Raw genomic sequence first — 175,115 nt, forward strand, 5'->3', positions numbered from 1 at the left:
GACGCTCACCTCAACTGCGATACTGCCCCGGCGTCGCCGCAACCAGCCGCTTGAAGGTCCGCTGCAAATGCGCCTGGTCGGCGAAACCCGCATCGAGCGCGACGTCGGCGATCAGACGACCTCGTCTGAGCTGCGCGCGGCTGTACTGAATGCGCCGATTGATCAGATACGCGTGCGGCGTCATGCCGTAGCGCTGCTTGAACGCGCGGATCAGATGCGATGAGGAAAGATCCGCCGCCTTGCAGACGTCCGCGAGCTTCAGTGGACGAGTGCAGTTTTCGGCGATGAATTCAGCGGCACGCGTCAGTTGGCGGCTGGCGTCGTGATCCGGCAAGGGTGCCGGATTGAGGCTCTGCTGTACTTCAGAAAAGAACGTGACCGCAGCGCTTTCCTTGCGCATGGAATCGGCATTGCCGTCGACGAGAATCGCGTACAAACGGTTCAACCCGTCAAACAAAGCTGGCGCCGCCGACATCGTTTGCGAGAAAGCGCGGAACGCGTGGTTGTCGCTGAAACCCAAGTCGTGTTGCAGACCAGTTAGCCACGCAACATCGACATGCAGCATCCGATACGACCAGCGTTCTTCGGCAACCGGATTACATGCATGTACGTCGTCCGGGTTCATCAAGACGACGGCGCCGGCCCCAACCCACTCGCTCGCGCTGCGGTTCACGTACACGCTGCGCCCACCGGTCACGGCGCCGATCGAAAACGTTTCGTGCGAGTGTTTGGCGTAGCAAAGCTCGCGGCCATCTTCGATCGAGCGGGCTTCGAGAAACGGCAACGCCTCGTCGCGCCAGAACTGAGGCTGCGCGCCGCTTCGCGCGAAAACCGCTTGCTGCTTTGCATCACTCATTGCGCGTCTCCCGATTATTCACGTGACCCTGACCTCGGCCGCTGCGCCGCATGCATTGACTAGCCACTGCCGCAGCCTTGTCACGAGAGAATAGCCGGGAATCTCCTTCGTCGCCTGCCGAAAAGAACGGCTGCGGATATCCGGCGAGTTCGGCGAGACGCGCGACGTAATGGGGCGTGGTTCCGTGAACCACGCCCCTTTGCATCACTTCGGCGTCACATCAATACTCCCCAGATACTTCGCCGCCAGCGTCTTCACCGTGCCGTCGGCCTGCACCTTCGCGATCGCCGCGTTCAGCTGATCGCGCAGCGCGGTGTCGCCTTTGCGAATGCCATACGCGATGCCGCTGCCGAGAATCCTGTCGTCACGCACCGGCTGGCCGACAAACGCGAAGTCCTTGCCGTTAGGCTGCGACAGAAAACCCGCCTGCCCCGCCGGCGCCAGAACGAGCGTCGCATCGAGACGGCCCGCGACGAGATCCGTATAGACCTGGTTCTGGTCCTGATACGGCACAACAGAGACGCCCGCTGCTTCCCAATGCGCCTTTGCGAAGGTTTCCTGAATCGACGCCTGCAACACGCCGACACGCTTGCCCTTCAACGCTTCAGGCGTCGGCAGCAGCCCGCTGTCGCGCTTCGCGATCAGTTGCGTCGGCACGCGATACACGACGGTGGTGAAATCGATCGCCTGACGGCGCTGCTCGGTCGCGTTCATCGCCGAATTGATGGCGTCGAACTTGCGGCCCTGCAACGCGGGAATCAAACCGTCGAACGACGTTTCGACCCATTTGCATGTCATATGCGCAGCGGCGCAGACGGCCTTGCCGACATCGATGTCGAGGCCTTGCAGCTCACCGTTCGGCCCTTTCGATTCGAACGGCGGATACTGCGCTTCGAGTCCGAAACGCAGCGTCGACGTATCGGCAGCGACGGCGACCGACGACGACGCCACCGAGGCAAATGCGCAAGCCAGCGCGAGTAGAGGTTTGAGCAACTTCATAGCAGGTCCCTTTCCCTTCGATTGTGTTGTGGCGCGAGCATGCATCGCGCTACTACGCCAAAGCGCGACGATCATACTGCGGCCAATAAAGCCGCTGGCTCGTGCCGCGTTCATCAGATTGCGCACAAACGCCGCGCGCCTTCGATCAGCGTCGCGTCGTCCTTCGAGAAGCTCAGGCGGATCAAACCCGAATCCGTGCCGTCGGTATAAAACGCCGACAACGGAATCGTCGCGACACGCGCGTCGCGAATCAGGCGCAGCACGAAGTCGCTGTCGCTTTCAGCGGAAAAGCCGCGAAAACGCGCGAGCATGAAGAAGCTGCCCTCACTCGGCAGCAACTCGAAGCGCGACTCGCGCAGCGCATGCGCCAGCAGATCGCGCTTCTTCTGATAGAACGCGGACAGGCCGAGGTAGCTCTCGCGATTGGCCAAAGCGTCGACGAACGCGTATTGCATCGGCGTATCGGCGGAAAACACCATGAATTGATGGACCTTGCGGATCTCGTCCATCAGCGCGGCGGGCGCGAGGCAATAGCCGACACGCCAACCGGTCACGTGATACGACTTGCCGAACGACGACACGATCACGCTGCGTTCCGCGAGTTCGGCGTCGCAAGCCATGCTTTGATGTCTGGCGCCGTCGAACACCACATGTTCGTAGACTTCGTCGGCGAGAATCACGATATCGGTGTTGCGCGTGATGGCCTTCAGCCGGGCGACGTCGGCCTCGCTGAATACGGTCGCGGTCGGATTGTGCGGCGTGTTGATGATGATCATGCGCGTCTTCGGCGTGATCGCGGCGGCGACCTCGTCCCAGTCCACGCGGAAATCGTCGAGCGACAGCTTGATCGCGATCGGCCTGGCGCCTTGCAGGCGCACGATCGGTCCGTAGCTGTCGAACGAGGGCTCGAAGTAGATCACTTCGTCGCCGGGATGCACCAGCGCGCTGATCGTCGAGTACAGGCCTTCGCTGGCGCTGGCGATCACGGTCACTTCGCTGGCCGGGTCGTAACGCCCGCCATATAACGTCTCGACCTTGTCGGCGAGCGCTTCGCGCAGCGCGCCGATGCCGGCCATCGGGGCATACTGGTTATGGCCGGCGCGCATCGCTTGCGCGACACCGTCGACCAGCTTCGCATCCGGCGCAAAATTCGGCGCGCCTTGCGACAGGTTCAATGCTTCGTATTGCGCGGCCAATTGACCGATCACGGTAAAAATCGTCGTGCCTACATCAGGCAGTTTCGAGCGGGCTTGCAAGGCGCTCTGCATAAGGCGTTCTCCCTTTCTCCATCCGGCAGCGAATTGGCGGACGGCCAGCTGCGCGGCGGTCCCATCCGGTTCGATGATTAGGCACCAGCCAAAGAACCGTCACAATCGAAACTTTGTCATGCGCGGCATGCGTTTACGTCATGACTGCCGCAATGCCGCGCCGGAGCGGGTGAAGCCAATGAAATCGGGACTTTGAGGGAAGAAATGAGGCCGCGGGAAGAATACGGAAAACGGCAGAGGTATGACGTAATGTGATGAACCCGAACGGCTGCGACCGGGTGAGCGCAGCCGTTCCAGGCGGATTTACTCGTCCATCATGCGGACTTTGACCTTCTTGCCCTTCACCTTGCCGGCGCTGAGCTTGCGCACCGCGTCGCGCGCGATGCTGCGCTCCACCGCCACATAGGTCGACATTTCCGTCACGTTGATCTTGCCGATCTGCGAACCGGCGAAACCCGCTTCGCCGGTCAGCGCGCCGAGCACGTCGCCGGGACGGATCTTCTCCTTGCGGCCGCCGAGAATCTGCAGCGTTTCCATCGGCGGCAGCAGCGGCTCGTTGCTGGCGGGTTTCAGATCCGCAAGCTTGTGCCACTCGACGTCGCGCTTTTGCGCCTGTTCGAGACTGCCCACGCGGCCCATCTCGTTCATGCTCGCGAGGCTCAGCGCCCAGCCTTCCTGATCGGCCCGGCCCGTGCGGCCGATGCGGTGCACGTGCACTTCCGGGTCCGGCGTCACGTCGACGTTGATCACCGCTTCGAGTTGCGCGATGTCCAGGCCGCGCGCGGCGACGTCGGTGGCGACCAGCACCGAGCAGCTACGGTTCGCGAACTGGATCAGCACCTGATCGCGTTCACGCTGATCGAGTTCGCCATGCAGCGCCAGCGCATGAAAACCTTGCGCGCGCAGCACATCGAGCAGATCGCGGCACTGCTGCTTGGTATTGCAAAACGCCAGCGTGCTTACCGGGCGATAGTGATTCAGCAACATACCGACCGCATGCAGACGCTCATCCTCGGTCACTTCATAGAAGCGCTGACGGATCTTGGTGTTGTCGTGCCGCTCGGCGAGCTTCACTTCCTTCGGATTACGCAGGAATTGCTGGCTGAGTTTGACGATGCCTTCGGGGTACGTCGCGGAGAACAGCAGCGTTTGCCGTTCTTTCGGACACTGCTTCACGACTGTGGCGATATCGTCGAAGAAACCCATGTCGAGCATGCGGTCGGCTTCGTCGAGCACCAGCGTGTTCAGCGCCTGCAACGGCAGGCTGCCGCGCTCGAGGTGATCCATGATCCGGCCCGGCGTGCCGACTACGATGTGCGCACCGTGCTCGAGGCTGGCCGTCTGCGGACGCATCGGCGTGCCGCCGCACAGCGTGAGCACTTTGATGTTTTCTTCGGCGCGCGCGAGGCGGCGGATTTCCTGCGTGACCTGGTCGGCGAGTTCGCGTGTAGGGCACAGCACCATCGCCTGCACGGCGAAGTTGCGTGTGTCGAGGCGCGCGAGCAGCGCCAGCGAAAACGCCGCGGTCTTGCCGCTGCCGGTTTTCGCCTGGGCAATCAGATCGTGGCCGGCCAGCGCGATCGGCAAACCGGCGGCCTGGATCGGCGTCATCTCGACGTAGCCGAGCTGCGTCAGATTGGCGAGCGTCGCGGGCGGCAAGGGCAGCTCGCTGAACGGCGCGCCGGCGGTGGTGGGACTGTTCATATCGATAATGGCTCGCTGTCGGCTAAGGGCTGAAGGTCAGGGTCTAAACGGCCATGGGGCCAGGAGAAGGACGACCTTCGATCTGCTCGTAAAGCACCGAACCGTCGTCCCCGTCGAAGCGCTCGACATAATTGCGCGCGCCGCACATCGGACAACGGAACAGGAGCCCCTGCCCCTCGTTCTTGATGACGACGTCCGACTGCTCCCACTGCGCGCCGCAGGACTGGTTTCTACAGGTAAACACGATGATTCTCCAACTGGATTCGATGGTTTGTTGGCTGGGCCGTACGAGCGGCCCAGCCGTGAATTGCGGTCACTAATGCGGTCACTGCGGTGCTCACTACGGTGGTCACTGCAGCGGTCAATGATGCCATCACAACTGCGGTGGCTAAGGACGAAGCGCTTTAACCCAGATGCGTATGCCTGGCACGCGCCGCGCTCACGTCCATATCGGTGAGGCCCTGAACGATGCCGCAGTCTTCGACCGCCTGTTCGCCGGGGCATTGCTCGCGCAGTGTGGCCAGTTGCACTTTCAGTTGCTTCAGTTCGTCGATGCGCGTGTCGACATGCGCGATGTGCTCGTCGATCAATGCATCGATGGCGCCGCAGCCGTCCCCCGGGGCGTCGGTCAGACGCAGTAACGCACGGATTTCGTCGTGGGTCATGTCGAGCGCACGGCAATTGCGGATGAAACGCAGCCGTTCGACGTGCTTCGCCGTATAGCTGCGGTAATTCGCCTCGGTGCGCTCCGCTTCGGGCAACAGGCCCTCTTTCTCGTAGAAACGGATCGTTTCGGTCGTGCAATGGGCGATTTTCGCCAGTTCGCCGATTTTCATGGCGCCTCCGGATTGCGGCCTTGACCTTGTAGTGGCTTCAAGGTGTTTACTAGACCACAAATCGAACCAGGAAGCCACCATGCCACACGCCAGCCATGCCGAAGCCGAACGCCACGAACACGGCGAAGCCTGTGCCCACGGACATAAAGCGCATGCTCATGAGCACGATCACGGGCACAGCCATGGCGAAACCTGTGATCACGGCCGCGAAACGCACGTTCAGGAGCATGGACACGCGCATAGCCACGCCGACGCCGCCTGTTGCGGGGGCGGGGGCGCGTTGCCATTACCGGGCGGGCTCCCACGAGCCGAAAGCATCGGCAGCGATGTACGCACCGCCATCCGCATCATGCAGATGGACTGTCCGACAGAAGAAGCGCTGATCCGCACCAGGTTCAGCCGCATGCCGGCCGTGCGCAGCATGGATTTCAACCTGATGCAACGGGTGCTGACGGTCGTGCACGCGCCCAATGCGCTCGGCACCATCCTCGCCGCGCTGCGCTCGCTCGATTTCACACCTGAACTCGCCGACGCCAGGCCAAACGCAGATTCAAACGCAAACCCGGCGTCCGCGGTCGCGCCTCACACGCCGTCCAGGCCGTGGTGGCCGCTGGCGCTGGCAGGCCTCGCCGCCGTGGGCTCGGAGGCCGCCGGCTGGCTCGGCGCGCCCGTCTGGCTGGCTGCGGGTCTGGCGATCCTCGCCGTCGCCTCCTGCGGCCTGACCACGTACAGGAAGGGCTGGCTCGCGATCCGCAACGGCAACCTCAACATCAACGCGCTGATGAGCATTGCGGTGACCGGCGCGCTGATCCTGCGCCAGTGGCCGGAAGCCGCGATGGTGATGGTCCTCTTCACGATCGCCGAATTGATCGAGGCGAAATCGCTCGACCGCGCCCGCAACGCGATCAAGGGCCTGATGCAGTTGACGCCCGAACAGGCGAGCGTGCAGCAGGCCGACGGCAGCTGGCGTTCGCTGGGGCTCAAGGCGATCGCGCTCGGCGCCGTGGTTCGCGTGAAGCCGGGTGAACGCGTCGCGCTCGACGGCGAAATCGTCGCGGGCCGTTCGAGCGTGAATCAGGCGCCGATCACCGGCGAAAGTTTGCCCGTCGACAAAACCATTGGCGACGCAGTGTTCGCCGGCACGATCAACCAGGCCGGTTCGTTCGACTATCGCGTGACGGCGGCGGCCAGCAACACGACGCTCGCGCGCATCATTCACGCGGTCGAAGAAGCGCAAGGCGCCAAAGCGCCGACGCAACGTTTCGTCGACCAGTTCGCGCGCGTCTATACGCCGATCGTGTTCGCGGCCGCGCTTGCGGTCGCGGTGCTGCCGCCGCTGCTGCTCGGCGGCCTGTGGCAGGCGTGGATCTATAAAGCGCTGGTGATGCTGGTGATCGCCTGCCCGTGCGCGCTGGTGATCTCGACGCCGGTGACGATCGTCAGCGGCCTCGCCGCAGCGGCACGTCACGGCATTTTGATCAAAGGCGGCGCCTACCTCGAACAGGGCCGCAAGCTGAGCTGGCTCGCGCTCGACAAAACCGGCACGATCACGCACGGCAAACCGGTGCAAACGGAGTTCGAAGCGCTGGCCGGTGTCGATGCCGCCGGTTGCCGGTCGCTCGCGGCGAGTCTCGCGAGCCGCTCGGATCATCCGGTGTCGATGGCGATCGCGGCAGCGGCCAAAGCCGAAGGCGTCAGGAGCGCGACGGTCGATGCGTTCGAAGCGCTGACGGGACGTGGCGTGCGCGGCGATATCGACGGTTTGCCGTATTGGCTCGGCAATCATCGGCTGGTCGAAGAACTCGGCCGCTGTTCAGCGCCGCTCGAAGCGCGCCTCGATACGCTCGAACGGCAAGGCAAAACGGTCGTGATGCTGGTGGATGCCGAACGTGTGCTGGCGCTCTTCGCCGTCGCCGATACGGTGAAGGACACGAGCCGCGCCGCCGTCGCCGATTTACATCGCCTCGGCGTACGAACCGCGATGCTCTCCGGCGACAACCCGCACACGGCGGAGGCGATCGCGCAGCAGGTCGGCATCGACGAAGCACGCGGCGATCAGTTGCCGGCAGACAAGCAGAACGCGGTGGCGAGCTGGTCGAAGGACGGCGCTGTGGTCGGGATGGTCGGCGACGGCATCAACGACGCGCCGGCGCTCGCACGCGCGGATATCGGCTTCGCGATGGGCGCAATGGGCACCGACACCGCGATCGAAACCGCCGACGTCGCGCTGATGGACGACGACCTGCGCAAGATTCCGCTGTTCGTACGGCTCTCGAAGGCGACGCGTGCCGTGCTGGTTCAGAACATTACCTTGGCGCTGGGCATCAAGGCCGTTTTCCTCGTGCTGACGGTCATGGGCCTGGGCACGATGTGGATGGCGGTGTTCGCCGATGTGGGCGCGAGTTTGCTGGTGGTGGCGAACGGGTTGCGGCTGTTGCGCAAGTGAGCGCGCTTTCACGCGGCGTCGACTGGTGCAAAAAAAGGGCGGACCAAAGGCCGCCCTTTTTTCAGCGCATCGCGTTCAGAGGATCAGAACGCGGCGGTATCCGCGCCATATGCCTTGTCGTACGGCCCCGCCGGCAAGCCCGTGCCGAGCACGCCCACCGCCCGGAAATTCGCCTGACGTGCGAGCGGAATATAGTCCGGCTTCGCTTTCTCGATCGCCGCCGCGACCGCCGCCGAAATCAACACGCCGAGCACGCCGCCGCTTGTATTCACCTGCGGCGAATAATTCAGCACTTCATGGTTCTTCCACAGCTCTTCGCCGGTCGTGCCGCTCTTCAGCGAATAGTCGAGTTCGACGGTCGTGGTGGTTTTCAGCACGACATATTTCGACTCCCAATGCTTGATCCGGATGTACATAATCGCATCGGCACCGAACATCTTGCCGAGCGCGGCCGGATCGCTCGAGTGAACCATGTTCGCGTCGGACAGGCCGTCGTCGGCCATAACCTTCTTGGTCAGATTGACCGGAAACACGTAGTAACCGCGTTCAGCGATCGGCCGCGAGATGGTCGACAGGAAGAAGTCCGGTGCGCCGACGTCGACACTCTCGTTGACCACCGGCACCACCAGGATCGAATGCGGCGCCTGAGCTCGAAACGCGGTGTAGTCGGCGTGTTTCTGCGCGGTTTTGACCGGCGCGCAAGCCGCCAGCGCGGCCACGGCCGCAGCGGCAAACGCCGCACGAAGTATGGATCGAATGGACATCATGGCTTTTTGGTCGGGTTAGTGGACGCGAGGCGAATCATGTTCGTCATCAACACCGACGACTCTGGCCACGTAGCCTTCTCTTTCTCGAAGTATTGGGTCGCATTAGCGTTGTCGCCGGCTTCGAAAAGCAGCTCACCGTACTCGGCGTACATGCCCGGCGGCACCTTCTTGTTCGCCGATTCCGACGCCTGAATCGCGGCCAGCAGCTTCGCCGCGAACGCGTGGCTGTCGGCCGGCGACTGGTAGTAGCTGTACATCGCCGACTCGTAATCGCCCCAGTTGTACTTCGCGACCGGCTGTTGCACGCAGCCGCTGGTCAATGCAACCAACGCCACCCATGCGACGGCGCAGCCGCCCTTTATACCGACTCTCATCATGGTTGTCTTTCCCCGTTCACACCATTTGCTACGTCGATCTTGATCGTCTCTCCCGAGGCCGCGAAGACCTTCTTGCTGAGCACGATCCCTTCATTGCGCTTCACTTCGATCGTGTGCGCGCCTTCTTCGACCGTCAGCACGCGCCGCACGCCGTCATACAGCGACGCCTGGCCGATCACAGCGCCGTCGAGTACGAGCATCGCATCGGCGGGTGCGCCAATCAGCGCGAGCGTCGGCCGCGTGCCGCCGGTTTCCACTTTCGATGCCGGCATTGCGCAGCCGCTCAGCAGCAGCGCGGCGATCGCGCACGACATCCCCAGCGCGCCGAAACGGCGCTTCATTTGGCTTGTGAGCATGCGTTACTCCGCGACGTAGTAGGTGGCCGCGCTCTTTGCGGCAAGCGTGCCGCTCGTGACCTGCGCGACCGACCCTTCATTGGTTTCGTTGTCGCCGAACGAGCTGACCACGCGCAAGGTCGCGACCGGCGTGGCCGGCAATGCGATCTGGAAGCCGGTCTGGCCGCTTTGCACCGATTCACCCGGCTTGTACACGCGCAGCGTTGCGCCGGGCTGAATGCCCTGCCGAGGTCCACCGGTGATGAACACCGTGCTGCCGTCCACTTTCAAAATATCGGTGCGCCATTGACGCTCGTTGAGTTTGGTCATCATCGCGCCGATCACGTCGGAGATCGCGGCGGAGATGGCCTTGTCGTTCAGCGTGCCGTCGTAGTCGGCGCGGCTGCCGAAGCCGGCGATCTCACCCGACTCGGTGCTCGCTTCGCCGCTGCCCTGCGCGGAGAAGAACACGTAGCCGGTCTTCACGTCGACGAGACGCAGTTCGACTTTCGCGTGCGCCGTCTGCACTTTCGTCGAGCTGAGGAAACCCGACTTGCCGGTCGTGCCGCGGCCGAATTCCGTCACCGAGCCGAGGATCAGCGTGTCGACGCCGACCATCTTGCCGTCCTTGTTCAGCCCCTGCTCCGCGGCGATCTTGCTCAGGTCCGGACGCTCGAACACCATGAACTGCTTCGATTCGACCAGACGCGCGGCGAGGATATCGCTGGCCTGCTTGCCAAGCGGATCGAGACTTGCATCGGTGACGAAGGTACGGCCATAGCGCGTCTCGTTCGAGAAGCGGCCAATCGCGATCTTGCGTTTGAAGGCCTTCACCGCCGGCGCGGCTTGCGCCTGTTGCGCAGCGGCCTGCTGGACACGCGGTTGCGGCGCTTCAACCTTGGCCGGTTGATCGGAAACCGTCGCGCAACCGGTCATCGCCATGACGAGCGTCAAGGCGCTTAAGGTACGATTCTTCATTTTCCCCGATTTGCATTGTTATGTTGGCCCCGGCGGACTTCGATATACGCGGCGTTTGATTGCCGCCATCGAGTCTGCTCGTCTTTATGCGTGGCGGATTAATCGAATCCCGTCAAAAGACGAATTGTCCTTTTCGATCAAAGACTTTTTCGTTTTTTTATGTGATTCGAAAACCGCTCGATATCGCTTCGCACACCGTTAATATCGGCACGCAAATCCGAATCTTTAGGCTTTGCTAATCGAACGTCCAGAAACCCCATGCTTGATAGACGAACAGTGGATAAGCAAAAATGGGCTTCGATGTGCACTGATTGCATCAATTTGAAAAGCACGTGACGCGTACCGCCTGTTACGGCACTTCGCAGCAACGCTGCCGTCACACGCGAATGCGCTTATGCACTAGTGAGCGAACGAACAGCTGTCGGTTTGGGTGCGGCCATTGATCGCCGCCTTCAACGTATCCGAAGGCCGCATTCCGAACAGCTTCCGATAATCAGTGGCGAACTGGCTCAGATGCCAGAAGCCCCACGCCGCGGCCACATCCTGCACCGAACGCGACTCGCGCCACGCGCTGCATAAATCACGGCGCGCGCCGTTTAGCCGGATCGTGCGCAGATAGGCGGCGGGCGCCATGCCGAGCACGTCCTGAAAGCAATACTGCAAAGTGCGTCGGCTCACATGCAGCCGTTCGCACAACTCCGGCACATTGACCGCGCGATCGCGATTGGCCAGCACATATTCACGCGCCTCCGACACGATCGACTGACGCCGCGGACGCGCAGGCATCGCAACCTGCTCCGAGCCCGGCAACGCGCCCACGTCGAACAGCGACGCCAGCACGGACGCCTGCAAATTGTTGCGCGCGAACGAAGACAGCGGCGCGGCGCTCGCCGCGCCGTCGTCGAGAAGCTGGCGCAGCGAAGCGCACAGCCGCTCCTTCCTCGCCATGCCGATCGGCACGACTTCCGTATTCGGCAAATGGTCCGCCAAGCCGACGCGCTCCACTTCGGCCGCGTATCGGCGCAGCACTTCGCCCTTCACCACCACACCGAAAATCTCGTAACCCGCCGAGGTCAGCAGTTCGAACTCGATCCCGCCCGGACGAAATGCGAGCGCGTCGCCCGCGATCACCTGCGCGTCGATCCGCCCGGAGCCTTCCGGGCACGTGGGAATGCCAAACCAGTAGGCGTCTTTCTGCACTTCGCAGGTTTGCCGCAACGTGTGACTGGTCGTTTCGACGAACACCTGCATGTGATCGAGACGCAACTCCGTCAACCCGCCCACAAAGCGGCCCGCGGTCAACTGGTCGTAGGTCTGGCTCCAGCCGTGGAGGTTGCGCGCCTGTTCGTCGGCATCGTGGGCGACGCAAGTCTGCACGCAAATGCTCGGCTGCGGCGCTGGGGGCCGGTCAGTGAAGCTGTCGCTTTGGCGTTCAATCGTCATACCGGATCTATGAGAACTGAATATCGAAGGCAAAAAGAAGGCAATTCCCATGCCGAACGCATTCGCAGCATGCGGCATCGACAAGTGCCAACGCCCTGTTCAATTGATGAACAACGCTTTTCACATTGATCAGAAACGGGACAGAAGCGGGACGTTCATCCTTGGCAGATTGAACAGCGCATCGTGCGACGCGTCGCGACAGTGCCTGTTGCACGTGCGGGACTCACCAGCGCGGTGCATTGGCACACTTCTGGCTCTAGTCTCTCGCGGCCAAGCGAAATATCGCGCCGAATACAGCCCATTCAACATGTGAGGAGCACACAGATGAATCACGCAGAGATGCAATTTCTGACCACCGAATTCCCGTATAAAAAGCAGTATGCGAATTTTATCGGCGGTGAATGGGTCAAGCCTGTCGGAGGCGAGTACTTCGACAATATATCGCCGATCACCGGCGAGCCGTTCACGTCGATCCCACGCTCACGCGAGGCCGATATCGAACTCGCGCTCGACGCTGCCCATCGCGCGAAAGCTGCGTGGGGCAAGACTTCGACCACCGATCGCGCCAACATCCTGAACCGCATCGCCGATCGGATGGAAGCGAATCTGCAACGTCTCGCCGTCGCTGAAACGATCGACAACGGCAAGCCGCTGCGCGAAACCATGGCCGCCGACATTCCGCTTGCGATCGACCACTTCCGCTATTTCGCCGGCGCCGTGCGCGCTCAGGAAGGCTCCATCTCCGAGATCGACGACGACACCGTCGCCTATCACTTTCACGAACCGCTCGGCGTGGTCGGCCAGATCATTCCGTGGAATTTCCCGATCCTGATGGCGGTGTGGAAGGTAGCGCCGGCGCTGGCTGCGGGAAACTGCATCGTGCTCAAGCCGGCCGAGCAAACGCCCGCGTCGATTCTCATACTGGTCGAACTGATCCAGGACCTGCTGCCGCCGGGCGTGCTGAATGTGGTGAACGGTTTCGGCCTCGAAGCGGGCAAGCCGCTCGCATCGAGCAAACGCATCGCGAAGATCGCCTTCACCGGCGAGACCACCACGGGCCGCCTGATCATGCAGTACGCGAGCCAGAACATCATTCCGGTAACGCTCGAACTCGGCGGCAAGAGCCCGAACATTTTCTTCGCCGACGTGATCGATCACGACGATGGTTACTTCGACAAGGCGCTCGAAGGCTTCGCGATGTTCGCGCTGAATCAGGGGGAAGTGTGTACATGCCCGTCGCGCGTACTGGTCGATGAAAAGATTTACGACCGCTTCATGGAACGCGCGTTGAAGCGCGTCGCCGCGATCACGCAGGGTCATCCGCTCGATACGAAAACGATGATCGGCGCGCAGGCTTCGCAGGAACAGCTCGAAAAAATCCTCTCGTATGTCGATCTCGGCAAGCAGGAAGGCGCCGAATGCCTGATCGGCGGCGAACGCAACACGCTGGGCGGCGAGCTGAGCAAGGGCTACTACGTGAAGCCGACCGTGTTCCGCGGCCATAACAAGATGCGCATCTTCCAGGAAGAGATCTTCGGGCCGGTGGTGTCGGTGACCACGTTCAAAACCGAAGAAGAAGCGCTGGAGATCGCCAACGATACGCTCTACGGTCTCGGCGCCGGCGTGTGGACGCGCGACGGCACGCGTGCCTATCGCCTCGGCCGGCAGATCCAGGCGGGCCGCGTGTGGACCAACTGCTATCACGCGTATCCGGCGCATGCGGCGTTCGGCGGCTACAAGCAATCCGGCATTGGTCGCGAGAATCACAAGATGATGCTCGATCACTATCAGCAGACCAAGAACCTGCTCGTCAGCTATAGCGAGAAGCCGCTCGGCTTTTTCTAAGCGTAACGATCCTGTTCGAGCGGGCCGCATTGCGCGGCTCGCTCTTTTTTCAGCGAGGGAATGTGATGGCTGATGAAAAGGAAGTCGCACGCGTGATCGCAACGCCTGCCGCGGCGGCGTTGATCGACGCGCTGCGTGCCGAGCATGGCGCAGTGATTTTTCACCAATCCGGCGGATGCTGCGACGGCAGCGCGCCGATGATGTTTCCGCAAGCCGAGTTCATGGTCGGCTCATCCGACGTGAAGCTCGGGACAATCGCCGGCGTGCCGTTCTACATGAGCGAATCGCAGTTCGAGTATTGGCAGCACACGCAACTGATCATCGACGTCGTGCCGGGCAACGGCGGCATGTTTTCTCTCGAAAGACCCAGCGGATTGCGATTCCTGACGCGCTCGCGACTCTTTGAGGACGACGAGAACGCGTGGCTGGAAACGCATCCGGTCGAACGGGCGGATGCGTGAGTTTCTATGACGCGTCCGAACTCGAATCGTCACCGACTGCGGGTGCCGAGGGCGTGTGCGCCAGCGCCGCGTCGCTATCGTCTTTCAGACCGACGCCGGTAAGTCCCAATCTCCTTGCATGCGTCAGCAGGTAGTGCAATTTGTGCGCGGCTAACGCGTAGTTCAGACCTTCAGGCCGCACGTTCGAAATGCAGTTGCGCTGCGCGTCGCTACAGCCTACTTTCGGCGCGTACGTCAGATAGATGCCGAGGCTATCGGGCGAACTCAAACCGGGCCGCTCGCCGATCAGCATCACCACCAGCTTCGCGCCCAACAACTCGCCGATTTCGTCGCCTAGCGCGACGCGCGCCTGCCGCGCGACCACCACCGGGCCGATCTTCCAATCCGTGAGTTTCGGACAGACGGCTTGCAGCAAAGGAATCGATTGCTTTGAAGCAGCGAACGCCGACAGGCCATCGCCGATCACGAACACCACATCGGGTGATTCGGCCGGAACCTGAGCGAGCGCTGCGCGGCTCTCTTCCGACAAACGCCTGCCGAGATCGGGACGCCGCAAGTAATGCTCGCGATCCGGCGCCGCGCTATGCACGTCGAGCGTGCGGAATTTCTGCGCCCGCAACTGTTCGTGCAGCACGTCGGTATCGAGCGGATGATGCACTGCGTCGCGCGCCTGGGCATGCGACAGGTTGAACGCCAGCAACGGTGCGGTCGGCAAGCTGTTACCCGCGCGTCCCAACGCGATGCGCGCATTGGTGAACTGACGCAGCGCATTCCATGGGTTCTTTTCGAGGAAGTCGCTCATGCGATGCCCATCCAGTCGCGCGCGCCTTCCAGCAGCGGTTGTTGGGTCGATGCGCTGAGCAGTGCGCCGCGCGCGTCGGCGATCTGCATCGACTCGAGCCACTCTTCGAATTCAGGTGCGCGGCGCAGGCCGAGCACTTCGCGCACATACAGCGCGTCGTGAAATGAGGTGCTTTGATAGTTGAGCATCACGTCGTCCGCACCCGGAATGCCCATGATGAAGTTGATGCCCGCCACGCCCAGCAGCGTGAGCAGGTTGTCCATATCGTCCTGATCCGCTTCGGCGTGATTCGTGTAGCAGATATCGCAACCCATCGGCACGCCGAGCAGCTTGCCGCAGAAGTGGTCTTCGAGACCCGCGCGGGTGATCTGCTTGCCGTCGTACAGATACTCGGGTCCGATGAAGCCGACCACCGTGTTGACCAGAAACGGATTGAACTTGCGGGCGACCGCATAGGCGCGCACTTCGCACGTCTGTTGATCGACGCCGTGATGGGCATCGGCCGACAGCGCGCTGCCCTGGCCGGTTTCGAAATACATCAGGTTATTGCCGACCGTGCCGCGTTTGAGCGACAAGCCCGCTTCATACGCTTCCTGCAACAGCGCGAGCGAAATGCCGAAACCCGCGTTCGCTTTCTCCGTGCCGGCAATCGACTGAAACACCAGATCGACCGGCGCGCCTTTTTCGATCGCGGCGATCGTGTTGGTGACGTGAGTCAGCACGCACGATTGCGTCGGCACCTGATAGCGCTGGCGGAAGTCGTCGATCATCACGAGCAGTGTGGTGATCGCGGCGAGATTGTCGCTGGCGGGGTTGATGCCGATCATGGCGTCACCGCAGCCGTACATCAGGCCGTCGAGCATCGAAGCGGCGATCCCTTTGACGTCGTCGGTCGGATGATTGGGTTGCAGGCGCACCGACATGTGACCCGGCAAGCCAACCGTGTTGCGAAAGCGCGTGATCACCGGGCGCTTGCGCGCCGCCGCGATCAGGTCCTGATTGCGCATCAGCTTCGACACAGCCGCGACCATCTCCGGCGTGAGGCCCGCGCTGATACGCGTGAGCGCGCCGGCGTCGGTCGTGCTGCTGAGCAGCCAGTTGCGGAAATCGCCCACGGTCAGATGCGCGATCTCGGCGAACGCTTGCGGCGAGTGATCGTCGATCACGAGGCGCGTGACCTCGTCGCTTTCGTACGGGATCAGCGCTTCGTTGAGAAACGTGCGCAGCGGCACTTGCGCGAGCGCCATCTTGGCCGCGACGCGCTCCTCTTCGCTGGCCGCCGCGACGCCCGCCAACTGGTCGCCCGAACGCTGCGGACTGGCCTTCGCCAGCAGCGTTTTCAGGTCGGCGAAACGATAGGTGCGGCTGCCGATTGTCTCGGTGTAGCTCATCTTTACGACTCCATCGCCGCTGCTTACGCAGCGGCTCGATCCGTCACTCTTCGAGCAAAGCGTCCGCCAGCGCCGTTTCGCGTTGATGGCGCGTCAGCAGGAAGTAGACGTAGCCAAGCGCGAGGAAAATCGCGAACACAATGGCCACCAGGAAATTGAAGTAGACCATCGTCGCCAGACAAATCACCGCGGCCACCAGCGCGAACGCCGGAAAGAACGGAAACAGCGGCGCGCGGAACGGACGCTCCATGTTCGGGTCCGAGCGGCGCAGCTTGAACAGCGCCAACATGCTGATGATATACATCACGATAGCGCCAAATACGGACATCGTCACGATGTTCGCCGTCAGCGTCTGGCCGCCGAACTGGATCAGCTCGTCGCTGTAAATCGCGGCGATGCCGACCACGCCGCCCGCGAGAATCGCGCGATGCGGCGTCTTGAAGCGCGGATGCACCTTCGCGAGCCACTCCGGCAGGAAACCCGCGCGAGCCAGCGCGAAAATTTGCCGCGAGTAGCCGAGGATGATGCCGTGAAACGACGCGACGAGCCCGAACAAGCCGAGCCACACCAGCATGTGCATCCAGCCGCTATGTTCGCCGACGATGAATTTCATCGCTTGCGGCAGCGGGTCGTTGATGTTCGACAGCTTGGTCCAGTCGCCCGCCGCGCCGGCAAATACCATCACGCCGATAGCGAGCACCACCAGCGTCAGAATGCCGGTCACGTAGGCGATCGGAATCGAGCGCTTCGGGTTCTTCGCTTCCTCGGCCGCCATCGCGACGCCTTCAATCGCGAGAAAGAACCAGATCGCAAACGGAATCGCCGCGAACATACCGTGGAACGAACCCATTCTGAAGGTATCCGCGCCCGACCAGCCGCCCTTCGTGAAGTTGACCCACTGGAAACCCGGTGAGACGACGCCCATAAACACCAGCAGTTCGAAGATCGCGAGCAACGTCACGCATAACTCGAAGGCCGCGGCGATCTGCACGCCGACAATATTGAGCGCCATGAACACAAGGTACGCGCCCATTGCCGCGTGCTTCGGCTCGAGGCTGGGAAACTGCACGTGCAGATACGCGCCGATCGCGAGTGCAATCGCGGGCGGCGCAAATACGAATTCGACCAGCGTTGCCGCGCCCGCCAGATAACCGCCGGTCGGACCGAACGCGTGGCGCGCATAGGCGAACGGGCCGCCCGCATGCGGAATCGACGTGGTGAGTTCGGTGAAACTGAAGATGAAGGTGGTGTACATCGCCGCGATAAAAACCGCGGTGATGACGAAGCCGAGCGTGCCGGCGCTCGCCCAGCCGTAACTCCAGCCGAAGTACTCGCCCGAAATGACGAGACCGACCGCGATTCCCCACAGTTGCCACGTGCCGAGCGTCTGTTTCAACTCGTGATGCGTGACCTTACCGACGTGTTGGTTCCTGGATTCTGATTTCATCGGGCGCTCCCTGATGTTGCCGCTTGCTTGATGCCGCAAGGTTTTGCGGTGCATGGGCGGACAGGCTTCAGCCGATGGTAGTGAGCCATAAATCGAGGTGTTATCGAAATTCGGCAATTTTCAGACCACAGGTGTGTCAGCGGGCGCTTAAATGCATCGACCCGCAGTACGCGAAATCCGCAGGATTTGGTAAATGGGGACGTGGTACTTTTGTCCGCATCCGTTTAGCAAACTTCCTTTGACCAGTTCATGAACGAATCAGGCAAGGCATTCGACACGCTGTTCGGTTGGCTAGCGAAACACAATCTGCTGGGGGCGCAGATGCGAATGATCGGGATCTACTACGACGATCCAGGTGTGGTGGCGGAAAGCGATTTGCGTTCGAAGGCCGGCGTGCTGTTGCCGCATCCGGTTCAGGCTTCGGTGACGGTCAGTCCGCCGGTTTCCGTGGCGCATGTGAAAGGCGGTCAATATGCGGTGCTGCGGCACAAAGGGCCGTATAGCGATATGCGTGCGGCGTATGAGTGGCGGTATGGAACGTGGCTGGTGCAGTCGGGACGTGAAGCTGCGGATGCGCCGATGTTCGAGGAATATCTGAATAGCCCGAAGGAGACAGCGCCTGCGGATCGCCTGCGGATCTGTTGACGGAGATTTGTTTGCCGTTGGTTTGATGCTTTGCCCGCACTGCTTGCCTTGTGCTCGCTTGTGCAGCGTGGTTTCCGGATGCCTCTCTGGCTTTTATAGTCTTTGTATACGTATACGTAGTAATAGTTAACAAGCAGCGCGCCTGGCTGTGGATAACTTGAATCTTCGTTTACGGATCAAAGGTCTGCGGAATCGATAACCCTGCGGAGCATGAGCGGACAGGAGCACGGAGCCAGGGAAAACTTTTGTTCGGCGTTGCGAAGCCGCGCTTTTATCAAAGTTTCGCCCACAGTGTGTCAGGTGGCTTTTACAAAAGTTGTCCAGAGGGGGCTGTGGATAAGTGGGGTTGCTTATGTCGCGCTCAATCCGCTAACTCGTACGACGTGCTGCGGCCCCCTGCTGCTGATTTTTTCAACACCCCTAATGCGAGGAGTTCGCTGATGTCACGCAATGCGGTATACGTTCCGGGCACTACGGGGCTACCCCGTGGATCAGAATGACCTCCGCAGTTCGTCGCATGAGCGCCACTTGCGCGTTGCGCAACGCGGCTCACGCAGCACAAGACGCGTTGACTGGCCGCCCCGCCCCTCTCTTTGCTCTATGCCGTTATCTTCTCTGCAATTTGTCACCTACGCGATCGCCAATGCCATGTTGGCCGGGCCGCCCGAGGCCGCTGCGATGGCCGAGCGGATGACGCTTGTGTTGGGTGAACGCGCGGATTGGATGAATGAATTGGCGCTCAGGGTTGCGAAGCGATTCGGCGCGCGGTGGGATAGCGTCGACAGTAAAGAATTGTCGAAGGTCGTTGCCGAGACCGCGGGTTTTGTCTCGGCTTGGAGGAGTGAGAGCCGGCCGAGGGTTGTTCGTGTGTTGGCTCGCCCTCCTTTTCAGCGGCCGCCTCCGCCTTGGTTGCATGACGTGGCGCTACCGCAGTTGCCGACGCTCGGCGATCTGGCCTCGTGGCTGGAAATCGAGCCGGACGAACTGGACTGGTTTGCTGATCGCTGGCGCGTGCCTGCGCAGAGTGCGGCGACACCGCTTCATCACTATTCGTACAAGGCGATCGAAAAACGCGACGGTCGGTGTCGGATTATTGAAGTGCCCAAATCGCGCTTGCGAGCTTTGCAGAGGAAAGTGCTTCATGGCTTACTCGATCGAGTTCCTGCCCATGATGCGGTGCATGGTTTTCGACGTGGGCGGAATACGGTTACGTTCGCGGCGCCACATGCGGGTAGAGCGGTTGTGATTCGCTTCGATCTGACGGATTTCTTTGCGTCTGTGCATGCGGGGCGCGTTTACTCCGTGATACGTGCTTTTGGTTATCCGTTGGACGTTGTGCGGGTTCTGACTGCACTGTGTACCAATCGCGTGCCGAGTGGTCGCTTGCTCGCGCTGGATGTGCGGGACAGGATCGATTGGCAGGAACGCCAGCGATATCGGAACCGGCATTTGCCGCAGGGGGCGCCGACTTCGCCGGCGTTGGCGAATTTGTGTGCTTTTCGGCTGGACCTGAGGCTTGCCGGACTCGCGCGTTCCCTCGGTGCGACTTATACGCGGTATGCCGATGACCTGGCTTTTTCGGGTGGTGAGGACCTCGCACGGGTCGCTGAACGGCTGTCGATTCGCGTGGCGGCGATTGCGATTGAGGAAGGGTTTTCGGTCAATTTACGGAAGACGCGGGTGATGCGACGGGGTGCGAGGCAACATCTGGCCGGCGTGGTGGTGAATAGCTATCCGAATCTCGCTCGGCCGCTGTTCGATGCGTTGAAAGCCGTGCTCACTAATTGCGTGAGACACGGGCCGGCTTCGCAAAATCGTGCCGGCCACCCCAACTTTCAGGCGCACCTGGCGGGCCGCGTCGCGCAGGCGGTGATGCTGAATGCGACGCGGGGCGCGAAGCTGAAGGGAATCTTTGAGCAGATCGAGTGGGACGAAGTTTAAGCGCAGCGTTTCACGCTTCAACGCCACGAACCCTAGCCGCTAGCCGAGCCCCACGAGCCCTCGTCGACCAACGACGTCGACTATCATCGAAGTTTCGGACACAGCGGTCGCTTCAGCTTTTCCAACGCCTGCCCCATGAACTTCGACTATTCCACGCTGGACCTGTTGCGCCAGAACCATCCCGCATGGCGCCTGCTACGCTCGGATCACGCACCGCTCGTCTCGAGCTTCCTGCAGCGAACTTTCACGGCGCCCAACGTGCGCGTCATCGCGCAAGCGGATCTGGCCGAAGCCCTCGAAGACGAACTGTTTGCATTGCGCGAACAGCTCGGTCCTTCCGCCTTTCCCAAAGCGGCTTTGGACTATCTGAACGACTGGGCGGCTAACGATAAAGGCTGGCTGCGCAAGTTCTATGGCCCGGACTCGGATGAACCGCATTTCGATCTGACGCCCGCTACAGAGAAGGCCATCGCATGGCTTGGCACATTGACTGAACGCAGTTTCGTCGGCACGGAATCGCGCCTGCTCACGCTGTTCGAATTGCTCAAGCAAATGAGCGAAGGCAGCGAGCGGGACCCCGAGGCGCGCCTTGCCGAACTTCATAAGCGCCGTGCGGAGATCGACGCGGAGATCGCGCGTGCGGAGGCCGGCGACATTTCTATCATGGACGACACCGCGCTGAAAGACCGCTTCCAACAATTCACCGCCATTGCGCGTGAACTACTGACCGACTTCCGCGAGGTGGAGCACAATTTCCGCGGCCTCGACCGTCGAGTGCGCGAACGCATTGCGCTATGGGACGGTGCAAAGGGCGAACTGCTGGAAGAAATCATGGGCGAACGCGATACGATCGCCGACTCGGATCAGGGCCGCAGCTTCCGCGCGTTCTGGGACTTTCTGATGTCGAGTCGTCGTCAGGAAGAACTGACCGCCTTGCTCGACCGCGTGCTCGTCCTTCCGCCTGTGGCCGAACTCAAGCCCGATGCGCGCACCCGGCGAGTCCACTATGACTGGCTCGAAGCCGGCGAGCACACGCAGCGGACGGTCGCCTTTTTGTCGCAGCAGCTGCGGCGCTTTCTCGACGACCAGGCGTGGCTCGAGAACCGCCGGATCATGGACATCTTGCGCGGTGTCGAGGCTAAAGCGCTGGCATTGCGGGACACGCCGCCGTCCGGTGAAATAATGACGATCGCCGATACGGCCTCCGACATCGAATTGCCGATGGAGCGCCCCCTCTATTCACCTGCGCTGAAACCGCGCATCGCGTCGATTTCGATCGAGGCGGGCGACGCCGACATCGATGCGGCGGCGTTGTATGCACAAGTCGTCGTCGACAAAGCCAGACTGACCTGGCACATCCGTCATGTCCTGCAGGATCGCTCACAAGTGACGCTGCGCGAACTGTGCGAGATGCAGCCGCTGCAGCAGGGTTTGGCCGAACTGGTCGCCTACCTGCAACTTGCCGGCGACACCTTCAGCAGCATGGTGGACGAACAGTCGAGTGAGACGATCATGTGGCGCAACGTGAAAGAAGGCGGCGAACACCAGACCCGGCAGGCGAGCCTGCCGCGCGTCATTTTCGTGAGATGAACATGCTGGAACCCGAACAAGACGCCACGGCGTCGATGCACGATCTGTCGAGCCTTCTGATTCCCTTGCTCAAAGGGGTCATTTACCGGGACGCGGATACAGCACTGTGGAGCGCGTTGCTCGACCTGCAAGCCCGCGTCCGCGACTACGTCACGGTCCTGAACCTCGAGTTGGTACTCGACGAAGCCGAAGGTTACGCGTTTCTGCGCTCACGCCCCGAGAACGGCGACGATTCTCCCGCTCTGCCGAGGCTCGTGGCAAGACGCCCGCTATCGTTTCCCGTGAGCCTGTTGCTGGCGTTGCTGCGCAAGAAGCTCACCGAGTCCGATGCCAGCGGCGGTGAGACACGCCTCATTCTCGTGCGGGAGCAGATCGTCGACATGGTCCGGGTGTTCCTGCCCACCGGCAGCAACGAGGCCAAGCTGACCGATCAGATCGATACCCACATCAACAAGATCATCGAACTCGGCTTTTTGCGCAAACTCAAGCCGGTCGCCGGCAAGCGCGACGGGCAAGCTGCCGCGTTCGAAGTGCAGCGCATCCTCAAAGCGTTTGTCGATGCACAGTGGCTGGCCGATTTCGATGCACGGCTCGCTGGTTATCAGGCGCAACTCGGGGCAGCAGCAGGGAGCGCCGATGACTGACATGCAACTGCCCGAACTCGATTTTGTCGCCGACGATGCCCTGTCCGGTTTTCGCCTGCATCAGCTGGAAGTCTTCAATTGGGGGACATTCGACGGCAGGGTGTGGACACTGAAACCCGACGGCAAGAATGCGCTGCTGACAGGCGATATCGGCTCCGGAAAGTCGACACTCGTCGATGCCGTGACGACGCTGCTGGTGCCCGCGCATCGCATTGCGTACAACAAGGCAGCGGGTGCCGACAGCAAGGAACGCACACTGCGCTCGTACGTGCTTGGCCATTACAAATCGGAACGCAATGAGTCCAGCGGGACAGCCAAACCCGTGGCGCTGCGAGATCACAGCAGCTATTCGGTGATTCTCGGCCGCTTCCACAATGCCGGCTACGACCAGACCATTACCTTGGCGCAGGTGTTCTGGATGAAGGATCCGCACGGGCAGCCCGGGAGGCTGTTTGTCGGCGCGGAACGGGCGTTGTCGATTGCCGCCGACTTCGCCGGGTTTGGCCCCGACATCGCCGGCCTGCGCAAGAAGCTGCGCGCGGCCGGTGCGGAGGTGTTCGACAGTTTCCCGCCCTACGGTGCGTGGTTCCGGCGCCGCTTCGGCATCGAGAATGATCAGGCGCTGGAGTTGTTTCATCAAACGGTGTCGATGAAGTCAGTGGGCAATCTGACGGATTTTGTCCGCAGCCACATGCTCGAACCGTTCGATGTTGCGCCACGTATGACCGCGCTGATCGGCCACTTCGACGACCTGAACCGCGCGCATGAGGCAGTGTTAAAGGCCAAGCGGCAGATGGAGCGGCTCAATCCGCTCGTCGACGATTGCGAGCGGCACGCGCTGCTCGTGTCGCAAGTCGACGATCTGCGTGCCTGTCGGGAAGCGCTCCGCTCCTATGCCGCCGATCTCAAACTCGGTTTGCTCGACAAACGCATTGAGAATCTCGCCGCGGAATGGGAGCGACAGGACGCTCATGTGAAGCGGCTCGACGCGACACGCTCCGCTCAACGAATCCAGGAGAGCGAACTGCGGCGCCATATTGCCGACAACGGAGGCGATCGGCTGGAGCGGCTCGAAGCCGAGATTCGATCGAAGGATCAGGAGTGCGCGGGACGTAAGCAAAAGGCACAGCGCTACGATGAGTTCGCGCAGATTATCGGCGAGCCGCTTGCACAAGACGAACTCGGCTTTCTCGCGCTCCGGCGGCGCCTACCGGAACTCATCGAAAGCGCGCGATCGGACGATGACCGCCTGCAGAACGACCTGACCGAACACGGCGTCAGTTTCCGCACGGGCAAACAGGAGCATGACGCGCTGCTGGCCGAGATCGGCAGCCTGAAGAGCCGGCGCAGCAATATCCCCGCGGAACAGATCGCCATGCGTGCGGCGTTATGCGACGCACTTGCGCTGCCCGAAGCCGATCTATGCTTTGCCGGCGAACTGCTACAAGTCCGCGAGGACGAACGCGATTGGGAGGGCGCCGCCGAGCGTCTGTTGCGCAATTTTGGCCTGTCCCTGCTGGTCTCTGACGAGCACTACGCCGCCGTCACCGAATGGGTCGATAGAACCCATCTGAAGGGGCGGCTGGTCTATTTTCGAATCCGGCAATCTGCGCGACGCGAACGCGCCGAATTGCACCGTGACTCGCTGGCACGAAAGATTTCCGTCAAACCCGACTCGCCGTTTTACGACTGGCTCGAGTACGAAGTGGCGCAGCGCTTCAATGTGGTGTGCTGCGACACGCAGGAACAATTCCGCCGCGAGACGCGCGCCATTACACGGGCCGGTCAGATCAAGGCGCCGGGCGAGCGGCACGAAAAGGACGATCGGCACAGACTGGACGACCGCCGGCGTTACGTATTGGGTTGGACCAACACCGCAAAAATCCAGGCGCTTGAAGCGCAATCCGCTCAGTTGGCCGCGCAACTGCGAGATCTCGGCGCGCAGATCGGCAGGATTCAGGATCAGCAGAGCGCCTTGAAGTCGCGCCTGAACGCATTGTCGTTGCTCTCTGAACATGGAGACTATCGCGAGCTCGACTGGGGCACGCTCGCGACGGAAGTCGCCGGGTTGCGCGACGAGAAAGCACGTTTGGAATCCGCATCCAACCTGTTGCAGCAGCTGACGGAACGTCTGAATCAGGTCACCGCCGCGCTTGCCGATGTCGAGGTGCAACTCGATGGACATAAAGCGGAACGCACACGTACTGAAGAGCGACAGCGCATCGCTGACGATCTGCACGCGCAAACCCGGACGATTCTGGATGATCAGGCTTACGCCGGTCATGTCGCTTACTTCGCCCGGCTCGCGGAGTTGTGGCCCGAGGTGCTGGGTAAGCACCAGTTGACCGTCGAGTCTTGCGACAATCGCGAGAGCGATATGCGCAAGTGGTTGCAAGACAATATCGATGCCGAAGAAAAAAAGGTCTCACGCCAGCGCGACAAGATCATCGAGACCATGCGAGCCTACTGCGTGGCGTTCCCGCTGGAAACGCAAGAAGTGGATGTCGCGATCGAGGCGGCGGCAGAATATCGCACCATGCTCGACACGTTGAAAGCCGACGATTTGCCTCGTTTCGAGGCTCGCTTCAAAGACCTGCTCAACGAAAATACCATCCGCGAGGTAGCCAACTTCCAGTCGCAGTTGGCTCGCGAGCGCGAGACGATCCGCGAGCGGATCGAGCTGATCAATGAGTCGCTGACGCAGATCGACTACAACGCCGGGCGCTACATCGTTCTCGAAGCGCAGTTGAGCCAGGATGCGGAGATCCGCGACTTTCAGAGCGACCTGCGGTCGTGTACCGAAGGCACGCTCACTGGCTCGGAAGACGTGCAGTATTCCGAGGCCAAGTTTCTCCAGGTCAAGCAGATCATCGAGCGCTTTCGCGGCCGTGAAGGATTGGCTGAGCAGGATCGCCGCTGGTCTGCCAAGGTCACCGACGTGCGCAACTGGTTTGGGTTCGCGGCCAGTGAACGTTGGCGTGAAGACGGCAGTGAGCACGAGCACTATTCCGACTCGGGCGGCAAATCGGGCGGGCAGAAAGAGAAGCTCGCCTATACGATTCTGGCGGCCAGCCTCGCGTATCAATTCGGTCTTGAATGGGGGGCGGTGCGTTCGCGCTCGTTCCGCTTTGTGGTGATCGACGAAGCCTTCGGACGCGGTTCGGATGAGTCCGCGCAATACGGTTTGCGGCTGTTCGCGCAGTTGAACCTGCAATTGCTGATCGTCACCCCGTTGCAGAAGATTTATATCATTGAGCCGTTTGTTTCCAGCGTCGGTTTTGTCGATAACAAGGAAGGACGGGAGTCGCGGCTGCGTAATCTGTCGATTGAAGCGTACCGCGAGGAAAAAGCCAGGAGCGAAACGTGAGTTGGACCACACCGGCCGATCTGCGCGCACAGGTGAACAGGCTTTGGGAACGTGGCGAACTGCTTGCCAACGTGGCAGTGGATGCGCCTTCATTCCCGAAGCGTCTCGTCCTTAAAGGCCCTACATCTACCGAGATCGCTGAGCGCTTCGAAGATATCCGTCAGTGGAGTAGTGCGCTCAGAGCCATGCCGCATTGCCGCCTGCAGATGCGTGAGTTTCGACATCGCGTGTTTGGCGCGAATGCCTTGCCGAATGAGGCGTGGATCGACTCTTTCGAGGACGCGGTTGCGCTGATCGGAAAGCAGCGCGACGCGGCGCGGTTTAGATCGCTGTTGAACATCACGCGCGTGCGCGAGCCGCGCCTCGTTCCGTGGCTTGCCAAACGGCCGTTGCGGGCGCTTGAACTCGGTGAGGTGTGGGAGCGTTTGCTGGACGTGTGTGTTTGGCTCGAGCAGCATCCGCGCCCTGGTGTGTATCTGCGGCAGATCGATATCGTAGACGTGCACACCAAATTTATCGAAGGCCATCGCAGTGTGCTTGCCGAGTTGCTGGACTACGTTCTGCCCATTGAAGCAGTCGACGCGACGCGCTCCGGACTCAGCCAGTTTTCACTACGCTATGGATTTCGCGACAAGCCGCTGCGTATCCGCTTTCGCATGCTGGATGCGAAGAAGGCGCTCTTTCAGCCCGCCACGACCGAGCAGGATGTCACGCTGGACGCCGCCAGTTTTGCGCAACTCGATCCTGGGGTTAGCCGCATTTTCATCACAGAGAACGAGATCAATTTTCTGGCCTTTCCGCCTGTTGACGACAGTATGGCTGTCTTCGGCGCCGGCTATGGTTTTGACATGCTGACGGATGCCACGTGGTTGTCGAATCGTCGGGTGCTCTACTGGGGCGATATCGACACACATGGATTTGCGATCCTCGATCAGTTGCGCGGCCTGTTCGGCCATGTCGAGTCGTTTTTAATGGACCGCGAAACGCTGCTGACTTTCGCGTCACAATGGGATTGGGAAGAGAAGCAGATAACGCGTGATTTGCCGCGGCTTAGTCGGGATGAACAGGCGCTATACGATGACTTGCGTGATAACCGGTTGCGCAAGAATCTGAGGTTGGAGCAGGAGAAGATTGGGTTTGGGTGGGTGGAGGGGGGGCTTGAGAAATTGCAGCGGGAGAGATGAGCCGCGTATCGCTTCACGTCAATTGTTGCTTACGCCGTTCGCGGTTAAGGACTTTATCGATGCAATGGATAAGATAAGCTTTGATGAAAACAACTGAACCGCAACTGTCGACCATCCTGTTACGTGGAACCATCTCTAACTTTGAGCGTTCGCGGCGCAGCCATCAAACCCCGCATCGTAATCTATCTGCCCGGCCGGCAAACTCACTGAAGATTGAATTAACAGTATTTACCGATATGCGGGGCGCATATATGGATTTAGGAAATAAATGCCACTTTGCAATTGCTGATATTCGAAAGCTGGCGGATTCATCTGAAGTTTTGTATTATCGCGCGACAACGCGGGGGCGCGTATTGGATAAAAAGAGGCGGTATGGCAGCGCAGGACTATATCAGCACAATCACAGGCGGTCTGTCGCAAAGTGATCGCCTGTTAAAACTGGATACAACGCTCGGGGCGAACACGCTGGTACCACAGTTTGTGGTGGGCCGCTCGCGCATCGGCCGGCACTTCGAGTTCACGATCGACGTAGTGTCCACCTCAGGCAGCATCGAGCTCAAGAAGCTTATCGCGCAGCCCGTAACGCTGTGGATCCAGCAAGCTGACAAATCGTATCTGCCGCATAACGGCTACGTGCATACGGCGCGCCGGCTCGGTTCGAACAGCGGGCTGACGAGTTACCAGCTCGGCTTCGCGTCGTGGATGCACTTCCTGAAATTTCGCCGTGACCAACGCATCTGGCAGGATAAAAGCGTCGACGATATCGTGACGGATGTATTCAATACGCATCCGCAGGCCCAAGGGTTATTCCAGTTTGCGCTCTCGAAGCCGCTACCGTTGCGTTCGTACTGCCGGCAGGACGAGGATGACTGGAACTTCGTGCACCGGTTGCTGGAGTCCGAAGGGCTATACGGGTTCTGGCAGCAGGCGCAGGACGGCAAATCCCATACGCTGGTGATCACCGACCGGCTGCAGACGTTCGATGCGCTGTCGCCGGAGACTGTGACGTTCTACCGGGCGGGCACGCGCAGCGAGACGGATGCGCTCACGCAATGGTCAGGCACGCGCACGCTGCAAAGCGCGATGCTCACGACCTGCACGTTTGACTACAAAAACCCGTCGACCCAGTTCAACCCGAAAGGCACGAGCGTGCCGACGATGCCGAATCAGGGCGCGTTGCCGGATCAGACCGAGGTGTACGAGTACACCGGGGCGTACACCTATCCAAAGCAAGATCGGGGCAACCAGTTGTCCGGGATCCGGATGGAGGAATGGGAGTCGCGTGCCAAACGCTTTCACGGTGTGGGCGGCGTGCGGAGCATCGACGCCGGGCGGCGCTTTGTCTTGAGCGGCCATCCGGACCACGATCTGGATCAGGCGAACCAGAAGGAGTTCGCGGTGATCGAGACGGCGTGGGTGATCGCGAACAACCTGCCGGTGAGTGATCAGGGAGCAGCGTTCCCGCATAGCCTGCAGCGCGCGCTAGAGGAAGTGCGTCTGAGCCACGGCAGTAACGCGTTCAAGGTGTCGCACACGGATGGCTCCGAGGGTTTCTATCTGACGGAAATAGAGGCACAGCGCACGAGTGTGCCGTATCGCAGTCCGTTCGAGCACAAAAAGCCGCAGACGCATCTGGAGTCGGCGATCGTGGTAGGTCCGCAGGGCGAAGAGGCATACACGGACGATCTGAACCGGGTCAAGGTGCAGTTCATCTGGGATCGTCTGAACGGCGGAGATGAGCGGGCGTCATGCTGGGTGCGGGTCGCGCAGTCGGATGCTGGCGACGGGTATGGCGGGGTCCACATGCCGCGGGTGGGAGAAGAGGTGCTGATCGATCACGTCAGTGGCGATTGCGACCGGCCCGTGGTGATCTCTCGCATGTATAACGGCGCGACGAAACCGCAGTGGCATTCGAACGGACTGTTGTCGGGTTATAGGTCTAAAGAGTATGGCGGTAACGGCTTCAATCAACTGGTGTTGGACGACGCGACGGGCCAAAACCGCGTCCACCTGTACTCGAGTAGCTACAACTCGCACCTGCACTTGGGCTATCTGATCCAGCATTCGGACAACGCGCGTGGCGGGTTTCTCGGCAGCGGTTTCGACCTGAAATCCGATGCTTACGGTGCGATTCGGGCGGGACAAGGTTTGTATGTTTCGACGCATCCTACGTCGGCGGGACAACCCTTGAGTTCTCAGCCGGCAAGCGAGCAGTTGATCAATGCGGAAAGCGTCATCGAAGCGGTTTCCGAGGCGAGTGTCGCAGGTCAGGCCGAAAGCATGCGGACGGGCCAGGAAGCCCTGAAAAAGTTTACCGACGCAACACAGCGGAGCGTGACTGGACGCGATTCGACGGGGGGGCGAACTGCAGGCGGCGGTACGGGTAGCGCCAACGGATTTTCGACACCCATCATGCTGATGGCGAGTCCGTCGGGCATCGCACTATCGACTCCGCAGTCGACTCACATAGGCGCGGACCAGCACATCAATGTCATCAGCGGGCAGGACACCTATCTTGCTACCGGGAAATCGCTCGTAATGAGCGTCGTGGAAAAGATCAGTCTGTTCGTTCAAAAGGCTGGAATCAAGATGTTCGCGTCGAGCGGCAAGGTAGACATCCAGGCACAGAACGACGAAATGTCTCTGAGCGCGCTTAAGAATCTGACGATACGCAGTACCGACGCCCAACTGGCGTTGTCGGCGGCCCAAGATGTCAAGCTGAATAGTGTCGAAAGTCAAATTACGATCGCAGCGAAACAGGGCATCACCCTGACGAGCGGCGGTGCTTACGTGAAGATTGCCAACGGCAATATCGAACTGGGTTGCCCAGGCAGCATTATGCTCAAGTCCGGAAATTTCCATTGGGAAGGACCCGCGCAGCTATCAGATTCGGAGAACCTTTGGCCAGGCCAGATTCCCGCTAACTACAGCACGAAAGTCTTTCTGGACAAGCAACTCCAGGAGCGAATGGGTACAACGGGCGCCATTCCTTATCAGTTTGTCAGCGACAGCGGTGCGGTAGTCGCAAAGGGGACAATTGATGAATTAGGCGCAACGCAACGGGTCTACCACACCAATACCGAAGCCCTAAGTGTGCTGCTCGGAGAAAAAGGTGACTGGCTCATGACCGAGCACAATGACGACGACTGCGGTTGCGGGATCGATCATACGGCCCAAGCATCTCCAGATTTTGTTCAACTTGTGAATCAGCAACCCCATGGCACCGACGACACGGGAGCGAACGAGGACGGACAGCCGCTTCAATCGTCGATCAACACGAATTCGTCACCGCTTCCCAATGGGGAAACGAGCGAATTCCAACGCTCGCTGATTGAACATCTCGTGTTCAATGACCCGGCAATCAAACAGGCCATTTTGGATGGCGAGGACTAACGCATGAAGATCGTCGCACTCTTGTGTTTGGCGCTCTGTATTTCTGGAGCCTATGGCGCAGACACCAAACCCATCCCTGCGAATGCGGAATTGAAATTGACGGACGGTGCGAATGATGTAGCGCTGACTGGGATGACCGTAAAAGTTATCAAAGGCTACGTCGGCACGCTGACGGCTCACAGCTATGACACATTCACCAGCTACGTCCTCCCGGAAAAATCCGGCGGCGCCTGGTTACAGATACCGGTCGATCAACCTGACGGCAGCATTTCCGAATTCAGAACGGTGGAGTCCGCGGACTCAACCGTGCAGGCCGTTGCCATGTATCGCGCGGCAGGCGCACTCTACGCTGTTGTGGCGACCAAAAATGGCAGTAGCGCGCCCGATCTGTATTTAAAGCCTGCACCGATTATCTTCAAGGTTTATCGGTTCAACGGCAGCCTCGATGTGGCTCGATTCAAGCTGCAGCAGACCTCGACCAGCAAGGCGCCCTACATGGATGCAGGCGATGCGCTGGCTAAAGAATTCTTCTCGAAGTAGAGGCTACACATGTTCGTCAGAGCAACCTACGATCGCGAAAAAAGAACCGTTCACTACTTCGATGAAGATGGCAATGAAACGCTCTACATAGGCGGTTCATTTGCGTGGCGCACCAGTAATCCCGGGAACCTGACCAAGCCGCGTGCCTACGTCATGAAGTCGGCTATTGGCTACGCTCAACGCACGAGCAATGCAAAATCGTTGTTCATCATTTTCCCCGACCGCGCGGCGGGTCAGGAGGCACACCAGAGGCTGCTTAAAGACGTCTACGGCGACAGCACCATCCGCGGCATGATCACCATCTATGCACCGCCATCCGAGAACGATACCGAAGGGTATATTAGCTTGGTGACAAAGAAGGCCGGTGTTTCGTCCACTGATGTCGTCGGTTCTTTACCCGACGACAAGTTCAAAGCGGTGGCGGCGGCGATGGAGCAAAAGGAGGGCTGGGTTCCGGGGGTGATCAAGCCTCTGGGCAAACCCGTCCAGGTTCAGATGCTCGACAAGCTGAACCAGCCTTTCGCGGGACAGGCCATGCAGATCAAAGGCGCGAACGCCAGTTTTGATGCCAAAACCAATGACAACGGCGAGCTCCCCTGGATCTATAACGGCCTGCTCGGGCAGGATGTCAATATTGTCTACAAACGCGAGCAGGACGACCATGAGAACGTAGGGAAGATTTCCACGTCATCGGCGTCCAACGCCTTTACATTCAACGCCCCGTATCATCTGATCCCCACGCGTCCTCGGCTGCATGCAAAAGATGAATCCGCGCGCCCACGCATCCACATTGTCCAGCCTGGCGAAACACTGTCGTCGATCGCGACGAAGTACGGGACGACCGTTGATGCGATGGTCGGCGCAAATGGAATGAAGGATGTGAATCACATTTACGCGCACCAGCATCTCAAGGTTCCCTCGGGCGATGCTCAATCTCAGCCGGCCGATCAACCAAACGCACAGGGCACTAGCGCCAAACCACAGACGACGGTCGCGGCTGGCAAATCCACTACTGGCTCCGCCACGCACGATAGCGGCACGGCGGTGAAGAGCGCCGCGGCAGATAAGCCGCCCGCGGCAACGTCGCAGGTGGCGGCGGCCAGCACCGACGCCGTGGCGAGTAGTGGATCGAGTGCGACTGCACATCCGCCAGCCAGTGGAGCGCCTGCGGGTTCGGCCGCCACCGGCGCTGCCGCTCCCGCGGGCGTTGTACATCAGCACGCTCCAAACGGCCATCCCCAGACCGTGGTCAGCTCCCCCACGCTTGAGCCTAGTGGCGTTGCGTGGTGCAGCAGGTTTCCGGGAAGCGCATCGCTCAGTTCGCTGAACGACTCTTTCAAGGCCAAGGCAACCGCGTTTATCGGCGCAATGCGCGACGCAAACATCTCTGTGAGGGTCAATGCCGCGCTTCGACCCATCCAGCGCTCATACCTGATGTTCCATGCCTTTGAAATTGCTAAAGGGCGCGAGAGCCCGGACCGGGTGCCGCCCTATTCGGGTGTTAACATAGATTGGGTGCACCGCAAGGCCGACGGCAGTATGGATTTGGACGCGTCGGTTAAGGCCGCAAAGGAGATGTGCCGAGGCTATGGCATCAATGTCAATTCGGCGATGCAAGCCGTCGGGAGGCCTGGGCGGTCTCGCCATAATTACGGCGCGGCAGTCGACATGAATATCACCGGGTACGTGGGCAAGCGAGTCAAGGATGCGACAGGCCATGACGTCGAGCTTAGGTCATTCGCTGACCTGAAGCACGTTGGCGATGGTTATGGGGTGACCTATTATCCTCACGAAAATATGCATTGGTCTGACACGGGTCATTAATCGAGGAAAATTATGAGAAGGATCGCAGTATCGGTTTTTGTCGCTTTGTTCTGCAATTTTGCGAATGCCCAACAAACCCCGATTGTTGGCGTGTGGGAGCAGCTTCCCGTCACCGATGCTCATGGCGGACCCAATGCGGCGCGCCACAATATTGTTTTTGTCGATCGAAAAGTTGCTGATGACACGGTGTTCAGCGGACTGGTGGATGCCGGCACAAAGAACGGCGTTCTTTGTTGCGTGAAAGTCGGCAAGAACTCGTCCATCACGCTGGCGGAGTTGCTGAAAAAATATCAATGGGATAACGACATCGCAGATCACCTCAAGAAGATCACCGGCTGGAAATATATCTACGAAGCGAGCCTCGTTGATCAGTCCGCGCAGAATCCGAGGATGCGCAAGTTGGTAAAAGACTTAAGCATGCCCCCTGCTCTGTCGCCGTATTCCGCTGCTATCGTTTCGGGAAAAATCGCCAGCGAAGAAGTCGATAAGAAATTTGCCACTAGTGATGGAGCGATCTCCTTTTACACTCAATCGTTGCAGAACAAGAACGTCATTCAGTATAAATTTTCTGTCGATGGCCAGCCGGTGAAACTGACGGAAGAGATGTTTCCCGATTGATTGATGAAGCTGATTTGGCACGCGAAGATGGTATTCGATGACGTCGGGTGCCAACTCAATTGACGGGGGGATTATGACGGGAGTAATACGGGTTGGTGACCGTACCAGTTCGAATGGCGAAGTACTGGGTGGTTCGGCGAGCTGTTTCTTTATGGGGAAGGCCGTCGCAAGGATCGGGGATCCTGTGTCGTGTCCCAGGCACGGGGACAATCATATTGCCCGTGCTACGTCGCAAGCCCGCGATAAAGGCTTAGAGGTGGCGCAACACGGTGATGCATGCGAGTGTGGTTGCACGCTCATTTCGTCTCTGCCCACGGGTGGTCTTAGATAGTGCATATCGCCCCATAGTCACCTGACCGGTCGACAGCGACCGGTCCGACTGCCCCGCGCGCGCATCGGTGACGATCGCGCAGATCGGGTGCAATGTATCCGTCAGCGCATCCCGTCTTGAACGCACGCAAGCCCGGTGCGAAGGTGTAGCCATCGTAGCAACGGAGCAAGGCGATGGACGACGCAACGGGAGAGACGGCTGTACCGACGGGCGCCCGACGCCCTCGGCAAGGCGAGGCATTCTGGCGCGAGATGGTCGTGGCATGGACCGCAAGCGGACTCGGCGCGCGACGTTTCTGTCGTGAGCGGGGGCTGGCCGTCAGTACCTTCGGCCTGTGGCGCAAGAAGCTCTCGGGCGAGGCACGGGCGGAGGCGCGTCCGCTCGAACTCACGCCAGACGCGGCATTTATCGTTTCCCATCCGGACACCACACGAGCCATTCAGGCGCCGCCATCGACGGTTGACGCTCCGTCGTCTTCACGTGATCGGGTGACGTTGTCACTCTCCGGTGTTCGCATCGAGCTGACCGGCGCTCATGCCGAGCGCATCGTGCGTTTCGTGCTCGGACAGCTTGGAGGTGCACGGTGCTGATCGCAGCCGATGTCCGTGCGTATATCTGCCGTGAGCCGGTCGACATGCGCAAATCGATTGATGGGCTGTCATATCTGGTCGAACCGCTGCTTGCCCAGAACCCTGTCTCGGGCAATCTGTTCGTGTTCGTCGGCCGGGATCGCTCGAAAGTCAAATGTCTATACTGGGATCGCAGTGATCTTTTGATTCAACGCGCGATGTCGTGATAGTGCTTTATCAACAGCGATTTTGGCCTGGATGACAACTAGACAAACGGCAAGCAGGTGTCCGATTTCTTTCGCACCGTCGAATATGGTTTAGCCCCATTGGTTCAGGGCGTAATTTACCACGGAACAGGTCACGAGGAATGTGACCTGCGCTCCACGGTGTATAGAATTTTTAGGTTGCTACATCACAAACAGACGGAGTCCTCAAACATCAATATTCCCCGCCCTAAGCGCATTCGACTCAATAAACGCCCGCCGCGGCTCCACATCATCCCCCATGAGCGTCGTGAAGATGCCGTCGGCCGCAATAGCATCCTCAATCTGCACGCGAAGAAGACGACGCACGGTCGGATCCATCGTAGTCTCCCAAAGCTGCCCAGGGTTCATCTCACCGAGACCTTTATACCGCTGCTTGGAAATATTCCGTTCAGCATCAGCCAGCAGCCACTTCATAGCGCTCTTGAAGTCGGTAACCGCCATACTCCGCTCACCACGCTTGATCACCGCACCCGTACCAATCAACCCCTTAAACGTATTAGCGGTATTGATCAGCTGTTGGTAATCAGCGGTCAGCTGAAAATCCTGATCCAGCACGGAGATCTTTTGATTACCATGATGCGTCCGAGCGACGCGCAGCGAGCGCAACTCCCGCACCGGGTCATACATCGTCGTGACCTTAACCTCAGGCTTCAACGCATCATCCCGCAACTTAGCCTCAAGCGCCTTAGCCGAACCCTCAGCCGCTTCCTCACTAGACAGGTCAATCCCAACCCCATCCATCACAGCCTCAAGCGCCCCAGCGTCATACAACCGGCTCAGACGGTTAACCACAGCTTGAGCAAGCAAATAAGCCCGAGCCAACTCACCCAACGCATCCCCAGTAATCGGCGTAGCGTTTTCAGAAGCCAAAAGCTCCGACCCCTGCAACGCCAGCTTCAGGATGTGAGCATTAACCTCAGCCTCATCCTTCAAATACCGCTCATCCTTACCCGCCTTGATCTTGAACAGCGGCGGCTGCGCAATATAGATATACCCACGCTCGATCATGTCCGGCATCTGCCGATAGAAGAACGTCAGCAGCAGCGTCCGGATGTGAGCGCCGTCCACATCAGCATCGGTCATGATGATGATGCGGTGATAACGCAGCTTATCCAGGTTGTAATCTTCCTTGCCGATCCCGCAACCGAGAGCAGTAATCAAAGTCACAATCTGCTCCGAAGAAAGCAGCTTGTCATAGCGCGCCTTCTCCACATTGAGCACCTTGCCGCGCAGCGGCAAAATCGCCTGAAACTTCCGGTCACGCCCCTGCTTTGCCGAGCCGCCTGCCGAGTCGCCCTCGACGATATAAATCTCCGACTTCGCCGGGTCCTTCTCCTGACAATCCGCCAGCTTCCCAGGCAAACCGACGCCATCCAGAACGCCCTTGCGCCGCGTCATTTCACGCGCCTTCCGAGCCGCATCCCGAGCCCGCGCAGCATCAACAATCTTGCCGCAAATGATCTTCGCGTCGTTCGGCGTTTCCAGCAGGAATTCTTCGAGCGCCTTCGCGACCACATCCTCCACCGGCGCGCGCACTTCCGACGACACCAGCTTGTCCTTGGTCTGCGCGCTGAACTTCGGCTCCGGCACCTTCACCGACAGCACGCACGAGAGCCCTTCGCGCATGTCATCGCCGGACGTCTCGACCTTCGCTTTCTTCGCGACTTCGTGATCGTTGATGTACTTGTTCAACACGCGCGTCATCGCCGCCCGCAACCCGGTCAGGTGCGTGCCGCCGTCGCGCTGCGGAATGTTGTTCGTGAAGCACAGCACGTTTTCGTTGTAGCTGTCGTTCCACTGCATCGCCACTTCCACGCCCACGCCGTCCTTCTCGCCGCTGATGTGGAAAATGTTCGGGTGCAGCACGCTCTTGTTCTTGTTGATGTACTCAACAAAACCCTTCACGCCGCCCACAAACGCGAAATCTTCTTCCTTGCCGCTGCGTTGGTCGGTCAGGCGAATCCGCACGCCGTTATTCAGGAACGACAGTTCGCGAATCCGCTTGGCCAGAATGTCGTAATGATATTCGACATTGCCGAAGATCGTGTCGTCAGCCAGGAAGTGCACTTCGGTGCCGCGGTTCTCGGTGTCGCCGATCACCTGAATCGGCGACACGGCCACGCCGTCGATCTCTTCGATCACGCGGTTCTGGGGCACGCCACGGTGAAACTCCATGAAGTGCTTCTTGCCGTCGCGGCGCACCGTGAGCCGCAGCCACGCGGAGAGCGCGTTCACGCACGACACGCCCACGCCGTGCAGGCCGCCGGACACCTTGTAGCTGTTCTGGTCGAACTTGCCGCCGGCGTGCAGCTCGGTCATCACGATTTCAGCGGCGCTGCGCTTCGGATCGTGCTTGTCGTCCATCTTGAGACCGGTCGGCACACCGCGGCCATTGTCGGTGATGGAAATCGAGTTGTCCGCGTGGATGATCACCTGGATATCGTTGCAGTGCCCGGCCAACGCTTCGTCGATCGAGTTGTCCAGCACTTCGAATACGAGGTGATGCAGACCGGTGCCGTCCGATGTATCCCCGATGTACATCCCGGGACGCTTGCGCACCGCCTCCAGACCTTCGAGGATCTGAATCGACGAGGCGCCGTAGCTGTTATCGGGTTGCGAATTGTTCAGTTCAGTCATGGATTTTTTCCGGTTCTGCGTTACTGCAAGGTTGCTGCTCGGGACTTTTCAAAACACCATAAAAACGCCAAAGGGGCGCTGCGCCCCTTGGTGTGTTCTTGGTTTTTGGACGCGTTAGATGCGCATCGGCATCACGACGTATTTGAATTCGTCGTTCTCGGGAATCGTGATCAACGCGCTGGAGCTGGCGTCGCCCAGGCTCACTTGCAACATGTCGACCTTCAGGTTCGCGAGCACGTCGAGCAGATACGTGACGTTGAACCCGATATCGACGCTGTCGCCGTCGTATGCGATTTCCAGTTCTTCCTGCGCCTCTTCCTGATCGGCGTTGGTCGACATGATCTTCAACTGGCCCGGCTCGATGATGCAGCGCACGCCCTTGAATTTGTCCGAGGTCAGAATTGCGGCGCGTTGCAGCGAACGCTGCAGTTCTTCACGGCCGATCACGAACTGATTCTTGTGCGACTTCGGAATCACGCGCTGGAAGTCGGGGAATTTGCCTTCCACCAGCTTCGACACCAGTTCCACCTGGCCGAAAGTGAACTTCACCTGCGTGGGCGCGATGTCGATCTTCAGCGTGTCGTCGATGTCTTCCAGCAGGCGCTGCAGTTCCAGAATCGTCTTGCGCGGAATGATCACTTCCTGGCGCGCGAACGAGCCTTCGATCTTCATCGACGAGAACGCCAGACGGTGGCCGTCGGTCGCGACCGCCATCAGCTGGTCGCCGTCCACCACCAGCAGCATGCCGTTCAGGTAGTAGCGGATGTCTTGCTGGGCCATCGAGAAATGGACCATGCCGAGCAGCTGGCGGAACGTCTTTTGGGGAACCACCAGGTTCGCGCCGTAGTCTTTAGCCTGAGCGACGGTCGGGAACTCGTCGGCCGCCAGGGTTTGCAGCGCAAAGCGGCTCTTGCCGGATTGCACGGTCAAACGCTTGTCGTTCAGCGTGAGCGTGACCTGCCCGTCGGGCATGGCGCGCAGAATGTCGAGGAGCTTTCTTGCTGCCACGGTGGTGGCGACCGAATCGCCGCCCACGCCGAAATCCGCGCGCGTGGTGATCTGCAACTCGAGGTCGGTCGACAGGAACGACACGTCCGGGCCGTTCTTGGTAATCAGCAAATTGGCGAGGATCGGCAACGTATGGCGGCGTTCGACGATGCCGCTCACGGTTTGCAGCGGCCTGAGGAGGTTATCGCGTTCGGTCTTGACCAGTTGCATAGAGTTCCTTCGTTGATATGACGGCCTGCGCGCCTTGCCAGGCAGCTTTCCAGCACGCAAGCCGTGGCTCCCCGCCGGCGCCACGCAGCGCCTGTCACGGCGTGAAATCCGCCCGCGGCCGCCGGGCGGTTAAACCTGTATTGTGCCTGAAAACGGAACCGCCTCACTAAAATGGGGGCGAGTTTGGAAATAAACAGGTCGATTTTTCCGTCCGGGCCGCTTAGCCCTTCAGGGTCTGCTCCAGCACGTGCAGTTCGTGGTTCAGTTGCGCGTCCTTGCTGCGCTCGTCGGCAATCTTGCGCACCGCGTGCAGCACCGTGGTGTGATCGCGCCCACCGAACAATTCGCCGATTTCGGGCAAACTTTTCTGCGTCAGTTCCTTCGCCAGATACATCGCGATCTGCCGCGGCCGCGCGATGTTCGCCGGACGCTTCTTCGAATACATGTCGGCCACTTTGATGCTGTAGAAGTCGGCCACCGTCTTCTGGATGTTTTCCACGGAAATCTGCCGGTTTTGCACCGTCAGCAGGTCTTTCAGCGCTTCTTTCGTCAGTTCGATGGTGATTTCGCGGCCGTGGAACTTCGAGTACGCGAGAATCTTGCGCAGCGCGCCTTCGAGCTCACGCACGTTCGAGCGCAAATGTTTCGCGACGAAGAACGCGACGTCTTCGTTCAGGCTCACGAACTCCGATTGCGCCTTGCGCATCAGAATCGCGACGCGCATTTCCAGTTCGGGCGGCTCGATCGCCACCGTCAGGCCGGAGTCGAAGCGCGAGATCAGGCGGTCGTCGATGCCCGAAATTTCCTTCGGGTACGTGTCACTGGTGATGATCACCTGCGCCTTGTTCGCGACCAGCGCCTCGAACGCATAGAAGAATTCTTCCTGCGTGCGCGACTTGCCTGAGAAAAATTGAATATCGTCGATCAGCAGCAGGTCGAGCGAGTGGTAGTAGCGCTTGAAGTCGTCGAACGCCTTGCGCTGGTACGCCTTCACCACGTCGGACACATATTGTTCCGCGTGGATGTAGCGAATCCGCGCGCCGGCCTTGTCCATCAGGAGCTGGTTGCCGATCGCGTGGATCAGGTGGGTCTTGCCGAGACCCACGCCGCCGTACAGGAACAGCGGGTTGTACGAGATGCCCGGATTGTCCGCGACCTGGATCGCCGCGGCGCGCGCCAGCTGGTTGGCCTTACCGGTCACGAAATTGTCGAAGGTGAGCACAGGGTTCAGCTTCGAACGCTCGTACATCGAGTCGTTTTCGCCGCTGTTGGCGCTCACGCTCTGGCCCGGACGCCACGTGCGGCGGGCGGCAGCGGCTTCGTTGGCGTCGAGGCTCGGTAGGTCGAGGTCGGCGGAATCTTCGGCTGCAGCCGCCGATGCGCGGGCGTTCGCATTCTGCTGCGCAGCCGCGTTGACGCCGCCGGCGCGAGCGGCCTGCGCCGCTTGCACGGCGCCCACCGCTGCGTCCACCGCGGCAACGGCCATGTTGCCGCCCATCGGCGCGGACAAAACCGGACGCCCCGGCGCCGCTGCCGCCGGGGCGCGCATGCCTGCTTTGGGGTCCAACACGAATTGCACGTCGACCGGTGCGTGCCAGAAATCGCGGGCCATATCCGCGATGCGGCCGGAGAACTGGCTCTTGACCCAGTCGAGCTTGAAGCGGTTCGGCGCAGCGATGCTGAGCGTGTTCGCAGCGGCGTCGAAGGCGACCGGGGCCAACGGTTTGATCCACGTCACGTACTGCTGGGGCGTAAGCTCACGCTCCAGCAATGCGGAACAGTGTTGCCAGAAATCGTTCATCGAGTTGCTGTCGTTATGGTGTGCACGGCGGTTCGCCGCTGCCACTGTCGCGCGCACGCAACAAGGCCCTGAGCAGCCAGGCGTAACGGCTCCAGGCGCTTGTTCCACAAGGGTTTGCGGGGCAAGCGAGCCGGAGCGGCGTGCAGGATTCTTGGAAAGTAAGGCGAGATTCTAACGCCAAATCGGACCCGAAAGGGAGTTATCCACAGGGACTGATCACTTGACAAAGCGCGCCGGGCCCGCGGCCGAACCAGGCTAAACTATTGACGCCCAACAGAAAACCGGTTTAAATAGCGGGTTCCGCGAAAACCAATTCAGTGAACCTCCGGCCATTGCGCTTTCAGCGATGATCGCGCGGTTATTTTTCGATCAAGTGAGAGCAACATGAAACGTACTTACCAACCTTCAGTTACCCGTCGCAAGCGCACCCACGGCTTCCGCGTTCGCATGAAGACCGCAGGTGGCCGCAAGGTCATCAACGCACGTCGCGCGAAGGGCCGCAAGCGCCTCGCCATCTAAGGCAGGCGAGCGGATTGCGCGCTGTGACCGAAGCCCGCGGTGAAGCGGGAACGGCTGGGGCGCAGCAGCAGGGCTCGGTTCCGTTGCGAGCGCAAGCCGACTTCCCCAAAGCCGCGAGGCTGCTAAAAACGGATGAATTTTCATCCGTTTTTCGTTTGCGACCGTGGCGCCGCACCGCGCACTTCGTGGTGTACGGCCGGCCCACCGGCAAAGACGCTCGCCTGGGTCTCGTGATCGGCAAGAAGTATGCGCCGCGCGCGGCCACGCGTAATCTGGTACGTCGAATCGCACGTGAAGCCTTCCGGCTGCGGCGCGCCGAATTCGGCGGTTGGGATGTGCTGCTGCGTTTGCACACGCGCTTCGACAAGAAGGCTTTGCCGAGCGCCTCGTCGCCGCCGTTGAAGGCGCTGTGCCGCAGTGAAATCGAGGCGCTGCTCGACAAGGCAGCGCGCGAAATTGTCCGTCGCGAGGCGCCGCCCGCGGAAGCGCCCAAGACGGAATGACGCTCAAGTGACCGCCCATACCGCAGCGTTGGCAGCGCTGCTGCGCGGGCGTCGCCCGGTACTCCACGTTGCGCGGCGCTGTCAGGCCGCACCAGCCATGCAAACGGTACTCATCGCTTTACTGCGTTTCTACAAGATTGCCGTGAGCCCCATGCTCGGCAACCGGTGCCGTTTTTACCCTTCCTGCTCTGATTACGCGCGCGAAGCAATCCAGTATCATGGCGCCGCGCGCGGGACTTATCTCGCCGCCAGGCGTATTTGCCGCTGCCACCCGTTTTCCGCGGGCGGCATCGATCTCGTCCCGCCTCCCACTTCTGAAAAGCGCTGACGCGCCGTTCCATCGACACTGAGACAACGCATGGATATCAAACGCACCGTCCTATGGGTCATCTTCTTCATGTCAGCGGTCATGCTGTTCGACAACTGGCAACGCGACCACGGACGCCCGTCGATGTTCTTCCCGAGCGCCACGCCGACCAAGGCCGTCGGTAGCGCCGAACCGGGAACCACGACGCCGGGAACCCAGCCCGCCGATCTGCCGGCCACCAATGCAGCAGCGCCGGGCAACGCGCCGGCGGCAACGCAGTCGCAACTGATCAAGTTCAGCACCGACGTCTATAACGGCGAGATCGACACCCGCGGCGGCACGCTGTCGAAGCTGTCGCTCGTCAAGCAAGGCGACGGCAAGCAGTCGGAGCTGGTGATCACGCTGTTCGACCGCACCGCGAACCACACGTATCTGGCGCGCACGGGTCTGCTCGGCGGCGACTTCCCGAACCATAACGACGTCTACACGCCGGTGCCGAACCAGCCGCACGAACTGACGGGCGACGCCAAGTCGTTCCAGATCAGCTTCGAGTCGCCGGTCAAGGGTGGCGTGAAGGTCATCAAGACCTACACGTTCACGCGCGGCAGCTACGTGATCGGCGTCGATACGAAGATCGAGAACGTCGGCACGGCGCCGGTGAGCCCGTCGGTCTATATGGAACTGGTGCGCGACAGCCAGCCGGTGGAAACGCCGCGCTTCTCGCACACGTTCATCGGACCGGCTGTCTACACCGATCAGCATCACTTCCAGAAGATCGACTTCAGCGACATCGACAAGAACAAGGCAACCTACGCGAACACGGCCGACAACGGCTGGATCGCGATGGTGCAGCATTACTTCGCGTCGGCGTGGGTTCCGCAGCAGGGCGCGAAGCGCGATATTTACGTCGAGAAGATCGATCCGGCGCTGTATCGCGTCGGTGTGAAGCAGCCGGTGGCGACGATCGCCCCGGGCCAGTCGGTCGACGTCGCGGCACGCCTGTTCGCCGGTCCTGAAGAAGAGCGCATGCTGGAAGGCGTCGCACCGGGCCTCGAACTCGTGAAGGACTACGGCTATGTGACGATCATCGCGAAGCCGCTCTTCTGGCTGCTCGAGAAGATCCACAGCTATGTCGGCAACTGGGGCTGGGCGATCGTGCTGCTCACGCTGTTGATCAAGGCGGTGTTCTTCCCGCTGTCGGCGGCGAGCTACAAGTCGATGGCGCGCATGAAGGCGATCACGCCGCGCATGCAGGCGCTGCGCGAACGCTTCAAGGGCGATCCGCAGAAAATGAACGCCGCGCTGATGGAGCTGTACAAGACCGAAAAGGTCAATCCGTTCGGCGGCTGTCTGCCGGTCGTGATCCAGATTCCGGTGTTCATCTCGCTGTACTGGGTGCTGCTGTCGTCGGTGGAAATGCGCGGCGCGCCGTGGATTCTGTGGATTCACGATCTGTCGCAACAGGATCCGTTCTTCATCCTGCCGGTGCTGATGGCCGTCTCGATGTTCCTGCAGACCAAGCTGAACCCGACGCCGCCGGACCCGGTTCAAGCCAAGATGATGATGTTCATGCCGATCGCGTTCTCGGTCATGTTCTTCTTCTTCCCGGCGGGTCTCGTGCTGTACTACGTCGTGAACAACGTGCTGTCGATCGCCCAGCAGTACTACATCACGCGGATGATGGGCCAGTCGAAGACGAAAGCGGCCTGACGATGTCAGTGGCGGGCGGCAGTAGCGCCCGCCGGTTGTCGGAAACTGAAGAAGCCAGCTGAAAAGCCAGCCGCAAAAAAGCCGCCCGGTTCGCGCCGGGCGGTTTTTTATTGGGCTTCAGGGTTCGCCGTCTATTTGATCGTCAGCACCGCCATACAATTCGGTGATCATTTCTTCGACCAGATTTCGCTGACGCGGCGGCAATCCCGCGAGCCTCGAAGCAAGCTCAATCATTTCAGGCGACAGCGGATATTTCTCGCCGCGCGCGAGCGGTTTGACCTTGCCCACAGGCGGTGGCCCGTAATGCAGCCAATGGACATCCTTTTGCAACCAGGTGGCCAAAACCTGCAACTTATCGGGCTTCGGAATCGTCGACCCTGCGAGCCATTTGTGGGCGGTTTGCGGCGAGACAGCGGGGCCGCTGCTATAGAGCAGATTGAATTTCCTGGCTAAATCTGTCCCACCCTTAATATCTTTAGGGAGTGAGTCTTTCAGCCGTTTGGCGAAAGCTACTTTTTCTTTGGAGGTCGGCATGGCCCGATTGTGCAATTCAGCGCATAATCAGTGGACAACCGTTCACGCTATACTTTAGCGTAAATAGGCTATTTTTAGCCTGAAATGGCCATCAAATAACGCTTTTCGCGATTTCGTCGAATATCGCTTTTTCCTTCTGCAGCATGGACTTCAGAGGTTTATGCGCGTCAAGGAGTCGCCAGCGCGTCTTAATCCATCTTAGCTTATTTGAGATAAATCCTTATTTGTCTGATGAGCTGCGCAGAGCCTTAGGAGTCCCTTGCCCTTGAAGGTGCGCGCGCGAGTGCCCGCGTTACAATGCCCGGCGCCCACTGGCGGGCGTTTCAATCTCTTCTGATAGCTTCCTTCCCATGCTCACCACCGATTCCGATCCGATTGTCGCCATTGCCACCGCGCCCGGCCGAGGAGGTATCGGAGTCGTTCGGATTTCGTTTGGCCGCGCAGCCGAAACGGCGGCCCAGCCGCTGATGCAAGCGCTCACCGGCCAGACGCTCGCACCGCGCCACGCCAGCTACGTGCCGTTCCTCGATGACAGCGGCAACGCGCTCGATCGCGGCATCGCGCTGTACTTTCCCGCGCCGCACTCCTACACCGGGGAGCATGTGCTCGAACTGCAAGGTCACGGCGGCCCGGTCGTGCTGCAACTGGTCTTGCAGCGTTGCATCGACGCCGGCCGCGCGTTCGGTCTGCGTCTGGCCGAGCCGGGCGAGTTCACGCGCCGCGCGTTTCTCAACGACAAGCTGGATCTGGCGCAGGCCGAAGCCGTTGCCGATCTGATCGAGGCCAGCACCGAGGCCGCCGCGCGCTCGGCGGGGCGTTCGCTCGACGGCGCGTTTTCGCGCGACATTCACGCGTTGGTCGAAGAGGTGATCACGCTGCGGATGCTGGTCGAAGCGACGCTCGACTTCCCGGAAGAAGAAATCGACTTCCTCGAAGCCGCGGATGCCCGCGGCAAGCTCGCGCGGATTCGCGAGCGGCTCGCGCACGTGCTGAGCGAAGCGCGGCAAGGGGCATTGCTGCGTGAGGGCTTGTCGGTGGTGCTCGCGGGGCAGCCGAATGTCGGCAAGTCGTCGCTGCTGAACGCGCTGGCCGGCGCGGAACTGGCCATCGTCACGCCGATCGCCGGCACGACACGCGACAAGGTCGCGCAGACCATCCAGATCGAAGGCATTCCGCTGCACGTGATCGACACCGCCGGCCTGCGCGATACCGAGGACGAAGTGGAGAAGATCGGCATCGCACGCACGTGGAGCGAGATCGAACGCGCGGACGTGGTGCTGCATCTGCTCGACGCAAGAACCGGCATGACCGCCGAAGACGAGACGATCGCCGGCCGCTTTCCGGGCGGCGTGCCGGTGGTGCGGGTGCTGAACAAAACCGATCTGACTGATTTGGCGCCGGAGGTGAAATCGCTCAGCACGGCGGCAGACGTCGATCTGAGCGAGGTGCGGCTGTCGGCGAAACAAGGCGACGGCGTCACGCTGCTGCGCCAGGAACTCTTGCGGATCGCCGGCTGGCAAGCCGGCGCGGAGAGCGTGTATCTCGCGCGCGAGCGGCATCTGATCGCGCTGCGCGAGGCAGAGGAGCATCTGGCGACGGCCGCCGCACACGCCGATCAGAACTCGCAGGCGCTGGATCTCTTCGCTGAAGAGCTGCGTCTCGCACAGGACCAGTTGAACTCGATCACCGGTGAATTCAGTTCGGACGACTTGCTCGGCGTGATTTTCAGCAGGTTCTGTATCGGCAAGTAGAGAGTTTCCGAATTTTGCAGGGACAAACCCGATAGGACTGGCATATAAGCCACATCACGCACTACTTCCGAAAACGTTCGACCGAGCTTCGTTGACCAAAAACAGCCCAAATCTTTGGTACACAGCGGGTACACGGTTTAGAATCGCGTCTGTCCGTGAGTCAACGATTCGAGAATGCCAAAACTAGCCGCGCCCCTAACCGAAACTCAGATACGTGCGCTAGAACCGCGCGCGACCCGATATTCAGTAGCCGACGGCAACGGCCTGGTCATCGAAGTCATGACGACCGGCACAAAAGTCTGGCGTTTCCGTTATTCGCTCAACGGCAAGCGGCAGCCGCTCGTCACGATCGGCGACTACAGAATGATCTCGCTGCGGGTCGCCCGCGCGAAGGCGCAAAAGTACGCCGAAATGGTCGCAAGCGGCGTCTCGCCGGTGGCCACGGCGCGCAGAGACCGTGGCGCGGAAAGCAAGGCGGACGTTCTGCGAGAGGGCGCGGAGCTCTATCTCGCGACGGAGATGGCCGGCAAGTCGGAAGAATATCAACGCACCACGCGGCGGGCACTGGAAAAGGACGTGTTGCCCTCGATTGGCGGCAAGCCGATAAAAGCCGTGACTGCCGACGACATCCTCGCGATATGCGACACGATCAAAAGCCGTGGCTCCCCAAAAATGGCGCTGCATACGCGCAATGTGGTGAAGCGGCTCTATGAGTATCTGATCGCCCGCCAACTCGCGACGACAAACCCCGCGCAGGTCATTGCGGCTCGCTCCATAGCTACATCGGACAGCCGCACCCGCGTCCTCTCCCCAGACGAAATCGGCACGATGCTCCGTTCGATTTACGCATCGAGTATCCGGAGACCGCTGAAGCTAGCCTTGCATCTTCTGGTGCTGACGATGGTTCGAAAGTCCGAACTCGTCGAGTCGACGTGGTCCGAATTCGACCTGGACACAGCGCTCTGGACGATTCCGGCCGCGCGAATGAAGAAAGACCGGGGCCACGACGTGTATCTCCCGCACCAGGCGGTTGCGATGCTTCGGGAGTTGCGCGGCGGCACGGCTAGTCGAAATTTCGTATTCCCGACAGTCAGGGGCGACAACCGGCCCATCGCGAAGAGCACCCTCAATCAAGCCGTCAAGGCACTCGGACTCGACGTGGAACATTTCGTTTTGCATGACTTTCGGCGCACCGCGTCGACACATTTGCGCGAGTTGGGACAGCCATCAGGCGCGATCGAAAAGACCTTGGCGCATACGATCAAGGACACCGCAAGCGTCAATGGCGTGGAAGATGCCGCCGAGCGGCGCGGGATCTTGCAGCTCTGGGCAGACTTCGTCGATACCCAGATCCAGGGCGGCCGAAATGTAGGGACAGGCCCGTTCTGATGGCATCCGACAGATAGGGCGTTGCCCACCTTACCGAAGACAGTTCCCATTCGATGGTTGGTACACAGCGGCATAAAAACCATATGCAAGGTGTTGTAGAAAAAAGAAAATTTATCTCCCCACTAGGTTCCTATCGCGTCGGTAACAACGCGTTCACGCTCTCATCACTTTCAACGCACAGCGCCCTTTTCTCTCGCCATTCATCGCCTAAACTGAAGCATGCGCGCAACCCGATACGGAGGCTCCCATGTCTGAATCGTTGATGGCTTATTTGCTGGGACCCCTGGTGATGCTGATGGTCGGCGTTGCGATCTGGGCTGCGTCGCACTATAGCCACAAGACAAGGCCGGAACGCCTGGAGCGCTGGCTCGATACGCACTATGCGGAATGGTTGCATCACAAACACTGAGCACCGCACGAAATAAAAAGGCCGTCGCATGCCGCGACGGCCTTTTTGTGTAGCGCGCGATTATCATCGCCGGCTCGCCCCACCTATCCGCCTGTTTACCACCCCGGCGGAGGCTCCTGCGGATAACCATAGTACTGTCCGGGCGGCGGCGCACCGCACGCGACGTACGCACGCTGGTACTGGTCATAGCAGTATCCCGGCGGCGGCCCCGCATAGACAGGAGCCGGTTGATACACCGGTTGCGCGTAGACAGGCTGCTGGTAAGCCACCACCGGCGCCGGATTCAAAGCGGACGTCACCACAGCGCCGAGCAATGCACCGCCGATCAGCGCGCCGACCACATCGCCGCCATTGCCATGAGCCGACGCTTGTCCGGTCACACTCAGACTTCCGACCATCAACAACGCCACTGCAATCTTTTTCATGTCTGACTCCCCGCCGTTTAGGCATGAAACAGATTGTGTATGGCGCGCGCGGAAATAGATGCTGCAAGTGGTAACGGGGAATTACCGGTGTAACGCTGAAACCGCTCTTCAAAGCCGTTGCTGTCGCCTTTGCAAGACCATCGCAACCCACCTCCATTCCCCCGATCAATGTAGAATTCGCCGCATAAGCCGTCAGGAAAATCTGACGAATGCAAAGCTTTCCGATCCTCCAATTCACCTGACAAATCAGCTTCGACAGGCGCAGCGTCGACAAGCGGGCGGGCGCCGAGACCAAGCCAAGAAAGTAAGGGGCGTGCGCGTGAAACAGTGGACCATCCGGCAACGGATTCTGTGCAGCTTCGGCATCGTGCTGATCGTGATGCTGGCCATGGCAATCGTCACCTTCGAACAGCTCGGCGGCATCGACCGCGACGCGAAGAGTCAGCAGCAGGATTCCATGCCGGGCCTCTACTACGCGACCGCGATGCGCACAGCGTGGCTCGAGAACTACACGGTCACCCAGCGCCTCATCTACCTGGACGAGGACGCCGAGTCCGTCAAGCGCGACACCGCGCGTCTGACCGAAACCCAGCAGACGCTTCAAAAGCTCCTCAACGACTACAGCACCACTGTCTTCCGCCAGACCGACCGCGACCTCTTCAACGATTTCCGGCAGCAGCACACGCAGTTCCTGTCCATCCAGACCACACTGGTGAATGCGCTGGCGGGTTCGAAAGAGAACGCCAGGCGCATCTTCAACACGCAACTCACGCCGATCTGGGAGAGCGGCCGGGTGGCAGTGCTCAAGATCGTTGACGACAACAAGAGCGTCGCCGACCAATCCGCCGAGAGCATCCGCAACTCGGTCGAGACCACCCGCATCGTGCTGCTCGTGATGCTGCTGGTCGCCGCGGCCGTTGCCGCGCTGGCAGGCCTCTGGCTGCTGCGCGCGGTCACCACGCCGATGGCCAAGGTGCTGCAAGTCGTCGACATCATGCGCACCGGCGATCTCACGCAACGTCTGCAACTGAACCGCGCCGACGAAATCGGCGCGCTCGAAGCCGGCTTCAACCGGATGACCGACGAACTGACCGCTCTCGTCGGCCAGGCGCAGAAGTCGGCGGTGCAGGTCACCACGTCGGTCACGGAAATCGCCGCGACGGCCCGCGAGCAGCAAGCCACGGCGAACGAAACCGCGGCGACCACCACCGAGATCGGCGCGACCTCCCGAGAAATCTTCGCGACCTCGCGCGATCTGCTGCGCACGATGAACGAAGTCTCCGAAGTCGCCGGCCAGTCGGCGGCGCTCGCGGGCACCGGTCACGCCGGTCTCACGCGCATGGAGGAAACCATGCGCCTCGTGATGGAGGCGGCCGGTTCGGTCAACGCGAAGCTTGCGATCCTCAACGAGAAGGCCAGCAACATCAACCAGGTCGTCGCCACCATCACCAAGGTTGCGGACCAGACCAACCTGCTGTCGCTGAATGCGGCGATCGAAGCGGAAAAAGCCGGCGAATATGGCCGCGGCTTCGCGGTCGTGGCGACGGAAATCCGCCGTCTCGCCGATCAGACAGCGGTGGCGACCTACGATATCGAACAGATGGTCAAGGAGATCCAGTCGGCGGTGGCCGCGGGTGTGATGGGCATGGACAAGTTCTCCGAGGAAGTGCGGCGCGGCATGCTCGACGTGCAGAGCGTCGGCGGCCATCTCACGGAGATCATCCAGCAGGTGCAGGCGCTCGCGCCGCGCTTCTCGATGGTCAACGAAGGCATGCAGACGCAAGCCACCGGCGCCGAGCAGATCACCCAGGCGCTGACGCAGCTGTCGGAAGCCGCGCAGCAAACGGCCGAGTCGTTGCGCCAGTCGACCCAGGCCATCGACGACCTGACACACGTCGCAAATAGCCTGCGCACCGGCGTGTCGCGCTTCAAGGTGCAAGCCTGACGCGCCACAGCGGGCTCATTGACACGAACGCCCGCACTCACACTCACGCACGCGCCGATGCTCTTCATCCTCTTCACGCTCGATAGCGAACGCTATGTGATCGACGCGACGCAGGTGGAGCGCCTGATGCCGCTCGCACCGCAGCCGCCGAAGGCGATCCCCGGCGCGCCGCCGTGGGTCGCGGGCGTGCTCGAGCACGAAGGCGCGCCGCTGCCGGTGATCGACTTGCCGGCGCTCGCGCTCGGCCGCCCCGCCGCCCAGCTGATGTCCACCCGCGTCGTGCTGGTGCGCTATCCGCACGCGGGCACGGTGCGCCTGCTCGCGCTGCTGCTCGAAGGCGCGACGCGCACCATCCGTCTCGATGCCGAGGCGTTCCACGACGCCGGCATCGACATGCCGCACGCGCGCTATCTCGGCCCCGTGGCGAGCGAAGCAGGCACGCTGGTGCAATGGATTCGCGTCGAGCATCTGCTGCCCGACGACGTCAAAGCGCTGCTGTTTCCGGAGGCGCACGCATGAACGCGCACCACGACAACGCGCCGCTTTATCGGCGCTTCGCCGATCTGCTGCATCGAACCATCGGGCTCGACGCGGCCTCGGTCGGCCACAGCGCGATCGAGCGCGCGGTCGATCTGCGCGCCGCCGCCTGGTGCGCGGACGGCCACGCCGACGCCACGCTCGCCAACTACTGGGAAGCGGCGCAGGCATCACCCGCGATGGTGCAGGCGCTGATCGAAACGGTCATCGTGCCGGAGACCTGGTTCTACCGCGACGCGGACGCGTTCAAGGCGCTTGCGCGACTCGCGCATGAACGCCTGTATCAGCGCGGCACGGGGATGCCGCTGCGCATCCTGAGCCTGCCGTGCTCGACCGGCGAAGAGCCGTACACGATCGCGATGACCCTGCTCGACGCCGGTATCGACGGCGCGCACCTGCGCATCGACGCGATGGATATCAGCGAACGCTCGCTCGCCGTCGCGCAGCGCGCCGTGTACGGGCGCAACTCGTTTCGCGGCAACGCATTCCCGTTTCGCGACGCCCACTTCGCGCGCACCGAGGACGGCTGGCAGCTCGCACCGCGCATCGTCGAAGCTGTGCGTTTTTCGCGTGCGAATCTGATGCAACTCGACGTATCGGCGCTCGGCGTCTACGACTTCGTGTTCTGCCGCAACTTGCTGATTTACTTCGACCGCGAGGCGCAGCAAACAGCGCTGCAAGCGCTCAACGGCGTGCTCGCCGAAAACGGCACGCTATTCGTCGGGCCGTCCGAAACCGGCCTGCTGATGCGCTACGGCATGCAGTCCGCGAAGATTCCGCTGGCGTTCGCCTTCCATCGCGCTACGCCCGCTGAAGCGCAGCGCGGCGCCTGGCACACCGCGCCGCTCGCCACCGCCGCGGCTCTCGCGATGACGCATTCGCCCGTGCCCGTTCCCGCGCTGGCGCCAGTGCAGGTGTTTTCGGCGCAGCCTTTCGCATGGCCTGATCCGGTTGCACGCGCGCCGTTCAACGGCGTCGCGCAGCAAACGCCCAAGCCGCCCAAGCCGCGAAAGGTCAGTTCGCCGCCCCTCGATCTCACGCCGCCGCAAACCACATCGCCCGCCAATGCCGCACGCGACACGTTGCAGGCCGCGCACGCGCTGGCCGATGCCGGCCGCCTCACCGAAGCCGCCCATGCGATCACCGTCTACCTGGAACAGCATGCGCCGCACGCCGACGCGTTCTATCTGCTCGGCGTCCTCGCCGACGCCAACGGCGATGCGAACCAGGCGCGCGGCCACTATCGCAAGGCGCTGTACCTCGATCCGCAGCATGCGGAAGCCTTGGCGCATCTGGCGACGCTGCTCGAACTCGAAGGCGACCGCGCCGGCGCGCGTCTGCTGATGCAACGTGCGTCGCGTGCACAAGGAGCGCAACGTGGCTGACGATCTCGCGGTGCCGTTCGACGATTGCTGGAATCGCATCGGGGTGCGCGGCGATTCGTCGTGCGAGCGTCTTGTCGAATACGTGCGTTGCCTGAATTGCCCGGTGTTCGAAACCGCGGCGGCCAGGTTGCTGGAGCGCCCCATTCCGCTCGTGGATCTCGCGCGGCTTGACGTCGGCGCGCTCACTCGACAAATCACGCAGCAAACCGCGCAAGGCGCGACCGAAAGTTTCCTGATCTTTCGCATCGGCGACGAATGGCTCGCGCTGCCCACGCCGATCTTCAAGCGCATCGTGCAGACGCGGCCGATTCATACGCTGCCGCACCGGCAGCATCGCGCGGTGCTGGGCGTCGTGAACGTGCAGGGCGATCTACTGGTGTGCCTGTCGCTCGCGCGTCTGCTCGGTTTCGAGCCGGACACCGCCGCGCGCGACCAAAAGGCGCGACCCGAAGCGCGTCAAGATCTGCCGCGCCTGCTGGTGGTCTCGCGCGCCGAAGAGCACGCGGTGTATCCCGTCGATCAGGTCGACGGCGTGCACCGGATCGCACTCTCCACATTCTGCCCGCCGCCCGCCACGCTGTCGCACGCCGCCGCCGCGCATACGCGCGCGGTCGCGCCGTGGCGCGGCATGACGGTCGGCCTGCTCGACGCCGACGCGCTGTTCGACACCTTGAACCGGAGTCTCGGATGACGGACGACCCACGGCGCCCGTCGCTGATCGATCTGTTCCGCGAAGAAGCGCGGACCCAGGCGCGCGTGCTCAACGACGGCCTGCTCGCGCTCGAGCGCGCACCGCGCGACGCCGCGGCGCTGGAGGCCTGCATGCGCGCCGCCCATTCGCTGAAGGGTGCGGCGCGCATCGTCGGGGTGCAGGTCGGCGTCGAACTCGCGCACGCAATGGAGGACTGCTTCGTCGCCGCCCAGGAAGGGCGTGCCCTGCTCGACGCCGCGTGGATCGATGAACTGCTGCGCGGCGTCGATCTGGTCGCGCGCATCGGCAACGATGAAGACGAATCGGCGCGCGACGGGGTCAGCGCGTGCGTGGCGTCGTTGCAGGCGCGCATGGCGGGTACCGTGCCGCATGGGGTGGCGGCAGGGGCAGCGACGCGGCGCGAGGTTCCGCCGCCGGCCGTCTCACTGCTTCTGGAAACACCCGAACCGCCAGCCGCATCCGTCGCCGATGACATCGCGATCAACCTGCTCGCCGACGCCCTGCGCGCCGAAGCGCCACCCGCTGAAGTCACGCCGGCCACCACGCTCGCCTCGGCCGACGGCGCCGGCCCGGTGAACGAACCCGGCCGCATGCTGCGCGTGCGCGCCGACAACCTCGACCGCCTGCTGTCCCTGTCCGGCGAATCGCTGGTCGAATCGCGCTGGCTCAAACCGTTCGCGCAATCGATGCTGCGCGTCAAACGTGTCCAACGCGACAGCAACCGCGCGCTGGATCAGCTGCACGAAACACTCGCCGACCTGCAACTCGATCCGCGCGCGCACGCCGCGCTCGAAGAACTGCGCCGCCTGACGGCGGAGTCGCAGCATCTGCTCGCCGAACGTCTCGCCGATCTGGAGAGCTTTGACCGCCGCTCGACGCATCTGTCGCAACAGCTTTACGACGCCGCCTTGCAATGCCGGATGCGGCCCTTCGGCGACGGCACCGGCGGTCTTGCGCGCATGGTGCGCGACGTCGCGCGTTCGCTCGGCAAGAAGGTGCGCTTGCAACTGGTCGGCGAATCGACCCAGGTGGACCGCGACATCCTCGATCTGCTCGAAGCGCCGCTCGGCCACATGCTGCGCAACGCGATCGACCACGGCATCGAAGCGCCCGCCGTGCGCGTCGCGCGCGGCAAGCCGGAGGAAGGCACGCTCACGCTCGACGCGCGCCACACCGCGGGCACGCTGCTCATCACCGTTTCCGACGACGGCGCCGGCGTCGATCTCGACGCGTTGCGCGCATCGATCATCCGCAAGAAGCTGGCGAGCGCGGAAACGGCCGCGCGTCTGTCGGACGCCGAGTTGCTCGACTTCCTCCTGCTGCCGGGCTTCTCGTTGCGCGACCAGGTCACCGACGTGTCGGGCCGCGGCGTCGGTCTGGACGCGGTGCACGACGTCGTCAAGCGCGTGCGCGGCGCGGTGCGCATCACGCACGAGCCCGGCCTCGGCACGCGCGTGCAATTGCAATTGCCGCTCACGCTCTCGGTGATTCGCAGCCTGCTGGTCGAAGTCGCGGGCGAGCCGTACGCGGTGCCGCTCGCGCACGTGAACCGCACGCTGCACGTGAGCCGCGCGGAGATCGAATTGCTCGAGGGCCATCAGCACATCGCCTTCGACGGCCGCCGCATCGGCGTCGTCACCGCGCATCAGATCCTCGACACCACGCTGCCCGCCAACGAAACCGACACCGTCAGCGTGATCGTAATCGGCGACGGCGCGCAGACTTACGGCGTGGTGGTCGACCGTTTTCTCGGCGAACGGATGCTGGTCGTGCAACCGCTCGACGCGCGCCTCGGCAAGATCAGGAACATCACCGCCGGCGCGTTGATGGAAAACGGCGATCCAGTTCTGATCGCCGATGTCGACGACTGGCTGCGCTCGGTTGAAAAACTCGTCGCCGGCGGCGATCTGCAACACGCGCAGCACGGCGCGGCGCACACCGCGCAGCGCGTCACGCGGCGCGTGCTGGTGGTCGACGATTCGCTCACCGTGCGCGAGCTGGAACGCAAGTTGCTGGCCACGCGCGGCTACGACGTGACGATCGCCGTCGACGGCGTGGACGGCTGGAATGCGGTGCGCAGCGAACGCTTCGACCTCGTCATTACCGACATCGACATGCCGCGGATGGACGGCATCGAACTCGTCACGCTCATCAAGCGTGATCCGCAACTGCAGGCGCTGCCGGTGATGATCGTCTCGTACAAGGATCGTGAAGAGGACCGCCGCGCCGGTCTGAACGCCGGCGCGGATTACTATCTGGCGAAAGGCAGTTTTCATGACGAAGCACTGCTCGACGCAGTGCGTGATTTGATTGGCGAGGCCTACGGGTAAAAAGGGATGAAGATCGGAATCGTCAATGACTTGCCGCTTGCCGTCGAGGCCCTGCGCCGCGCGCTCGCGGTGCGCCACGACTACGAAGTGTCGTGGGTCGCGCAGGACGGCCAGCAGGCGGTCGACTTCTGCGCCGCGCAGCGGCCCGACATCGTGCTGATGGACCTCGTGATGCCGAACGTGGACGGCATCGAGGCCACGCGCCGCATCATGGCGCGCTCGCCGTGCGCGATCCTGATCGTGACCGTCGACGTGGGCGCGAACGCGTGGCGCGTCTACGAAGCAATGGGCGCGGGCGCGCTCGACGCGGTCGATACGCCGTCGCTGAGCGGACCGGACGCGAACAAGAGCATCGCGATGCTGATCGCGAAGATCGACAGCATCGCCGCATTGGTCACGGAGCGCATCGCGCCAGGCGCAGCGGCTGCATCAGGGCCTAAGAACGGGACGAATCGCGACACGCCGCTGGTCGCGATCGGTGCGTCGGCCGGCGGGCCGGCCGCACTGGCCACGTTGCTTGCCGGTTTGCCGAAGGATTTCGCCGCGGCCACCGTGATCGTGCAGCACGTCGACGCGGCGTTTGCCGCCGGCATGGCTGACTGGCTGAACCAGCAGTCGGCGTTGCCGGTGCGCATCGCCCGCGAAGGCGACCGGCCGCAAGCGGGCGTCGTGCTGCTCGCCGCCACCGACGATCATCTGCACCTGAAACTGCCCAATGTGCTCGGCTATACGCATGTGCCGGAAGAGACCCCTTATCGGCCTTCCGTCGACGTGTTCTTTCATAGCGTGGTGACGCGCTGGCCGGCGCGGGCCATCGGTCTGCTGCTGACCGGCATGGGCCGCGACGGCGCAATCGGGCTCAAGGCCATGCGCACCAAGGGCTATCACACGATCGCCCAGGACGAGGCGACCAGCGCCGTCTACGGCATGCCGAAGGCGGCTGCGGCGCTCGACGCGGCCGTCGCGATCCTGCCCTTGCCACGTATTGCCTCGGCGCTGGCCGCCGCGGTCGCCGCGCAATAGCTGCGTTCACCCTATGCCGAGCGCCGCTTCGATTGACTGACACATTCATCTGGTGACCATCATGGACACTCGCAAACCGCATCAGGACGCCACCGCGCCAGGCCTCGCAGAAGACGACGCGAACGCGCAGGCGCACTCGGTGGACGCGCCGAACCGCGCAGTCGACGACGCGTTGGCCCGCATCCTGGCCTATCCGCCTGCGGCCGAGTGCCCGATCATGGTGCTGCTGGTCGACGACCAGGCGATCATCGCCGAGGCGATCCGTCAGGCGCTGGCCGGTGAAGAGAGCGTCGATTTCCACTACTGCGCGGCACCCGAAGAGGCCGTGCAGTGTGCCGAGGAAACCCGCGCGACGGTGATCCTGCAGGATCTCGTCATGCCCGGTACCGACGGCCTCACGCTCGTGCGGCAATACCGGCAGAATCCGCCGACGCGCGACATTCCGATCATCGTGTTGTCGACCAAGGAAGAGCCGCTCGTGAAAAGCGCGGCGTTCGCGGCCGGCGCCAACGACTATCTGGTGAAGCTGCCGGACCGCATCGAGTTGATCGCGCGGATTCGCTATCACTCGCGCTCGTATCTGAACCTCTTGCAACGCGACGAGGCGTATAAGGCGCTGCGCCAGTCGCAACAGCAGTTGCTCGCGACCAATCTGGAATTGCAGCGGCTCACGCATTCGGACGGCTTGACGGGCCTGTCGAACCGCCGTTACCTCGATCAGTATCTGGCCGCCGAATGGCGTCGCGGCACACGCGATCAGGCCGGCCTCGGCTTTCTGATGATCGACGTGGATAACTTCAAGGCGTACAACGACACCTACGGGCACGTCGCCGGCGACGAAGTCCTCAAGCAGGTCGCGCACACGGTCGAGTCCTGTCTCGGACGCTCGTCGGATCTCGCGGCGCGATTCGGCGGCGAGGAGTTTGCGGTCGTGGTGCCGGGCACGTCGTTGGGTGGCTTGCGTTTGCTGGCCGAAAAGATCCGCCTCGCGATCGAGGGGCTGCAGATCCCGCATGCAGGCTCGGCGAGCGGCGTCGTGACGATCAGCATCGGCGCGGCGTTGATCCTGCCGTCCGCGTCCGAACCCGTGACGACGCTGATCGAAGCCGCCGACGTCGGGCTGTATCGCGCCAAGCGGGACGGGAAGAATCAGGTGGCGGTGAGCGATTGATTCGCTGAACACCAAGGTCAAGCGCCACTGGATAGCCACGCGCCCGGACATCTTGCCGGGCGCGTTTTCATTTGCCGCGGGGTTGCGTCAGCATTGCCATGAAGCTGCGCCTGCGGGAGCGTCGCCGCGATACTTCCGGCGCGCCTCGGCGAGCGCGCCGGCTTCGAGCGCGCCTTCGTCCACCAGTGCTTTCAACGCCGCGATCACGATCGCCGTGCGGTCCACTTCGAAGAACTCGCGCAATGCCTGGCGCGTGTCGCTGCGGCCGAAGCCGTCAGTGCCGAGCGTCACGTAGCGGCGCGGTATATAGGCGCGGATCAGTTCGGGCACCGCGCGGACATAGTCGGTTGCGGCGATTATCGGACCTTGGGACGCTCCGAGTGCTTTCGTCACATACGGCGCCTCCGTCGTCTCGCCGTGACGCGCGAGGCGCTCAGACTCCATACCGTCGCGCTGCAACTCGGTGAAGCTGGTGACGCTCCACACCGCGGCTTCGATCTGCCAGTCGTCCTTCAGCGCCCGTTGTGCGGCGATGACTTCGCCGAGGATCGCGCCCGCGCCCAGCAACTGGACCTGCGCCGCTTGCACCGCTTGTGTTTGCGTCTGCACCTGAGTACCCAGCGAATAGATCCCCTTCAGGATGCCCTCGCGCAGCGCCTGCGGATCGCCACCAGGCACCGAAGGTTGCGCGTAGTTCTCGTTCATCACCGTCACGTAATAGAACACGTCGCGCTGCTGTTCGACCATCTCGCGCATGCCCTCGTCGACGATCGCCGCGACTTCATACGCGAACGCAGGATCGTAGGCGCGGCAGTTCGGAATCGTCGATGCCGCCAGATGGCTCGTGCCGTCCTGATGCTGCAAACCCTCGCCGCCGAGCGTCGTTTTGCCCGAGGTCGCGCCGATCAGGAAACCGCGTGCGCGCTGATCCGCCGCGGCCCAGATCAGGTCGCCGATGCGCTGGAAGCCGAACATCGAGTAGTAGATGTAGAACGGCAGCATCGGCAGGTCGTGCACGCTGTACGACGTGGCCACCGCAATCCACGACGACACCGCGCCTGCTTCGGAAATTCCCTCTTCGAGAATCTGCCCTTTGGTGTCTTCACGGTAATAGAGCATCGAGCCGAGGTCCTCCGGCTCGTACAGCTGCCCGAGCGGCGAATAGATGCCGACCTGACGGAACATGTTCGCCATGCCGAAGGTACGCGCCTCATCGGCGACGATCGGCACCACGCGCGGCCCCACTTCGTTGTCCTTGAGCAGCGCGGTCAGCATGCGCACGAGCGCCATCGTCGTGGACATCTCGCGGCCGTTCGAGTCCAGCGCGAATTGTCCCCAGGAGGACATCGGCGGGACGATCAGCCCCTTCGATGCAACTCTCCGCCTTCTGGGCAGATAGCCTCCCAAGGCAGCCCGGCGAGCATGCAGGTATTGCATCTCTGGGCTGTCGTCCGCTGGCTTGTAAAACTTCACCTGTTCGACGTCCTCATCCGTGAGCGGCAGGCGGAAGCGGTCGCGAAACGCCTTGAGGTCGTCGAAGCCGAGTTTCTTTTGCTGGTGCGTGATCATGCGGCCCTGGCCTGCCGCGCCCATGCCGAAGCCCTTCATCGTCTTCGCGAGGATCACCGTCGGCTGGCCGCGATGCGCCAGCGCCTTCGCATACGCCGCGTGCAGCTTGCGCACGTCGTGACCGCCACGGCGCAAGCGGTCGATGTCGTCGTCGCTCAACTGCGCGGCGAGCGCCGCGAGCTCCGGATTCTGGCCGAAGAAGCGTTCGCGGTTGTACGCGCCGTCGTTCGCCGAAAAGGTCTGGAACTGCCCGTCGACGGTGTGCGCGAACGCGCGCAGCAACGCGCCGGTGCGGTCGCGTGAAAACAGCGGGTCCCAGTCCGAGCCCCAGATCACCTTGATCACATTCCAGCCGGCGCCGATGAAATGCGCCTCGAGTTCGTCGATGATGCGGCCGTTGCTGCGCACCGGGCCATCCAGGCGCTGCAAGTTGCAGTTGATCACGAACACGAGGTTATCGAGCCCCTCGCGGGCGGCCAGCGACAGCGCGCCGGTCGACTCCGGCTCGTCCATTTCGCCGTCGCCGAAGAAGCCCCACACCTTGCGGCCGTCCGTTTGCGCAAGGCTGCGGTTGGCGAGGTAGCGCATGAAGCGCGCCTGGTAAATCGCGTTGATCGGGCCAATGCCCATCGAGCCGGTCGGGAACTGCCAGAAGTCCGGCATCAGCCACGGATGCGGATACGAGCACAGCCCCGGTCCGGCAATCTCGCGACGATAGTGTTGCAGGTGCTGCTCGCTCAAAAAGCCTTCGAGATAGGCCCGCGCGTACACGCCCGGCGACGAATGCGGCTGAAAGTACACGAGGTCGCCTGTGCCCTCCTCTCCGCCCGGCGCCGCGGCCCGGAAAAAATGGTTGAAACCGACCTCGAACAGATCCGCCGCCGACGCATAGCTCGCGATATGCCCGCCGAGTTCGCCATACGCCTGATTCGCGCGCACCACCATCGCCAGTGCATTCCAGCGCAGCGCGGCGGCGAGACGCTCTTCGAGTTCGAGATTGCCCGGATAACGCGGTTGCTGCCCGAACGGGATCGTGTTCTGGTACGGCGTGACGTTGATCCGCGCCGATTCCACGCCCAGCGACAGCGCATGCTCCGCGAGCTTGTCGAACAGAAACTGCGCGCGCTCGCGGCCCACGTGCGCGACTACCGCGTCCAGCGCCTCCAGCCATTCGGCGGTTTCCTGCGGATCGGCGTCCTCACGCTCCACGCGCTCCCCACCCTGAACATTCAGAGACCGCAACTGCTCGCTACCGCTGGACAAATCCGTCATGGCGCCACTCCCGCATGGAGGCATTCGGTTCGAAATCGAGTGAAATAATGGTACCCATCCATGCGCAAAATGAGCGTCTCAATTGCTTGTGATCCCGCGCTGAGATAGGCTACTTATTCCGAATTTCGCGTCTCTCACGGAATATTTCATCTATGACCACCACGCCACCCAGACGGCTCAAAAGCTTGGGCTGTTCAAGCAGCAGGTCACACTGCTGAATCCGGAGCCGCTTGGGCTGCGCATCAACGTGTTCATTCAGGTGAGTCTGGAAAAGCAGGTGGAAGACGCGCTGCAGCGTTTCGAGCAGGCGATTTCGGAGCGCCCCGAGGTGATGGAGTGCTATCTGATGACGGGCGACGCCGACTATCTGCTGCGCGTCGTCATGCCGGATATGCAGACGCTGGAGCGCTTCATCGTCGATCATCTGACGAAGATTCCTGGCATCTCGAACATCCGCTCCAGCTTTGCCTTGAAACAGGTGCGCTATAAAACGGCGCTGCCGCTGCCGTCGTCGGGACTGACGCTGGTCGATCCCGACGACGTCGCGACCGACTGGCGTTAAGCCGCTGAGGCACCGCGTGTGTAGCGCGCGGCCGGCCAGCCGCCGCAGGCGATCAAACGCGCGGCGCGTGCGCTGTAACAGATCTGGTGGACAATATCGGCGACGGCGGCACAACGCCGATTTGAACCGGTAACCAGCGAGGACGCGTGATGAAGACCTACGACGACAGCAATCCCTTCGCAAGGATTCTGCGTGGCGAACTACCCTGCATCAAGGTCGCGGAAACCGACGCGGCGCTCGCCTTCATGGACCTGATGCCGCAAGCCGACGGTCACGTGCTGGTCGTGCCGAAGGAAGCGGCGGTGGAAATTTTCGAGTTGTCGGATGCGTCGGTGGTCGCTTGCATGCGGATGTCGCAGAAACTGGCAATCGCGCTACGCAAGGCCTTGCGCCCGGACGGCATGTTCATCGGACAGTTCAACGGCAGCGCCGCGGGACAAACCGTGCCGCACGTGCACTTTCATGTGATTCCGCGCTGGGAGGGACAGCCGCTGCGCATGCACGCGCGCGACGTCGCCGACGCCGCCACGCTCGAAGCGCTTGCCAGGCGCATTCGCGAGCATTGGCGCGCGGATTGAGCGACGGCTCAAGGACGATGCCGCGTGCGGCGCAACGGATGCCGCCAGTCGATACGGCGAGGCCGTAAATGCGTTGGCCGCAACTCCTGCTGATGTCGATGCTCTTGCCACAATTCGTCAGAGAAAAGGAACGCGACAATCACGAGCGGCACAACCAGAAATGCGCCCAGAATCAGTTGCTCGATCACGGTAGCCTCCTGACCGCAAAAGCATGATTTCATTGTAGAGCAGCATGCGTGCCCACACCGTGCCGCACCGCTCATAAATTTGCGGTAACCCGCCTGCGACAATGCGACGCCCTGCTCTTGCCGAATCCGCGCGCCGTCTCGCGCTTTGCAAAAAACGCGCAGCGCCGCCTGCGCGCGTTGCAAGAACTCCCTGCGCTGCGCTCGGACTAACAGAAACGCGTGCCTCCAGGCCGCCTGTTCAAAGCAAATATTCTCAAGGGGAATCCAATGACTATCGAACGCAGCAGCGAACTCACGTTACGCCCGCTCGAGCGAGCCGATCTGCGTTTTGTCCACGAAGTGAACAACAACGCGAAAATCATGCGTTACTGGTTCGAGGAGCCGTACGAAACGTTCTCCGAGCTGACCCAACTGTACGACCAGCACGTGCACGATCAACGCGAACGGCGCTTCGTCGCGATCGACAACGCCGGCGAAACCATCGGCGTCGTGGAGCTGATCGAACTGGACTACATCCACCGGCGCGGCGAGTTCCAGATCATCATCGCACCGCATGCGCAGGGCCGCGGTTATGCGACCCTCGCCACGCGGCTCGCGATCGACTATGCGTTTTCAGTGCTGAATCTGCGCAAGATCTATCTGATCGTCGACAAGTCGAATACGGCCGCCATTCACGTTTACGAGAAGTGCGGTTTCAAGCACGAGGCCGAGCTGATCGAAGAGTTTTTCGGCAATGGCCGTTATCACAACGCCTTGCGCATGTGCATGTTTCAGTCCGAGTTCTTCGAGACCAATCAACGCGGCGATTGACCCGCTGCTTCGCAAGGGCGCGCGCCGGCGCGCCGGCCGATAGAGCTGGCACCGTTTATCTTCTGCACATACACCGTTATTTCGCGATTTTCCTTTAGTCGGTCGAATGACTTTGTGTGCAATGCACCAATCGCACTTCCTGATTGTATTAAGTCGCTTAATTGTCGCTGCGTGTTTACGCGAATACGAACCGTAAAGCTTTACCGGTTAAAGCGGCGCGCCCCGCCCGTCTTTTAGTTATCCGTTTCAATCCTGCGTATTCAAGCCTTCGCCCGACGGCTAACGGGCTGCGGCAGCAGGTGCGACAATTCGCCGCTGTTGCGACCGCACACAAGATGTGCTTGTCGTTCGCTCGTGTTCTCCTAAAGTGCGAGATGCGGGTTCGACGTTAAAGTTAAATACATAGCTAACCTGAGTAATCAACCCGCACCGGAGGAAATATGAAATTACGAATCGCCCTTCTTTTCGCCATTGCGGGTTTGGCTGCCGCATCCGTTCAAGCGCAAGACGTTGTCGTCAAGCCGCAGCAAACCATCCAGTTCAAGGCCAATGCGTATGGCTGTCTGTCGAAGGATAAACTCGACGCCGCCGATCAGCATGCGCAAGCCGGTGAACAGCAAAAGATGCAGGAATTCTTCTCCGGATACCAGTGCATTTCAACGCCGGAAAATTCGAGTTTCCGCGTGGTGCGCGTAGTCGGCCATGACGTCGAATTCGTGAATTCCGCTAATAGCGATACGCAAGGCCTCTGGGCTAACGACCGGTTCATCAAGCAATAAGCTTACGCACTCCGGTGAAACGCCGGACCCAGTGTATGCTGGAAAATCCTCTGACTGTAAAAGCCGGAGGTGGTGAATCTGTGAGTTAAAAAAACGGCTGGGTAAATCGCCCGGCCGTTTTTATTTGCGGCTCTAATTTGCGGCTCGATCCAGATTGCCCGGATTGCTGAAGCGAATTAAAAAAACCGATGCGGATTTTCGGTCCGCATCGGCAGCACGCCTTCTCGCAAAGCGCAGGAACAACACAAACGTCGATCAATGTGAATCGCGCGGCACCGGCGCACCACTCGATCCCACCAGGAAGTCGAGATCCGCGCCTTGATCCGCTTGCAGCACGTGCTCGACGTAGAGCTTGTAGTAGCCGCGCGTGGGCGCTTCCGGCGCCTGCCACGCGGCGCGCCGGCGCGCCAGTTCGGCTTCCGGGACATCCAGATGCAGGCGGCGCGCTTCGACATCGAGCTCGATCATGTCGCCGGTCTGCACGAACGCGAGCGGCCCGCCTGCCGCCGCTTCCGGCGACACGTGCAGCACCACCGCGCCGTATGCCGTGCCGCTCATGCGCCCGTCGGAAATGCGCACCATGTCCGTGATGCCTTTTTGCAGCACCTTCTTCGGCAGCGGCATATTGCCGACTTCCGCAAAACCCGGATAGCCCTTTGGCCCCGCGCCCTTGAGCACCATGATGCAGTGCTCGTCGATCTCGAGCGCTTCGTCGTCGATCTTCGCGTGCAATTCCTCGATGTTCTCGAACACCACCGCGCGTCCGCGATGCTTAAGCAGATGCTGGGTGGCCGCCGACGGTTTGATCACCGCGCCGTTCGGCGCGAGGTTGCCCCTCAGCACTGCAATGCCCGCCTTCGGCTTGAATGGCTCGGCGAACGTCGTGATGACCTTCTCGTCGTGGTTCGGTGCGTTGCGCACGTTGTCCCAGATCGTCTTGCCGTTGACGGTCAGCGCCTCGCGATGCAGCAGCCCTTGCTCGCCGAGTTGCTTGAGCACCGCGGGCAAACCGCCCGCGTAGTAAAAGTCCTCCATCAGGTACTCGCCCGACGGTTGCAGATTGACCAGACACGGCACGTTCGATCCCAACTCCCAATCTTCCAGCGCAAGCTCGACGCCAATGCGCTTCGCCAATGCGATCAGATGCACGACCGCGTTGGTCGAGCCGCCGATCGCCGCGTTCGTTCGGATCGCGTTTTCGAACGCCTGGCGCGTGAGGATCTTGTCCATCGTCAGATCTTCGCGAACCATCTCGACGATGCGCCGGCCCGCGAGATGCGCGAGCACTTGCCGGCGTGCGTCGACTGCGGGGATCGCCGCGTTGTGCGGCAAACCCATGCCGAGCGATTCGACCATCGAGGCCATCGTCGACGCCGTGCCCATGGTCATGCAGTGGCCGCGCGAGCGGTTCATGCATGACTCGGCTTCGGTGAATTCCTCCTGCGTCATCGAACCGGCGCGCACTTCCTCCGACATTTGCCAGACGCCCGTGCCCGAGCCGATATGTTTGCCGCGGAACCGGCCGTTGAGCATCGGCCCGCCCGACACCGCGAGCGACGGCAAATTGCACGACGCCGCGCCCATCAGCAGTGCCGGCGTGGTCTTGTCGCAGCCCACCAGCAGAATCACGCCGTCCATCGGGTTGCCGCGAATCGACTCCTCGACGTCCATCGAAGCGAGGTTGCGAAACAGCATCGCGGTAGGCCGCAAATTGGTTTCGCCGAGCGACATCACCGGAAACTCCAGCGGCAAACCGCCGGCTTCGTGCACGCCTTTTTTTACGTACTCGGCGAGTTCGCGAAAGTGCGCGTTGCAAGGCGTTAGTTCGGACCACGTATTACAGATGCCGATCACCGGACGTCCGTCGAATTCGTCGTGCGGAATGCCCTGGTTTTTCATCCACGAGCGATGCAGAAAGCCGTCGCGGTCCTTGAGGCCGAACCACGCCTGGCTGCGCAGCGGCTTTTTAGTCTGGTTCGAATCAGCCATGAAATCTCCTGTTGGCAAGCATGTAGAGGGGGGCGCCTAGCCCGGGGCGCGCGTCAGTGCACGCGCTTGCTGCGGCGGAACTGATCGAACAGCACCGCGAGCAGCAGAATCCCGCCGCGAATCAGGTATTGATAGAAGGTCGGCACGTTCAGCAGGCTCATGGCGTCCTGCACGGAGCCCATGATCAGTACGCCGACCAGCACACCGGAAATCGTCGCGACACCGCCCGTCAGCGAGACGCCGCCGAGCACGCACGCGGAAATCACGCCGAGTTCAAGCCCGACGGAAGTCTTCGGGTCGCCCAGACTCATGCGCGACGCAAGCATCACGCCGGCGAAGCCCGTGACGAGCCCTTGCAATACGAACACGGTGATCTTGATGCGCGTGACCGGCAGGCCCGCGAGCAGCGCCGCCTCGCTATTGCCGCCGACGGCGAGCACGTTCTTGCCGAACACGGTCTTCTTCAGCAGAAAACCGAACAGCACGAAGCCGACGATGTTGCTCCAGATCGGATACGAAATGCCGAGGAACGAGCCGCCGCCGAGGTCGAAGAAACGCTCTTCGGAAATCATCACCGCGTCGCCGTTCGACGTGATGAACGCGAGCCCGCGCACGACTTCCATCATCGCGAGCGTGACGATCAGCGAGTTGATCCTGTAGCGCGCGACCAGCACGCCGTTCACGAGTCCGACCGCACCGCCTGCCAGCACGCCGGCTGCCACGCCGAGCAGCACGCTATGCGTCGCGGTGATCAGGGTGGATGCGACCACGCCCGCAAACGCGACGATCGACGCGACCGACAGATCCACTTCGCCCAACGCGAGCACGAACATCATCGTCACGGAGATCGAACCGATCAGCGTGACGGACAGCAGCAGGCCCTGGATATTTCGCGAGCTCAGGAAATCGGGTACGGCGAATGACAAGACCGCGAACAGGATGATGAACACCATCACGATGCCGGACTTGTTGATCAGATCCCATGTACGCGCCGCGCGTGCGCTCAGGCCCGCATGAGCGACGGCTGGAGTAGAGGAGTCGGTGGAGGGTGTGTGCATGATGTCTATTCCGTTTTCAATGGCGCGGTGTCTCTGTGTATCCCGGTGCCCGCATCAACGCGGCAGCGCGAGCTTGATCAATGCGTCGGGCGTGGCCTGCGCCTTCGGCAGATCGCCGACAATGCGGCCTTCCTTCATCACGATCACGCGATCCGCTACGCCGATCACTTCAGCCAGATCGCTCGACACGACGATCACCGTGCGGCCCGCTTCGGCAAGTCCATACAGCAGGCCGTAAATCTCGCTGCGCGCGCCGACGTCGATGCCGCGCGTGGGTTCGTCCATCAGGAACACGTCGATGTCCTCGGCGAGCCAGCGCGACAGAATCACCTTCTGCTGATTGCCGCCGGAGAGCGTGCCGATCGGCGTCTCGCCGTTGCGCGTCTTGATCGCGAGCTTGGCGATGAACTCCTTCGCGGTCTGCGCTTCCTTGCGGCCGTTGAGCACGTTGAAGCGGCTGAAGTGGCGGCGGCAACTGATGTTGAGGTTGTCCGAAACGGAGGCGATCGACACGATGCCTTCCTGCTTGCGGTCCTCAGGACATAACGCGACGCCCGCGCGCACCGCGTCGCGCGGTGTGGTGAAGCGCATGCGCTTGCCTTTGAGCGTGATCTCGCCGGCGGTCGGTTTCACAGCGCCGTAGATCAGCTTCATCAACTCCGAACGGCCCGCGCCGACCAGTCCGAAGAAGCCGAGGATTTCACCTTTACGCGCCGCAAACGAAGCCGGTTCGCGCAGGCCGCGCCCCATCACGCCTTTGACGTCGAGTTGCACGTCACCGATATCGCGCGAGCGGTAGCCGTACACGTCGGCGATCGAGCGGCCCACCATGCAGCTGATCAATCGGTCGCGATCGAGTCCGGCACCCGCGTCGAACGTATCGATGCGGCGGCCGTCGCGAAACACCGTCACGCGGTCGCACAGTTCGTAGACTTCATCCATCCGATGCGTCACGTAGATGATCGCGCGGCCCTCGGCCTTCAGCGCGCGAATGATCCGGAACAACTGCGCGGTCTCACGCGACGACAACGAGCTGGTCGGTTCGTCGAACGCAATCACGCGTGCGTCGCGCATCAGCGCCTTGCCGATTTCGATCATCTGCCGCTGACCGATCGACAGATTTTTCACCTGCTGCGCCGGATCGATTTTTTCACCGAGCCGCTCCAGTTCGCGCACTGCGCGAGCAATCAGCGCCTTCTCGTCCAGCACGCCGAAACGATTGGGCAGGGCGCCGAGCATCAGGTTTTCCGCGACCGTCAGCTCCGGCACCAGATGCAGTTCCTGATAGATGATCGCGACGCCCGCCGCGATGGCCGCTTTGGTGGTGATGAACTGCTGCTCGACGCCATCGAGCGACAACGTACCCGCCGCCGGCTGGTTCACGCCGGAGAGCACCTTGAGCAGCGTCGATTTGCCGGCGCCGTTTTCGCCCATCAAGCCGTGCACTTCGCCGCGGCGCACTTCGAGCGATACCTGGTCGAGCGCGAGTACGCCGGGAAAGCGCACGGTGATGCCGTCGAGCCGCAGGTACGGATCGGCGGACGCAGAAGCGAACGCGGGCGAGGGCGCTTGCGCGGAAAGCGCCGCTTCGTCAGTGTGGGAAACCGTCATCGAAAGCCTCTAGCTGGTGGACAAGCCGTGCGGGCCGATCTCGCGTGAGCGCGCTTCGGCCCGCAACGTGCGGACGCGAAGCCCGCTTAAATCCCGAGCTCTTTACGCACGTCCTGCCAGTTGCCGCGCACCATCAGCTTGCCGGTGGTCTGCGTATCGGCCGGCGGCTGCTTGCCGCCCTTGATCCACTCGACGAGGTTCTCCGTGCTCTCCTTGCCGTGCATCGTCGAGCTCACGGCGATCGTGCCGTAGAAGCCCGTCGGTTCCTTCTTCTGGAACTCGGCGAACGCTTCGCCCGCGCCGTTGATGCCGACGCCGATCACGTCCGCTGCCGGAATGTGCAGTTGCTCGGTCGCGCGCACGCCGCCCAGCACGCTCTCCTCGTTGAGCGCGAAGATCACCCACTTCTTGATGTTCGGGTGCTGCGCGAGCACCGGCGACGACGCGTTGAAACCGCCTTCGTCATCGGTGGTCTTTTGCGGCGCGTCGAAGATGTTTTCCTTCTTGAAGCCGCCGGCGAGCAGCGTTTGCGTCGCGCCGTCGGTGCGCAATTTCGCGGTCGGCAGTTCGTAGTTCGTGATGCGCAGCGCGCCGACTTCTTCCGGTTTCCAGCCGCGACGCTTCATTTCATCGGAAATCGCCGTGCCGACCTGGTTGCCGATCTTGAACGCGGACATGCCGAGATGCGGCACGTTGGGCAGCGGCTTGCCAGTCGAGTCGACCAGTTGATCGTCGACGGTGACGAACTTCATGTTGTAGCGCTTCGCGCGCGCCTGAATCGCCGGTCCGAGGCGCACGTCCGGCGCGCAGATCACGAAGCCTTTGGCGCCTTGCGCGCCGAGGTTGTCGATGGCAGCCAGCACTTTTTCGCCGTCCGGCGTGCCGATGTTGACCACCGAGAAGCCATCCTGCTGGCCGAGCGCGGTGGCGGCCTTCTGTTCGTTGATGAACCACGCCTGTTCCGGCATCTTCACGAGAAAGCCGACTTTGAGCGGCTGATCCGCGTGCGCGGAAAGTTGCGCGGCAAAGGGCGCGGCGAGGGCGGCGGCGGCCATCGCGGATAGCGTCAAACGGCGAAGCTTGCTGGTCATGTCTGTCTCCTGACGTTGAAAAGCTGCATTGATTTCGTTTAGTTGCAGCGGGGCGATGCACGGCCGGCGTCAGCCGGAACGTGGATAGGCGAGTGGATGCGCGGATGCCATGGCGATCAGTCCGCGACGTAGGCCGTTTTCACGGACGTCCAGAATGCGGTGTCGGCGGCGCCGTAGGCCGACGCTTTACGGCCGCCGGCGGGCGCGTGATGTTCGACGGCGGTGGTCGCTAGGTTGATCGTCACGAGGCCGCTTTGCACGTGACGCCGGAAATGCCGCGCACGGGCGAGCGAGCGCGTGCAGATGCCGGCGCATAGACCGTAGGCGGTGTCGTTCGCGAGATGCAGCGCGTGGTCGTAATCGTCGGCGCGCAGCACGACGGCCAGCGGTCCGAAAATCTCTTCACGCGCGATACGGTGTTCGGGTTCGCCGATGAATAGCGCCGGCTCGAAAAAGTAGCCGCGCGTCGCGCGTTCCAGTCGCCGGCCGCCATGCAGCAATTGCGCGCCTTCCTGTTGACCGATACGCACGTAGTCGAGATTGCGCTCCAGCTGCGCGGCGTTCGCGATCGGGCCGATATCCGTGCCGTGTTTCAACGCATGATCGACAGTGAGTCTGGCGAGCTTGGACTGCAACGCATCGACAAACGGCTCGAACACCGCGCGTTCGACAATCAGGCGCGACGCCGCAGTGCTGCGTTGACCGCTCGAGCCATATGCGCCGCTCAAGGCCGCCTCGACGGCGCCGTCGAGATCGGCATCGGCCAGCACCACGAACGGATTCTTGCCGCCCATTTCCAGCTGCACGCGCGCCTGCCGCGCGGCCGCGGCTTGCAGAACCCGCGTGCCGGTTTCCGCCGAACCGGTGAAGCTGATTGCCGCCACCAGCGGATGCGCCGCGATCCGCGCGCCGACCTGGCGGCCGCTGCCCATGACGAGATTGAAGACGCCCGCAGGCATGCCGACGCGGCTCACGATCGTCGTCAGCGCCGCCGCGCAAGCCGGCGCCGATTCGGCCGGCTTGAAGACGACACAATTGCCGTGGGCGAGGGCGGCGCCGAGCTTCGCCGCGGCGATCGCGAGCGGCGCGCTCCACGGCGCGATGATGCCGACCACGCCGAGCGGCTCACGCGTCACGTCGATCTCGACGCCGGCGCGCGCCGAAGCCGCCGGCTCGGCGGACGCGCGTACTGCCTCGGCAGCGAAAAACTTGAAGATCTGGCCGGCGCGCGTCGCTTCGGCCAAGGCTTCGGGCAAGGTCTTGCCGACTTCGCGCGCCAGCAGCCGGCCCAGCTCGTCGCGGCGCGCCAGCATCTCGCTGCCGATCGCGTCGAGCGCATCCGCGCGGCGCTGCGCCGAACCCAGCGACCATTCGCGGAACGCCGCGCTCGCCGCTTCGATCGCGGTATCGGTCTGCCGCGCATCGGCGCGCACATAATCGCCGACCGGTTCGTCGAGGTCCGATGGATTGAGCGACACGCCAGTGGTCGCACCCGTCTCCCAACCGCCGTTGATGTAATGGCGGAACGGACTTGCAACGAGGGGGACGAGCGGATCGCGATTCATCGAAATCGAAGGGTAGACGCCACGTGAGGAAGCTCGGAAAGTCCACGAATGGTATGAGCCGCCCCAATAACTTTCCAATCCCTTTTTGGGCTCTCGCGATATCAATTCCGGTATGGCATGATGAAGCCTTCGCCCCAGCAGACGGCCTTGAGCCGCTTTATGGAGACAGGCCATGACCCGCAGCTACTCGAACTGGTTCGTGCGCGCGCGGCTGAAGACGCGACAGTTGCTGTTACTCGCGGCGATGGAAGAGGAGGGCAACGTCCGGCGCGCCGCCGACGTGCTCGGCATGACGCAACCCGCCGCCTCGCGTCTTCTGAAAGAGCTGGAAGACGTGCTGGAGGTGAGTCTGTTCGACCGCACGCCACATGGCATGCACGCCACGCTGTACGGCGAAGTGATGATCCGCCACGCGCGCATGGTGCTGTCGAACCTGAGCCACGCGCACGACGAAATCTCGGCTCTGCGCGCCGGTCTGGCAGGCCAGGTGCGCATCGGCGTGATCGCCGCCGCCGCCGCGACGATGGTGCCACGCGCGATCGCCAGCGTGAAGGAACGCTATCCGCAATTGCAGATCTGGGCGGAAGTGGAAACCTCCGACGTGATGCTGCCGAGAATCGCAGAAGGCGAACTGGACATCATGGTCGGCCGCGTGTTGGAACGGCAGAACCAGTTCAAAACCGAAGTTCGCTATGAACCGCTCGCCGACGAACCGCTGTGCGTGGTCGCGCGTCCCGGTCATCCTCTCGAAAATGAAACAGGTTTGACACTGCGGGGAATCGTCAACGCGAGTTGGGTTTTGCATCCGCCGGGCAGCGTTTTGCGCCATCGCTTCGATCTGATGTTTTCGCAAATCGGGCTGAATCCGCCGCAAAACGTGGTCAATACCAACAATTTTCTGGCGATTTCGAGCCTGCTGCTGCAAAGCGACATGCTCGCGGTTTTACCCGACGAAGTGGCGCGTCAATACCAACAGTATGGTGTTCTGAAGCGGGTGCCGATCGATTTACCGTGCAGGATGGATACATTCGGTATCATCACGCGCCAGTCGCACCTGCTTTCGCCGGCGGCCTCCGTTGTGCTCGAAGCCTTGCGGGAAGCCGCTGTCGAGGTCTACGGCGCCCCCTTCGAGCCGGCAGTGGCGCGATAAATGCTTCTCCTGCTGCAGAAAGCAGCCGGTCGCGCCGTCTAACTGACGGCATTCAGACAGCGCACCGCGGCCCCTGGGCCGCACGTTTTGCTGCGATCCGAACCGCAGCGGAACGCCGGCCTTCGGCACGGGAGGGGCAAGCGATGTACAAACAACACGGTAAACGGCAACGAGCCGTCGACGATTCTTTTTCTGTTCGCTCCGGTGGAGCGAACACCTGGTATAGCAACGGCATGGCTCTCAAATCGACGATTTACAAGGCGGAACTCCAGATCGCCGACATGGACCGACACTATTACGCCGACCATTCGCTGACGATCGCCCGCCATCCCTCGGAAACCGACGAGCGGATGATGGTGCGCGTCGCCGCGTTCGCGCTGTTCGCCCAGGAACGGCTCGAATTCTGCAAAGGCTTGTCGGATGTCGACGAACCAGACCTGTGGCAGAAGGATCTGACCGGCGCGATCGAAACCTGGATCGAAGTCGGCCAGCCGGACGAACGGCGCATCGCCAAGGCGAGCGGCCGCGCGAACGAAGTGATCGTCATCGCTTACGGCGGCCGCGCCTCGGGCATCTGGTGGCTAGGCGTGAAGAACAAGGTCGAGCGGATGCGCAATGTGACGGTATGGACGCTCGACGAAGACGTCGCCGCCGCACTCGGCTCGCTCGCCGAACGCACGATGCGTCTGCAATGCACCGTGCAGGACGGCGAAGCGTGGCTCGGCAGCGCCGAGGCGGACGCGGTGCCGATCAAGTGGACGGTGTTGAAGGCGCCGGCTGACGCCTGATCGCATTGCGTGGGTACAGCTTGCGCGCCTGCGTCTACGTTGTTTTCCGCTGCCCGGCCCGCAACAGCGGCGGGCGTAACTACAGGGCGTAACTACAGCGACGTCATACGCGCCGCTTCCGGCGGCCCTTTCAGCTCGACCATATTGCCCTCCGGATCGAACAGATACAGCGACGGCCCGAAGCCGTCCGCGCCATAGCGCAGCGCCGTTTCGCCAAGCCGCGCGCCATGTTCGCTCAGATGCGCCTTGAGCGCGTCGGCATCGAACGGTTCGATCCGCAAACACACGTGATCCATGTTGCGTCCCGCGCCGGGCGTGCCGTTTTCGGCGTGGTCGAGCTTTGCGCCGACCTGCAGCAGGTCGATCAACGAGCGCCCGGCTCGCAACTGCGTCAAGCCCAGATCGCGCTGCTCCTTCTCTACGCTGCAACCGAGCACGTCGCAATAGAAACGCGACATCTGCGTGACGTCCGCCGCTCGAATAACGATGTGATCGATCTCGCGAATGTGGATTTTCATGTCGAACGCCCCTTGGATGGTTCGCTGAACGGATGAGTAACCAGTGTAGGAGGAAAGGGTGGCGCCGTGATGGCAGCATGCAATCCGTCATCGATCACCCGCAAAGGGGCGGATCAGGAAACGACAGATGAAAGGTACGGACGAAAAAAAGCCCGCTCTATTTGGAGCGGGCTGAATCCATATCAGGAGGAGACATGGAGGAGACAAGTACTAATATACACATGGGGTTGGTGCGACGCAATAACTTTTTAAGGGAAAACCCGATATCGTGCCAAATTGTCGCACTTTGTGGCGAAACGACCGCTTGGCGCGGCTTCCAGCCTACGAGGAAGCGCAATGACAGAGCAAGAACCGGAGCGTAGTGTGTCGGCATGCGGCTTACATTGGTGAGCATCGACACTGCCTTTCCGGAAGCATCATGAACCGCACCGACCACACCGCTGTCCCCCAGTGGACCTCCGACCCCGACCGCTGGGACGCCGTCACCCGCCGCGACCCGCAGGCCGACGGCGCGTTCTTCTACGGCGTCAAAACCACCGGCGTGTTCTGCCGTCCGTCGTGCGCCTCGCGTCAGCCGCGCCGTGAAAACGTCGATTTCTTCGCCGACGCGGACGCCGCGCGCGCCGCGGGCTATCGCGAATGCAAGCGCTGCCAGCCCGGCGGCCTGCCGCGCGAGCTCGAGATCGTCAATCGCGCCTGTGCCGCGCTCGACGCCGATCCGCAACAGCGCCTTACGCTCGCGCAGTTGAGCGACGCCGTGCACGTCAGCCCGTTTCACTTGCAACGCCTCTTCAAACGCGTGGTGGGCGTCTCGCCGCGTCAGTATCAGGCCGCAAAGCGCGGCGCCGCCTTGCGCGACGCGCTCCAGAGCGGCTCGGACGTCACCCGCGCCACGCTCGACGCCGGCTTCGGTTCGCCGTCGCGAATGTACGACAGCGCATCGGCCGAATTGGGCATGGCGCCGTCGGCGTTTCGCCGCAAGGGCGCCGGCTTGATCGTGCGCTACGCCAGCGCGCCGACTTCGCTCGGCTTCGTGCTGGTGGCCGCCACCGACAAGGGCATCTGCAAGATCGGTTTCGGCGACGACGCCGCGGCGCTCGCCGACGAACTGCACAGCGAGTTTGCCAATGCCGAACTGGTCGAGGATCCGGCGCGGCTTGCTCCGTTCATCACGCAAGTGGACGCCTACTTGCACGGCACGCGCGAGCGCTTCGATCTGCCGCTCGATATCGCCGCAACCGCCTTCCGGCAACGCGTGTGGGACGCGCTGCGGCGCATTCCGTATGGCGAGACGCGCAGCTATTCGGAAATCGCCGAAGCCGTCGGTTCCCCCCGCGCCGTGCGCGCGGTGGCGAGCGCGTGCGCGACGAATCCGGTCGCGCTGGCGATTCCTTGCCATCGTGTGGTGCAGAAGAGCGGGGCGCTGGCGGGTTATCGCTGGGGACTGCCGCGCAAGGCTGCGCTGCTCGACAACGAAGCACAACACGCCCACGACGCGCACGACGATCACGATGCCGCCGGCAGGAAACGCAAGACCGACGCCATTGCCGACGCTACCACCAACCTGGACCATGCCGCGTGAGCACGCTTGACGACGTCGCAACACTCGAACTGCCGTTCAAACCTCCCTTCGACTGGCCGCGGCTGCTGCGCTTTTTCGGCGGACGCGCGACGCCGGGCGTCGAAGCGGTCGAAGACGGTGCCTATCGCCGCGCCATCGATTGGGCCGGCGACAGCGGCACCCTGACGGTGCGTCTGCATCCGCGCAAGCGCTGCATCGTCGCGAGCATCGAGGGTTCCGCGAGCCGTCACGCGGACGCGCTCGCCGCGCCGATCGCGAAGATGTTCGATCTGCACGCCGATCCGAAAAAGATCGGCGCGGAACTCGCCGCCGACCCGTGGCTCGCGCCTTTGATCGAATCGGTGCCGGGCCTGCGCGTGCCGGGTGCGTGGTCGGGCTTCGAACTGGTGGTGCGCGCGATCGTCGGCCAGCAGGTCAGCGTGAAGGCCGCGACCACCATCATCGGGCGGCTGGTGCAGCGCGCCGGCGAACGCATCGACGGGCATCCGCACGAGAACACCGCGTGGCGCTTTCCGACGCCCGCCGCGTTGGCGGCGGTGGATCTGGAAAAGATCGGCATGCCGGGGAAACGCGTAGCCGCGTTGCAGGGCTTCGCGCACGCGGTCGCTTCGGGCGACGTGCCGCTCGACAGCAGCGTGGCCGACGCCACCAGCCTGCGCGCCGCGTTGCTCGCACTGCCTGGCATCGGCCCCTGGACGGTCGAGTACGTCGCGATGCGCGCATGGCGCGACGCCGACGCGTGGCCCGCCTGGGACCTCGTGCTGATGCAGGCGATCTGCGCGCGCGATCCGTCGCTCGTGCGGCCCACCCAGCAGCGTGCCCGCACCGACACGTGGCGGCCGTGGCGCGCGTATGCGGCGATGCATCTATGGAACGAGGTGGCGGACCGGGCCGGCGCCGCGCGCGGCGGCTAACACGCGGCTAACCCGGTATCGGCCGTGCAAGCCCCGCCCGCCGGGGCGGGTCGGGGAGAACCGCGGATCGCGCGCCAGACGCGTGAAAGGTAGAGTGAGCGGGTCGCCGCCAGGCTGATTCGGCCGGAAAACAGACGGGCTCGAGTGCCGCGAAGCGGCCTCAAGCAGCCGCCGTGGCGAGATGTTAAAGTGCCCGCTACCTGAAAATTCCGCCGAACGTTGTCAACCGCCAGCGCTGCATCGAATGCAGACACGCGGCACATGGCGGCCGACAACGCCCGACTTGCATCAATGCCAAACAACACACCTTCCCGCACGACCGACGCGTTCTTGCACCGCCTGTCCGTGCTGAGCTCCGGCCCCCAGCGCGACGCGCTGATCCGCGGCCTGCGCGGCATCGAAAGGGAAAGCCTGCGCGTGATGCACGACGGCCAGCTCGCACTGACCCCGCATCCGCGCGCACTCGGTTCGGCGCTCACGCACCCATCGCTCACTACCGACTATTCCGAGGCGCTACTCGAACTGATTACGCCGGCGGAGCACGACGCCGCCATCACGCTCGAGAAACTCGACACGTTGCATCGTTTCGTCTATGCCGAACTCGGCGACGAAATTCTGTGGAACAACTCGATGCCGGGCCTGTTGCCCGAAAAGGACGAGGACATTCCGATCGCGCAATACGGCATTTCGAATATCGGCAAGCTGAAGTACGTGTACCGCGTCGGCCTCGCGCTCCGTTACGGCCGCACGATGCAGTGCATTGCGGGCATCCACTACAACTATTCGCTGAACGAAGAAGTATGGCGGCTGTTGCATGCCGACCAGCAATCCACGGCCAGCGCCGTCGATTTCCAGTCCGAACGTTATCTCGCGCTGATCCGCAATTTCCGCCGCACCAACTGGCTGCTGATGTATCTGTTCGGCGCGTCGCCGGCGCTGGATCGCCGCTTCCTGCGCGGCCGGAAACACACGCTCGAGACGTTCGACGCCGATACGCTGTACCGCCCGTACGCAACCAGCTTGCGCATGAGCGATCTCGGTTATTCGAACACCACCGCGCAAGCCGCGCTGCATGCGGACTACGACACGCTGCCGGGCTATCTCGACGCCCTCGCGAAGGCCGTGAGCCAGCCGTATCCCGCGTATGAGGCGATCGGCACGCAGCGCGACGGCGAGTGGGTACAGATCAACACGAATGTGTTGCAGATCGAAAACGAGTTCTACTCGACGATCCGGCCCAAGCGCGTCACCTATCCCGGCGAGCGTCCGCTGCATGCGCTGGCCGCGCGTGGCGTGCAATACGTCGAAGTGCGCTGCATGGATATCGACCCGTTCGAGCCGATCGGTATTTCGCTGGAAACCGCGCGGTTTCTCGATGCCTACCTGCTGGTCTGCGCCCTCGACGAGAGCGCGCTGTTGCCGCCCGACGCCTACGCCGAAGCGAATCAGAACTTCGGCCGCGTGACGATGGAAGGGCGCAAGCCGGGGCTCGAACTGACGCGCAACGGCCAAACGGTTGCGATGACGGATTGGGCGGACGAACTGCTCGTCAAGATCGACGCGGCCGCAGCGACGCTCGATGCCTTGCAGGGCGGCGACGCGCACGCGCGCGCCGTGGCGGTTCAACGCGCGAGGCTGGCGGACCCGTCGCTGACGCCGTCGGCGCGCGTGCTGCAAACCATGCGCGACAAGCAGCAGAGCTTCCTGGCATTCGGCCTCGAACAAAGCGAGGCGCACGCCGCGCATTTTCGCGCGCGTGCGCTGAATGCCGCGCAAATGAAGGAGTTTGCCGAACTCGCCGCGCAGTCGCTGGCGGAGCAGACCAAACTCGAACAGCAGGAAGTGGGTTCATTCGACGCATTCGTCGCGGCTTATCGGGCGTATACGTTGAACCGGTTTAGCGTCTGAACGGCGAGTAGCCGGCTTAATTCGGCAAAAATTCCGCACGTGCTGACGATTCGCCGGCGCGGGTGAAACACGGTGCCGGCGTTGCGGTCCAACCTGCATGGCGTGCTTCAGAGGGGAGGAATCACCGTGATGAAAAAAGGTCTGTTGGCCGTGTTGTGCGTAGTGGCGGCGGGGTGCTCGACACAGGGGCAGGTCGATCCGGACGTCATGCAGATCGCGACGGCGCCGCTGACGTGTTCGAGCAAAGCCGAGTGCGACGCATGGTGGCAACGCGCGCAGACGTGGGTGACGACCCATTCGAAATACAAGGTCGAAGCCGCGACGGACACGTTGATCCAGACCGCCGGCCCAGACGGCGGCAAGCGGGCGTTGGCGTACCAGATTACGCGTGCCCCGAATCCTGACGGCACATCGACGATTGGCTTTGCGGCGCATTGCGACAGCTCGCTCGGCTGCACGCCGAACCCGTGGGTGGCAGGCGCCGCCTTCAAGCAGTATGTACGAGGCATTGCAACCGGCGCGCCGCCGAGCGGCGCGAAACCATCGCAACCCACCTCATCGGCGATGCACCCGGATACGTTACAGGGACAATCGATCCCGGGAACGAATGGCGAATCGATAACGCAGTGAAACGGGAAGGCAACGCCGTGGGCAAAAAAGCATCAATGCCCCATCGAAGGCCCAACCCCCTTGCGCGGTTTAGTAATCCAAACCAGCGCCGCCAGCACAACAAACGCCGCACAGGAAATCCGGAAGAAATCATTCGTGGCCATCATATAAGCCTGAGCCGTGACGATCTGATTCAACTGTGCGGTGATCCCGTCGCCGGAGAGCCCGAGACCAGCCAGCGCATTCGTATAAGAATTGGTATTGGCCGCATAGACATTCACCGAATCGGTCAACCTCGCATGATGGTAAATCGTGTCGTTCTCCCAGTACGTGGTGCTGATAGCCGTCCCAATCGCCCCCGACAAAGTCCGAAAGAAGTTAGATAGACCAGAGGCACTGGCGAGCCGCTCATCCGATACGCTGGACAGCGTAATAGTGGTCATCGGCACAAAGAAACAGGCGACCCCAATGCCTTGCACCAGCCGCGGCCAGATCACATGATTGAACGGCACGTCGAGCGTAAAAGTCGAATTCCAGAACGACACAAGAGCAAACACGATAAACGCAAAACTCGCCACGATCCGCAGATTGAGCCGATGCATATTTCGCCCGATCAAGGGCGACAGGAACAGTGCGAGCAAGCCGACCGGCGCGGTTGCAAGTCCGGCAAGCCCGGCGGTATAGCCCATCACCGTCTGCAGCCAGAGCGGGAAAATCACCACCGACCCAAAGAACGCCATAAAGCCGAACGAGATAATCAACACGCCGAGCGCGAAGTTGCGATCCTTGAAGAGCGAGAGATCGACGACAGGCTCTTTCTCGGTCATCTCCCACACCAGCATGAACGCGATCGACACCACCGCGATAATCGCCAGCACAACGATGAACGTGGAGTTGAACCAGTCGCGATCCTTACCCAGGTCGAGCATCATCTGCAGGCACGACACGCCGATCACGAGTAACGAGAGGCCGACTGCATCGATGCGCTGTTTGGTGATTTTCGTCTCGCGGCCGCGCAGCAGCAGGAACGCGCACACCGCCGAGAACACCCCGATCGGCACGTTGATGTAGAAGATCCACGGCCACGTGTAGTTGTCGGTGATATAGCCGCCCATCACGGGCCCGAAGATCGGCGCGCAGATCACGGTCATGGCCCAGAGACCCAGTGCGAGCCCGCGCTTTTCCGGCGGATAGGAGCGCATCAGAATCGTCTGCGAGAGCGGGACCATCGGCCCGGAGACGAGCCCTTGCACGAGCCGGAACGCGATCAGCGACTCGAAGTTGTGCGCGAAGCCGCACAGCGCCGACGCGATCGTGAAGAGCAGCACCGACAAGGTAAAGAGCCGCACTTCGCCGACCCGCCGTGCGAGCCAGCCGGTCAGCGGCACCGCGATCGCCGAGGCCACCGAATACGACGAGATGACCCAGGTGCCCTGGCTGGTCGCCACGCCGAGGCTGCCGGAAATGGTCGGCACGGCGACGTTCGCAATCGATGTATCGAGCACTTCCATGAAAGTGCCGAGCGCAAGACCGACCGTAAGCAAAGCCAGCGCGCCGCCTTTGAGCGGAGCGGGCTCGGCGGCGGGTAGGGCAGCGGCGGGAGCCGTGGCAGCCATGTGTTTCTCCTCAGCCTGGAAAGCTTGTCGCGGCAGCTTTATCGCGCATGCCGAATGGTGCGCTTACATGCCGGATCACCCTCTGCCCAGACAGATATTTGCAAATGATGGCGCCTTCAAAAGCGCCGACTGGTTACTGCCCGCCGTGTTCCGGCGGCGTCGCTTCAGGTGATTCCTCGGCTGATTCTTCCGACGATTCTGACGAAGGTCCGAGCCCGCACGCAGCACTCGCGCCCCCGCCGATGCCGTTGGCGATGAAACGGCCCAGCAGGTCGAGCAACGCGGCATGGTCCGCCGCGGAAAACCCGCGCAACTGCTCGTTCAACACCGCCGCGCCCAACCCAGGCAATTGACGCGCGGCTTCGTGGCCTTGCGGCGTCAACTCCAGCTTGACCATCCTGCGATCGGCGTCGCTACGCGTACGGACCACAAAGCCTTTCTTTTCAAGGCGATCCAGCAGCCGGGTCATCGATCCGCTGTCATATGACATGACCCGCGACAACTCGAACGGCGTGTTCGCGCGCCGCGCCGAGAGCAGCAGGATCACACCGATCTGCTGGGCAGTCAGCCCCAGCGGTTTGACCGCGCGATCCATCCGCTCGACGAGCACGTTTCGCGCTTTCGTCAGGTAATAGCCGAGACTCGATTCGAGGTGAATCTCATCCGCGTTGTAGGGACCATCGGTCATCGTGTATCCAAGGGCATCGGCAAGCAGAACGGATTTTAGCTGCCTAAGCAGACAAGTCAAATTTGATTTTGTGCCGAGCGAAAGGCGGAAAAACAACACCGCCGTTTGTTGCGAGGCAAAGTATCTTGAAATTTAATTGCATAGTCAATATTATTATAGGCAACGAGTTACGCGCGATCCGCGCCACCCGAGACCATGTTCTGACCGATTGTCTGCACGCTGCGTGTGTGGTGTGCAAAAAGGATTCCCCGATGCCGTACCTGAAAAACACCCTTGGCGGCTTGAGCCGCTCCTTGACCGATTCCGCGCTGAACAGCTTTCAAGGCCCGCATCGCTGGTGGAAACTGGCGCTGTTTGCCGCGTTGTTTGTGCTTCCCGGCGGGTCGGTGGGGATGATGGTGTTTGCCTGGGTTGGGCATCGGCGGGGGCAGAAGGTAGCGTCTTCCATGACTGCGCCAGTGGAGTTGGCAGGTTCCGCCGTGGCGGCGGAGAAGGTCGCTGGGGCGGTGAGTTCAGTTGGCACCTGCCGGACACGCGGCGATGCGCCGTGTCGCGCGGCTGCCGGCAAGCAGGCTCGGCAAGCGAGCACCGATTCGCGCGGTTGATCTCTGCTCGGTTGATCTCTGCTCGGTTGATCTCTGCTCGGTTAATTTCTGCGCAGTTAATTTCTGTTTTCTGGCGTGGAGTTACCGCCCAAGCAAAGAACCCGTAACACCACGTAACCATCCCGACACCCTAAGTAACACACCACCCACCTCCCGGGCATTACCCTTTCAGTTTCCCGCGCCCAAGCGGGCCCATACGCTAACATTCCAGCAGAGCCATGATCTCGTCCAGCTGGCAGTGCCGCCAATGGCCGCACCGTGGCGTCCAGAAGGAATCCTTTGAACATGCAGTTTGATCAAAACGCGCGCGCGCGGACCATTGCGCCTCGTGCCCTGACCCTCGCGGTGGCAGCGGCGCTCGCCACCGTACTGGCCGGCTGCGCGGTCGGCCCCGACTATCAGCGGCCGGCTGCGCAGATTCCCGCCTCGTACAAGGAAGCCGCGCCCGGCTGGAAAGTCGCTCAACCGGCCGATCAACAAGACCGCGGCGACTGGTGGACCCTCTACGAAGACCCGCAACTCAACGCGCTCGAAGACAAGCTGAACGCATCGAACCAGACCATCGCCCAGTTCGCCGCTGCCTACCGGCAAGCGCGTGCGCTGGTCGGCGAGGCGCGGGCGGCATATTTCCCGACCGTGGGCGCATCCGCGGGCGCGACACGTTCCGGCAATGGCTCGTCGTCCACCAGCTCGAGCAGCTCCCGCGTCAGCAACAGCTTCAACGTCCAGCTCGACGCAAGCTGGGAGCCGGATCTGTGGGGCTCGGTGAGCCGCGCGGTCAACGCCCAGAAAGCCGGTCAGCAGAGCGCCGCCGCCGATCTCGCGAACGCCCGGCTATCCGCTCAGGCCACGCTCGCGCAGACCTACTTCTCACTGCGCTCGCTCGATGCCACCCAAAAACTCCTCGACGAAACCGTCGCGGCCTATCAGCGCTCGCTGCAACTCACGAAAAACCAGTACGCGGCAGGCGTGGCCGCGCGCTCGGACGTGATTCAGGCGCAAACACAGCTGCAATCGGCACAAGCTGCCGCAATCGACAACGGCGTCCAGCGCGCCCAGGACGAACACGCCATTGCCGTGCTGGTCGGCGAACCGGCCTCGACCTTCTCGATTCCGCCGATGCCGCTCACCGCCACGCCGCCCAATGTTCCCGCGCAAATGCCGTCGGCGCTGCTCGAGCGGCGCCCGGATATCGCATCGGCTGAGCGCAAGGCGGCAGCGGCGAACGAACAGATCGGCGTCGCGATTGCCGCGTTCTTCCCGACGCTGACGCTGTCGGCCACGGGCGGCTTCCAAAGCTCGGTGTTCTCGCAATTGCTGACGGCGCCGTCGCGGTTCTGGACGCTCGGCCCGCAACTCGCCGCAACGATCTTCGACGCCGGCTTGCGCCAGGCAAAGACCGAAGCCGCGCGCGCCACCTACGATCAGGACGTCGCGAGTTATCGTCAATCGGTGCTGGCCGCATTCCAGGATGTCGAGGACAACCTGGCCTCGCAGCGCATCCTCGCACAGGAAATCGTCGTGCAGCAGCAAGCGGTGGAGTCGGCCCGCCAGGCGCTGGCCATCGTCACGAACGAGTACAAGGCGGGCACGGTCGGCTACCTCAGCGTGCTGACCGCGCAGACCACTGCCTTCACGACCGAGCAAAAGCTGCAAAGCATCGCCGGGCAGCGGATGGTGTCGTCGGTCGGTTTGGTGAAGGCGCTGGGCGGCGGCTGGGATGTCTCGCAGATGAATCGCGAAACCGGCGGCGTCGCGGCACCCGCGCCGCTGCCCGCGTCGTCAGCCACGCCAGTGGCGCAAAGCGGGACCACCGCGCCGCAACAAGCGCCGAGCAACTAGGCCCGCTCTTCACGCCTGCAACGGCGCAAGCGCACGCTTCAGTGCGCGAACGTCAACGTGACCGTACCCGGCCCGCTCGGCCGCCCCAGCAGATTCAGCAGTCCCGCGAGGTTGTCGCGCGCTTCCGGCACGGCGCTGGCCGTGCCGCGGAACGACGTCGAGACGGCCGACACGGTGCCGTTGCCGGTCAGCATCAGCGGGCCCTTGAGCGTTGTCAGATCGATCGTGGACGACACGCCTTGCGCCTGGAACAGCAGCCGATACGACCCGAGCGGCTTGACCAGCGACACGCGCGAGCTGACGTCGTTCAGCGTCACCGTCAGCTGGCCGAACGCTTCCTTGTTGAAGCTGCGCCAGTCCGACCATGACAGCCGCACGTCGCCTTGCAGATCGAGCGTATTGAACGGTGCGCCCAAGCCGGTCAGCAGCGAAGCCGGCACGCCGATCGTGCCTTGCGTGACGGTCGCGCTACGCGGGCTGGCGTCGACGGTGATCGGATCGGGCATCGCATCGCTTTGCCGCATGGTCATGCGCACGCGGCCGGTGAAGAGCGGCCAGAACGCCGTGCGCCATTCGATCCGTCCGGGCAGCAGCGTCGCCGCGCTCAGGTCGGAACCGGCGGCGAGCATCAGCGTCGCCGAGCCGTGCCACAGCGAGCCGGCCGGATCGACAAGATTGACATGACCGCGGGTCTGTTTGGCGAATTGCGGGGTGATCCAGGCGGCCGGCAGCAACGCGACCATAACAGCGGCGCTCGACAGTACGGCGACCACCAGCCAGGGTAGCGCGACGCGCAGGCGCCCCATCCGGAAGGTCATGCGAGATCCTGTGACTGCGCGGTCATTTGACGGTCGACGGCTGCAACGACGCCGTCAGATCCACCTGGCCGTCCTCCTTGAGCGCAGTCACATGCGCCTCCGCGACCTGCACCTTGAACTGCTTGCGCACATCGTCGACCCAGCTCGTCCACGCCGGAAACGACGCGTTTTTCATCTGGATCTGCACCGCGTTGCCGATCACCTGGACCTGGGTCGCGGCAAGGCCATGATCGCTGAGCGATGCGCTCAGCGCGTCCTTCAGCGCACCGCCGGTCGGCGCGACGCCTTGAGCCGCCGCGGACAGTTGCCGCGCTTCGTTCGCCTGCGCGGTCATCTGCGCCAACTGGCGCTGCAGTGTGGGCAGCGATTCGCGCAGATGCGCACGGCCGTCCTGCGCCGGCGCCCACAGCACCGACCACGCAATCACCACGCCCAACGCCGCGCTGCCCCACGTCAGCAGCATTTTTTCGCGCTCGGTGCGCTGCTCCCAGAATCCAGCCCACGATTGGGCGAGTTCAGCTTTCATTGTCCGTTCCTGATGGTCCACTTGCCGGTATTGCTGTCGATCGCGCCGTTCAGGCCGTTGCGCGCAAGGCGTTTCGCGAAATCGGGATCGACCTTGATCTCAGGCTTGAAGGCGACATCGAGCCGCCGGTCGTGATAATCGAGCGCGGCGATGCCGTTGACCGGCACGGCTCCCAACGACCGCGCGAGACGATCCGCCAGCGACAGGAAATCGTCCGGCGACAGCTCGCCTGCCGCCACGCGCAGCTGCTGCAGCTGGCGCGACATCTGATCGGGTGCATCGAGCACGACGGTCGTTTTCGGGAAGGCGTTGAGCAGCAGTTCGGTCATCTGCGTGTTGATCGCGTCGCGCTGACGCGCAAGCATCAGCCACTGCACGTTCGCACCGACGATCGCGACCACGAGCGCGCCGACCGCCAGCAGCACCGGCAGGCGCAGACGCCGCAGCGTCGCGCGATCGAGGCGCCACGGCTGCGAAGCGAATTCGAACTGGCAGAGGTCGAAACGGCAATCCAGCGCACGCCGCGCGAGTTGCTCGAACGGCAGCGGACTTGCCCCGTGCACATGGGCCGCAAGTCTCGCGGGGCCGGTTTCGGCGAGACTCGGCTCATTGCCGGACACCTCGGTCAGCATGTACAGCGTGACCGGGGCAGCGCCCGCCAGCGCGGCGAGGGTCGCGTTCACCGCGGTGGCCGGCACCGCCAGCCCTTCGCCCTGCACGCCACGCGCGATCGCCAGTTCGACGCGCGGTGCGCCGGTTTCGAACGCACCTTCGAGCAGCAGCGCCGGCGCGGTCTGAACCACGGCGCCCAGTACGGCCGCCACCATCGGCACCGCCGGCGCGACGCCGGGCGCGGGCGCAGCTGCGGCGCCAGGCGCCGCTGTCGCCACGCGGGCCGGGCCCGCCGATACCGGCTCGCCTGCGTTGACCATTTCGGCGACTTCAACGGGCGTATCGAGCGCGACCGCTTGCGGCAGGCAGCGGGTCACCGGCACGGCGCGCAAGCTGCGGTGTCCGGCGGCGGCGAAGCCTTCGCAGATGAAGCGGAACCAGCCGCGGTCGACGATCGCGAGCAATTGCCGGCCGCCCGCGAGCGGTTGCGGATCGACGGCGATGTGACAGGTTTGCGGATCCTGGATCAGTTGATCCTCGACGACGTTCGGCAGCGCCTGACGCAACCGTGGTCCGCGCAGCGGCGGCAGCTTGGCGGGCATCATCAGCAGGTCGCGCGCGGCGACCATCAGCACCGTCGACGAAGCGCGCGGCAGCAGCGCGAGCGCCGAGCGGCCTGCGCGTTGGGTGCGGCCCGACTTGTCGAGCAGCAGGAACGGCAGCTCCGGCAGTTGCCATTCCTGCGATGGCACCGCCGGGTCACGCGGCGGCAGTAGGACGATCAGCGTGCTCAAAGGCCACTCTCTCTGGGAAAAGCGTTACTCATAGTTGGTCTTGTACCCGCACGATACGCGTAGTGTGAGTCAATGCGTCGCGATAGACGAGGGTCGTGCGGTCCACTTGCGCACGTTCGTGCTGCACGCGGCCGTGGATCAGAAAGTAGTTCGTGTTGACGTCGAGTTCGCTCGTATCGATCGACACCGACTGCACGCCGGCGCCGCGCAACGCGAGCTGCACATCGGCGACGTTATGGAAAAACACCGTTTGCCGCCGCGCGACGAAGGCCTGCGCGCTCGACAGGTTCATGCCGGGCACGACCGCCGCGATGACTTCGGCTGAGGCCGTATTCATGTTGACCGCCGACGCCGTCGGCAGCACGGTGACGAACGGACGCAAGCGCGCGACCATCTCCAGCGTGTAGCCGGGAATGTCGAGCAGCGAATCGACGCTGGTCATTTGCAGCGGCGCGAGCGCTGCGTTCTCGTTGCTGTCTTCGAGACCGGGGTTGTCGGTGTAATTGCCGCCGCCGGTCGCACCGCCCTGGATGGGCGGGGTCGCCGACGTGCCGGTGAGGGACGTGACGGTTTGAAAACGTGTCGCCGATTGAGCGAGGCTCGCGCGCATCTGGACGGCGGTGCTTTTCGCCAGTTGGCTATTCACACCGAGGGAGACGAGCAGACGCTGGTAGGCGCCAATCTGTTCCATGTTCAGTTGCAATACGCCTGGGGCCGGGCTTGCTACCAGATTGCGGAGGTTGAATTTCGCCTGGGCGTCTTCGATTGAACCTGACAGGTAGGTTGCCGCGCCTTGCTCGGCTCTGACTTCGCCGATCTGGCCGAGGAAATCCGACAGCCGTGTTTTGGCGATGGGGACGCCCCATAGGCCACCTAAGTAGGTGATTCCTGCAGAGGTGTCGCCTTCCGAACGAAGGATCAGGCGCGTCCAGTCCAGCGCGCCTCTTGCCACCCATTGGGCTTGCGACAGGAGGCGCTGGTTTTCTATCCTTCGGATCTGGACTTGCTGGCGCCAGAGCATGCCGGAGACCAATATCGCCGATAGCGCGACAACTAGCAGCGCGCTGATGATTGCTGCGCCCTGCTGTTTTGCCCGCGGCGCAGGCAAAGACGCAGGCAAAGACAACAGCGAGGAAGAAGCAGACCGTCGCGGAGACAACAAAGAGAACTTCATATCATTCTCCGACGAGAAAAACCCGCGTAACCGGCCGCGCCAACGACGTAGCCCCAATGCCAACTTCGAGCCCAGTCACGGACCGCGGCAACGGCGCATTGCCGAGCTGCGGCACTTTCAGATTATTGTCGTTCTCCGTAATAGCGGCCTGCACATCCTTCATCTGCATGGTCCAGCCGACCTTCGGCACATAAACGCGAGTAGAAATGGTCCCCACGCCACCCATCAAAGGCACCGCGGTCCAACCGTCGCCTTCGCCACCTCGCAGCGCCCGCCGCAATTCGCCGACATTGCCCAACGGCGGCGACGCATACCGAATCACGCGTCCCTCGGAAACCCGGTACCGCACCACCTGCAAACGCGGCGCAGCCTCCGGCACCACCATCTGCCGCACGATCTGCAGCACGCTGCCGTCAATCGAAACGGCCGCCTGCCCAGACTCGTCATCCGAAGCGGCCTGGCGCGCATCGATCCGCATCTGGTCGAACAGCTGCGCAAAGACGCGCTCGTCTTCCATTGCACTCGTAACGGTCTGCCGACCGCGGATGATCTGATCGAGCCCGCGCCATGACAACACCGCGATCACCGCCATGATCGCAATCGCGACCAGCAGCTCGATCAGCGTAAAACCGCCCGCGACCGGCCGGCGGCGACGCTCAGAGCGAACGGTTGTTTTCATTCGCGACCACCGTGACCATCTGAGCGAGATTGCCGGAACCCCCAGGCATCGTCACCATCACCTCCACTCGACGAAACACCGGATTCGGCGTCGCCGTCACATGCTCCGTACAGGTCAACTGCAAGTTGCCCTGCGAACAGTCAAAGCTGGTTTCGCCGACGTTCGGCCAGCCATGCGTGAGACGCAATTGCGCAAGCGTGTTGTCCGCGCTCCAACCAGCCAGCAGGCGCCGATGCAGATCGGCTTCGCCGCTCGCCAGACTGCCCACCGCGCGCAGCGATGCGGCCAACGCCACCGCGATGATCGTCAGCGCTACCAGCACTTCGATCATCGTAAAACCGCGCTGCCGTGCGCGACGGCCCAAGCTCCTGCAACGACGCATCTCAGTGCACCTCATAGCGGCCATTGCCGGTGCCGACGATCGTCGCGCGCCCCGCCGCCGAAAACAGCGTGATCTGCACCGGCACGTCGATCGCCTCGGTGCCGAACACGACACGGCTCGGCTGTGCGTCCGAGCCGGGATAGTTGATCATCACGCCGGTCACGCCACCTTCCCACCGGCGTGGGCCGAGCAGATCGTCATGCAGCGGACGCCAGCCGTCTTCGGTACGCAGGTCGAAACGGAAACCGCCTTCGAGCGGCTGCCACGCAATCGGCCGCGCGCGCACCTGGGCTTCGTCGCCGGCCGATTCGAACAGCAGCGCGAGACGCTGCGCTTCTTCGTTCAGATCGGTGCGCGGATTGCGCGTCATCGTCAGCGCCGTCAACGACACCAGCAAGCCCGCGATCACCAGCACCACCATCATTTCCAGCAGCGTGAAGCCCGCTGCACGCTTCGATCCGCATCCACGCGCGCCGAGCACGCGCGCACCGGCGCACGCCGCGTGCGGCATCGGCGCCGTACACGGTGTGTCCACACGGGACTTGCAAGCGGACATACGCATAGTGCCGGCCACGAACGATCAAAAACGATGAGTCGATAAAGTGCGCGGTGGATCGCTTGGGAGCAGGGCGATCCGGCGCGCCTGAAAAATCAGCGAACTACTGCCACGAGCCTATGTCGGCGTCATTGCCTTCGCCGCCTGCCTTGCCGTCGGCGCCGTAGCTGAACACGTCGATTTCGCCGTGCACGCCCGGATTCAGATACTGATAGCCATTGCCCCAAGGATCGTTCGGCAGACGCTCGAGATAGCCGCCGTCCTTCCAGTTGTTCGGCACCGGGTCCGTGCCCGGTTTTTCGATCAGCGCGCGCAGGCCCTGCTCCTGGGTCGGATAACGGCCGTTGTCGAGACGGTAGAGTTTCAATGCCTGCATCATCGTGCCGATGTCCTGCTTGGCCGCTACGCGCCGTGCTTCATCGGGACGGCTCATGATCTTCGGTACGATCAACGCGGCCAGAATGCCGAGAATCGCGATCACGACCATGATTTCGATCAGCGTAAAACCGCGTTGAAGGCGGCTGCGCGAACCCGCGAATTCCATACGGCGAGTGGTCGACAGTTGCATAGCTTGCTACCTCTTTTCAGGTGAAATTTTCGATCGGGCGGGATTCGCGCATTGGCAGGCGCACTCGCAATCAGCGTGCCATTGAACACGCCCGGCCGGTCATTTTAATGTCATGCAGTTGAAGGGCTTCAACCCAACGCAATTTTCACAATAGTCCGTACAATGATGCGCATGAACGCCATCCAAATTCGCCTTCTTTCGCTCGCGCTGTTCGCCGTGTTCTGCGCGACGCTCACCTACTGGGTCATCACGCTGTCCACGATGTCGGGCGCTCCGTTGCCCGCCGCCGCAGCGCATGCCCCGATCTCAACCGAACAGGCGGCTACGCTGTTCGGCGGTCAGCTCACGCGCAACGCCAACCAGGACGTGCATCTGTTCGGCATCCTCGCTTTACATGAGGGCTCCGCGGCGATCGTCAGCGTCGGCGGCGAGCCGCCGCATGCAGTGTCGCTCGGCAGCGCGCTCATGCAAGGCGCCAAACTCTCCGAGGTTCGCGCCCGCTCGATCATCATCGATCGCAATGGCGCGCATTCCGAAGTGTTCCTCCCGGCCAATGCGGCAGGTCCTACGATCTACGTGCGCTAAACCAGCCTGCTCCGATCGGGCAGATTGCGCCGCGGGCAATAATCCGCGGCAACCCGCAATAACCTGCGGCAACCCGCGGCAACCTCGCAATCAGCAAACCTCACTGCTTCACTGCACCAGGTTGTTCAACTCGATGATCGGCAGCATCACCGCCAGCACGATCACCAGCACCACGCCCCCCATCGCCAGAATCAGCAACGGCTCGAGCAGGCTCGTCAGGAACATCGTGCGGCGCTCCAGTTCGCGTGCTTCGCCGTCGGCCGCGCGGTCGAGCATCGTCGTCACGTCGCCGGTCGCTTCGCCCGAACGGATCAGGTGAACCAGCACCGGCGGAAACGTCTTCGTATTGCCGAGCGCGCGCGACAAGGACGTGCCTTCACGCACGCGCACGATCGCGTCGTCGATGTTCGCGCGCATCGCGTTGTTGCTGAGCGTTTCGGCCGCGGCCTGCAGCGCGCGCAGAATCGGCACGCCAGCGGCGGTCAGAATGCCTAGCGTGCTGGCAAAACGCACTGTGTTGTAGCCGCGCACGAGCTTGCCGAGCAGCGGTGCGGTCAGCAGCCAGCGGTCGAATGCGAGGCGCGGGCCGGGTTGCTTCAATATCGAGCGCACCAGATACGCCAGCCCGGCGACGCCGATCAGCACCGCCCACCACCAGTGCCGCACGAAACCGGACAGCGCCATCATCATGATGGTGAGGAAGGGTAGTTGCTGTTTGGTGCTGGCGAACACGTTCACCACTTGCGGCACCACATAGCTCAACAGAAACGTGACGATGCCGAAGGCGATGATCGTGACGATGGTCGGATACGTGAACGCGAGCACGATCTTCTGCTTCAGCGCGTTGCGCTGCTCGATGTAGTCGGCCAGACGCGACAGCACGAGACCGAGCTTGCCGGTGTGTTCGCCGGCGGCCACCAGCGCGCGATAGATTTCGGGGAAGTCCCGCGGATGCTGCGTCAACGCATTCGCGAGCGAATGGCCGCCGAGCACTTCGGCGCGAATCGACGCCATCAGTTCGCGGATGTAGTCGCGCTCCGATTGCTCGGTCAGCACCGCGAGCGCTTCGTCGAGCGGCAGGCCGGCGATCAGCAGGCTCGCCAGCTGGCGCGTCAGGATCGCCTGCTCGCGCTGCGACAGGCGCCGCCCCAGCGACAAACGCTGACTGCGCTCGCCTCGCGTGCGCGTCGCGGCCGGTTCGACCACTAGCGGCGTCAGGCCTTGCGAACGCAGATTGGTCCGCGCGCCGCGCGCGCTGTCCGCGTCGAGCACGCCTTTTTGCGCTTTGCCCGCCGCGTCGATCGCTTCGAAACGAAATGCCGGCATGCGCTTATGCTCCGCCCGTCACGCGAATCACTTCTTCCAGCGACGTCAGTCCGGACGCGAGCCAGCGGTCCGCATCCTCGCGCAGCGTGCGCATGCCTTGCGCGCGGCCGACTGCGAGAATCTCCGCGTCGGCGGCGTTGCGGTGAACCAGCGTGCGGATTTCGTCGTCGATCAGCAGCAGTTCGTACACGCCGCGCCGGCCCGCATATCCCGACTGCCCGCACTTGTCGCAGCCCACCGGATGCCAGTGCACGCGGCCGTCTTCCTCGACGCGCTCTTCGCGGCACACCGGGCACAGCCGCCGCACCAGCCGCTGCGCCAGCACGCCGAGCAGCGACGACGCCAGCAGATACGGCTCGACGCCCATGTCGGTCAGACGCGTCACGGCGGAGGCGGCATCGTTCGTGTGCAGCGTCGCCAGCACAAGGTGACCCGTCAGCGACGCCTGCACCGCGATCTGCGCGGTTTCCAGATCGCGGATTTCGCCGATCATGATGACGTCCGGGTCCTGCCGCAGGATCGAGCGCAGCGCCCGCGCGAAGGTCATGCCGATCCGCTCGTTGACCTGCGTCTGGCCGATGCCCGACAGGTCATATTCGATCGGATCTTCGACCGTCATGATGTTGGTCGTCGCGGTCTCGAGCCGCGACATCGACGCGTACAGCGTGGTCGTCTTGCCCGAGCCGGTCGGGCCGGTCACCAGCACAATGCCGTGCGGCCTGCCGATCAGCTTGTCGAATTTGACGAGCGTGTCGGACGCCATGCCGAGCGCTTCGAGATTCAGGCGCGACGCATCCTTTTCCAAGAGACGCAGCACCGCGCGTTCGCCGTGACCGGTGGGCAGCGTCGACACGCGCACGTCGACCGGACGGCCGCCGACGCGCAGTGTGATGCGGCCGTCCTGCGGCAAACGCTTCTCGGCAATGTCGAGCTGCGCCATGATCTTGATCCGCGAGATCAGCGCGCCGTGCAGTGCTTTCTTCGGCCGCACCACATCGCGCAGCGTGCCGTCGACCCGGAAACGCACCACCGATGACGTCTCGAACGGTTCGATATGAATGTCCGATGCCTGTTCGCGTGCGGCCTGTGTGAGCAGCGCGTTGATCATGCGGATGATCGGCGCGTCGTCTTCCGATTCGAGCAGATCCTCGACCTCGGGAATGTCCTGCATCAGACGCGACAGATCGACTTCGCCTTCCACTTCGCCGACCACCTGCGCGGCGCTGCCGTCCTGGCGCGCATAGGCCTGGTTGATCGCCTGCGCGAGTTCGTCGGCGGGCAGACGCACGACCGACAGCGCGCCGAAATTGCGCGCGACTTCGGCGAGCGCCGCGTCGCTGGTGCGTTCGCTGATCCAGACTTCGAGACTGTCTGCATGCTGATGCGCGACCAGAATCTGGCCGCTGCGGGCAAAGCCGTACGGCACGAGTCGTGCGGCGACGGCCGACGGCGCGATGCGCTCGGCATGCTCCGCCACGACCGCGGGCGGAATCGCCGCCGCATGGGTCGACGCACCGGCTCGCGCCGCTGCTGACGACGCAGAAGCTGACGGCGGCGTGGACGGCGTGCTCACGGCTGCACTCCGGGCGACGCGGTGGAAGGCGCGGCGGGCACAGGGTTGGCCTGGACAGCACCACTCGTCGCCGGTGCGGGAGCGCTAGCCGGAGGCGGCGGCGCCATCTGCTGGCGTCGCATCTGGTCAAGATTAAACAGGTTCATGGCGGCCGAGCCGCCCTCGGCCGGGCCGATCGGCTTGGGCGGCATCACCGGATCGTCCTTGTCCTTTATCAGGTTGTTGTCCGACCTGTACGCGCCCTGCACGCCCTGGATGTAGTCGTAGCGGTTCGACGTCACGGCCTGAGCGGTATCGCGATCGTTGATGATCACGGGGCGCAGGAACACCATCAGGTTGGTCTTCTGGCGGGTCTTCTGTTCCGAGCGGAACAACTGGCCAAGCCACGGGATATCGCCCAGCAGCGGCACCTTGCTGTTGCTGACCTGGTAGTTGTCCTGCATCAGGCCGCCCAGCACGATGATCTCGCCGTTATCGGCGAGCACCGTCGACTGGATCGAACGCTTGGTGAACTCCGGGCCGGCCGGGTTGGTCGCGACGTTGGTCGTGCCGTTCACGATCGCCGAGTCTTCCGTGTAGAGCTGCAGCTTGAGAATCCCGCCATCGGTGATCTGCGGCTTGATGTGGAGCGTCAGACCGACGTCGACGCGGTCGAACGTATTGAACGCGTTGCCCGTGGTGCCGCTCGTGAGGTTCGAATACGAACCCGTCTGGATCGGCACGTTCGTGCCGACGACGATCTTGGCTTCCTCGTTGTCGAGCGTGATGAGGTTAGGCGTCGACAGCACGTTCGCGTCGGCGGTCTGCGACAGCGCCTGCAGCAGCGCGCCGAGTCCCCGCACCCCGAAAATGTTGTGCACCCACCCGACGTTGAGCCCCTGCTGGAGATTCTGGGTTGCGAGCGCCCCCGCGAGACCGCCGGTGGTCGCGGTCGCCGCGGCCGCCGTCAGATTGACGATGCTGTTGCCGGAGCCGGTCGCCAGGTTGGTGCCGGCAAGGACCGAACCGTTCGCGACCTGCCACTGAATGCCGAGATTGGCATTCGTGTTCGAGTTCAGCTCGACGATCAGCGCCTCGATATAGACCTGTGCGCGCCGCGCGTCGAGCTGGTCGATCACCGCCCGCAGGTTGCGGTACACCGGGTCCGACGCCGTGATGATCAGCGAGTTGGTGGCAGAGTCCGCCTGGATCATGCCGCCCGGCTGATTGTCCTCGCTCTTTTCCTTGTCGCCGCCGAGCAGGCCGCCAGAACTGGAACCGCCGCTCGAGCCGTATGCTCCTCCCGCACCGCCGCCCATCGGCGACGCCATCGAGCTGCTTCCGAGTCCGCCGGACGGCAGCGGGGGCGTACCCGCTGTACCCGTCGAACTGCTGCCAAACGAGCCGCCGCCGCTCTGGTTGGACGAAGTCGCTTCGTTCGAGCCGGTCGACGAGCCGGTCTCGCCGCCTTTGCCGAGCATCCCGCGCAAGGTCTTCGCGAGCTTCGTCGCGTCCGCGTTGCGCAACGCCACGACGTGCATGTTGCCGGGCTGTCCGGTCGGTCCGTCAAGCTGTTTCGCGAGAGACTTCGCCGCGTTCAGCCGCCCGGCGTTCGACGCACGCAGCAGCAGCGAGTTGGTGCGGGGGTCGGCCGTGACCGATACCTTCAGCGTTGTGTCGGTGCTGCCGATCGTGCCCGGATCGAGCATCTTCGTGAGCTGCTGCGCGGCGTCGAGCGCGTTCGCGTTTTTCAGCGGCACGACCTGGACCTGCTGGCCCGCCGCCGTATCCACGCCCGCGATGATCTGCGCGATACGCCGCACGTTGTCAGCATAATCGGTCACGACAATCGTGTTGTTGGCGGGATAAGCCGCCACGGTATTGTTCGGCGAGATCAGCGGACGCAAAACGGGCAGCAGATTATTGGCCGACTCGTTCCTCAGCTGGAACACCTGCGTGACCACCTGGTCGCCGCGCGCAACCGGCGCGTTGCCGACATAGGTCGGCACGCCTTGCAGCTTGGCGTCGGCTTCAGGCACGACTTTCAGCACGCCGTGGTCCTGTACCAGCGCGAAACCCTGCATCCGCAGAGCAGACTGCAGGGTCTTCAGCGCCTGGTCTTCAGGCACCGCATTTTCGGACACGAGATTCAACTGACCTTTCACGCGCGGGTCGACGATGATCGTTTTGCCGGTTGCCGCGCCGATCGCCTTGGCCACCTGATCGATGTCGGCGTTCACGAAATTGAGTGTCACCTGTGCCTGTGCTGTCTGCGCGGTGATCAATCCAGCCACCAGCAGCGCCGTTGCGACGCGACGCAAAGCCATACGATTTCTTCTCATGGAATGTGGTATCGATGCCGACAGCCTGAGCCGCCGGCGGTCACGCAATGCGGACATATGAGCAAGCCGCAGCCCCTTCGGTCTGCCGGCGGGCTTCACGGGCAATCGCCGCCCTGGATGCCGGCCACCCAATGTCCGAAAAAAATGAACAGTAACAGTTTTTCATGTCGAATTTGTCACAAAACAAACAGCCCCGTACGATTACTCAAAGGAGCTTCCCGGACCGTCAAGTATTTGAAAGCTTTCGCGCTTCCGTACGCGGTGCCGCATAGTGCCGCGTTTTTGGCTGGATTATGTCGGTTAGCCAACTTGACGCTCGATTGCCTGCCGGTATGATACGAGCCGTTGGGGGTGCTGGTCGTAGCTAGACTACGCGGGTTTTCCCCCATGCCCGGCTCACGCCCGGCCAAGGCGGCTCTCCGGCCTTGAGCGACTGAAGTTTGGCCGATTGATTACCTTACCAAACCTTACTCTTGCAATTTGTTGAGTCATCTTGACCGATGAAGCAAACCCTCGTCACCGTCGCCGCAGGACTTGCCGTGCTGATCGCAGCAGGGTCCGCGCGCGCCGACTGCTTTGACGCGGCAGCGGGGTATCAGAAGGTCAACCCGTTGATTCTGCGGGCGATTGCGTGGCAGGAGTCGCACAACCGGCCGGACGCGCAGCATAAGAACGCAAACGGCTCGACCGATTATGGGGTCATGCAGATCAATTCGATCCATCTGCCCACGCTCGCACAATACGGCATCTCGCAAGGCACGCTGATGGAGCCTTGCAAGAACGTCTATATCGCCGCATGGCATCTGCGCCGCCAGATGAACAAGTACGGCAATACGTGGCAAGCAGTCGGAGCCTACCACTCCGAAACACCGGCGCTGCGCGATAAATACGCTCAGGAGATCGCCGCGATCCTGCGCAAGTGGCATCTGATGCCGACGGCTGCTGCGCGCTGACCGGCAGTTGCGCGGGCAAGCACGGCGTTCCTGCCTTTCCTGTTCACGCGTGCGCCCGAGCTTGCGCAAGTCGCCACTCGGAGCCCGTCACGCGGCCACTGTCCGTTTGATGCACAATGCGGCTTCGTGTTGCCGTCGGTGCATGGCCATCAGTCTGGTCATGGTGTCATCAGACCCCGCGCCCGGCACGCCTTCCAATCCTCTTGCATTTCCGTACTGCGATGAACCAGCCGCTATTGCCCGTCACCGTGCTCTCCGGTTTTCTGGGCGCCGGCAAGACCACGCTCCTGAACCACATCCTCGCGAATCGGGCCGGTTTGCGCGTGGCCGTGATCGTCAACGATCTGGCCGCCGTCAATATCGATGCAACCCTCGTGCGCGATGCCGCCGCGCTCTCACACGTCGAAGAGCAGCTCGTCGAACTGTCGAACGGCTGCATCTGTTGCACGCTGCGCGACGACTTGCTGGTCGAGGTCAAGCGCCTTGCCGGCGAAAAGCGCTTCGACGCGATTCTGATCGAATCGACCGGCGTGGCGGAACCGATGCCAATCGCCGAAACTTTTACCTTCGTCGACGCTGACGGCGTGTCGCTGTCCGACGTCGCCCGGCTCGACACGATGGTGACGGTGGTCGATGCGTTCAATTTCCTGCGCGACTACGGTTCGGCCGATGCGCTTGCCGAGCGCGGCATCGCCGCGACTGAAGCAGACGATCGTACACTGGTCGAATTGCTGATCGAGCAGATCGAATTCTGTGACGTGCTGGTGGTGAACAAAGCCGATCTGGTCAGCGCCGACGACCTCACGCGTTTGCAACGCATCCTCGCGCGCATCAATCCGCGCGCCACGCAGGTGGTGAGCCGCTTCGGTGAGGTGCCGCTCGCCGAGGTGCTGAACACCGGCCGCTTCGACTTCGACGAAGCGTCGAGCGCGCCGGGCTGGCTGGCGTCACTGAATCACGATCGTGAGCACGGCCACGCACATCACGGCGAAGCCGACGAATTCGGCATCGGCGACTTCATTTACCGGGCGCGGCGGCCGTTTCATCCGGAACGCCTGTGGGCGCTGCTGCATCAGGAGTGGCAGGGCGTGTTGCGCAGCAAAGGCTTTTTCTGGCTCGCGACGCGTAACGACATCGCCGGTTCGCTGTCGCAGGCGGGCGGCGCTTGCCGGCATGGTCCGGCGGGAATGTGGTGGGCCGCTCAGGATCGCTGCGAATGGCCGGACGGCGACGATGAGCTGGCAGCCGAAATTGCCGGCGACTGGTACGGCGATCCGGACGATATGAGCATCGGCGACCGGCGCCAGGAACTGGTGTTGATCGGGATCAGCATCGACCCGGCCGTCTGGCAAGCGAAGTTCGATGCGTGCCTGCTGACCGACGCGGAATATGCAGCGGGGCCGCAAGCGTGGCAACAGTTCGCCGACCCGTTCCCGGCCTGGGACTTCGACGAAGACGATCACGACCATGGCGACCACGACCATGACCACGACGGTCATGGTCACGGCGAAATCCTGCATCGCCACGACTGAGCCGGTTTTCCCGACCAGAATGTTTAGCCGCGGCACCCGTCGCCGCTAAACCGAAAACAAATCGCAGACGAAAAAAAACCCGCCGTGGGCGGGTGTCAACTGCCAGGCAGTAATCTGCTTAGCGCTTGTTGACTGCGTCCTTGAACGCTTTGCCAGCCGTGAACTTGACGGTCTTGGCGGCCGGGATCTTGATAGTTTCGCCGGTCTTGGGATTGCGACCCGTACGTGCTGCGCGCTTGCCCGAACCGAAGCTGCCGAAGCCGATCAACTGTACCGCGTCACCCTTCGACACAGACTTCTTGATCACTTCAAGCAACGTGTCCAGCGTCTCACCGGTTTGAGCCTTGCTGGCGCCCGTCTGACCTGCGACGGCGTCGATCAGTTCCTGTTTGTTCATTAAGGTTCCTTTCTGAGTTTAGGTTGACACGAACAGCGCGAACGCGCCGATTATACGTGCGCGGGCCGCGCCGTCGAGCAGCTGCGGCTCCGGATCCCCTCCGGACATAGCGCCGGACGGATGACTGTCTGGCGGCCGTGCCGCCGCTCCCTTCGCGGCGCTTGCTATGATAGCGCAGCGCAAACCCAATCAGGACAAGGGTTTCGAAGATTTAACGGTTGCGGGGCCGATACAGCAGGGAAATCGCTGTTTTTGCTGTTCGCGGGCTCGAACCGAGGGCTGAAACCCAGTATGGACGGGGCTTGGCGTTGGTTTTTGCCAACGTTCGGCGCTTCTTTTTCGCCGCTCGGCGACCTGCGCGCCCTGGCGATAATGCATGACCTGCTCTTTCGAGCGTCTTTTTCCGCCGCGCATGACCGATCCGCTGATCCCCGCCACCCTCGCGTTTCGCGACAACGGCACACCTTTTTCCCCGCTTTACGACGACATCTATCACAGCGCCGTCGGTGGGCTCGAACAGTCCCAATACGTTTTCCTGCGCGGCAACGCGCTGCCGGACCGGTGGCAGGGACGCCGCATTTTCACGGTGCTCGAAACCGGCTTCGGCATGGGCATCAACTTCCTGACGACGTGGGCCGCCTGGCGCGCCGATCCGGCACGTTGCGAGCGGCTGCACTTCGTCTCGACCGAGAAACACCCGTTCACGCCTGCCGACTTGCGCAGCGTGTACGCGAAAACGATTTCCGATCCGTCGATTGCCGCGCTCGCACTCAAGCTGACCGGCGCGTGGCCGATGCTCGTGCCCGGCACCCATCGGCTCGAATTCGAAGAAGGCCGGGTCACGCTGACGCTGGTGTTCGGCGACGCCACGGAGAGCTTGCCGACCTTGAGGCTACGCGCCGATGCGTTCTACCTCGACGGCTTCGCGCCGGCCAGGAACCCGGAATTGTGGACGCCGGCGATCTTCAAGGCGCTCGCGCGTCTGGCGGGCGAGGGCGCGACGTTCTCCACTTACAGCAGCGCCGGCGACATCAAGCGCGCCCTGACGCAATGCGGCTTCGAATATCGGAAGGTGGAAGGCTTCGGCTGGAAACGGGCGATGCTGGTCGGTCACTTCGCGCCGCGCTGGCGCGTGCGCCGTTATGAGCCGCCGGCGCCGCTCGCGGTCGACGAGCGGCATGCCATCGTGATCGGCACCGGGCTCGCCGGCTGCGCGGTGATCGAGCGTCTGGCCGCGCGCGGCTGGCGCATCACATCGCTGGAGCGGCATGCATCGGTGGCGCAAGACGCGTCGGGCAATCCCGCCGGCGTATTCCATCCGATGATCTCGCGCGACGACAGCGTCGCCTCGCGCATCACGCGCGCGGGTTTTCTCTACGCGCTCGGACGCTGGGCCGCGCTCGAACGGCTGGGTCATAAGCCTTTGCGCGGTAGTGCGGGCCTGTTGCAGATCGCCGCGAACGACGAGGAAACACGTTTGATGACCGAAGCGCTCGCGGCATTCGGCTATCCATCCGAATATGTGACACCGGTGTCGCAAACCGAAGTGCAGCGCCTCGCCGGCATGCCGCTCGCGCACAACGGCTGGCTCTTTCCGCACGGCGGCTGGATCGACCCGGCGTCGCTGTGCGCCGCGCAGTGCGCAGCGGCGGGTGCGCAACTCGAACGGCGCTTTGGCGTGGACGTCGCGCGAATCGAGCGAGCGGAAAATCAATGGACCGTATTCGATGCCGCAGGACATGCGGTCGCTCGCGCGCCGGTGGTGATCGTCGCAAGCGCGCACGGCGCCGCGCGCATCGCCGGTTTGCAGCACGCGCCGACTCGCAGCATTCGCGGCCAGCTAACCTTGCTGCCGCGAGGCAGCGTGCCGCCGCTGCGGATGCCGGTGATCGGCGAAGGCTACGCAGTCCCGCTCTCTGACGGGCTCACGCTGACCGGCGCCACCTACGACCTCGACGATCCCGACACCTCGCTGCGCGCCGACGGTCATCTGGAAAACCTGGAGCGCGTCGCGCAGATGCTGCCGGTCTTCAGCGGCATGGTGGATCCGGCACGGGCGGCTTCGCTGGCCGGACGCGTCGCGTTTCGCTGCGTCACGAGCGACCGGCTGCCGATGATCGGCAACTTCGCCGACGAAGCCGCGGCGACACGCGATGCCCAGCGTCTACGTGGCGCATGGCCGCTCGACCTGCCGCGTACCGATGGCTTGTACGGCGCGTTCGCTTACGGTTCGCGCGGCCTGGTGTGGGCGGCGCTCGGCGCGGAGCTGATCGCCTCGCAGATTGAAGGTGAACCGTGGCCGCTCGAGCGCGATCTGGCCGAAGACATCGATCCGGCGCGCTTCCTGTTGCGCGCATTACGGCAAGGCGCCCTGGGTTAACGGTCTGGGTTAATGGTATTAACCGCAGGTACTAACGGTATGCAGGCACGTGCGGTAGGCGGGAAAAGTTATCCACCGGAACATGTGGATAACTGCTCGGTTTACCTGCGCAACTCGTGTGGAACCGTTGTGGACGTAAACGGGGTAACTTTGCCGCCGTCAAAAATCCAAAAAAGTTACCCCGGTATACCGGCAGCTGCCGCACACACTGTGCATCCGGTTATGCCGCTGGCAAGCTGATGATTCGTTTCGGTAAACCAAGGTTATCCACAGAAACCGAGTCAGCTTGTTAACTGTTACTACGTATACATACGACAAACCAGTAAACAAGAAAGGCCGTCGCCAGATCGGCGGGCATCGTCTTCGCAGGACCCAAAAAATCGGTGCTAAAAACGTCTGCGCCGTTGCCGTGAAAAGCACGTCGGTCTTATTCAACCTGTACCCTGTGGCGGCCCAATTCATCCGTTAAACGGTCGCTTTTTCCACCCAGCGCGAAGATGGCGTACGTTTTTACCGTTTTGCCGGCATGTTCGTGTGTTTTCGGTCGAGGCTGAAAAAGCTGTGGCACAATCGCCGTTCTTCCCGCGTCGTGCCTCGCCTCAAAACGGTACACGCACCTAACGGAACGGTGCCGGTCAATCAGAATCTGATTCAGAGTCGACGGCGTTCTTTTCACCGTGCCGGGCCGCTTGCTACGGCCGCACCCCAGCATGCGCCGCGCTTCCTGCGGCTGCGGCGCATTCAGATCATCCGATCGTTAGAAACGCGCAACGCTGGTCACGCGAAGCGATCGCGACAGTGAGCGGCTCATGCGCTCACCCGCTCGCCGGTGTTTGCGCCGGTTCGTATCGCCGGCCGTTGCAGCTAAGGAGAACCCACCACGATGAAGTCGGCGTTTTCGTTTTTTCCAGCCTGGCCACTCACGCCCGACGCCATTTTTTGGGCTGGCCTTGCTTTGCTCGCCGCGGGTCTATGCGGTGAACTCTGCTATCGGGCATGGCGTCTGCCGCGTATTTCCGGCTATGCGGTCATCGGTCTCGTGGCCGGTGCAGCCGGTTTCGGCGTGATCGACACGGATTCCGCCAGCGAGGCACGGCCGCTTCTCGATGTCGCGCTCGGGCTGTTGCTGTTCGAACTAGGGAGCCGGCTCGATCTGCGCTGGATTCGCCGCAATCCCTGGCTGATCCTGTCGAGCATCGCCGAAGCCACGCTCACCTTCGCGCTCGTCCTGCCGGTTTTGCTGTTCCTGAACGTGCCGCTGATGGTGGCGACGGTACTCGCCGCAATCGCAATGGCGACTTCTCCCGCGATGGTGATCCAGCTCAAAACCGAACTGCGCGCCGAAGGTCAGGTCACCCAACGTTTGCTGACCTTGACCGCGCTGAACAGCATGTATGCGGTGGTGATCGAAAAACTCGTGTCGAGCTGGTTGCATCAGGAGGTTTACGGCAACGTATTCGCCACCATTCTGCAGCCGTTGTATCTGCTGATCGGCTCGCTCGTGCTGGCCTATCTGCTCGCGCGCACCTGCACCTTTTTTTATCGCCGCCTGAACATGCAGGACGAGCATTCGTTCGTCGCGCTAATCGGCCTCGTACTGCTGGCGATCGCGATTGCCCATCTGTTCAAGCTGTCGACCATTCTTGCGCTGCTGGCCGCCGGCATCATCGTGAAGAATCTTGAAGCGCGTCCGCAGTTGTGGCCGCAACACTTCGGCACGGCCGGCTGGCTGTTGACGGTGATTCTGTTCGTGCTGACACTGACTTCGTTCGAATGGAAAGATATCGCGCTCGGCGGCGTCGCGGCTCTGGGTCTGATTGTTGCGCGGCTAGTCGCCAAACTGGTGGGCGTATTGGCATTCGCCAAACCGAGCGGCTTGAACTGGAAGCAGGGGATGGCGCTCGGATTGTCGCTGTCGCCGATGTCGGCGCTTGCCTATCTGCTCGTCGACGATACCTATAACCTCTATCCGAACTTCGATCCGCAATTACGGGCTATCGTGATGTGTTCGATTTTCGTGCTGCAGATTCTCGGGCCGTGGCTCGTGTATCGCAGCCTCGCGCTGGTGGCCGAACGGCGCGAAGAGTAAGCCGGCGCCGCGCTTCTGGACGCCCGCATTTTGAACACCGTAATACGCTTTATCCAAACTCATTCGATTCAAAACGGCCGGGTATCTGACACACGCCCGGCCGACCAGACTCAGGGGACGCCATGTCACTCGAACCCTTCATCGATTCGAAACCGTTCACTTTCGGTGTCGAACTCGAGATGCAGATCGTCAATACGCACGACTATGATCTGACCAAAGCCGGCTCGGATCTGCTGCGTCTCATCAAGGACGAAAAAATCCCCGGCAACATCACGCCGGAAATCACCGAAAGCATGATCGAGCTGTCGACCGGTATCTGCACGACGCATGAACAGGCCGTCGCCGATTTGCGCAAGATTCGCGACACCCTGGTCTCCGCGGCCGATCATCTGAACGTCGGCTTGTGCGGCGGCGGCACGCACGCGTTCCAGCAGTGGAGCGAACGGCAGATCGTCGATACGCCGCGTTTTCAGTACCTGTCCGAGTTGTACGGCTACCTTGCCAAACAGTTCACGGTGTTCGGCCAGCACGTGCACATCGGCTGCCCGGATCCAAATAGCGCGCTGTACCTGTTGCATTCGATGTCGCGCTTCATTCCGCACTTCATCGCGTTGTCCGCTTCATCGCCGTTCGTGCAAGGCGTCGATACCGGTTTTCATTCGGCACGCCTGAATTCGGTGTTCGCGTTTCCGCTGTCGGGCCGCGCACCGTTCGTGCTGACGTGGGACAGCTTCGAGGAATATTTCTCGAAGATGGTCCAGACGGGCGTGGTCAACAGCATGAAAGATTTTTACTGGGACATCCGGCCGAAGCCGGGTTTCGGCACGATCGAAGTGCGCGTGATGGATACGCCGTTGTCGGTGGATCGCGCCGCGGCGATCGCCTGCTACATCCAGACGCTCGCACGGCATCTGCTGCTCGACAAACCGCTGACGCCGAAGGAAGACGATTACCTCGTCTACACGTTCAACCGTTTCGAAGCGTGCCGCTTCGGTCTGGCCGGCACCTGCATCAATCCGCAAACGGGCGAACGCAAAACGATTTCCGAGGACATCCTCGAAACACTCGACCTGATCGCGCCGCATGCCGAGGCATTGGGCTCAGGTAACGCCCTCGCCGAGATCGGCGCAATCGCGCGCGGCCAGGTCAACGACGCGACATGGTTGCGCGGCGTTTTCGAACAGGAAAAATCGTTGCACGAGGCCGTGCGGCAACAGTGTTTGCAGTGGCGGGCCTAGCCGGAAGCCGCACTGCGTACGTTAAAACGTAAGGAAGACCCGCCTCGAGCGGGTTTTTTTGAAAATTTTATTTTCCAGCTCGGGGAGCCTTAGGTTTTTCCAAAGTTTACGTATACAAACGTAGTAGTAGTTAACAAGCATTGCATTGGCCTGTGGACAACTGAATAATTCCCTGCAAAGTCAAAGCACTGCGTAAACCATAACCGGTCTGATCAGACGTGCATCGGCGCCGGTAAGCGAGGACAACTTCGGCAGGGGCAGGTGAGGCGAGGGGGCTTATCAAGAATCGGCACACATGCAGTCCCCGGCGTTTTCCCATGGTTATCCACAGCTTGTGTTGGATAACTTAGCTGTACGATTCGCCGCTCTCGCATAGAATGTCGTTTTCGCCGCTTTGGCTTGCAAGGCGGTAATTTTTTGAGATAGTAGATTCCGTCTCGTCTGCAGTTGGGCGAGGCTACCCCACACAGGCTACGGGTGAGCTCGGCAGGCAATCTGCCGGCATCGCACGCATGCTGTAAATAAACCAATTGAAGATTATGAGCGAAGGCGTATACGGAGAACAGGCAACCGGGCGAGTGACCCACAGCCTATTGCGACTGAGCACGGCGATGCGAAGCCAGGCTTGGGAATGGGCGGAAGGCGCGGGTCTCACGCCGACTCAGGGCGAAATCCTGGTCTTGTTGATGCAGCGCAAGGGTCCGATGCGTCTCGGCGAAATCGCCCGTGAAACGGCCCTGACCGCCGCGACCACCAGCGATGCAGTGAGCACGCTGGAAACCAAGGGCCTGGTTGAAAAGCGCCGCGCTCTCGACGACGGCCGCGCCCTTGCGGTCCGTCTGACGGCGCGTGGCCGCACGGCCGCCAAGCGGGCCGCGCAATGGCCGGACTTCCTGGCCAAGGCAGTCGGCACGCTGCGCGACGAAGAGCAGGCGTTGTTCTATCGCACGCTGCTCAAGACCGTCCACCAGCTGGAAGCGCAAGGCAACATTCCGCCGCACCGCATGTGCCTGAGCTGCACGCACTTCGAGCCCAGCAAGAATCCGAAGAAGACGCCGCATTACTGCGCGCTGCTCGATCTGAACATGGCGGATACGGATCTGCGTCTCGATTGCTCGGTGCACGAAACCGCCGACGTCGCCACCCAGAAGAAGACCTGGAAGATCTTCGCCCAGTAAGGCGGCTTCTTCCGGCACAATCCGCTACACTGCGAAACCGTGCTCCGGCGGGAGGCATCTGCCGCCCGCCGGAGCGGTTCGCGCCGCGCGGCGGCAAGTCTTTGGTCAACCTGAAGGTGACAGGCTGATGAATCGCGAAGTTCTGGCCATTCGCCACGTGCACTTCGAGGATCTGGGCAGTCTTGAGCGGGTGCTCGGCGAGCGTGGCCGCCCGGTGCGTTATCTCGATGTCGGCTTTGCCCGTATCGAGGCGCCGAATCCGGTTGCGGCTTCGTTGATGGTGGTGCTGGGCGGCCCGATCAGCGCAACGGACGACGCGCTTTACCCGACGCTCGTGCCGCTCCTGTCGATGATCGAAAAGCGCATTGCCGCCGGTTTGCCGACGCTGGGCATCTGCCTCGGCGCTCAATTGATCGCGCGTGCGCTCGGTGCGCGCGTGTATCCCTCGGGCCATACTGAACTCGGCTGGACTCCGCTCACGCTCACCGATGCCGGCCGTGCTTCGCCGCTGCGTCATCTGGACGGCGCGCACACCTCCATGCTGCATTGGCACGGCGATACTTTCGATCTGCCCGAACACGCCACGCGTCTCGCGTCGACGCCCGCCTGCGAAAATCAGGCGTTCGCCTGGGGCGATCATGTGCTGGGCCTGCAATGTCATCCGGAGATTCGCGCCGATCGTTTCGAGCCATGGCTGATCGGCAATGCCGGCGAGCTTGCGGGCCACGGAATCGACGCGCGTCAATTGCGGGCCGAAACCGCGCAGTTCGGTCCGGGGCTGGAAGCCGCCGCGCGCCAGATGTTCAGCGAGTGGCTCGATCAGGTCGAGTCGAAGCCTTGAGTTGCGCGCGCCTGCAGTAAATCACCCGCGGTGCTATGCTCGACCGCTGTCGGGCTTTCACTGGGCGTAATCCATGAGCGCGCTTTTTTCTCCGCTCACGCTGCGTAGCGTGACGCTTCCCAATCGTATCGTCGTGTCCCCGATGTGCCAGTATTCCGCCGACCGTGGCGAGGCGACCGCGTGGCACATGATCCATCTCGGCAGTCTTGCTTTATCCGGTGCCGGCATGTTGTGCATCGAGGCGACCTCGGTCGAACCGGATGGCCGTATCACGCCGGGCGATCTCGGCTTGTGGGACGACGCCACCGAAGCCGCCCTGGTGCCGGTGCTGGCTGCGATTCGCAAGCATTCGCACATTCAGGTGGCAATGCAGCTGGCGCACGCAGGGCGCAAAGCGTCGAGTCACACGCCGTGGGAAGGCGGTCAGCTGATTCCGGTATCGCAAGGCGGCTGGCTGCCGCATGCGCCGTCGTCGTTGCCGCACAAGGCGGGTGAAGAGCCGCCGCTGGCGCTCGACATAGCGGGATTGAACCGGATCCGCGAAGCGTTCGCGGCCTCCGCGCGCCGCGCCGCGCGCCTCGGCGTCGATGCGTTGGAAGTGCATGCGGCGCACGGCTATCTGCTGCATCAGTTCCTGTCGCCGATCGCCAATCAGCGCGGCGACGACTTCGGCGGTTCGCTCGAAAACCGCATGCGCTTTCCGCTCGAGATCTTCGACATCGTGCGTGCCGCGTTTCCCGCCGACAAACCGGTTGGCGTGCGCGTGTCCGCAACCGACTGGGTCGAGGGCGGCTGGACGCTGGAAGACACGATCGTGTTCGCGCATGAGTTGGAAAAGCGCGGCTGCGACTGGATCGACGTGTCGTCCGGAGGCGTGTCGCCGTTGCAGAAGATTCCGCTCGAGCCGGGTTATCAGATACCGTTCGCGAAAGCCGTCAGACACGCAACCGGTCTCACCACCATCGGCGTGGGCTTGATCACCGATCCGCTGCACGCCGAGCAACTGATCGAAGCGGGCGACGCCGATCTGATTGCGCTTGCCCGCGGGCTGCTCTACAACCCGCGCTGGCCGTGGCACGCAGCGGCGCAGCTCGGCGCAACGGTCGAAGCGCCGCCGCAGTACTGGCGCTCGCAACCGCGTGACCAGAAGGCGCTGTTCGGCGACATTTCATTCGGACAACGGTGAAGCTGCCGGCGCGCCTCATGCGAGCACGTCTTATTGACGGTTGAAGGAAGCCGTCTTGAGCGTGTAGGATGCCGGTTGTGGCGCATGAGCGTCGCAGGTCGACGCGGCGCTCGCAAGGCGCCGCGTTTGCTATCCGCGTCAGAAAAAGCAGCGCGCTAGATGCGGGCATTTCTGGCGGCAGTCGGAACTTCACTCCCAGTTCTTCACAAGGATTCATTCAATGAGTTCACGCAGGATCGCCGTGCGCCGTTCGGGTGTGCACGGCAAAGGCGTGTTTGCCCTCGAACCGATCAAGGCCGGCGAGCGGCTGATCGAATACAAAGGCGAGCGGATCTCTTGGAAAGAAGCGTTGCGTCGCCATCCGCACAATCCGGATGAACCGAATCACACGTTCTATTTCGCGCTCGACAGCGGCAAGGTGATCGACGGCAAGGTGAACGGCAACAGTGCACGCTGGATCAATCACTCATGTGCGCCGAACTGCGAGGCCGAGGAGATCGACGGCCACGTGTACGTGCATGCGTTGCGCGATATTGCCGAGGGCGAGGAAGTCTTTTACGACTACGGCCTCGTGATCGATGCGCGTCAGACCAAAAAGCTCAAGAAGGAATATGAGTGCCGTTGCGGCGCGCGCAAGTGCCGCGGCACGATGCTGGCGCCGCCGGAGAAAGAGAAGGGTGCGGCCAAATCCGGGAAGTCCGCCAAGGCGGTGAAAAAGGCGAAGACGCCGGCGAAGAAAGAGAAGAAGAAATGAAACACGGGCTGCCTGCGGTGAACGAAGGCGGCCCGCTGATCACCATCCGTCACATATCGATCGGCGCCGAGTGCGCCGATTTTTTTGCCGGCAGACGCTTGTCGGTTTCGCGGGCGGCGTCCTGTTGAACGTTGGCCGGCACGAGGGGAATGCGCACGATAAAGCGCGCACCGCCGTCCGGCGCGTCTTCGTAATGCACGCTGCCGTGATGCAGCACCATGATGTCGTGGACGATCGCAAGGCCGAGACCGGCGCCGCCGTCCACGCCGTTGTCGCTCTGGCCGTCGCCGCGGAAGAACCGTTTGAACAGATCGGCTTGCTGCGTGAGCGGCACACCCGGGCCGTTGTCTTCGACAACGATCTCGGCCATGCGCAGTTCGTCGATCACCGTTTGCGAAACCGTCACGGTAACGCGGCCACCGTCGAAACGCGATGGCGGCACGTATTTCAGCGCGTTATCCAGCAGATTGGCGATCACTTCGTGCAGCAACACCGGATTGCCGCGCGCCATCAGCGGATGGTCGTTGGCCGGGTCGTCGAGACGTTGAAAGCCCAGGTCGACGTGGGATGCCAACGCGCGCGGCACCCATTCCGCGCCGGTGTCGAACGCGAGCGCGGCCATATCCACGGTGACGAAGCGGGCCGCCTGTTCGCTCGGCTCGGCGCGCGCGAGCGACAGCAACTGGTTCGACAGCCGCACCGCGCGGTCGGCTGCCGCACGCAGTTCGCGCACCGCGGCGAGCGTCTGCTGCGGGTCGCGCGCCACCGCTGCCTGTTCCGCATGCAGCTTGACGGCGGTAAGCGGCGTGCGCAGTTGATGCGCGGCGTCGGCGATAAATTTGCGCTGGCCGTCGAGTGCGGTGTTCAGACGACCGAGCAGCGCGTTCACCGCGCCGGTAAGCGGGCGGATTTCAACCGGCACAAAAGTCTCGTCGACCGGTTCGAGCGACGTGTGCGTTTGCCGGTTCAACGAATCCGCGAGATCGGTCAGCGGATTGAGCTGTTGATTGACGACGCGCCACACGATCACCCAGCCGGCGAGCAGCAGCAACATCAGCGGCATCATGATCGCGACCAGAAACTCGGCGGCGATGCGAAAACGATGATGCACCGGCTGACCGACTTCGACGATGATCGGATTGCCGGTCGGCTGATCGACACGCACCTGGGCCACCCGCACCGTGACGCCTTCGTGCTGCGTTTCGAATACGTACGCGTAATGCATGCGCCGCACGCTGGTGCCTTGCAGCGGAAGGTTGTGGTCGCCGGCGATTTCGGTTTCGCCGTTGCTGATCCGATAGACGAGGTGTTCGACCGGATCCGAGAACATGGCCTGCGCGAGCGGCGGTACCGTAATCGGCGCGTCGGGGCCGGCGATCTGGATCTGTTTGGAGATTGCGGTGGCAAGGTCGGCGAGCGAGCGGTCGACCACATGCTGCGTGTACTGCCACGCCAGCCAGTAAGCGATGAGGCCGCTCATCAGCGCGAGCAGCGAAAGGGGAGCGGCGAGGCGCCGCAGCAGCGTGCGGCGCAGACTATTGGCGGCCGGCTGGGGCATGATCGAACGCGCGGGAAAGAGGCAACGGCGAGAGCGCCGCGAAATGCCGCCGGATGCCGGCGAGTCGCGCACCTGGTGCGCGGCGCCGGCCCGGCGCCGTCAGGCCGCAACGAAGTGGGCGGCCTTCACGACGATTATGCGGCCTGGCGGATTTCCTGCAACAGGTAACCAAAGCCGCGCACCGTGACGATTTCGACACGGCAGTTCTCGAGCTTCTTGCGCACCCGGTGCACGTAGACTTCGATCGCGGTATCGCCGAGATCGCCGCCGAAGTGCGTCAGATGGTCTTGCAGCTGGGCTTTGCTGACCACGCGGCCGTGGCGCAGCAGCAGCATTTCGAGCACCGCGAATTCGCGCGGCGACAGCTCGAGCGGCTTGTCGTCGTTGAAGATGCGGCGATCGACGCCCGACAGGCGCACACCGCCCAGCGACACTTCCGGACGTGGCATGTCGCCGTGCGGACCGCTGCGGCGCATGACCGCGCGGATGCGCGCTTCGAGTTCGGCGGGTTCGAACGGCTTCAGCATGTAGTCGTCCGCGCCGGAATTCAGGCCTTGCACGCGGTCGTTCAACTCGTCGCGCGCGGTCAGGATGATCACCGGCGTGTGGCGATTGCTCTGACGGAAGCGCGACAGCAGCGTCATGCCGTCGATGCCGGGCAGACCCAGATCGAGGATCACGAGCTCGTGGCGGTTTTGTGTGAGGGCCTGTTCGGCGAAAATGCCGTCATGGACCATGTCGACCGTGAAGCCGGCTTGTTCGAGACTGCTTTGGATGCCGCGTGCGATGGGGCGGTCATCTTCGATCAGAAGGAGTCGCATGGATTTCGCTCAAGTACAATGGGTTAGGCGTTTTGGCAAGCGGTTCGCCGGGGCGCCTGCTACACAGCGGCGTGCGGCGTGACCGTGCCGGACCGGCATGAAACGGCCATCGAGCAGCCATAAAGCGGCCGTAGAGTGATCACGAAAGTCATGTCCGAGATAACGATTCACGAACTGGAAGCCGCGATCAACTTCTGGCGCGCCCGCTCACCTTCGAGCGGCGACGAACTCGTTTTGTGCAAGGAGGCAAGCGCGCTCTCCAAGCCGTACGCGCTGATGATTGTACAGCGTCAGCACGCGCTATCGCCGGATCGTTTGGACGGGATTGCGAGGCAGGCGTGGGATTCTTACGTGCGCCTTAAGAATGGCCTGTAGAACTGAAGGTTTTGGGGCCACATTGCCTGCAAAGCCCTTTCATTGCTGCTGAAGGCTTTTATGCGCAATGCGTGACTGCGCGTGAGCGCTCGTATCAGGCAAAAATGCTGTCGATAAATCGGGCCAGTTTGATGTCGCGCTCGGTCAAGCCGTTTGCATCGTGCGTGGACAGCGTGATCTCCACCTTGTTGTAGACGTTGAACCATTCCGGATGGTGATCCATTTCCTGCGCCTTGATCGCCACGCGCGTCATGAAGCCGAACGCTTCGTTGAAGTCGGCGAACCTGAACTGGCGCTGGATCGCGTCGCGGCCTGCCACGGCCTGCCAGCCATGCAATTGCGCGACCAGGGTCGCGCGCTCTTCGGAAGTCAGTTTGTGAATCATGGTGCTACCTCGTTGATCTGGACAGGCGCGCCGGTGGGCGCGCGCATCCGTTATTTTTTCACGGATGCGGCAAGCCCGCAGTCAGCCGGTTCAGCTTGCGCCGTCAGATATCGCCGTCGGCTTGCCAGCCTTCCTGCGAGCCGCGCGTGATGACCTGATCACGCGCGAACACGTCGCCTGCCGCGAACGCCGGTTCGGCAGCCAGCCTTGCCAGTAGTGGGGCGAAATCGGTTTGCGCGACACCGAACAATTGCGCGAAGTCGTCGATCACGAAATAGGTCTTCTGGAACGTATCGATGCGGTAACGGGTGCGCATCACACGTTCGAGGTCGAAGCCGAGCCGGTTCGGCGCCGCGCTACGCTGGCTGTAGAGCGTTTCGCCCTTGCTCGACACGATGCCCGCGCCATAGATCTTCACGCCGTTTGGACTCGCCGCGTCGCGGAGCAGGCCGAATTCGACCGTGTACCAGTAGAGCCGGGCGAGCAGCGGCAACGCGCCGGCGTCATGGGCGGCGAGCGCGGCGCGGCCGTAGGCGTGCATGTAATCGGCGAACGCCGGATTGATCAGCAGCGGCACGTGGCCGAACAGATCGTGGAAGCAGTCCGGCTCTTGCAGGTAATCGAGCTGGTCCGGGCGGCGCATCCACCATGTCACGGGAAATCGGCGGTTGGCGAGGTGCTCGAAGAACACCTGATCGGGCACGAGCCCGGGCACGGCGACGATTTGCCAGCCGGTCGCGGGTGTGAGCTTCGCGTTGATTTCGTCGAATGAGGGCACGTGGTCGGGCGGCATACCGATGCGCTCGACGCCCGCCAGAAACTCGTCGCACACCCGGCCTTTGAGCAGCGCGGTCTGGCGCGCGTTAAGCTGTTGCCACACCGCGTGATCGACCGCGCCGTAACGATCGGCAGGCTGGTCGATGGTGAAATCGGCGCGGGTTTCGAGGCCGGCGTCGAATTGTTCTTTCAGTTTGGCGGTGTTCTCTGTGGACATGATGCTGCGCTCTACGTGACTGCGAGGTTGAATCGATGATGCAAGTGTAGAGCGGAGCGTGCGCGGAAAGGGCGCAATGATGGCGTTTATCTGGCTTTATATGCAATAATCGTGCATGTAATCACGATTTAATGCGGATACCGATCATGTTGGAACTGGATCACTTCGATCTCGCGTTGCTGAATGTACTGCAGCGCTTTGGGCGCGCCACGCATCAGCAACTGGCCGAGCAGGTGCCGCTGTCGCCGTCGCAGATCGGGCGGCGTTTGCAGCGGCTGGAGCAGGTGGGCGTGGTGGATGGATATCGCGTCGTGCTGCGCCCGGAGAAGCTCGGGCTCGGCGTGACGGCTTTTACGAGTCTGAAGTTGAAGCATCACGGCGATTCGATCATCGAGCAGTTCCAGCAGCAGATCGACGTGCTGCCCGAAGTGCTCGAATGTCACGCGGTGGTCGGCGACGCCGATTATCTGCTGCGCATTGTCGCGCCGGATCTCAATGCGCTGTCCACATTCGTGATGAAGAAGCTGATGCGTGTACCGGGCGTCGATAGCGTGCGCTCGAATATCGTGCTGACCACCTTCAAGCGCAACGGACCCCTGCCGCTGGGTCATCTATCGCCGGGCGCGAGCGCCGCGTGATCGGCGGGTTTTACGGCGGATTTCACTGCGGGTTTTACGGCGGATTTCACTGCGGCCGGCGGCGGTGAAGATTTATGCCGCCTGTTTCGGCTCGCCGCCCGCGTTGAGCAAATCGACGTAGGCTACCGCCACCAGATCCGATTCCGGCACGCCGAGGCTCGCGAACATCGCATGCGCTTCGGCGTGGCCGCCTTCTTCGTCGTCATCCTGGGCGAGCACGACTTCGAGTTCGACGAAGTCGCCGAGGCCGTCCACGCGGTCCAGATGAATCCGCGTACGTCCGGTCAGATACACGTGGCGTTCCTTCGTGACGATGCCGCGCGTGGTCAACGCGGTGGCGAGCAATGCGTGCATCGCTTCGGCATTGGTCACGGGGCTGCGCGTGTAGTACGACGCCTTCGGGCCGTCGCGGTCGTCGCGCTGATAGAAGATCAGTTCGGCCGGCGTGCCGTCGTCGAATTGGCGCAGCTTCAGACGGCCGCGCGGCACATCGTAGAAGAAGTCCTGCTGGCGGAAGATCAGCGGCGCCTCCGGCGCAAGCTGCGCGGCGCGTTCGCGCAGTTGCTCGAAATGCTGGGCGCGGGCTTTGATTTCAATGTTGCGTGCCATGTCAGGCTCCTGTCGAAGGATGGAGTGATCGGCGGCTTCCAGTGTCGCCGGGGTGAAGCTGCCGGGAAGGACAAAGTCAAACGGAACGGAAAACGCTGCGAGGCCGGCGCGTGGGCGCAAACCCTCAATCTAACAAAAAGCGCGTGACGGTGTGGTTTCAGCTGAAGGCGCCTGCTCAGGGGGCTATTGTCCGCGCGGTGCGAGGCTGTCATGAGAGCGGCTCATATCGCGCTCACGCTGCTTCTACGTTGCCCATTGCCGCTCGATCAGCTTCAACGCGGCCGCTATCGCCGGCTCGTCTTTGCGTGCGGCGAGCGTGATGAAGCTGAGCTGGGTCGGCACGGTGACGCCCTCGACGATCGTCAACGCGTGCGCATGAGCTTCGGCGATCGCGGTGGCGTCCCGCGCGAGCGTGAGACCGACGCCTGATTTGACCAGATCGAGCATCGACGGCTCCTGATCCACTTCCGCCACCTTAACCGGTTTTACGCCTGCTTCGGCGAAGAGCCGCGACAACAATCTATTGTGCGCGGAGGCCGGCGGCGTCCAGATCCACGGCAGCGCGGCGAGCGAGCGCCAGTCGCGCGCGCCTTTCACGCGATCTTTCCAGCCGGCCGGCGCCAGCACGCGGTACTGGAAGTGCGTGAGCGTGACGGCGTGGAAGGCGGCGCCATCGCGCGTATCGTCGTCGGAGGGCTGACCGATGTAGTAGCCGACGTCCAGCTCGCCCGCGCGAACCTGCTCCAGCACCCAACCCGACATGCCGTGGCGCAAGGCCGTTTCGATGTGCGGCCAGGTTTCCACCAGCTGCTTGAGAAAACCGCCCAGGCGCAGAAAGGCCGGATCGAGAATCGTGCCGATCCGCAATCGTCCGCGCACTTCTTGACGCAGCGACGCCGCGGCGCGCTGCACGTCGCTGGCCGCACCGAGCGCGCGTTCGGCGTGCGGCAGCAGCGCCTGGCCGTCGCGAGTCAGCGAGAGCCCGTGCGAGGTCCGCGTGAACAGCGTCACGCCGAGCGTCTCCTGCAAGTGCTTGATTTGCAGGCTGACGGCCGGTTGGGTCAAATGAAGCTGCGCTGCAGCACGCGTGAGGTTGCCCTCGCGCGCGACGGTGACGAATGCCCGGAGCAGAATCAGATCCATATCCTGATATTAGCGCGGCTTATAGCGCAGTTGAGCATTACTCATTGGATTTGTGGCCCCGAAGCGCCGTAATCTTTGGCTCATCGCACTGTTTGCGGCAGGCGAACAACTTCACAGGACGAGGGAAAAAAATGAGCGAGACATATCAGGACGAGACGCTTCGGAGCGAGACGAGCGCACGCGCGCTGACTCATTTCATCAACGGCAAGACGACCGAGGGCACGAGCGGGCGTTTCGGCGACGTCTTCAATCCGGCGGTTGGCAATGTGAGCGCGCGCGTACCGCTGGCGAGCGTCGCCGAAGTGGATGCCGCCGTCGCCGCCGCCAAGGCTGCCTTTCCCGCCTGGAGCGAAACGGCGCCAATCAAGCGGGCGCGCGTGTTATTCAAATTCAAGGAATTGCTCGATCGTCATCACGACGAACTCGCCGAACTGATTACGCGCGAGCACGGCAAGGTGTTTTCAGACGCGAAGGGCGAAGTGATGCGCGGCATCGAAATCGTCGAGTTCGCGTGCGGTATTCCGAATCTGCTGAAGACCGACTTTACCGACCAGATTGGCGGCGGCATCGACAACTGGAATTTGCGTCAGCCGCTGGGTGTCGTCGCCGGCATTACGCCGTTCAATTTCCCGATGATGGTGCCGTGCTGGATGTTCCCGGTGGCGATCGCATGCGGCAACACGTTCGTGCTGAAGCCGTCCGAGCGCGATCCGTCAGCATCGAACCGGCTGGCTGAATTGTTGAGAGAAGCCGGTTTGCCGGATGGCGTGTTCAACGTCGTGCATGGCGACAAGGTTGCGGTCGATGCGTTGCTTGCGCATCCGGACGTGAGCGCGTTGTCGTTCGTCGGCTCGACGCCGATTGCCGAGTACATCTACACCGAAGGCACGAAACGCGGCAAGCGCGTACAGGCTTTGGGCGGTGCGAAGAATCATCTGGTGGTGATGCCGGATGCGGATCTCGACCAGGCCGTCGACGCGTTGATCGGCGCTGCGTATGGTTCCGCTGGCGAGCGCTGCATGGCGATTTCGGTGGCCGTTGCGGTCGGGCATATCGCCGATGCGTTGATCGAGCGCCTGACGCCGCGGGTGAAGGGCCTGAAGATTCTCAACGGCATGGAATCGGAAGCCGAGATGGGGCCGTTGGTGACGGCGGCGCATCGGGAGAAGGTGACTGGATATATCGAGGCCGGGGTGGCTGCCGGCGCGAAGCTGGTGGTCGATGGACGTGGGCATCAGGTGGCCGGTCATGAGAAGGGTTTCTTTCTCGGCGGCACCTTGTTCGACGATGTTTCCACGGACATGAAGATTTACCGCGAAGAGATTTTCGGACCCGTGTTGTGTGTGGTGCGGGTGCCCGACTTTGCTTCCGCGGTGGAACTCATCAACGCGAATGAGTTCGCTAATGGGGTCGCGTTGTTTACCTCCGATGGCGGCGTTGCCCGGGCGTTTTCGCGGCAGATCCAGATCGGTATGGTCGGGATTAATGTGCCTATTCCCGTGCCGATGGCCTGGCATTCTTTTGGTGGATGGAAGAGGTCTCTATTTGGTGATCACCATGCCTATGGGGAAGAGGGGGTTCGGTTTTATACGAGGTATAAGAGCATCATGCAGAGGTGGCCCGATAGTATCGGGAAGGGGGCTGAGTTCACCATGCCTGTAGCCAAGTAATTTTTTGCCTCCGCGGCGCTATGGTTTGTTCGCCTATGGCGTTGACCTTTCCTTGCTTTGTTGTTGGTTCATGAGTGTCGCCCCGCAAGAGGTAACGCCGATGAACCAAAAAGAAAGGAAAGGCCAACGCCATAGGCACAGAGACAACCAGGCAGCCAGGCCGCCGGGCAGCAAAAAAGCTTAGGAGACAAAATGATGACCACAACAAAAACCACCCGTCGCGTGGAAGGCGAATTCGACTACATCATAGTCGGCGCCGGCACGGCAGGTTGCGTGTTAGCCAACCGCCTGACCGAGGACCCGGAAATACAGGTTCTCCTATTGGAAGCCGGCGGCAAAGACGACTACCACTGGATCCACGTGCCGGTAGGCTACCTCTACTGCATAGGCAACCCTCGCACAGACTGGCTCTATAAAACCCAACCGGAACCTGGCCTGAACGGCCGCTCCCTGTCATATCCGAGAGGCAGGGTATTAGGCGGCAGCTCATCGATAAACGGCATGATCTACATGCGCGGTCAGCGCGAGGACTACGATGAATGGGCTCGGGTCACCAACGACGCCTCCTGGTCCTGGACCTCGGTGCTCCCCATCTTCAAACGCAGCGAAGACCACTACGCCGGCGCGTCCGAATCGCATGGAGCAGGCGGCCCATGGCGCGTCGAAAAACAACGCCTCAAATGGAAAATTCTCGAAGAGTTCTCGAAAGCCGCGCAGCAAACCGGCATCCCCGCCACCGATGACTTCAACCGCGGCGACAACACCGGCGTCGGCTACTTCGACGTCAATCAGAAACGCGGCATCCGTTGGAACGCATCGAAAGCATTCCTGCGTCCGGCGCTCAAGCGTCCGAATCTCACCATCATCACCGGTGCACACACGCAACGCGTCGTGTTCGAAGGACGCCGCTGCACCGGCGTCGAATATCGCGGCGATAACACGGACTATCTGGCCAAGGCCCGCTGTGAGGTGATCCTCAGCTCAGGCGCAGTCAACTCGCCGCAATTGCTGGAATTGTCCGGCATCGGCAACGGCGCACGTCTGCAGAATCTGGGCATCGACGTCGTCAAGGATCTGCGTGGTGTCGGCGAAAATCTGCAGGACCATTTGCAGTTGCGCATGGCCTACAAGGTCGACGGCGTGCGTACGCTCAACACCGCGTCCGCGCATTGGTGGGGCAAGCTCATGATCGGAATGCAGTACGCACTCTTTCAAAGCGGTCCCATGTCGATGTCGCCGTCGCAACTCGGTGCGTTCGCCAAATCCGATCCGGACGATCGCTCGCTCACGCGCCCCGACCTCGAATACCACGTGCAGCCGCTTTCGCTCGATCGTTTCGGCGAACCGCTGCATCGCTTCAACGCGTTCACCGCGTCGGTGTGCCAGTTGCGACCGACTTCGCGCGGCAGCATTCACATCGAGTCGGCCGATCCTTCTGCGCCGCCGTTGATCGCGCCGAACTATTTGTCGACCGATTACGACCGGCACGTCGCCGCCAACGCGCTGCGTCTCACGCGCCGCATCGCCGCGGCGCCTGCTCTCGCGCGCTATCGGCCGCAAGAGATCTTGCCCGGCGTCCAGTTTCAGACCGAAGAGGAGCTTCAGCAGGCCGCGGGCGCGGTCGGGACGACCATCTTTCACCCGGTCGGTACCTGCCGCATGGGTTTGAGCGACGATCCGGACGCCGTGGTCGACAACCGGTTACGAGTAATCGGTGTTGACGGTCTGCGCGTTGTCGATGCATCAGTCATGCCCGCTATCACGTCGGGCAACACCAACTCGCCGACCCTGATGATCGCCGAGCGCGCCAGCGACATGATCCGCGAGGATCGTCGCAGCCGCGTGGCCGGCAATGCTGTAACGCAGACGAACGCTTCGCCTTCGATGTCCGCGGTGTGACAATCAATAAGAGCCCAATAAGAGATCCCGCAAGACAACCAGGGGCGACAGCGAGCATGGCGGCGAGGCGCCGCGAAGCCGCCGCGGGCCTCAGCGGCCCCTCGCGCGTGCATAAAACGGGCGCCGCCCACTAAGTGCAAATCCCAATGAATGCGCTGCATCATTGGCGCGACAATGGCACCCATGCTGCGTGTGGCGCCATGGATTACCGTCCGGATTGGTGCAGCACGCCAACGAGCGGCACGGGGTTGCCGCCGTCATCAAACGTCGCGCAGCGGTTCGCGCGGAAGATCGTAGTGCTTCGCCTTACTCCGTATGGAAGGGAACATGATTCTCGGCGATACGATTCTCGAAACACGCGGCCTCACCCGCGAGTTCAAAGGCTTCATCGCCGTGAACGGGGTGAATCTGCGCGTGCGCCGTGGCTCGATCCATGCGCTGATCGGCCCAAATGGAGCGGGCAAGACCACCTGCTTCAATCTGCTCACCAAATTCCTCGAACCGACGGCGGGTCAGATCGTCTTTAACGGCATCGATATCACCAACGAACGGCCGGCGCAGATCGCACGGCGCGGCATCATCCGGTCGTTCCAGATTTCCGCCGTATTTCCACATCTGACAGCATTGCAGAACGTGCGTATCGGTCTGCAACGCGTGCTCGGCACCGCGTTTCATTTCTGGAAAAGCGAGCGTACGCTGCGCCAACTCGACGACCGCGCCATGGACTTGCTCACGCAGGTCGGATTGACCGATTTCGCCGACGTGCTGACAGTAGAACTGTCCTATGGCCGCAAGCGGGCGCTGGAGATCGCCACTACGCTCGCGATGGAACCGGAATTGATGCTGCTCGACGAGCCTACGCAAGGCATGGGCCATGAAGACGTCGATCGCGTCACGGCGTTGATCAAAAAAGTATCGAGCGGCCGCACCATTCTGATGGTCGAGCACAACATGAACGTGATTGCCGGCATTTCCGACACAATTACCGTGCTGCAACGTGGTGAAGTGCTCGCCGAAGGCAGCTACGCCGAAGTCTCGAAGAATCCGCTCGTGATGCAAGCCTACATGGGCAGCGCCGACGCGGCGCTCGCCGGAGCCCACGCATGAATACGATTGCCGAGCGCGAAAGCCTCGAAGTGAGCGACACAGCCGGCGGCGCGCCTGCGCTGGAAATTGCGGGTCTGCAAGCGTGGTACGGGGAATCCCACATCCTGCACGGCGTCGACCTGACGGTGAACCGTGGGGAAGTCGTCACGCTGCTCGGCCGCAACGGCGCGGGCCGCACTACGACGCTGCGCGCGATCATGGGGCTCACTGGCCGCCGCACCGGCTCGATCCGCATCGGCGGGCGCGAAACCATCCATCTGCCCACGCATCGCATTGCGCATTGCGGCATCGGTTATTGCCCGGAAGAGCGCGGGATTTTTTCGAGCCTGTCGTGTGAGGAAAACCTGCTGCTGCCGCCGCCCGTCGGCGACAAGGCGCACATGATGTCGCTCGAAGAAATCTATTCGATGTTTCCGAACCTGTACGAACGCCGCATGAGCCAGGGCACGCGTCTGTCGGGCGGCGAGCAGCAGATGCTGGCGGTCGCACGCATTCTGCGCACCGGCGCGAGCCTCCTTTTGCTCGACGAAATCTCGGAAGGCCTTGCGCCCGTCATCGTGCAAGCACTCGCGCGCATGATCGTCACGCTCAAGGGGCGCGGCTACACGGTCGTGATGGTCGAACAGAATTTCCGCTTTGCCGCGCCGCTCGCCGATCGTTTCTACGTGATGGAGCATGGCGGCATCGTCGAACACTTCGAGGCCAGCGAACTCGAAAGCAAGATGCCGGTACTGCACGATCTACTGGGCGTATAAAAAAGCGTCCGATTGCCTCTGATAACCACAAGCCAGGAAACCAGGAGACAGGAATGAAGAAGAACCCAATCGCGCGCCTAGCCACACTTTGTTTCGCGGTTGCCGCCGGCGCCGCTTTGTCGATGGGCAGTGCGCAGGCCGCTGACGATGCCGTGAAGATCGGCTTCATCACCGACATGTCGGGTCTGTACGGGGATATCGACGGCCAGGGCGGCCTCGAAGCGATCCGCATGGCGGTCGCGGACTTCGGCGGCAAGGTCAACGGCAAGCCGGTCACGGTGGTCTATGCCGATCACCAGAACAAGGCGGACATTGCGGCATCGCGCGCGCGTGAGTGGTTCGATCGCGACGGCGTCGATCTGCTGATCGGCGGCACGAACTCGGCAACCGCCTTGTCGATGAACACGGTTGCCGCTGAAAAGAAGAAGGTTTACATCAGCATCGGCGCGGGCGCCGACACCCTGACCAACGAGCAATGCACGCCGTACACGATCCACTATGCGTACGACACGACGGCGCTCGCCAAGGGCACGGGCTCGGCGGTGACGAAGCAGGGCGGCAAGACGTGGTACTTCCTGACCGCTGACTACGCGTTCGGCAAGGCGCTCGAAAAGAATACCGCCGATGTGGTGAAAGCGAGCGGCGGCCAGGTGCTGGGCGAGGTGCGTCATCCGCTGTCGGCGTCTGACTTCTCGTCGTTCCTGTTGCAGGCGCAGGCATCGAAGGCGCAGATTCTGGGCCTTGCCAACGCAGGCGGCGACACGATCAACGCGATCAAGGCGGCGAAGGAATTCGGCATCACGAAGTCGATGAAGCTCGCCGCATTGCTGGTGTTCATCAACGATATCCACAGCCTGGGTCTGGAAACCACGCAAGGCCTCGTGCTGACCGACAGCTGGTACTGGAACAGGGACGCCAACACGCGCAAGTGGTCGCAGCGTTACTTCGACAAGATGCGCAAGATGCCGTCGAGCCTGCAGGCCGCCGACTACTCGGCGACCATGACCTACCTGAAGGCAGTGCAGGCAGTCGGCTCGACCGATTCCGACAAGGTGATGGCGCAACTGAAGAAGACGAAGGTCGACGACTTCTTTGCGAAGGGCTACATCCGTCAGGACGGCAGCATGATCCACGACATGTACCTGATGCAGGTGAAGACGCCGGCGGAATCCAAAGAACCGTGGGACTACTACAAGATCACCGCGACGATCCCCGGCGAGCAGGCGTTCACCACCAAGACGGAAACGCGCTGCGCGCTGTGGAAATAAGCGCGGACTGAAGGCCGTCTGCCGGCCCGCGCAACGACATGCATCGCGCTTTGCACGTGGCATGTCGTTGCGTGGGCGGCCGGGCGGCAAACCGTTTCACATGCCGCGCGCGAGCAGCGCAGTTTCTGTCGATCGCGCGCCGGCCGGATCGTGCGTAACCGATCTCACCTTGGCGATGGGTTAAGGCTTCAATGGAAATCTTTGGCGTTCCGCTACCGGCAATGCTGAGCCAGCTGCTGCTGGGGCTCGTGAACGGCTCGTTCTACGCGATTCTGAGCCTCGGCCTTGCGGTGATCTTCGGCTTGCTCAACGTGATCAACTTCGCGCACGGCGCGTTGTTCATGCTCGGCGCGATGCTCGCGTGGATGGGCTTCTCGTACTTCGGTCTGCCGTATTGGACGATGCTGGTGCTCGCGCCGCTGGTCGTCGGCCTGTTCGGCGTCTTGATCGAGCGCTCGATGCTGCGCTGGCTGTACAAGCTCGATCATCTGTACGGGCTCCTGCTCACATTCGGACTCACGCTCGTCGTGGAAGGCGTGTTCCGCTCGATCTACGGATCTTCCGGCCAGCCGTACGACGTGCCGTCGGCGCTCTCCGGCGCGACCAATCTCGGCTTCATGTTCCTGCCGAACTATCGCGCGTGGGTCGTGGTGGCCTCGCTGGCGGTCTGCTTCGCGACGTGGTTCGTGATCGAGAAGACGCGCCTTGGCGCCTATCTGCGCGCGGGCACCGAGAACCCGAAACTGGTCGAGGCGTTCGGCATCAACGTGCCGCTGATGATCACGCTCACCTACGGCTTCGGCGTCGCGCTCGCGGCGTTCGCCGGGGTACTCGCCGCACCGGTGATCCAGGTCTCGCCGCTGATGGGCCAGCCGATGATCATCACCGTGTTCGCGGTGGTCGTGATAGGCGGGATGGGTTCGATCATGGGCTCGATTCTTACCGGCCTGTTGCTCGGCGTGATCGAAGGGCTGACGCGCGTGTTTTACCCGGAAGCGTCGGCCACCGTCGTCTTCGTCATCATGGCGCTCGTGTTGCTGGTGCGCCCGGCGGGTCTCTTCGGCAAGGAAAAATGATGCAGAGAAAAGCGCTCTACGGTCTGCTGCTGCTCGTGCTCCTCGCGGTGCCCGTGCTCGGCATCTATCCGCTGTTCGTGATGAAGGTGATGTGCTTCGCGCTGTTCGCGGCCGCGTTCAATCTGTTGATCGGCTATACCGGTTTGCTGTCGTTCGGTCACGCGATGTTTCTCGCCTCGGCCGGCTACACCACCGGCTATGCGATGCAGACGCTCGGTCTCTCGCCGGAACTCGGCGTGCTGGCCGGCACGGCGTCGGCAACGTTGCTCGGCCTGATCGTCGGCTTCTTCGCGATCCGCCGGCAGGGCATCTACTTCGCGATGGTGACGCTGGCGCTCGCCCAGATGGTCTACTTCGTGTTCCTGCAAGCGCCGTTCACGCACGGCGAGGACGGTCTTCAAGGCGTGCCGCGCGGTAAGCTGTTCGGCGTGCTGGATCTGTCGTCCGACGTGACGCTGTACTTTGTCGTGCTCGCCGTGATGGTGGCGGCGTTCCTGCTGATCGTGCGGATCGTGCATTCGCCGTTTGGTCAGGTGCTGGTGGCGATCAAGGAAAACGAGCCGCGCGCTGTGTCGCTCGGCTACGATACCGATCGCTTCAAGCTGCTGGCGTTCATTCTGTCGGCGGGGCTCGCCGGCCTTGCGGGTTCGCTGAAGGTGCTGGTGCAGGGTTTCGAGACCTTGAGCGATGCGTACTGGACCATGTCCGGGCTGGTGGTCCTGATGACGCTGGTCGGCGGCATGGGCACGCTGTTCGGACCGCTGCTCGGCGCCGCGCTGATCGTCGCGCTCGAAGACCGGCTGGGCGATATCGGCGGGGCGCTGGCGTCGTCGACGGGCATCGAATGGTTTCGGTCGTTGGGCGAATCCGTGACCATTGTGACGGGCGTGATTTTCATCGCCTGCGTGCTGGCGTTCCGGCGCGGCATTGTCGGCGAGATCATCGCGCGTGTGCGGCCATTGAGGGCCTGAAACACGCGACGTTCGAAATTGATTCGGGATCCGACATAAATTGCCTAAGATTGCGAGCGCCGCCGGCGGATGGCTGCCGCGCCCGGTTAGCGCGAAGCGCGCCCCAAATCGGTGCCGCAGTGCACCACTAGGGTAATTGCTAGTTGTAGAGGGCCAGGTGCTCGTTTAACCTTCATGCAGTTCTGAAGCACCACGAATTTTGCAGGTGGAGAACGAGGAGACAATGAGGCACTCAGTGCCCAGACGAAAGCGCTGTCGGATTGATATCCGACAGCGCTTTTTATTTGGCTTTTCATCAAGCGCTATTCAAATCTTCCGCTAATTCGGTGGCTCTTTTATTCACCGGACAACTCCCCGTTTCAAACGCCGATACCCTGCAAAACGCTTGCAGCGCGCGGGTCTGCTCCGCTAAACTCGCTATTCACCGACCGCTGGGTCGGGATTTAAATCCGCGGATTTAAATTCAATTGAATAACGGGGTAAATCGAGGAGCGGAATGAAGTCGGCATTGCGTTGGATGAGCGCGGCATTGGTCGTTACCGGAGTATCCGCGGCATGGAGCGGCCATGCATTCGCGGACGTGAAAATCGGCGTCACCGTATCGGCAACAGGCCCTGCCGCGTCTCTCGGTATTCCGGAAAAGAACACGATTGCGCTGTTGCCCAAAGAAGTGGCAGGCCAGAAAATCGACTACGTCGTGCTCGACGACGCCACCGATTCGACCCAGGCGGTCAAGAACGCGCGCAAGCTCACCAGCGAAGATCACGTGGACGCGCTGATCGGCTCGACCGTCGTGCCGAATTCGCTCGCCATGATCGATGTCGCCGCGGAAAGCACCACGCCGATGATCTCGATGGCTGCGGCCGCAACCATCGTCGAGCCGATGGACGCGAAGCGCGCCTGGGTCTTCAAGACGCCCCAGAACGACATTCTGATGGCCACCGCGATCGCGCAGCACATGGCGAATCATGGCGTGAAGACAGTCGCATTCATCGGGTTTGCCGACGCTTACGGCGAAAGCTGGTTCAAGGAATTCGGCAAGGCTGCCGATCTTGCCAGGATCAAGGTCGTCGCAAACGAGCGCTTCGCGCGTAACGATGCGTCAGTCACCGGCCAGGTGCTGAAGATCATGTCGCAGAATCCGGATGCGGTGCTGATCGCCGGCGCGGGCACGCCGGCCGCGTTGCCGCAGAAAACCCTCAAGGAGCGCGGCTACAAGGGCAAGTACTATCAGACGCATGGCGTCGCCAATAACGACTTCCTGCGCGTGTGCGGCAAGGATTGCGAAGGCACTTATCTGCCGGCCGGCCCGTTGCTGGTTGCCGACCAGCTGTCTGACTCGAATCAGGTGAAGAAAACCGCGCTTGCCTACAAGCGCGCATACGAAGGCGCATACGGCAGCGGCTCGGTTTCGACCTTCGGCGGTCACGCGTGGGACGCGGGCTTGCTGCTGCAACGCGCGATTCCGCTGGCGTTGAAGAAGGGGCAGCCTGGCACTCCTGCGTTCCGCGAAGCGCTGCGTGCAGCACTTGAAAGCACCAAAGACATGCCCGCGTCGCACGGCATCTTCAATATGAGCGCGAACGACCACGCCGGCCTCGACCAGCGGGCGCGCGTGATGGTGGAGATTGTCGGCGGCAAGTGGAAGCTGTCCGGCGACTGAGGGAAGGCGAAGCGATACGGAACCCAATAGAAAAGACGCGTGCAGTTGACGCGTCTTTTTTATTGCCCGCGCGCGGCGTGGCGGTGCAGGGCGTGGCGCATGGCGGAGCAACTGTGGATAAGCGGCGAATTCGCTACGGAAGCAGCGAGCTTCAGGACAAACCCGCATTCGGGCGAGAGTCTATTGACCGTGGATGATGCAGAACGCAATACTACTAACATATTAGTGTTTTGTGCGCACATGCACATCACGTATGTCGCGCACGTACGCATATGAAATCGCAGTAGCGATACGCAGCAGGGGAGTAGCACGAAAGCGGCGAGGGTGTTCTCGCTGAGCAGGGAAAACCATGCTTGGCATGCCTGAACCCTATAACTAGATTCAGACACCCGGTTCGTGAGCCGGATTACAGATTCGCGCTTCAGAGCGTTTGGAGACTTGCAATGAAAAAGACAAAGCAATGGGTGCGCACCGGCATCGCAATGGCGCTGATGTGCGGCGCGGGCGCTGCTTTCGCGCAGGTGAAAATCGGCGTCACGCTGTCCACCACGGGGCCGGCCGCATCGCTCGGGATTCCTGAGAAGAATACGATCGCGCTGCTGCCGAAAGAGATCGGCGGCAAGACCGTGCAATACATCGTGCTCGACGATGCATCCGACACGGGCAAGGCCGTGCAGAACACGCGCAAGCTGATCGACGAAGACCACGTCGACGTGATCATCGGCTCGACCGTCACGCCGAACTCGCTGGCGATGCTCGACGCGGCTTCTGAAGGCAAGACGCCGATGATTTCGCTGGCGGCGTCGGCGGCGATCATTTCGCCGATGGACGCGAAACGCGCATGGGCCTTCAAGCCGCCGCAAAACGACAGCCTGATGGCCGACGCGATCGCCGACTACATGGAGCATCACGGCGTGAAAACGGTCGGTTTCATCGGCTTCGCGGATGCATACGGCGACAGTTGGAACAACGTCTTCACTGTGGCGGCCGCGGCGCACCATCTGAAGATCGTGTCCGGCGAGCGCTTTAACCGCACCGATGCGTCGGTGACCGGCCAGGTGCTGAAGACGATCGGCGCCAACCCGGACGCGGTGCTGATCGCCGGCTCGGGCACGCCGGCGGCGCTGCCTGCCAAGACGCTCAAGGAGCGTGGTTACAAGGGCAAGGTCTACCAGACGCACGGCGTTGCCAATAACGACTTCCTGCGCGTGTGTGCGAAGGATTGCGAAGGCGAATTGCTGCCCGCCGGCCCGATCCTCGTAGCGGACCAATTGCCGGAATCCAATCCTGTGAAGAAGTCGTCGGAAGCGTACAAGGCGGCCTATGAAAAGGCGTATGGCGCGGGTTCGGTGGCGACCTTCGGCGGGCACGCGTGGGACGCGGGCCAGATGCTGCAACGTGCGATTCCGGAAGCGCTGAAGACCGCGCAGCCGGGTACCGAAGCATTCCGCGCCGCATTGCGTGCAGCGCTCGAGAACATCAAGGAATTGCCGGTTGCGCACGGCATCATGAACACCACCACGACCGACCACAACGGCCTCGACAAGCGTGCACGCGTGATCGTGCAGATCGTCGACGGCAAGTGGAAGCTGCAGAACGACTAAAGCCAACAACGGTGCGCGCCTCTCGCGCAACGTGCGGCAGCTGACGCCGCACTGCCATTCTGTTCGATGACAATGGCAACGACCGCCGCGCCGCGTTCCGGCGCGGCGGTCGCCTTTTCGGGCACTGCAGGTCGATGGCCGGCCGCCGGCTGTGCCGCCACGACGGCTTCCCAGTTTCGATTTCGACGCTTCAGGACGAGGAAGTATGGATCTATCAATTGCGGCGATCCTCGCGCAGGACGGCATCACCACCGGCGCGATCTACGCGCTGCTCGCGCTCGCGCTGGTGCTGGTGTTCTCCGTGACGCGGGTGATTTTTATCCCGCAGGGGGAGTTTGTTTCATACGGTGCGCTGACGCTCGCCGCATTGCAGACACAAAAGTTTCCGGCCACGTGCTGGTTGCTGATGGCGATGGGCGCAGCCTGTTTCGTCGTCGAGACGGCGGGGCTGGTGTGGCATCCCGAACGGCGCCGGCATGCCGCGCGCACGCTGGTGATGCTGGTCGGCAAATATCTGCTGTTTCCGATCGCCGTGTATGCGCTCACGCGCGGTGTTTTCCTTCAGCCGCTGCCGATGCTCGTGCAGATCGCGCTGACGCTGCTGATCGTGATTCCGATGGGACCGTTCGTCTACCGGCTCGCCTATGAGCCGATCGCGGAGGCGACCACGCTGCTGCTGTTGATTGTGGCGGTGGCGGTGCACTTCGCGATGGTCGGCCTCGGGCTCGTGATGTTCGGCGCGGAAGGCTCGCGCACGACGGCGTTCTCCGATGCGACCTTCAATCTCGGCAGCCTGTCGATCTCCGGGCAGAGTCTGTGGGTGGTCGGCACGGCCGTGGTGCTGATCGGCGCGCTGTATTTGTATTTCGACCGCTCGATCTCCGGCAAGGCGTTGCGCGCGACGTCGGTGAATCGCCTCGGCGCGCGCCTGGTCGGTATCGGCACCACGCAAGCGGGGCGTCTCGCGTTCACGCTGGCTGCGGCCCTCGGTGCACTGTGCGGCATCCTCGTCGCACCCTTGACCACCATCTACTACGATTCGGGCTTCCTGATCGGTTTGAAGGGCTTCGTGGGCGCCATTATCGGCGGCCTGGTCAGCTATCCGCTGGCGGCTGCCGGCTCGATTCTGGTCGGCTTGCTGGAGTCGTATTCGTCGTTCTGGGCGAGCGCTTATAAGGAGGTGATCGTGTTCACGCTGATCATCCCGGTGCTGCTGTGGCGAAGTCTTGCCAGCCCGCATGCCGAAGAGGACGAGGAGTGACACGATGAAACGGATCATGCAAAACAAGTTCTTCTGGCTGTTCCTCGTGGTGCTGTTCGTGCTGCCGGTGATGCCGCAGCCGATCCATGTGCCTGAATACTGGGTGACGTTGCTCAACTACATCGGCTTGTATTCGATCGTCGCGATCGGTCTCGTGCTGTTGACGGGAATTGGCGGGATGACGAGCTTCGGGCAAGCGGCGTTCGTTGGCATCGGCGCGTACGCGACCGCCTATCTGACGACACGCTACGGCGTGTCGCCGTGGTTCGCGCTGATCGCGGGCGTGGTGGTAACGGCGTTGATAGCACTGATGCTGGGACTCGTGACGATGCGCCTGTCGGGCCACTTCCTGCCGCTCGGCACAATTGCCTGGGGACTCGCGCTGTTCTATCTGTTCGGCAACCTGGAGCTGCTCGGTAAGTACGACGGCATCAATGGGATTCCGGTACTGAATGTTTTTGGCATCAATCTGGAATCCGGCCGCCATATCTATTACCTGATCTGGCTGGTCGTGCTCGGCGCGGTCGTGTCTGTTCAAAATCTGCTTAATAGCCGGCCGGGACGGGCGATTCGCGCCCTGCGAGGCGGCGGCTTGATGGCCGAGGCGATGGGCGTGAACACGGCGTGGATGCGGGTGGTGATCTTCGTCTATGCGGCGGTGCTGGCGTCGATCTCGGGCTTTCTGTATGCGCACCTGCAACGCGCGGTGAATCCGACGCCGTTTGGCCTGAACCACGGCATCGAGTTTCTGTTCATGGCGGTGGTGGGAGGCGTGGCGCATGTCTGGGGAGCCGTGCTCGGCGCGGCGATCCTGACCGTGCTGCAAGACTATCTGCAAACGCTGCTGCCAAAGCTGCTCGGCGAAAACGGCAACTTTGAAGTGATCGTGTTCGGCATCCTGATGGTGCTGTTGTTGCAATACGCTCGCCGAGGTGTGTGGCCGTTCGTTGCGCGCTTTTTCCCGCGCGGGCCGCACGCGCATCTGCCGGATCATGCGGATCCGCTGCCGCAGCGCAGCAAACCGACCGCCGGTGAAGAGCTGCTGACCGTCAATAAAGCGCGCAAGCAGTTCGGCGGACTGGTGGCGGTGAACGACGTCAGCTTCGACGTGAAAGCAGGGCAGATCATCGGTCTGATCGGCCCGAACGGCGCCGGTAAATCCACGACCTTCAACCTGGTCACCGGTGTGTTGCAGGCGACCAGCGGTGAGATCACATTCCGCGGCGAGCGGATCGATGCACTGAGTTCACGTGAAATCGTCAAGCGGGGGATCGGCCGGACCTTCCAGCACGTCAAGCTGTTGCCGGGGATGACGGTGCTGGAGAACGTTGCAATCGGCGCGCATCTGCGCGGCCAGGCCGGCGTTTGGCGCAGCGTGGCGCGGCTGAACGGCGCAGAAGAGGCACGCCTGATGGCGGAAGCGGCCCGGCAGATTCGCCGCGTCGGGCTCGAGCAGCATATGTACGACGAAGCCGGCAGCCTGGCGTTGGGGCAGCAGCGGATTCTCGAAATCGCTCGTGCACTGTGCTGTGACCCGACGCTGCTGCTGCTGGATGAACCGGCCGCAGGTTTGCGTTATCAGGAAAAGCTGCAACTGGCCGATTTGCTGCGCAGGCTCAAAGCCGAAGGGATGAGTGTGCTGCTGGTCGAGCACGATATGGATTTCGTGATGAATCTGACCGATCGCCTGGTGGTCATGGAATTCGGCACTCGGATCGCGGAAGGCTTGCCGCAGGACGTGCAGCAGGATCCGGCCGTGCTCGAAGCGTATCTGGGCGGGGTGGAATGATGGAGACAACAATGAACGGTGCTGCACCCATTCTCGACGTCGATGGATTGTCGGTTCGCTATGGCAAGGTCGAGGCGCTGCATGGCGCAGGGATCAAGGTGCGGCCGGGGCAAATCGTCTCGGTGATCGGTCCGAACGGCGCGGGAAAGTCCACGTTGCTCAACGCGATCATGGGCGCCCTGCCACCGACCGGGCATGCCAAAGGCGTAATTCGCTATCAGGGTGAAGACGTTAGCGCGGTGCCGGTTGAAAAACGGGTGGCGCGCGGCATGTGCCTGGTGCCGGAAAAGCGCGAGTTGTTCTCGACGATGACAGTTGAAGACAATCTCGTCCTCGGCGCGTATCGGCGCAAGCGGGCAGGGGAGCGCAACTTTCTCGACCAGCTCGAACCGGTTTTTGCGCTGTTTCCGCGGCTGAAGGAACGCCGCAAGCAGGCGGCAGGGACGTTGTCCGGTGGTGAGCGGCAGATGCTGGCGGTTGGGCGCGCACTGATGGGCAAACCCGATTTGCTGATGCTCGACGAACCGAGCTTGGGTTTGGCGCCGCTGATCGTCAAAGAGATTTTTCACATCATTAGTGCGCTGCGGCAGACAGGCGTGGCGACGTTGCTGATCGAACAGAATGCGCGTGCTGCGCTGCAAATTTCCGACTATGGCTATGTTTTGGAAACCGGGGAACTGGCGCTAGAAGGGCCGGCGGCGGACCTGGCGCAGAATCCACGTGTTATCGAGACCTATCTGGGGTTGGCCAAGAAAGTGGCTTAATCGCCGGTGCGCGTTTCCCTCGCTGTCATTCGAAGCGGTGTGTTTCACGTGAAACACACCGCTTTTTTCATGATTAGCCATTCGGTTGAAATTCGGGCCTAAACCGAACCCGCTATAATTCGCCCATACATTTTCCTTTAAAAGGCTCACGCGACGATCTGGCGTGAGATCCCGCGATGCTTTTTCCCACAGAATTTGACGTAATCGTCGTCGGCGGTGGCCATGCCGGCACCGAAGCCGCCTTGGCCTCGGCGCGCATGGGCAATACCACCCTCCTGCTGACGCATAACATCGAAACCCTCGGTCAGATGAGCTGTAACCCGTCCATTGGCGGCATTGGCAAGGGCCATCTGGTGAAAGAAGTCGACGCGCTTGGCGGTGCGATGGCGGCCGCGACGGATGAGGGCGGAATCCAGTTTCGTATCCTCAATTCGTCGAAGGGTCCGGCTGTTCGCGCGACGCGCGCGCAGGCCGACCGTCTTCTGTACAAGCAGGCGATCCGGCATCGTCTGGAGAATCAGCCGAACTTGTGGCTGTTCCAGCAAGCCGTCGACGATCTGATGGTCGAGGGCGACCGTGTGGTCGGGGCTGTCACGCAGGTGGGCATTCGTTTCCGCTCGCGCGCAGTCGTGCTGACGGCTGGTACATTCCTCGACGGCAAGATTCATGTGGGTTTGAACAACTACACCGGCGGTCGCGCTGGCGACCCGGCTTCGGTGTCGTTGTCGGCTCGGCTGAAGGAATTGAAGCTGCCCCAAGGCCGCCTGAAGACAGGGACGCCGCCGCGGATCGACGGCCGCACGATCGATTTCTCGAAGCTCGAAGAGCAGCCGGGCGATCTCGATCCGGTACCGGTGTTCTCGTTTCTCGGTCGCGTCGAGCAGCATCCGCGGCAAGTACCGTGCTGGGTCACGCATACGAACGAGCGTACGCACGACATCATCCGTGGCGGGCTCGACCGGTCGCCGATGTACACGGGCGTCATCGAAGGGGTGGGGCCGCGCTACTGTCCTTCGATTGAGGACAAAATCCATCGCTTCGCATCGAAGGAATCGCATCAGATCTTCCTCGAACCGGAAGGCCTGACGACCAACGAGTTCTATCCCAACGGGATTTCGACAAGCCTGCCGTTCGACGTGCAGCTGGGACTCGTGCGTTCGATGCGCGGGTTGGAGCACGCACACATCCTGCGTCCCGGCTACGCGATCGAATACGATTACTTCGATCCGCGCGGGTTGAAGGCATCACTGGAAACCAAGGTTATCAACGGGCTGTTCTTTGCCGGCCAGATCAACGGTACGACCGGGTATGAAGAGGCGGCAGCGCAGGGTCTGCTGGCCGGGATCAATGCCGGCTTGCACGTGCAGGGCAAGGAAGCTTGGTGTCCGCGTCGCGATCAGGCGTACCTTGGTGTTTTGGTCGACGATTTGGTGACGCGCGGCGTGTCGGAACCGTACCGGATGTTCACGAGCCGAGCTGAGTACCGTCTGAGCTTGCGGGAAGACAATGCGGATATGCGTCTGACAGAAATAGGTCGTGAACTCGGGGTTGTCGATGACGTCCGCTGGGATGCATTCAGCCGCAAGCGCGACGCTGTTTCACGTGAAACAGAACGTCTGCGCACGACGTGGGTTAATCCTAAGACGTTATCGGCCGACGAAGCGACAGCGCTGCTCGGCAAGCCGATCGACCATGAATACAGTCTCGCTGATCTGCTGCGCCGTCCGGGCGTGACCTACGACGGCGTCTGCGGCTTGCGGGACGGCACGTGTGCCGCGCCCGAAACGCTGGCCGAGGACGACGTGCTGCTCGCCCAGATCAAGGAGCAGATCGAGATCGGCATCAAGTATCAGGGCTATATCGACCGCCAGGCCGGTGAGATCGAGCGAAATGAGGCGCATGAAAGCACGCGTCTGCCGGAGGGATTGGACTACGCGGAAGTCAGGGGGCTGTCGTTCGAAGCCCGTCAGAAGCTGACGCAATTCCGCCCGGAAACCATCGGCCAGGCGTCGCGCATCTCGGGTATTACGCCGGCGGCGATCTCGCTTTTGATGGTTCACTTGAAGCGTGGCTTGGGGCGTCGTTCGACGAAGCCGGCCGAACCTGGCACCGACAGCACGCCGGTGACGCAATGACGGTGCGTCAGAAGGGAAGCGGAGCAGAGGCGTTGGCACCCTTGCTGGAGGACGGCGTCCGCGAACTCGGCCTCGATCTAAGCGACGCCCAACTTGGCAAGCTGCTCGACTACGTCGCCCTGCTGGCGAAGTGGAATGCAGTCTACAACCTGACGGCGATCCGCGATCCGCGGCAAATGCTGATTCAGCACATTCTCGATTCGCTGTCGATCGTGCCGCATCTTGCGACGCGTGGACCTTCCTCTGTCCTCGACGTGGGTTCCGGCGGCGGCTTGCCGGGAATCGTGCTGGCCATCGTCCTGCCCGACTGGACTGTCACCGTGAACGACATCGTTCATAAGAAGACGGCTTTTCAGGCTCAGGCCAAGGCCGAGCTCGGCCTGGCGAATCTGTCGGTTGTTACCGGCCGGGTCGAAACGTTGCAGCCACGCGCCGAAGTACCGGCAAAGTTCGACGTAATCGTCTCGCGCGCATTCGCAGAACTCGCGGATTTCGTTACACTGGCCCGTCACCTGGTCGCGGAGCAGGGCGCGATCTGGGCGATGAAGGGCGTGCGTCCGGACGGCGAGATTGAGCGCTTGCCGGCAGGCTCCCACGTGGAAGAGATCATCCGCCTGCACGTGCCGTCACTCGACGCCGAACGGCATTTAATCAAGGTACGGGTGGATGCCGAGGACTGACAACGGCCGGTAACCCGGTACGCACCGAATAGCAAGAGCGCTTTTCAATTTACTCAAGCAGCAAAAGGGACACACCAACAATGGCAAAAATCTTTTGCGTTGCGAATCAGAAGGGCGGCGTCGGCAAGACGACGACAACGGTCAATCTGGCCGCGAGCTTGGCAGCGCAGGGACAGCGTGTCCTTCTCATCGATCTGGACCCGCAGGGCAACGCCACGATGGGCAGCGGCATCGACAAGGCCGCTTGCGCGAACACCGTCTATGAAGTGCTCGTGGACGGCGTATCGGTAGCGGATGCGCGGATGCGGACGGACGCAGTCAACTACGACGTGTTGCCCGCCAACCGTGAGCTGGCTGGCGCCGAGGTCGAGTTGGTCAGCGTGCAGAACCGCGAGCGTCAATTGAAGGCCGCGCTGGCGGTTGTCGAGGGCGAATACGATTTCGTGCTGATCGACTGCCCGCCGGCGTTGTCATTGCTCACGCTCAACGGCCTATGCGCCGCGCACGGCGTGGTGATTCCGATGCAGTGTGAGTACTTCGCGCTCGAGGGCCTGTCGGACCTCGTCAACACGATCAAGCAGGTGCACGCCAACCTGAATCGGGACCTGAAGGTGATCGGCCTGCTGCGCGTGATGTTCGATCCGCGTATCACGCTGCAACAGCAAGTCTCCGATCAGCTGAAAGAGCATTTCGGCGACAAGGTGTTCGACGCGGTGATCCCGCGCAACGTGCGTCTTGCCGAAGCACCCAGCTATGGTTTGCCGGGCGTGGTGTTCGACCGGGCGTCGCGCGGCGCGCAAGCCTATGTGCAGTTTGGCGCAGAAATGATTGAGCGGGTGCGCGCACTGAGCGACGCGCACCAGGCATCCTAAGCGGATCGAGGAAGCACGATGAATGCAGTAGCAAGAAAGAAGGGATTGGGCCGGGGTCTGGAAGCACTGCTCGGCGGCAGTCCGGATATCACCGAGGCAGTGGTGATTGAGGGCGCGCCCAACGTGCTGCCGCTCAGCAAACTGCAGGCCGGCAAGTACCAGCCGCGAACGCGCATGGACGAAGGCGCGCTGCAGGAGTTGGCCGCGAGCATCCGCGCGCAGGGGCTGATGCAGCCGATCCTCGTTCGGCCGGTTTCGGCGGACAAGTACGAGATCATTGCCGGTGAGCGGCGTTTCCGTGCGGCGCGTCTCGCCGGCCTTGACGAGGTGCCGGTGCTGGTGAGGGACGTGCCGGACCAGGCCGCTGCGGCGATGGCGCTGATCGAGAATATTCAGCGTGAAGATCTGAACCCGCTCGAAGAAGCGCAGGGCATTCAGCGCTTGCTCGATGAATTCAACTTTACGCATGAACAGGCGGCTGAATCGGTCGGCCGCTCGCGCAGCGCCGTCTCGAACCTGCTGCGTTTGCTGAACCTGGCGTCGCCCGTGCAAACAATGCTCCTGGCCGGCGACCTCGACATGGGGCACGCACGCGCGTTGCTGGCCGTCGACGCTGCGACGCAGATCACGCTGGCCAACCAGGTCGTCAATAAACGCATGTCGGTGCGTGAAACCGAAAAGCTGGTAACCGCGACTACCAAAGCGGCGCCGGCGGTGAGGGCGCGCGCGAATCAGGACGGCGGCCGCGACACGCGACGCCTCGAAGAAGAATTGTCCGATCTGCTCGCCGCGACGGTGAAGATCAAGCTCGGCCGGCGCGGCCGCGGCCAGGTGCTGGTGGATTTCGGCGACCTGGATGCACTGGAAGGCATTCTTGTCCGGCTGCGCGGCAACGCCACGGTCTGATCGCGATGGCGAGTCGAATGTGAAGCGTGCTGAACGTGCTTGCGAATCGTCTGGATGGAGATCGGGTTCGCAAGCGGTTCGGCGGCGGGAGGTGCATCGCAGCGGCCGCAATCGCAACCTTGAGCATTCGCCGCTCTCGCTAATTAATTTGCAAGCCATATTGATATCTGATGGATTCCTGAATTTAAAACTGGCGGGTAGATAGTCAGGATTCCTGATGCGGTAGGGTTGGTTGCGCCATTTCGCCTTGCCGCTACGTAAGCGCTGGTGCCTCCCTGCATGGTGTGGTGGCGAGCGCTGGATGCTGGGACCACTCGGCAATCGCGCGAATGCTTCTTCACTCGCCCGCGTTGGATCCGTATCGACGTCGAATCCCTCGTTGACCGCTTTCCGATCCGGCGCCGGCGAGTTGTTCGCGATGCCGCGGATGATTTAAGCGTAGCAGGGCAGGCGAGCAGAGCCCTGCCGCAGAAAGTCCTGCAACCGCGCGGCGTCATCGTGCGGCATCAAAAACGTGTTCGCAGTGACCGCGTGCTGTGTAGAGAGAGCCGGCATTCGCCCACCGCATTGCGCTACCCGTAACTGTCGCGCAAGTCCACCGCGCCACGCCAAAATCATCTTCTGTTGCATTTTTGAGACGTACGTCATAGCGTCGAAACGACGCATCTGCGGGGTCGAACCCGCTTAACTCATCACGCATATTTGGCCATCCCCCGACCGCCTTACATTTGCCGTGAATCACTGCGGGAAGATGCCGCTTCCGTATGGTGAAGGCCGGTTTCACGCGGTTTATTGGACGGCCTAAAGTCTTGAATTGCCTGCAACTATCGCTTACAATCGCCCGGATTTAATTGCACGGCAACCCCGTAAGCGCAGCGTAAGCTCGCGGGCTGGAACAAGACTTTCGGAACACTGCGATGGCGGTCAAAGCGTCGAATCAAGCGCCGAAGAATGGGCACGACGAACACCCCGCTGAACGCACCGCTTCCGTTGCGTCCACCGGTCAGCACGCTTCACCTGGTGATGCGTGGGATGTCGAGCAGCAAGATAACAATATCGTTCCGCTTACGCGGGCCGAGGCTGAAAAGCTGTTTGGTCCCAATGTGAGTCGTCCATCGCGCGTCACACCTGCCAAGGTCGTGGCAGCGCAAATGGTTTTGTCCCTGGGTGCTACGCTGGTGTGGTGGCTGTTCTACAAGCCGCCGGGCGCTGCTGCGCTGTCCGCGTTCCTGGGGGGAGCGATTTGCTGGGTGCCGGGCGCGTTGTTCGCGGCACGCCTTAGAACGCTGAGCGGCGCCGAGACGGTGATGAGCTGGATGATCGGCGAAGCGCTCAAGATGGGGACAACGATCGCGATGTTTGTAGCCATCGCCTTCTGGTATCACGACGTACGCTGGGTGCCGCTGCTCGTGACCTACCTCATCGCGCTCAAGACGTACTGGATCGCCCTGGCGTGGCGCTAAGGTAGCAGCAACAAAGTAGTAGCAAAATTTCAGGCTGGCGCGCAGCGCCGCCAACAGGAGTGCGGATATGACACGATCCGCACCCGGCGTGTTCCCGCAATACAGCATTGCGGCGGGAGCGGCCTAAAACGATTTTCGACAATTTGGGTGGCTTTAACGATATGGCAGCTAGCGAAGGCACGCGCGCAATGGATCCGTCCGAGTACATCGCGCACCACTTGCAGAACTTTTCCACCGCGCACCAGACGTCGATTTTCGACATTCACGTGTGGAATCTGGACACCCTTTTCTGGTCGATCTTTTGCGGTCTGGCCACCATCTTCATTCTGCATCTCGCTGCCCGCAAGGCGACGTCCGGCGTGCCGGGCCGTTTCCAATGCGCGATCGAAATGCTGGTCGAAATGGTCGAGGATCAATCGAAGTCGATGATCCACGGCACGCGCACCTTCATCGCACCGCTGGCACTGACCGTGTTCGTCTGGGTCGCGCTGATGAACGCGCTCGACTTTATCCCTGTCGACCTGCCGGGCCACGTGATTGGCTGGCTGGGTCTGTCCGAAGCCATCCCGCACCACCGCATCGTCCCGACCGCCGATCTGAACGGCACGCTCGGCATCGCCCTCGGTGTGTTCGCGTTAATGATTTACTACAACCTCAAGATCAAGGGCGCCGGCGGCTTCGTGCATGAACTGCTGTCCGCTCCGTTCGGCGCGCATCCGCTGCTGTGGATCCCGAACCTTGCACTGAACATCATCGAGTTCGTCGCGAAGACGGTCTCGCTCGGCATGCGGCTGTTCGGCAACATGTACGCGGGCGAACTGTTGTTCCTGCTGATTGCCCTGCTCGGCAGCATCTGGAGCTTCGGCGCGGACACGACGGTGCTTGGCTTCATCGGCCACGTGATCGCCGGCAGCGTGTGGGCAATCTTCCACATCCTGATCGTTCTGCTGCAGGCGTTCATTTTCATGATGCTGACGCTGGTGTACATCGGCCAGGCACACGACACGCACTAACCTGCGCCGTCGGACAAAAGAATCGTAGTTTTTTAAATCCCAGTTCCAACCAGTTCTAAAAGACTTTTCACAAAGGAGTGATCATGCAAGCTTTCATCGCCAACATCCAGGGTCTGACCGCCATCGGTATCGGCATCATCATCGGCCTGGGTGCAATCGGCGCCTGTATCGGTATCGGCCTGATGGGCGGCAAGTACATCGAAGCATGTGCTCGTCAGCCGGAACTGATGAACCCGCTGCAAACCAAGATGTTCCTGCTGGCTGGTCTGATCGATGCGGCGTTCCTGATTGGCGTTGGTGTGGCAATGCTGTTTGCGTTCGCGAACCCGCTGCTGTCGAAGCTGGCAGGCTGAGGTTCCTCGGAAGTTTGCGCCTGAGCTATAACTAGTTAAGGCGCAGGGCGGAACGGGCACTTGGGCGCTGATCGAATACAGAATCGATGAGCGCCTTGCCGTTTCACTTTCCGAACTAGCAACGTTTAAGGAAACACCGTGAATCTCAACGCAACCCTGTTTGCGCAAATGGTCGTGTTCCTGATCCTCGCGTGGTTCACGATGAAGTTCGTGTGGCCGCCGCTGATCAACGCCCTCGACGAGCGCTCAAAGAAGATTGCTGACGGTTTGTCTGCCGCTGAAAAGGGCAAGGCTGAACTCGAAGCCGCCCACAAGCGCGTCGACCAGGAACTGGCTCAGGCACGCAACGACGGTCAGCAACGTATTGCTGACGCCGAAAAGCGCGCTGTGGCAGTCGCCGACGAAATCAAGGCTCAAGCACAAGCTGAAGCCGCTCGCATCATCGCGCAAGCGAAGGCCGATGCGGAACAGCAAGTCGTGAAGGCGCGCGAAACGCTGCGCGGCGAAGTCGCTGAACTCGCCGTGAAGGGCGCTGAACAGATCCTGAAGCGCGAAGTCGACCAGGCAGCTCACGCTGACCTGCTGAATCAACTGAAAGCCGAGCTCTGATCATGGCCGAACTTGCAACCATCGCCCGTCCGTACGCAGAAGCGCTGTTTGGCGTGGCCGAAGCTGGTGACATCGCCGCCTGGTCCACGCTCGTGCAGGAGCTGGCACAGGTTGCGCGTCTGCCCGAAGTGCTGTCGATCGCCTCGAGCCCGAAAGTAAGCCGCGCCCAGGTCAGCGAACTGCTGCTGGCCGCGGTCAAGTCGCCGCTCAAGGACAACGCGCAAGCGAAAAACTTCGTGCAAATGCTGGTCGATAACCATCGACTGCAATTGCTGCCGGAAATCGCCGCGCAGTTCGAAGAGTTGAAGAACGCCCGCGAAGGGGCGGCCGATGTGCTGATCGTTAGCGCATTCCCGCTCGAAGGCGCGCAGTTGAACGACCTCGTCGCAAGTCTCGAACGCAAGTTCAAACGCAAGTTGAAGCCGGCGGTCGAAGTCGACCCGTCGCTGATCGGCGGCGTGCGCGTGACGGTCGGCGACGAAGTGCTCGATACCTCGGTCCGCGCGCGGCTTGCCAGCATGCAGACGGCTCTGACGGCCTGAAGCGCCCAAAGCGCTGAAGCGGCTGGCACGCAACAGAATTGACTATCAGGAGCGAATAATGCAACTCAATCCCTCTGAGATCAGCGAGCTGATCAAGAGCCGGATCCAGGGCCTTGAAGCGAGCGCAGACGTTCGCAACCAGGGTACTGTGATCTCCGTGACCGACGGTATCGTGCGTATCCACGGCCTGTCGGAAGTGATGCAGGGCGAAATGCTCGAATTCCCGGGCAACACCTTCGGTCTCGCACTGAACCTCGAGCGCGACTCGGTCGGCGCCGTGATTCTGGGTGAGTACGAACACATTTCGGAAGGCGACATCGTCAAGACGACGGGCCGCATTCTCGAAGTGCCGGTGGGTCCGGAACTGCTCGGCCGCGTGGTCGACGCACTGGGCAACCCGATCGACGGCAAGGGCCCGATCAACGCGAAGAAAACCGACGCAATCGAAAAGATTGCTCCGGGCGTGATCTGGCGTAAGTCGGTTTCGGAACCGGTCCAGACCGGTCTGAAGTCGATCGACGCGATGGTGCCGGTTGGCCGTGGCCAGCGTGAGCTGATCATCGGCGACCGCCAGTGCGGCAAGACCGCAGTCGCAGTCGACGCGATCATCAACCAGAAGGGCAAGAACCTCTTCTGTATCTACGTCGCGATCGGCCAGAAGGCTTCGTCGATCATGAACGTGGTGCGCAAGCTGGAAGAAACCGGCGCGCTGGAATACACGATCGTCGTGGCCGCCTCGGCTTCGGAATCGGCTGCAATGCAGTACCTCGCACCGTACGCCGGCTGCACGATGGGCGAATACTTCCGCGACCGCGGTCAAGACGCGCTGATCGTTTATGACGACTTGACCAAGCAGGCTTGGGCATACCGTCAGATCTCGCTGCTGCTGCGCCGCCCGCCGGGCCGTGAAGCTTACCCGGGTGACGTGTTCTATCTGCACTCGCGTCTGCTGGAACGTGCTGCTCGCGTCTCGGAAGAGTACGTCGAGAAGTTCACGAACGGCGAAGTGAAGGGCAAGAGCGGTTCGCTGACGGCACTGCCGGTCATCGAAACGCAAGCAGGCGACGTGACCGCATTCGTTCCGACGAACGTGATCTCGATTACCGACGGCCAGATCTTCCTGGAAACCGACCTCTTCAACGCAGGTATCCGCCCGGCAATTAACGCTGGCGTGTCGGTGTCGCGCGTCGGTGGTGCGGCTCAGACCAAGGTCGTGAAGAAGTTGTCGGGCGGTATCCGTACCGACCTCGCACAGTACCGTGAACTGGCTGCGTTCGCGCAGTTCGCATCGGACCTCGACGAAGCCACCCGCAAGCAGCTGGAGCGCGGCCGCCGCGTGACGGAACTGCTGAAGCAGCCGCAGTATCAGCCGCTGCAAGTGTGGGAACTGGCGATCGCGCTGTTCGCCGCGAACAACGGCTACCTCGACGATCTGGAAGTTGCGCAAGTGCTGCCGTTCGAAAAGGGCCTGCGCGACTACCTGAAGTCGAAGCACGCTGACCTGGTCAAGCGCGTTGAAGACACCAAGGAACTCTCGAAGGACGACGAAGGCCTGTTGCACACGGCTCTCAAAGACTTCAAGAAGTCCGGCGCTTATTGATCCGCGAGTGATCCGCAAGGCATAAACGGACCTCGAAGCGGCGCGGGCCGCATGCGAATGCCCCCGCGCTGCTTCGATCGCTTTGCATGGGACCCGAGTAAGCGCTAAAGCGCTAACTCGGGCCGACAAGGAGCAAGCAATGGCTGGAATGAAGGAAATTCGCGGCAAGATCAAGAGCGTGCAAAACACGCGCAAGATCACGAAAGCGATGGAGATGGTGGCCGCATCGAAGATGCGCCGCGCTCAGGAGCGCATGCGCGCTGCTCGCCCGTATGCCGACAAGGTCCGCGATATCGCTGCACACATGAGCCGTGCGAACCCGGAGTATCGTCACCCGTTCATGGTGTCGAACGAAGGCGCGAAAACGGCCGGCATCATCCTCGTCACGACCGATAAAGGTCTGTGCGGCGGCATGAATACCAACGTGCTGCGTGCGTCGCTGCAGAAGTTCAAGGAACTGGAAGGCCAGGGCAAGGCGATCGAAGCAACCGCGATCGGCACCAAGGGTCTGGGTTTCCTGAACCGTCTGCGCGCCAAGGTAGTGTCGAATGTCGTGCATCTGGGCGACACGCCGCATCTGGAAAAGCTGATCGGCGCGGTGAAGGTGCAGCTCGACCTGTACTCGGAAGGCAAGGTTTCGGCGGTGTACCTGGCGTACACGCGCTTCGTCAACACGATGAAGCAGGAGCCGGTGATCGAGCAACTGCTGCCGCTGTCGGCAGATCAGTTCGAGCGCAAGGAAGAAGACGGCACGACGCCGAGCACGCAGTGGGACTACATCTACGAGCCGGATGCGCAGGCAGTGGTGGACGAACTGCTGGTGCGTTATGTCGAAGCGCTGGTCTATCAGGCCGTCGCGGAAAACATGGCATCGGAGCAGTCGGCTCGGATGGTCGCGATGAAGGCCGCTTCGGACAATGCGAAGACGGTCATCAACGAACTGCAGCTCGTGTACAACAAGAGCCGTCAGGCCGCGATCACGAAAGAACTGTCGGAAATCGTCGGTGGCGCGGCGGCAGTCTGACCTTGACGGTCGGCCATGCCGCTTCGTGTGCGCCCTTGCGGCGCACCCGTCCAGGCGACCCCATCGAAATTGCGCCTTTGCGCGAGTGAAGAATTGAGTATCTAAAGGAAAAGCGATGAGTACTACTGCTTTGGTAGAAGGCAAGATCGTACAGTGCATCGGCGCGGTGATCGACGTGGAATTTCCGCGTGAATCCATGCCGAAGATTTACGACGCGCTCATTCTCGAAGGTTCGGAACTGACCCTCGAAGTCCAGCAACAGCTGGGCGACGGCGTCGTCCGCACCATCTGTCTGGGTGCATCGGACGGCCTGCGCCGCGGTACGACGGTGAAGAACACCGGCAAGCCGATCAGCGTGCCGGTCGGCAAGCCGACTCTGGGCCGGATCATGGACGTGCTGGGTCGCCCGATCGACGAAGCCGGCCCGATCAACTCGGACGTGGTTCGCGGTATTCACCAGAAGGCTCCGGCGTTCGACGAACTGTCGCCGTCGACCGAACTGCTCGAAACCGGCATCAAGGTGATCGACCTGATCTGCCCGTTTGCCAAGGGCGGTAAGGTGGGTCTGTTCGGTGGCGCCGGCGTGGGCAAGACCGTCAACATGATGGAACTGATCAACAACATCGCTAAGGAACACGGCGGTTACTCCGTGTTCGCCGGTGTTGGCGAGCGTACCCGCGAAGGGAACGACTTCTATCACGAAATGAAGGACTCGAACGTTCTCGACAAGGTCGCGCTGGTGTACGGCCAGATGAACGAGCCGCCGGGCAACCGTCTGCGCGTCGCGCTGACTGGTCTGACGATGGCTGAGCACTTCCGTGACGAAGGCCTCGACGTGCTGTTCTTCGTCGACAACATCTACCGTTTCACGCTGGCCGGTACCGAAGTGTCGGCACTGCTCGGCCGGATGCCGTCGGCAGTGGGCTATCAGCCTACGCTGGCTGAAGAAATGGGTAAGCTGCAAGAGCGTATTACGTCGACCAAGACCGGCTCGATCACGTCGGTTCAGGCCGTGTACGTCCCTGCGGACGACTTGACCGACCCGTCGCCGGCTACGACCTTCGGCCACCTGGACGCAACCGTCGTGTTGTCGCGTGACATCGCTTCGCTGGGTATCTACCCGGCAGTCGACCCGCTCGATTCGACCTCGCGTCAGATCGACCCGAACGTGATCGGCGAAGAGCACTACTCGATCACGCGCGGCGTGCAGCAAACGCTGCAGCGCTACAAGGAACTGCGCGACATTATTGCGATTCTGGGTATGGACGAACTGGCGCCGGAAGACAAGCTCGCCGTCGCGCGCGCTCGTAAGATCCAGCGTTTCCTGTCGCAGCCGTTCCACGTCGCTGAAGTGTTCACGGGCTCGCCGGGCAAGTACGTGCCGCTGAAGGAAACGATCCGTGGCTTCAAGATGATCGTTGAAGGTGAGTGCGACCACCTGCCGGAACAGGCGTTCTACATGGTCGGCACGATCGACGAAGCCTTCGAAAAGGCCAAGAAGATCCAGTAAAGGTCGGGTGTAACGAAGCGGGCGCCGGCCTCGCGCGTATCGATACCTGTCGTGTATCGGAACGCAAAGCCGGCGCCTCTTACTACGCTCAATCCAGCCTTGCATGGGACGAGAGCGCGCTGCGTGAGACCGGAGTAAGTGCTAAGGCACTCACTCCGGTCGACATAAGCGCTAAAGCGCTAACACTCGTCGAGCTTTGCATGGGACCAGAGTAAGCGCTAAAGCGCCAACTCTGGTCGCCACAGGAGTCGATATGGCAACCATTAAAGTAGACGTCGTCAGCGCGGAAGAGCAGATCTTCTCGGGCCAGGCGAAGTTTGTCGCACTGCCGGGCGAAGCGGGTGAACTCGGCATTCTGCCGGGCCACACGCCGCTCATCACCCGGATTCGTCCGGGTGCGGTGCGCATCGAAGCTGAAAACGGCGAAGAAGAGTTTGTGTTCGTCGCCGGCGGCATTCTCGAAGTCCAGCCGGGCGCCGTGACGGTTCTCGCCGACACCGCAATCCGCGGCAAGGATCTCGACGAAGCCAAGGCCGAAGATGCACGCAAGCGTGCAGAAGAAGCGCTGCAAAACACGGGTTCGAACCTCGAATACGCAACCGCGCAAGCGGAACTGGCGTATGCGACGGCTCAACTCGCTGCGATCCAGCGTCTGCGCAAGCTGCGCAGTCAGAAGTAAGCAACACGTTTCAGAAAGAAAGCAGCCTTCGTGGCTGCTTTTTTTTGACCGCCACTTGACGTTTACGGAAAGGTCAGCAAAATCATGTGGTCGGACGGGGTGGCGCACGGTCGGAATCAGCCGCAGATGCGCTGCGGGTAAGACTTGATGCCGTCCCGGCACACGCCGGTGGCACAATCGGTTTCAAATTCATTTCAATAGGGCGAGCTTCCGCTCACGGAGACAACACCATGGCAACGCAAGTGTCAGGCGAAGGCGCACTCATCGCACCCAAAGACGGCCTCTCGTATGTCCGCGGATCGACCGATATTCCGTTGAGTGAGGCGACGATCGGTCAGTTCTTGCACGATACGGCGGAACGGTTCCCTGGCCGTCCAGCCGTGGTGTTTCGCGAGCAGCGCATTCGCTGGACGTGGAAACAGTTCGCGGAAGAGGTCGACGTGCTGGCGTCCGGGCTCCTCGCGGTCGGTATCGAAAAGGGCGACCGTGTGGGCATCTGGTCGCCGAACCGGGTGGAGTGGCTGCTCACGCAATTCGCGACTGCGCGTATCGGCGCCGTGCTGGTCAACATCAATCCGGCGTACAGGCTAGCCGAACTCGACTACGCGTTGAACAAGGTCGGCTGCAAGGCGATCGTCGCGGCGGAGCGCTTCAAAACGTCGATGTATCTCGACATGCTGCAGGAGCTCGCGCCGGAGCTGGCCACGCATGCGCCAGGCGAACTGCATGCCGCGCGTTTGCCCGATCTGCGTTGCGTGATTCGCATGTGCGACACGCAAACGCCCGGCATGTTGAGCTTTTCCGAAGTCATTGAGCAGGGCCGCGCGACGCTCGATGCCGCGAGGCTCGACGCCATCGGTGCAACGCTGTCGTGCCACGAACCGATCAACATTCAGTTCACCAGCGGCACAACTGGCAATCCGAAGGGCGCGACGCTGACGCACAGCAATGTCGTCAACAACGCACGCTATATCGCAATGGCGATGCGTCTGTCCGAGCAGGACGCCTTGTGTATCCCCGTGCCGCTCTATCATTGCTTCGGCATGGTGCTGTCGGTGCTGGCGTGCGTATCGGTCGGCGCGAATATGGTGTTTCCGGGCGAGGGCTTCGACCCGGCCGCTACCTTGGCTGCCGTCGCCGAAGAGCAGTGCACCGCGCTACACGGTGTGCCGACCATGTTCATCGCCGAGCTGGATCATCCCAACTTCGCCACCTACGACTTTTCGCGTCTGCGCACGGGCATCATGGCCGGCTCGCCGTGCCCAATCGAGACGATGAAGAAAGTCGTCTCGAAGATGCATCTGAACGAGATCACGATTGCCTACGGCATGACGGAAACGAGCCCGGTGTCGTTCCAGAGTTCGACCACCGATCCGCTCGACAAGCGAACCACGACGGTCGGCCGCATCCAGCCTCATCTTGAAGTGAAGATCGTCGATCCGCTTGGCAATCTCGTGCCGGTGGGCGAGACGGGCGAGCTGTGCACCAAAGGCTATTCGGTGATGCAAGGCTACTGGGGCGACGAGGCGAAGACGCGTGAAAGCATCGTCGATGGCTGGATGCACACCGGAGATCTCGCCACGCTCGATGCCGAAGGCTACTGCAATATCGTCGGTCGCCTGAAGGACATGCTGATTCGCGGCGGCGAGAACATCTATCCGAGGGAAATCGAAGAATTTCTGTTCCGCCACCCGAAGATCCAGAGCGTTCAGGTGTTCGGCGTGCCGGATTCGAAGTACGGCGAGGAAGTGTGCGCGTGGGTTGTGCTGCGCTCAGGCGAGCAGGCAACGGCCGAAGAGATCCAGCAATTCTGCCAGGGCCAGATCGCGCACTACAAGGTGCCGAAGTACATTCGCTTTGTCGACGAACTGCCGATGACGGTTACCGGCAAGGTGCAGAAATTCATCATGCGCGAACGGATGATCAGCGAACTGAAGGTGAAGGAAGACAAGACAGCGTGACGCGCTTGCGGGCTCAGCGCGGCGCGAACGCCCGCGCTGAGCCGGCCTGCATTTTGAGGGACACGTTGGCCGAGGCGGCGCGCGAAAACGACCCTGAAAAAAGCGCGCAAACGTTTGAGCAGACGAAAAAAAAGCGGGCCTGGAGCCCGCTAAAAACCACACGCTACGGGGTTAGCGCGAGGAGACCAAAGGAGGAACCGACTGAGACGACGACCCTGCGCCGACTACGGCCCCAGCAGGGATGCCCCTTCACAGGGCTTCGGCAAACGCCGACCGGCAAGTGCATCGTATCCGCTCACACTACGCACCCAGCCACATCCGTGTTGAAACCGTTGAGGGCATTGTGGGCGAATTAATCTACGAGCGCGGTAACAAAGTGTTTCAGGTTGTAACGCCCGCCAGATAAGGCGTTGCGGGATTTATTGCCAAATTGAAACGTTTTAAACGTAATTTTTACCGATGACTGGCCCGCAATTTAATACGCCTGATTGATGCCATTCGCGACGCATATTGCAAGGTAATCCGTTCAGTCGATTCCGCATGAAATGGTTGCACGCTCATCTTTTTTGCGGATGATCGCCTGTGTTACAGGCTCTTGCCTGACCCGTGCACCTTAGCTCTCCCGGCGTAAGTGGGCACGCTGCGTCGCAGCACGTGCGAAGTAGGGGAAGAGTAAAAATGCCAGACGGAGAACACGCAACTGCAACAAGCAAGCGCGGCCCGCAACCAGCAAGCCTTACTTCAGCCACTTATCCGAAATCGCCTGATATTCACCGGTTGCACGCGCCAGATGCAGCCACTGGTCGACATACTGCTGGAACGCGACGTCGCCACGCGGCAGAAGCCACGCCTTCTCGCCGTACTGGAACGGCTTGTCCGGATGCACGGAGCAAAGACCCGGATTCAGCTTTTGCTGCAATAACGTTTCCGATGCGTCCGTCACCATTACGTCGGCCTTGCCGGCGAGGATCTGCTTGAAGATCGTCACGTTGTCCGGATAGACGGTGACGTTGGCGTGCGAAAAGTACTGCTTCGCGAAACGCTCGTTGGTGCCGCCCGGATTGACGATTACGCGGGTAGCCGGCTGATCGATCTGCGCGACAGTTTGATATTTGTTGACGTCGTCGCACCGCACGATCGGCGTCTTGCCGTCAATCATGTATGCCTGTGTGAAGAACGCGCGCTTTTGCCGTTCGAGCGTAGGCGAAACGCCGCCCACGCCGACATCGCACTTCGCCACGAAGTCGTTCATCAGGTTCGGCCACGACGTTTTGACGAATTCCGCCTTCACGCCGAGCGATTTGGCGAGCGACTCAGCCATGTCGATATCGATGCCTTCGAACTGGCCGTCGGCTTTATGGAACGAGTACGGTCTGTAATCGCCGGTCGTGCAGGCGCGCAGCGTGCCGCGCGCAAGAATTTCGTCGAGCCGCGAAGGCGCCGCGGCGGTCGCGCTGGTCTGCGCGTGGACCACGCCGCCTTGCATCAAAACACCGGCCAAAACGCCGAGCAGTGCGAGTGCTGCCTTGTTCATCGAGTTTCCTTGATTACGTGTAATTGTCTGGTAGAGCTGTCGGATGATAGCCCGGCCAATCGCGGTTGAATATTGGCCGTTCGTCCGAGTCATAACGCCGCGCGGGGCGGCTCAAAGACAGCCGAAAGCATCTGCGATGCAGTTATTGCCTGCATCAAGCGAGATGTGGCGAGCCGGGTCCGGTAAAATGCTCCTTTGCCCTTAGTCGCACGCAACGTGGCCCATAAACTCCTGAACGACACTTTCCTGCGCGCGCTGCTGCGCCAGCCGACCGACTACACGCCGATCTGGCTGATGCGACAGGCGGGCCGCTACCTGCCGGAATACAACGCCACGCGCGGTCGCGCGGGCAGTTTCCTCGGTCTGGCGAAGAATCCGGCCTATGCAACGGAAGTCACGCTGCAGCCGCTCGAGCGCTATCCACTCGACGCGGCGATCCTGTTCTCCGACATCCTGACGGTGCCCGACGCAATGGGCCTCGGCCTCGAGTTCGTCGCCGGCGAGGGCCCGCAATTCGCGCGGCCGGTGCGTACGGAAGACGATGTGGCGCGCCTCGCGGTGCCCGACATCGACGCCACGCTGCGCTACGTCACCGACGCCGTGCGCGAAATCCGCACGGCGCTGACCGACGCGCAAGGCCGCCAGCGCGTGCCGCTGATCGGCTTTTCGGGCAGTCCATGGACTTTGGCGTGCTACATGGTCGAAGGCAGTGGCTCGGATGACTTCCGCACCGTCAAGTCGATGCTTTACGCGCGCCCTGACCTGATGCACCGTATTCTCGATGTCAACGCGCAGTCCGTCGCGGCTTATCTGAACGCGCAGATCGAAGCTGGCGCGCAAGCCGTGATGATTTTCGACACGTGGGGCGGGGCGCTGGCGGACGGTGTCTATCAACGCTTCTCGCTGCACTACATTCAGCAGGTCGTGAGCCAGCTGAAGCGCGATCACGACGGCGAAAAAGTGCCGGTGATCACTTTCACGAAGGGCGGCGGCCTGTGGCTCGACGAGATCGCCGATACCGGTGTCGACGCGGTCGGGCTCGACTGGACGGTGAATCTGGGCAAGGCGCGCGAACGCGTGGGCGGCAAGGTGGCGCTACAAGGCAATATCGATCCTTCGGTCCTGTTCGCGCCGCCGTCTGCGATTCGCATGGAAGCGCGCGCCGTGCTCGACAGCTTCGGCAACCATCCGGGCCACGTTTTCAATCTCGGCCATGGCATCTCGCAATTCACGCCGCCGGAGCACGTCGCCGAACTGGTCGATGAAGTTCATCGTCATAGCCGCGCAATTCGCAGCGGCGCTCATGCACCAACGTGACGCTGTAACCGTTACGACTTCTGCTGCAATGCAGCGAGCTGGGCTCTCGGTCTAAGGGCAAAACCCTAGGCTTCGGGCCGTCAGATGGCGATTCCGTACTTGTCAAGACTTGACTTATACACATTCATCACGCTGCGGCGCGGCAGAAGCTTTCATCGTGCCCTGGCCCTTGCACATTGCAGGCGCATTTGATCCAAGCCTTGTCTGGCAAGGCTTTCACGGCTTCGAGACGAAATGTGCGGAATCCCACAGAACGCTGCTGCGGCGCGGTTCCCGGGCCTTCCGGGCGAAGTTCTCAACAAAGTTATCCACAGGCACGCGGACCGATTGCAATTGTTCAGCCGAATCCAAAACTTAGCGCGGAAATTGAAGTTTTACTTTAACTTCGACGGATTCGCCTCCTGCCCAATGTGGACCGTGACGCGGCGTTGTGCCGCATCAACGCATCTGACCCAGACTGCCGCGTGAGTGCCGTATTCGTCCGCGTCGCGCTGGATCATCCGCTGCCGATCTTGTTCGACTACCGTTGCGGCACGCCCGAGCGCGTCGCTGCGGGCACGCTGGTGAGCGTGCCGTTCGGCAAGCGTCACGTGGTGGGCCTTGTCTGCGAAGTGACCGCTCACAGTGACGTCCCCGCCGAACGCCTGCGCGCGGTCGACCATGTTTGCAGCGCGTGCCCGCCGGTGTCGGCGGAATGGCTGGTTCTGGCAGCCTTTGCGGCCGACTACTATCAACGCGGGCTTGGGGAAGTGGCGCTGCCCGCTTTGCCGCAAGCCTTGCGCGACGCGTCGCGCTGGACGCGTCTGTTCGCACCGGAAGAGCGTTACCGGCTCACTTCCGCGGGCCGCGATGCATTGCCGGAGGCATTGCCTGTCCGCGCCAGCGCGCTGAGAAAGCTTGCGCAAGCGCTCGCCGAGGCCGACTTCTTATTGGCCGCCGATGCCCGCGCGCTCCACCCCAAAGCGATCGCGACCCTCGACGCGTGGCTGGCCGAAGGCTGGGTCGCGCTGGACATCGTCGAAGCCGCCGCGGCGCTTGCCGCGCCGATGTCGCCGGATGCGCCGCCGCCCACGCTGCCCACGCTGACCGACGAGCAGGCGGTCGCCGTCGAAGCGATCCGCGACGCGAACGGTTTCGCGCCGTTCCTGCTGCACGGCGTGACCGGCAGCGGCAAGACCGAGGTTTATCTGCGCGCGCTCGCCGAAATCCTCGCGGCGAAGCCCGACGCGCAGGCGCTGGTGCTCGTTCCTGAAATCAATTTGACGCCGCAGTTCGAAGCGGCCTTCCGGGCGCGCTTTGCCGCGTTGGACGGCACGTCGATCGTCACGCTGCACAGCGGTCTCGCGGAAGGCGAGCGGGCCCGCAACTGGTTCGCCGCGCACACCGGGCGCGCCCGCATCGTGCTCGGCACGCGCCTCGCGGTGCTCGCTTCGCTGCCGAAGCTCGCGATCATCGTGGTCGATGAGGAACACGATCCGGCCTACAAGCAGCAGGAAGGGCTGCGCTATTCGGCGCGCGATCTGGCGATCTACCGCGCCAAGCAACTCGGCGTGCCGGTGGTGCTCGGCTCGGCCACGCCGTCGCTGGAAAGCTGGTGGCAGGCCGACCAGGGGCGCTATACGCGTCTTACGCTGTCGCGCCGTGCGGTCGCCGCGGCCGTGCTGCCGACCGTCAAGCTGATCGATCTGGAAGAAGAACGGCGGCGGGGACGGGCATCGGTGGAAGGTTTGTCGGGACCGCTGATCGCCGCGCTGAAAAGCCGGCTCGAGCGCGGCGAGCAAAGCCTCGTGTTTCTCAACCGCCGCGGCTACGCGCCGCAGCTCGCCTGCGACGCCTGCGGCTGGGTCGCCGGTTGTCCGCGTTGCAGCGCGTATGTCGTCTTGCACAAACCCGAGCGCGCGCTGCGCTGCCACCACTGCGGCTGGGAATCGCGCATTCCGCGCTCGTGCCCGGACTGCGGCAACGTCGACATCGCGCCGATGGGGCGCGGCACGCAGCGCGTCGAAGAAACGCTGGCAAGCGCGGTGCCCGGCGCCCGCGTGCTGCGTATCGACGCCGACAGCACGCGCCGCAAGGGCAGCGCGCAGGCGCTGTTCTCCGATGTGCACGCCGGCGAAGTGGATATCCTTGTCGGCACGCAGATGATCGCGAAAGGGCACGACTTCCAGCGAGTGTCGCTGGTCGGCGTGCTCAACGCTGACACCGCCTTGTTCTCGCACGACTTCCGCGCGAGCGAGCGCCTCTTCGCGCAACTGATGCAGGTGAGCGGCCGGGCCGGCCGCGCCGGCTTGCCGGGTGACGTGCTGGTGCAGACCCGTTATCCGCGCCATGCGCTGTATCACGCGCTGGCCCGGCACGACTACGTCGGCTTTGCCAATTCGACACTGGCCGAGCGCCGCGACGCGCACTTGCCGCCGTTCGTCTATCAGGCGCTGCTGCGCGCCGAAGGGCGCACGCTCGAAGCCGCGCTCGCCTTCTTGCAGCAGGCGGCTGCTGCGTTGACGGAGATTCCGGCGGCCGAACGCGTGACCGCCTACGACGCCGTTCCGCTCACCATCGTCAAGGTGATGCACGTGCATCGCGCGCAGTTGCTGATCGAAAGCGCCTCGCGCGCAGCCTTGCAGGCGACGCTGCGCGCATGGCAACCGATGCTGCGCAACCTCAAGGGCGTGCTGCGCTGGAATCTCGAAGTCGACCCGCTCGACATCTGACGCTGACCCGCGCCCCGCTTCGGCGTTACTCCTGTTACTCCTTTAAGTCATATCCATAGAGCGATTGGTCGTTTCGTTTTGCTATCTCGCTCGCCTATATTTCGCAAAATCGGCGCCAGTTTCACAACAATCCCAAAATCCGCGCGTCGCGTCGATGCATCTCAACTTCCCTGGGAGCATTGCGATGAGCGATACCAACCACACTCTTCCGACCGGCGCCGCGCCCAGCGGGCAGCAAAGCACGCGTGGCGGGGGTCTCTTTTCCACTGAAGACTGGTGGGCCGTGTGGATCGGCCTGTTAGTCATCGTCGTAGCCTGGGCGCTGTTCGCGTCGGGTAGCAGCATCAAGTGGCTGGCGGTGGCGCCGACCAAATGGTCGAGCGTCGGCCAGACTGCGCAGGACGTCGGCAAGCATCTGCCGAACTACGTCGCGTTGTTCATCGTGTTCGCGCTGCTGTTCGGCGTGAGCCTCGCCGCGCTGAAACAGCGCATCGGATCTTTTCTCGGCTCGTTCCTGATCCTGTTCATCGCGTCGGCATTGATCTTTACGCTCGGCGCCTGGATCAACGCGTCGAAGTACAACCTCGAGCCGCCGCTGGTGGCGCTGGCGCTCGGCTTGCTGATTTCGAACGTGTTCACGCTGCCCGAGTGGTTTTCTGCGGGCTTGCGCGTCGAGTTTTATATCAAGGTCGGCATCGTGCTGCTCGGCGCGACGCTGCCGTTCACGCTGCTGGTGTGGGCGGGTCCGGTCGCGGTCGCGCAGGCGACCATCGTGTCGCTCGTCACCTTCTTCGTGATTTTCTTTGCCAGCAAGGCATTCGGCCTCGACCGGCGCTTTGCCGCCGTGCTCGGCGTGGGCGGCGCGGTGTGCGGCGTGTCGGCGGCGATCGCGATTGCCGGGGCGGTGCGGGCCAAGCGCGAGCAGGCGTCGGTGGCGATTACGCTGGTGGTGCTGTGGGCGATCGTGATGATCTTCGTGCTGCCGTTCGCGTCGCGTTCGCTGGGACTATCGACGGCGATCGCCGGCGCGTGGATCGGCACCTCCGAATTCGCCGACGCCGCCGGCATTGCCGCCGCGCAAGCCTACGGCGACTTCGCGAAGCACGCTGGCGGCGCGATTGCCGGCGCGCCGGAAGCGTCGTTGCAGGCGTTCACGCTGATGAAGGTGGTCGGCCGCGATATCTGGATCGGCATCTGGGCGTTCGTGCTGGCGATCGTTGCGACCACACGTTGGGAGTCGCAGGACAGCGGCGTTAAGACTGGGGCCAACGCAGGTGAAATCTGGGCGCGCTTTCCGAAGTTCGTGATCGGCTTCGTGATCGCGTCGGCGCTCGTGACGTGGATCGCCAGCCACTATTCGCTCGCCGACTACCGCAAAGTCGTCACGCCGGAATTCGTTGCGCCGATTACCGCGCTGCGCACGTGGGCGTTCACGTTCTGTTTCCTGAGCATCGGACTAACCACGCGCCTGCGCTCGCTGACCGCCACCGGGCTGAAGCCGTTTCTCGCCTTCACGGCGGGCGTGGTGGTCAATATCGCCATCGGCTACGTGCTGTCCGCGCACGTGTTCGCACCGTACTGGAGTAGCTTGGGGCAGGGCTCGTGATGAGCGTGACGGTGCGCATCGCCAGCACCGCGGACGCACGCGATGAAGCGTGCGGGCCGTGCTGCGCAAGCTGCCGGTACCGCGCCGACGATCGGCATTCACTGGAGCAGCGCATTCCGGGCCTCGTCGTGTTCAGTTCTGGTTTTGGCGCGAGCGTGGCGGACAGCCGGCTATGCCGTCTGCACGACCAGTTCGTTTCCCCCGGCGACGCGTGCGCGCAGTTCGAGCCGATCGCTCGGCCCTGACGCGCGCGCCTGCCTGGCCGCGTGGCTAAATCGGGCGGCGCATTTCCCATCGGAAACCGGCGCTTCTACTTCTTCGACCGGAAGTCGCCGGATCCGGCAGTTCAGTCCCGCACAGCCGCCCGCGTATCGCCAGCCGACGCTCGCGATGCCTGCCGGCGGGTGCGTTCTTCCTCGGACGCGAGTTTGTCCGGGCCGCCCGTCGCACCGCGGATGAACAGCACCGCGCAAGTCGCGCACATGGCCCAGATGCCCAATATCACTACCCACTTTTCCATTTCGCCTGTCCTCTAAAACCCCGTAGCGTTTTTATGTGCGTGCCCTGCGGCCGCGACCATCCATGTTCTGTATAACGGCGCGCCGCGCGATTGGATGAGGGTAAAGACGAAAAAGAATCACGCCAGGGAAAGTACTGAGCGCAACCGGTGTCGCCCGGCCCGGCGCGATCTGACGCAAACCACCGCTGTACAAGGCCTTCGCAGAGGTGCAACCATGCGGTGCGCATGGTTGCACCTTTTTATTGGGAGGCGTACGATTCGGCGAACTTTTAGTCTTTCGCCAGCTTACGTTGACTGGTATCCGAAGAAGGAAACATGGCTAGCACCACCCTTGGCGTCAAGGTCGATGACCTCCTGCGTTCCCGGCTGAAAGATGCCGCCACTCGCCTCGAACGCACTCCGCACTGGCTGATCAAGCAGGCGATCTTCGCGTACCTCGAAAAGATCGAGCACGGCCAATTGCCGCCTGAACTGTCGGGCGCGACGGGCTCGGCCGATCTGGCCGATGGCGCCGCCGTCGAAAGCGAGGAATACGGTGCGGCGCACCCGTTCCTCGAATTCGCGCAGAACGTGCAACCGCAATCGGTGCTGCGCGCGGCGATCACCGCCGCGTATCGCCGGCCCGAGCCGGAATGCGTGCCGTTCCTGCTGGGCCAGGCGCGTTTGCCGGCGAACCTTGCGGGCGACGTCCAGACGATGGCCGGCAAGCTGGTCGAAACGCTGCGCACCAAGAGCAAGGGCGGCGGCGTCGAAGGGCTGATCCACGAGTTTTCGCTGTCGAGCCAGGAAGGCGTCGCGCTGATGTGCCTCGCCGAAGCGCTGCTGCGCATTCCCGACCGCGCCACGCGTGATGCGCTGATCCGCGACAAGATCAGCAAGGGCGACTGGAAATCGCACGTCGGCCAGGCGCCGTCGCTGTTCGTCAATGCCGCGACCTGGGGCTTGATGATCACCGGCAAGCTGGTGACGACCAATAGCGAAACCAGCCTGTCGTCGGCATTGACGCGCCTGATCGGCAAGGGCGGCGAGCCGCTGATCCGTAAGGGCGTCGACATGGCGATGCGTCTGATGGGCGAGCAGTTCGTCACCGGCGAGAACATCTCCGAGGCGCTGGCCAACAGCCGCAAGTACGAAGCGCGCGGCTTCCGCTATTCGTACGACATGCTCGGCGAAGCGGCCACCACCGAAGCCGACGCGCAGCGCTACTACGCGTCGTACGAACAGGCGATCCACGCGATCGGCAAGGCTGCCGGCGGCCGCGGCATCTACGAAGGCCCGGGCATCTCGATCAAGCTGTCCGCGCTGCACGCGCGCTATTCGCGCTCGCAGCAGGAACGCGCGATGAGCGAACTGCTGCCGCGCGTGCGATCGCTGGCGATCCTCGCGCGCCGCTACGACATCGGCCTGAACATCGACGCCGAAGAAGCCGACCGCCTCGAAATCTCGCTCGATCTGCTCGAAGCGCTGTGCTTCGATCCGGAGCTGGCCGGCTGGAACGGCATTGGCTTCGTGGTGCAGGCGTATCAGAAGCGCTGCCCGTTCGTGATCGATTACATCGTCGACCTCGCGCGCCGCAGCCGTCACCGGATCATGGTGCGCCTCGTGAAGGGCGCGTACTGGGACACCGAAATCAAGCGCGCGCAAGTGGACGGCCTCGAAGGCTATCCGGTCTACACGCGCAAGATCTACACGGACGTGTCGTACCTCGCCTGCGCGAAGAAACTGCTCGGCGCGCCCGATGCGGTCTATCCGCAGTTCGCGACGCACAACGCACACACGCTGTCGGCGATCTATCACCTCGCGGGCAACAATTATTACCCCGGCCAGTACGAGTTTCAGTGCCTGCACGGCATGGGTGAGCCGCTGTACGAGGAAGTCACCGGCCGCGACAAGCTGAACCGTCCGTGCCGCGTGTATGCGCCGGTCGGCACCCATGAAACGCTGCTCGCCTACCTCGTGCGCCGTCTGCTGGAAAACGGCGCGAACACGTCGTTTGTGAACCGCATCGCCGATGAAAGCGTCGCGATCAAGGACCTGATCGCCGACCCGGTCGACGAAGCGTCGAAGATCGTGCCGCTCGGCGCGCCGCACGCGAAGATTCCGCTGCCGCGCAATCTGTACGGCGCCGAGCGCCTCAATTCGATGGGCCTCGATCTGTCGAACGAACATCGTCTGGCGTCGCTGTCGTCGGCGCTGCTGGCGAGCGCGCATCATCCGTGGCGCGCTGCGCCGATGCTCGAAGACAACGAAATTGCCATCGGCGCCGCCCGCGACGTGCGCAATCCGGCCGACCACCGCGATCTGGTCGGCACGGTGGTCGAGGCCACGGCGGAACACGTGAGCGCTGCCCTGGCGCATGCCGTGGCCGCCGCGCCGATCTGGCAGGCCACGCCGGTCGATGCGCGCGCCGATTGTCTCGCGCGTGCCGCCGACCTGCTCGAAGCGCAGATGCACACGTTGATGGGTCTGGTGGTGCGTGAAGCCGGCAAGTCGCTGCCGAACGCGGTATCGGAAATCCGCGAGGCGATCGACTTCCTGCGCTATTACTCGACGCAGATCCGCAACGAGTTCTCCAACGACACGCACCGCCCGCTCGGTCCGGTCGTGTGTATCAGCCCGTGGAATTTCCCGCTGGCGATTTTCATGGGCCAGGTGGCGGCCGCACTCGCAGCAGGTAACACCGTCCTCGCGAAGCCGGCCGAACAAACGCCGCTGATCGCCGCGCAAGCCGTGCGCATCCTGCGCGAAGCCGGCGTGCCGGCCGGCGCGGTGCAACTGCTGCCGGGCGACGGCGAAACCGTCGGCGCGGCGCTGGTGGCCGATCCGCGCACCCGCGCGGTGATGTTCACCGGTTCGACCGAAGTCGCGCGTCTGATCAACAAGACCTTGTCGGGCCGCCTCGATCCGGACGGCAAGCCGATTCCGCTGATCGCCGAAACCGGTGGCCAGAACGCGATGATCGTCGACTCGTCGGCGCTGGCTGAACAGGTGGTCGCGGACGTGCTGCAATCGTCGTTCGATTCGGCCGGTCAGCGGTGTTCCGCGCTGCGCGTTCTCTGTCTGCAAGACGATGTCGCGGACCGCACGCTGGAAATGCTGACCGGCGCGATGCGCGAACTGGCAGTGGGCAATCCGGATCGTTTGTCGATCGACGTCGGTCCGGTGATCGATCTCGACGCGAAGCGCGGCATCGACGCGCATATCGCGGCGATGCGCGAGAAGGGCCGCAAGGTCGAGCAACTGCCGGTGCCGGAAGGCTGCACACCAGGCACCTTCGTGCCGCCGACGCTGATCGAACTCGACAGCATCGACGAGTTGAAGCGCGAAGTGTTCGGCCCGGTGCTGCACGTGGTGCGTTACCGCCGCAGCCAGCTGGACAAGCTGCTCGAACAGATCCGTGCGACCGGCTACGGCCTCACGCTCGGCATCCACACGCGGATCGATGAAACGATCGCTCACGTGATCAGCCGCGCGCATGTCGGCAACATCTACGTGAACCGCAACGTGATCGGCGCGGTGGTGGGTGTTCAGCCGTTCGGCGGCGAAGGTCTGTCGGGCACGGGTCCGAAGGCGGGCGGCGCGCTGTATCTGCAACGTCTGCTGGCTACGCGCCCGGCAGGTTTGCCGAAATCGTTGGCGCAGGCGCTGGTCGTGGATGTACCGCAAGCTGCTGAAAACAGCGACAATCCGTCCGCCGCGCTGACCGCGTTGCGCGACTGGCTGATCGCCGAACAGCAGCCCGTGCTGGCCGCACGCTGCGACGGTTATCTGTCGCATGTGCCGGCAGGCGCAACTGCGGTATTGTCGGGGCCCACCGGCGAGCGCAACACTTACACGCTGGGTGCGCGCGGCACGGTGCTCTGTATCGCGTCGACCGCGAGCGGCGCGCGCGCGCAGCTCGCGGCGGCGCTGGCTACGGGAAATCGAGCGTTGTTCGAAGGCGCGGCCGGGGAACAATTGGTGTCTCAACTGCCCGCCGCGCTGAAGTCTCACGCAAGCGTGAAGAAGAGCGCCGATACGCCTTTCGATGCGGTGCTGTTCGAAGGCGATAGCGACGAACTGCTGGCGCTGGTGAAGGAGGTCGCGAAGCGTCCGGGGCCGATCGTCTCGGTGCAAGGCGTCGCGGCGCGTGCGCTGGAAAGCGGCGACGAGGATTACGCGCTCGAGCGTCTGTTGACGGAACGCTCGGTTAGCGTGAATACGGCAGCAGCAGGCGGTAATGCGAATTTGATGACGATCGGTTGAGCGAACCTCACCGGTCCCTTCAAGAAAATGCAGGGCCGCTCCCAAATTTTCCGCTCCGCAGGAAGTCCCCTTGGGGGATTGCCCCCTCGGGGGGCCTGGCGCGAAGCGACAGGTTTGGGGGCGCTCAGTATTAAAACGGAAGCGGTACGGCGACCCCGAAACCGCTCCATCCACACCTGGTACCAAGGAGAAGCTATGCAACACAAGATGAAACAGCTGGCAGGCGCAGCGCTGGTTGCAGCGATGTCGCTGGCGGGGACAGCCAACGCTCAATCGACGGAAGACGTGAAGATCGGTTTTGCCGGTCCGATGACGGGCGCGCAGGCGCATTACGGCAAGGACTTCCAGAACGGCATCACGCTGGCGGTGGAAGACATGAACGCCACCAAGCCGGTGATCGGCGGCAAGCAGGTTCGCTTCGTGCTGGATTCGGCCGACGACCAGGCTGACCCGCGCACCGGCACGACCGTTGCACAAAAGCTGGTGGATGACGGCATCAAGGGCATGCTCGGCCACTTCAACTCGGGCACCACGATTCCGGCTTCGCGCATCTACGCGAACGCGGGCATTCCCGAAATCGCGATGGCGACGGCGCCGGAATACACGCAACAAGGCTTCAAGACCACGTTCCGCATGATGACGTCCGACACGCAGCAAGGTTCGGTCGCCGGCACGTTCGCGGTGAAGACCCTGGGCATGAAGAAGATCGTGATCGTCGACGACCGCACGGCTTACGGCCAGGGTCTGGCTGATCAGTTCGAGAAGGCGGCGAAGGCAGCAGGCGGCACGATCATCGATCGCGAATACACGAACGACAAGGCCGTCGACTTCAAGTCGATCCTGACCAAGCTGAAGTCGGTCAACCCGGATCTGGTGTACTACGGCGGCGCGGATTCGCAAGCGGCACCGATGGTCAAGCAAATGAAGACGCTCGGTATCAAGGCGCCGCTGATGGGTGGCGAAATGGTCCACACGCCGACCTTCCTGAAGATCGCCGGCGACGCCGCGAACGGCACGGTGGCGTCGCTCGCCGGCCTGCCGCTGGAAGAAATGCCGGGCGGCAAGGACTACGTCGCGAAGTACAAGACGCGTTTCAACGAGGACGTGCAAACGTACTCGCCGTACGCGTACGACGGCGCAATGGCGATGTTCGCCGCGATGAAGAAGGCGAACTCGACCGATCCGGCCAAGTACCTGCCGATGCTCGCGAAGACCTCGATGCCGGCAGTGACGTCGGCGAACCTCGCGTATGACGCGAAGGGCGACCTGAAGAACGGCGGCATCACGCTGTACAAGGTTGTCGACGGCAAGTGGACGACGCTGCAAAGCGTGGGCGGGAAGTAAGCTGTTTTTAGCCTGAGCTGTGAGAGCCGCGTCCGGGTTTGGCGCGGCGCTCGACACGCAAAAAGCCCTGCGGGTGGTGGAGCCGCAGGGCTTTTTCTTTGGTGCTTCGCTGTGTGCAATTTGCGCTATCGCTTCACGACTCTCCCCGCAGCTTGCGCCCCTGCTCCCGAATCTGCTCCAGCGTCGCGCCTGGCGTGCTCGCCTCTTGCAGCATGCGAATCTCGATCACCGCCGCACGCTTCGCCTCAATCGCGCGCTGCAACGCCGGCAGAAAATCTTCAGTGCGCTCCACCGTTTCGCCGTGCGCGCCGAACGACCGCGCGAACGCCGCGAAGTCCGGATTCGTGAGGCCCGTGCCGTGCACGCGATTCGGATAGTGCCGTTCCTGATGCATCCGGATCGTACCGAAGTGGCCGTTGTTCACGACGATAAAAATCACATGCAGGTCGTATTGCATCGCTGTCGCCAGTTCCTGCGCGGACATCATGAAGCAGCCGTCGCCGGCTAACGCGACCACTGCGCGTTGCGGATAGAGCGACTTCGCCGCAATCGCCGCCGGCACGCCGTAGCCCATCGCGCCGCTGGTCGGCGCGAGTTGCGAGCGGAAACGCCGATACGAGAAGTGCCGATGCAGCCATGTCGCGTAATTGCCGGCACCGTTGGTGACGATCGCGTCTTCGGGCAGATTCGCGCGCAATTGCTGGATGACTTCGCCCATTTGCACGTCGCCTGGAATCTGACGCGGCTTGCGCCAGTCGAGATACGCGCTATGGGCCTCTTGCGCCGTGCCGGACCATGCGGGCGTGCCGGAAGACGGCTTTAACCCGGCAAGCAGCGCGGTCAGCTCCGGCATGCCGGAGACGATCGGCAGATCCGCCGCGTACACACGCCCGAGTTCCTCCGCGCCCTGATGCACGTGAACCAGCGTTTGTCTGGTCTTCGGGATATCGAGCAGCGTGTAGCCGTTCGTGGTTGCTTCGCCCAAGCGAGGACCCAGTGTGAGCAACAGATCCGCATCGCGGATGCGTTGCGCAAGCGCCGGATTGATGCCGAGGCCGACGTCGCCGGCGTAGTTCGGATGTTCGTTGTCGAGCGTGTCCTGGAAGCGGAACGCGAGGCCGATCGGCAGTTGCCAGTTCTCGACGAAGCGTTGCAGGTCCGCGCACGCTGCCGGCGTCCAACCGCTGCCGCCGGCGATCACCATCGGCCTTTGCGCGCCTTCCAGCAGTTGCCGCAACTGTTCGATCTGCGCCGCGGACGGCGATGCCGCGACACGCTTGTAGGCTGGTGCGCCGGCAACGACAGCGCATGCATCGCTCAACACGTCTTCCGGCAACGACAATACGACCGGTCCCGGACGTCCCGAGGTCGCCGTGTGAAACGCATGACTCAGATATTCGGGAATGCGTCTGGGGTCGTCGATTTGCGCGACCCACTTGGCCATTTGACCGAACATGCGCCGGTAGTCGATTTCCTGAAAGGCTTCGCGATCCAGATGCTCGCGCGCGCATTGACCGATCAGCAGAATCATCGGCGTCGAATCCTGGAATGCGGTGTGCACGCCGATCGACGCATGCGTCGCGCCCGGTCCGCGCGTGACGAGCGCAACGCCCGGACGGCCGGTCAGTTTTCCGACTGCTTCAGCCATGTTTGCAGCCGCTGCTTCGTGCCGGCAGACGATGGTCTGGATACGATCGGTTTCGTCGTGCAGCGAATCGAGGACGGCGAGAAAGCTTTCGCCGGGCACACAAAAGACACGTTCGACACCGTGCGTCAGCAAGGCGTCGACGACGAGACGCGCACCGGTGGTTTGGGCGGTGGGAGAACCGGAAACGGGCGTATTCGGCAGCGACATTGCGATGAAGCCTCCAGACATTGCGTGAGTGCGGTCGGATGGTGCCGCATCGGCCGGAACCCAGCCAATGAGCGCTCGCACAGCTTACGCCGACAGCGCGTCCGGTGTCACGGCGCAGCGCAACTGTCATCCGTACGCATCACATGAGATGCACCAACAAAAACGCGGGCTGAAGCCCGCGTCGTCTGTCACTTGCGATCACGCACAACCACGCACAACCGCTCTCAACACTCGACAATATTCACCGCCAAGCCGCCGCGCGACGTTTCCTTGTACTTCGTCTTCATATCCGCGCCGGTCTCGCGCATCGTCTTGATCACCGAATCGAGCGACACGTAGTGGCTGCCGTCGCCGCGCAACGCCATCCGCGCCGCATTGACCGCCTTCACCGACGCCATCGCATTACGCTCGATGCACGGAATCTGCACCATCCCGCCGACCGGATCGCACGTCAGCCCGAGGTTGTGTTCCATACCGATTTCAGCCGCGTTCTCGACCTGCTGCGGCGTGCCGCCCATCACCGCGGCGAGCGCGCCGGCCGCCATCGAACAGGCGACGCCCACTTCGCCCTGGCAGCCCACTTCCGCGCCCGAAATCGACGCGTTCAGCTTGTACAGAATGCCGATCGCCGCCGCCGTCATGAGAAAGTCGATCACGCCTTGCTCGTTCGAGCCCGGCATGAAGCGCGTGTAGTAATGCAGCACCGCCGGAATGATGCCGGCCGCGCCGTTGGTCGGCGCGGTGACCACGCGCCCGCCCGCAGCGTTTTCTTCGTTGACGGCGATTGCGTACAGGTTGATCCAGTCGATCATCGACAGCGGATCGCGCAGCGCCAGTTCCGGATTGCCCGACAGCGCGCGATACAGCTGCGGCGCGCGGCGTTTCACCTGGAACGGGCCGGGCAGATTGCCGTCAGCATCGGGATTGTTGATGCCGCAACCGCGCGCCACGCACGACTGCATCACGTCCCAGATCTTCAGCAAGCCTGCGCGCGTCTCTTCTTCGGTGTGCCACACGCGCTCGTTTTCCCACATCAGCTGCGCGATGCTCTTGCCGGTCGATTGGCACAGCGCGAGCAACTCGTTGCCGCTGCGGAACGAGTGCGGCAATTGATCGACGGCGCTCAGCACCTTCGTGTTCGGCGCGCCGGCCGTCACCACAAAGCCGCCGCCCACCGACAGATAGGTGGACTCGCGCAACGTCTCCCCTTGCGCGTCGAACGCGCGCAGCTTCAGGCCGTTCGGGTGCTCGGGCAGTGCCTGCCGATAAAACGAAATGTGATCTTTTTGCACGAACGGCACGTCGTGCATGCCGAGCAAAGCCAGCTTGCGCGATACCCGCACCGCTTCGAGCCGCTGCACGATCGTGTCGGGGTCGACGGTGTCAGGCGCATCGCCCATCAGCCCGAGCATCACGCCGCGATCCGTGCCGTGGCCCTTGCCCGTTGCGCCGAGCGAACCATACAGATCCACCTTCACCGATGCCGTCGCGCCCAGCAGCCCGTCGCGTTCGAGCCCTTGAGCGAACATCAGCGCCGCGCGCATCGGTCCCACCGTATGCGAACTGGACGGACCAATGCCGATTTTGAAGAGGTCGAATACGCTGACCGCCATGACTGCTCCCTGCTGATAAAAGTGAGTTTAGCGCGCCGGCAGCGGTAAGCACACGGCGAGCCACGCGGGCGGCGCCGGCGCGAGCTGCAGCGCGATCGGCGTATAGCGTCCATCGAGACGCGCCGCCAGGTGAAACAGTTCCGTCGCGTTCTTCGGGTCCCACTGACCCGAATAGCCGGGCAAGCCGGCCTCGCGACGTTTGGCATCGAACGCGACGTTCGAATGCACGAATTCTTCATGCGTCTTGCTGCCATCCGCATACGGCGCAAGCCAGTTGAGCGCGCCCTCCAGCGATGCGCCGTTCGTGCCCTTCTCCGGCAACCAGTTGCGGTTGTGGCGGCGCGCGGCGAGCGCGGCGGTCACGAGCGGTTGCAGGTCATAGGTGACGTAATGCAGTGCGTCGCGTTCGCCGAAATCCACGGTCGAGCCGTCCGGCGCGATGTTGTCGCCGATATGCTCGTCAAACAGGCGCTGCGCCGCATTGATCATCTTGCGGTTATCGAGCGTGAACGCGGCCATCGCAACCAGCTTGATTCGGTGACTCTGCCAGTTGTTGCGATACGTGCCCTTGAGCGGGCGCGGCTGCGCGTCGATCTGCGCGATGTAGCCGCTGGCGAGCTTCGTCAGAAACGCCATCGACGCGTTGCGGGTTTTCACCGGCAACGCGCTCGCGGTCATGTCGTAGGCGAGAATCAGGCCCTCAAAATGGGTTTCGTCGATGGGATTGAAGTTCGGCTGATAAGTCGTGACCCACGCAAACAGCAAACGGTCGACCAGCTTCAGATAACGATCGTCGCTGGTCGCGCGCCATGCCAGCGCGGCGTCGCGCAGCAGGGGGAGATCTTTCTCCGCCTCGACACTCTGATCGTAGATGCCCTCGTGCGGCAGCGTGCCTTCGGTATGCAGTGTCGCGAGCGCTCGCGGCGGGTCGTTCAGATGCGCCTGCACATTGCTCACCAGGGCTTTGACGCCGGGATCGGCGTTGGTCCGCTCGCTGGTTTGCAGCGCGGGCGCCGCACAAAAATTCATCGCGGCTTGCGCCTGCCGCAGCGGCAGCAGCACGGCCGCGCCAGCCAACAATAGCGCGCACGTCTGCTGCCACGTCTGGGCTCGCCTTATTTCGGTCCGGCTTTGCATCAATCGCACCTTTCGCGCCATGCGAAACTCCTCGTTGGGCTGATTCGGTGTGTGATGTTAGCCGTTTGCGGGCACGAACGACAGAACCGCGCAGCGCCCGCTTACAACCTGCGGGCAATGCGCGGTCATGGCCGCGATTACTCGTAGTCGGCGACCGGCACGCAGGAACAGAACAGATTGCGGTCGCCGTACACGTTGTCCGCACGGCCGACGGGCGGCCAGTACTTCTTCGCGATCAGAGTGGGCAGCGGATAGGCTGCGGTTTCGCGCGCATACGCATGCTTCCATTCATTCGCGATGGCTACCGCTGCCGTATGCGGCGCATGCTTGAGCGGATTGTCTTCGCGGTCCGAGCGGCCTTCTTCCACTGCGCGGATTTCCTCGCGGATCGCGATCATCGCTTCGATGAAACGGTCGAGTTCTTCCTTCGATTCCGATTCGGTCGGCTCGACCATCAGCGTGCCCGGCACCGGAAAGCTCATGGTCGGCGCGTGGAAGCCGTAGTCGGCGAGGCGCTTGGCGACGTCGTCGACGGTAATGCCGCTCGTCTCCTTGAGCGGGCGCAGATCGAGAATGCACTCGTGCGCGACCAGTCCGCCCGGGCCCGAATACAGCACCGGATAATGCGGCGCGAGTTTGTTCGCGACATAGTTCGCGTTGAGGATCGCGGTTTCGGTGGCGGCGGTGAGGTTCTTCGCGCCCATCATCGCGATGTACATCCACGAAATCGGCAGGATCGAAGCGGAGCCGTACGGTGCGCCCGATACCGCGCCAATGCCGTTCGGCGTGCGTTCGTAGCCCGACGAAATCTGGTTCGGCAGGAATTGCGCGAGATGCGCGCCGACTGCGACCGGACCGACACCCGGTCCGCCGCCGCCGTGCGGAATGCAGAACGTCTTGTGCAGGTTCAGATGCGACACGTCGCCGCCGAACTGGCCCGGCGCACACAGGCCGACCATGGCGTTCATGTTCGCGCCGTCCACATAGACCTGGCCGCCGTGCGCATGCACGATCTCGCAGATTTCACGGACGTTCTGCTCGAACACGCCGTGCGTCGACGGATACGTGATCATGATCGCCGCGAGCTTCCCGGCGTGTTGCGCGGCTTTCTTCCGCAGGTCTTCGATATCGACGTTGCCTTGCGCGTCGCACGCGACCACGACCACCTGCATGCCGGCCATCTGCGCCGACGCCGGGTTCGTGCCGTGCGCCGAAGCGGGAATCAGGCAGACGTTGCGGTGCCCTTCGCCGCGCGACGCATGGTACGCGTGAATGATCAGAAGGCCCGCATATTCGCCTTGCGAGCCGGCGTTCGGTTGCAGCGACACGGCCGCGTAGCCGGTAGCCGCGACCAGCATCTGTTCGAGCTGATCGATCATTTCGCGGTAGCCGACCGTTTGCTCAGCCGGAGCAAACGGGTGAATCTGACCGAATTCGGGCCACGTGACCGGCAGCATTTCCGAGGTCGCGTTCAGCTTCATCGTGCACGAGCCGAGCGGGATCATCGAGCGATCGAGCGCGAGGTCCTTGTCCGACAGGCTGCGCAGATAGCGCAGCATTTCCGTTTCCGAATGGTGGCGGTTGAACACGTGGTGCGTGAGATAGGCGCTGGTGCGCTCGAGCGCTGCCGGCACCGTGCTCTGTGCGGGGAGTTCTGCGTCGAGGGCATCGATTTGCGGGACTTCGTCGACAAAGGCTGCTTGCGCGAACGCGGCGAGCAGGTCGGCTAGGTCGCTGCGCTTGGTGGTTTCGTCGATCGAGATGCCCACGCGCGTGTCGCTCACGCGGCGCAGATTGATGCGCCTGGCCGTCGCCGCGTCATGCAGCGCCTGGGTGCGCGCGCCGGTTTCGAACGTGAGCGTGTCGAAGAACGTCTCATTGACGAGCGTGTAGCCGAGCTTTTTCGCGCCGGCTGCGAGCAGCGCCGCGATGCGATTCACGCGCAGCGCGATCGTCTTGAGGCCTTGCGGGCCGTGATAGACCGCGTACATGCTCGCCATGATCGCAAGCAGCGCCTGCGCGGTGCAGACGTTCGAGGTCGCTTTCTCGCGGCGGATATGCTGTTCGCGCGTTTGCAGCGCGAGACGCAGCGCCGGATTGCCTTGCGCGTCGACAGTCACGCCGACGAGACGCCCCGGCATCTGACGCTTGAATTCGTCGCGCACGGCGAGGTACGCCGCATGCGGGCCGCCGAAACCGACCGGCACGCCGAAACGCTGCGTATTGCCGACGGCCACGTCCGCGCCCCATTCGCCCGGCGGCGTGAGCACGGTGAGCGCGAGCAGATCGGCGGCGACCACCACATGGCCGCCCGCGGCGTGGATCGCTTCGGTCAGCGCGCGGTAGTCACGCACGTCGCCGTTCACGCCCGGGTATTGCAGCAGCACGCCGAACGCGTTGGCGTTCGCGGCGTCCGCGGTCGGGCCCACTTTCACTTCGATGCCGGCCGGCGTCGCGCGGGTCTTCACCACTTCGATGGTTTGCGGCAGCACGTCGTCGGCCACAAAGAACACGTTCGACCTCGGCTTGCCGATGCGTTGCAGCAGCGTCATCGCTTCGGCGGCGGCGGTGGCTTCGTCGAGCAGCGATGCGTTCGAGATCGCCAGACCCGTCAGGTCGACGATCATCTGCTGGAAGTTCAGCAGCGCTTCCAGACGGCCCTGAGAGATTTCCGGCTGGTACGGCGTGTACGCGGTGTACCACGCCGGATTTTCCAGCACGTTACGCAGGATCACCGTCGGCGTGTGCGCGTTGTAATAGCCCTGCCCGATGTACGAGCGGAACACCTGGTTCTTGTCCGCCAGTTCACGCAACGCGGCGAGCGCTTCGGCCTCGCTCTTCGGCTGCGCGAAGGGGCCGAGCGGCAGCGTTTCGCTGCGGCGGATCGTCTTCGGGATCACGGCGTCGATCAGCGCGGCGCGCGACGCGAAGCCCAAGGCTTCGAGCATCGCATGCTGGTCGGCCGAATCCGGGCCGATGTGCCGTTCGGCGAAGGCGTCATGCACTTCGAGCGCGGCGAGCGAGAGAGGAGTGCGGTTCATCAGACGATCCGGGTGTTCGAGCTTCATGGGTGTTCCTGGCGGTGCGGCGCGCCATGCTGACGGAGGCCGCACCTGACGGTTTAAACGAGTAGGTGGATCAGGCGCCGATCGACTTCGAGTACGCGTCGGCGTCGAGCAAACCATCTTGCGTGGCGCCGTCGGCGGGCTTGATCTTGAAGAGCCAGCTTTCGTACGGCGCACTGTTGACCGAATCAGGCGTGTCGGCCACGGTCGTGTTCGCTTCGATGATTTCGCCCGAGACCGGGGCGTAGATATCGGAAGCGGCTTTCACCGATTCGATCACGGCGACGGTGTCGCCTGCCGTAACGGTCTTACCCAATTCCTGGACTTCGAAGAAGACGATGTCGCCGAGCGCTTCCTGCGCGTGGTCGGTAATGCCGACCGTCAGCGTGCCGTCCGCCTCGGTGCGGACCCATTCGTGCGATTCGGTGTATTTCAGATCGGCCGGGATGCTCATCGGTTGCTCCTATGCGGTGTAATTCGGTAGATATTTAATAAAAGGGCTCCCAAACCTGTCGCTTCGCGCCAGGCCCCCGAGGGGGCAATCCCCCAATCCCCCAAGGGGACTTCCTTCGGGGCGGGGGACTTCCTGCGGAGCGGAAAACTTGGGGCGGCCCGGGGTTTTCTTGAGGGAGACGCACGCGCGGCCGCTTAAACCGCAAGCACTTTGCCGTTGCGCACGAACGGCAGTTTTACCACGCCTGCGGGAAGGGCTTTGTCACGAATCTGAACGTGAACGGTGTCGCCCGGCTGCACGCCTTTCGGCACGCGTGCGAAGGCGATCGATTCCTGCATGGTCGGCGAAAAGGTGCCGCTGGTGATTTCGCCGTCGCCGTGCGGCGTGACGACTTTCTGGTGCGCACGCAGCACGCCTGCCGCCTTGCCGTTTTCCTTCAGCAGAATCAGGCCGACGAACGCAGCCTTCGAGCCTTCTGCTTCGAGCTTGCCCTTGCCGACGAAGTCGCGCGGCGAGGTCAGATCGACGGTCCATGCGAGGCCGGCGTCGAGCGGCGAGACGTTGTCGTCCATATCCTGGCCGTACAGGTTCATGCCGGCTTCGAGGCGCAGCGTGTCGCGCGCGCCGAGGCCCGCCGGACGCACGCCTTGTGCTTGCAGCGCGTTCCACAGCGCGACGACGTGATCTGCCGGGACGATGATTTCGAAGCCGTCTTCACCGGTATAGCCGGTGCGCGCGACGGTCAATTCGCCGAACGGCGTGCCTTCGACGCGCGCGGCGTTGAAGGGCTTCAGAGCTTCGGTGGCGGCGCGCACGGCCGGTACGGTTTGCCAGACTTTTTCGCGCGCATTCGGGCCTTGCACGGCGACGATCGCGTAATCGCGGCGCGGCGTGATGGTCAGGCCGAAGCCGCTTTCGGCGTTGAGCTGGCCGAACCAGGCGACGTCTTTATCGGCGGTGCCGGCGTTGACGACCACGCGGAAGTGATCTTCGCCGAAGTAATAGACGATCAGATCGTCGATCACGCCGCCGTTCGGGTTCAGCAGGCAGGAGTAGAGCGCGCGGCCCGGCGTTTGCAGCTTGGCGACGTTGTTCGCCAGTGCGTATTCGAAGAAGGCGCGCACGCGCTCGCCGGTGAAATCGACGACGCACATGTGCGAGACGTCGAACATGCCGGCGTCGGTGCGCACGGCGCGGTGTTCGTCGATCTGCGAGCCGTAGTTGACGGGCATGTCCCAACCGCCGAAATCGACCATGCGGGCGTTGAGCGCACGATGGGTGGCGTTGAGCGGAGTGTGTTTGAGTTCGGTCATGGGGCCTCGGGCATCTCGCGAAACAAAAAAGGCCATGCGGCGCGACGCCTCGCGGCCTGATGCCTGCGAGCGATGCGTTGCATGACCCCTCTGTCCTCGATACCTGAGAGATTGCGCTGCCGGGCGACGTGATTCGAATCGCTACGGTGAAACGCGCGCCCCTTCGGTGGGCAGCCTGCCTAAGTCTGAGTCATATGCACGACGCAGACGGCTACTGCCGCTCTCCAGAGTGCGAAAAACCTTGGCCGTGAGGCGGGTTCTTCGACGCGGTCGGTCCTTTTGCCTGAGAGTTTGCGGGTGTGCCCCTTCGGCGGCGCGGCCTGCTGAAAAATGCGGCCAGCGCGCTCTCCCGACGCGTGCGGCGAATGTACGCGAGGGCCGGGGGCTTGTCAAATAAAGGCCTGCAAGCGGCATGCCGATTGGCGCGGCGGGATGGCGTGCCTCAAAAAAAAAGCGCGGGACGTGATGCCCGCGCGATTGCTGCCGTTGTTTCGATGCCCGACTTGGTGCGCGACTTGGTGCGCGATTATTCGCCGATGGCGTGGGCTGCGTTGTCCAGTTCCTGATTCAGCACGCGTTGTTCGTCGCCGGAGATGCCGCCGCCGTGCTGTGCGGCCATGTCGTGGGCTTCCTGACGGATCACGTCCAGACGATGATGCAGCGCGGCGCCTTGCGGGGGCGGGTAGTAGCCCTCGTTCACGCGGGCGTCGATACGGCGGCCGAGATTATCGATGCGGCCGTCGACCTGATGGAGACGTTGGTCCGCGATTTGCTGCGGATTGGGGCGCGGCGCGGGCGCGGGTTGGGGGGCCACCACGCAGGCGGCCAGCGAGGTGAGCAATGCGCATGCGGTGAGCGCGCGGATGGAACGATGCATGGATTCTCCCGAGTTTGTTTTGTTGCCTGGAATAGGAACGGTTTCACCTTGCCGGGCGCTGACTGCTCGGGTGGGTTTTTTGTAACGGGATATTCCTTTCCGGATTGTCAGTTTTGGTTTTTTTGGGCGGCGGCATTTGTCTGTGTGCCCCCGCGCCGCCGGTTTTTTCTTTCTTATCGAATACGCTCAAATCCCAGCCGAACCCCTTCATCCGAGCTCCGGGCTGCAAGCTCGACAACCGTCATGACATCGACAGCATCTTGCGCGCTGACAGGAAACTTCACGCCGTTCTGAATGGCATCAGCGAGCGCAATATAAAACCCGGCATAGTTCCCGTTGCGAGTGGGAACCTCGCGTTCAACCTCTTGCGAGCCTTCAAGCACACGCAATACGCCCGCCGTATTGCCGGCGCCAAACCCCTCATCCCCCGGCCGCAAGCCGGCCTTCAACTGATCTTCCTGCGTATCGAGCCCGTATTTCACATAGCTGCCGCGCGTGCCGTGAATCGCAAACCTGGGCGCGACCAGCGCCGTCAGCGCGCTTGCATGCAACACGACCTCGAACGCGCCATAGCCCAGCTGGATATGCACATAATCCGGCGCGCTAGCCTGATCGCGATGCGCCCGGACCGTCGCCGAAACCGCCGCCGGCGTGCCGAACAACGCCAGCGCCTGGTCGATCAGATGCGGCCCGAGATCGAACAGCAAACCGCCGCCTCGCGAAGCTTCCTCGCGCCAGCGCTGCCGAATCTCCGGCCGGAACCGGTCGAAATGCGATTCATATTGCGTGATGCGCCCCAACTCGCCGCTGGCGAGCAGATCGCGAACGGTCAGAAAATCGCCATCCCAGCGACGGTTGTGAAAAGGCACGAATAGCCGGCTGCGGACGAGCGCGATGTTGGCGAGCGTGTGCGCGTCGGCGGCGGTGAGCGTGACGGGCTTGTCGACCACCACGTGCTTGCCCGCTTCGAGCGTTCGGCGAGCGAGGTCGAAGTGCGTGTCGTTGGGCGTCGCGATCACGACGCAGTCGATTTCGTCGAGCGCGAGCAGCGCGTCCAGATCGGCGACCACCTTCGCGTGCGGATAGTCGGCCAGTGCGTGCTCGGGTTGGCTGGTCGCGATCGCGGCGACGCTCGCCCGCCCGCAGTGCTCGATCACCGGCGCGTGGAAGGTCGCGCCGGCAAAACCGTAACCCATCAATCCAATCTTCAACGATGCGGACATGCGTGTCTTCCTGCAAAAACGGCGCGCCGCTTTGCCACCGCGGCGACGGCGCGCAACAACGTAATTGTGGCATGTCCCGAAGACGGACTGTCAGCGTCGTCGCGGGTGTCTGTCGGAGCTATCTGTCGTCGCGGCTGTTAAGGCAGCCACGGCGGGCTTCCGTGTGCTTCCGTGTTAACATCGCTCCTCTCGCGCGGATCGCGGCGAGCCGGAACGCCCTTCGCACCACGAGAGGCGCCCGTTCCAGCCGTCCGCTCTGCGAAGCATGCCCCCGGGGCTTTCGGTCTGGCGACCCGCACCCAAGCGCCCTCAACCGCATTACCCATCCACAGACGATGTCCGCAGGCCTGAACCCCGCTCAAAATGAAGCGGTCCGTTATCTCGACGGCCCGTGTCTCGTGCTCGCCGGCGCAGGCAGCGGCAAGACGCGCGTGATCACGCAGAAAATCGCGCACCTGATCGAAGCCAAAGGCTTCGAGCCGCGCCACATCGCCGCCGTCACGTTCACGAACAAGGCCGCGGCGGAAATGCGCGAGCGCGTCGGCAAGCTGCTCGAAGGCAAGACGCTCACCACGCCCGGCAAGGAAGGTCGCAAAGTGCCCGTCAATCAGTTGACGGTCTGCACCTTCCACTCGCTCGGCGTGCAGATCCTGCGTCAGGAAGCCGAACACGTCGGTCTGAAGCCGCAGTTCTCGATCATGGATTCGGACGACTGCTTCGGCATGATTCAGGAACAGGTCGGTTCGACGGACAAGGGCTTCATCCGCAAGATCCAGTCGATCATCTCGCTGTGGAAAAACGGCCTGATCATGCCCGAAGAGGCGATCGCGATCGCCGCGAACGAGGACGAGCACCAGGCCGCGATCGTCTATCGCAACTACGTGGCGACGCTGCACGCGTATCAGGCGGTCGATTTCGACGACCTGATCCGCCTGCCCGCCGAACTCTTCGCGAAGAACGAGCAGGTGCGCGACCGCTGGCAGAACAAGCTGCGCTATCTGCTGATCGACGAATATCAGGACACCAACGCCTGCCAGTACGAGTTGCTGAAGCAGCTGGCCGGCCCGCGCGCGGCGTTCACGGCAGTGGGCGACGACGACCAGGCGATCTACGGCTGGCGCGGCGCGACGCTCGAAAACCTCGCGCAGCTCGGCAAGGATTTCCCGAAGCTGCATCTGGTGAAGCTGGAGCAGAACTACCGTTCGACGGTGCGCATTCTGACCGCCGCCAACAATGTGATCGCGAACAACCCGAAGTTGTTCGAGAAGAAGTTGTGGTCCGAGCACGGCATGGGCGACACGATCACTGTCACGCCGTGCAACGACGAAGAGCACGAAGCGGAATCCGTGGTGTTCCGCCTGTCCGCGCACAAGTTCGAACGGCGCGCGAATTTCCGCGACTACGCGATCCTGTATCGCGGCAATTTCCAGGCGCGCATCTTCGAGCAGGTGCTGCGGCGCGAACGGATTCCGTATGTGCTGTCCGGCGGGCAGTCGTTCTTCGACAAAGCCGAGATCAAGGATATCTGCGCCTATCTGCGCCTGATCGCCAACGCGAACGACGACCCCGCGTTCATCCGCGCGATCACCACGCCGCGCCGCGGCGTCGGCAATACGACGCTCGAGGCGCTCGGCTCGTTCGCCGGCCAGGCCAAGGTGTCGCTGTTCGAGGCGGTGTATATGGGCGGCATCGAGGCGCGCCTCTCGCCGCGTCAGATCGAGCCGATGCGCGTGTTCTGCGATTTCATGCAGCGCCTCACCGACCGCGCCGAGAAGGATGCCGCGGGCACCTTGCTCGACGAACTGATGGACGCGATCCACTATGAAGCCTATCTGTACGATGCGTTCGACGAACGTCAGGCGCAGGCCAAGTGGCAAAACGTGCTGGAGTTCATGGAATGGCTCAAGCGCAAGGGCACCAAGGCTGAGCCCGATCTCGGCAACGGCGGCGAAGCAACCGGCTACGACAATGCCGACGGCCTCGCCGACACCGGCAAGAATCTGCTCGGCCTGATCCAGACGGTCGCGCTGATGTCGATGCTCGAAGGCAAGGAAGAAGATCCGGACGCGGTGCGGCTCTCGACGGTGCACGCATCGAAGGGGCTGGAGTATCCGCACGTGTTTCTGGTGGGCGTGGAGGAAGGCATCATGCCGCACCGCGGCGGCGCCGACGACGAACCGGTCGACGACGCGCGCATCGAGGAAGAGCGCCGCCTGATGTACGTCGCGATCACGCGGGCGCAGCGCAGCCTGCATCTGAACTGGTGCAAGAAGCGTAAGCGGGCGCGCGAAACGGTGGTGTGCGAGCCGTCGCGCTTCATCCCCGAAATGCTGCTCGACGATGCGCCGCCGCCGACGCCCGAGGAAGCGCCGATGTCGCCGAAAGACCGGCTCGCAAGTTTGAAGGCGCTGTTGCAGAAACCCTGAATGTGAACGCGAGCGCGCGTTGGCAAAACCCCGCGCGCGGCAGGTGCATCGGCGGTTTTGAAGGGCGCGGGCGCTACAGTGGCACGGCTCGATAACTGGACGTTACCCGGAGACCGTTGCATGACCACGCCGCCCCTCGCGCACTATCGCCGCGCGCTCGAAACCTACATCGACGCGAAGGACAACACGCGTGCCGAACGCATCGCCGCGGCCTTTGTGCCGGAGGCGGTGCTGACCATTTCGTTGGCGACGTCGAATATCGCGTTTCCGGCGCGCACCGTCGGAACCGATGCGATCGCGAAAACGCTCGTGAGCGATTTCGGCGCTCAGTATGCGCAGTGCCGGACCTATTACGTGTGCGACTCGCTGACGGTCAATGACCGCACGATCGACGCTTTACCGTGGCTGGTGGTGATGCGCGAACTCGCGACCGGGGCCTTGCGCGTCGGCCATGGCGTGTATCGCTGGAGATTCGATGACGCGGCGAACGTCACGGGTTTTCATATCCACATCGCGCGCATGGATGTCGTGCCCGATGCGGACGGGGCCTTGCTCGCAGCGTTGCAAAAGGGCTTGAGCTATCCGTGGCTCGCGCCGGCCGACCTGCGCGAGCATTTCACGTCGCTCGCGCGAAGTACGCCGGCGCTGGCGTTCGTCGAGGCGTTTAGCCGGCCGGCGATTGTTGTTGCACTAGACGATAACCATACCGGCGCATAAAACGAATCACGCGTAAAAAATCCCTGCCCGTGTAGCCACGGCGCAGGGATTTTTCGTGTTGCCGGACACGCCAGAAAGGCGATTTATTTCGCCGCGCTGACCATGTAATCGACAGCGGCTTTCACGTCAGTATCGGAGGCAGTGGAGCCGCCCTTCGGCGGCATCGCGCCCTTGCCGTGCAGCGCGTAGTTGTAGACGGTGTCCATCGGTTCTTTCAGCCGCGCCGCCCAAGCGTCCTTGTCGCCGAATTTCGGTGCGTTCAACACGCCTGCCGCGTGACATGCCTGGCAAACCTGCTGATACAGCGCCTTGCCGGCTTGCGATGCGTCCGCGCTTTGCGTGGCGCCTGCTGCTGGCGCGGCTGCTTGCGGCACGCTAGCCATCGCCGCCAGGGCAGCTGCGGCTTGGGCGGCCGCAGCGTCCGAGGCGCCGGCCGGCGCCGCGGCGGCTGCGCCCGACGCTGCTGCCGCACCCGAAGCCGCCGCTGCGGGTTGAGCCGGTTCAGGGAAGCTCGCGCCGGAGTTGTTCACCATATACGCCACCGCGCGGGCGACTTCGAAGTCGCTGTAGTCGTCAGGGCTGGTGCCGCCGCGCGCGGGCATCGCGCCCTTGCCGGTCAGCGCCGTATGCAGGAGCGTGTCGAAGCCTTGCGTGATGCGCGGCGCCCAGTCGGCGGTATTGGTGAATTTCGGCGCGCCTGCCGTGCCCGACGCGTGACACGCGGAGCAAACGGCCTTGTAGACTTCTTCGCCGGATTTGTAGACGCGCGGCGCGTTGGCGTCACGAATGTCGACCTGCGCCAACGGCTTGATGCGGGCGCTGACCTCGGCTTCGGAGAGACTGTCTGTGCCGGCGCCGGTGCGGGTCGAGTTATCGACGTAGACCGCCAGCAGAACGATGATAACGATCGGTACAGCAAACCCCGCGATGATCGCAGCGACGAGCTGCTTGGGGGTTTTGATCGGGGCTCCGTGTGGTGCTTCGCTCATGCTTGTCTCGTCTCCGTGGGTATGTGAGCGGTACAGCGTGACGGCAACTTCTTGTTCTTGAATCAGCCACGGACGATTATAGACGCAACGTTTCGGCGGCGGCGAGCGGCGCGGCGAGGTGTTCAGCAGGCGTTTACCCGCATCGTCGGGCGCTCCTTGCGGCGCTCGGGCGGCGGTTCTGAAGCGCCAAATATCGCCATGCAGGCCGTCCGGTGGACGGTTCGGACGAAACCGGGTATCCTTGCGGTCTCGCTTTGGCGTCGCTCCCGCTCAGGTTGCCGCGCTTTCGTGTTGAAGCGCCCGTAGCTCAATGGATAGAGTACTGCCCTCCGAAGGCAGGGGTTGCTGGTTCGATCCCAGCCGGGCGCACCAACCCTGACAAGGGTTCCAACGAATCCACCCGTTTTCTCCCCCTCCGAACTACAGCTAAATTGCAGCTAACTGCGGTATAGCTGGCACCATCATCGGCTGCACCCACTGAGCCAGGTGATCGGCCGACAGGTGCGCGTACCTTTGCACCATCTCTAGCGTTTCCCATCCCCCCAGCTCCTTCAGCACCTGTAACGGCGTGCCGCGCTGCACATACCAGCTTGCCCACGTGTGGCTTTGGCGCAGCCGACACGGCCGCCGAGGTATTCGGGTGCAATGAAATCGAACCGTTGCAGCGGCGGTTCGCGCAGCTTAATGACTGGATCGGTGAGGAGGTCGTGCGCTTCAAGCCATATTCGATCAGGTCGCCGACGGCGGCCTAGCGATGGGGACACGTCCTACGGAGCGTGTCGAAATTGATAATTGTGCGGCAGCGTTCGCTTGTCGTTCGTGTCGACCCTCCAAGTCATAGAAAGGTGTGCCCAGACTTGGCCGACTTATTAGCGAGTGTGACGGGATCCCCCGAGCTTACGGCTAGTTCACTTCCACGCTCCCGAATTGCTCCGGCTGCACTTTGCAAAAGTCGTCAAGAACGGCGAAAACCTTGGGTAGGTGCTCGGAGTATGTGGCCACGTAGTTCAACGTAACAACCCGCCTATCAATTCCGGGTAGGTTTGATGCTTGAATTTGAGGCTTGATCGACAACCAATACTTCTTCAACTCTTCGGGGCAAAGACCCGCAACCAGACCATTCACCGTAGCAACGTACCCTCTATCGCTACCGCCAGCCCAGAAGCTACTCTCTAGGTTGCGGAGACAATGATCCGCGAAAAGAAAGATGTTGTCACGGTCGATCAGGGGGTTGAAACATGTGTCAAAGAGGTACTTATTCATTACGGCACTGATGCCGCCAGAGTCGCCCGTCCCAGACTCATCATAGAAACCACAGCCGATACCCGAGCCCGACGGGTTTAAACGATTTGCAAGCTGATAACCGGTCGTCAGCTCCCACGTCTGCTTGCACAGCTCGCGAGCGCTGGTGCTCAACCCATGGGCTAACGCAATGGCACAGAGCTGGAGAGGCGTCTGAAGATGTACGCTAGTGTTCTGAGTTAGAAATTCATTGAAAGATGTCAATCCCGTACTAAAGTGTCTTGTATGGCACTTGATACGGGA

The 175,115-nt window shown here is 62.4% G+C and carries 147 protein-coding genes, 1 tRNA gene, 4 pseudogenes and 2 riboswitches; of the genes and pseudogenes, 90 read left to right on the forward strand and 62 right to left on the reverse strand.

Annotation, left to right across the window (positions count from 1 at the left end):
- Window positions 1–10: 10 nt before the first annotated feature.
- The 7 genes from AC3WLT_RS04330 to AC3WLT_RS04360 all read right to left on the reverse strand — a co-directional run bounded on the left by AC3WLT_RS04330 (window position 11) and on the right by AC3WLT_RS04360 (window position 5,892).
- Window positions 11–856, reverse strand: coding sequence for an AraC family transcriptional regulator (locus AC3WLT_RS04330; RefSeq protein WP_492590688.1), 846 nt, complete (start codon window positions 854–856; stop codon window positions 11–13).
- A gap of 204 nt (window positions 857–1,060) precedes the next feature.
- A complete protein-coding gene (locus tag AC3WLT_RS04335; protein WP_492590689.1) occupies window positions 1,061–1,855 on the reverse strand; it encodes an ABC transporter substrate-binding protein in 795 nt (264 codons plus the stop codon).
- 113 nt (window positions 1,856–1,968) lie between these two features.
- On the reverse strand, window positions 1,969–3,123 hold the full coding sequence (locus AC3WLT_RS04340) for a pyridoxal phosphate-dependent aminotransferase (RefSeq protein WP_492590690.1): 1,155 nt from the start codon (window positions 3,121–3,123) through the stop codon (window positions 1,969–1,971).
- 303 nt (window positions 3,124–3,426) lie between these two features.
- Window positions 3,427–4,827, reverse strand: coding sequence for an ATP-dependent RNA helicase DbpA (dbpA, locus tag AC3WLT_RS04345; RefSeq protein ID WP_492590691.1), 1,401 nt, complete (start codon window positions 4,825–4,827; stop codon window positions 3,427–3,429).
- Between the two features lie 43 nt (window positions 4,828–4,870).
- Window positions 4,871–5,071: a hypothetical protein gene (locus tag AC3WLT_RS04350; RefSeq protein WP_492590692.1), complete on the reverse strand. Its 201-nt coding sequence runs from the start codon at window positions 5,069–5,071 to the stop codon at window positions 4,871–4,873.
- A gap of 160 nt (window positions 5,072–5,231) precedes the next feature.
- Window positions 5,232–5,663, reverse strand: a complete 432-nt coding sequence (cadR, locus tag AC3WLT_RS04355; protein WP_492590693.1) for a Cd(II)/Pb(II)-responsive transcriptional regulator — start codon at window positions 5,661–5,663, stop codon at window positions 5,232–5,234.
- A 49-nt stretch (window positions 5,664–5,712) separates the two neighbouring features.
- Window positions 5,713–5,892, reverse strand: a complete 180-nt coding sequence (locus AC3WLT_RS04360) for a hypothetical protein (RefSeq protein ID WP_492590694.1) — start codon at window positions 5,890–5,892, stop codon at window positions 5,713–5,715.
- 120 nt (window positions 5,893–6,012) lie between these two features.
- Here AC3WLT_RS04360 and AC3WLT_RS04365 point away from each other — a divergent pair, with 120 nt between their 5' ends.
- On the forward strand, window positions 6,013–8,109 hold the full coding sequence (locus tag AC3WLT_RS04365) for a heavy metal translocating P-type ATPase (protein WP_492590695.1): 2,097 nt from the start codon (window positions 6,013–6,015) through the stop codon (window positions 8,107–8,109).
- 83 nt (window positions 8,110–8,192) lie between these two features.
- Here the strand turns inward: AC3WLT_RS04365 and AC3WLT_RS04370 are convergent, their stop codons facing one another.
- From AC3WLT_RS04370 to AC3WLT_RS04390, 5 genes are all read right to left on the reverse strand, one after another.
- Entirely contained in the window at window positions 8,193–8,876 is a 684-nt protein-coding gene (locus tag AC3WLT_RS04370) for a DUF799 domain-containing protein (protein WP_492590696.1), read from the reverse strand.
- Window positions 8,873–9,253, reverse strand: a complete 381-nt coding sequence (locus AC3WLT_RS04375; RefSeq protein ID WP_492590697.1) for a DUF4810 domain-containing protein — start codon at window positions 9,251–9,253, stop codon at window positions 8,873–8,875. The genes AC3WLT_RS04370 and AC3WLT_RS04375 overlap by 4 nt, the downstream gene beginning before the upstream one ends.
- A complete protein-coding gene (locus AC3WLT_RS04380; protein ID WP_492590698.1) occupies window positions 9,250–9,609 on the reverse strand; it encodes a hypothetical protein in 360 nt (119 codons plus the stop codon). The genes AC3WLT_RS04375 and AC3WLT_RS04380 overlap by 4 nt, the downstream gene beginning before the upstream one ends.
- Window positions 9,610–9,612: 3 nt before the next feature.
- Window positions 9,613–10,566 (reverse strand): CsgG/HfaB family protein, encoded by a 954-nt coding sequence (locus tag AC3WLT_RS04385; protein WP_492590699.1) that lies wholly within the window; start codon window positions 10,564–10,566, stop codon window positions 9,613–9,615.
- A gap of 399 nt (window positions 10,567–10,965) precedes the next feature.
- Complete coding sequence (locus AC3WLT_RS04390) at window positions 10,966–12,009, reverse strand: helix-turn-helix domain-containing protein (RefSeq protein ID WP_492590700.1); 1,044 nt, start codon at window positions 12,007–12,009, stop codon at window positions 10,966–10,968.
- Window positions 12,010–12,333: 324 nt separating this feature from the next.
- Between AC3WLT_RS04390 and adh the strand changes: the two genes are divergently transcribed.
- Window positions 12,334–13,854: an aldehyde dehydrogenase gene (adh, locus tag AC3WLT_RS04395; RefSeq protein ID WP_492590701.1), complete on the forward strand. Its 1,521-nt coding sequence runs from the start codon at window positions 12,334–12,336 to the stop codon at window positions 13,852–13,854.
- Between the two features lie 65 nt (window positions 13,855–13,919).
- Window positions 13,920–14,315: a DUF779 domain-containing protein gene (locus AC3WLT_RS04400; RefSeq protein WP_492590702.1), complete on the forward strand. Its 396-nt coding sequence runs from the start codon at window positions 13,920–13,922 to the stop codon at window positions 14,313–14,315.
- A 4-nt stretch (window positions 14,316–14,319) separates the two neighbouring features.
- Here AC3WLT_RS04400 and eutC read toward each other — a convergent pair whose 3' ends face one another.
- The 3 genes from eutC to eat are packed head-to-tail and all read right to left on the reverse strand — an operon-like array spanning window position 14,320 to window position 17,955.
- The gene (gene eutC, locus AC3WLT_RS04405; RefSeq protein ID WP_492590703.1) at window positions 14,320–15,117 is read right to left on the reverse strand and encodes an ethanolamine ammonia-lyase subunit EutC; all 798 of its coding nucleotides are present in this window, start codon (window positions 15,115–15,117) and stop codon (window positions 14,320–14,322) included.
- Window positions 15,114–16,508, reverse strand: a complete 1,395-nt coding sequence (locus AC3WLT_RS04410; protein ID WP_492590704.1) for an ethanolamine ammonia-lyase subunit EutB — start codon at window positions 16,506–16,508, stop codon at window positions 15,114–15,116. Before AC3WLT_RS04410 ends, eutC begins: the two co-directional genes overlap by 4 nt.
- Before the next feature lie 43 nt (window positions 16,509–16,551).
- Entirely contained in the window at window positions 16,552–17,955 is a 1,404-nt protein-coding gene (gene eat / locus AC3WLT_RS04415; RefSeq protein ID WP_492590705.1) for an ethanolamine permease, read from the reverse strand.
- Window positions 17,956–18,204: 249 nt separating this feature from the next.
- On the opposite strand from eat, the gene AC3WLT_RS04420 reads away from it, so the two are divergent.
- Entirely contained in the window at window positions 18,205–18,600 is a 396-nt protein-coding gene (locus AC3WLT_RS04420; RefSeq protein WP_492590706.1) for an AraC family transcriptional regulator, read from the forward strand.
- Between the two features lie 361 nt (window positions 18,601–18,961).
- Here AC3WLT_RS04420 and AC3WLT_RS04425 read toward each other — a convergent pair.
- Window positions 18,962–19,057, reverse strand: a pseudogene (locus AC3WLT_RS04425) (Fic family protein); the annotation flags it as partial.
- Between the two features lie 143 nt (window positions 19,058–19,200).
- Between AC3WLT_RS04425 and AC3WLT_RS04430 the strand changes: the two are divergent.
- From AC3WLT_RS04430 to tnpB, 13 genes are all read left to right on the forward strand, one after another.
- Window positions 19,201–20,541, forward strand: a complete 1,341-nt coding sequence (locus AC3WLT_RS04430; RefSeq protein ID WP_492590819.1) for a reverse transcriptase family protein — start codon at window positions 19,201–19,203, stop codon at window positions 20,539–20,541.
- 135 nt (window positions 20,542–20,676) lie between these two features.
- Window positions 20,677–22,131 carry a DUF3375 domain-containing protein gene (locus AC3WLT_RS04435; protein WP_492590707.1) on the forward strand — a complete coding sequence of 485 codons (1,455 nt, stop codon included), beginning with the start codon at window positions 20,677–20,679 and terminating at the stop codon, window positions 22,129–22,131.
- Window positions 22,132–22,133: 2 nt separating this feature from the next.
- Window positions 22,134–22,775, forward strand: coding sequence for a DUF4194 domain-containing protein (locus tag AC3WLT_RS04440; protein WP_492590708.1), 642 nt, complete (start codon window positions 22,134–22,136; stop codon window positions 22,773–22,775).
- Window positions 22,768–26,142, forward strand: coding sequence for an ATP-binding protein (locus AC3WLT_RS04445; protein ID WP_492590709.1), 3,375 nt, complete (start codon window positions 22,768–22,770; stop codon window positions 26,140–26,142). Before AC3WLT_RS04440 ends, AC3WLT_RS04445 begins: the two co-directional genes overlap by 8 nt.
- The gene (locus AC3WLT_RS04450; protein ID WP_492590710.1) at window positions 26,139–27,326 is read left to right on the forward strand and encodes a DUF3322 domain-containing protein; all 1,188 of its coding nucleotides are present in this window, start codon (window positions 26,139–26,141) and stop codon (window positions 27,324–27,326) included. Before AC3WLT_RS04445 ends, AC3WLT_RS04450 begins: the two co-directional genes overlap by 4 nt.
- A gap of 83 nt (window positions 27,327–27,409) precedes the next feature.
- Window positions 27,410–27,751 carry a hypothetical protein gene (locus AC3WLT_RS04455; RefSeq protein WP_492590711.1) on the forward strand — a complete coding sequence of 114 codons (342 nt, stop codon included), beginning with the start codon at window positions 27,410–27,412 and terminating at the stop codon, window positions 27,749–27,751.
- Complete coding sequence (locus AC3WLT_RS04460) at window positions 27,699–30,719, forward strand: type VI secretion system Vgr family protein (protein WP_492590712.1); 3,021 nt, start codon at window positions 27,699–27,701, stop codon at window positions 30,717–30,719. Before AC3WLT_RS04455 ends, AC3WLT_RS04460 begins: the two co-directional genes overlap by 53 nt.
- 3 nt (window positions 30,720–30,722) lie before the next feature.
- Window positions 30,723–31,259 carry a hypothetical protein gene (locus AC3WLT_RS04465; protein WP_492590713.1) on the forward strand — a complete coding sequence of 179 codons (537 nt, stop codon included), beginning with the start codon at window positions 30,723–30,725 and terminating at the stop codon, window positions 31,257–31,259.
- Window positions 31,260–31,268: 9 nt separating this feature from the next.
- A complete protein-coding gene (locus tag AC3WLT_RS04470; protein WP_492590714.1) occupies window positions 31,269–33,083 on the forward strand; it encodes a LysM peptidoglycan-binding domain-containing protein in 1,815 nt (604 codons plus the stop codon).
- 12 nt (window positions 33,084–33,095) lie between these two features.
- Window positions 33,096–33,701: a hypothetical protein gene (locus AC3WLT_RS04475; RefSeq protein ID WP_492590715.1), complete on the forward strand. Its 606-nt coding sequence runs from the start codon at window positions 33,096–33,098 to the stop codon at window positions 33,699–33,701.
- 73 nt (window positions 33,702–33,774) lie between these two features.
- A complete protein-coding gene (locus AC3WLT_RS04480) occupies window positions 33,775–34,032 on the forward strand; it encodes a PAAR domain-containing protein (protein WP_492590820.1) in 258 nt (85 codons plus the stop codon).
- Between the two features lie 173 nt (window positions 34,033–34,205).
- The gene (gene tnpA / locus AC3WLT_RS04485) at window positions 34,206–34,622 is read left to right on the forward strand and encodes an IS66 family insertion sequence element accessory protein TnpA (RefSeq protein WP_492590716.1); all 417 of its coding nucleotides are present in this window, start codon (window positions 34,206–34,208) and stop codon (window positions 34,620–34,622) included.
- Complete coding sequence (gene tnpB, locus AC3WLT_RS04490) at window positions 34,616–34,828, forward strand: IS66 family insertion sequence element accessory protein TnpB (RefSeq protein WP_492590717.1); 213 nt, start codon at window positions 34,616–34,618, stop codon at window positions 34,826–34,828. The genes tnpA and tnpB overlap by 7 nt, the downstream gene beginning before the upstream one ends.
- Window positions 34,829–35,032: 204 nt before the next feature.
- On the opposite strand, the gene gyrB is transcribed toward tnpB, so the two are convergent.
- The 3 genes from gyrB to dnaA form a co-directional block, all read right to left on the reverse strand.
- On the reverse strand, window positions 35,033–37,504 hold the full coding sequence (gene gyrB / locus AC3WLT_RS04495) for a DNA topoisomerase (ATP-hydrolyzing) subunit B (RefSeq protein WP_492590718.1): 2,472 nt from the start codon (window positions 37,502–37,504) through the stop codon (window positions 35,033–35,035).
- A gap of 114 nt (window positions 37,505–37,618) precedes the next feature.
- Entirely contained in the window at window positions 37,619–38,722 is a 1,104-nt protein-coding gene (gene dnaN, locus AC3WLT_RS04500) for a DNA polymerase III subunit beta (RefSeq protein WP_028197661.1), read from the reverse strand.
- A gap of 220 nt (window positions 38,723–38,942) precedes the next feature.
- A complete protein-coding gene (dnaA, locus tag AC3WLT_RS04505; protein ID WP_492590719.1) occupies window positions 38,943–40,523 on the reverse strand; it encodes a chromosomal replication initiator protein DnaA in 1,581 nt (526 codons plus the stop codon).
- 384 nt (window positions 40,524–40,907) lie between these two features.
- On the opposite strand from dnaA, the gene rpmH reads away from it, so the two are divergent.
- The 4 genes from rpmH to yidC all read left to right on the forward strand — a co-directional run bounded on the left by rpmH (window position 40,908) and on the right by yidC (window position 43,562).
- Entirely contained in the window at window positions 40,908–41,042 is a 135-nt protein-coding gene (gene rpmH, locus AC3WLT_RS04510) for a 50S ribosomal protein L34 (RefSeq protein ID WP_004198824.1), read from the forward strand.
- Between the two features lie 23 nt (window positions 41,043–41,065).
- The gene (locus tag AC3WLT_RS04515; RefSeq protein ID WP_492590720.1) at window positions 41,066–41,545 is read left to right on the forward strand and encodes a ribonuclease P protein component; all 480 of its coding nucleotides are present in this window, start codon (window positions 41,066–41,068) and stop codon (window positions 41,543–41,545) included.
- Window positions 41,546–41,642: 97 nt separating this feature from the next.
- A complete protein-coding gene (gene yidD / locus AC3WLT_RS04520) occupies window positions 41,643–41,873 on the forward strand; it encodes a membrane protein insertion efficiency factor YidD (RefSeq protein ID WP_492590821.1) in 231 nt (76 codons plus the stop codon).
- A 30-nt stretch (window positions 41,874–41,903) separates the two neighbouring features.
- Window positions 41,904–43,562 (forward strand): membrane protein insertase YidC, encoded by a 1,659-nt coding sequence (gene yidC / locus AC3WLT_RS04525; protein WP_492590721.1) that lies wholly within the window; start codon window positions 41,904–41,906, stop codon window positions 43,560–43,562.
- Between the two features lie 117 nt (window positions 43,563–43,679).
- Here the strand turns inward: yidC and AC3WLT_RS04530 are convergent, their stop codons facing one another.
- Window positions 43,680–44,096, reverse strand: a complete 417-nt coding sequence (locus AC3WLT_RS04530) for an XRE family transcriptional regulator (protein WP_492590722.1) — start codon at window positions 44,094–44,096, stop codon at window positions 43,680–43,682.
- A gap of 350 nt (window positions 44,097–44,446) precedes the next feature.
- On the opposite strand from AC3WLT_RS04530, the gene mnmE reads away from it, so the two are divergent.
- From mnmE to AC3WLT_RS04545, 3 genes are all read left to right on the forward strand, one after another.
- Window positions 44,447–45,847 (forward strand): tRNA uridine-5-carboxymethylaminomethyl(34) synthesis GTPase MnmE, encoded by a 1,401-nt coding sequence (gene mnmE, locus AC3WLT_RS04535; protein ID WP_492590723.1) that lies wholly within the window; start codon window positions 44,447–44,449, stop codon window positions 45,845–45,847.
- Window positions 45,848–46,021: 174 nt separating this feature from the next.
- Window positions 46,022–47,236 carry a tyrosine-type recombinase/integrase gene (locus AC3WLT_RS04540; protein WP_492590724.1) on the forward strand — a complete coding sequence of 405 codons (1,215 nt, stop codon included), beginning with the start codon at window positions 46,022–46,024 and terminating at the stop codon, window positions 47,234–47,236.
- A 247-nt stretch (window positions 47,237–47,483) separates the two neighbouring features.
- On the forward strand, window positions 47,484–47,645 hold the full coding sequence (locus AC3WLT_RS04545) for a hypothetical protein (RefSeq protein ID WP_492590725.1): 162 nt from the start codon (window positions 47,484–47,486) through the stop codon (window positions 47,643–47,645).
- 95 nt (window positions 47,646–47,740) lie between these two features.
- On the opposite strand, the gene AC3WLT_RS04550 is transcribed toward AC3WLT_RS04545, so the two are convergent.
- Window positions 47,741–48,070 (reverse strand): ecotin precursor, encoded by a 330-nt coding sequence (locus tag AC3WLT_RS04550; RefSeq protein WP_492590726.1) that lies wholly within the window; start codon window positions 48,068–48,070, stop codon window positions 47,741–47,743.
- Window positions 48,071–48,389: 319 nt separating this feature from the next.
- Between AC3WLT_RS04550 and AC3WLT_RS04555 the strand changes: the two genes are divergently transcribed.
- The 7 genes from AC3WLT_RS04555 (at window position 48,390) to AC3WLT_RS04585 (ending at window position 57,173) form a co-directional block, all read left to right on the forward strand.
- Window positions 48,390–50,015, forward strand: a complete 1,626-nt coding sequence (locus AC3WLT_RS04555) for a methyl-accepting chemotaxis protein (RefSeq protein ID WP_492590822.1) — start codon at window positions 48,390–48,392, stop codon at window positions 50,013–50,015.
- Between the two features lie 57 nt (window positions 50,016–50,072).
- Window positions 50,073–50,534: a chemotaxis protein CheW gene (locus AC3WLT_RS04560; protein WP_492590727.1), complete on the forward strand. Its 462-nt coding sequence runs from the start codon at window positions 50,073–50,075 to the stop codon at window positions 50,532–50,534.
- Window positions 50,531–51,937, forward strand: a complete 1,407-nt coding sequence (locus tag AC3WLT_RS04565) for a CheR family methyltransferase (protein ID WP_492590728.1) — start codon at window positions 50,531–50,533, stop codon at window positions 51,935–51,937. Before AC3WLT_RS04560 ends, AC3WLT_RS04565 begins: the two co-directional genes overlap by 4 nt.
- Complete coding sequence (locus AC3WLT_RS04570; protein WP_492590729.1) at window positions 51,930–52,628, forward strand: chemotaxis protein CheW; 699 nt, start codon at window positions 51,930–51,932, stop codon at window positions 52,626–52,628. Before AC3WLT_RS04565 ends, AC3WLT_RS04570 begins: the two co-directional genes overlap by 8 nt.
- The gene (locus tag AC3WLT_RS04575) at window positions 52,625–54,979 is read left to right on the forward strand and encodes a hybrid sensor histidine kinase/response regulator (protein WP_492590730.1); all 2,355 of its coding nucleotides are present in this window, start codon (window positions 52,625–52,627) and stop codon (window positions 54,977–54,979) included. The genes AC3WLT_RS04570 and AC3WLT_RS04575 overlap by 4 nt, the downstream gene beginning before the upstream one ends.
- A gap of 6 nt (window positions 54,980–54,985) precedes the next feature.
- The gene (locus AC3WLT_RS04580) at window positions 54,986–56,002 is read left to right on the forward strand and encodes a chemotaxis response regulator protein-glutamate methylesterase (protein WP_492590731.1); all 1,017 of its coding nucleotides are present in this window, start codon (window positions 54,986–54,988) and stop codon (window positions 56,000–56,002) included.
- A gap of 61 nt (window positions 56,003–56,063) precedes the next feature.
- Window positions 56,064–57,173, forward strand: coding sequence for a diguanylate cyclase (locus tag AC3WLT_RS04585; RefSeq protein ID WP_492590732.1), 1,110 nt, complete (start codon window positions 56,064–56,066; stop codon window positions 57,171–57,173).
- Between the two features lie 87 nt (window positions 57,174–57,260).
- On the opposite strand, the gene mdeB is transcribed toward AC3WLT_RS04585, so the two are convergent.
- Complete coding sequence (gene mdeB, locus AC3WLT_RS04590; protein ID WP_492590733.1) at window positions 57,261–60,014, reverse strand: alpha-ketoglutarate dehydrogenase; 2,754 nt, start codon at window positions 60,012–60,014, stop codon at window positions 57,261–57,263.
- A 184-nt stretch (window positions 60,015–60,198) separates the two neighbouring features.
- On the opposite strand from mdeB, the pseudogene AC3WLT_RS04595 reads away from it, so the two are divergent.
- Window positions 60,199–60,576 (forward strand): annotated as a pseudogene (locus tag AC3WLT_RS04595) (Lrp/AsnC family transcriptional regulator); the annotation flags it as partial.
- A gap of 149 nt (window positions 60,577–60,725) precedes the next feature.
- Entirely contained in the window at window positions 60,726–61,154 is a 429-nt protein-coding gene (locus tag AC3WLT_RS04600; protein ID WP_492590734.1) for an HIT family protein, read from the forward strand.
- 8 nt (window positions 61,155–61,162) lie between these two features.
- Here the strand turns inward: AC3WLT_RS04600 and AC3WLT_RS04605 are convergent, their stop codons facing one another.
- Window positions 61,163–61,342 carry a hypothetical protein gene (locus tag AC3WLT_RS04605; protein WP_492590735.1) on the reverse strand — a complete coding sequence of 60 codons (180 nt, stop codon included), beginning with the start codon at window positions 61,340–61,342 and terminating at the stop codon, window positions 61,163–61,165.
- A 267-nt stretch (window positions 61,343–61,609) separates the two neighbouring features.
- Between AC3WLT_RS04605 and speG the strand changes: the two genes are divergently transcribed.
- The gene (gene speG / locus AC3WLT_RS04610; RefSeq protein WP_492590736.1) at window positions 61,610–62,152 is read left to right on the forward strand and encodes a spermidine N1-acetyltransferase; all 543 of its coding nucleotides are present in this window, start codon (window positions 61,610–61,612) and stop codon (window positions 62,150–62,152) included.
- 440 nt (window positions 62,153–62,592) lie between these two features.
- Window positions 62,593–62,931, forward strand: coding sequence for a surface attachment protein Sap1 (gene sap1, locus AC3WLT_RS04615; RefSeq protein ID WP_492590737.1), 339 nt, complete (start codon window positions 62,593–62,595; stop codon window positions 62,929–62,931).
- Between the two features lie 255 nt (window positions 62,932–63,186).
- On the opposite strand, the gene AC3WLT_RS04620 is transcribed toward sap1, so the two are convergent.
- The 5 genes from AC3WLT_RS04620 to AC3WLT_RS04640 all read right to left on the reverse strand — a co-directional run bounded on the left by AC3WLT_RS04620 (window position 63,187) and on the right by AC3WLT_RS04640 (window position 70,245).
- The gene (locus tag AC3WLT_RS04620; protein WP_492590738.1) at window positions 63,187–64,920 is read right to left on the reverse strand and encodes an IlvD/Edd family dehydratase; all 1,734 of its coding nucleotides are present in this window, start codon (window positions 64,918–64,920) and stop codon (window positions 63,187–63,189) included.
- Window positions 64,921–64,973: 53 nt separating this feature from the next.
- Window positions 64,974–65,978, reverse strand: a complete 1,005-nt coding sequence (araH, locus tag AC3WLT_RS04625; protein ID WP_492590739.1) for an L-arabinose ABC transporter permease AraH — start codon at window positions 65,976–65,978, stop codon at window positions 64,974–64,976.
- Between the two features lie 54 nt (window positions 65,979–66,032).
- The gene (gene araG / locus AC3WLT_RS04630) at window positions 66,033–67,589 is read right to left on the reverse strand and encodes an L-arabinose ABC transporter ATP-binding protein AraG (protein WP_492590740.1); all 1,557 of its coding nucleotides are present in this window, start codon (window positions 67,587–67,589) and stop codon (window positions 66,033–66,035) included.
- Window positions 67,590–67,675: 86 nt separating this feature from the next.
- Window positions 67,676–68,680 carry an arabinose ABC transporter substrate-binding protein gene (locus AC3WLT_RS04635; RefSeq protein WP_492590741.1) on the reverse strand — a complete coding sequence of 335 codons (1,005 nt, stop codon included), beginning with the start codon at window positions 68,678–68,680 and terminating at the stop codon, window positions 67,676–67,678.
- Window positions 68,681–68,796: 116 nt separating this feature from the next.
- Window positions 68,797–70,245: an aldehyde dehydrogenase family protein gene (locus AC3WLT_RS04640; RefSeq protein WP_492590742.1), complete on the reverse strand. Its 1,449-nt coding sequence runs from the start codon at window positions 70,243–70,245 to the stop codon at window positions 68,797–68,799.
- Between the two features lie 172 nt (window positions 70,246–70,417).
- On the opposite strand from AC3WLT_RS04640, the gene AC3WLT_RS04645 reads away from it, so the two are divergent.
- A complete protein-coding gene (locus AC3WLT_RS04645) occupies window positions 70,418–71,395 on the forward strand; it encodes a LysR family transcriptional regulator (RefSeq protein WP_492590743.1) in 978 nt (325 codons plus the stop codon).
- 233 nt (window positions 71,396–71,628) lie between these two features.
- Entirely contained in the window at window positions 71,629–72,183 is a 555-nt protein-coding gene (locus AC3WLT_RS04650; protein WP_492590744.1) for a YaeQ family protein, read from the forward strand.
- Window positions 72,184–72,275: 92 nt separating this feature from the next.
- Here AC3WLT_RS04650 and AC3WLT_RS04655 read toward each other — a convergent pair whose 3' ends face one another.
- Window positions 72,276–72,701, reverse strand: a complete 426-nt coding sequence (locus tag AC3WLT_RS04655) for a VOC family protein (RefSeq protein WP_492590745.1) — start codon at window positions 72,699–72,701, stop codon at window positions 72,276–72,278.
- 418 nt (window positions 72,702–73,119) lie between these two features.
- Between AC3WLT_RS04655 and ada the strand changes: the two genes are divergently transcribed.
- The 4 genes from ada (at window position 73,120) to AC3WLT_RS04675 (ending at window position 77,735) form a co-directional block, all read left to right on the forward strand.
- On the forward strand, window positions 73,120–74,283 hold the full coding sequence (gene ada / locus AC3WLT_RS04660; RefSeq protein WP_492590746.1) for a bifunctional DNA-binding transcriptional regulator/O6-methylguanine-DNA methyltransferase Ada: 1,164 nt from the start codon (window positions 73,120–73,122) through the stop codon (window positions 74,281–74,283).
- Window positions 74,280–75,197 carry a DNA-3-methyladenine glycosylase family protein gene (locus tag AC3WLT_RS04665; protein WP_492590747.1) on the forward strand — a complete coding sequence of 306 codons (918 nt, stop codon included), beginning with the start codon at window positions 74,280–74,282 and terminating at the stop codon, window positions 75,195–75,197. Before ada ends, AC3WLT_RS04665 begins: the two co-directional genes overlap by 4 nt.
- 291 nt (window positions 75,198–75,488) lie before the next feature.
- Window positions 75,489–77,105 (forward strand): glutamate--cysteine ligase, encoded by a 1,617-nt coding sequence (gshA, locus tag AC3WLT_RS04670; protein ID WP_492590748.1) that lies wholly within the window; start codon window positions 75,489–75,491, stop codon window positions 77,103–77,105.
- A 129-nt stretch (window positions 77,106–77,234) separates the two neighbouring features.
- The gene (locus AC3WLT_RS04675) at window positions 77,235–77,735 is read left to right on the forward strand and encodes a hypothetical protein (protein WP_492590749.1); all 501 of its coding nucleotides are present in this window, start codon (window positions 77,235–77,237) and stop codon (window positions 77,733–77,735) included.
- Between the two features lie 32 nt (window positions 77,736–77,767).
- Here the strand turns inward: AC3WLT_RS04675 and AC3WLT_RS04680 are convergent, their stop codons facing one another.
- Both AC3WLT_RS04680 and AC3WLT_RS04685 read right to left on the reverse strand, forming a co-directional pair.
- Window positions 77,768–79,330 carry a DHA2 family efflux MFS transporter permease subunit gene (locus AC3WLT_RS04680; RefSeq protein WP_492590750.1) on the reverse strand — a complete coding sequence of 521 codons (1,563 nt, stop codon included), beginning with the start codon at window positions 79,328–79,330 and terminating at the stop codon, window positions 77,768–77,770.
- 133 nt (window positions 79,331–79,463) lie between these two features.
- The gene (locus AC3WLT_RS04685) at window positions 79,464–80,018 is read right to left on the reverse strand and encodes a MarR family winged helix-turn-helix transcriptional regulator (protein WP_492590751.1); all 555 of its coding nucleotides are present in this window, start codon (window positions 80,016–80,018) and stop codon (window positions 79,464–79,466) included.
- Window positions 80,019–80,269: 251 nt separating this feature from the next.
- Between AC3WLT_RS04685 and AC3WLT_RS04690 the strand changes: the two genes are divergently transcribed.
- The gene (locus AC3WLT_RS04690; RefSeq protein WP_492590823.1) at window positions 80,270–80,623 is read left to right on the forward strand and encodes a hypothetical protein; all 354 of its coding nucleotides are present in this window, start codon (window positions 80,270–80,272) and stop codon (window positions 80,621–80,623) included.
- A 285-nt stretch (window positions 80,624–80,908) separates the two neighbouring features.
- Window positions 80,909–82,465 carry an efflux transporter outer membrane subunit gene (locus tag AC3WLT_RS04695; RefSeq protein WP_492590752.1) on the forward strand — a complete coding sequence of 519 codons (1,557 nt, stop codon included), beginning with the start codon at window positions 80,909–80,911 and terminating at the stop codon, window positions 82,463–82,465.
- Window positions 82,466–82,503: 38 nt separating this feature from the next.
- On the opposite strand, the gene AC3WLT_RS04700 is transcribed toward AC3WLT_RS04695, so the two are convergent.
- From AC3WLT_RS04700 to gspG, 8 genes are all read right to left on the reverse strand, one after another.
- The gene (locus AC3WLT_RS04700; protein ID WP_492590753.1) at window positions 82,504–83,283 is read right to left on the reverse strand and encodes a type II secretion system protein N; all 780 of its coding nucleotides are present in this window, start codon (window positions 83,281–83,283) and stop codon (window positions 82,504–82,506) included.
- A 22-nt stretch (window positions 83,284–83,305) separates the two neighbouring features.
- Window positions 83,306–83,809 (reverse strand): type II secretion system protein M, encoded by a 504-nt coding sequence (locus tag AC3WLT_RS04705; RefSeq protein WP_492590754.1) that lies wholly within the window; start codon window positions 83,807–83,809, stop codon window positions 83,306–83,308.
- On the reverse strand, window positions 83,806–85,215 hold the full coding sequence (gene gspL / locus AC3WLT_RS04710; RefSeq protein ID WP_492590755.1) for a type II secretion system protein GspL: 1,410 nt from the start codon (window positions 85,213–85,215) through the stop codon (window positions 83,806–83,808). The genes AC3WLT_RS04705 and gspL overlap by 4 nt, the downstream gene beginning before the upstream one ends.
- A 28-nt stretch (window positions 85,216–85,243) precedes the next feature.
- Complete coding sequence (gene gspK, locus AC3WLT_RS04715) at window positions 85,244–86,389, reverse strand: type II secretion system minor pseudopilin GspK (RefSeq protein ID WP_492590756.1); 1,146 nt, start codon at window positions 86,387–86,389, stop codon at window positions 85,244–85,246.
- Window position 86,390: 1 nt separating this feature from the next.
- Complete coding sequence (locus AC3WLT_RS04720; RefSeq protein ID WP_492590757.1) at window positions 86,391–87,068, reverse strand: PulJ/GspJ family protein; 678 nt, start codon at window positions 87,066–87,068, stop codon at window positions 86,391–86,393.
- A complete protein-coding gene (gene gspI / locus AC3WLT_RS04725; protein WP_492590758.1) occupies window positions 87,046–87,450 on the reverse strand; it encodes a type II secretion system minor pseudopilin GspI in 405 nt (134 codons plus the stop codon). Before gspI ends, AC3WLT_RS04720 begins: the two co-directional genes overlap by 23 nt.
- Before the next feature lies 1 nt (window position 87,451).
- Window positions 87,452–88,012, reverse strand: a complete 561-nt coding sequence (locus AC3WLT_RS04730) for a GspH/FimT family pseudopilin (RefSeq protein ID WP_492590759.1) — start codon at window positions 88,010–88,012, stop codon at window positions 87,452–87,454.
- A 97-nt stretch (window positions 88,013–88,109) separates the two neighbouring features.
- Window positions 88,110–88,574, reverse strand: a complete 465-nt coding sequence (gspG, locus tag AC3WLT_RS04735; protein WP_492590760.1) for a type II secretion system major pseudopilin GspG — start codon at window positions 88,572–88,574, stop codon at window positions 88,110–88,112.
- A gap of 171 nt (window positions 88,575–88,745) precedes the next feature.
- On the opposite strand from gspG, the gene AC3WLT_RS04740 reads away from it, so the two are divergent.
- Window positions 88,746–89,159 (forward strand): type II secretion system protein N, encoded by a 414-nt coding sequence (locus AC3WLT_RS04740; protein WP_492590761.1) that lies wholly within the window; start codon window positions 88,746–88,748, stop codon window positions 89,157–89,159.
- Between the two features lie 108 nt (window positions 89,160–89,267).
- Here the strand turns inward: AC3WLT_RS04740 and gspF are convergent, their stop codons facing one another.
- From gspF to gspD, 3 genes are read right to left on the reverse strand one after another with little or no spacing between them, the layout of a single operon-like run.
- Window positions 89,268–90,485, reverse strand: coding sequence for a type II secretion system inner membrane protein GspF (gspF, locus tag AC3WLT_RS04745; RefSeq protein WP_492590762.1), 1,218 nt, complete (start codon window positions 90,483–90,485; stop codon window positions 89,268–89,270).
- A 4-nt stretch (window positions 90,486–90,489) separates the two neighbouring features.
- On the reverse strand, window positions 90,490–92,058 hold the full coding sequence (gene gspE / locus AC3WLT_RS04750; RefSeq protein ID WP_492590763.1) for a type II secretion system ATPase GspE: 1,569 nt from the start codon (window positions 92,056–92,058) through the stop codon (window positions 90,490–90,492).
- Complete coding sequence (gene gspD, locus AC3WLT_RS04755) at window positions 92,055–94,364, reverse strand: type II secretion system secretin GspD (RefSeq protein ID WP_492590764.1); 2,310 nt, start codon at window positions 94,362–94,364, stop codon at window positions 92,055–92,057. The genes gspE and gspD overlap by 4 nt, the downstream gene beginning before the upstream one ends.
- Window positions 94,365–94,879: 515 nt before the next feature.
- On the opposite strand from gspD, the gene AC3WLT_RS04760 reads away from it, so the two are divergent.
- Together AC3WLT_RS04760 and AC3WLT_RS04765 are read left to right on the forward strand one after the other, a co-directional pair.
- Window positions 94,880–95,332 carry a lytic transglycosylase domain-containing protein gene (locus tag AC3WLT_RS04760; RefSeq protein WP_492590765.1) on the forward strand — a complete coding sequence of 151 codons (453 nt, stop codon included), beginning with the start codon at window positions 94,880–94,882 and terminating at the stop codon, window positions 95,330–95,332.
- Window positions 95,333–95,553: 221 nt separating this feature from the next.
- On the forward strand, window positions 95,554–96,864 hold the full coding sequence (locus tag AC3WLT_RS04765) for a GTP-binding protein (RefSeq protein WP_492590766.1): 1,311 nt from the start codon (window positions 95,554–95,556) through the stop codon (window positions 96,862–96,864).
- Between the two features lie 118 nt (window positions 96,865–96,982).
- On the opposite strand, the gene AC3WLT_RS04770 is transcribed toward AC3WLT_RS04765, so the two are convergent.
- Window positions 96,983–97,261, reverse strand: coding sequence for an HU family DNA-binding protein (locus AC3WLT_RS04770; RefSeq protein WP_006050811.1), 279 nt, complete (start codon window positions 97,259–97,261; stop codon window positions 96,983–96,985).
- Between the two features lie 412 nt (window positions 97,262–97,673).
- Between AC3WLT_RS04770 and mnmC the strand changes: the two genes are divergently transcribed.
- The 7 genes from mnmC (at window position 97,674) to AC3WLT_RS04805 (ending at window position 106,927) form a co-directional block, all read left to right on the forward strand.
- On the forward strand, window positions 97,674–99,641 hold the full coding sequence (mnmC, locus tag AC3WLT_RS04775; RefSeq protein ID WP_492590824.1) for a bifunctional tRNA (5-methylaminomethyl-2-thiouridine)(34)-methyltransferase MnmC2/FAD-dependent 5-carboxymethylaminomethyl-2-thiouridine(34) oxidoreductase MnmC1: 1,968 nt from the start codon (window positions 97,674–97,676) through the stop codon (window positions 99,639–99,641).
- Between the two features lie 883 nt (window positions 99,642–100,524).
- Complete coding sequence (locus AC3WLT_RS04780; protein ID WP_492590767.1) at window positions 100,525–101,730, forward strand: cation:proton antiporter; 1,206 nt, start codon at window positions 100,525–100,527, stop codon at window positions 101,728–101,730.
- 122 nt (window positions 101,731–101,852) lie between these two features.
- A complete protein-coding gene (locus tag AC3WLT_RS04785; RefSeq protein ID WP_492590768.1) occupies window positions 101,853–102,968 on the forward strand; it encodes a YbdK family carboxylate-amine ligase in 1,116 nt (371 codons plus the stop codon).
- 539 nt (window positions 102,969–103,507) lie between these two features.
- Window positions 103,508–104,146, forward strand: a complete 639-nt coding sequence (locus AC3WLT_RS04790; protein WP_492590769.1) for a MarR family winged helix-turn-helix transcriptional regulator — start codon at window positions 103,508–103,510, stop codon at window positions 104,144–104,146.
- Window positions 104,147–104,273: 127 nt separating this feature from the next.
- Window positions 104,274–104,987, forward strand: a complete 714-nt coding sequence (locus tag AC3WLT_RS04795; RefSeq protein ID WP_492590770.1) for a glutamine amidotransferase — start codon at window positions 104,274–104,276, stop codon at window positions 104,985–104,987.
- Window positions 104,988–105,060: 73 nt separating this feature from the next.
- A complete protein-coding gene (locus AC3WLT_RS04800; protein ID WP_492590771.1) occupies window positions 105,061–106,173 on the forward strand; it encodes an NADH:flavin oxidoreductase/NADH oxidase in 1,113 nt (370 codons plus the stop codon).
- Between the two features lie 220 nt (window positions 106,174–106,393).
- Complete coding sequence (locus tag AC3WLT_RS04805; protein WP_492590772.1) at window positions 106,394–106,927, forward strand: SET domain-containing protein; 534 nt, start codon at window positions 106,394–106,396, stop codon at window positions 106,925–106,927.
- Window positions 106,928–106,976: 49 nt separating this feature from the next.
- Here the strand turns inward: AC3WLT_RS04805 and AC3WLT_RS04810 are convergent, their stop codons facing one another.
- Together AC3WLT_RS04810 and AC3WLT_RS04815 are read right to left on the reverse strand one after the other, a co-directional pair.
- Window positions 106,977–108,485 (reverse strand): ATP-binding protein, encoded by a 1,509-nt coding sequence (locus AC3WLT_RS04810; RefSeq protein WP_492590773.1) that lies wholly within the window; start codon window positions 108,483–108,485, stop codon window positions 106,977–106,979.
- A gap of 134 nt (window positions 108,486–108,619) precedes the next feature.
- Complete coding sequence (locus tag AC3WLT_RS04815; RefSeq protein ID WP_013090980.1) at window positions 108,620–109,306, reverse strand: response regulator; 687 nt, start codon at window positions 109,304–109,306, stop codon at window positions 108,620–108,622.
- Window positions 109,307–109,456: 150 nt separating this feature from the next.
- Between AC3WLT_RS04815 and AC3WLT_RS04820 the strand changes: the two genes are divergently transcribed.
- Complete coding sequence (locus tag AC3WLT_RS04820; protein ID WP_115101765.1) at window positions 109,457–109,681, forward strand: DUF3717 domain-containing protein; 225 nt, start codon at window positions 109,457–109,459, stop codon at window positions 109,679–109,681.
- A gap of 94 nt (window positions 109,682–109,775) precedes the next feature.
- On the opposite strand, the gene AC3WLT_RS04825 is transcribed toward AC3WLT_RS04820, so the two are convergent.
- Both AC3WLT_RS04825 and phhA read right to left on the reverse strand, forming a co-directional pair.
- Window positions 109,776–110,120, reverse strand: a complete 345-nt coding sequence (locus tag AC3WLT_RS04825) for a 4a-hydroxytetrahydrobiopterin dehydratase (protein ID WP_492590825.1) — start codon at window positions 110,118–110,120, stop codon at window positions 109,776–109,778.
- A gap of 49 nt (window positions 110,121–110,169) precedes the next feature.
- Entirely contained in the window at window positions 110,170–111,060 is an 891-nt protein-coding gene (gene phhA, locus AC3WLT_RS04830) for a phenylalanine 4-monooxygenase (protein WP_492590774.1), read from the reverse strand.
- 146 nt (window positions 111,061–111,206) lie between these two features.
- Between phhA and AC3WLT_RS04835 the strand changes: the two genes are divergently transcribed.
- Complete coding sequence (locus AC3WLT_RS04835) at window positions 111,207–111,698, forward strand: Lrp/AsnC family transcriptional regulator (RefSeq protein ID WP_492590775.1); 492 nt, start codon at window positions 111,207–111,209, stop codon at window positions 111,696–111,698.
- Window positions 111,699–111,770: 72 nt separating this feature from the next.
- Here AC3WLT_RS04835 and AC3WLT_RS04840 read toward each other — a convergent pair whose 3' ends face one another.
- Window positions 111,771–112,307 (reverse strand): class IV adenylate cyclase, encoded by a 537-nt coding sequence (locus AC3WLT_RS04840; RefSeq protein WP_492590776.1) that lies wholly within the window; start codon window positions 112,305–112,307, stop codon window positions 111,771–111,773.
- Window positions 112,308–112,550: 243 nt separating this feature from the next.
- Window positions 112,551–113,450: a LysR family transcriptional regulator gene (locus AC3WLT_RS04845; RefSeq protein ID WP_492590777.1), complete on the reverse strand. Its 900-nt coding sequence runs from the start codon at window positions 113,448–113,450 to the stop codon at window positions 112,551–112,553.
- A 131-nt stretch (window positions 113,451–113,581) separates the two neighbouring features.
- Between AC3WLT_RS04845 and AC3WLT_RS04850 the strand changes: the two genes are divergently transcribed.
- The 26 genes from AC3WLT_RS04850 to AC3WLT_RS04975 all read left to right on the forward strand — a co-directional run bounded on the left by AC3WLT_RS04850 (window position 113,582) and on the right by AC3WLT_RS04975 (window position 144,624).
- Window positions 113,582–115,120, forward strand: a complete 1,539-nt coding sequence (locus AC3WLT_RS04850) for a CoA-acylating methylmalonate-semialdehyde dehydrogenase (RefSeq protein ID WP_492590778.1) — start codon at window positions 113,582–113,584, stop codon at window positions 115,118–115,120.
- A 192-nt stretch (window positions 115,121–115,312) separates the two neighbouring features.
- Window positions 115,313–117,019: a GMC family oxidoreductase gene (locus tag AC3WLT_RS04855; protein WP_492590779.1), complete on the forward strand. Its 1,707-nt coding sequence runs from the start codon at window positions 115,313–115,315 to the stop codon at window positions 117,017–117,019.
- Window positions 117,020–117,346: 327 nt separating this feature from the next.
- A complete protein-coding gene (locus AC3WLT_RS04860) occupies window positions 117,347–118,126 on the forward strand; it encodes an ABC transporter ATP-binding protein (protein ID WP_097390772.1) in 780 nt (259 codons plus the stop codon).
- On the forward strand, window positions 118,123–118,881 hold the full coding sequence (locus AC3WLT_RS04865) for an ABC transporter ATP-binding protein (protein ID WP_492590780.1): 759 nt from the start codon (window positions 118,123–118,125) through the stop codon (window positions 118,879–118,881). Before AC3WLT_RS04860 ends, AC3WLT_RS04865 begins: the two co-directional genes overlap by 4 nt.
- Window positions 118,882–118,934: 53 nt before the next feature.
- Entirely contained in the window at window positions 118,935–120,149 is a 1,215-nt protein-coding gene (locus AC3WLT_RS04870) for an ABC transporter substrate-binding protein (RefSeq protein WP_492590781.1), read from the forward strand.
- Window positions 120,150–120,340: 191 nt separating this feature from the next.
- Complete coding sequence (locus tag AC3WLT_RS04875) at window positions 120,341–121,225, forward strand: branched-chain amino acid ABC transporter permease (RefSeq protein ID WP_492590782.1); 885 nt, start codon at window positions 120,341–120,343, stop codon at window positions 121,223–121,225.
- Complete coding sequence (locus tag AC3WLT_RS04880; RefSeq protein ID WP_492590783.1) at window positions 121,225–122,196, forward strand: branched-chain amino acid ABC transporter permease; 972 nt, start codon at window positions 121,225–121,227, stop codon at window positions 122,194–122,196. Before AC3WLT_RS04875 ends, AC3WLT_RS04880 begins: the two co-directional genes overlap by 1 nt.
- A 496-nt stretch (window positions 122,197–122,692) precedes the next feature.
- Window positions 122,693–123,859: an ABC transporter substrate-binding protein gene (locus tag AC3WLT_RS04885; protein ID WP_492590784.1), complete on the forward strand. Its 1,167-nt coding sequence runs from the start codon at window positions 122,693–122,695 to the stop codon at window positions 123,857–123,859.
- Between the two features lie 443 nt (window positions 123,860–124,302).
- Entirely contained in the window at window positions 124,303–125,463 is a 1,161-nt protein-coding gene (locus AC3WLT_RS04890; RefSeq protein WP_492590785.1) for an ABC transporter substrate-binding protein, read from the forward strand.
- Between the two features lie 205 nt (window positions 125,464–125,668).
- Window positions 125,669–126,724: a branched-chain amino acid ABC transporter permease gene (locus tag AC3WLT_RS04895; protein WP_492590786.1), complete on the forward strand. Its 1,056-nt coding sequence runs from the start codon at window positions 125,669–125,671 to the stop codon at window positions 126,722–126,724.
- Between the two features lie 4 nt (window positions 126,725–126,728).
- A complete protein-coding gene (locus AC3WLT_RS04900; RefSeq protein ID WP_492590787.1) occupies window positions 126,729–128,513 on the forward strand; it encodes a branched-chain amino acid ABC transporter ATP-binding protein/permease in 1,785 nt (594 codons plus the stop codon).
- An 11-nt stretch (window positions 128,514–128,524) separates the two neighbouring features.
- The gene (locus AC3WLT_RS04905; RefSeq protein ID WP_492590788.1) at window positions 128,525–129,277 is read left to right on the forward strand and encodes an ABC transporter ATP-binding protein; all 753 of its coding nucleotides are present in this window, start codon (window positions 128,525–128,527) and stop codon (window positions 129,275–129,277) included.
- A 176-nt stretch (window positions 129,278–129,453) separates the two neighbouring features.
- On the forward strand, window positions 129,454–131,412 hold the full coding sequence (mnmG, locus tag AC3WLT_RS04910) for a tRNA uridine-5-carboxymethylaminomethyl(34) synthesis enzyme MnmG (protein ID WP_492590789.1): 1,959 nt from the start codon (window positions 129,454–129,456) through the stop codon (window positions 131,410–131,412).
- Entirely contained in the window at window positions 131,409–132,092 is a 684-nt protein-coding gene (gene rsmG / locus AC3WLT_RS04915) for a 16S rRNA (guanine(527)-N(7))-methyltransferase RsmG (protein ID WP_492590790.1), read from the forward strand. Before mnmG ends, rsmG begins: the two co-directional genes overlap by 4 nt.
- Window positions 132,093–132,172: 80 nt before the next feature.
- Window positions 132,173–132,964 (forward strand): ParA family protein, encoded by a 792-nt coding sequence (locus AC3WLT_RS04920; RefSeq protein WP_492590791.1) that lies wholly within the window; start codon window positions 132,173–132,175, stop codon window positions 132,962–132,964.
- 18 nt (window positions 132,965–132,982) lie between these two features.
- On the forward strand, window positions 132,983–133,870 hold the full coding sequence (locus AC3WLT_RS04925) for a ParB/RepB/Spo0J family partition protein (protein ID WP_492590792.1): 888 nt from the start codon (window positions 132,983–132,985) through the stop codon (window positions 133,868–133,870).
- A 917-nt stretch (window positions 133,871–134,787) separates the two neighbouring features.
- Window positions 134,788–135,333 carry an ATP synthase subunit I gene (locus AC3WLT_RS04930; RefSeq protein WP_492590793.1) on the forward strand — a complete coding sequence of 182 codons (546 nt, stop codon included), beginning with the start codon at window positions 134,788–134,790 and terminating at the stop codon, window positions 135,331–135,333.
- A gap of 161 nt (window positions 135,334–135,494) precedes the next feature.
- Window positions 135,495–136,346 carry a F0F1 ATP synthase subunit A gene (gene atpB / locus AC3WLT_RS04935; protein ID WP_492590794.1) on the forward strand — a complete coding sequence of 284 codons (852 nt, stop codon included), beginning with the start codon at window positions 135,495–135,497 and terminating at the stop codon, window positions 136,344–136,346.
- Between the two features lie 83 nt (window positions 136,347–136,429).
- A complete protein-coding gene (gene atpE, locus AC3WLT_RS04940) occupies window positions 136,430–136,699 on the forward strand; it encodes a F0F1 ATP synthase subunit C (RefSeq protein WP_007180033.1) in 270 nt (89 codons plus the stop codon).
- A gap of 138 nt (window positions 136,700–136,837) precedes the next feature.
- Complete coding sequence (locus AC3WLT_RS04945; RefSeq protein ID WP_408425176.1) at window positions 136,838–137,308, forward strand: F0F1 ATP synthase subunit B; 471 nt, start codon at window positions 136,838–136,840, stop codon at window positions 137,306–137,308.
- Between the two features lie 2 nt (window positions 137,309–137,310).
- Entirely contained in the window at window positions 137,311–137,850 is a 540-nt protein-coding gene (locus AC3WLT_RS04950; protein WP_492590795.1) for a F0F1 ATP synthase subunit delta, read from the forward strand.
- 58 nt (window positions 137,851–137,908) lie between these two features.
- The gene (gene atpA, locus AC3WLT_RS04955) at window positions 137,909–139,450 is read left to right on the forward strand and encodes a F0F1 ATP synthase subunit alpha (RefSeq protein ID WP_492590796.1); all 1,542 of its coding nucleotides are present in this window, start codon (window positions 137,909–137,911) and stop codon (window positions 139,448–139,450) included.
- 139 nt (window positions 139,451–139,589) lie between these two features.
- A complete protein-coding gene (atpG, locus tag AC3WLT_RS04960) occupies window positions 139,590–140,474 on the forward strand; it encodes a F0F1 ATP synthase subunit gamma (RefSeq protein WP_492590797.1) in 885 nt (294 codons plus the stop codon).
- Between the two features lie 115 nt (window positions 140,475–140,589).
- On the forward strand, window positions 140,590–141,984 hold the full coding sequence (atpD, locus tag AC3WLT_RS04965; protein ID WP_095417889.1) for a F0F1 ATP synthase subunit beta: 1,395 nt from the start codon (window positions 140,590–140,592) through the stop codon (window positions 141,982–141,984).
- Window positions 141,985–142,237: 253 nt separating this feature from the next.
- Window positions 142,238–142,663: a F0F1 ATP synthase subunit epsilon gene (locus AC3WLT_RS04970; RefSeq protein ID WP_492590798.1), complete on the forward strand. Its 426-nt coding sequence runs from the start codon at window positions 142,238–142,240 to the stop codon at window positions 142,661–142,663.
- 230 nt (window positions 142,664–142,893) lie between these two features.
- Window positions 142,894–144,624 (forward strand): AMP-binding protein, encoded by a 1,731-nt coding sequence (locus tag AC3WLT_RS04975; protein ID WP_492590799.1) that lies wholly within the window; start codon window positions 142,894–142,896, stop codon window positions 144,622–144,624.
- Window positions 144,625–145,360: 736 nt separating this feature from the next.
- Here AC3WLT_RS04975 and AC3WLT_RS04980 read toward each other — a convergent pair.
- Window positions 145,361–146,158 carry a transporter substrate-binding domain-containing protein gene (locus tag AC3WLT_RS04980; protein ID WP_492590800.1) on the reverse strand — a complete coding sequence of 266 codons (798 nt, stop codon included), beginning with the start codon at window positions 146,156–146,158 and terminating at the stop codon, window positions 145,361–145,363.
- A 216-nt stretch (window positions 146,159–146,374) separates the two neighbouring features.
- Between AC3WLT_RS04980 and hemE the strand changes: the two genes are divergently transcribed.
- The 4 genes from hemE to AC3WLT_RS05000 all read left to right on the forward strand — a co-directional run bounded on the left by hemE (window position 146,375) and on the right by AC3WLT_RS05000 (window position 152,037).
- Window positions 146,375–147,475, forward strand: coding sequence for a uroporphyrinogen decarboxylase (gene hemE / locus AC3WLT_RS04985; protein WP_492590801.1), 1,101 nt, complete (start codon window positions 146,375–146,377; stop codon window positions 147,473–147,475).
- 464 nt (window positions 147,476–147,939) lie between these two features.
- The gene (locus AC3WLT_RS04990) at window positions 147,940–150,186 is read left to right on the forward strand and encodes a primosomal protein N' (RefSeq protein WP_492590802.1); all 2,247 of its coding nucleotides are present in this window, start codon (window positions 147,940–147,942) and stop codon (window positions 150,184–150,186) included.
- A gap of 184 nt (window positions 150,187–150,370) precedes the next feature.
- A complete protein-coding gene (locus AC3WLT_RS04995) occupies window positions 150,371–151,792 on the forward strand; it encodes a YeiH family protein (RefSeq protein WP_492590803.1) in 1,422 nt (473 codons plus the stop codon).
- Window positions 151,792–152,037, forward strand: a complete 246-nt coding sequence (locus tag AC3WLT_RS05000; RefSeq protein WP_492590826.1) for a hypothetical protein — start codon at window positions 151,792–151,794, stop codon at window positions 152,035–152,037. The genes AC3WLT_RS04995 and AC3WLT_RS05000 overlap by 1 nt, the downstream gene beginning before the upstream one ends.
- Before the next feature lie 101 nt (window positions 152,038–152,138).
- Here the strand turns inward: AC3WLT_RS05000 and AC3WLT_RS05005 are convergent, their stop codons facing one another.
- Window positions 152,139–152,312, reverse strand: coding sequence for a hypothetical protein (locus AC3WLT_RS05005; RefSeq protein WP_492590804.1), 174 nt, complete (start codon window positions 152,310–152,312; stop codon window positions 152,139–152,141).
- Between the two features lie 315 nt (window positions 152,313–152,627).
- Between AC3WLT_RS05005 and putA the strand changes: the two genes are divergently transcribed.
- Together putA and AC3WLT_RS05015 are read left to right on the forward strand one after the other, a co-directional pair.
- Window positions 152,628–156,557 (forward strand): trifunctional transcriptional regulator/proline dehydrogenase/L-glutamate gamma-semialdehyde dehydrogenase, encoded by a 3,930-nt coding sequence (gene putA, locus AC3WLT_RS05010; RefSeq protein ID WP_492590805.1) that lies wholly within the window; start codon window positions 152,628–152,630, stop codon window positions 156,555–156,557.
- A gap of 195 nt (window positions 156,558–156,752) precedes the next feature.
- On the forward strand, window positions 156,753–157,901 hold the full coding sequence (locus AC3WLT_RS05015; protein WP_492590806.1) for a branched-chain amino acid ABC transporter substrate-binding protein: 1,149 nt from the start codon (window positions 156,753–156,755) through the stop codon (window positions 157,899–157,901).
- 133 nt (window positions 157,902–158,034) lie between these two features.
- On the opposite strand, the gene AC3WLT_RS05020 is transcribed toward AC3WLT_RS05015, so the two are convergent.
- From AC3WLT_RS05020 to AC3WLT_RS05055, 8 genes are all read right to left on the reverse strand, one after another.
- The gene (locus tag AC3WLT_RS05020) at window positions 158,035–159,756 is read right to left on the reverse strand and encodes a thiamine pyrophosphate-binding protein (protein ID WP_492590807.1); all 1,722 of its coding nucleotides are present in this window, start codon (window positions 159,754–159,756) and stop codon (window positions 158,035–158,037) included.
- Between the two features lie 224 nt (window positions 159,757–159,980).
- Window positions 159,981–161,369: an L-serine ammonia-lyase gene (locus tag AC3WLT_RS05025; RefSeq protein WP_492590808.1), complete on the reverse strand. Its 1,389-nt coding sequence runs from the start codon at window positions 161,367–161,369 to the stop codon at window positions 159,981–159,983.
- 27 nt (window positions 161,370–161,396) lie between these two features.
- Window positions 161,397–162,527: an alginate lyase family protein gene (locus tag AC3WLT_RS05030; protein ID WP_492590809.1), complete on the reverse strand. Its 1,131-nt coding sequence runs from the start codon at window positions 162,525–162,527 to the stop codon at window positions 161,397–161,399.
- A gap of 116 nt (window positions 162,528–162,643) precedes the next feature.
- On the reverse strand, window positions 162,644–165,574 hold the full coding sequence (gene gcvP / locus AC3WLT_RS05035; protein ID WP_492590810.1) for an aminomethyl-transferring glycine dehydrogenase: 2,931 nt from the start codon (window positions 165,572–165,574) through the stop codon (window positions 162,644–162,646).
- Window positions 165,575–165,644: 70 nt separating this feature from the next.
- Complete coding sequence (gcvH, locus tag AC3WLT_RS05040; protein ID WP_492590811.1) at window positions 165,645–166,025, reverse strand: glycine cleavage system protein GcvH; 381 nt, start codon at window positions 166,023–166,025, stop codon at window positions 165,645–165,647.
- Window positions 166,026–166,219: 194 nt separating this feature from the next.
- Window positions 166,220–167,338: a glycine cleavage system aminomethyltransferase GcvT gene (gene gcvT / locus AC3WLT_RS05045; protein WP_492590812.1), complete on the reverse strand. Its 1,119-nt coding sequence runs from the start codon at window positions 167,336–167,338 to the stop codon at window positions 166,220–166,222.
- Between the two features lie 80 nt (window positions 167,339–167,418).
- Window positions 167,419–167,576, reverse strand: a riboswitch (glycine riboswitch).
- A gap of 23 nt (window positions 167,577–167,599) precedes the next feature.
- Window positions 167,600–167,700: riboswitch (glycine riboswitch) on the reverse strand.
- A 164-nt stretch (window positions 167,701–167,864) separates the two neighbouring features.
- On the reverse strand, window positions 167,865–168,215 hold the full coding sequence (locus AC3WLT_RS05050) for a hypothetical protein (RefSeq protein ID WP_492590813.1): 351 nt from the start codon (window positions 168,213–168,215) through the stop codon (window positions 167,865–167,867).
- Between the two features lie 173 nt (window positions 168,216–168,388).
- Window positions 168,389–169,438 carry an oxidoreductase gene (locus AC3WLT_RS05055; protein ID WP_492590814.1) on the reverse strand — a complete coding sequence of 350 codons (1,050 nt, stop codon included), beginning with the start codon at window positions 169,436–169,438 and terminating at the stop codon, window positions 168,389–168,391.
- A gap of 335 nt (window positions 169,439–169,773) precedes the next feature.
- On the opposite strand from AC3WLT_RS05055, the gene AC3WLT_RS05060 reads away from it, so the two are divergent.
- Together AC3WLT_RS05060 and AC3WLT_RS05065 are read left to right on the forward strand one after the other, a co-directional pair.
- Window positions 169,774–171,864 (forward strand): UvrD-helicase domain-containing protein, encoded by a 2,091-nt coding sequence (locus AC3WLT_RS05060; protein ID WP_492590815.1) that lies wholly within the window; start codon window positions 169,774–169,776, stop codon window positions 171,862–171,864.
- A 120-nt stretch (window positions 171,865–171,984) separates the two neighbouring features.
- Window positions 171,985–172,581 carry a hypothetical protein gene (locus tag AC3WLT_RS05065; protein WP_492590816.1) on the forward strand — a complete coding sequence of 199 codons (597 nt, stop codon included), beginning with the start codon at window positions 171,985–171,987 and terminating at the stop codon, window positions 172,579–172,581.
- 83 nt (window positions 172,582–172,664) lie between these two features.
- Here AC3WLT_RS05065 and AC3WLT_RS05070 read toward each other — a convergent pair whose 3' ends face one another.
- Window positions 172,665–173,570, reverse strand: a complete 906-nt coding sequence (locus AC3WLT_RS05070) for a c-type cytochrome (RefSeq protein WP_492590817.1) — start codon at window positions 173,568–173,570, stop codon at window positions 172,665–172,667.
- Between the two features lie 296 nt (window positions 173,571–173,866).
- On the opposite strand from AC3WLT_RS05070, the gene AC3WLT_RS05075 reads away from it, so the two are divergent.
- Window positions 173,867–173,942 (forward strand) — tRNA-Arg (locus AC3WLT_RS05075).
- A gap of 54 nt (window positions 173,943–173,996) precedes the next feature.
- Here AC3WLT_RS05075 and AC3WLT_RS05080 read toward each other — a convergent pair.
- A pseudogene (locus tag AC3WLT_RS05080) lies at window positions 173,997–174,173 on the reverse strand (tyrosine-type recombinase/integrase); the annotation flags it as partial.
- Between the two features lie 300 nt (window positions 174,174–174,473).
- Window positions 174,474–175,115: pseudogene (locus tag AC3WLT_RS05085) on the reverse strand (hypothetical protein); the annotation flags it as partial.

This window comes from Paraburkholderia sp. FW306-2-2C-D06C, from assembly GCF_058781505.1.

Bases quoted from the DNA above. Each gene is read 5' to 3' on its own strand.
- AC3WLT_RS04330 (WP_492590688.1), bottom strand. From the start codon at position 856: ATGAGTGATGCAAAGCAGCAAGCGGTTTTCGCGCGAAGCGGCGCGCAG.
- AC3WLT_RS04335 (WP_492590689.1), bottom strand. From the start codon at position 1,855: ATGAAGTTGCTCAAACCTCTACTCGCGCTGGCTTGCGCATTTGCCTCG.
- AC3WLT_RS04340 (WP_492590690.1), bottom strand. From the start codon at position 3,123: ATGCAGAGCGCCTTGCAAGCCCGCTCGAAACTGCCTGATGTAGGCACG.
- dbpA (WP_492590691.1), bottom strand. From the start codon at position 4,827: ATGAACAGTCCCACCACCGCCGGCGCGCCGTTCAGCGAGCTGCCCTTG.
- cadR (WP_492590693.1), bottom strand. From the start codon at position 5,663: ATGAAAATCGGCGAACTGGCGAAAATCGCCCATTGCACGACCGAAACG.
- AC3WLT_RS04360 (WP_492590694.1), bottom strand. From the start codon at position 5,892: ATGCTCCTGAACGTGCGTTTCGCGGCCGTGATCACAGGTTTCGCCATG.
- AC3WLT_RS04365 (WP_492590695.1), top strand. From the start codon at position 6,013: ATGCAGATGGACTGTCCGACAGAAGAAGCGCTGATCCGCACCAGGTTC.
- AC3WLT_RS04370 (WP_492590696.1), bottom strand. From the start codon at position 8,876: ATGATGTCCATTCGATCCATACTTCGTGCGGCGTTTGCCGCTGCGGCC.
- AC3WLT_RS04375 (WP_492590697.1), bottom strand. From the start codon at position 9,253: ATGATGAGAGTCGGTATAAAGGGCGGCTGCGCCGTCGCATGGGTGGCG.
- AC3WLT_RS04380 (WP_492590698.1), bottom strand. From the start codon at position 9,609: ATGCTCACAAGCCAAATGAAGCGCCGTTTCGGCGCGCTGGGGATGTCG.
- AC3WLT_RS04385 (WP_492590699.1), bottom strand. From the start codon at position 10,566: ATGAAGAATCGTACCTTAAGCGCCTTGACGCTCGTCATGGCGATGACC.
- AC3WLT_RS04390 (WP_492590700.1), bottom strand. From the start codon at position 12,009: ATGACGATTGAACGCCAAAGCGACAGCTTCACTGACCGGCCCCCAGCG.
- adh (WP_492590701.1), top strand. From the start codon at position 12,334: ATGAATCACGCAGAGATGCAATTTCTGACCACCGAATTCCCGTATAAA.
- AC3WLT_RS04400 (WP_492590702.1), top strand. From the start codon at position 13,920: ATGGCTGATGAAAAGGAAGTCGCACGCGTGATCGCAACGCCTGCCGCG.
- eutC (WP_492590703.1), bottom strand. From the start codon at position 15,117: ATGAGCGACTTCCTCGAAAAGAACCCATGGAATGCGCTGCGTCAGTTC.
- AC3WLT_RS04410 (WP_492590704.1), bottom strand. From the start codon at position 16,508: ATGAGCTACACCGAGACAATCGGCAGCCGCACCTATCGTTTCGCCGAC.
- eat (WP_492590705.1), bottom strand. From the start codon at position 17,955: ATGAAATCAGAATCCAGGAACCAACACGTCGGTAAGGTCACGCATCAC.
- AC3WLT_RS04420 (WP_492590706.1), top strand. From the start codon at position 18,205: ATGAACGAATCAGGCAAGGCATTCGACACGCTGTTCGGTTGGCTAGCG.
- AC3WLT_RS04430 (WP_492590819.1), top strand. From the start codon at position 19,201: ATGCCGTTATCTTCTCTGCAATTTGTCACCTACGCGATCGCCAATGCC.
- AC3WLT_RS04435 (WP_492590707.1), top strand. From the start codon at position 20,677: ATGAACTTCGACTATTCCACGCTGGACCTGTTGCGCCAGAACCATCCC.
- AC3WLT_RS04440 (WP_492590708.1), top strand. From the start codon at position 22,134: ATGCTGGAACCCGAACAAGACGCCACGGCGTCGATGCACGATCTGTCG.
- AC3WLT_RS04445 (WP_492590709.1), top strand. From the start codon at position 22,768: ATGACTGACATGCAACTGCCCGAACTCGATTTTGTCGCCGACGATGCC.
- AC3WLT_RS04455 (WP_492590711.1), top strand. From the start codon at position 27,410: ATGAAAACAACTGAACCGCAACTGTCGACCATCCTGTTACGTGGAACC.
- AC3WLT_RS04460 (WP_492590712.1), top strand. From the start codon at position 27,699: ATGGCAGCGCAGGACTATATCAGCACAATCACAGGCGGTCTGTCGCAA.
- AC3WLT_RS04465 (WP_492590713.1), top strand. From the start codon at position 30,723: ATGAAGATCGTCGCACTCTTGTGTTTGGCGCTCTGTATTTCTGGAGCC.
- AC3WLT_RS04470 (WP_492590714.1), top strand. From the start codon at position 31,269: ATGTTCGTCAGAGCAACCTACGATCGCGAAAAAAGAACCGTTCACTAC.
- AC3WLT_RS04475 (WP_492590715.1), top strand. From the start codon at position 33,096: ATGAGAAGGATCGCAGTATCGGTTTTTGTCGCTTTGTTCTGCAATTTT.
- AC3WLT_RS04480 (WP_492590820.1), top strand. From the start codon at position 33,775: ATGACGGGAGTAATACGGGTTGGTGACCGTACCAGTTCGAATGGCGAA.
- tnpA (WP_492590716.1), top strand. From the start codon at position 34,206: ATGGACGACGCAACGGGAGAGACGGCTGTACCGACGGGCGCCCGACGC.
- gyrB (WP_492590718.1), bottom strand. From the start codon at position 37,504: ATGACTGAACTGAACAATTCGCAACCCGATAACAGCTACGGCGCCTCG.
- dnaN (WP_028197661.1), bottom strand. From the start codon at position 38,722: ATGCAACTGGTCAAGACCGAACGCGATAACCTCCTCAGGCCGCTGCAA.
- dnaA (WP_492590719.1), bottom strand. From the start codon at position 40,523: ATGAACGATTTCTGGCAACACTGTTCCGCATTGCTGGAGCGTGAGCTT.
- rpmH (WP_004198824.1), top strand. From the start codon at position 40,908: ATGAAACGTACTTACCAACCTTCAGTTACCCGTCGCAAGCGCACCCAC.
- yidD (WP_492590821.1), top strand. From the start codon at position 41,643: ATGCAAACGGTACTCATCGCTTTACTGCGTTTCTACAAGATTGCCGTG.
- yidC (WP_492590721.1), top strand. From the start codon at position 41,904: ATGGATATCAAACGCACCGTCCTATGGGTCATCTTCTTCATGTCAGCG.
- AC3WLT_RS04530 (WP_492590722.1), bottom strand. From the start codon at position 44,096: ATGCCGACCTCCAAAGAAAAAGTAGCTTTCGCCAAACGGCTGAAAGAC.
- mnmE (WP_492590723.1), top strand. From the start codon at position 44,447: ATGCTCACCACCGATTCCGATCCGATTGTCGCCATTGCCACCGCGCCC.
- AC3WLT_RS04540 (WP_492590724.1), top strand. From the start codon at position 46,022: ATGCCAAAACTAGCCGCGCCCCTAACCGAAACTCAGATACGTGCGCTA.
- AC3WLT_RS04545 (WP_492590725.1), top strand. From the start codon at position 47,484: ATGTCTGAATCGTTGATGGCTTATTTGCTGGGACCCCTGGTGATGCTG.
- AC3WLT_RS04550 (WP_492590726.1), bottom strand. From the start codon at position 48,070: ATGAAAAAGATTGCAGTGGCGTTGTTGATGGTCGGAAGTCTGAGTGTG.
- AC3WLT_RS04560 (WP_492590727.1), top strand. From the start codon at position 50,073: ATGCTCTTCATCCTCTTCACGCTCGATAGCGAACGCTATGTGATCGAC.
- AC3WLT_RS04565 (WP_492590728.1), top strand. From the start codon at position 50,531: ATGAACGCGCACCACGACAACGCGCCGCTTTATCGGCGCTTCGCCGAT.
- AC3WLT_RS04575 (WP_492590730.1), top strand. From the start codon at position 52,625: ATGACGGACGACCCACGGCGCCCGTCGCTGATCGATCTGTTCCGCGAA.
- AC3WLT_RS04580 (WP_492590731.1), top strand. From the start codon at position 54,986: ATGAAGATCGGAATCGTCAATGACTTGCCGCTTGCCGTCGAGGCCCTG.
- AC3WLT_RS04585 (WP_492590732.1), top strand. From the start codon at position 56,064: ATGGACACTCGCAAACCGCATCAGGACGCCACCGCGCCAGGCCTCGCA.
- mdeB (WP_492590733.1), bottom strand. From the start codon at position 60,014: ATGACGGATTTGTCCAGCGGTAGCGAGCAGTTGCGGTCTCTGAATGTT.
- AC3WLT_RS04600 (WP_492590734.1), top strand. From the start codon at position 60,726: ATGAAGACCTACGACGACAGCAATCCCTTCGCAAGGATTCTGCGTGGC.
- speG (WP_492590736.1), top strand. From the start codon at position 61,610: ATGACTATCGAACGCAGCAGCGAACTCACGTTACGCCCGCTCGAGCGA.
- sap1 (WP_492590737.1), top strand. From the start codon at position 62,593: ATGAAATTACGAATCGCCCTTCTTTTCGCCATTGCGGGTTTGGCTGCC.
- AC3WLT_RS04620 (WP_492590738.1), bottom strand. From the start codon at position 64,920: ATGGCTGATTCGAACCAGACTAAAAAGCCGCTGCGCAGCCAGGCGTGG.
- araH (WP_492590739.1), bottom strand. From the start codon at position 65,978: ATGCACACACCCTCCACCGACTCCTCTACTCCAGCCGTCGCTCATGCG.
- araG (WP_492590740.1), bottom strand. From the start codon at position 67,589: ATGACGGTTTCCCACACTGACGAAGCGGCGCTTTCCGCGCAAGCGCCC.
- AC3WLT_RS04635 (WP_492590741.1), bottom strand. From the start codon at position 68,680: ATGACCAGCAAGCTTCGCCGTTTGACGCTATCCGCGATGGCCGCCGCC.
- AC3WLT_RS04640 (WP_492590742.1), bottom strand. From the start codon at position 70,245: ATGAATCGCGATCCGCTCGTCCCCCTCGTTGCAAGTCCGTTCCGCCAT.
- AC3WLT_RS04645 (WP_492590743.1), top strand. From the start codon at position 70,418: ATGACCCGCAGCTACTCGAACTGGTTCGTGCGCGCGCGGCTGAAGACG.
- AC3WLT_RS04650 (WP_492590744.1), top strand. From the start codon at position 71,629: ATGGCTCTCAAATCGACGATTTACAAGGCGGAACTCCAGATCGCCGAC.
- AC3WLT_RS04655 (WP_492590745.1), bottom strand. From the start codon at position 72,701: ATGAAAATCCACATTCGCGAGATCGATCACATCGTTATTCGAGCGGCG.
- ada (WP_492590746.1), top strand. From the start codon at position 73,120: ATGAACCGCACCGACCACACCGCTGTCCCCCAGTGGACCTCCGACCCC.
- gshA (WP_492590748.1), top strand. From the start codon at position 75,489: ATGCCAAACAACACACCTTCCCGCACGACCGACGCGTTCTTGCACCGC.
- AC3WLT_RS04675 (WP_492590749.1), top strand. From the start codon at position 77,235: ATGAAAAAAGGTCTGTTGGCCGTGTTGTGCGTAGTGGCGGCGGGGTGC.
- AC3WLT_RS04680 (WP_492590750.1), bottom strand. From the start codon at position 79,330: ATGGCTGCCACGGCTCCCGCCGCTGCCCTACCCGCCGCCGAGCCCGCT.
- AC3WLT_RS04685 (WP_492590751.1), bottom strand. From the start codon at position 80,018: ATGACCGATGGTCCCTACAACGCGGATGAGATTCACCTCGAATCGAGT.
- AC3WLT_RS04690 (WP_492590823.1), top strand. From the start codon at position 80,270: ATGCCGTACCTGAAAAACACCCTTGGCGGCTTGAGCCGCTCCTTGACC.
- AC3WLT_RS04695 (WP_492590752.1), top strand. From the start codon at position 80,909: ATGCAGTTTGATCAAAACGCGCGCGCGCGGACCATTGCGCCTCGTGCC.
- AC3WLT_RS04700 (WP_492590753.1), bottom strand. From the start codon at position 83,283: ATGACCTTCCGGATGGGGCGCCTGCGCGTCGCGCTACCCTGGCTGGTG.
- AC3WLT_RS04705 (WP_492590754.1), bottom strand. From the start codon at position 83,809: ATGAAAGCTGAACTCGCCCAATCGTGGGCTGGATTCTGGGAGCAGCGC.
- gspK (WP_492590756.1), bottom strand. From the start codon at position 86,389: ATGAAGTTCTCTTTGTTGTCTCCGCGACGGTCTGCTTCTTCCTCGCTG.
- AC3WLT_RS04720 (WP_492590757.1), bottom strand. From the start codon at position 87,068: ATGAAAACAACCGTTCGCTCTGAGCGTCGCCGCCGGCCGGTCGCGGGC.
- gspI (WP_492590758.1), bottom strand. From the start codon at position 87,450: ATGCGTCGTTGCAGGAGCTTGGGCCGTCGCGCACGGCAGCGCGGTTTT.
- AC3WLT_RS04730 (WP_492590759.1), bottom strand. From the start codon at position 88,012: ATGCGTATGTCCGCTTGCAAGTCCCGTGTGGACACACCGTGTACGGCG.
- gspG (WP_492590760.1), bottom strand. From the start codon at position 88,574: ATGCAACTGTCGACCACTCGCCGTATGGAATTCGCGGGTTCGCGCAGC.
- AC3WLT_RS04740 (WP_492590761.1), top strand. From the start codon at position 88,746: ATGAACGCCATCCAAATTCGCCTTCTTTCGCTCGCGCTGTTCGCCGTG.
- gspF (WP_492590762.1), bottom strand. From the start codon at position 90,485: ATGCCGGCATTTCGTTTCGAAGCGATCGACGCGGCGGGCAAAGCGCAA.
- gspD (WP_492590764.1), bottom strand. From the start codon at position 94,364: ATGGCTTTGCGTCGCGTCGCAACGGCGCTGCTGGTGGCTGGATTGATC.
- AC3WLT_RS04760 (WP_492590765.1), top strand. From the start codon at position 94,880: ATGAAGCAAACCCTCGTCACCGTCGCCGCAGGACTTGCCGTGCTGATC.
- AC3WLT_RS04765 (WP_492590766.1), top strand. From the start codon at position 95,554: ATGAACCAGCCGCTATTGCCCGTCACCGTGCTCTCCGGTTTTCTGGGC.
- AC3WLT_RS04770 (WP_006050811.1), bottom strand. From the start codon at position 97,261: ATGAACAAACAGGAACTGATCGACGCCGTCGCAGGTCAGACGGGCGCC.
- mnmC (WP_492590824.1), top strand. From the start codon at position 97,674: ATGACCGATCCGCTGATCCCCGCCACCCTCGCGTTTCGCGACAACGGC.
- AC3WLT_RS04780 (WP_492590767.1), top strand. From the start codon at position 100,525: ATGAAGTCGGCGTTTTCGTTTTTTCCAGCCTGGCCACTCACGCCCGAC.
- AC3WLT_RS04785 (WP_492590768.1), top strand. From the start codon at position 101,853: ATGTCACTCGAACCCTTCATCGATTCGAAACCGTTCACTTTCGGTGTC.
- AC3WLT_RS04790 (WP_492590769.1), top strand. From the start codon at position 103,508: ATGAGCGAAGGCGTATACGGAGAACAGGCAACCGGGCGAGTGACCCAC.
- AC3WLT_RS04795 (WP_492590770.1), top strand. From the start codon at position 104,274: ATGAATCGCGAAGTTCTGGCCATTCGCCACGTGCACTTCGAGGATCTG.
- AC3WLT_RS04800 (WP_492590771.1), top strand. From the start codon at position 105,061: ATGAGCGCGCTTTTTTCTCCGCTCACGCTGCGTAGCGTGACGCTTCCC.
- AC3WLT_RS04805 (WP_492590772.1), top strand. From the start codon at position 106,394: ATGAGTTCACGCAGGATCGCCGTGCGCCGTTCGGGTGTGCACGGCAAA.
- AC3WLT_RS04810 (WP_492590773.1), bottom strand. From the start codon at position 108,485: ATGCCCCAGCCGGCCGCCAATAGTCTGCGCCGCACGCTGCTGCGGCGC.
- AC3WLT_RS04815 (WP_013090980.1), bottom strand. From the start codon at position 109,306: ATGCGACTCCTTCTGATCGAAGATGACCGCCCCATCGCACGCGGCATC.
- AC3WLT_RS04820 (WP_115101765.1), top strand. From the start codon at position 109,457: ATGTCCGAGATAACGATTCACGAACTGGAAGCCGCGATCAACTTCTGG.
- phhA (WP_492590774.1), bottom strand. From the start codon at position 111,060: ATGTCCACAGAGAACACCGCCAAACTGAAAGAACAATTCGACGCCGGC.
- AC3WLT_RS04835 (WP_492590775.1), top strand. From the start codon at position 111,207: ATGTTGGAACTGGATCACTTCGATCTCGCGTTGCTGAATGTACTGCAG.
- AC3WLT_RS04840 (WP_492590776.1), bottom strand. From the start codon at position 112,307: ATGGCACGCAACATTGAAATCAAAGCCCGCGCCCAGCATTTCGAGCAA.
- AC3WLT_RS04845 (WP_492590777.1), bottom strand. From the start codon at position 113,450: ATGGATCTGATTCTGCTCCGGGCATTCGTCACCGTCGCGCGCGAGGGC.
- AC3WLT_RS04850 (WP_492590778.1), top strand. From the start codon at position 113,582: ATGAGCGAGACATATCAGGACGAGACGCTTCGGAGCGAGACGAGCGCA.
- AC3WLT_RS04855 (WP_492590779.1), top strand. From the start codon at position 115,313: ATGATGACCACAACAAAAACCACCCGTCGCGTGGAAGGCGAATTCGAC.
- AC3WLT_RS04860 (WP_097390772.1), top strand. From the start codon at position 117,347: ATGATTCTCGGCGATACGATTCTCGAAACACGCGGCCTCACCCGCGAG.
- AC3WLT_RS04865 (WP_492590780.1), top strand. From the start codon at position 118,123: ATGAATACGATTGCCGAGCGCGAAAGCCTCGAAGTGAGCGACACAGCC.
- AC3WLT_RS04870 (WP_492590781.1), top strand. From the start codon at position 118,935: ATGAAGAAGAACCCAATCGCGCGCCTAGCCACACTTTGTTTCGCGGTT.
- AC3WLT_RS04875 (WP_492590782.1), top strand. From the start codon at position 120,341: ATGGAAATCTTTGGCGTTCCGCTACCGGCAATGCTGAGCCAGCTGCTG.
- AC3WLT_RS04880 (WP_492590783.1), top strand. From the start codon at position 121,225: ATGCAGAGAAAAGCGCTCTACGGTCTGCTGCTGCTCGTGCTCCTCGCG.
- AC3WLT_RS04885 (WP_492590784.1), top strand. From the start codon at position 122,693: ATGAAGTCGGCATTGCGTTGGATGAGCGCGGCATTGGTCGTTACCGGA.
- AC3WLT_RS04890 (WP_492590785.1), top strand. From the start codon at position 124,303: ATGAAAAAGACAAAGCAATGGGTGCGCACCGGCATCGCAATGGCGCTG.
- AC3WLT_RS04895 (WP_492590786.1), top strand. From the start codon at position 125,669: ATGGATCTATCAATTGCGGCGATCCTCGCGCAGGACGGCATCACCACC.
- AC3WLT_RS04900 (WP_492590787.1), top strand. From the start codon at position 126,729: ATGAAACGGATCATGCAAAACAAGTTCTTCTGGCTGTTCCTCGTGGTG.
- AC3WLT_RS04905 (WP_492590788.1), top strand. From the start codon at position 128,525: ATGAACGGTGCTGCACCCATTCTCGACGTCGATGGATTGTCGGTTCGC.
- mnmG (WP_492590789.1), top strand. From the start codon at position 129,454: ATGCTTTTTCCCACAGAATTTGACGTAATCGTCGTCGGCGGTGGCCAT.
- rsmG (WP_492590790.1), top strand. From the start codon at position 131,409: ATGACGGTGCGTCAGAAGGGAAGCGGAGCAGAGGCGTTGGCACCCTTG.
- AC3WLT_RS04920 (WP_492590791.1), top strand. From the start codon at position 132,173: ATGGCAAAAATCTTTTGCGTTGCGAATCAGAAGGGCGGCGTCGGCAAG.
- AC3WLT_RS04925 (WP_492590792.1), top strand. From the start codon at position 132,983: ATGAATGCAGTAGCAAGAAAGAAGGGATTGGGCCGGGGTCTGGAAGCA.
- AC3WLT_RS04930 (WP_492590793.1), top strand. From the start codon at position 134,788: ATGGCGGTCAAAGCGTCGAATCAAGCGCCGAAGAATGGGCACGACGAA.
- atpB (WP_492590794.1), top strand. From the start codon at position 135,495: ATGGCAGCTAGCGAAGGCACGCGCGCAATGGATCCGTCCGAGTACATC.
- atpE (WP_007180033.1), top strand. From the start codon at position 136,430: ATGCAAGCTTTCATCGCCAACATCCAGGGTCTGACCGCCATCGGTATC.
- AC3WLT_RS04950 (WP_492590795.1), top strand. From the start codon at position 137,311: ATGGCCGAACTTGCAACCATCGCCCGTCCGTACGCAGAAGCGCTGTTT.
- atpA (WP_492590796.1), top strand. From the start codon at position 137,909: ATGCAACTCAATCCCTCTGAGATCAGCGAGCTGATCAAGAGCCGGATC.
- atpG (WP_492590797.1), top strand. From the start codon at position 139,590: ATGGCTGGAATGAAGGAAATTCGCGGCAAGATCAAGAGCGTGCAAAAC.
- atpD (WP_095417889.1), top strand. From the start codon at position 140,590: ATGAGTACTACTGCTTTGGTAGAAGGCAAGATCGTACAGTGCATCGGC.
- AC3WLT_RS04970 (WP_492590798.1), top strand. From the start codon at position 142,238: ATGGCAACCATTAAAGTAGACGTCGTCAGCGCGGAAGAGCAGATCTTC.
- AC3WLT_RS04975 (WP_492590799.1), top strand. From the start codon at position 142,894: ATGGCAACGCAAGTGTCAGGCGAAGGCGCACTCATCGCACCCAAAGAC.
- AC3WLT_RS04980 (WP_492590800.1), bottom strand. From the start codon at position 146,158: ATGAACAAGGCAGCACTCGCACTGCTCGGCGTTTTGGCCGGTGTTTTG.
- AC3WLT_RS04995 (WP_492590803.1), top strand. From the start codon at position 150,371: ATGAGCGATACCAACCACACTCTTCCGACCGGCGCCGCGCCCAGCGGG.
- AC3WLT_RS05000 (WP_492590826.1), top strand. From the start codon at position 151,792: ATGAGCGTGACGGTGCGCATCGCCAGCACCGCGGACGCACGCGATGAA.
- AC3WLT_RS05005 (WP_492590804.1), bottom strand. From the start codon at position 152,312: ATGGAAAAGTGGGTAGTGATATTGGGCATCTGGGCCATGTGCGCGACT.
- putA (WP_492590805.1), top strand. From the start codon at position 152,628: ATGGCTAGCACCACCCTTGGCGTCAAGGTCGATGACCTCCTGCGTTCC.
- AC3WLT_RS05015 (WP_492590806.1), top strand. From the start codon at position 156,753: ATGCAACACAAGATGAAACAGCTGGCAGGCGCAGCGCTGGTTGCAGCG.
- AC3WLT_RS05020 (WP_492590807.1), bottom strand. From the start codon at position 159,756: ATGTCGCTGCCGAATACGCCCGTTTCCGGTTCTCCCACCGCCCAAACC.
- AC3WLT_RS05025 (WP_492590808.1), bottom strand. From the start codon at position 161,369: ATGGCGGTCAGCGTATTCGACCTCTTCAAAATCGGCATTGGTCCGTCC.
- AC3WLT_RS05030 (WP_492590809.1), bottom strand. From the start codon at position 162,527: ATGGCGCGAAAGGTGCGATTGATGCAAAGCCGGACCGAAATAAGGCGA.
- gcvP (WP_492590810.1), bottom strand. From the start codon at position 165,574: ATGAAGCTCGAACACCCGGATCGTCTGATGAACCGCACTCCTCTCTCG.
- gcvH (WP_492590811.1), bottom strand. From the start codon at position 166,025: ATGAGCATCCCGGCCGATCTGAAATACACCGAATCGCACGAATGGGTC.
- gcvT (WP_492590812.1), bottom strand. From the start codon at position 167,338: ATGACCGAACTCAAACACACTCCGCTCAACGCCACCCATCGTGCGCTC.
- AC3WLT_RS05050 (WP_492590813.1), bottom strand. From the start codon at position 168,215: ATGCATCGTTCCATCCGCGCGCTCACCGCATGCGCATTGCTCACCTCG.
- AC3WLT_RS05055 (WP_492590814.1), bottom strand. From the start codon at position 169,438: ATGTCCGCATCGTTGAAGATTGGATTGATGGGTTACGGTTTTGCCGGC.
- AC3WLT_RS05060 (WP_492590815.1), top strand. From the start codon at position 169,774: ATGTCCGCAGGCCTGAACCCCGCTCAAAATGAAGCGGTCCGTTATCTC.
- AC3WLT_RS05065 (WP_492590816.1), top strand. From the start codon at position 171,985: ATGACCACGCCGCCCCTCGCGCACTATCGCCGCGCGCTCGAAACCTAC.
- AC3WLT_RS05070 (WP_492590817.1), bottom strand. From the start codon at position 173,570: ATGAGCGAAGCACCACACGGAGCCCCGATCAAAACCCCCAAGCAGCTC.